Source organism: Hymenobacter aerophilus DSM 13606 (genome assembly GCF_000382225.1).
In the GTDB taxonomy this organism is placed as follows: domain Bacteria; phylum Bacteroidota; class Bacteroidia; order Cytophagales; family Hymenobacteraceae; genus Hymenobacter; species Hymenobacter aerophilus.
This window is the reverse complement of the sequence record NZ_KB907800.1, coordinates 1-226104: the sequence shown is the minus strand read 5'-3', so window position 1 is coordinate 226104 and position 226104 is coordinate 1. Positions and strand designations below refer to the sequence as shown.

The 226104-nt window shown below is 61.4% G+C and carries 215 protein-coding genes, 5 tRNA genes, 1 other RNA gene, 3 pseudogenes and 2 riboswitches (1 of these 226 only partly in view); of the genes and pseudogenes, 131 read left to right on the top strand and 93 right to left on the bottom strand.

What is annotated here, in order from left to right; translation table 11 throughout:
- Nucleotides 1-282, bottom strand: partial view of a DUF7948 domain-containing protein gene (locus H145_RS0101110; protein WP_157540928.1) — the start only. 3204 nt of this gene lie to the left of the window's left edge; the window shows 282 of its 3486 coding nt (coding positions 1-282); its start codon is at nt 280-282; its stop codon lies beyond the left edge, outside the window.
- Nucleotides 283-430: 148 nt separating this feature from the next.
- Between H145_RS0101110 and H145_RS0101105 the strand changes: the two genes are divergently transcribed.
- The 4 genes from H145_RS0101105 (at nt 431) to H145_RS22335 (ending at nt 6099) form a co-directional block, all read left to right on the top strand.
- A complete protein-coding gene (locus H145_RS0101105; protein ID WP_026351173.1) occupies nt 431-1564 on the top strand; it encodes an endonuclease/exonuclease/phosphatase family protein in 1134 nt (377 codons plus the stop codon).
- A 344-nt stretch (nt 1565-1908) separates the two neighbouring features.
- Nucleotides 1909-3414, top strand: a complete 1506-nt coding sequence (cysS, locus tag H145_RS0101100; protein WP_019946287.1) for a cysteine--tRNA ligase — start codon at nt 1909-1911, stop codon at nt 3412-3414.
- 142 nt (nt 3415-3556) lie between these two features.
- Nucleotides 3557-4567 (top strand): M28 family peptidase, encoded by a 1011-nt coding sequence (locus H145_RS0101095; RefSeq protein ID WP_019946286.1) that lies wholly within the window; start codon nt 3557-3559, stop codon nt 4565-4567.
- A gap of 245 nt (nt 4568-4812) precedes the next feature.
- The gene (locus H145_RS22335; RefSeq protein ID WP_019946285.1) at nt 4813-6099 is read left to right on the top strand and encodes a MutS-related protein; all 1287 of its coding nucleotides are present in this window, start codon (nt 4813-4815) and stop codon (nt 6097-6099) included.
- Nucleotides 6100-6126: 27 nt separating this feature from the next.
- On the opposite strand, the gene H145_RS0101085 is transcribed toward H145_RS22335, so the two are convergent.
- Nucleotides 6127-7038: a S66 peptidase family protein gene (locus tag H145_RS0101085; RefSeq protein ID WP_019946284.1), complete on the bottom strand. Its 912-nt coding sequence runs from the start codon at nt 7036-7038 to the stop codon at nt 6127-6129.
- 168 nt (nt 7039-7206) lie between these two features.
- On the opposite strand from H145_RS0101085, the gene H145_RS22330 reads away from it, so the two are divergent.
- On the top strand, nt 7207-8346 hold the full coding sequence (locus H145_RS22330; protein WP_083937629.1) for an alpha/beta hydrolase: 1140 nt from the start codon (nt 7207-7209) through the stop codon (nt 8344-8346).
- Nucleotides 8347-8685: 339 nt separating this feature from the next.
- Here H145_RS22330 and H145_RS0101075 read toward each other — a convergent pair whose 3' ends face one another.
- The 4 genes from H145_RS0101075 to H145_RS0101060 form a co-directional block, all read right to left on the bottom strand.
- Nucleotides 8686-9972 carry a homoserine dehydrogenase gene (locus H145_RS0101075; protein ID WP_019946282.1) on the bottom strand — a complete coding sequence of 429 codons (1287 nt, stop codon included), beginning with the start codon at nt 9970-9972 and terminating at the stop codon, nt 8686-8688.
- Complete coding sequence (gene metX / locus H145_RS0101070) at nt 9962-11062, bottom strand: homoserine O-acetyltransferase MetX (RefSeq protein WP_262489201.1); 1101 nt, start codon at nt 11060-11062, stop codon at nt 9962-9964. The genes H145_RS0101075 and metX overlap by 11 nt, the downstream gene beginning before the upstream one ends.
- 69 nt (nt 11063-11131) lie before the next feature.
- Nucleotides 11132-12508, bottom strand: coding sequence for an O-acetylhomoserine aminocarboxypropyltransferase/cysteine synthase family protein (locus H145_RS0101065; RefSeq protein ID WP_019946280.1), 1377 nt, complete (start codon nt 12506-12508; stop codon nt 11132-11134).
- 369 nt (nt 12509-12877) lie between these two features.
- Nucleotides 12878-13001: riboswitch (SAM riboswitch) on the bottom strand.
- 350 nt (nt 13002-13351) lie between these two features.
- Entirely contained in the window at nt 13352-13642 is a 291-nt protein-coding gene (locus tag H145_RS0101060; RefSeq protein WP_019946279.1) for a LysM peptidoglycan-binding domain-containing protein, read from the bottom strand.
- A 229-nt stretch (nt 13643-13871) separates the two neighbouring features.
- On the opposite strand from H145_RS0101060, the gene H145_RS0101055 reads away from it, so the two are divergent.
- Nucleotides 13872-14291 (top strand): lipocalin family protein, encoded by a 420-nt coding sequence (locus H145_RS0101055; RefSeq protein ID WP_019946278.1) that lies wholly within the window; start codon nt 13872-13874, stop codon nt 14289-14291.
- A gap of 113 nt (nt 14292-14404) precedes the next feature.
- Here H145_RS0101055 and H145_RS0101050 read toward each other — a convergent pair whose 3' ends face one another.
- Nucleotides 14405-15496, bottom strand: coding sequence for a lysylphosphatidylglycerol synthase transmembrane domain-containing protein (locus tag H145_RS0101050; protein ID WP_019946277.1), 1092 nt, complete (start codon nt 15494-15496; stop codon nt 14405-14407).
- 315 nt (nt 15497-15811) lie between these two features.
- Between H145_RS0101050 and dxs the strand changes: the two genes are divergently transcribed.
- Both dxs and H145_RS0101040 read left to right on the top strand, forming a co-directional pair.
- A complete protein-coding gene (gene dxs, locus H145_RS0101045) occupies nt 15812-17752 on the top strand; it encodes a 1-deoxy-D-xylulose-5-phosphate synthase (protein ID WP_019946276.1) in 1941 nt (646 codons plus the stop codon).
- Between the two features lie 196 nt (nt 17753-17948).
- Nucleotides 17949-18497, top strand: coding sequence for a YceI family protein (locus tag H145_RS0101040; protein ID WP_019946275.1), 549 nt, complete (start codon nt 17949-17951; stop codon nt 18495-18497).
- Nucleotides 18498-18535: 38 nt separating this feature from the next.
- On the opposite strand, the gene H145_RS19385 is transcribed toward H145_RS0101040, so the two are convergent.
- Nucleotides 18536-19555, bottom strand: coding sequence for an SRPBCC family protein (locus tag H145_RS19385; RefSeq protein ID WP_019946274.1), 1020 nt, complete (start codon nt 19553-19555; stop codon nt 18536-18538).
- A gap of 79 nt (nt 19556-19634) precedes the next feature.
- Between H145_RS19385 and H145_RS0101030 the strand changes: the two genes are divergently transcribed.
- The gene (locus tag H145_RS0101030) at nt 19635-20393 is read left to right on the top strand and encodes an alpha/beta fold hydrolase (RefSeq protein WP_019946273.1); all 759 of its coding nucleotides are present in this window, start codon (nt 19635-19637) and stop codon (nt 20391-20393) included.
- Between the two features lie 126 nt (nt 20394-20519).
- Here H145_RS0101030 and H145_RS0101025 read toward each other — a convergent pair whose 3' ends face one another.
- Nucleotides 20520-21653: an energy transducer TonB gene (locus H145_RS0101025; protein ID WP_019946272.1), complete on the bottom strand. Its 1134-nt coding sequence runs from the start codon at nt 21651-21653 to the stop codon at nt 20520-20522.
- Nucleotides 21654-21694: 41 nt separating this feature from the next.
- A complete protein-coding gene (locus H145_RS0101020) occupies nt 21695-22693 on the bottom strand; it encodes an aspartate-semialdehyde dehydrogenase (protein WP_019946271.1) in 999 nt (332 codons plus the stop codon).
- Between the two features lie 161 nt (nt 22694-22854).
- On the opposite strand from H145_RS0101020, the gene H145_RS19380 reads away from it, so the two are divergent.
- From H145_RS19380 to H145_RS0101005, 3 genes are all read left to right on the top strand, one after another.
- Nucleotides 22855-25467: a lamin tail domain-containing protein gene (locus H145_RS19380; protein WP_019946270.1), complete on the top strand. Its 2613-nt coding sequence runs from the start codon at nt 22855-22857 to the stop codon at nt 25465-25467.
- A 146-nt stretch (nt 25468-25613) separates the two neighbouring features.
- Nucleotides 25614-27101, top strand: a complete 1488-nt coding sequence (locus H145_RS0101010) for a DUF1800 domain-containing protein (protein ID WP_240471639.1) — start codon at nt 25614-25616, stop codon at nt 27099-27101.
- Between the two features lie 133 nt (nt 27102-27234).
- The gene (locus H145_RS0101005; protein ID WP_019946268.1) at nt 27235-28443 is read left to right on the top strand and encodes a DUF1501 domain-containing protein; all 1209 of its coding nucleotides are present in this window, start codon (nt 27235-27237) and stop codon (nt 28441-28443) included.
- A 23-nt stretch (nt 28444-28466) separates the two neighbouring features.
- Here the strand turns inward: H145_RS0101005 and H145_RS0101000 are convergent, their stop codons facing one another.
- From H145_RS0101000 to H145_RS0100980, 5 genes are all read right to left on the bottom strand, one after another.
- Nucleotides 28467-29183 carry a hypothetical protein gene (locus H145_RS0101000; RefSeq protein ID WP_019946267.1) on the bottom strand — a complete coding sequence of 239 codons (717 nt, stop codon included), beginning with the start codon at nt 29181-29183 and terminating at the stop codon, nt 28467-28469.
- 103 nt (nt 29184-29286) lie between these two features.
- Nucleotides 29287-30159, bottom strand: coding sequence for a transporter (locus H145_RS0100995; RefSeq protein WP_019946266.1), 873 nt, complete (start codon nt 30157-30159; stop codon nt 29287-29289).
- Nucleotides 30160-30231: 72 nt separating this feature from the next.
- Nucleotides 30232-31326 (bottom strand): hypothetical protein, encoded by a 1095-nt coding sequence (locus tag H145_RS0100990; RefSeq protein ID WP_157540925.1) that lies wholly within the window; start codon nt 31324-31326, stop codon nt 30232-30234.
- A gap of 69 nt (nt 31327-31395) precedes the next feature.
- Nucleotides 31396-31932, bottom strand: a complete 537-nt coding sequence (locus H145_RS0100985) for a GNAT family N-acetyltransferase (protein WP_019946264.1) — start codon at nt 31930-31932, stop codon at nt 31396-31398.
- 146 nt (nt 31933-32078) lie between these two features.
- Complete coding sequence (locus tag H145_RS0100980; protein ID WP_019946263.1) at nt 32079-32321, bottom strand: hypothetical protein; 243 nt, start codon at nt 32319-32321, stop codon at nt 32079-32081.
- Nucleotides 32322-32503: 182 nt separating this feature from the next.
- Here H145_RS0100980 and H145_RS0100975 point away from each other — a divergent pair.
- Nucleotides 32504-32576: transfer RNA gene (locus H145_RS0100975), tRNA-Gly, on the top strand.
- A gap of 81 nt (nt 32577-32657) precedes the next feature.
- On the opposite strand, the gene H145_RS0100970 is transcribed toward H145_RS0100975, so the two are convergent.
- Nucleotides 32658-33293, bottom strand: coding sequence for a CatA-like O-acetyltransferase (locus H145_RS0100970; RefSeq protein WP_019946262.1), 636 nt, complete (start codon nt 33291-33293; stop codon nt 32658-32660).
- A gap of 166 nt (nt 33294-33459) precedes the next feature.
- Here H145_RS0100970 and H145_RS0100965 point away from each other — a divergent pair, with 166 nt between their 5' ends.
- Nucleotides 33460-34167, top strand: coding sequence for an HAD family hydrolase (locus H145_RS0100965; protein ID WP_019946261.1), 708 nt, complete (start codon nt 33460-33462; stop codon nt 34165-34167).
- Nucleotide 34168: 1 nt separating this feature from the next.
- Here H145_RS0100965 and H145_RS0100960 read toward each other — a convergent pair whose 3' ends face one another.
- From H145_RS0100960 to H145_RS19375, 7 genes are all read right to left on the bottom strand, one after another.
- Nucleotides 34169-34660 (bottom strand): hypothetical protein, encoded by a 492-nt coding sequence (locus tag H145_RS0100960; RefSeq protein ID WP_019946260.1) that lies wholly within the window; start codon nt 34658-34660, stop codon nt 34169-34171.
- Nucleotides 34661-34781: 121 nt separating this feature from the next.
- A complete protein-coding gene (locus H145_RS0100955; protein ID WP_019946259.1) occupies nt 34782-35117 on the bottom strand; it encodes a DUF5615 family PIN-like protein in 336 nt (111 codons plus the stop codon).
- Nucleotides 35114-35341: a DUF433 domain-containing protein gene (locus tag H145_RS0100950; protein WP_019946258.1), complete on the bottom strand. Its 228-nt coding sequence runs from the start codon at nt 35339-35341 to the stop codon at nt 35114-35116. Before H145_RS0100950 ends, H145_RS0100955 begins: the two co-directional genes overlap by 4 nt.
- 15 nt (nt 35342-35356) lie before the next feature.
- Complete coding sequence (gene uvrB / locus H145_RS0100945; RefSeq protein WP_019946257.1) at nt 35357-37393, bottom strand: excinuclease ABC subunit UvrB; 2037 nt, start codon at nt 37391-37393, stop codon at nt 35357-35359.
- Between the two features lie 208 nt (nt 37394-37601).
- Complete coding sequence (locus H145_RS0100940; RefSeq protein ID WP_019946256.1) at nt 37602-37976, bottom strand: DUF6970 domain-containing protein; 375 nt, start codon at nt 37974-37976, stop codon at nt 37602-37604.
- A gap of 80 nt (nt 37977-38056) precedes the next feature.
- Nucleotides 38057-39628: a hypothetical protein gene (locus H145_RS0100935; protein ID WP_019946255.1), complete on the bottom strand. Its 1572-nt coding sequence runs from the start codon at nt 39626-39628 to the stop codon at nt 38057-38059.
- Nucleotides 39615-40298, bottom strand: coding sequence for an RNA polymerase sigma factor (locus H145_RS19375; protein ID WP_019946254.1), 684 nt, complete (start codon nt 40296-40298; stop codon nt 39615-39617). Before H145_RS19375 ends, H145_RS0100935 begins: the two co-directional genes overlap by 14 nt.
- 315 nt (nt 40299-40613) lie before the next feature.
- On the opposite strand from H145_RS19375, the gene wrbA reads away from it, so the two are divergent.
- Nucleotides 40614-41225 carry an NAD(P)H:quinone oxidoreductase gene (gene wrbA, locus H145_RS0100925; protein ID WP_019946253.1) on the top strand — a complete coding sequence of 204 codons (612 nt, stop codon included), beginning with the start codon at nt 40614-40616 and terminating at the stop codon, nt 41223-41225.
- A gap of 134 nt (nt 41226-41359) precedes the next feature.
- Here wrbA and H145_RS0100920 read toward each other — a convergent pair whose 3' ends face one another.
- Entirely contained in the window at nt 41360-42100 is a 741-nt protein-coding gene (locus H145_RS0100920; RefSeq protein ID WP_019946252.1) for a LytR/AlgR family response regulator transcription factor, read from the bottom strand.
- A gap of 177 nt (nt 42101-42277) precedes the next feature.
- Nucleotides 42278-43642 (bottom strand): sensor histidine kinase, encoded by a 1365-nt coding sequence (locus H145_RS22325; protein WP_019946251.1) that lies wholly within the window; start codon nt 43640-43642, stop codon nt 42278-42280.
- A gap of 253 nt (nt 43643-43895) precedes the next feature.
- Between H145_RS22325 and H145_RS0100910 the strand changes: the two genes are divergently transcribed.
- The 4 genes from H145_RS0100910 (at nt 43896) to H145_RS0100895 (ending at nt 49501) form a co-directional block, all read left to right on the top strand.
- The gene (locus H145_RS0100910) at nt 43896-44822 is read left to right on the top strand and encodes an ABC transporter ATP-binding protein (RefSeq protein ID WP_033425707.1); all 927 of its coding nucleotides are present in this window, start codon (nt 43896-43898) and stop codon (nt 44820-44822) included.
- An 88-nt stretch (nt 44823-44910) separates the two neighbouring features.
- The gene (locus H145_RS0100905) at nt 44911-45723 is read left to right on the top strand and encodes an ABC transporter permease (protein ID WP_019946249.1); all 813 of its coding nucleotides are present in this window, start codon (nt 44911-44913) and stop codon (nt 45721-45723) included.
- A gap of 92 nt (nt 45724-45815) precedes the next feature.
- On the top strand, nt 45816-48392 hold the full coding sequence (locus tag H145_RS0100900; RefSeq protein WP_019946248.1) for a TonB-dependent receptor domain-containing protein: 2577 nt from the start codon (nt 45816-45818) through the stop codon (nt 48390-48392).
- 146 nt (nt 48393-48538) lie between these two features.
- Entirely contained in the window at nt 48539-49501 is a 963-nt protein-coding gene (locus H145_RS0100895; protein WP_019946247.1) for a hypothetical protein, read from the top strand.
- A gap of 30 nt (nt 49502-49531) precedes the next feature.
- On the opposite strand, the gene H145_RS0100890 is transcribed toward H145_RS0100895, so the two are convergent.
- The 13 genes from H145_RS0100890 to H145_RS19350 all read right to left on the bottom strand — a co-directional run bounded on the left by H145_RS0100890 (nt 49532) and on the right by H145_RS19350 (nt 64234).
- Nucleotides 49532-50284, bottom strand: a complete 753-nt coding sequence (locus H145_RS0100890) for a LytR/AlgR family response regulator transcription factor (protein ID WP_019946246.1) — start codon at nt 50282-50284, stop codon at nt 49532-49534.
- 125 nt (nt 50285-50409) lie between these two features.
- Nucleotides 50410-51462: a sensor histidine kinase gene (locus H145_RS19365; RefSeq protein WP_240471640.1), complete on the bottom strand. Its 1053-nt coding sequence runs from the start codon at nt 51460-51462 to the stop codon at nt 50410-50412.
- 195 nt (nt 51463-51657) lie between these two features.
- Nucleotides 51658-52038, bottom strand: a complete 381-nt coding sequence (locus tag H145_RS0100880) for a hypothetical protein (RefSeq protein ID WP_157540922.1) — start codon at nt 52036-52038, stop codon at nt 51658-51660.
- Nucleotides 52039-52209: 171 nt separating this feature from the next.
- The gene (locus H145_RS0100875; protein ID WP_019946243.1) at nt 52210-52959 is read right to left on the bottom strand and encodes a shikimate dehydrogenase family protein; all 750 of its coding nucleotides are present in this window, start codon (nt 52957-52959) and stop codon (nt 52210-52212) included.
- A 104-nt stretch (nt 52960-53063) separates the two neighbouring features.
- Entirely contained in the window at nt 53064-53720 is a 657-nt protein-coding gene (locus H145_RS0100870) for a DedA family protein (RefSeq protein WP_019946242.1), read from the bottom strand.
- Between the two features lie 75 nt (nt 53721-53795).
- Nucleotides 53796-54467 (bottom strand): spermidine synthase, encoded by a 672-nt coding sequence (locus tag H145_RS19360; RefSeq protein ID WP_019946241.1) that lies wholly within the window; start codon nt 54465-54467, stop codon nt 53796-53798.
- Nucleotides 54468-54680: 213 nt separating this feature from the next.
- On the bottom strand, nt 54681-56018 hold the full coding sequence (locus tag H145_RS0100860; protein WP_019946240.1) for a PQQ-dependent sugar dehydrogenase: 1338 nt from the start codon (nt 56016-56018) through the stop codon (nt 54681-54683).
- Nucleotides 56019-56241: 223 nt separating this feature from the next.
- Nucleotides 56242-57075, bottom strand: a complete 834-nt coding sequence (locus H145_RS0100855; RefSeq protein WP_019946239.1) for a phosphosulfolactate synthase — start codon at nt 57073-57075, stop codon at nt 56242-56244.
- Between the two features lie 202 nt (nt 57076-57277).
- A complete protein-coding gene (locus tag H145_RS0100850) occupies nt 57278-58675 on the bottom strand; it encodes a tetratricopeptide repeat protein (protein ID WP_019946238.1) in 1398 nt (465 codons plus the stop codon).
- A gap of 318 nt (nt 58676-58993) precedes the next feature.
- Nucleotides 58994-59989, bottom strand: a complete 996-nt coding sequence (locus tag H145_RS0100845; protein WP_019946237.1) for an NAD-dependent epimerase/dehydratase family protein — start codon at nt 59987-59989, stop codon at nt 58994-58996.
- Between the two features lie 132 nt (nt 59990-60121).
- On the bottom strand, nt 60122-60883 hold the full coding sequence (locus H145_RS0100840; protein WP_019946236.1) for a tyrosine-protein phosphatase: 762 nt from the start codon (nt 60881-60883) through the stop codon (nt 60122-60124).
- A 14-nt stretch (nt 60884-60897) separates the two neighbouring features.
- Complete coding sequence (locus tag H145_RS19355) at nt 60898-63348, bottom strand: GumC family protein (RefSeq protein ID WP_019946235.1); 2451 nt, start codon at nt 63346-63348, stop codon at nt 60898-60900.
- 31 nt (nt 63349-63379) lie between these two features.
- Complete coding sequence (locus H145_RS19350; RefSeq protein WP_240471638.1) at nt 63380-64234, bottom strand: polysaccharide biosynthesis/export family protein; 855 nt, start codon at nt 64232-64234, stop codon at nt 63380-63382.
- 344 nt (nt 64235-64578) lie between these two features.
- Here H145_RS19350 and H145_RS0100825 point away from each other — a divergent pair, with 344 nt between their 5' ends.
- The 4 genes from H145_RS0100825 to hpf all read left to right on the top strand — a co-directional run bounded on the left by H145_RS0100825 (nt 64579) and on the right by hpf (nt 67451).
- On the top strand, nt 64579-65718 hold the full coding sequence (locus H145_RS0100825) for an acyl-CoA dehydrogenase (protein ID WP_019946233.1): 1140 nt from the start codon (nt 64579-64581) through the stop codon (nt 65716-65718).
- A 154-nt stretch (nt 65719-65872) separates the two neighbouring features.
- Nucleotides 65873-66073, top strand: coding sequence for a 30S ribosomal protein S21 (gene rpsU, locus H145_RS0100820; protein ID WP_019946232.1), 201 nt, complete (start codon nt 65873-65875; stop codon nt 66071-66073).
- A 157-nt stretch (nt 66074-66230) separates the two neighbouring features.
- On the top strand, nt 66231-67118 hold the full coding sequence (locus H145_RS0100815) for a tyrosine-type recombinase/integrase (protein WP_019946231.1): 888 nt from the start codon (nt 66231-66233) through the stop codon (nt 67116-67118).
- Between the two features lie 33 nt (nt 67119-67151).
- A complete protein-coding gene (hpf, locus tag H145_RS0100810; RefSeq protein ID WP_019946230.1) occupies nt 67152-67451 on the top strand; it encodes a ribosome hibernation-promoting factor, HPF/YfiA family in 300 nt (99 codons plus the stop codon).
- A gap of 275 nt (nt 67452-67726) precedes the next feature.
- Here the strand turns inward: hpf and metK are convergent, their stop codons facing one another.
- The gene (gene metK / locus H145_RS0100800) at nt 67727-68989 is read right to left on the bottom strand and encodes a methionine adenosyltransferase (protein WP_019946228.1); all 1263 of its coding nucleotides are present in this window, start codon (nt 68987-68989) and stop codon (nt 67727-67729) included.
- 207 nt (nt 68990-69196) lie between these two features.
- Between metK and H145_RS0100795 the strand changes: the two genes are divergently transcribed.
- Nucleotides 69197-70021 carry a phosphatase PAP2 family protein gene (locus H145_RS0100795; RefSeq protein ID WP_026351167.1) on the top strand — a complete coding sequence of 275 codons (825 nt, stop codon included), beginning with the start codon at nt 69197-69199 and terminating at the stop codon, nt 70019-70021.
- An 88-nt stretch (nt 70022-70109) separates the two neighbouring features.
- On the opposite strand, the gene H145_RS22320 is transcribed toward H145_RS0100795, so the two are convergent.
- The 6 genes from H145_RS22320 to H145_RS19340 form a co-directional block, all read right to left on the bottom strand.
- Nucleotides 70110-71033, bottom strand: coding sequence for a hypothetical protein (locus H145_RS22320; RefSeq protein ID WP_019946226.1), 924 nt, complete (start codon nt 71031-71033; stop codon nt 70110-70112).
- Between the two features lie 105 nt (nt 71034-71138).
- Complete coding sequence (locus H145_RS0100785) at nt 71139-72176, bottom strand: hypothetical protein (protein ID WP_019946225.1); 1038 nt, start codon at nt 72174-72176, stop codon at nt 71139-71141.
- A gap of 9 nt (nt 72177-72185) precedes the next feature.
- Nucleotides 72186-72389 carry a hypothetical protein gene (locus H145_RS0100780; RefSeq protein WP_019946224.1) on the bottom strand — a complete coding sequence of 68 codons (204 nt, stop codon included), beginning with the start codon at nt 72387-72389 and terminating at the stop codon, nt 72186-72188.
- A gap of 92 nt (nt 72390-72481) precedes the next feature.
- The gene (locus tag H145_RS0100775) at nt 72482-74944 is read right to left on the bottom strand and encodes a S9 family peptidase (protein WP_019946223.1); all 2463 of its coding nucleotides are present in this window, start codon (nt 74942-74944) and stop codon (nt 72482-72484) included.
- A 151-nt stretch (nt 74945-75095) separates the two neighbouring features.
- Complete coding sequence (locus H145_RS0100770; RefSeq protein WP_019946222.1) at nt 75096-75713, bottom strand: HD domain-containing protein; 618 nt, start codon at nt 75711-75713, stop codon at nt 75096-75098.
- Nucleotides 75714-76274: 561 nt separating this feature from the next.
- Nucleotides 76275-76709 carry a GNAT family N-acetyltransferase gene (locus tag H145_RS19340; RefSeq protein ID WP_019946220.1) on the bottom strand — a complete coding sequence of 145 codons (435 nt, stop codon included), beginning with the start codon at nt 76707-76709 and terminating at the stop codon, nt 76275-76277.
- Nucleotides 76710-76832: 123 nt separating this feature from the next.
- Here H145_RS19340 and H145_RS19335 point away from each other — a divergent pair, with 123 nt between their 5' ends.
- Entirely contained in the window at nt 76833-78221 is a 1389-nt protein-coding gene (locus H145_RS19335) for a PQQ-dependent sugar dehydrogenase (RefSeq protein WP_019946219.1), read from the top strand.
- Nucleotides 78222-78273: 52 nt separating this feature from the next.
- Here the strand turns inward: H145_RS19335 and H145_RS0100750 are convergent, their stop codons facing one another.
- The gene (locus H145_RS0100750; RefSeq protein ID WP_019946218.1) at nt 78274-79266 is read right to left on the bottom strand and encodes a cation diffusion facilitator family transporter; all 993 of its coding nucleotides are present in this window, start codon (nt 79264-79266) and stop codon (nt 78274-78276) included.
- A gap of 224 nt (nt 79267-79490) precedes the next feature.
- Here H145_RS0100750 and H145_RS0100745 point away from each other — a divergent pair, with 224 nt between their 5' ends.
- From H145_RS0100745 to H145_RS0100735, 4 genes are all read left to right on the top strand, one after another.
- Complete coding sequence (locus tag H145_RS0100745; RefSeq protein WP_019946217.1) at nt 79491-80864, top strand: Nramp family divalent metal transporter; 1374 nt, start codon at nt 79491-79493, stop codon at nt 80862-80864.
- A 179-nt stretch (nt 80865-81043) separates the two neighbouring features.
- Nucleotides 81044-81970: a TonB-dependent receptor gene (locus H145_RS24670; RefSeq protein WP_051102959.1), complete on the top strand. Its 927-nt coding sequence runs from the start codon at nt 81044-81046 to the stop codon at nt 81968-81970.
- Nucleotides 81958-83502, top strand: a complete 1545-nt coding sequence (locus tag H145_RS24665) for a TonB-dependent receptor domain-containing protein (RefSeq protein ID WP_051102958.1) — start codon at nt 81958-81960, stop codon at nt 83500-83502. The genes H145_RS24670 and H145_RS24665 overlap by 13 nt, the downstream gene beginning before the upstream one ends.
- Before the next feature lie 133 nt (nt 83503-83635).
- Complete coding sequence (locus tag H145_RS0100735; RefSeq protein WP_019946216.1) at nt 83636-83893, top strand: hypothetical protein; 258 nt, start codon at nt 83636-83638, stop codon at nt 83891-83893.
- An 84-nt stretch (nt 83894-83977) separates the two neighbouring features.
- On the opposite strand, the gene H145_RS0100730 is transcribed toward H145_RS0100735, so the two are convergent.
- The 5 genes from H145_RS0100730 to H145_RS0100710 form a co-directional block, all read right to left on the bottom strand.
- The gene (locus H145_RS0100730; protein ID WP_019946215.1) at nt 83978-84472 is read right to left on the bottom strand and encodes a DUF6252 family protein; all 495 of its coding nucleotides are present in this window, start codon (nt 84470-84472) and stop codon (nt 83978-83980) included.
- 131 nt (nt 84473-84603) lie between these two features.
- Nucleotides 84604-86925: a B12-binding domain-containing radical SAM protein gene (locus H145_RS0100725; RefSeq protein WP_019946214.1), complete on the bottom strand. Its 2322-nt coding sequence runs from the start codon at nt 86923-86925 to the stop codon at nt 84604-84606.
- A 75-nt stretch (nt 86926-87000) separates the two neighbouring features.
- Nucleotides 87001-88437, bottom strand: coding sequence for a hypothetical protein (locus H145_RS0100720; RefSeq protein ID WP_019946213.1), 1437 nt, complete (start codon nt 88435-88437; stop codon nt 87001-87003).
- A 203-nt stretch (nt 88438-88640) separates the two neighbouring features.
- Nucleotides 88641-89213: a helix-turn-helix domain-containing protein gene (locus tag H145_RS0100715; RefSeq protein ID WP_019946212.1), complete on the bottom strand. Its 573-nt coding sequence runs from the start codon at nt 89211-89213 to the stop codon at nt 88641-88643.
- The gene (locus H145_RS0100710; protein ID WP_019946211.1) at nt 89210-89563 is read right to left on the bottom strand and encodes a hypothetical protein; all 354 of its coding nucleotides are present in this window, start codon (nt 89561-89563) and stop codon (nt 89210-89212) included. Before H145_RS0100710 ends, H145_RS0100715 begins: the two co-directional genes overlap by 4 nt.
- A gap of 246 nt (nt 89564-89809) precedes the next feature.
- Between H145_RS0100710 and H145_RS0100705 the strand changes: the two genes are divergently transcribed.
- On the top strand, nt 89810-90073 hold the full coding sequence (locus H145_RS0100705) for a hypothetical protein (RefSeq protein ID WP_157540919.1): 264 nt from the start codon (nt 89810-89812) through the stop codon (nt 90071-90073).
- Nucleotides 90074-90226: 153 nt separating this feature from the next.
- Here H145_RS0100705 and H145_RS0100700 read toward each other — a convergent pair whose 3' ends face one another.
- Both H145_RS0100700 and H145_RS0100695 read right to left on the bottom strand, forming a co-directional pair.
- The gene (locus H145_RS0100700; RefSeq protein WP_019946209.1) at nt 90227-91312 is read right to left on the bottom strand and encodes a DUF5074 domain-containing protein; all 1086 of its coding nucleotides are present in this window, start codon (nt 91310-91312) and stop codon (nt 90227-90229) included.
- Between the two features lie 69 nt (nt 91313-91381).
- Nucleotides 91382-93355, bottom strand: coding sequence for a TonB-dependent receptor (locus H145_RS0100695; protein WP_019946208.1), 1974 nt, complete (start codon nt 93353-93355; stop codon nt 91382-91384).
- A gap of 153 nt (nt 93356-93508) precedes the next feature.
- Nucleotides 93509-93744, bottom strand: a riboswitch (cobalamin riboswitch).
- Between the two features lie 186 nt (nt 93745-93930).
- Here H145_RS0100695 and H145_RS0100690 point away from each other — a divergent pair.
- Entirely contained in the window at nt 93931-94509 is a 579-nt protein-coding gene (locus H145_RS0100690) for a DNA-3-methyladenine glycosylase (RefSeq protein WP_019946207.1), read from the top strand.
- A gap of 112 nt (nt 94510-94621) precedes the next feature.
- On the opposite strand, the gene H145_RS0100685 is transcribed toward H145_RS0100690, so the two are convergent.
- Nucleotides 94622-95830 carry a THUMP-like domain-containing protein gene (locus H145_RS0100685; protein WP_019946206.1) on the bottom strand — a complete coding sequence of 403 codons (1209 nt, stop codon included), beginning with the start codon at nt 95828-95830 and terminating at the stop codon, nt 94622-94624.
- Nucleotides 95831-95940: 110 nt separating this feature from the next.
- Entirely contained in the window at nt 95941-96555 is a 615-nt protein-coding gene (locus H145_RS0100680) for a hypothetical protein (RefSeq protein ID WP_019946205.1), read from the bottom strand.
- Between the two features lie 151 nt (nt 96556-96706).
- Here H145_RS0100680 and H145_RS22310 point away from each other — a divergent pair, with 151 nt between their 5' ends.
- Both H145_RS22310 and ahcY read left to right on the top strand, forming a co-directional pair.
- Nucleotides 96707-97450: a DUF4397 domain-containing protein gene (locus H145_RS22310; RefSeq protein WP_169513142.1), complete on the top strand. Its 744-nt coding sequence runs from the start codon at nt 96707-96709 to the stop codon at nt 97448-97450.
- Nucleotides 97451-97589: 139 nt separating this feature from the next.
- Nucleotides 97590-98912: an adenosylhomocysteinase gene (gene ahcY, locus H145_RS0100670; protein WP_019946203.1), complete on the top strand. Its 1323-nt coding sequence runs from the start codon at nt 97590-97592 to the stop codon at nt 98910-98912.
- 575 nt (nt 98913-99487) lie between these two features.
- On the opposite strand, the gene H145_RS0100665 is transcribed toward ahcY, so the two are convergent.
- From H145_RS0100665 to H145_RS0100655, 3 genes are all read right to left on the bottom strand, one after another.
- Nucleotides 99488-100495, bottom strand: a complete 1008-nt coding sequence (locus H145_RS0100665; RefSeq protein WP_019946202.1) for a hypothetical protein — start codon at nt 100493-100495, stop codon at nt 99488-99490.
- 455 nt (nt 100496-100950) lie between these two features.
- Nucleotides 100951-101829, bottom strand: coding sequence for an SDR family oxidoreductase (locus H145_RS0100660; RefSeq protein ID WP_019946201.1), 879 nt, complete (start codon nt 101827-101829; stop codon nt 100951-100953).
- 76 nt (nt 101830-101905) lie between these two features.
- Nucleotides 101906-102721 (bottom strand): T9SS type A sorting domain-containing protein, encoded by an 816-nt coding sequence (locus H145_RS0100655; RefSeq protein WP_019946200.1) that lies wholly within the window; start codon nt 102719-102721, stop codon nt 101906-101908.
- Nucleotides 102722-102820: 99 nt separating this feature from the next.
- Between H145_RS0100655 and H145_RS0100650 the strand changes: the two genes are divergently transcribed.
- The 7 genes from H145_RS0100650 (at nt 102821) to nadD (ending at nt 108399) form a co-directional block, all read left to right on the top strand.
- A complete protein-coding gene (locus H145_RS0100650; protein WP_019946199.1) occupies nt 102821-103600 on the top strand; it encodes a glycosyltransferase family 2 protein in 780 nt (259 codons plus the stop codon).
- Between the two features lie 74 nt (nt 103601-103674).
- The gene (locus tag H145_RS0100645) at nt 103675-104715 is read left to right on the top strand and encodes a glycosyltransferase family 9 protein (protein ID WP_019946198.1); all 1041 of its coding nucleotides are present in this window, start codon (nt 103675-103677) and stop codon (nt 104713-104715) included.
- Between the two features lie 135 nt (nt 104716-104850).
- Nucleotides 104851-106170 carry an O-antigen ligase family protein gene (locus H145_RS0100640; protein WP_083937624.1) on the top strand — a complete coding sequence of 440 codons (1320 nt, stop codon included), beginning with the start codon at nt 104851-104853 and terminating at the stop codon, nt 106168-106170.
- A gap of 57 nt (nt 106171-106227) precedes the next feature.
- Nucleotides 106228-106878 (top strand): sigma-70 family RNA polymerase sigma factor, encoded by a 651-nt coding sequence (locus H145_RS0100635; RefSeq protein ID WP_019946196.1) that lies wholly within the window; start codon nt 106228-106230, stop codon nt 106876-106878.
- A 37-nt stretch (nt 106879-106915) separates the two neighbouring features.
- A complete protein-coding gene (locus H145_RS0100630) occupies nt 106916-107206 on the top strand; it encodes a hypothetical protein (protein WP_019946195.1) in 291 nt (96 codons plus the stop codon).
- Between the two features lie 9 nt (nt 107207-107215).
- On the top strand, nt 107216-107800 hold the full coding sequence (gene gmk / locus H145_RS0100625) for a guanylate kinase (protein ID WP_019946194.1): 585 nt from the start codon (nt 107216-107218) through the stop codon (nt 107798-107800).
- Nucleotides 107797-108399, top strand: coding sequence for a nicotinate (nicotinamide) nucleotide adenylyltransferase (nadD, locus tag H145_RS0100620; RefSeq protein WP_019946193.1), 603 nt, complete (start codon nt 107797-107799; stop codon nt 108397-108399). The genes gmk and nadD overlap by 4 nt, the downstream gene beginning before the upstream one ends.
- 92 nt (nt 108400-108491) lie before the next feature.
- On the opposite strand, the gene frr is transcribed toward nadD, so the two are convergent.
- From frr to H145_RS0100605, 3 genes are read right to left on the bottom strand one after another with little or no spacing between them, the layout of a single operon-like run.
- Nucleotides 108492-109055 carry a ribosome recycling factor gene (frr, locus tag H145_RS0100615; protein ID WP_019946192.1) on the bottom strand — a complete coding sequence of 188 codons (564 nt, stop codon included), beginning with the start codon at nt 109053-109055 and terminating at the stop codon, nt 108492-108494.
- A 57-nt stretch (nt 109056-109112) separates the two neighbouring features.
- A complete protein-coding gene (pyrH, locus tag H145_RS0100610) occupies nt 109113-109892 on the bottom strand; it encodes a UMP kinase (RefSeq protein ID WP_019946191.1) in 780 nt (259 codons plus the stop codon).
- 47 nt (nt 109893-109939) lie between these two features.
- A complete protein-coding gene (locus H145_RS0100605) occupies nt 109940-110449 on the bottom strand; it encodes a biotin/lipoyl-containing protein (RefSeq protein ID WP_019946190.1) in 510 nt (169 codons plus the stop codon).
- Nucleotides 110450-110547: 98 nt separating this feature from the next.
- On the opposite strand from H145_RS0100605, the gene H145_RS0100600 reads away from it, so the two are divergent.
- From H145_RS0100600 to H145_RS0100350, 51 genes and pseudogenes are all read left to right on the top strand, one after another.
- Nucleotides 110548-113142, top strand: coding sequence for a M1 family metallopeptidase (locus H145_RS0100600; RefSeq protein WP_019946189.1), 2595 nt, complete (start codon nt 110548-110550; stop codon nt 113140-113142).
- A gap of 243 nt (nt 113143-113385) precedes the next feature.
- Nucleotides 113386-113465 (top strand) — tRNA-Tyr (locus H145_RS0100595).
- A gap of 96 nt (nt 113466-113561) precedes the next feature.
- Nucleotides 113562-113634 (top strand) — tRNA-Gly (locus H145_RS0100590).
- Nucleotides 113635-113743: 109 nt separating this feature from the next.
- Nucleotides 113744-113815, top strand: a tRNA-Thr gene (locus H145_RS0100585).
- A 174-nt stretch (nt 113816-113989) separates the two neighbouring features.
- A complete protein-coding gene (tuf, locus tag H145_RS0100580; RefSeq protein ID WP_019946188.1) occupies nt 113990-115177 on the top strand; it encodes an elongation factor Tu in 1188 nt (395 codons plus the stop codon).
- Nucleotides 115178-115306: 129 nt separating this feature from the next.
- Nucleotides 115307-115380: transfer RNA gene (locus H145_RS0100575), tRNA-Trp, on the top strand.
- 65 nt (nt 115381-115445) lie between these two features.
- Nucleotides 115446-115640, top strand: coding sequence for a preprotein translocase subunit SecE (gene secE / locus H145_RS0100570; RefSeq protein WP_019946187.1), 195 nt, complete (start codon nt 115446-115448; stop codon nt 115638-115640).
- A 20-nt stretch (nt 115641-115660) separates the two neighbouring features.
- Nucleotides 115661-116230, top strand: coding sequence for a transcription termination/antitermination protein NusG (gene nusG, locus H145_RS0100565; RefSeq protein ID WP_019946186.1), 570 nt, complete (start codon nt 115661-115663; stop codon nt 116228-116230).
- A gap of 230 nt (nt 116231-116460) precedes the next feature.
- Complete coding sequence (rplK, locus tag H145_RS0100560) at nt 116461-116904, top strand: 50S ribosomal protein L11 (RefSeq protein WP_019946185.1); 444 nt, start codon at nt 116461-116463, stop codon at nt 116902-116904.
- Between the two features lie 18 nt (nt 116905-116922).
- Nucleotides 116923-117618, top strand: coding sequence for a 50S ribosomal protein L1 (gene rplA, locus H145_RS0100555; RefSeq protein ID WP_019946184.1), 696 nt, complete (start codon nt 116923-116925; stop codon nt 117616-117618).
- A 19-nt stretch (nt 117619-117637) separates the two neighbouring features.
- Nucleotides 117638-118192 (top strand): 50S ribosomal protein L10, encoded by a 555-nt coding sequence (gene rplJ, locus H145_RS0100550; protein ID WP_019946183.1) that lies wholly within the window; start codon nt 117638-117640, stop codon nt 118190-118192.
- 65 nt (nt 118193-118257) lie between these two features.
- Nucleotides 118258-118635 (top strand): 50S ribosomal protein L7/L12, encoded by a 378-nt coding sequence (rplL, locus tag H145_RS0100545; RefSeq protein WP_019946182.1) that lies wholly within the window; start codon nt 118258-118260, stop codon nt 118633-118635.
- A 327-nt stretch (nt 118636-118962) separates the two neighbouring features.
- Nucleotides 118963-122829: a DNA-directed RNA polymerase subunit beta gene (rpoB, locus tag H145_RS0100540; protein ID WP_019946181.1), complete on the top strand. Its 3867-nt coding sequence runs from the start codon at nt 118963-118965 to the stop codon at nt 122827-122829.
- A gap of 326 nt (nt 122830-123155) precedes the next feature.
- Entirely contained in the window at nt 123156-127508 is a 4353-nt protein-coding gene (gene rpoC, locus H145_RS0100535) for a DNA-directed RNA polymerase subunit beta' (RefSeq protein WP_019946180.1), read from the top strand.
- Between the two features lie 450 nt (nt 127509-127958).
- Complete coding sequence (locus tag H145_RS0100530) at nt 127959-128306, top strand: DUF3467 domain-containing protein (RefSeq protein WP_019946179.1); 348 nt, start codon at nt 127959-127961, stop codon at nt 128304-128306.
- Between the two features lie 313 nt (nt 128307-128619).
- Nucleotides 128620-129042: a 30S ribosomal protein S12 gene (gene rpsL, locus H145_RS0100525; protein ID WP_019946178.1), complete on the top strand. Its 423-nt coding sequence runs from the start codon at nt 128620-128622 to the stop codon at nt 129040-129042.
- An 86-nt stretch (nt 129043-129128) separates the two neighbouring features.
- A complete protein-coding gene (rpsG, locus tag H145_RS0100520; RefSeq protein WP_019946177.1) occupies nt 129129-129596 on the top strand; it encodes a 30S ribosomal protein S7 in 468 nt (155 codons plus the stop codon).
- A 100-nt stretch (nt 129597-129696) separates the two neighbouring features.
- Nucleotides 129697-131841: an elongation factor G gene (gene fusA / locus H145_RS0100515; RefSeq protein WP_019946176.1), complete on the top strand. Its 2145-nt coding sequence runs from the start codon at nt 129697-129699 to the stop codon at nt 131839-131841.
- 20 nt (nt 131842-131861) lie between these two features.
- Nucleotides 131862-132167, top strand: a complete 306-nt coding sequence (gene rpsJ / locus H145_RS0100510) for a 30S ribosomal protein S10 (protein ID WP_019946175.1) — start codon at nt 131862-131864, stop codon at nt 132165-132167.
- A gap of 242 nt (nt 132168-132409) precedes the next feature.
- On the top strand, nt 132410-133030 hold the full coding sequence (rplC, locus tag H145_RS0100505) for a 50S ribosomal protein L3 (RefSeq protein WP_019946174.1): 621 nt from the start codon (nt 132410-132412) through the stop codon (nt 133028-133030).
- Nucleotides 133031-133039: 9 nt separating this feature from the next.
- Nucleotides 133040-133678: a 50S ribosomal protein L4 gene (rplD, locus tag H145_RS0100500; protein ID WP_019946173.1), complete on the top strand. Its 639-nt coding sequence runs from the start codon at nt 133040-133042 to the stop codon at nt 133676-133678.
- The gene (gene rplW, locus H145_RS0100495) at nt 133678-133965 is read left to right on the top strand and encodes a 50S ribosomal protein L23 (protein ID WP_019946172.1); all 288 of its coding nucleotides are present in this window, start codon (nt 133678-133680) and stop codon (nt 133963-133965) included. The genes rplD and rplW overlap by 1 nt, the downstream gene beginning before the upstream one ends.
- A gap of 37 nt (nt 133966-134002) precedes the next feature.
- Nucleotides 134003-134830, top strand: coding sequence for a 50S ribosomal protein L2 (gene rplB / locus H145_RS0100490; RefSeq protein WP_026351161.1), 828 nt, complete (start codon nt 134003-134005; stop codon nt 134828-134830).
- A 3-nt stretch (nt 134831-134833) separates the two neighbouring features.
- Nucleotides 134834-135112 carry a 30S ribosomal protein S19 gene (gene rpsS / locus H145_RS0100485; RefSeq protein ID WP_019946170.1) on the top strand — a complete coding sequence of 93 codons (279 nt, stop codon included), beginning with the start codon at nt 134834-134836 and terminating at the stop codon, nt 135110-135112.
- A 2-nt stretch (nt 135113-135114) separates the two neighbouring features.
- A pseudogene (gene rplV, locus H145_RS19320) lies at nt 135115-135450 on the top strand (50S ribosomal protein L22); the annotation flags it as partial.
- A gap of 152 nt (nt 135451-135602) precedes the next feature.
- Complete coding sequence (gene rpsC, locus H145_RS0100475; protein ID WP_019946168.1) at nt 135603-136445, top strand: 30S ribosomal protein S3; 843 nt, start codon at nt 135603-135605, stop codon at nt 136443-136445.
- Between the two features lie 39 nt (nt 136446-136484).
- Nucleotides 136485-136910, top strand: coding sequence for a 50S ribosomal protein L16 (gene rplP, locus H145_RS0100470; protein ID WP_019946167.1), 426 nt, complete (start codon nt 136485-136487; stop codon nt 136908-136910).
- A gap of 1 nt (nt 136911) precedes the next feature.
- Nucleotides 136912-137124 (top strand): 50S ribosomal protein L29, encoded by a 213-nt coding sequence (gene rpmC, locus H145_RS0100465; protein ID WP_019946166.1) that lies wholly within the window; start codon nt 136912-136914, stop codon nt 137122-137124.
- A gap of 2 nt (nt 137125-137126) precedes the next feature.
- Nucleotides 137127-137420, top strand: coding sequence for a 30S ribosomal protein S17 (gene rpsQ / locus H145_RS0100460; RefSeq protein WP_019946165.1), 294 nt, complete (start codon nt 137127-137129; stop codon nt 137418-137420).
- Between the two features lies 1 nt (nt 137421).
- A complete protein-coding gene (gene rplN, locus H145_RS0100455) occupies nt 137422-137790 on the top strand; it encodes a 50S ribosomal protein L14 (protein WP_019946164.1) in 369 nt (122 codons plus the stop codon).
- A 2-nt stretch (nt 137791-137792) separates the two neighbouring features.
- Nucleotides 137793-138038: pseudogene (gene rplX, locus H145_RS0100450) on the top strand (50S ribosomal protein L24); the annotation flags it as partial.
- A gap of 26 nt (nt 138039-138064) precedes the next feature.
- The gene (rplE, locus tag H145_RS0100445) at nt 138065-138625 is read left to right on the top strand and encodes a 50S ribosomal protein L5 (RefSeq protein WP_019946162.1); all 561 of its coding nucleotides are present in this window, start codon (nt 138065-138067) and stop codon (nt 138623-138625) included.
- The gene (rpsN, locus tag H145_RS0100440) at nt 138618-138887 is read left to right on the top strand and encodes a 30S ribosomal protein S14 (RefSeq protein ID WP_019946161.1); all 270 of its coding nucleotides are present in this window, start codon (nt 138618-138620) and stop codon (nt 138885-138887) included. The genes rplE and rpsN overlap by 8 nt, the downstream gene beginning before the upstream one ends.
- A 265-nt stretch (nt 138888-139152) precedes the next feature.
- Nucleotides 139153-139551 carry a 30S ribosomal protein S8 gene (gene rpsH / locus H145_RS0100435; protein WP_019946160.1) on the top strand — a complete coding sequence of 133 codons (399 nt, stop codon included), beginning with the start codon at nt 139153-139155 and terminating at the stop codon, nt 139549-139551.
- Nucleotides 139552-139571: 20 nt separating this feature from the next.
- Nucleotides 139572-140126, top strand: coding sequence for a 50S ribosomal protein L6 (gene rplF / locus H145_RS0100430; RefSeq protein WP_019946159.1), 555 nt, complete (start codon nt 139572-139574; stop codon nt 140124-140126).
- 9 nt (nt 140127-140135) lie between these two features.
- Nucleotides 140136-140486, top strand: coding sequence for a 50S ribosomal protein L18 (gene rplR / locus H145_RS0100425; protein WP_019946158.1), 351 nt, complete (start codon nt 140136-140138; stop codon nt 140484-140486).
- Nucleotides 140487-140495: 9 nt separating this feature from the next.
- Nucleotides 140496-141104 (top strand): 30S ribosomal protein S5, encoded by a 609-nt coding sequence (rpsE, locus tag H145_RS0100420; RefSeq protein ID WP_019946157.1) that lies wholly within the window; start codon nt 140496-140498, stop codon nt 141102-141104.
- A gap of 6 nt (nt 141105-141110) precedes the next feature.
- A complete protein-coding gene (gene rpmD / locus H145_RS0100415; protein WP_019946156.1) occupies nt 141111-141290 on the top strand; it encodes a 50S ribosomal protein L30 in 180 nt (59 codons plus the stop codon).
- Between the two features lie 13 nt (nt 141291-141303).
- Complete coding sequence (rplO, locus tag H145_RS0100410; RefSeq protein ID WP_019946155.1) at nt 141304-141747, top strand: 50S ribosomal protein L15; 444 nt, start codon at nt 141304-141306, stop codon at nt 141745-141747.
- A 15-nt stretch (nt 141748-141762) separates the two neighbouring features.
- A complete protein-coding gene (secY, locus tag H145_RS0100405) occupies nt 141763-143076 on the top strand; it encodes a preprotein translocase subunit SecY (protein ID WP_019946154.1) in 1314 nt (437 codons plus the stop codon).
- Between the two features lie 3 nt (nt 143077-143079).
- A complete protein-coding gene (gene map, locus H145_RS0100400; RefSeq protein WP_019946153.1) occupies nt 143080-143862 on the top strand; it encodes a type I methionyl aminopeptidase in 783 nt (260 codons plus the stop codon).
- A gap of 7 nt (nt 143863-143869) precedes the next feature.
- Nucleotides 143870-144088: a translation initiation factor IF-1 gene (gene infA / locus H145_RS0100395; protein WP_019946152.1), complete on the top strand. Its 219-nt coding sequence runs from the start codon at nt 143870-143872 to the stop codon at nt 144086-144088.
- Nucleotides 144089-144198: 110 nt separating this feature from the next.
- On the top strand, nt 144199-144315 hold the full coding sequence (gene rpmJ, locus H145_RS0100390; RefSeq protein ID WP_019946151.1) for a 50S ribosomal protein L36: 117 nt from the start codon (nt 144199-144201) through the stop codon (nt 144313-144315).
- A gap of 117 nt (nt 144316-144432) precedes the next feature.
- A complete protein-coding gene (gene rpsM, locus H145_RS0100385; protein WP_019946150.1) occupies nt 144433-144810 on the top strand; it encodes a 30S ribosomal protein S13 in 378 nt (125 codons plus the stop codon).
- 79 nt (nt 144811-144889) lie between these two features.
- Nucleotides 144890-145282 (top strand): 30S ribosomal protein S11, encoded by a 393-nt coding sequence (gene rpsK / locus H145_RS0100380; protein ID WP_019946149.1) that lies wholly within the window; start codon nt 144890-144892, stop codon nt 145280-145282.
- A gap of 59 nt (nt 145283-145341) precedes the next feature.
- Nucleotides 145342-145947, top strand: coding sequence for a 30S ribosomal protein S4 (rpsD, locus tag H145_RS0100375; RefSeq protein WP_026351159.1), 606 nt, complete (start codon nt 145342-145344; stop codon nt 145945-145947).
- 147 nt (nt 145948-146094) lie between these two features.
- On the top strand, nt 146095-147084 hold the full coding sequence (locus tag H145_RS0100370; RefSeq protein ID WP_026351158.1) for a DNA-directed RNA polymerase subunit alpha: 990 nt from the start codon (nt 146095-146097) through the stop codon (nt 147082-147084).
- Between the two features lie 210 nt (nt 147085-147294).
- Nucleotides 147295-147894 carry a 50S ribosomal protein L17 gene (gene rplQ / locus H145_RS0100365; RefSeq protein ID WP_019946146.1) on the top strand — a complete coding sequence of 200 codons (600 nt, stop codon included), beginning with the start codon at nt 147295-147297 and terminating at the stop codon, nt 147892-147894.
- 181 nt (nt 147895-148075) lie between these two features.
- Entirely contained in the window at nt 148076-149347 is a 1272-nt protein-coding gene (gene eno / locus H145_RS0100360) for a phosphopyruvate hydratase (protein ID WP_019946145.1), read from the top strand.
- A gap of 276 nt (nt 149348-149623) precedes the next feature.
- Nucleotides 149624-149938, top strand: coding sequence for an FtsB family cell division protein (locus H145_RS0100355; RefSeq protein WP_019946144.1), 315 nt, complete (start codon nt 149624-149626; stop codon nt 149936-149938).
- 11 nt (nt 149939-149949) lie between these two features.
- Nucleotides 149950-150381 (top strand): hypothetical protein, encoded by a 432-nt coding sequence (locus H145_RS0100350; RefSeq protein ID WP_157540913.1) that lies wholly within the window; start codon nt 149950-149952, stop codon nt 150379-150381.
- A gap of 21 nt (nt 150382-150402) precedes the next feature.
- Here the strand turns inward: H145_RS0100350 and H145_RS0100345 are convergent, their stop codons facing one another.
- Nucleotides 150403-151620, bottom strand: coding sequence for an anhydro-N-acetylmuramic acid kinase (locus H145_RS0100345; protein WP_019946142.1), 1218 nt, complete (start codon nt 151618-151620; stop codon nt 150403-150405).
- Between the two features lie 141 nt (nt 151621-151761).
- Nucleotides 151762-153624 carry a Fe-S protein assembly chaperone HscA gene (hscA, locus tag H145_RS0100340; protein WP_019946141.1) on the bottom strand — a complete coding sequence of 621 codons (1863 nt, stop codon included), beginning with the start codon at nt 153622-153624 and terminating at the stop codon, nt 151762-151764.
- A gap of 477 nt (nt 153625-154101) precedes the next feature.
- Here hscA and H145_RS0100335 point away from each other — a divergent pair, with 477 nt between their 5' ends.
- The 8 genes from H145_RS0100335 to H145_RS0100295 all read left to right on the top strand — a co-directional run bounded on the left by H145_RS0100335 (nt 154102) and on the right by H145_RS0100295 (nt 163704).
- Nucleotides 154102-156192, top strand: a complete 2091-nt coding sequence (locus H145_RS0100335) for a DUF4331 family protein (protein ID WP_019946140.1) — start codon at nt 154102-154104, stop codon at nt 156190-156192.
- A 201-nt stretch (nt 156193-156393) separates the two neighbouring features.
- Nucleotides 156394-157719 (top strand): tetratricopeptide repeat protein, encoded by a 1326-nt coding sequence (locus H145_RS19315; RefSeq protein WP_169513141.1) that lies wholly within the window; start codon nt 156394-156396, stop codon nt 157717-157719.
- 65 nt (nt 157720-157784) lie between these two features.
- Complete coding sequence (locus H145_RS0100325) at nt 157785-158450, top strand: HupE/UreJ family protein (RefSeq protein WP_071595099.1); 666 nt, start codon at nt 157785-157787, stop codon at nt 158448-158450.
- A gap of 157 nt (nt 158451-158607) precedes the next feature.
- Nucleotides 158608-158997, top strand: a complete 390-nt coding sequence (locus H145_RS0100320; protein ID WP_019946137.1) for a hypothetical protein — start codon at nt 158608-158610, stop codon at nt 158995-158997.
- A gap of 131 nt (nt 158998-159128) precedes the next feature.
- Nucleotides 159129-161417 (top strand): TonB-dependent receptor, encoded by a 2289-nt coding sequence (locus H145_RS0100315; protein ID WP_019946136.1) that lies wholly within the window; start codon nt 159129-159131, stop codon nt 161415-161417.
- Nucleotides 161418-161504: 87 nt separating this feature from the next.
- Nucleotides 161505-161714 (top strand): hypothetical protein, encoded by a 210-nt coding sequence (locus H145_RS0100310; RefSeq protein ID WP_019946135.1) that lies wholly within the window; start codon nt 161505-161507, stop codon nt 161712-161714.
- A 125-nt stretch (nt 161715-161839) separates the two neighbouring features.
- Nucleotides 161840-162694, top strand: coding sequence for a murein L,D-transpeptidase catalytic domain family protein (locus H145_RS19310; protein WP_083937622.1), 855 nt, complete (start codon nt 161840-161842; stop codon nt 162692-162694).
- Nucleotides 162695-162957: 263 nt separating this feature from the next.
- Nucleotides 162958-163704 (top strand): murein L,D-transpeptidase catalytic domain family protein, encoded by a 747-nt coding sequence (locus tag H145_RS0100295; RefSeq protein WP_169513140.1) that lies wholly within the window; start codon nt 162958-162960, stop codon nt 163702-163704.
- A gap of 94 nt (nt 163705-163798) precedes the next feature.
- Here the strand turns inward: H145_RS0100295 and H145_RS0100290 are convergent, their stop codons facing one another.
- Together H145_RS0100290 and H145_RS19305 are read right to left on the bottom strand one after the other, a co-directional pair.
- Complete coding sequence (locus tag H145_RS0100290) at nt 163799-164710, bottom strand: glycoside hydrolase family 16 protein (protein ID WP_019946132.1); 912 nt, start codon at nt 164708-164710, stop codon at nt 163799-163801.
- A gap of 32 nt (nt 164711-164742) precedes the next feature.
- A complete protein-coding gene (locus tag H145_RS19305) occupies nt 164743-165063 on the bottom strand; it encodes a DUF202 domain-containing protein (RefSeq protein WP_019946131.1) in 321 nt (106 codons plus the stop codon).
- Nucleotides 165064-165175: 112 nt separating this feature from the next.
- Here H145_RS19305 and H145_RS0100280 point away from each other — a divergent pair, with 112 nt between their 5' ends.
- Both H145_RS0100280 and H145_RS0100275 read left to right on the top strand, forming a co-directional pair.
- Nucleotides 165176-166222, top strand: a complete 1047-nt coding sequence (locus tag H145_RS0100280; RefSeq protein ID WP_019946130.1) for a mechanosensitive ion channel family protein — start codon at nt 165176-165178, stop codon at nt 166220-166222.
- 466 nt (nt 166223-166688) lie between these two features.
- The gene (locus tag H145_RS0100275) at nt 166689-167399 is read left to right on the top strand and encodes a hypothetical protein (protein ID WP_019946129.1); all 711 of its coding nucleotides are present in this window, start codon (nt 166689-166691) and stop codon (nt 167397-167399) included.
- A 95-nt stretch (nt 167400-167494) separates the two neighbouring features.
- Here the strand turns inward: H145_RS0100275 and H145_RS23120 are convergent, their stop codons facing one another.
- From H145_RS23120 to dnaX, 5 genes are all read right to left on the bottom strand, one after another.
- The gene (locus tag H145_RS23120) at nt 167495-168565 is read right to left on the bottom strand and encodes a DUF262 domain-containing protein (RefSeq protein WP_071595095.1); all 1071 of its coding nucleotides are present in this window, start codon (nt 168563-168565) and stop codon (nt 167495-167497) included.
- A gap of 1 nt (nt 168566) precedes the next feature.
- Nucleotides 168567-169298, bottom strand: coding sequence for an FRG domain-containing protein (locus tag H145_RS23115; protein ID WP_071595094.1), 732 nt, complete (start codon nt 169296-169298; stop codon nt 168567-168569).
- Between the two features lie 191 nt (nt 169299-169489).
- On the bottom strand, nt 169490-170752 hold the full coding sequence (gene icd / locus H145_RS0100270) for an NADP-dependent isocitrate dehydrogenase (RefSeq protein ID WP_019946128.1): 1263 nt from the start codon (nt 170750-170752) through the stop codon (nt 169490-169492).
- 195 nt (nt 170753-170947) lie between these two features.
- Nucleotides 170948-173923 carry a M16 family metallopeptidase gene (locus H145_RS0100265; protein ID WP_051102962.1) on the bottom strand — a complete coding sequence of 992 codons (2976 nt, stop codon included), beginning with the start codon at nt 173921-173923 and terminating at the stop codon, nt 170948-170950.
- A 321-nt stretch (nt 173924-174244) separates the two neighbouring features.
- Nucleotides 174245-176428 (bottom strand): DNA polymerase III subunit gamma/tau, encoded by a 2184-nt coding sequence (gene dnaX / locus H145_RS0100260; protein ID WP_019946126.1) that lies wholly within the window; start codon nt 176426-176428, stop codon nt 174245-174247.
- 209 nt (nt 176429-176637) lie between these two features.
- On the opposite strand from dnaX, the gene ssrA reads away from it, so the two are divergent.
- Nucleotides 176638-177009, top strand: a transfer-messenger RNA (tmRNA) gene (ssrA, locus tag H145_RS23110).
- 216 nt (nt 177010-177225) lie between these two features.
- On the top strand, nt 177226-177591 hold the full coding sequence (locus tag H145_RS0100255) for a hypothetical protein (RefSeq protein WP_019946125.1): 366 nt from the start codon (nt 177226-177228) through the stop codon (nt 177589-177591).
- A 91-nt stretch (nt 177592-177682) separates the two neighbouring features.
- Here H145_RS0100255 and H145_RS0100250 read toward each other — a convergent pair whose 3' ends face one another.
- From H145_RS0100250 to H145_RS0100230, 5 genes are all read right to left on the bottom strand, one after another.
- Entirely contained in the window at nt 177683-178033 is a 351-nt protein-coding gene (locus tag H145_RS0100250) for a hypothetical protein (RefSeq protein ID WP_019946124.1), read from the bottom strand.
- Between the two features lie 71 nt (nt 178034-178104).
- Complete coding sequence (gene uvsE / locus H145_RS19300; protein ID WP_033425706.1) at nt 178105-179022, bottom strand: UV DNA damage repair endonuclease UvsE; 918 nt, start codon at nt 179020-179022, stop codon at nt 178105-178107.
- Between the two features lie 161 nt (nt 179023-179183).
- The gene (locus H145_RS0100240) at nt 179184-179870 is read right to left on the bottom strand and encodes a carboxypeptidase-like regulatory domain-containing protein (RefSeq protein ID WP_083937620.1); all 687 of its coding nucleotides are present in this window, start codon (nt 179868-179870) and stop codon (nt 179184-179186) included.
- Nucleotides 179871-180057: 187 nt separating this feature from the next.
- Nucleotides 180058-180735 carry a hypothetical protein gene (locus tag H145_RS0100235; protein ID WP_019946121.1) on the bottom strand — a complete coding sequence of 226 codons (678 nt, stop codon included), beginning with the start codon at nt 180733-180735 and terminating at the stop codon, nt 180058-180060.
- 197 nt (nt 180736-180932) lie between these two features.
- The gene (locus tag H145_RS0100230; RefSeq protein ID WP_019946120.1) at nt 180933-182180 is read right to left on the bottom strand and encodes a metallophosphoesterase; all 1248 of its coding nucleotides are present in this window, start codon (nt 182178-182180) and stop codon (nt 180933-180935) included.
- Nucleotides 182181-182291: 111 nt separating this feature from the next.
- Here H145_RS0100230 and radC point away from each other — a divergent pair, with 111 nt between their 5' ends.
- From radC to rny, 6 genes are all read left to right on the top strand, one after another.
- A complete protein-coding gene (gene radC / locus H145_RS0100225) occupies nt 182292-183068 on the top strand; it encodes a RadC family protein (RefSeq protein ID WP_019946119.1) in 777 nt (258 codons plus the stop codon).
- Nucleotides 183069-183293: 225 nt separating this feature from the next.
- Nucleotides 183294-183908, top strand: a complete 615-nt coding sequence (locus H145_RS0100220) for a DUF1684 domain-containing protein (protein WP_019946118.1) — start codon at nt 183294-183296, stop codon at nt 183906-183908.
- Between the two features lie 236 nt (nt 183909-184144).
- Nucleotides 184145-186643: a phenylalanine--tRNA ligase subunit beta gene (pheT, locus tag H145_RS0100215; RefSeq protein ID WP_019946117.1), complete on the top strand. Its 2499-nt coding sequence runs from the start codon at nt 184145-184147 to the stop codon at nt 186641-186643.
- Between the two features lie 169 nt (nt 186644-186812).
- Nucleotides 186813-187112: a hypothetical protein gene (locus tag H145_RS0100210; RefSeq protein WP_026351153.1), complete on the top strand. Its 300-nt coding sequence runs from the start codon at nt 186813-186815 to the stop codon at nt 187110-187112.
- Nucleotides 187113-187167: 55 nt separating this feature from the next.
- On the top strand, nt 187168-187458 hold the full coding sequence (locus tag H145_RS0100205; RefSeq protein ID WP_019946115.1) for a cell division protein ZapA: 291 nt from the start codon (nt 187168-187170) through the stop codon (nt 187456-187458).
- A gap of 251 nt (nt 187459-187709) precedes the next feature.
- Nucleotides 187710-189407 carry a ribonuclease Y gene (gene rny / locus H145_RS0100200; RefSeq protein ID WP_019946114.1) on the top strand — a complete coding sequence of 566 codons (1698 nt, stop codon included), beginning with the start codon at nt 187710-187712 and terminating at the stop codon, nt 189405-189407.
- 74 nt (nt 189408-189481) lie between these two features.
- Here the strand turns inward: rny and H145_RS19295 are convergent, their stop codons facing one another.
- The 6 genes from H145_RS19295 to H145_RS0100170 form a co-directional block, all read right to left on the bottom strand.
- On the bottom strand, nt 189482-190177 hold the full coding sequence (locus H145_RS19295; RefSeq protein ID WP_019946113.1) for a hypothetical protein: 696 nt from the start codon (nt 190175-190177) through the stop codon (nt 189482-189484).
- A gap of 74 nt (nt 190178-190251) precedes the next feature.
- Nucleotides 190252-191067, bottom strand: a complete 816-nt coding sequence (locus tag H145_RS0100190) for a class I SAM-dependent methyltransferase (RefSeq protein WP_071595093.1) — start codon at nt 191065-191067, stop codon at nt 190252-190254.
- A complete protein-coding gene (locus tag H145_RS0100185; protein WP_019946111.1) occupies nt 191060-192220 on the bottom strand; it encodes an SRPBCC family protein in 1161 nt (386 codons plus the stop codon). The genes H145_RS0100190 and H145_RS0100185 overlap by 8 nt, the downstream gene beginning before the upstream one ends.
- A gap of 54 nt (nt 192221-192274) precedes the next feature.
- Nucleotides 192275-192793, bottom strand: coding sequence for a GbsR/MarR family transcriptional regulator (locus H145_RS0100180; protein WP_033425705.1), 519 nt, complete (start codon nt 192791-192793; stop codon nt 192275-192277).
- A 103-nt stretch (nt 192794-192896) separates the two neighbouring features.
- On the bottom strand, nt 192897-193802 hold the full coding sequence (locus H145_RS0100175) for a TIGR01777 family oxidoreductase (RefSeq protein ID WP_205619285.1): 906 nt from the start codon (nt 193800-193802) through the stop codon (nt 192897-192899).
- A 350-nt stretch (nt 193803-194152) separates the two neighbouring features.
- Nucleotides 194153-195559 (bottom strand): mercuric reductase, encoded by a 1407-nt coding sequence (locus H145_RS0100170; RefSeq protein WP_019946108.1) that lies wholly within the window; start codon nt 195557-195559, stop codon nt 194153-194155.
- A gap of 176 nt (nt 195560-195735) precedes the next feature.
- On the opposite strand from H145_RS0100170, the gene H145_RS0100165 reads away from it, so the two are divergent.
- Together H145_RS0100165 and H145_RS0100160 are read left to right on the top strand one after the other, a co-directional pair.
- The gene (locus H145_RS0100165) at nt 195736-196473 is read left to right on the top strand and encodes a hypothetical protein (RefSeq protein WP_019946107.1); all 738 of its coding nucleotides are present in this window, start codon (nt 195736-195738) and stop codon (nt 196471-196473) included.
- Nucleotides 196474-196496: 23 nt separating this feature from the next.
- The gene (locus tag H145_RS0100160) at nt 196497-197141 is read left to right on the top strand and encodes a hypothetical protein (protein ID WP_205619284.1); all 645 of its coding nucleotides are present in this window, start codon (nt 196497-196499) and stop codon (nt 197139-197141) included.
- A 56-nt stretch (nt 197142-197197) separates the two neighbouring features.
- Here H145_RS0100160 and sucD read toward each other — a convergent pair whose 3' ends face one another.
- Nucleotides 197198-198079, bottom strand: a complete 882-nt coding sequence (gene sucD, locus H145_RS0100155; protein WP_019946105.1) for a succinate--CoA ligase subunit alpha — start codon at nt 198077-198079, stop codon at nt 197198-197200.
- A 270-nt stretch (nt 198080-198349) separates the two neighbouring features.
- Between sucD and H145_RS19290 the strand changes: the two are divergent.
- Together H145_RS19290 and H145_RS0100145 are read left to right on the top strand one after the other, a co-directional pair.
- Nucleotides 198350-199324, top strand: a pseudogene (locus tag H145_RS19290) (PLP-dependent cysteine synthase family protein); the annotation flags it as partial.
- Between the two features lie 44 nt (nt 199325-199368).
- On the top strand, nt 199369-199770 hold the full coding sequence (locus H145_RS0100145; protein ID WP_019946103.1) for a response regulator: 402 nt from the start codon (nt 199369-199371) through the stop codon (nt 199768-199770).
- A 182-nt stretch (nt 199771-199952) separates the two neighbouring features.
- On the opposite strand, the gene ade is transcribed toward H145_RS0100145, so the two are convergent.
- A complete protein-coding gene (gene ade, locus H145_RS0100140; RefSeq protein WP_019946102.1) occupies nt 199953-201626 on the bottom strand; it encodes an adenine deaminase in 1674 nt (557 codons plus the stop codon).
- A gap of 93 nt (nt 201627-201719) precedes the next feature.
- On the opposite strand from ade, the gene H145_RS23855 reads away from it, so the two are divergent.
- The 6 genes from H145_RS23855 (at nt 201720) to H145_RS0100110 (ending at nt 205754) form a co-directional block, all read left to right on the top strand.
- Nucleotides 201720-201869, top strand: coding sequence for a hypothetical protein (locus H145_RS23855; protein ID WP_157540905.1), 150 nt, complete (start codon nt 201720-201722; stop codon nt 201867-201869).
- A gap of 64 nt (nt 201870-201933) precedes the next feature.
- Nucleotides 201934-202335, top strand: a complete 402-nt coding sequence (locus H145_RS0100130) for a hypothetical protein (RefSeq protein WP_205619283.1) — start codon at nt 201934-201936, stop codon at nt 202333-202335.
- Between the two features lie 47 nt (nt 202336-202382).
- Nucleotides 202383-203078 carry a (d)CMP kinase gene (cmk, locus tag H145_RS0100125; RefSeq protein WP_033425714.1) on the top strand — a complete coding sequence of 232 codons (696 nt, stop codon included), beginning with the start codon at nt 202383-202385 and terminating at the stop codon, nt 203076-203078.
- A 266-nt stretch (nt 203079-203344) separates the two neighbouring features.
- Nucleotides 203345-204226: a 4-hydroxy-3-methylbut-2-enyl diphosphate reductase gene (locus tag H145_RS0100120; protein ID WP_019946098.1), complete on the top strand. Its 882-nt coding sequence runs from the start codon at nt 203345-203347 to the stop codon at nt 204224-204226.
- A gap of 184 nt (nt 204227-204410) precedes the next feature.
- On the top strand, nt 204411-204965 hold the full coding sequence (locus tag H145_RS0100115) for a DUF502 domain-containing protein (protein ID WP_019946097.1): 555 nt from the start codon (nt 204411-204413) through the stop codon (nt 204963-204965).
- 501 nt (nt 204966-205466) lie between these two features.
- Entirely contained in the window at nt 205467-205754 is a 288-nt protein-coding gene (locus H145_RS0100110; protein ID WP_019946096.1) for a 2TM domain-containing protein, read from the top strand.
- An 85-nt stretch (nt 205755-205839) separates the two neighbouring features.
- On the opposite strand, the gene H145_RS23850 is transcribed toward H145_RS0100110, so the two are convergent.
- Nucleotides 205840-206043, bottom strand: coding sequence for a hypothetical protein (locus tag H145_RS23850; protein WP_157540902.1), 204 nt, complete (start codon nt 206041-206043; stop codon nt 205840-205842).
- Between the two features lie 273 nt (nt 206044-206316).
- Here H145_RS23850 and H145_RS0100105 point away from each other — a divergent pair, with 273 nt between their 5' ends.
- The 6 genes from H145_RS0100105 to H145_RS19280 all read left to right on the top strand — a co-directional run bounded on the left by H145_RS0100105 (nt 206317) and on the right by H145_RS19280 (nt 211778).
- Nucleotides 206317-207441: a PQQ-dependent sugar dehydrogenase gene (locus tag H145_RS0100105; protein WP_019946095.1), complete on the top strand. Its 1125-nt coding sequence runs from the start codon at nt 206317-206319 to the stop codon at nt 207439-207441.
- A 169-nt stretch (nt 207442-207610) separates the two neighbouring features.
- The gene (locus H145_RS0100100; protein WP_019946094.1) at nt 207611-208078 is read left to right on the top strand and encodes an ATP-dependent zinc protease family protein; all 468 of its coding nucleotides are present in this window, start codon (nt 207611-207613) and stop codon (nt 208076-208078) included.
- Nucleotides 208079-208299: 221 nt separating this feature from the next.
- Complete coding sequence (gene rimK, locus H145_RS0100095; RefSeq protein ID WP_019946093.1) at nt 208300-209205, top strand: 30S ribosomal protein S6--L-glutamate ligase; 906 nt, start codon at nt 208300-208302, stop codon at nt 209203-209205.
- Between the two features lie 160 nt (nt 209206-209365).
- Nucleotides 209366-210463, top strand: a complete 1098-nt coding sequence (locus tag H145_RS0100090) for a succinylglutamate desuccinylase/aspartoacylase family protein (RefSeq protein WP_019946092.1) — start codon at nt 209366-209368, stop codon at nt 210461-210463.
- A 203-nt stretch (nt 210464-210666) separates the two neighbouring features.
- Nucleotides 210667-211326: an OmpH family outer membrane protein gene (locus H145_RS19285; RefSeq protein WP_019946091.1), complete on the top strand. Its 660-nt coding sequence runs from the start codon at nt 210667-210669 to the stop codon at nt 211324-211326.
- A gap of 194 nt (nt 211327-211520) precedes the next feature.
- Nucleotides 211521-211778, top strand: coding sequence for a hypothetical protein (locus H145_RS19280; protein WP_019946090.1), 258 nt, complete (start codon nt 211521-211523; stop codon nt 211776-211778).
- 89 nt (nt 211779-211867) lie between these two features.
- On the opposite strand, the gene H145_RS0100075 is transcribed toward H145_RS19280, so the two are convergent.
- The 7 genes from H145_RS0100075 to H145_RS0100045 all read right to left on the bottom strand — a co-directional run bounded on the left by H145_RS0100075 (nt 211868) and on the right by H145_RS0100045 (nt 220386).
- Entirely contained in the window at nt 211868-212422 is a 555-nt protein-coding gene (locus H145_RS0100075) for a hypothetical protein (RefSeq protein ID WP_019946089.1), read from the bottom strand.
- 58 nt (nt 212423-212480) lie between these two features.
- Nucleotides 212481-213158 carry an NAD(P)H-binding protein gene (locus H145_RS0100070; RefSeq protein ID WP_019946088.1) on the bottom strand — a complete coding sequence of 226 codons (678 nt, stop codon included), beginning with the start codon at nt 213156-213158 and terminating at the stop codon, nt 212481-212483.
- Nucleotides 213159-213338: 180 nt separating this feature from the next.
- Nucleotides 213339-214169 (bottom strand): CvfB family protein, encoded by an 831-nt coding sequence (locus tag H145_RS0100065; protein ID WP_019946087.1) that lies wholly within the window; start codon nt 214167-214169, stop codon nt 213339-213341.
- A 503-nt stretch (nt 214170-214672) separates the two neighbouring features.
- Entirely contained in the window at nt 214673-215152 is a 480-nt protein-coding gene (locus H145_RS0100060; RefSeq protein ID WP_019946086.1) for a hypothetical protein, read from the bottom strand.
- 126 nt (nt 215153-215278) lie between these two features.
- Nucleotides 215279-216934, bottom strand: coding sequence for a T9SS type A sorting domain-containing protein (locus H145_RS0100055; RefSeq protein ID WP_157540899.1), 1656 nt, complete (start codon nt 216932-216934; stop codon nt 215279-215281).
- A gap of 296 nt (nt 216935-217230) precedes the next feature.
- A complete protein-coding gene (locus H145_RS0100050) occupies nt 217231-217986 on the bottom strand; it encodes a hypothetical protein (protein WP_157540895.1) in 756 nt (251 codons plus the stop codon).
- A gap of 483 nt (nt 217987-218469) precedes the next feature.
- Nucleotides 218470-220386, bottom strand: coding sequence for a BamA/TamA family outer membrane protein (locus H145_RS0100045; RefSeq protein WP_205619282.1), 1917 nt, complete (start codon nt 220384-220386; stop codon nt 218470-218472).
- A 208-nt stretch (nt 220387-220594) separates the two neighbouring features.
- On the opposite strand from H145_RS0100045, the gene H145_RS0100040 reads away from it, so the two are divergent.
- The 4 genes from H145_RS0100040 to rfbD all read left to right on the top strand — a co-directional run bounded on the left by H145_RS0100040 (nt 220595) and on the right by rfbD (nt 224242).
- Nucleotides 220595-221863, top strand: a complete 1269-nt coding sequence (locus tag H145_RS0100040; RefSeq protein WP_019946082.1) for a putative DNA modification/repair radical SAM protein — start codon at nt 220595-220597, stop codon at nt 221861-221863.
- Nucleotides 221864-221959: 96 nt separating this feature from the next.
- The gene (locus H145_RS23845) at nt 221960-222142 is read left to right on the top strand and encodes a hypothetical protein (RefSeq protein WP_157540892.1); all 183 of its coding nucleotides are present in this window, start codon (nt 221960-221962) and stop codon (nt 222140-222142) included.
- A 148-nt stretch (nt 222143-222290) separates the two neighbouring features.
- Nucleotides 222291-223238 carry a TIGR03915 family putative DNA repair protein gene (locus tag H145_RS19275; RefSeq protein ID WP_019946080.1) on the top strand — a complete coding sequence of 316 codons (948 nt, stop codon included), beginning with the start codon at nt 222291-222293 and terminating at the stop codon, nt 223236-223238.
- A 149-nt stretch (nt 223239-223387) separates the two neighbouring features.
- On the top strand, nt 223388-224242 hold the full coding sequence (gene rfbD, locus H145_RS0100025; protein WP_019946079.1) for a dTDP-4-dehydrorhamnose reductase: 855 nt from the start codon (nt 223388-223390) through the stop codon (nt 224240-224242).
- A gap of 193 nt (nt 224243-224435) precedes the next feature.
- Here rfbD and H145_RS23840 read toward each other — a convergent pair whose 3' ends face one another.
- Entirely contained in the window at nt 224436-224591 is a 156-nt protein-coding gene (locus H145_RS23840) for a hypothetical protein (RefSeq protein WP_019946078.1), read from the bottom strand.
- Here H145_RS23840 and H145_RS19270 point away from each other — a divergent pair.
- Nucleotides 224590-224910, top strand: a complete 321-nt coding sequence (locus H145_RS19270) for a hypothetical protein (protein ID WP_169513139.1) — start codon at nt 224590-224592, stop codon at nt 224908-224910. The two genes, H145_RS23840 and H145_RS19270, sit on opposite strands and share 2 nt — an antisense overlap.
- A gap of 20 nt (nt 224911-224930) precedes the next feature.
- Here H145_RS19270 and H145_RS0100010 read toward each other — a convergent pair whose 3' ends face one another.
- Nucleotides 224931-225617 (bottom strand): energy transducer TonB, encoded by a 687-nt coding sequence (locus H145_RS0100010; RefSeq protein WP_019946076.1) that lies wholly within the window; start codon nt 225615-225617, stop codon nt 224931-224933.
- Nucleotides 225618-225870: 253 nt separating this feature from the next.
- On the opposite strand from H145_RS0100010, the gene H145_RS0100005 reads away from it, so the two are divergent.
- The coding region (locus H145_RS0100005) for a helix-turn-helix domain-containing protein (protein WP_019946075.1) at nt 225871-226104 on the top strand (234 nt) is incomplete at its 3' end.

Below are 226104 nucleotides of genomic sequence, written 5' to 3'. Positions count from 1 at the left end.
CGGCCGCGGCTGGCCGTCGGTGCCAATCTCATTGGTGCCGTGGCGGTGGCTGAGCTGGTCCAGCGTGGCCGCGCTCAGCAGCGAGTAGGTAAAGCCGGTGGGCGTGAGGTAGAGCCGCCCGCCCGGCACCTCGGCTTGGTAGCGCACGACTTTGGGCCACTGGCCCTTGTTTTCCACAAATTCCAGCGTTTTTTCGGGTGCCGGCGAGGCGACGGAGCGGGGGGCAGCGGCCAGTTGTAGCGGCAGTAGCAAGCACAGCCAAAGCGGTAGTAGTCGACTCATATAAAGGAGGATAGAATGCCCGGGAAAGATACGAAACAGGCCGCGTAAGACCTGCACTTATTCGTATTTGGTGGCGCTGGCTAGGCGGGCCCGCACCGGAAGCGCTACCTTTACTCATCCGCTTCCGGTTGATAGAAAAGAGGAATCCGTGCGTCGTTCGTTTGCTTTCAAGTGCACTTTGCTGGTGATGGGGTGGGTGCTGGTGGGCATTGCCTGCGAGCAGATACCCGCTTACACCTTCTGGCCGGCCATTTTCGGGGCCCTTACGCTGCCGGTGGCCCTGGGCCTGAATTTGCTGGCGGCCGGCTACTGGCTGCTACGGCGCTGGCCGGTGGCCCTGTTGCCGCTGGCGCTGGCCGTGCTCACGTGGCCGCACTTCCAGCGCGGGCTGGCCCTGCACCCGCTGCGCCTGACCACGGCCGCCGAGCCCGCCACCGCCGGCCCGGTGGTGCAGGTGCTGTCGGCCAACGTGCGCATCTTCAACGTGTACCCGCAGCTTCGCAACAACGGCCTGCAATCATCCAAAGAAATGGTGCGCTGGCTGGCCGAAAGCAAGGCCGACGTGCTGTGCCTGCAGGAGTTCTACAACGAGCCGGCCGGCACCAAATCGGCCGACGGCACCGTGTTCCGGACGCTGGACAAAATCGGCCGGCAGGCGGGGCGCGAGTCGTTTCTGTCGAAAACGCTCACCAACAGCGCCGGGTCCGAGTTTGGTATGGCCATCTTCTCGCGCCACCCGATTGTGAACCGCGGCACCATTCAGTTCGGCAAGCTCACCCAAAACCACGGCATGTGGGTGGATCTGCGCCTGCCCAGCCAGGATACGATTCGGGTGTACAGCTTCCATCTGCAGAGCATGAGCATGGACGAGCGCGACATCGTGGACAGCTACTCCAGCAAATCGGGCCTGAAAAAGAAGGGCCTGGGGCTGCTACGGCGCTTCAAGCGCGGGGCCGTGCTGCGGCACGCGCAGATTGACACGCTCATCAACCGCTTCGCCAAGTGCCCGTACCCGATGCTGCTGTGCGCCGACCTCAACGACGTGCCCTACAGCTACAGCTACGACCAGCTGGCCGACCACTTCCAGAACGCCTGGACCAGCGTGGGCAACGGCGTGGGCAGCACCTACAACGGCCGCATCCCCTTCCTGCGCATCGACAACCAGTTTGCCGGCCCCCGCTGGCTGGTGCGCGACTTCTGGGTGAACTACGAAATCCCCTACTCCGACCACTTCCCCACCACGGCCACCTACCAGCTCAAACCGAAAACGGAGCCCCAGTAACTGCCGGCTGATAACGGTAGGCGGCGACGCGAGAATTTATTTCGCAGCGAACTGCTAGACCGCCTCGCGTTTTTATACTGACTTTACGTTCTTATAAACTGCTGATTGAACTTTATAGACTGGTCGGTTTGAGTTTTGTGCCGTTTGGTTGGGCTTTTAGACTTTATTGCACACAATTCGGGCCGGTTGGCGGTTGTTTTCCGTTCCCCGACACTCTGCGAAACTGCCGTTACTTTTGCACGGCATCCACTCATGCCCAGTCGCCGCTTTGTAGCAGGCAGAAGCATTTGTAAATCAAAACGAAAGCTAACAGCTAGCAGCTGAAAGCTAATAGCTCAATAAATATGCCTCAGCCCTTCTCGCTCTACAACACGCTCACCCGCCAGAAAGCCCCGTTTGCACCCCTGAACGCGCCTTTTGTAGGCGTATACCTGTGCGGCCCGACGGTGTACAGCGAGGCGCACGTTGGCAACGCCCGCGGCCCGGTGGTGTTCGATGTGCTCACGCGCTACCTGCGTTACCTGGAGTACAAGGTGCGCTACGTGCGCAACATCACCGACGTAGGCCACTTGGTAGATGATGCCGACGAGGGCGAGGACAAAATCGGCCGCATTGCCCGCGCCCGGCAGGTGGAGCCCATGGAAGTGGCCGAGGGCTACACCAACCTCTACCAGGACCACATGATGGCCCTGGGCTGCCTGCCGCCCGACATTACGCCCCGCGCCAGCGGCCACATCATCGAGCAAATCGAGATGACCGAGCAGATTATGGCCAACGGTTTCGCCTACGAATCCAATGGCTCGGTGTACTTCGATGTGCCGGCCTACAACGCTGCTGGCAAGGAATACGGCAAGCTTTCGAACCGGGTAGTGGAGGAGCTGCTGGCCGGCTCGCGCGACAACCTCACGGGCCAGGACGAGAAGCGCAGCCCGCTGGATTTCGCCCTCTGGAAGCGGGCCGATGAGCGCCACCTCATGCGCTGGCCCTCGCCCTGGGGCGAAGGGTTCCCCGGCTGGCACCTGGAATGCTCGGCCATGAGCCGCAAGTACCTCGGCGCCGAATTCGACATTCACGGCGGCGGCTTGGATTTGATGTTCCCGCACCACGAGTGCGAAATTGCCCAGAGCCAGGCCTGCGAGCATCCGACCAACGAGGCCCGGGTGTGGATGCACAACAACATGATTACCGTGAATGGCCAGAAGATGAGCAAGTCGGCGGGCAACTTCATCACTATCAGCCAGCTGTTCAGCGGTGAGAATGAGGTGCTGGCCCAGGCCTATTCGCCCATGACGGCCCGCTTCTTCCTGCTGCAAGCCCACTACCGCAGCCCCGTCGATATTACCGATGAGGGCCTGCAGGCCGCCGGCAAAGGTTACCGCAAGCTGATGAACGGCCTGCGCCTGCTCGATAAGCTGCAGCTGCCCGAGGGCCTCGAAGCTGCCGCCGACACCAGCGCCGCCGACGCCGAGCTGCGCAAGCTGGCCGCCGACTGCTTTGCCGGCCTCAACGACGACCTGAACACCGCCCGCACCATTGCCAGCCTGTTCAATTTGCTGCGTAAACTCAACGGCTACGCCGCCAAGCCCGATACCCTGGCCCAGGTGAGCCCCGCAGCCCTGAACGAGGCCACCGCCACCTACCGCACGCTGGTGCAGGACGTGCTGGGCCTGCGCGACGAGCCCCGCGCCAGCGCCGAAGACCTGCTGGGCCTCACGCTGCACTTCTACCAGGAAGCCAAAGCCGCCAAGGACTACGGCAAAGTCGACGAAATCCGGGCCGCGCTCAAGCAGCAGGGAATCGTGGTGAAAGACTCCAAAACCGGCGTCGACTGGGCGTATAGCGAGGAGTAGGGGCGGAGCTACAAGCTTTAAGCCGCAAGCTTCAAGCTACCTGGCGCAGGCAGGGGCCACGGCAGCAAAAGCGTGCGGCTTGAAGCTTGTAGCTTGCAGCTCATAAATCAGTGCCGAACATTTACCCGAAGCGCTCCGCTCCATGAAAAACCTGTTCCGATTTGCCCCGGCCGCGCTGGCAGGCCTGCTGCTGCTCACGGGCTGCCCCGGTAAAAATGACACCGCCGACACGTCGGCCGCCCAGGAAGCCGCGCTGCCCAAAACGCCCGCCTTCAACGCCGATTCGGCCTACGCCTACACCGCCCGCCAGGTGGCCTTCGGGCCCCGGGTGCCCAACACGGCGGCCCACGTAAAAACCGGCGACTGGATTATCGGGCAGTTTAAAAAGTACGGCCTGGCGGTGCAGGAGCAGCCCTTCGAGGCCAAGGCCTTTGATGGCAACATCCTCAAGTCGCGCAACATCATTGCCCGCTATAATCCCGCGGCCCCGCGCCGGGTGGCTGTATTTGCCCACTGGGACACCCGGCCCTTCGCCGACAAGGACACCGAGAACAAGAACGCCCCACTCGACGGCGCCTCCGACGGCGCCAGCGGCGTGGCCGTAGCTCTGGAGCTGGCGCGTGTGCTGGCCGCCCAACCCGACAGCCTGGCCCCCGGTGTGGGCGTCGACTTCATTCTGTTCGACTCGGAGGATTACGGCTACGACGGCATCACGCAGGCCGATAAAACCAACCTGCTCGGTAGCGAGGATAGCTGGTGCCTGGGCTCGCAATACTGGTCCAAAAACATGGTGCCGGCCAACTACAAGCCCAACTTCGGCATCCTGCTCGATATGGTGGGTGCCCAGGGCGCCAAGTTCAGCCGCGAAAATCTTTCGCGCGAAAAGGCCCCCGATGTAATTGAGAAAGTCTGGAATACGGCCTCCCAGCTGGGCTTTTCCGACTTTTTCATCTACGCCGACGCGCCGGGCATCGACGACGACCATGTGTACACCAACCGGGCCGGCATCCGCACCATCGACATCCTCGATTTTCTGCCCAGCGGCGAGTTCCGGCCCTACCACCATACCACCAAGGACAACATGAGCATCATCGACCGGCGCACGCTCAAGGCCGTGGGCCAGACGGTGCTGACGGTTATCTACGGCGAGTAGTTTTTGATCTGCTGGCTTCCGCTGGATAAGCAGGTCGAAGGCTCGAAGCAACTAAATCCGTAGTTTTTATACGCCAAGGAGCCCCGGCAACGCAAGCTGCCGGGGCTCCTTGCGTTACTGCTTTTCTCGCGTCTCAACATTGAGCGCCTAATTGAGGACGAAGACAAGCAAGCCTTGTCATACAAAGCCGCTACTCAAAACGAAAGCTGACCGCTACCAGCTAAAAGCTAACAGCTCAAACCCAAATGCTCCTCGTTGACGACCTGCGGCTCGATGCCGATATTCTGCCGCTGTTCAACTTCACCTACTGCCACGAAGCGGAAACGGCGGTGCGCCGGTTGCTGCGGGAGTTGCCGCCCAGCGCCGAGCTGGTGCTGGAGAAACAGGCCGTGTTTCGGGCGCTACTGGCGCAGTGGGACGTTATCGGCGAGTTCAGCTACTCGCGCATTCAGCTGGCCGAGGTGCAGCGGTTTCTGCACGAGGTAGTGAGCGGGCAGCTGGCGCTGGACACCAACCGGGTGCGGCTGGCGGCGCGGCTGCTGGTATCGGAAGAGACGCGCTACCGAACCCGCGCCCGCTACGTGCAGGCCATCAGTTTCTTGCAGCGGCTGGAGCAGCACTATTTCCGCCGCCTGGAGCCGGCCGGGCTGCCGCCTTTCCCCCGCGCTCGGCTCGCCACCATTACCCGGTTTCTGGAGCGTTTCAGCCTGAACTCGGCCGCTGAAGCCGTGGCCCAGGACCAGTTTTCGGCCGCTCGCATGGTGGGCTTTGCCCGGCAGCTGCACGCGGTGGATGAGCAGGAGCTGGCCGCGTTCTGGACCGCATTTTTCTGGTTGGAAGCCTGCTGGTCGGTTTCCAAGGGCTTGCGGGAGCAGGGCTTTGTGTTTCCCGAGTTCCAGCCGACGGGCCTGCACCTCACCGATTTCTACCACCCGCTGCTGGCGGCACCGGTGAAGAACTCGCTCGACCTCGACCCCGCCGACAACGTGCTGCTGCTGACGGGGCCGAATATGTCGGGCAAATCGACGCTGCTTAAGGCGCTGGGGCTGTGCGTGTATTTGGCCCACGCGGGCCTGGGCGTGCCGGCCGCCGCCGCCCGGCTGCCCTTCTACTCGTCCATCGTGGTGGCCATCAACCTGGCCGACAGCCTCAGCGGCGGCTACAGCCACTTTCTGGCCGAAATCCGCAACCTGAAATCCGTGCTGGAAGCCGCGCAGGGGCCGGGGCGTGTGTTTGCCGTATTCGACGAGCTGTTCCGGGGTACCAACGTGGACGATGCCCTCGACATCACCCGCGCCACCGTGGCCGGACTGGCGGCTTTCCCCGAGTCGTGCTTTCTGATTTCCACTCACCTGCTCCAACTCGAAAGCCAGCTGCCCGCCCAACCCGGCCGCCGTACCTTCTGCATAGCCTGCACTTTGCAAGACGGCCTACCCGTATTCTCCTACCGCCTGCAACCCGGCTGGTCGCAGCTGAAAATAGGCCGGATTCTGTTCGACAAGGAAGGCCTGCCGGGGCTGCTGAAAGGATAGGAACTGAAAAAGGCCTGTCATCCTTTTTCAGTTGTTGATTCCCACCAAACTCGCCCCGGCCTCGTTCACCGTCAGCCGCACCGGCTGGCCTGCTATTAACGCCAGATTGCGTGGCTCGTGGCCGACGGGAAAGCCATGCGCTACCGGGAAATCATACCTGGCGGCGTAGTGGTTGATGATTTCGTTGGACGTGCGGCCGAATGGGATGGTGTTATCCTGGGGGTTGGTGAAATGGCCCACCACCAGCCCGGCCAGCCTGGCCAGCTTGCCGGTACGGTCGAGGTGCACCAGCATGCGGTCGATGGCGTAAAGGTACTCATCAATATCTTCCAGAAACAGGATGCGGCCCTGCGTGGATATGTCGGAGGCCGTGCCGGTGAGGGTTTGCAGGATGCTCAAGTTGCCGCCTACCAGCTCGCCGGTAGTCGTGCCGAGCCGGTTGAGCGGATGCGCCGGCACCTGGTAGGCCAGCGTCTCGCCAACCAACGCCCGCCGCAAACTCTCCAATGATTCGGCCCCGCCTTCCTGATGGAACAGCAGCGGCATCACGCCATGAATGCTCTGGAAGCCGCGGGCCAGCAGGTGGCAGTTGAGCGTGGTGATGTCGGAGAAGCCGGCCACCCATTTGGGCGCTTGGGCAAACTGCGTGAAGTCGAGCCCGTCGATGATGCGGGTGGTGCCATAGCCGCCGCGGGCGCAGAAAACAGCCCGGATATTGGGGTCGTCAAGCTGCTGCTGGAGGTCCTGGCGCCGCACTTCATCAGCGCCGCCGAACTGGTGCTCCGTTACGTTGGTACTGGCACCCAGCCGCACGCGCAGGCCCCAGCTTTCGAGCGTGGCCACGGCCGCGGCCAGCTCGGCGTGCGAGGCCGCCCGGGCGGGGCAGACGATGGCCACCAGGTCGTGGGGGCGGAGCGGGGGCGGGGTGATGGTGGGCATGGGGGCAAAAGTAGCTGGTGAAAGAACGTCATTCAGAGCGGAGCGAAGAATCTCGCGTGCTGACGTTGGATTATTCGTTGCAACGTCAGCACGCGAGATTCTTCGCTCCGCTCTGAATGACGTTCTTTCACTAACAACCAAACTCCCTCCCTTCCACGTTACCCACCCGTGCGCTTACTTCTCCTGTTCTTCCTCTTGACTGGCCTGACGGCCCCAACCCTACACGCCCAGTCGACCCCGCCGGACACTACCAGGGGGCGCTACCACCGTCCGCTGTTTAGCCAGGTGAAGGTGCGGCGCAATGTGGAATTTGCCCGCGTAACCGGCCTGCTGGGCCAGACGCAGCCGCTCTACCTCGATTTCTACGAGCCCAGCGGCGACACCGTGCGCCGCCGGCCGCTGGTGCTGCTGGCCCATGAGGGCGCCTTCGTTACCGGCACCCGCGACGATGTGGTGATGACCGAGCTATGCACCCGCCTGGCCCGCCTCGGCTACACGGCCGCCAGCATCGATTACCGGCTGCTGTTCTTCCCGTTCGACAGCGTAGGCATCGGCCGGGCCGCCATCCGCGCCACCCAGGATATGCGGGCCGCCGTGCGCTTTTTCCGGCACGATGCCGCTACCGCCCGCAAGTTTAGGGTGGATGCGCGCTACATTTTTGTAGGCGGCTCCTCGGCCGGGGCCTTTATGGCGCTGCAAACCGCCTACCTCGACAAAGCCGCCGAAGTGCCCGCCTACCTGAATCTGGCGGCCCTTGGTGGCCTCGAAGGCAGCGGCGGCAACGCCGGTTACAGCAGCCGCCCGCGGGGCGTCATCAACCTGTGCGGCGCCCTGGCCCGGGCCGAGTGGCTGCAGGCCGGCGACGCGCCGCTGCTCAGCATACACGGCACCCGCGACGGGATTGTGCCCTACCAACGGGGCCTGATTGGTGGCCCACTGCCGGCCCAGGTAGTGGCGGGCAGCGCCGTGCTGCGCCGCCGCGCCCAGGCCGTGGGCGTGCCCAACGTGCTGCGCCCCCTGCGCGGCGCCGGCCACGTGCCGTACTCCTTCGAGCCCACGTACATTGATTCGGTTTACGTGCCCATGCGCGACTTTCTGCGCCCGCTGCTGGGAGCCGGTGCGCCCGGCCCGCTGCTCGCCGCCGCCCTCAATCCGCGCCGCACGGCCGTAGCCACGGCCGCGCTGCTGCCGCGCCGGGTACAACTTATGGCCGTAGCCCCGGCCGATTCGGTAGGGGCGGCCCCGCCGGAAAACCTGCCGCCGGTTGCCACTTCGACGGAAGAGGCGGCAGTCGATGCGCCGGAGTAGCTCGGCAAACCATCAGGCACCTTAGAAAAGGCAGTAGTAGCAGAATAGGGCGAGCCCCAGCGGGGCGGCATATCGGTAGAAGACCAATAGTCTGATACGTAAAAGCCCCAGCGGGGCGACACGACCAATTCAACGGTTAGTGTCGCCCCGCTGGGGCTTGGTTGCGTTCGGCTACGTTGCGGCTACCGATATGTCGCCCCTCCGGGGCTGAAAGGCAGAAATCGTTACCTTATTTGACGGCCAGCGGCATTGCCCTCTGAGGGGATGAATACCGAAACCCGCTACTTCATCTTTGCAGCATATTTTTCAGAAATGAAAAAATATGCTGCAAAACCCGGCCTACCAGCTGCGGCCGGCCGTTTCCAGCGCCGCTTCGGCCGCCTCAGTTGCTTCGGCCGCCTCGCCCACGGGCCGCAACTGGCCGGTGCGCACAATGAAGGCGCCGTGCTCACGCAGCAAGTCGCGGTGCGTTATCAGGTGGGCCAGGGCCACGTAGCCCACCACGTAGCCGTCCTCATCGGCTTCTTCTGACACCTCGCTGAAGTCGAGCAGGTCGATGAGGCGGGGCTCGTCGGTGCGCAGGTAGATTTCGATTTCCAGGTCGGTGGCGTGGGTGGGCGGGGCGGCGGTTTTGGCGTAGTGGTAGGCGAAGCCCTGGCGCAGTGCCGCCAGATCGGCCAGTACGGCCGAGCCGGTGGGGTGCCCGCCGGCCCCGCGGCCCCGCAGGAACTGCTCGCCCGCAAAATCGGCCTCCAACACCACGCCGTTGAATTCCTCATCCACCCCAAACAGCGGCGACTCGGGCCCTACCAGCTGCGGCGTCACCAGGGCCGTCACGCGGCCATCGAGCAGGCGCTGCAGGCCGGCTACTACCTTGATTTTCTCGCCCCGGCTGGCCGCAAAGGCAATATCGGTAGCCGAAATGCCCTCGATGCCCAGGTTCAGCACCTGCTCGGGCTCCAGAAACAAACCGTAAGCGTGGGCGGCCAGCAGCACGGCCTTGGAGCGCGGGTCGAAGGCGCCCATATCGAGGCTGGGGTCGGTTTCGGCGAAACCCAGCTGCTGAGCCCGGGCCAGGGCCGGGCCGTAGTCGGTGCCGCCTTCGCCCATGCGCGTGAGCACGTAGTTGGACGAGCCGTTGAGAATGCCCGTCAGCTGCCGTAGCGGCTCGGTGCCGAAGTAGGCATCAAGCGTGCGGATGACGGGGATGCTGCCGCACACGGCCGCCTCGTATAATAAGGTGCCGCCGTGGGCGCGCTGCAAATCCACCAGCTCGAGCAGGTGGCGGGCCAGCATGGCCTTGTTGGCCGTGACCACCCGGCGGCCCCGGCGCAGGGCGGCGACCACCAGCCGGAAGGCCGCGTCGGCATCGTCAATTACCTCCACCAGCACGTCGAGCGTGTTATCGTCGAGTAAAGCTTCGGCTTCAAACTCGAACTGCGCGGCCGGCAGCGGCCGGACCTTATCCGGGTTTTTTACCACGATGCGCGCCACCTCGAAGCTGCTGGCCGGGTGCTGCTGCAGAATATCGTAGAGGCCCTGGCCCACGCAGCCGAAGCCGATAAGGCCGATGCGCCAGGACTGGGCGGGGGCAGTAGGAGCGAGGAGTGCGGCGTTAATGGGCATAGGTCAGGGAGTGGAATCGTTCGAGAAAATGCGTGATTTGGGCGGTTTCCAGCAGGAAGCCGTCGTGGCCGTAGGCCGAGTCCATTTCGGCGTACATGGCCCCCGGAATGTGGCGGGCCAGCAGCTGCTGCTCGGCCACCGGAAACAGCCCGTCGGAGGTGATGCCGATAACCAGCGTGCGAGCCCGCACCCGGCGCAGGGCCGCCGCCACGCCGCCCCGGTTGCGGCCCACGTTATGGCTGTCCATGGTGCGCGTGAGGGCCACGTAGCTGTAGGCATCGAAGCGGGCCGCCAGCTTGTCGCCCTGGTAGCGCTGGTAGGCGGCGGCCCGAAAATCGGTAAGCAGCGCGTCGGTGGGCTCGGTTTGGGTGCGGCCGTAGGCCTGGTAGCTGCGGTAGCTGAGCAGCGCCATGGCCCGGGCCGCCCGCAGCCCGGCCGCGCCACCGGCCGGGGTGTTCAGTTGGTAGGTGGCATCGGCAAAAATGGCCAGCCGCTGGGCCTCGTTGAAGGCAATGCCCCAGGCCGAGTGCCGGGCGTTGGTAGCCAGCAGCACCAGGTTTTCGAACACCGCCGGCTGCTGCAGGGCCCACTCCAGCGCCTGCTGCCCCCCCAGCGAGCCACCGATGAGCGTATGCACCCGCGCCAGCCCCAACTCCTCACGCAACGCCTCGTGGGCCGCTACCAAATCGCGCACCGTCAGCAGCGGAAAGTCCTGGAAGGTGGCCCGGCCGGTTTCGGGGTCGGGGGTGAGCGGGCCGGTGCTACCGTAGCACGAACCCAGCACGTTGGCGCACACAATAAACCAGTCGGCCGGGTCGAAGTGGCAGCCGGGGCCCACCAAACCCGGCCACCAGTCGGCCGCGTCGGCGTTGGCCGTCAGGGCGTGGCACACCCACACCACGTTGTCGCGGGCGCCGTTCAGGTGCCCCCAGGTTTGGTAGGCGACGGTCGGGGGGGTTAGCTGGCCGCCGTTTTCGAGGGGCAGCGGGTGGGGGAGCTGGAATTGGTGCGTGGGCATTTGTTTGGGCTTTTGAGTTCTGGCGTTTACCCCACCCCCCGGCCCCCTCCCCTCCGGGAGAGGGGGTGCCAGACGCGAGTCTGTAGATTCGTTGAACGCACCCCCTCTCCCGGAGGGGAGGGGGCCGGGGGGGGGTGGCGGTTACACTACCAGCGGCTGCTCGTGTTCGGGCTGCGGTTCGGGCAGGGGCTCGTCCTGGATGTAGTCGGGCGTGGCGGCGCTTAGCACGGCGTCGAAGGCCTGCTGCAAATCGGCCCGGATGTCGTCGAAATGCTCGATGCCCAGCGACAGGCGCAGCAGCGTGGGCGTGACGCCGGCGGCCTGCTGGGCTTCGTCGGAAAGCTGCTGGTGGGTGGTGGCGGCGGGCTGGATGATGAGCGTTTTGGCGTCGCCCACGTTGGCCAGGTGGCTGATCAGCTTCAGGCTGTCGATGAATTGTGTGGCCGTGTGCTTGCTGCCCTTGAGGGCGAAGGTGAGCACGCCGCCGTAGCCGCGCCTGAGGTACTTGCGGGCCAGCTGGTGATAAGGGCTGGACGTCAGGCCGGGGTAGTTCACCGCCTCTACCTGGGGGTGCTGCTCCAGCCAGGTGGCGATGCGCAGCGCGTTTTCCACGGTACGCTCGACGCGCAAACTCAGCGTTTCGAGGCCCTGCAGCAGCAGAAACGAGTTGAACGGACTCTGCGACGGCCCGAAGTCGCGCAGGCCTTCCACCCGGGCCCGGATGATGAAGGCAATGTTGCCGAACGGCCCGTTTTTGCCAAACGTGTCGCTGAACACGAGGCCGTGGTAGCCCTCGGAGGGCTCGGAGAACTGCGGGAATTTGCCGTTGCCAAAGTCGTAGGTGCCGCCGTCCACAATCACGCCGCCCACGCTCGTGCCGTGCCCGCCAATCCACTTGGTAGCCGACTCGACCACGATATTGGCGCCGTGCTCCAGGGGCCGGAACAGGTAGCCGCCTGCCCCGAAGGTGTTGTCGACCACTAGGGGCAAATCGTGCTGGCGGGCAATGGCGGCAATGGCCTCAAAATCGGGGATGCTGAAGCTGGGGTTGCCGATGGTTTCGAGGTAAATGGCCTTGGTGCGCTCGTCAATCTGGGCTTCGAAGGCGGCGGGCTCATCTCCATTGGCAAAGCGCACCTCAATACCCAGGCGCTTGAACGCCACCTTAAACTGGTTGTAGGTGCCGCCGTAGAGGTGAGTCGAGCTCACGAAATTGTCGCCGGCCTGCAGTAGGTTGTTGAGGGCGATGAATTGCGCCGCCTGCCCCGACGACACCGCCAGCGCCGCCACGCCCCCTTCCAGCGCCGCCACGCGCTGCTCGAACACATCGGTCGTGGGGTTCATCAGGCGGGTGTAGATGTTGCCAAATTCGCGGAGGGCAAACAAGTTGGCGCCGTGCTCGGCGTTCTTGAACACGTAGCTCGTGGTCTGGTAGAGGGGCACGGCCCGCGAGCCGGTAACGGGGTCGGGCTGCTGGCCGGCGTGGATCTGCAGCGTTTCAAACTGGAAACTGGACATAGGTACTGGGTTTTTAGTGGTGGAATTTTCGTTTTCAGAAGGCCGGTTCTGGCGCACAAATCCGCAGAAAACAGCGGACGAAAGCCGCCGAACACGCGCGCCGAACCAGCGCCGGGGCAGACAGCAAAAGACAAGGGAAGGAGGAGAGGCCCCAGGGGCCGGGCGCCAGCTAGCGGGCTAGCAACAGCCGCAACAAGCGCCGCAACAGCCGCGCATTCGCATTCGGGCGGCTACGAAAGCAACGTTCGGCCGGGCAGCAATGGCCGGGGCCAAAACGCCGAAAGCCCACGGCCAGGCGGCGGGCCCGAAGGCAGCCGGAGCGGTGGGGGAAACAGGGGCGAAGACGCGGGAGTGACTCATGGGACTGGAAGGTTATAGTCCCCGCCGCCGTACTGGTCGTACTGGCTGGTCGGGCAGGCATTGGCACCTTTCGCGCGGTCGAAGGTTGCCAGTGGGTCAGGGAGCCTGTGCTCTCGCCACTTCTGTATAAATCCTATGAAAACTGGTCTGCCGCGAGCGGACCAGTACCGGGTTGGTGTTGCAAAGGTATAGCCTTAATTTTCTGTCATGCAAGCAAAAGACAAATTATTTTTTAGTTGCCATGCGATGAAATTTGTAATGCCTGTCTAATCGGTTAAATTTTGCTAATCAGATAGTTGGTGCATTTCTTTGGATGGCCGCGAATCAGTTTGATTCGGTTTGCAATGTTTTTCACGTAGCTGCAAAGTGGTGCTGCTCGGCAGAAATATCGCACTGGCTGACTCTGGTTTTGGCCTCTTCAAACACGAAAAAAGCCACTCCGGATAGAGTGGCTTTTTTGAATATTTCCCCGAAGCGGGTGGGCTACATTTTCGGCATTGTGAGTACCTGGCCTACCTCAATGTGGTCGGGGTTCGAGCCGATGGTGCTCTTGTTAGCTTCGTAAATCTGATGCCACTTGCTGGCGTCGCCGTAGTGGTTTTTGGCAATTTTGGAGAGCGAATCGCCGCTTACGACGGTATACGTGTCGCCGGCCGTGGTATCGGCAGCGTTGGTGTTGGTGCCGAAGAAGTCGGTGTTGCCGCCGGCGGGCGGAGTGGTGGGGGCAACTGGCTTGGTTTCGCCTTTATCAGACAGAAAATCGAAGAGTCCCATGGTGGTAGTACGTTAGGTGGAGGAGAGAGTAAGCCCGGGACCGCTACTGTGCGGCTTGGCTGTGGGCGTTTCTTACGCGGTGGCAGACAATAGGTTGTGCTGGTCAAAACAAGCCCGCAGGCGGGGCAATGGCCGAACATCTTGGGCAGCGCTACCGTAAGAGGCCCATTACCAGCGGCCGATAGCGGCCGTTTTTTGCCCCAACCCTTCACCTATTTCCTCTCTCCCCATGAAAGTTCTTACCTCCTCCGCCTCGCGCCTGCTCACCGGCCTGTTCATGTTTGTTCTGCTCTTCACGGCCGCCTGTGGCAGCAAGGAAGGTACCGTAGAAAGCGTAAACATGCTCTATGGCACCACCAGCAAAACCTGGAAAACCGATAAGGAAACCACCGCGGCCGGCGACAAAATCAAGCAGACCGACGCCATGGACGACCAGCGCGTGACCTTCTTCGCCAACGGACAGTACAACATGAGCTCGGGCGCCCAGACCATGAACGGCAAATACACCTTCGACCAGGGCGCCAAAACCATCACCATGATGCCCGACGGCGCCGGAACGTCGAACACCTTCACGGTAGTAACGCTCACCGACGACAAGCTGACACTGAAAGGCACCGACGGCACCGAGCTGCACCTGGAAGACGAGTAGTCGTTCTCCTCTGTACAAGCTAATAAGCAAAAGCCCCTTCTGTTTCGGTAGAAGGGGCTTTTTCATGCCCATATCTGCTGGAGCCTGGAGGCTAGGAGGGGCAAAGAACCACGTTACGCCTCCATTTCCTGACGTGCCACCTTTTTGCCGTAGATGCGGGCCACCCAGCGGGGCAGGAACACGGCCCCGAGCACCAGGTAGAGGTAGTAAGTGGTGATGCGGTAGAGCAGCACCATAAAGTTGGTCATGGTGGCCGTGCCGATGAACTTGCCGAAGAACGTGGGGAAGGCGCCCTCGGCAATGCCCGCGCCGCCGGGCGTAATGGCAATCAGCAGGATGACCTTGTAGGTGAGGTTGCGGCCGAAAATGAGCCAGAACTCGGTCCAGCCCACCTCGATAAAGGCCCCGATAAGGCAGCCGATAACCAGGTAGCGGGCCGTCCAGACGAAGAATGTGCTCAGGCCGGCCCGCAGCCAGTAGGCCCGGCCGTTGCCGCGCAGCTCGGCCGAGGCCTGCACCAAATCGTGGCCCAACTGGTAGGCGCGGCCCCGGAACCGGCGCAGCACCCGCGCCGAAAACAGGCGCACCAGCAGCCGCCGCACCGCCCGCGGGTTGATGAAAATGGCGTACACCATCAGCAGCGCGTAGGCCGTTACAAACACGTAGCTCAGGATAAAGCCGATGCGCAGCGTGGTAATCAGCCCGCCGTGCAGCGACTCGTGCGGGTACAGCGTTTCGCCCCCGATGAGCACCACGAGCGGCACCATCAGCACGTAGTACATATTGTCGAGCATGGCGGTGGCCATGATGTAGGCCACCGAGCGGCCCAGCGGGATGCCCTCCTTGTGCAGCAGCACCGGCGCCACGGCCGTGCCACCTACCGCCGAGGGCAGGATGCACGACGAGAATTCCCAGAGCATAATCACGTCGAGCGAAGCGCGCCAGCTGAGCACTTTCTGGGTGAGGTAGCGGATGCGGTACACGTAGCCGGCGTCGCGGGCCAGCAGCACCAGCACCATCACCAGCAGCCACAGCGGCTTGGCGTTGGCCAGCGGGGCCAGGTCGCCGGGCTGGTAGCTGCGCCAGAACATGAAGCCCACCACGCCCAGGCCAATGAGCACCGGCAGTACAATCCGCGAGGGGCGGAGCTTGTCGAGCAGTTGCTGGTCTTCGGAGGAAGTGGTGGCGTCGGTGAGCTGCGGCATATCCGGCAAAGGTAGGGAAGTGGGGGAGGAGGTGGTGATTTGGTGGTTTGGTGAACCGTTCTGTCATCCTGAGCACAGCGAAGGACCTATACAGAAGCTAACATCAACTAATACCTTCTGTACAGGTCCTTCGCTGCGCTCAGGATGACAGACGGATTTCACCCATTCACCACCTCTCCCATTCCCTTCATCCGCCAACCCGGAAAACGCGTAACTTTGCCTGCTTACCTTGGCCAGTGCCGTTCCGGAAGATAACTTTCGGGCGTAGCCGGCTGTTGCCTCGCTACTTATCCTTGTTTTCCTACCCCTGCGCGCATGCTAGTTGAACCCGGCCCCTTGTTGGCGGAAATTAATTCCCCCGACGACCTCAAAAAGCTCAGCCCCGACCAGCTGGTTCAGGTGAGCCAGGAGCTGCGCCAGTTCATCGTCGATTCGGTTTCGATTTACGGCGGCCACTTCGGCGCTTCGCTGGGCGTGGTGGAGCTGTCGGTGGCGCTACACTACGTCTTCAACACGCCCTACGACCAGCTGGTGTGGGATGTGGGCCACCAGGCCTACGGCCACAAAATCCTGACGGGCCGCCGCGAGCAGTTCCCGACCAACCGGCGCTACAAGGGTATGTCAGGCTTCCCCAAGCGTAGCGAAAGCCCCTACGACGCCTTCGGGGTGGGCCACAGCTCTACCAGCATCGGCGCGGCGCTGGGCATGGCCGTAGCTTCGGATTACAAGGGCGAGTTCGACCGCCAGCATATTGCCGTAATTGGCGACGGGGCCATGACGGCCGGTATGGCCTTTGAGGCCCTCAACCACGCCGGTGTCGAGAAGTCGAACCTGCTGGTTATTCTGAATGATAACTGCATGAGCATCGACCCCAACGTGGGCGCGCTCAAGGAATACCTCACCGACATCACCACCTCGCGCACCTACAACAAAGTGCGCGACGAACTGTGGAACGTGCTGGGCAAGCTCAGCAAGTTCGGCCCCAACCCCCAGCAGATTGCCCGCCGCGTCGAGCAGGCCATGAAGGCCACGCTGCTCAAGCAGGGCAACCTGTTCGAAGCCCTCAAGTTCCGCTATTTCGGCCCCGTCGATGGCCACGACGTGCAGCATCTGGCGGCTATTCTGGAAGACCTCAAGCACATTCCGGGCCCCAAGCTGCTGCACTGCGTGACGGTGAAGGGCAAGGGCTACGCGCTGGCCGAAAAGGACCAGACCCTCTGGCACGCGCCGGGTCTGTTCGACAAAATCACGGGCGAAATCTATAAGAAAGTCCCCGACAAACCCCAGCCGCCCAAGTACCAGGACGTATTTGGCCACACGTTGGTAGAGCTGGCCGAGGCCAACGACAAAATCATGGGCGTGACGCCGGCCATGCCTTCCGGTTCGTCGATGAACCTGATGATGGCCGCCATGCCCGACCGCGCTTTCGACGTGGGCATTGCCGAGCAGCACGCCGTAACGTTTTCGGCCGGTCTGGCCACCCAGGGGCTGGTGCCGTTCTGCAACATCTATTCCTCGTTTATGCAGCGCGCCTACGACCAGGTGTTGCACGACGTGGCGCTACAGAACCTGCACGTGGTTTTCTGCCTCGACCGCGCCGGTTTCGCCGGTGCCGACGGCCCCACCCACCACGGCAATTACGACCTGGCCTACATGCGCTGCGTGCCCAACATGGTGGTTTCGGCCCCGATGAACGAGGAGGAGTTGCGCAACCTGATGTACACCGCCCAGCTGCCCGAAAACGCCGGCCCGTTCAGCATCCGCTACCCGCGCGGCGAGGGCGTGATGCCCGAGTGGCGCACGCCGCTCAAGAAAATTGCCATCGGCACCGGCCGCGTGGTGCGCGAGGGCGAAGGCGTGGCGGTGCTCAGCATCGGCCACATCGGCAACTACGCCGCCCGCGCCACCGAGCAGCTCCGCGCCGAGGGTCTCAACCCCGGTCACTACGACATGCGCTTCTGCAAGCCGCTGGATGAGGAAATGCTCCACGACATAGCCCGCCGCTACCGCGCCCTGGTTACCGTCGAGGATGGCTGCCTGCCCGGCGGCTTCGGCTCGGCGGTGCTGGAGTTCATGGCCGACCACGGCTACGCGCTGCCCGTGCGCCGCCTCGGCATCCCCGACCGCGTGGTGGAGCACGGCTCCCAGGACGAGCTGTACAAGGAATGCGGCTTCGACGTGGCTGGTATTGCCACCGCCCTGCGCGAGCTAGGGGGCAAAGTAACGGTGCCGGTTGTAGAAAAGGTGCTGCTGTAAAGTAGTCAGCAGTGAGTAAAAGGGCCGGTACCGCTATGTGGTACCGGCCCTTTTGTTTGCTGAATAGGAAGCTGATACAGAAAATAAATACGTGTATGTACATTAATTAAAATAATGTACATACATTTGTTGCGTGCCGACCGGATATAGTGCCGGTCAGCATTCCGCATCAGTCTGAACCCTAACTACTACCAGCATGGCCACCACCAAATGGGCGCTTGACCCCACCCACTCCGAAGTGCAATTCAAAGTGAAGCACCTCGTTATTTCGACCGTAACCGGCTCGTTCAAGCAGTTCGAAGGCGAAGCCGAAACCGAAGGCGACTCGTTTGAGGGCGCCCAGGTGCGTTTCTCGGCCAAAATCGACAGCATCGACACCAACCAGGAGCAGCGCGACGAGCACCTGAAGAGCGCCGATTTCTTCGATGCCGCCACGTATCCTGAGCTGACCTTCGTTTCTACTTCCCTCACCAAAACCGGCGACGACGACTACACGCTTGTAGGCGACCTGACGCTGCACGGCGTAACCCAGTCGGTGACGCTGGACGTGGAGTACGGCGGCCAGGCCGGCGACTTCTACGGCAACCAGAAAGCTGGTTTCGACGTGACCGGCAAAATCAGCCGCAAGGATTTCGGTTTGGTTTGGAGCGGCATCACCGAGGCCGGCTCCATTGTGGTGGGCGATGAAGTGAAGCTGGTTGCCAGCCTGCAGTTCACCAAGCAGGCCGTGGCCGCCGCCGTATAGCGCCTGCATTCCGGAGAATTACGAAGGCCCGTCACTGCTTAGTGACGGGCCTTTTGATTAGCGGCCAGGGCAGCAGTGGCCCCGGCGGCGTCCGTTTCGCAACGGTGGCGGATGACTTCGAGGATGCGGCGCTGGATTTCGCTCATGATGTAGCCGGTCCAGAGGCCGGCGTAGGGGTTGATGCGGGTGCTCAGGCGCTGGCGGCTGTAGAGCACCAGACGGGTGCGGCCGGGGCCGGCGGGCTCCAGCTCGTAGGTGCCGCGCAGCACGTCGAAAAACCGGCCGCCCACCGTTACGTGCTCATCAAACGTGGTGGGCGGGATGGTGGCCGTGTTGGGCACGATGCTGAACGAGATGCGCCGCTGCGGCTCCCACACGTCGATGGTTTCCAGGAACTCCACGCCCCGTTCGAAGGTGGCCCGGCGCACCCCGCCCACGCCCTCGTGGCTCAGCGTGGCCTCCACCGGCCGCGGGAAACCCAGCCGGTCCACGAGGCTGGGGCCCAAATCCTGGGCCGTAATGGGTGGCACCCGCACAATGTGCTTCCACACCACCTCGGTCGGCGCTGCAATAACTATCGTGTTCTCGACCCGGCGATACTCGTCGGGTGTGGTAAGCTGACTTTCGAGTGGGGCCAGCAAGAAGGGCAACAGGGCGAATGCGGCCACCACGTAGGTTTTGGTCTGGTCGCTTTTGTCTTTGGTCAAGTCATAATAGAGGAGCGCCCCCAGGCCAGCCGTAATAATGAACAGCGGGAAAATCATCAGCACGCAGATCATGCCTTCCAGATGGAATAGAAGCGCCGTAACCAGAAACAGCAGCACCGTCAGGAACGGCCCGAATACCAGCCGCCACCATTTGGAAGCGGTAGGCGGCGTAAAATGGGCCGTAACGGCTCCCAGCGCCGCCGGAATCAGCAGCAGAAAGCAGAGCATCAGCAGGCCCCCGGCATCGTTGAAGTAATTGGTGGCGAAAACGAAGCGCCCCAGCAGGGCCACAAACAAACCCGCGCCGCTGCCAATCAGGTAATGGTAATACTGCCGCTTGATAAATGCCATGCTGGAAAGTGGTAACGGGAACGGATGCGGCAAATGTGCGTATTTGTCGGGATTCGCCTGTACTTCCTGCCCGCCGCTTATGTCTGCCACCCAACCCACCCTCGTCTTTCTGCACGGCTTCGCCGAAAGCCCCGAAATCTGGACCAGTTTCACCCGCGACTTTCCGGCCCGTTACCGGGTGCTCACGCCCGCGCTGCCCGGCCACGGCTCCAACCCGGGCCCGGTAATCGACTACTCGATGGAGGCACAGGCGCGGGCGGTGCTACAGCAACTGGATGCGGCCGGCGCCGAAAAGGTAGTGCTAGTCGGCCACAGCATGGGCGGCTACGTGGCCCTGGCGCTGGCCGAGGCGCACCCCGAACGGGTGGCGGGCCTCGTTATTTTCCACAGCACCGCCCTGCCCGATAATGAGGAGAAAAAAGCCGCCCGCGACGAAAGCGCCGGGTTCGTGCGCCGCCACGGGGTCGAAAAATACATGCGCTCCAGCATCCGGAATTTGCTGGCCCCCACTAACCGCAAGCGGCTGGCCGCCGAGCTGAAAGAGCTGGAGGACATAGCCGCCGCCACCCCCGAAACCACCGTTTTGGGCTGCCTCGAAGCCATGAAGCACCGCCCCGACCGCACTGCCGTGCTGCGCGGCGCCAAGTTCCCGGTACTCTTCATCGGCGGCCACGACGACCCGGCCGTACCCCTCGACACGCTGCTGCCCCAACTAGCGCTGTCCACCCAAAGCCACGCCCTGCTGCTGCACGGCGTGGGCCATTTGGGCTTTATCGAGGCACCGGAGTCAACACAGCGGGCAGTGCTGGATTTTGCGGCGGGGATAAAGCCCCTGTAGCCGCCGGGTACAACCAGGAACTGGTGCCGCTGCTGCTCTTTCCCGGAAGCAAAGTAGCCCAGGTGGCCTAGCATAAAGCAGAGGTATAAAAATTGCCCGCCTCTGCTTCACCCTATGCCACTTGGGCTACTTGATAGAAAACGTAAACGGCAGCAGGTAAAAGCTGCGCACCGGCTGACCATTTTCCAATGCCGGAAAGACGGGTGGTAACGAAGCAGCTACCCGCAATACCTCTGCGTCTAACTCCGGCGATACAGATTCAATAACCAAGGGCTGTTCAAGGCGTCCTTCCTCACTGACTTCCAGGAACAACACCACCTTGCCTTGTGTCTGGTTGCGCAGCGCTTGTGCCGGATAACGCATTTGTTGTGCCATCAGCTTGAGCAAGGCTTCCGGCCCGCCCAAAGGAGTCGGGGGGACTTCGGGAAACAGCCGGATGCCGGGTACTACTGATATAGTGCTACTGGCGGCATCAAACTGCAGCGGTATAATGCTGGTGGTAGACCTATCCTTGCCTTCCAACTGTCCGGGTACCCAGCCCGGGCCGTTGTTGAGCAAATTGAGGGCCGCTAAGCGCAAGGCTGGCATGATGCGGGTAGTATGGCCGTTTTGTACACCAATGCCAGCATCCGAGCTCACTTTTTCTACTTGCCCTTTAGCATCTATTGCAACCGTTACGAACACAATGCCGGAGGCCTGGGCCTGTCGGGATTCTTCGGGGTAGGGAGCTGCTTTCAGGTATTCGGCCAAGGCCTGCTGACCGCCCTGCATATATGGTGCCCGCCCAATATTAGTCGGGCGCGGACCAGTGAGCAAAGGCACCGCCGGAGCCGGCGCCACTGGTAGCCGAAACGTAATGGGTAGTGTAAAAGCGACGGCAACCGGCTGGCCGTTCTGTTTGCCCGCAATAAAAGCCGGTAACTCCTGCACAGCCCGCACGGCTTCAGCGTCGAGCAGTGGATGTATGCTCTTACTCACCTGTACATCCTGTACACTTCCCGAGGCCGCCACCACAAAACTAACAAATACACGGCCTTCGAGCTGCTGCTGCAGGGCTTCTGCCGGGTACACAATTGTCTTGCCAAGGGTTTGAAGCAGGACTGCCTGCCCACCCGGAAATTGAGGCATCTGTTCTACGTAAGTAAAAACTTCCCCTGCTGCCTGCCCGGCGCCGGTAGCAGGGGCAGAAGTAATTTGAGCCACTGCGGGGACAGTGGCGCTAAGCAACAGAAAAAGGAGGATACGAGTAGTACAAATCATACATTCGGATAGATTCAGGTGCAAGATATCTGATTGCTGTTTTACTTTTCAAGCAACCCCATTTTCACCATCACCTCGGCAATCTGCACGGCGTTGGTGGCGGCACCTTTGCGCAGGTTATCGGCCACTACCCACATATTGAGGGTGCGGGGCTGGGTTTCGTCGCGACGCAGGCGGCCTACCAGCACGGCATCCTTGCCTTGGGCGTCCCGGGGCATGGGGTAGGTGTTGTTCTGCACATCGTCGACCAGCTCCACGCCTTCGGTCTGGCGTAGCAGCTCGCGCACGTCGGCGAGGTCGAATTCCTGGGCAAACTCCACGTTCACGGCTTCCGAGTGGCCGCCCATTACGGGTACGCGCACGGTGGTGGCGGTGAGACGGATGGAGTCGTCGCCGAAGATTTTCTTCGTTTCCAGCACCATTTTCATCTCCTCCTTGGTGTAGCCGTTGTCCTGGAACACGTCGATGTGGGGCAGCACGTTCAGGTCGATGCGGTGGGGGTAGGCGGGGCTGCCGGGCGTCTGGCCGGCCCGCTCGGCCATCATCTGGTCGACGGCCTGCTTGCCGGTGCCGGTTACGCTCTGGTAGGTGCTCACCACGATGCGGGTGGCCTGGTAGCGCTTGTGCAGTTCGTTGAGGGCCACCACCAGCTGAATGGTGGAACAGTTGGGGTTGGCAATGATTTTATCGTCGGCCGTGAGCGTGTCGGCGTTGATTTCGGGCACCACCAGCTTCTTGGTCGGGTCCATGCGCCAGGCCGAGGAGTTGTCGATAACCACCGTGCCGACGGCCGCGAAACGCGGGGCTTCCTGCAGCGAAATGGCGCCGCCGGCCGAGAAGATGGCCACGGCCGGCCGGGCCGCAATGGCGTCGTCCATGCTCACCACCGTGTACTTCTGGCCCCGGAATTCGATTTCCTGTCCCACCGACCGGGCCGAGGCTACGGGCAGTAGCTCCGTGACCGGGAAGTGTCGCTCGGCCAGCACCTTGAGCATTTCGGTGCCCACCAGACCAGTGGCACCCACTACAGCTACTTTCATGTTTTTTCTGGTTGAAATGTTAAAGGTAAAGCCGCTATATTTCCCTGTGTTTTTATTCAACCTCTCGCGGCAGTTGGCGGAGGCGGCGCGGAGGCAGGGCGGAGTCGGGCCGCTGCTTTCGGCGCGCCCGGCAAACCTAAGCGGGAAATTTTTTACCCCGCATGAAGAAGTGGCTGCTCGTACTATTTCTGCTGGGCAATTTAGCGGCCCAGGCCCAACTAACCGATGACTTCGCCGACGGGGATTTCACCCAGAACCCCGCCTGGACCGGCGACGCCGCTTCTTTCCAGGTGAACGCGGCCCGTCAGCTGCAAAGCAACGGTCCGGCCGTTACGGGCACCGAGCTGCAGCTGGTTACGCCCTGCCAGGCCAGCACCGGCACCAGCTGGAGCTTCTGGGCCAACCTGAAACTGGCCACCAGCAGCGGCAACTACGCCGATGTGTGGCTGCTGGCCGACCGCGCCGACCTGAAAGCCAGCGGCACCCGCGGCTACTTCGTGCGCCTGGGCGGCACCCCCGATGAGGTGTCCCTGTTCCGCCAGGATGCCACCGGCAGCCCCGTTTACGTCGTCAATGGCCAGGATGCCACCCTCAGCTCCGGCACCAACAACCTCGTGCGGGTGCGCGTCACGCGCTCGGTCGAAAACGTCTGGACGCTGGAGCGCGACCTGACGGGCGGGCTCAACTTCACGAGCGAAGGTACGGCCACCGATGCCACGTACCAGCGCAGCGCCTTTTTCGGCGTGCTGCTCACGTACTCCTCGGCCAACAGCAAGGCGTTTTACTTCGATGATATTCAGGTTTCCGACAACACCCCGCCCGCGGCCGTGCAGGTGGTCGTGGCCGGCCCCCGGGCGCTGGATGCCACCTTCAACGAGGCCGTGGCCGCCGCCCAGAACCCGGCCAGCTACCAGCTGCCCGGCGGCCCGGCCGTAACCGCCGCCCTGCGCGACGACAGCAACCCCGCCCTGGTACACCTGACGCTGGCCGCCGACCTGCCGCCCGGCCCCGGCACGCTGGAGGCTCGTCAGGTGGCCGACCTCTACGGCAACGTGGCCTCCGGCCCGCTCACGGCCACTTACAGCTCGACGGGCGTGCTCGGGCTGCCGCAGTTCGGCCAGCTGCTCATCACCGAAATCATGGCCGACGAAACGCCGGTGGTGGGGCTGCCGGCTTCCGAGTACCTCGAAATCCATAACCCCTCGACCACCCGCGCGCTCGATCTGGCGGGCGTGCGCCTGAGCAAGGGCGGCAGCACGGCCAACCCCGCCGTGTTTCCGGCCGGCGCCACGCTGCTGCCGGGCGAGTACGCGGTGGTGTGCGGCAGCACCCGCGGGCCGCAGTTTGCGGCCTTCGGAAAGGTGTTTGCCCTGACCAACTTCCCCAGCCTGAGCAACGCCGGCGACCAGCTGCTGCTCACGGGCCGCGACGGCCGCACCGTGTTCGAAGTAACGTATTCGGACAGCTGGTACAAGGACAGCCGCAAGCAGGAGGGGGGCTGGAGCCTGGAAATGGTGGACGAAACCAACTTCTGCGGGGGCATGGAGAACTGGACGGCCAGCAACGACCCCAGCGGGGGCACGCCCGGCCGGGCCAACTCGGTGCGCATCGCCAACCCCGACCGCACTGCGCCGGCTTTGGTGCGGGCTGTGGCGCTGTCGCCCACGCTGGTACGGCTGTTTTTCAGTGAGAAGCTCGACAGCGCAGCCGCGGCCAACCCGGCGCTTTACACCTTTGCGCCGGCCGTGGGCGTGGCCCGGGTGCTGCCCGTCGGGCCCGATTTTCGGCTGGTTGATCTGCAGCTGAGTGCGCCGCTGCAGCCCGGCCAGCCCGTGGCGCTAACCGTGCAACAGGCCACCGACTGCGTGGGCAACGCCAGCGGGCCGGCCGCCGCCGTTACGCTGGCCCTGCCCGCCCCGGCCGCGCCTACCGATGTGGTTATCAACGAAATCCTGTTCAACCCGCGCACCGGCGGCGTCGATTTTGTGGAGCTGCTCAACCGCTCGGCCAAGTACCTCAACGTGCAGGGCTGGCAGCTGGGCGCCGAAAAACCCGACGGCGCCCTGGACCAGAAGCCCATCAGCGCCGGGCCCTACGTGCTGGCACCCGGCCAGTTGCTGGTGCTCACCACCGACCCGGCCAACATCCAGAGCCAGTACCCCAACAGCTCGGAGCCGGCTAATTTTCTGGCAATGCCCAGCCTGCCCTCGTACCCCGACGATGCGGGCGTCGTCGTGCTGACATCGGCCACCAATGAGCAACTGGACCGTTTTGCCTACAACAAGAGCATGCACCTGAAGCTGCTCGACGATCAGAACGGCGTGTCGCTGGAACGCATCCGGCCCGAGGGGCCGAGCACGGGCGAGAACTTCCACTCGGCGGCCAGCGCCGCGGGTTACGCCACGCCCGGCCGCCCCAACTCGCAGTACCAGCAGGACTCCGGCGGCGACCAGGCCTTCCGCATCGAACCCGAAGTTTTTACGCCCGACGAGGACGGCCAGCAGGACCTGACGACGCTCAATTACACCCTCGACCAGCCCGGTTACGCCGCCAGTATCACGATTTACGATGCCCAGGGCCGCCTGGCTCGTCGGCTGGTGCGCAACGAAACCCTGCCCACCAGCGGCTTTTTCCAGTGGGACGGCCTGACGGACCGCGGCCAGAAAGCGGCCGTGGGCTACTACGTGCTGCACATCGAGCTGCTGCGCCCCGGCAGCGGCGAAAAGCGCGAGTACCGCAAAACGGTAGTGGTGGGTGCCCGGATCACGGATTAGCACGGATTTAAACGGATTTCACGGATTTTGTAGCCAGCCCCGTTGAACAGTAATGCTTAGTACGTCAACAAAATCCGTGAAATCCGTTTAAATCCGTGCTAATCCGTGGTCTTTAAACCTGAGCGCCCGGCTTGCGTCCAAGGGCCATGATGACGACGACCAGCACCACTACGCAACGCCAACTCCAGCACCTGTACTGGCGGGCAGGTTTCGGCCCGACGCCGCAGCAGCTGGCGGCCGGCCTGAGTCCGCAACAGGCGTTGCGGCAGCTGCTGCGCGACTCCCAGAAATTCGAGCCGCTTGGTGGTCCGGCCATGCGCTACGCCGAGCCGCTGCCCACGCCTTCGGCCGAAATGATGGCGGCCGAAGGGCGGCCCCAGGCGGCGATGGTTACCACGCCCGACCAGACGGCCCGACCGGCTGCGGGCAAGGGCGCGGGCAAGCTGACGCCGGAGCAGCGCAAGCTGCGAAACCGGGACATCCGAAGCGCCTTTTACGCCATGAATACCGGCTGGCTGACGCGTATGGCAACTTCGGAGGCCCAGCTACGCGAGAAGCTCACGTTTTTCTGGCACGGCCATTTCGCCTGCCGGGTGCGCCGGCCCGATGCGGCGTTGCAGCTCAACAACACCATCCGGCGGCTGGCGCTGGGCAAATTCCCGGATTTGCTGCTGGCCGTGAGCCGCGAGCCGGCCATGCTGCAGTTTCTCAACAACCAGCAAAACCGCAAGCTCCACCCCAACGAAAACTTCGCCCGCGAGGTGATGGAATTGTTCACGCTGGGCCGCGGCCACTACTCGGAAACCGACGTGCAGGAGGCCGCCCGCGCCTTTACCGGCTGGGGCTACAACGGCCAGGGCCAGTTCGTGTTCCGCTCAACCCAGCACGACGATGGCCCGAAAACCTTCCTGGGCCGCAGCGGCAATCTGGGCGGCGAAGACGTGCTGCGCATCATCCTGGAGCAGCCGGCCTGCGCCGAGTTCATCACCACCAAGCTCTACCGCTTTTTGGTGAACGACGTACCGAATCCGGTGCACATCCGGCCGCTGGCCCAGGCATTTTTCAAAAGTGGCTACGATATTTCGGCGCTGCTGGAACAGCTGTTTGCGGCCGACTGGTTTTACGCCGCCGCCAACGTGGGCACTCGCATAAAGTCGCCGGTAGAGTTGCTGGCGGGTATAAAGCGCACGTTGGGGCTGACGCTGGCCAACGAGCGGCCACTCATCGTGTTTCAGAAGGCGCTGGGGCAGACGTTGTTTGAGCCGCCGAACGTGGCTGGCTGGCCCGGCGGCCGCGCTTGGATTGATTCGTCGTCGTTGCTTTACCGGCTGCAGCTGCCGGCCGTGCTGCTGCGCAACGCCACCTTCGACGTGCAGCTCAAGCAGGACGAAAACGACCTCGACCCCAATCTGCCCCGCACGGCCCGCACCTTCGACCAGGCCGTGAAAACCACTGTGCAGCTGGCCCCGCTGCAAAAGCTGCTGGCCGGTACGCCGGCGGCTCAGCAGCCCGCGCGGCTCAGCGAAATCCTGCTGCAAACCCCCATCCGCCCCGAAAACCTGGCCCTGGTGCGCGGCGAACTGCACGACATGACGACGGCCCTGCTCAGTCTGCCCGAATACCAGCTGATGTAACAAGCCTGTCATCCTGAGCGGAGCGAAGGACCTATATAGAAGCTAACCTCAAGTATTACTTTCTGTATAGGTCCTTCGCAAGCTCAGGATGACAGACGTTGTTAGTGTTCTTTTATCCCCAACATCCCCCGCTATGACTTCCCGCCGCGACTTTCTGAAGGCTTCCACGCTGGCCAGCACGCTGCTGTTCGTGCCCAGCTTTCTGCACCGCCTCGATGCCCACGCCCTGCCCAGCCTGCGCGATGCCGGGGGCCGCCGCCTAGTGGTGGTGCAGCTTAGCGGCGGCAATGATGGCCTGAACACGGTCATTCCGTTCGAAGACGACCTGTATTTCAAGGCCCGGCCCACGCTCGGCATCCGGCCCCAAAGCGGGATTCTGACCCTGGATAAGGGCCTCGGGTTCAACCCGGCCATGCGGCGCCTCAAGGGCCTCTACGACCAGGGCCACGTGGCCGTGCTCAACTCGGTGGGCTACCCCAACCCCGACCGCAGCCACTTCCGCTCGATGGATATCTGGCAGAGCGGTTCGGGCGCCGACCAGAACCTGACCACCGGCTGGCTCGGCCGCTACCTCGACTCGAACTGCGCCCCCTGCGCCCGGCCCTACAACGGCGTGGAAGTGGACGATACGCTCAGCCTGGCCATGAAAGGGCAGCAGCGCAAGGGGCTGGCGCTCAAAAGCCCCGAGAAATTTCATCAGCTGACCCAGGGCCGCCTGCTGGATAAAATCAGCCGCGAGCAGCCCGCCGGCAGCCTCTCGGAGGTCGATTATCTGTACAAGACGCTGGCCGAAACCGCGTCGTCGGCCGACTATCTGTATCAGAAAAGCAAGGTGTATACGTCGGGGGTGGCGTACCCGAACAGCGAGTTTGGCAAGCGCCTCAAAACCACCGCCGAGCTGATAAATTCGGGCGTCGAGTCGCGGGTATTCTACGTGTCGCTTAGCGGCTTCGATACCCACGTGCGCCAGCAGGAGCAGCAGGCCCGCCTGCTCGGCGACCTGTCGGAGGGCCTGGGTTCCTTCGCCGAGGACCTGCAGAAGGCCGGCAACTTCGACGATACGCTGGTGCTGGTGTTTTCGGAGTTCGGCCGCCGGGTGAGCCAGAACGCCAGCAACGGCACCGACCACGGCACGGCCAACAACGTGCTGCTACTCGGCGGCGGCCTGCGCCGCCAGGGCATCCTCAACAACGCCCCCGACCTGCAAAACCTCGACGCCGGCGACCTGAAGTATCAGCTCGACTTCCGCTCCGTGTACGCCACCCTCCTGCACGACTGGCTCCAGGCCGACGACCAGGCCATTCTGGGCAGCCGCTTCGAGCGGCTAAAAGGGCTGGTATGAGTTAGCGTTGGTTGTCTCCGCTTTTAAAGCAGCGGCTGCTTCGAGATGTATAAGGTGCCCTTCTGGCTGCCGCAGAACTTGAAGTCATCACCCATTCCGCACAACGGAGCAGAAGAAGCGATATACAACCGTGATTTGGCGTCGAAGTGAATGCTTTTCAACTGGTGCTGCTTGGGCAAAGTAATATGCTGACCAGTTGAGCTTTCGATGCCGATAGATTCGAGATAGTACGCGTTGGGGTTGGAAGCAACCGGGGTCCGCGAATATTCAATCCGGTATTCGGTACCCGAGGCAACAGTAAGACGATTGAGAGCCACCCGGAGCCTGGTGCTGTAGCTGCTTCTGTCCACATAATCACGCCAGGTCAGACCCTGATCAAGGCTAAAATGAGAAGCGTCCGTTGCGTAATTTACCCCTGATTGGTATCCCAGCAGTGAAGGCATGGCCAGTAAGGTGTCCTGCTTCTGGAACAGGCCCGCCAGAAAAGAGGGCCTATCGTAATTCCCAGTCAACCAGGTTTTGCCCCGATCCTTGGTGAGGTAGACTTTATTACGGAGGGTAATCGTCAGCGTCCCATCGATATCTCCCGTCACAGCTTCAATAGCGTAGTCTTCGGGGGCCCGCAGGATGTACCAGTCCTTGGTTTCGGAGGGCAGAAAGTCGGGCTGGGGGTCTTGTTGGTCTTTTTGGCAGGCTGCCAGGGATAAGCTCAGGAAGGTGGCGAATAGCAAACGTTTCATAGCGGGATAATTGAGAGGTAGGAAGGGGCTAAGTTAGGCGGAAGCGCCCGTAAGAAACAAGGCATTGATTCCTAAAATCCGGCGCCACTCTGCTTGTGCCCATTTACCGCCGCACCACGAAGCCCACGAAATACTCGCGGTCGGCTTGGCGGGAAAGGGCGAACTGGCGGCCGATGTCGAACTGGATGTTTTTGCCCACCGCGAAAGTGGGGCCTACGTTGATGGCCTGCTGCCAGCTGCGGGAGCGGAAATCGTGCTGGGCCACCAACTCCACAAAGCCCGTAAGCCAGGGCCGGAAGGCGTGGTCGAGGTTGATGGAGGGGGCCGTTTGCAGGTAGTGCTGGCTTTCGTCGCGGTCGAAGTTGAGGCGTAGGGGCAGCTGAGCGCTCAGGTTCCAGCGGTCGGTCAGCGCGTAGGTGGCGGGCAGCAGCAGGCCGTACTCGTAGCCGCCAGCGCCCTGCCGGCCGCCGGTGGGCAGACGTACAAACCCAATCAGGGCCACGGCCAGCGGACTTTCGGTGGAGTCGTTGCCGCGCAGGTTACGCTTGAGGCGCACGGTAATGTCGCCGAAGCCCTGGTTGCGGGTGCCCGGCTCGGCGGCGGTGGCAAAGGTTCGGTCCCATTCGTAGGCATCCAGAAACAGCTGCACATCGGTGCGGTTGTCGAGGCCCATTTTCAGCACGAAGGCGTTGGCCCGAAAGGTGTGCTGCTTGGGCTGGCGGCCGGGGTGGCTGCTGATGAGGTTGGCCAGCGCGGTTTCAAACTGGAAGTGCCCGGCATCGACGGTAAACGGACTTTCGGTAACGCCGGGCCGGTCGGGCGCCAGGTCGCGCAGCAGCTCCCGCGGCACCGGCCGGAATAGCGAGTACCGACTCTTAACGGCCGTCAGCGAATCGGTAGGGGCCTTCTGGGCGGCGGCCAGCAGCGGCAGCAGCAGGCTGGCCGCGAGTAGAGTAGGGGAGAGCAGGAAGCGCATGGGCAGCAGTACGGGGCGTGGGTAGTGACCTCCATACGGTACAAATGTTCTGGCAGCCAGCCGCGCAGGCCGTTACCTGCCTTTCAACCACTCCACCAGCCCGTTCCAGTACTCGGGCGCCGGCTGGGGCCACTGCCACTGCCCATCGGCGCCGGTACGGCCGGGGCGTCGGAAATCGGCCGTTAGGCCCGCTACTATCTGCACCTGCGTACCCCGGCGGTAGCCCAGGGCCGGGCGCAGCCGCTTGGCACTTGCCGCCGCCTGCACCGTGGTATCGAGCCCGGCGTAGTAGGCCAGCACCGGAATACGCTGCTGATTGAAGACCTGATATGCGGCCGCCTCGGCGCGGGTAGCGGCGGCCACGGCTTCCAGCACGGCAAAATTGGGCCGGGGCTGCTGCCCGGCAGCGGCGGCTACGCGCCGCGCCGTCGCGCCCCGGCCCCAGTAGCCTACCCGCCCCGAATCGACGGCTGCCTGCCGCCGCAGGGCGGCCAGCGCCGCTACCGGCAGCGTGGCAGCCGAGTCGGTGGCGGAAGCGGCCGGGAGCAGCAGGGCCACCACGCCGCGACGGGCCAGGTGCGTGGCCCGCCGGGCGGCCGCCGGCGCATCGGTGGCCGAGGCCAGCAGCACCAGGGCCGGGTGGTGGGGCAGCGTATCGTCGGGCAGCAGCAGGCGCAGGCGTTGGGTGGGTTGGCCGGATACGGTTACCGTCAGGGTGGTGTCGCGGAAGCCGGGAGCGGGCACTTCGCCGCGCCGCACCCACACAAAATCGGCCCGCACGCTGTCGCCCCAGCCCAGCACGCCGCGCAGAAAGTCGCCCTCGCGCACGGCCTGCACCACAATGCCGTCGGACTGGCCGGGGGCTTCTTCGAGCCGGAGCTGCGGCGCCTTGTAGCTGGCCGTAGCCGCCTCAAACTCCAGCCCCGGCACCTGCGGAAAGCTGAGCGTCGCCGTCAGCTGGCCGGGCCGAACCTCGCGCAGGTCGAGGGCCGTGCGCAGCTCGCTGCCCTGGTAGCTGATGGCGCCTTCGTAGTGGCCGGTGGGCGGGGCCGCGTTGGGCACCTCGCCCGCGCCCGAGTTGCCCGAGCAGGCGCTCAGCAACGGAGCCAGCAACGGAGCCAGCAGCGAAACCAGGCCGGTAAAGCGAAGAAAGGGAAGACGTTGCAACGGCACAGTGTGATGGGGCGGGCAAAGGTAGCGGACCGGCGCGTAACAGAACAACGTCACCCAAAGCTCCTACAAGCCCTTGCGCAGAATCAAATCGGTCTGCGCTTCGGTACCGAGTTGGAAAAGGTGCTGCCCGATAGGCCGGAAGCCAAACCGCTGGTAGAATTCGCGGGCGCGGGCGTTGTGCTCCCACACGCCCAGCACCACGGCCCGGCACTGCTGCTGGCGGGCCTCCTCGATGGCGCGGCGCATGAGGGCCGCGCCCAGGCCGGTGCCAATCCAGTCTTCGGCCACGTACAGCCGCTCGATTTCCAGCCGTTCTTCGGGCACCTTGTCGGCCGCCCGCCCGAGCCCGGAGTGCAGCCGCAACTTGGCGTAGCCCACCAGCTCCTGCTGCATGCGCGCCTCCAGAAACACCACGTCGGGGTCCTGCAATTCGGCCAGCTGCAGTTCGGGACCGAAGGTAGCCTCGGTGTAGGCCGCCAGGTTTTCGGGCGTGTTCTGGGCAGTGTAAGCTTCGTAGAACAGCCGCCGGCCCAGTTCGGCGAGCTGGGCCGCGGCGGCCGGCGTGCGTTTGGCAACAGAAATACGCAGGGGGTGACTCATGTTTTTAATAGGCTCTTAGCTGAGAGCTGTTCGCTTTCAGCCTCCGTTCAGTCGGTTATTATCTACGCTACTTTCGCCTGCTTTCCGTTCACTCAGCTAACAGCTAACAGCTAACAGCTAACAGCTAACAGCTAACAGCTCAAAACTTAATCTATCGTGTCGTTGCCGCGGGTTTCGCGCCAGCCGTAGCGCAGCATCATCACGGCGGCCACCAGCATCATCAGGCGCAGCACCAGAGCCGATGCCACGACGCCCCCACTGCCCAGGCGCTGGTACTCTTCGTACATAATCCAGAGCTGCATGCTCACGCCCAGCGTCAGCAGAATGCCGGCCGTCAGGAACAGCCAGGCAATCAGGCGGCGGGTAGCGGGGGTAGGAGGCCAGGCCATAGCGAGCGGGGTTGAGCGTAATGGGGTATCGGCCGGCCACTGGGCCACCCGACGGCCGCAACGGGCCGGCTACAAAAAGAAGCATTTTTTTGCGCCCGGGCAACGCCGCGTCGCACTTCGGGGCCGAAGCCAGTTGGATTTCGGTTTTCGCGGTGTATTTTTGCCCTTACCAAACTCCCTAAGCGAGAGTAGCTCAGTTGGTAGAGCATCAGCTTCCCAAGCTGAGGGTCGCGAGTTCGAACCTCGTTTCTCGCTCATTGTTAATCAGCCACTTAGCCGCAAGGTTAGGTGGCTGATTTGGTTTTGGGGCATACCGGAAGGTATACAATCTGCTCCTCACCCATCCAGCCGCCGCTGCAGTTCCGCCAGCAGCAGGCCCACGTGGTAGCCGTCGGCCAGGCCGTGGTGCACGTTGACGGACACGGGTAGCAGCTGCCGCGGCCCATCGGGGCGCAGGCGGCCGACCGATATTTTGGGGATGCTGTCGGCGGGGCGGGCGAAGCTACGCGCGTGGGTGAGGCCGGTGAACGAGAGCCAGGGCAGGGCCGAGAAGTGAATCACGTCGGGGCGGCCCGTTTCAGGGCCCAGGCGCAGGCCGGTGCTTTGGCGCACCGCCTCCGTTTCGGCGGCCAGGCCGCGGCCGAATTCGTGCAGATCGGGGCTGTAGGGGATGAAGCTGAAGGCGAAGGTATGGTCGGGGCGCGAGAGAATGGCCGACACGTTGATCTGGTCGTAGCAGTCCACCTCGTTGTGCTCGTTGATGCGGTAGCGCAGGTTTTCCACCGTTTGTACCGCCGCCAGCGTGGCGTGCAGGTACAGCTGGAAGAACGACACGCCCAGCTCGCGGGCCCGGGCATGGGCGCGGGTGGCGTCCACGTCGGCCACGAGGCCAAAAAACGGCTCGTCGAATTGCGAGAAAAAGGCAAAATGCTCCCGCCGGTTCCAACCAGCCTGCTCGATGCGGTGTTTCATGGAGTATTGAGTGGTTGGTATTGAGTAGTTAGATTCTGAAAAACGGGTTTCATAAGCTAATGAAAGGAGGACGCAAAGGTACCTTTGCGCCCCGCGTTGCTACCGGCCGGTACTTTCGTTGTTTTCAGTCTAATTGCTCAATACTAACTACTCAATACTCACCTCCATGCCCGCGCCCCGCCTTATTGCCTTCGACGCCGACGATACGCTCTGGCCCAACCAGCCCCACTTCGACGCGGCCGAGGCCCGCCTCTACGAGCTGCTGGGCCACTACGGCACCCCGCAGCAGTTCAGCGACCAGTTTTTTGCCGTGCAGCGCCAGAACCTGCCGCTGTTCGGCTACGGCGCCAAGCCCTTCATGCTCTCGATGATTGAAACTGTGCTCCAGCTCACCGACGGGCAGATTACGGGCCAGGAAATCCAGCACATCCTCGACCTGGGCAAGCGCCTGCTCGACTATCCCATCGAGTTGCTGCCCGATGTGGCCGACACGCTGGCCGCCGTGAAGGCCCAGGGCCCGCCGCTGATGCTGCTCACCAAGGGCGACCTATTCGACCAGGAAAGCAAGCTGGCCCGCTCCGGCCTCGGCGACCTGTTCGACCACGTAGAAATCGTGAGCGAGAAAAACGAAAGCAGCTACCAGCGCATCCTCCACCGCCACAACGTGCGCCCCGAGGAGTTCGTGATGGTGGGCAACTCGCTGAAGTCCGACGTGCTGCCAGTGGCCCGGCTGGGCGGCCACGCGGCCTACGTGCCCTACCACACCACCTGGATACTGGAACGCGTATCGGAAGCCGAGCAGGCCGGCGCGGCGTTCCGCCAGATGCAGTCGGTGGCCGAAGTGCCGGCCTGGCTGCGGGGGCTGGCGGGGTAGGCTAGCGTACCAGCGCCCGCCGCAGCAGGTAGCGCGTTTGCGAGTCCGAATTATAGGTGGTTTTGCCGTCGTACTGCGGCCGGTTGGGGTCGCTGAAAGTCAGCGAGGTTTCTACCTTCTGCGTGGTCCCTGTCAGCCGCTCGCTCGTGCGGATTTCCAGCAGCTCCCAACCCTCGGCCGACAGCGCGTTGAGTGCGTTGAGCAGCAGCACCTCCGCGGCTCCCGGGCGCATCTCCCTGGCTAGGCTCCGAAAATCGGGTTCCAGCACCGTGCGGCCCTCCCAAGCCGGTGCGAAAAATATCCGCGCATCGTTGTCGAGGCGCACCAGCTGGTACTCGTAGCGCACCCCGTTGGCCGGCGCGACGGTGGTAACGGTGGTTGTGGGCGGCGGGCTGGCGGCCGGCAGCTCGGCCAGCAGCGCGGGTTGGGCTTTTTGGGCCGAGGCGGCGCCGGAAGTCAGCAGGGTCAGCAGGAGCAGGGTAGATTTCAGCATAATTCGAAAAGGCTTCAAAACGCGGAATATGTCGCGTTTCGAAGCCTTTTCGAATTATGTGCCAGAAAGCAGTTATGCAGTCTCTGTTCCCTCCGGAGAGATATAGTAACCGGGGCAATTGTTAATACAATTCCAAAACCCCTATGTCATCTGAAGTCAGTAATGCGGTAATTTCTTCCAGATGCTTCGTCAATAGCTGCGCGATAAAGGAGGTTGCCTGATTGCCGGTCCGCAGCAACACTACTTTCGGCGGGTGGCCGTGCACGGCTGCCAATCGGTAGAAATCCTCATCATTGGTAACGATGAGCGCTGCATTTGCTCTCGTCCACGCCCAGATTTCTTCGTCGGATGCTGGTGCCGACAGGCCACAGCGGCTGACGTGTACGACCTCCGCCGGTACATCTGCCAACTGCCGGACCAGCCGATACGATAGGTTGGCATCAAGCAGCCACTTCATGCCGCCACCTGCCGGGTGCGCCGCTCGATATCAGCCGCGAAAGCCAGCGCCGCCCGGATATGCGCCTGGGTCAACTCCGGAAAGTCTTCCTCGATTTCCGCAAAGCTCATTCCGGAGGCCAGCCAGGATAAAATATCCTGCACGGCAATGCGGGTGCCTACGATGCACGGCTTGCCAAACCGGATGGCAGGATTGAATTGGACGAGCGGCTGCTTGGGTTCCATACCTGAAGATACGACTTAATCCCGCTTGGTTTTCAGCACCTGCTTGAGGGCGGCCAGCTCGTCGCGGAGCTTGGCGGCAGTGAGGAAGTCGAGGTCTTTGGCGGCCGCTTCCATCTGCTTTTCAGTTTGCTTGATGAGCTTTTCCAAGTCCACTTTGCTCATCGTCGATACCACTGGCTCGGCGGCAATGGCCAGCGTTACATCGGCATCGGCCCCCGAGTAGTCGGTGTTTTCCTGGATGCGGTAGTCCGAAAGGGAGGTCTGGCCCATGATGGCCTCGCGGCTCTTGCGCACCGTGCGGGGCGTGATGCCGTGCTCCTGGTTGTAGGCCAGCTGGGTGGCGCGGCGGCGGTTGGTTTCGTCGATGGCGCGCTGCATCGAGCCGGTCATACGGTCGGCGTACATAATTACCTTGCCCCGGTCGTTGCGGGCGGCCCGGCCCATGGTCTGGATCAGGCTGCGCTGGTCGCGCAGGAAACCTTCCTTGTCGGCGTCGAGGATGGCCACCAAACTTACTTCGGGCAAATCGAGGCCCTCGCGGAGCAGGTTGACGCCGATGAGCACGTCGATTTCGCCCAGCCGCAGCTGGCGCAGGATCTCCACCCGGTCGAGCGTTTTCACGTCGGAGTGCACGTACTGCGACTTGATGCCCAGGCGCTCCATGTACTTCTGCAGCTCCTCGGCCATGCGCTTGGTGAGCGTGGTCACCAGCACCCGGTCGCCCATCTTCACGCGGTTGTCCACTTCGTCGAGCAAATCGTCAATCTGGTTGGTGCTGGGGCGCAGGTCGATTTCGGGGTCGAGCAGGCCGGTGGGCCGGATAATCTGCTCCACGATGATGCCGTTGGCCTGGGTCAGCTCGTAGTCGGCGGGGGTGGCACTCACGAACACGGCCTGGCGGTACATGCTCTCGAACTCGTTGAACGTGAGCGGGCGGTTATCAAACGCCGAGGGCAGGCGGAAACCGTACTCTATAAGCGCCGTTTTGCGGCTCCGGTCGCCGCCCCACATGGCCCGGATTTGCGGCATCGTGGCGTGACTTTCGTCCACCACCAGCAGGTAGTCGTCGGGGAAGTAGTCGAGCAGGCAGAACGGGCGGGTGCCGGGCTTGCGGCCGTCGAAATAGCGCGAGTAGTTCTCAATGCCCGAGCAGTAGCCCAGCTCCCGAATCATCTCCAAATCGAACTCCGTGCGCTCCATAATGCGCTTGGCCTCCGAATCGCGGCCCTCCTTCTCGAAGTAGGCGTGCTGCTGCACCAAATCGTGCTGGATTTCGCTGATGGCCTGGTTGAGCGTGTCCTTGCCGGTTACAAACAGCTGGGCCGGGTACAGCGTCACCGATTTCTCGTCGGCCAGTTTCTTGCCGCTGGTCGGGTCGATGCGGTGGATGGCCTCGATTTCGTCGCCGAAGAAAAACAGCCGGTAAGCATAGTCAGCATAAGCCGGAAATACGTCCACCGTGTCGCCCTTCACCCGGAACGTGCCGCGGGTAAACTCCATTTCGGTGCGCGAATACAGAATCTGCACGAACTGGTAGAGCAGATTATTGCGCGAGTACCGCAGCCCGGGGGCCATGAAAATCACGTTTTTGCTGAACTCCTCGGGGTTGCCGATGCCGTAAATGCACGACACCGAGGCAATGACAATCACGTCGCGCCGGCCCGAGAGCAGCGTAGAAGTGGTGTGCAGCCGCAGCTTCTCAATTTCCTGGTTGATGGCCAGGTCTTTCTCGATAAACACGTCGGAGGAGGCGATGTAGGCCTCGGGCTGGTAGTAGTCGTAGTAGCTGATGTAGTACTCGACGGCGTTGTTGGGGAAAAACTGCTTGAACTCGCCGTAGAGCTGGGCGGCCAGGGTTTTGTTGTGGCAGAGCACCAGGGCCGGCTTGCCGGTTTCGGCAATCACGTTGGCCATCGTGAAGGTTTTGCCCGTGCCGGTGGCCCCGAGCAGCACCTGGGCCGGCTCGCCGTTGTTTACGCCCTCCACAAGCTGCTTGATGGCTTGGGGCTGGTCGCCGGTGGGCTGGAATTCCGAGGTAAGCTGGTAGTTCATACGGGCAAGTTAGGTAGCCTCTGATAACTGCAATTCGGGCCCGTTGGTTCGGGACGGTTCGGGCTTTGTGCTGGTAGCGTTTCCCGCAGAGGTGCGCAGAGGTTTACGCAGAGGGCGCAGAGCCGTTCAGAGAAACAGGAAGCCCGCTCTCCAGCCAAGGAAAGCGGGCTGCACGAATGGCAACTCACCATCTCGCTATTTCACCACCTCACCGTGGGTCGCGCCAGATGAGGATGGGGTTGGTGGCCGTAGTGCTGAAGTCGGTGCAGGCGCCGTCGCCCTTACCGGTCGGGCCGCCCGAGGCGGCACATACCACTTTGCCGCAGTTGTCGAACAGGTAGTTGTAGGCGTCGGGTGTTCCGCCGGTTACCAGGTACATTACCTGGCCTTTGTAAGTGTACTGGGTTACTTCGGCGGCGGGGGTTTGCTTGGGTTTTTTCTTGAGCTCTTCGATGAGCGAGAGCGAAAAATTGCCCCCGCAGCTGCCCGACGTCGGCAACACATCTTCGTCGGTAACCGAGCAGCCCGCGGTGCTCAGCGCCAGCCCGATTATTGTCAGCAGAAGGGTAAAACGGGTTTTCATTGTATTCATGGAGAGGTAGGAAAGGAGAAGCGAACCGGAAGAAGGCGAGTTGATTTCTCCGGCTTCACCTGCAATTTTCCCTATTGTACGGCCGGCATCACTTTGGTGCTGCCGAACTCGACGGTGGCTTCTACGCCCAGGCTGTAGGGGCGGGTTTGGCGGGCGGCGCGCTGGCTGGGGTTGGCGTTGAGCGGGGTGATGAACACCTCGGCGCTGGGTCCCACGGTCACGTTCCAGGTTGAAAGCACCGGCTGGTAGCGCACGCCGCCCCCCACGCGGCCCGAGGCAAACAGCGTGCGGTAGGGCGACTCGGACGAGCGGATGTCGTAGCTGCGGGTGGCATCGGGCGAGCCTTCCAGCTCCGAGCGGCTGTTAATCAGCAGGCTGACCACGGCGCCGGCCTTGGCGTAGAGCGACAGACCGGACTTGCCGGAGCCATAGGTGAGAGTTACGGGCACGGCCGCCGTGCGGTAGCGGTACGAGGTAGGCCGGGCCGGGGCCGCGCCGCTGGCGCTGCTGACGCCGAAGCTGACGTTGCTATTGCGCTGGGCGAAAAGGTCGGGGGCTTCGCTGCCCACTTGCTTGCCATCGAGGAAACCAAACGAGGTGGCCGAGGACGCCCGGCTTTCGGCCCATTCGGCGCCGGTAGTCAGCGTCCAGTGGGGGCTGAGCTGGTAAGCGGCCGTGAGGGCCACGCGCTGGCTGGGGCCCGAGCGCAGGTTGCGGCGGTACTCGCGCTCGGCGTCTTCCTGGTAGTAGCTGCGCAGCGCGTCGGTTACGGGGTCCGATTTGGTGCGGCCATCGGCCCGCGAGAAGTTGATGTTGGGGTTGAACACGCTCAGGGCGTAGCTGCCGCCCACGCGCAGGCGCTTCCAGAGCTTGCCGGGGGCTTTGTGTGTGGGCTCGGGCGTGAAGGCAGCCTTCAGGGCCGGGGCGGCCGCTGCCTCGGCGGGCAGCGCGAGCCGGCGCTGGCCGGGGCGGCCCAGGCCCAGCTCGTCGCGCAGGTTCAGGTCGTCAAACGAAACGGCCAGGTTACCCGGCTGGCTCCAGGTGGCCGCGTGGCGGTTGCCGCCCAACAGGGCCAGCGAGCCGGAACCGGAGTACGTACCCGCAAAATCTGCCGCCGAGGCTAGCCCGGTCGCCACGGGCTCGTAGCCAGCAGCCGACTGGCTGGCCCCGCGCGGCATCCGGCCCGAAGCGTAGCCCGACTCGTAAGCGCCTGCCGATTGCGCGGCGGCTTCGTTGGCGGCCAGCGTGGCAGCCAGTCCGGCGAGGTGGTCGTAGCGGTCAGCGCCGGCCTGGGGCAGCGCTAGGCCCAGCGACGAGGCCGCCGATTCGGCCGTGGCCGCCAGCTGAGGCGCACCCGGCCGGGCCGACTGCGCTAAGTAGGCCCAGCTGGCCGCGCCCAGCGCCAGCACCAGGCAGGCGGCGGCGGCCCAGCGATACATGGCCGCCCGCTGGCGGTATATGGCGTTCTGGCGCACCATATCGGTGTGCTGTTGCGCCACCAGCTCGTTGTCGAGCTGGTCCCAGAAGTTGGCCCGCGGGCGCACCTCGGCCTCGGCCAGCTTCTGCCGGAAAAGGTGCTCCAGGTCGCCGGTGGGGCGTGACGAGGGCTGGTGGTTGTCAGATGGAGGGTTAGCGGAAGCCATGGGGGCGTTGCGCGTCGAGGCGCTCTATTTTGTTTTTCAGAATGGCCCGGGCCCGCGAGTACTGCGACTTGCTGGTGCCCTCGGAAATACCCAGCAGCTCGCCGATTTCCTTGTGCCCGTAGCCTTCAATGGCGAACAGGTTGAACACCATCTGGTAGCGCGGGGCCAGCTCCTGCACCAAACCCAGCAGCTCTTCGAAGTTGTAGTTGGACAGCGTGAACTCCTCGCCGGCCAAATCCTGGGGGTAGTCGCCGCCGTCGCTCACGGCTATCAGCGGGGCGTTGCGGCGGTGCTGGCGCAGGGCGGCATTCACCATGATGCGGCGAATCCAGAACTCCAGCGGGCACTCGCGGCGGAAGCTGGCCAGGTTCTTAAACACCGTCAGAAAGCCTTCCTGCAGCACATCTTCGGCCTCGAAAGTGGTTTGGGCGTAGCGCAGGCACACGGCCATCATGCGGCTGGCAAACCGCTCGTACAGGTATTTCTGCATGAGCCGGCTACCGGCCAGGCAGCCGTCAAGCAGCTCCATGTCGGAAAGCTGCGCGGGGGGCGTGAGCGTGCGGCTGGCCGTGGAGGCCGACGAAGCGGCCGACTCGGTCGTGGCGTGGGCGCCGGGCAGCAGGCTCCGCAGGCCGCCCATCCCGCTCAGGGCGGCGGAAAGGGCGCTCATTAGGCGTTCCGGCCAAAGCGGAGGCCGGTACCGGGGTAAAAGGATGGCTGCATACGCTGTTAAATCGTCGGGGAGAAACAGGGTCCGGCTAAAGGCCGGCTAAGTGCTGACAAGAGGACGCGCGGGCCGCCGGAGGTTGCATGCGCCGCCAGGTTTTTCCGAACCTGCAAGATAAATCTTTCGTCTTCATGGCTTTCGGATGGCGGCGGGAAACTATAAACCTTCGCCGCTTTTCAATGTATATACATTGATTTGGCTGTCGGCTCACCGCGAGTCGCCCGCTTTTGCCCTCACCTCCTCAACCCCCAACTGCCCATGAAAACCCTGATTCTGTTCTACTCCACTTATGGCCACGTGTACAAGCTGGCCGAGGCCGTGGCCGAAGGCGCCCGCGAGGTGGAGGGCAACAAAGTGGTAATCAAGCGCGTGCCCGAAACCCTGTCGAAGGAAATTCTGGACAAAACCGGCGCCACCGAGGCCCAGAAGGCCTTCGAGCACATTCCGGTGGCCAAGCCCCAGGAGCTGGAGCAGTACGACGCCATCATCATCGGCACGCCCACGCGCTACGGCAACGTCTGCGGCCAGATTCAGGCCTTCCTCGACGGCACCGGCGCCCTGTGGGCCGCCAGCAAGCTGGTGGGCAAAGTGGGGGGCGCCTTCGTGAGCACCGCCACCCAGCACGGCGGCCAGGAAACCACGCTGCGGGCGCTGCACACCGAGCTGTTGCACCTGGGCATGGTGATTGTGGGCCTGCCCTACGCCTGGCAGGGCCAGATGGGTTTCCACGAAGTAACCGGCGGCACGCCCTACGGCGCCAGCACCGTAGCCGGCGGCCAGGGCGAGCGGCAGCCCAGCGCCAACGAGCTGGAAGGCGCCCGCTACCAGGGCCGCTTCGCCGCTGAAATAGCCAGCAAGCTGGCCTCGTAAAAAGCTACAAGCTACAAGCTACAAGCTACAAGCCACAAGCGGTAAGCTGATTGTCAGGATGAATGACGGTCAACTTGCAGCTTGTGGCTTGCAGCTTGTGGCTTGCAGCTTGTAGCTTGCGGCTTGCAGCTATATCACAGCTGATTATACGCCTTGATGAGGGCGTTGAACGACTCGCGGTAGGTGTCGCCGATGGGCAGCAGGCGGCCCGCTACCTGCACCTTGCCGCGCTCCACGTGCTCGATGCGGCTCAAGGCCACCAGAAACGACTTGTGGATGCGGGCGAATCGCTCGGGCGGCAGCACCTCCTCCAGCCGCCGAAACGACTGCAACGTGAGCACCTTGCCGGTGGTGGTGTAGAGCATCAGGTACTCCTTCATGCCTTCGATGTAGAGCAAATCATCAAAGGCCACGCGCTGCAGCCGGTGCTCGTTTTTCACGAACATGGCATCATCGGGGGTAGCGGCGGGCGCGGCTTCGGGGGCGGCGGGTGCGGGTGGGGCCGCCGGGGTGGGGGCGGCCGTCAGCTGCTGGCGCACCTTCTGGACGGCTTGCACGAACCGCTCGAAGGCAATGGGTTTGAGCAGATAGTCGGCCGCGCTGAGCTCGTAGCTGCGCACCGCGTACTGGTCGTAGGCGGTGGTGAAGACGATGCGCGGGCCGGGCTGGGGCAGCAGCTGGGCCAGCTGCACGCCCGTCAGGCGCGGCATATGGATGTCGAGAAACACCACGTCCACGGGGTTGTCCTGCAGAAACGCCAGGCCTGCCAGTGGGTCGTCGAACTGGCCCTTCAGTTCCAGGCCCGGCACCTGGGCGCAGTAATCGGCCAGCAAATCCAGCGCCAGCGGCTCGTCATCCAGAATTACGCAAGTCATAGGGGTGATTTGGTGGTTTGGTGATTTGGCGAATGGATGGGGTGGATAGGCGAATATACTGTCATCCTGAGCTTGCGAAGGACCTATACAGAAGCTGACATCAAACGTTAGCGTTCTGTACAGATCCTTCGCAAGCTCAGGGTGACAGGGCGGCAGCATTAAACCGCTAAATCACCGTTACGACAGCAGCACCAGGGTAACCCGGTGCTGCTCGGCGGTGGTTTGCACGTCGAGGGTATAGCGGTTGGGGTAGAGCAGTGCCAGACGGCGGCGCAGGTTGGCCAGGCCCACGCCACCGGGCTGCTTGGGCAGGGGCCGCTCGGCATCGGCGGGGGCTACGTGGTTGAGCACCGAGAAGCGCAACTGGCCGTCGGGGGCCAGGTGCAGGGCGATGTGCACCGACACCGGCCGGGCCGCGAGGTCGCCGTGCTTGAAGGCGTTTTCGACCAGCGGCAACAGCAGCAGCGGCGCAATCGGGTGGGCGCATTCAGTGTCGGAACCTTCCACTTCCAGCACAATGGCCTCCTGGGCCGAGGCGGGCAGGCGCAGGCGCTGCAAATCGAGGAAGCTGCGCAGATGGGCCAGCTCGCGGCTCAGCGGCACGGTGTCGGTGCTGCTTTCGTAGAGCAGGTAGCGCATGATTTCGGCCAGCCGCAGCACCGCCTCGGGCGCCTTGTCCGACTTGCGGCTCGTGAGCGAGTAGATGTTGTTGAGCGTGTTGAACAGGAAGTGCGGGTTGATCTGGGTTTTGAGCATGGCCAGCTCCGTAAGCAGCTGCTGGCGCTCCAGCTCGCGGCGGTTGCGCTGGCCCAGAATGTAGTCGTGGGTGATGCGCAGGCCCGAGGCGCCGGCAATGATGAAGCCGCTGATAATCCCGGTGGCCACCAGCTGCATGATGGCTTCGGGATACGCGCGCTTTTCCGGCTTGCCCGCTTTGATGGTGACGGTAGCGGGCTTCCTTCGTTGCTCTGCCTCTTTGTAACCATCGTACACACCCTCGCTGAAACCCTTTGCTGGCTCTGCTTTGCTGGTGTCGCTAGCGGGCTTGCCCGCGCCGGCGGAGCGGGGCGGCACCTTATGCACGACTACGTCGAAGTTTTTGGGGAGCAGTTGCGGCACCACCCAGCCCATCAGGCCAATATAGGGCAACGCCAGCAGGGCGGCCAGCGGCACGAACAGCACTACCCGGGCCCGGCCCAGCGTGGTAGGCACCAGCCAGCGCCAGGTCAGGTAAAATAGGGTGGCGGCGGCCAGGTCTTCAAGCAGCAGGCCCGCCAGCCGCGGTGCCAGCGGCTGCCACTCGGCCACCGTAAGCGGGAAGCGGGGCAGCTTGCCTAGCAGGTTGCTGATCTTCAAACCATCGAGCAGTAGCAGCCACAGCCACAGCACGATATGCACCCAGCGCGGCACCCGGGTTGTTTCGGCCTTGGCCGACCACTCGGTAGGCTGCAGCCAGCCGCGCAGCCGCGCCTGCCAGCTGCGCCAGAGTGGCGGCCGGCGCGAGACGGAGGCGGTAGAAACGGGGGGCGGCAGAACTTCCATCCCCGAAAATAGCGCAATAGCCGTTCGGCGGCAACGCATCTTCAATCAACCCCGCCAGCCGCGGCCCCAACGCCGCCGCCCGGCGCATCAACTGCGGGAAGTGGGGGTTAGTGGTAGTTTTTGGGGGTGAAGGAGGAAAAAAACGGGTTTCGGGGTCGAAAGTGCAGGTTGGTTGAATTCATCGGGAAAGATATAGGACTACGGCTAGGTTTGCCGCAGTTCTCTTCGCTTCGCCCCGCTCAGTCCCTGCACTATGTCTGCCTCTACCGCCCCGTTGCTCGAAACCCACGACCTGAACTTCGGCTTCGGCAAACGCCCCATTCTGCACACGCTGAACCTGCGGGTGGAGCCGGGCAGCATCTACGGGTTTCTGGGGCCGAACGGGGCCGGCAAAAGCACCACCATGCGGCTGCTGCTGGGGCTGCTGCGGCCCGCCAGCGGCACAGTGCAGCTGTTCGGGCACGACTTGGCCCGGCACCGGGTGGCGCTGCTGGGCCGGGTGGGCGCGCTCATCGAAAGCCCCTCGCTCTACGACCACCTCACGGGCCGCGAAAACGTGGAGGCCATCCGCCGATTGCGGGGTGTGCCGGCCCACCGCACGGCCGAAGTGCTGGCCCTGGTGGGCCTCACGGCCGACGCCCACCGGCCAGCCCGCGAGTACTCGCTGGGTATGCGCCAGCGTCTCGGCCTGGCCCTGGCTTTGCTGCCCGACCCCGACCTGCTGCTACTCGACGAGCCCACCAACGGCCTCGACCCCACGGGCATCATCGAGATGCGCGCCCTGCTGCGGCGCCTGGGCCACGAGCACGGCAAAACCATCGTCGTCAGCAGTCACCTCATCAGCGAAATCGAGAAAACGGTAACCCACGTGGGCGTGCTGCAGGCGGGCCGGCTGGTGTTCCAGGGCAGCCTGCCCGACTTGCAGCGCCTGCAAACCGGCCGCGCCCAGCTGGTGCTCGAAACCGAAAACGCCGCCGCCTGCCGCCTGCTGCTGCCTGAGCTGCTGGCCGGCGCCACGGTGGCTACGCCCGGCACGTTGCGCCTGCCCTGGCTGAGCCGCGCCCACGCCGCCGAGCTGGCCGCCGGGCTGGTAGCGGCCGGCCAGCCGCTGTACGAGCTGCGCCAGGAGCAGCCCAACCTCGAAGACACCTTCCTCCACCTCACTGAAGCGGTGGTTTAGTGATTTGACGGTTTGGTGATTTGACAAACAACATTCATCTCCACCAAACCACCTCACCAAATCACCAAACCACCTCACCAAACCACCCATGGAATACGCCCTGCCCGTTGCCCCCGGCCCGCTTACCCAGTTTGGCCGCGCTTTGGCCGCCGATACGCTGAAACTGCGCCGCACCGCCGCACTGTGGCTGGCGCTGGGCGGCGGGGCGCTGCCGGTGCTGCTGAACCTGCTCATTTTCTACTTCAAAGGGCAATTCATTGTGAAGGCCGGCGACAACCCGTGGCCGCAGTACATCGGCATGAGCTGGCAAACGGCCTCGGTGCTGCTGCTGCCCATGTTTCTGGTGCTGCTGAGCGGGCTGGTGGTGAACCTGGAGAACCGCGGCGGCTGGCGGCAGCTGCTGGCGCAGCCGTTAAGCCGGGGCTCCGTGTTCAGCAGCAAGCTGCTGCTGCTGCTGGGGTTGAACGCGGTGGCCCAGGTGATGTATGTGGGCCTGCTGCTGGCGGCTGGGGTGCTACTGGGTTGGCTGAAACCTGATTTGGGCTTTCAAAGCCACAGCATCAGCCTGCCGCCGGTGTTGCGGCTGCTGGGGCACACCTACGTGGCGACGCTCGGCGTTCTGGGGATTCAATACGCGCTGGCGCTGGCGTTCCGGGGCTTCGTGGGGCCGCTGGCGGTGGGCATAGCCGGCATTGTGTCGGCCCTGACGCTGCTGCGCTGGGAGCACATCGACCTGGTGCCCTACGCCGCCCCCACCCGCGTACTGGGCCTGCTGAAAGGCGACGCGCAGCTACACGTAGCCGCGGCGCTTTCGCCGGCCGAATGGTACTCGCTGGGCTGGTTTGCGCTGGCGGTGCTGGTGGGCTACGCGCTGCTGCTGCGCCGCCCGGTTACCGACTGACATTTATCCGTGGTAGCCCAACCGTTAAACATAAGTTCAGAAGCAACTTTGCATTCCTTTTTCCCTCTATTGGCGCCTAACCGCCTTATCTCATGAAATTCGCTACTCCGCTGACCCTGCTGACGGCCACGCTGCTAACTGCCCCGGCCCTGGCCCAAACCGGCCCGCCCGCCGGGCAGCGGCCCGCCGGTGCCCCGCCCGCCGCCGCGCCCACCCGGCCGGTACTGCCGGTACTGCCCGCCGCCAAAGGCACCGGCCGCCTCGAAGGCACCGTGCTCGATGCCACCACCAAAAAGCCCGTCGAGTTTGCCACCGTGGCCCTGCTGCCGCTGAGTGGCGCCACGCCGCTCGATGGCACCGTGTGCGACGAGAAGGGCCGGTTTGCGCTGAAAGGGCTGGCCGAGGGCCAGTTCCGGCTGCAAATCAGCTTTATCGGCTACGCGCCCCAGACGGTGACCGTAACGGTAAGCGGCGGCCTGACGACGGTGTCCACGGTGCGGCTCGAATCGACGGCCCAGAAGCTGGGCGAGGTGACCGTGACCGGCGAGCGGGACGTCATCGAAACCAAGCCCGACCGCATCGTGTACAACGCCGAGAAGGACATCACCAACAGCGGCGGCACGGCGGCCGACGTGCTGCGCAAGGTGCCACTGCTGAGCGTGGATCCCGACGGCGGCCTGCAGCTGCGCGGCTCCAGCAACATCCGGGTGCTCATCGACAACAAGCCCTCGTCCATCGTGGCCACCAGCGTGGCCGACGCGCTCAAGCAGATTCCGGCCGACCAGATTAAGAGCGTGGAGGTGATTACGACGCCTTCGGCCAAGTACGACGCCGAAGGCACGGGCGGTATCATCAACATCATCCTCAAGAAGAACAACCTGCAGGGCGCCAACGGCTCGGTGGGGTTGGCCGGCGGCAACCGCAGCTCCAACGCCAACGGCTCGCTCAACTACCGCAAGGGCAAAATCGGCATCAACAGCTCGCTGAGCGGCTTTATGTTCTACAGCCCCAACCGCAACGACCTGTCGCGCACCCTGAAGGACGGCAACGGCAACGAGCAGCTGGCTGTGCTTCAGCAGGGCGACGGCAACACGCTGGGCGGCGGTGGTTTCGGCCGGCTGGGGCTCGATTACGACCCCGCCCCGTTCCACAACCTGCTGCTGAACGTGCAGGGCAGCCTGTTCCGCAACAGCGGCAACTACGCGCAGTACAACAACGCGCTGCTGCCGGAGCCCAGCGAGTTCACCCGCGACACCGACCGCAAGTTCCGCACCCAGAGCTACGACATCAACGGCGGCTACACCCGCACGTTTGATGGGCAGAAGGGCCGCGAGTGGAGCGTGCTGGGCCAGCACACGCGCAACCGTAATGTGCAGGACTACAACCTCGACCAGTTTCGGGGCAATACTACGGCCAACGAGGCCAAGGACTACCGCGAGGCCAGCAACAACCTCTCGCGCAACCTCGAAACCACTCTGCAAACCGACTACGCCCAGCCGTTTTCGGCCACCAACTCGCTCGAAGCCGGCGCCAAAGCCATTCTTCGCCGCGTGAGCAGCGTCTACGACGTGGCCAACAGCCCTAGCCTAACGGTTATCGACCCGGTGTTCAACCCGGCCCGCTCCAATCAGTTTGATTACGACCAGGACGTGCTGGCTGGCTACGCGAGCTACGGCTTTGCAACCTCGAAAAAGCTGAGTTTCAAGCTGGGAGCCCGGGTGGAGAACACCCGCGTGAAGGGCCGCTTCGAGGAGCGCCAGGGAAGCGCGGGTGAATTAGAAGGGGTAAGCCAGAACTACACCGACGTGCTGCCCAACCTGAGCCTGAACTTCCAGCCCAAAAACGAGAAGAAACCCGGCGAATCGGTGCGGCTGGCCTACTCGCGCCGCATCCAGCGCCCCCAGATTTTCTACCTCAATCCCTTCCGCAACACCTCCGATACGCTCAACGTCAGCTTCGGCAACCCCGAGCTGCGGCCCGAACTCACCGACAGCTACGAGCTGAACTACACGACGTTCGTGAAGGGCTCGGTGCTGAATTTCAGCGCCTACGTGCGCCGCACCGGCAACGCCATCGAGAGCTACCGCTACGTGGATACGCTGGGCATCAACAACCAGACGTTCCGCAACATCGGCCGCAACGCCACCTACGGCGGCAGCGTGTTTGGCTCGGTGAAGCCGCTGAAAGACTGGAGCGTGAGCGGCAACGTGAACGTGTACTACGTCTCGCTCAAGAGCGCCGGCCTGGGCTTCAACAACAGCGGCGTGCAGTACAACCTGAACCTGAATTCGAGCTACAAATTCAACAAGGACCTGAGCCTGCAATTCTACGGCGGCCTCAACTCGCCGCGGGTGCAGCTGCAGGGCAAGCAGGCCGCCTGGACCTACTACTCGCTGGGCCTGCGCAAGAGCCTGCTCAAGGACAAAGCCGACCTGACGCTGAACGCCGACAACTTCTTCTCGTCTACCCGCAACCTGCGCAGCACCCTCGAAACCGACCAGTTCCGCCAGGAAAGCAACAACTACCTCTACCTGCGCGGCGTGCGCCTGGCGTTCAACTACCGCTTCGGCAAGGTCACGAACCAGCCCCCCAAGCGCCGCCGCGGCATCCAGAACGACGATACCAAGAGCGGTGGCGACGGCCAGCAAGGCGGCCAGCAGGGGAATTAGCCCTGAAGTCAAGACAGAAAGCTCCCCGTAGGAGCTTAACATCGTCGCCAGTTGATAAAAGCAGCCCGGGAATACTACTTCAGCGTGAAGCGAGGTGGAATTCCCGGGCTGCTTTTATCGTAAGTCAGAGTAGGTATATTTAGCACATGAAAGTATCTGTTCGGCTGCTGATTATCACTGTTGCCTTGTTAAGCGCCTGCGCGACGCCGCGTTCCTTGGCTCCACCAACTCCAGCTTATCCCTGGTTTTCGTTCGAGTGGCACATAGCCAAAATCAAAGGCAAGGAGTACAAGGCGGCCATTTTTATACCCGTTAAAATCCAGGCTTTGCAGGGTAATTTCATCGCGCAGTTCGATTTGGGTAGTGATGAAACCCTGCTATACGGCAACGCCCTGAAGAACTATTTTCCCACCCGCGCCCAGCTATACACTCATCTTGATACCACTCGCAGTGGGATGAGCGACTCGGGCATCCGTAACTATGGTACCGTTGGTTTACCCATAGCTTTTGGCCCCGCGCAGGTTGCCCGGCCGCTGTTTATGGAGGGCTATGGAGACGAAGTGCCGGTTGATTCGCTGCACACCAAGTCGCCGAAGTCCGTTGGCACTATTGGGGGCGATTTTGTAGCGGGCAAAGTGCTCGTCATCGACTACCCGCAGCAACGGATGTGCGTGCTCAATTCAGTGGATGCTTACTGGCAGGCGAAAACCACCTTTGTGACGAGTCGGGTTAGCAACAATCGTATGCACATCCCCCTGACCATCGGGCGGCAAACGCACTGGGTACTGTTTGATACGGGGTCTAGCTTATTCTCCTTTACGAGCGATGAGCAAACCTGGCGCGAACTAGCGCAACCGGGACCGCCAACCGACACGCTGACAGTAAACTCCTGGGGTAAGCAGGTATCGTTCTATGCCTCCCCTATGCAGTCGCAGGTGTACCTAGGCACACACCAGTTGCCACCAGCCAGAGCTTGGTTCACGCGCGACCAGCGCCAGTTAGCGTTTCTTAAAGCCGCAAAGGTGGAAGGTATTACTGGTAACGCCTTATTCCAAAACAACGTGGTGGTGCTTGATTTTAAAAACCACCGGTTCGGCGTAGTAAAGTAGCTGGCCGGTGCCCCAAGGTTCTCACCCACATCACCCGAACTTCCCGTGGTAGCGCAGCACTTCCAGCAGCCCTTCGCGGTAGGTTTCGCCAATGGGCAGCGGCGTGCCATGGACCTGCACGCGGTGGCGCTCCACGAATTCGAGGTGGCGCAGGTTGATAAGGTAGGACTTGTGGATGCGCACAAAGCGGCCGGCCGGCAGCTGCTCTTCGAGCTTGCGAAACGACTGCAGAATGAGCAGCTTGCCGGTGGCCGTGTAATACATCAGGTACTCCTTCTGGCCCTCCACGTAGTAAATATCATCCACCAGCACCCGGCGCAACCGGCTGTCGTGGCGCACAAACAGCGCCTCATCGGCAGCGGCCGAATCGGTGGGGGCTTCGGGTGGGGCGGTGCTCGTAGGGGCGGGCGGCAGCAGGGCGGCGCGGGCGCGATGGGCGGCCTGCACGAACCGCTCGAAGGAAATGGGCTTGAGCAGGTAATCCAGCGCCGGCAGCTCGTAGCTCTGCACGGCATAGTCGGGGTGGGCGGTGGTGAAGATGATGCGCGGGCCGCCCGCGGGTAGCAGCTGCGCCAGCTGCAGCCCCGTCAGGCGCGGCATCTGAATGTCGAGGAACACGACGTCCACCGGATTATCCTGCAGGAAGGCCGCCGCCGCCAGCGCGTCGCCAAACTGCCCCTGCAACGCCAGAAACGGCACCTGCCCGCAGAAATCGGCCAGTACCTTGCGCGCCAGCGGCTCGTCATCTACCACGATGCAGTTCAATGGGCGGCGGGTTTCCATGAGGTGAAATGGTGAGGTGGTGAGGTGGTGAGTTGACGTTTGGGTGACGCGAAAGGCGCAGACAGCGTGGGTGTTGTGCATAGTGTAGTGAGGACCGTTGAACGGCAACTCACCATTTCACCACCTCACCATTTCACCGCTACCGGTACCGTCAGGCGCACCGCGTACTCCTCCGCGTTGGCGGTAACTACCAGCGCGTGCCGGCCAGGGTAGAGCAGCTCCAGCCGGCGGCGCAGGTTGGCCAGCCCTACGCCGCCGGGCGGGGCTGCATCGGGCGAGATGCGGTTGCGCACTGTGAAGTGCAGCTGCCCGTCGGCGGGGGCCAGTTGCAGCACGAGGCGCACCACGTGGGGCCGGGCCGTGAGGTCGCCGTGCTTGAAGGCGTTTTCGACCAGCGGCAGCAGCAGCATGGGCGGCAGCAGCAGCTGGCCGGCATCGGGCGGCAGCAGCAGGCGGAAGTCGATGGCTTCGTCGGCCTCGTGGGCGCCGGCTTCTCCGCCCGCGGTGGGCAGGCGTAGCTGCTGGAGCGTGAGGAAACTCTGGAGGTGGCCGATTTCGCGGGCCAGCGGCACGAGGTCGTCGGCGCTGTCGTAGAGCTGGTAGCGCATCAGCTCGGCCAGACGCAGCACTGCTTCGGGGGCCTGGGGCGAGGCGTGCAGCGTGAGCGAGTAGATGTTGTTGAGCGTGTTGAACAGGAAGTGCGGGTGCAGCTGGTTTTTCAGCAGGGCCAGCTCGGTGCGCAGGTGCTGCTGCTCCAGGGCGCGGCGGTGGCGCAGCTCGCGCCAGTAGTCGCCAGCCAGCCGCACAAAGAAGCTCAGCAGCAGAATCAGCCCGCCCAGCAGCAGGTAGTAGGCCTGCAGCACCTGCACGTAGTAGCCCAGCGGCTGCGACTGGCCCTGCACCCGCACCTCATCGAACCCGTAACTGACGCCGATGCGCAGCCCGCAGAACGCCAGCAGCCCCAGCCCCAGCAGCCCCAGGTATGTGCCCAGCCGCCCACGCCGGAACAGCCGGGGCATCAGCAGCCAGTTGAAGTAGAACAGGGCCGAGTCGAGCAGGTCGGCCAGCAGGGCCAGGGGCCAGAAGTTGTCTTGCTGCTGCGGCACCAGCACGCCCTGGCGCAGCAGCCAGTTTTGCCAGTCGATGTAGAGCAGCAGGCCCGCCCAGCCCAGGTGCACCCAGGGCAACTGCCGCAGCCAAGCGGGTAGGCGCGGGCGCAGGGCGGCAGGGGCAAGGCGGGGCGGCGGCAGGGGGTGGGGGCTTGATGAGCCGGCAAAATAGCCAATGCCGGGCGCTTGGGCGTAACTTTTCAACCAGTACCCGCGCCCGCCTCAACCAACCCAGATTGAGCCGCTACCAGTTGCCGCCCGCAGCTAATTGTTGATGTACACCCGGATGAGCTTGGTCAGGATCAAATCCATCTTGCTCCCCAGCCCTTCCAGCTGGCTGCTCATGGCCTCAAAGCGGATTTCCAGCTCCTGCAGCTGCTGGGCCGGCTCGCCGGTGTACGCAGGCTGGCTGGCCGAGGTGGCCGGGGACTGCGACAGGGTTTCGCTGAGTTGGGTGAGTTGCTCCTGGCAACCGGCCTGCTGGTCGCGCAACTGCTGCAGCAGGTGGGTGTTGGTTTCGGTGGCCTGTACCAGTTGCCGGAGCAAAACGGCGTGCTGGCGCAGTTGGGCCGTATGACGGTCGAGAATAGAGGTGGTTTCCGAAAGCAAAGGCTCTAGCTGGTCTAGGCGTTCTTCAGGAGTCATAGGTGGGGCTATGGTAAAATTGCTAGGCAATCTACCACTATTCCCTTAGATTCTGCATATAATGGGGAAATTTCACTATATAATTGTACTAATACTTTGGTGCTTTACTACCGCTCTGCTTTGGTGCCGCCAAGCAAACAAACGTATGGCCTGGCGCCGGCTAAAGGCCTTTTAGCTCGCCGGATGCCAGATATTCCAGGCGGCTTCGGCCTGGCGGCAAAGCATGTCGAAACCGTTTTTTACCTGCGCGCCAGCCGCCAGCCCGCGGCGCATGAACTCGGTTTCGGCCGGATTATATACCAAGTCGTGCAAATAGTGTTGGGGCGTGAGGGCCTCGTAGGGCAGCGGCGGGCAGTCGGCTATGTTGGGGAAGGTACCCAGGGGCGTGGCGTTGATGAGCAGGCGGTGGTCGTTCAGCAGGCGCGGGCTCAGCTCGTCGTAGGTGAGGCCCGGCCCCAGCGGGTTGCGCGAAACCGTCCAGAAACCGATGCCCAGCTCGCGCAGGGCCACCTCTACGGCCTTGGCGGCCCCGCCGCTGCCCAGCACCAGCGCCCGCAGCCCGGCCGGTAGCGGCGCCGGCAGCCAGGCCCGCAGCGACTCGCGGAAACCTACGTAATCGGTGTTGTGGCCCACCAGCCGGCCATCGGCCCGGAACTCGACCACGTTCACGGCGCCCACCCGCGCGGCCGAGGGCGCCACCTCGTTCAGGAAGGGCCAGATTTGCTCCTTGTACGGAATCGTGACGTTGAGGCCGCGCAGCTGCGGGTGGGCCGCCAGCAGCGCCGGCAGCTCGCTGATGCTGGCCAGCTCGAACAGCTCGTAGCGGTGGTTGGTCAGGCCCAGATTGTGGAATTTCTGGCTGAAATAGGTTTGGGAGAACGAGTGCTTCAGGGAGCGGCCGAGCAATCCGAATTCGAGCATAACACGCGGGCAGTTTCAGGTGGTAAGCAACAAAAAAACCGCCGGCTTTCCTTGCGGGGCCGGCGGTTGTTGCCAGTTTGTTTTGGCCGGCTAAGCGCCGCCGACTAGGCCACGGGCTGCTTTTTGCTGAAGCGCGCCTTGCCGAACTCCCACACCACGGGCAGCACCGACAGCACAATGATGGCCAGCACGACCAACGAAAAGTTTTTCTGCACCACCGGAATCAACCCGAAGAAGTAGCCCGCCCCCGTGAGCGACACCACCCACAGCACCGCACCCACCAGGTTGTATGACAGAAACTTGCTGTAATGCATGGTGCCCACGCCGGCTACGAACGGCGCAAACGTGCGCACAATCGGGATAAACCGGGCCAGGATGATGGTTTTGGCCCCGTGCTTCTCGTAGAAAGCCTGCGTGCGCTCGAGGTGCGCCCGCTTCAGGAAGCGCGAGTTTTCGCGGAACACCCGCGGCCCCAGGTAGTCGCCGATGTGGTAGTTGAGCGCGTCGCCGAGCACGGCGGCCACAATCAGCAGGCCCATCAGCAGCCACACATTGAGCGGCGAGCCGGGCAAAGCGGCCGTGGCGCCCGCGGCAAACAGCAGCGAGTCGCCGGGCAGAAAGGGCAGCACCACTACGCCGGTTTCCACAAAAATTATCAGGAACAGGATGGCGTAGGTCCAGATGCCATAGTCCCTGACAATTTCACCCAGGTGCTTATCAAGGTGGAGAACAAAGTCGATGAGGTGCTGCAGGATTTCCATAAGAAGGGGTTGAACCTGCAAAGTAAGCGAGTTACGGCCAATCGGCCGCCGGCAAGGCAGCCAGCCGGGGCCGGCTCAGGCCGGGCGCTGCAGAACCAGCAGGCGGTTGAGCTGCTCCACCTCTATATCCTGCACCGCAAAGCCCAGCGCTTCCAGAAACTCGGGCAGCGGCTGGCCATCGGGCCACAGCTGGGCCGTAACCAGCAGGTTGCACAGCGCCCTGCCGCCGGGCCGCAGCACCCGGTGCAGCTGCTGCCAGAAAGCCGCCCCGCCCAGCTCGGCGGGCAGCGTCAGGTCCAGAAACAGGTCCACGACCACCACTTCGAAATAAGCGGCGGGGGCCGTTGGCAACCAGGCGAAGGCATCGGCGCACACCAGCGCCAGGTCCGGCGCGGGCTGCACGCCGAACTCGTCGGCGGCCACCCGAAGCACGGCCGGGTCGAGCTCGATGGCCGTGATGGGGCCAATGCGGCCCTGCTCGCGGCGCAACAGCGGCAGCACCGAGCCGCCGCCCAAACCCAGCACCAGCACCGGCGCCGTGGCATCGAGCACCGGCACAAACCGCAGCCCGTAGCGCAAAACCCGCTGCAGCGAGCCGTAGCTGTAATTGGCCGAGGCCGTGTTGAGCACCTTGTAGCCGCGCCAGGTAACCACTTCGAGCCAGCCGCTGTAGGCCGAGGGCACCCGCCGCCTGAGCGGCAGCAGGTAGCTCAGCAGGTGGCGGGCGGCAGTCAGCCAGTCGGGCATCGGTTGGGAAGTTGCGTGGTAATGAAGCGGAAGCCGGGTTACAGCAAGGCACCGGAGCCGGGCACGCTGGTGGCCTGCTGCAACCCGGAAAGTAAAACCTCCCGTCGTTTTTCCAAAACCTCCCGATGTCATGGGCAAAACATCGGGAGGTTTTGGAAAAACGACGGGAGGTTTCTGCCGGCCTACGGAGCCAGCGCGGCGGCTACTGCGCAGTTACTGCGCGGCGATGCGCCAGATTTTGCCGGCCGCGTCGTCGGCTACCAGCATGGCGCCGGTGGGCAGCACCGTTACGCCCACCGGGCGGCCGTACACCTCGTTCTTCTCGGCGTTGGCAATAAAGCCGGTCAGGAAATCTTCGGGCTGGCCGGCGGGCTTACCGTTGCGGAAGGGCACAAACACCACCTTGTAGCCCGAAAACTCGGAGCGGTTCCAGGAGCCATGCTGCCCGATGAAGGCGCCGTTGCGGTAGCGCTCCGGAAACTTGTCGGCGGTATAAAAAGCTAGGCCCAGCGAGGCCGTGTGGGCGCCCAGCGGCACGTCGGGCACGATGGCCGTTTTCACCAACTCGGGCTTCTCGCCCTTGCGGCGCGGGTCGACGTGCTGGCCGTAGTAGGAGTAGGGCCAGCCGTAGAAGCCGCCTTCTCGCACGCTGGTCAGATAGTCGGGCACCAGCTCATCGCCCAACTCGTCGCGCTCATTCACGGCCGTCCAGAGCACGTTGGTGCCGGGCGCCCAGTCCATACCCACGGGGTTGCGCAGGCCGCTGGCGTAAATCCGCTCGCCGGTGCCGTCGGGGTTTATTTCGATGATGTTGGCCCGGCGCACTTCCTCCTTCATGCCGTGTTCGCCCACGTTCGAGGCCGAACCCACCGACACGTAAATCTTGCGGCCGTCGGGGCTGGCCACCAGGTTGCGGGTCCAGTGGTTGTTGTAGCCGCCGGCGGGCAGGTCGAGAATCTTCTGGCCTTTGGCCGTAATCGAGGTCTGGCCGCCCACGTAGGGGTAGCGCCACACGCCGTCGGTGTTGGCTACGTAGAAGTAGCCGCCCAGCAGCAGCATGCCGAAAGGCTGGTTGAGGCTGTCGAGAAACACGGTGCGCGTATCGGGGCGGGCCACCTGCCGCTCATCGCGCAGCAGCGTAATACGGTTGGCGCTGGTGGGCCGCAGCGACTTCGACGGGTCGAGTTTGAGGGCGGCGGCCACTTCTTCCTTGGGGCCGGTGGGCACGGTGTTGGACTCGGCCACCAGCACGTCGCCGTTGGGCAGCACGTACATGTTGCGCGGGCTTTCGAGGTCGGCGGCGTACTGCGTTACCAGAAAACCGGCCGGCACGGTGGGCATCGTGGCCTGGGGCCACTCCACTATTTTGCTGCGCTTGGTTACCGATTTGGTGGCGTAGGGCTCGGGCAGCGCCAGCGAGTCAATGTCGGTGGCCACGGTGTCGGCGGGCGTAAGCACGGCCGCCTCGGTTTTTTCCTGTTTGGTCGGGCCACCGCAGGCCGCCGTCAGTAGCAGCGCGGCCGCCGCGAAAAGAGAAGAAATACGGGTCATATAGGGGTAAAATTGCTGAATAATCCGGGGCCAAACTACTATTCGGCCGGTCTATTCTACTTTAACTGATTTATGGCGGCCGGGGTTAGGGCCCCACGGGGGCTGTGCGCCGCAAGCTTCGGGCCAGCCCGTCCGGCCAGCCCCAATCAACCCAACGCAAAAGGCCGCGCAATACGTGCGCGGCCCTGAACGATAATAGCCCGTCGGCGACGGGGAGTGCCTGCTAGCCGCGCGGCATGGAGGTGCCGGGGCGGCCGGGGGCCTTGGGCTCGGGCCGGAACATCTCGTCAATCTGGCTCATATCGAGGAAGTCGGAGAACGTGTCGCCGCGCAAGCCCAGGCGGATGGTTTCGAGGCTGATGATTTCGTTGGGCGCGATGTTGCCCAGGTTCACATTGGCCCCCAGCAGCTTGATAAACCACACCTGCTGGGCTTTCTGGGGGGCTTCCCAGATGATTTTCTCGAACGGAATCTGGGTCAGGATTTCCTCTACCAGGCCCGAGCGCACCTCGCCGGTGCTACGGAACAAACCCACGTTGCCGGCCTCGCGGGCCTCGCCAATCACCTTCACGGCGCCGGCTTCCAGCTCCGTTTTCATCTGCGAAATCCACTTGTAGGGCGGAATGATTTTCTCGGCATCCTTCGAGCCCACCTCGCTCAAAACCTGTACCTGGCTTGAAAGCGTGCGGATAAACTCCAGCTTTTTGTCGTGGTTGAGGTCGAGCGAGCCGTCCGACACCTCGGCGTACTCCATGCCGAACGTGTCGAGCAGGCGCTGGTAGTCTTCGAACTGATTGCGGATGATAAAGGCCTCGAACAGCGTGCCGCCGAAGTACACCGGAATACCGGCTTCCTTGTACACGGCCAGCTTGCGCTTGAGGTTGGGGGCCACGTAGGAAGTCGCCCAGCCCAGCTTCACGATGTCGGTGTAGTCGGCGCCTACTTCCAGGAAATCCTCCACCTCGCGCACGCTCAGGCCCTTGTCCATCACCATCGTAAAACCTTGTTCGCGGGGTTTGGTCGTGCGCTCGGGCAGCTGGCTGAGGGAGTAATTCATCGGGTAGAGTCTGGGGGCTGAAAGGTTGGACGCTGGATGCCAGCGGGGCAAAAGTACGGCCGGATTGGGAATTGCGCGGCTAGGCTAAAACCATCTGTCATTCTGAGCGGAGCGAAGGACCCATACAGCAGCTATACCTAACTGGTTGGCTTCTGTATAGGTCCTTCGCTCCGCTCAGGATGACAGATAGGTTCTTAAAATACTACTTGCGGTACTGGTCAATCAGGCGGGCCAGGGCCTGCTGCGACTCCAGCTCGGGGAAGTAGTCGAACAGCAGCCGGTGCTTGGCGAAATCGAGGGTAAGCGCCTGCTCCAGCGTCTGGTAGGCCTCGCGGTAGCGGCCGGCGGCCAGCAGGTAGGCGCACAGCCGGTAGTGCAGCTCGGCCTCCACCGGGCTGATTTCGAGGGCCGTGCGCATCAGGTCGATGGCGCCATCGAAGTTGCCCTGCTCATAAAGCAGAATGCTCCAGTTCAGCCAGCCGTCCTTGTTGTCGGGGCCGGTTTCGGTGGCCTTCTCGTAGGCTTCAATGGCCGAGGCGAGGTTGCCAATCTGGTACTCGGCGGCGGCCAGCGCCAGCCAGTACTCCACGCTTTCTTCGTACAGGCTCACAGCCTTGCGGAAGAAGTGAATGGCTTCAAAATACTTCTCCTGGGCCTGCATGATGATGCCGATGCCAAACCAAGCCTCGTCCATAGTAGGGTCGAGGTCGATGGCCTTCTGGTAGAAGCGACGGGCCAAATCCCACTCGGCCAGCTTCTCGTGGCACTCGCCGATGTTGCACAGCGCCTCGGCCGTGGGCAGGCCCTCGGCGTAGCTCAACTCGAACTCGGTAATGGCCGCCCGGTAGCGCTCCAGCGTTACGTAACAGCTGGCCAGGTAGCCGTGGGCGTCGTAGTACTGCGCGTCAATCAGGATGGCGTACTCGAAGGCGCTGATGGCGTCATCGACCTTATCGGCCCGGAAATACGCCTGCCCCAGGTTGTACCAGGCCAGCGCCGAGTACGGATCGTCGTCGGTGAAGCGGCGGAAGAATTCGAGGTTGTTCTCCAGCCGCTCGCTCACCTCCAGGCAATACAGCAGCTCCTGCACGGCCACGTCGTTGTCGGGGTTGAGGCGCAGGCTCTGCTTGTAGTACTTGGCGGCGCTCTTGTATTTCTGCCAGCTCTGGTAGGCCAGCCCGAGGTTGAAAAAGATGTCGTCGCGGTCCTCGGTCGTCTCTACCGCTTGCAGAAAAAACGCCACGGCCTCGGCAAACTCACCTTTCTGGGTGGCGATGATGCCGCGCGTAACGGCCACATCGGGGTTGGTCGGGTCGAGGTGGGCCACGTCCTCAATCTGGGTGCTGGCGGCGGCGTACTCGCCCTTCATGGCCAGCACCTGCGAGCGGTCAATCAGCAGCTCGGTGCTGAACGGGTACTGGGTAATAGCGGCCTCGCAGGCCTGCAAAGCGCGGTCGTACTGGGTGTTGGAAGTGTAGTGGTCGATGATGTTCTCAAAATCGGCCAGGTCAAAAAATACGGGCTCGTTGCGGTCTACCATGTCCTCAAAGCGGCGCACGGTTGCCAGCACTTCGTCCCGGTCTTCAAAGTTCTCGTTCATTCTCATGCGTCAGCTAATATGAGGAGCTGTTAGCTAGAAGCCGTCAGCGGTTAGCTTTATTTACTACGTCAATTGTCAGGCTACGGCTACCGCTCTCATGGGGCAGAAGCGCCAAAAAGGCAGCCCCAGCACCAACGACAGTTGCTTGCGGGCGCCGTAGGCCCTGCATTCAATATACAACAACCGCACCCAAAGGTGAGTTGGTGAACTGGTGAAATGGTGAGTTGATGTGCTGGCTTCCTGCTGGCGCAAACGGCGTAACGGCGCCAGTAGTCCAGGTAGGACCCTATAACGTCAACTCACCATTTCACCAACTCACTATTTCACCAATTCCCGGCAGCACCAGCGGATAGTTTCCGGCAAAGGTCGGAACTGGCGGCCCAATTCGCGGCAGACTTTATCGGCCGGGTACTCGATGGGCCGGCGGCCGGCACGGGCCGTGTCGCGGGTGATGAGCGGGCGGGCGCCGGTCAGCAGGCTCCGAACATGCTCAAGGCGCCAGATAGTTTCGGCCGCCCAGCCCGGCACGGCCACCGTAGGCGGCTTTTTGCCGAAGCAGGCCGCCATCAAACCCAGCACCTCGGCCAGCGGCCAGCGGCCGGCATTCAGCACGTACCGCTCGCCGCTCTGGTCGGTGTCGAGGGTGAGCTGGGCCAGCATTTCGGCCACGTCGCGCACATCGACCAGGTTGAGGCTGGACGGCGTGTAGAAGCGGTGCTCGTTGTGGGCGTAGCGGAACAGGCGGGTGCTGCTCCGGTCCCAGTCGGCCGGCCCCAGCACCACCGAGGGGTTCACCACCACCGCCCGCAGGCCCTCCGATATGCCTCGCCACACTTCCAGCTCGGCCAGGTATTTGGACGTGGCGTAGGCGTTGTGCTCGGCCCCCAAATCCCACTGCGCCTGCTCATCGATGCGCAGCGGTACGCTCGTGGGCAGCTCGCGGGCCGCGGCCGCCGCACCGCCCCCCAGCGCCGCCACCGACGACACGTAGCCCAGCCGGATGCCGGGCCGCTCCAGGCAGGCGTCCACCACGTTGGCCGTGCCCTCCACATTCACCCGCAGCAACTCCTCCTCATCCTGCGGCGCATACGACACCAGCCCGGCGCAGTGGAAAACGTACGTTACGTCCTGTAGCGCCGCTCGCAACCCCAGCCCATCGCGCACATCGCCCGGCACCCATTCCACGGCTTCGGCCCCGGTTACCACAGGCGGCGCCTCGCCCCGGTAAATAGCGCGCACCGGCTGCCCGCGCCGCGCCAGCTCCGTCAGCAGAAAGCTGCCCACTAACCCCGTGCCGCCGGTTACCAGAATCATTTGTTTGGTGCTTAGAGCTTAGTTGATTGTGCTTAGTTATTGGAGTCTGGTTTTGATGAGGCAACGGTGTACTGCTTCGCAGCTGGTCGTAGAACGCCCTAAGCACTAAGCACAATCAACCAGGCACTATAATCATAACGTGTTGTTGAGCAGAGGCAGAGCCAGGGCTTTGGCCAGGTAGGGGGAAGTCAGCGTTTTGGTGCGCAGCGTGTCGAGGTGCTTGACGTGGTGAGTGTCGGAACCCAGCAAATCCACGAGGCCTCCGTCAATGAGCTTTTCGGCCACCCGCTTGGCGCCGCCCGAGTAGTAGCCGCTCAACGAGTTCAGGTTTACCTGTAGCAGCACGCCCTGCTCGCGCAGCCGCTCCAACTCCTCAAAGCGGCCGTAGAGGTAGGTGTAGCGCTCGGGGTGGGCCAGCACCGGCTGGTAGCCCGCCGCCTGCAGGTTAAACACCGTTTCGCTCAGGTTGAAAGGCTCGTTGATGTAGGACGTTTCGAACAGCACCAGCTGCCGCTCGCCGCCAAACGTCAGCAGTGGTTCCTGCTGCTCCAGGCGTCGGCCGAAGCTTTCGTCGAGGTAGTATTCCGCGGCGCAGTCCAGTTCCAGACCCGTAATACCAGCCGCCGCCGCGGCCGTTTTCAGGGCCGCCAACGCCCCCCTGATACCCTCGGGCGTATTGCGGTAGAAGTCGCCCATAATGTGGGGCGTCAAAATCAGCTTGCGGTAACCAAAAGCCTGCAGTTGCCGCAGCAGTTCCAACGAATGCTCCAACGTTTCGGCGCCATCATCGAGACCCGGCAGCAGGTGCGAGTGCATATCGGTTTCCAGTAAGGCCAGCGAGGCAGCCGGCAGGGCCGGCGCAGAAGAGCCGAACAGCTTACTGAAAATCGACATAGCGCTAGGTCAGGTTAAGAAACGCGCTGCCGAATCCGGCTCAGCAGACCGCCTTTCGGCGCGTCGCCCTCATCGTAGTAGCCCTGCCCGTAGCCGTAACCATACCCGTAGCCATACCCGTAGCCGCTGGTGGTCTGGGCATCGTTGAGGATGGTCGTCAGCTTGGTAAAGCCGTTGGTGCGCATGAGCTTATTGATGTTCTTGAGGAACGACTTCTTGGAGTAGTTCGCGCGTACAATGTAAATCGGAACATCGGCCTTGCGCATAATCAGGATACCATCGGTCACCAGCCCTACCGGTGGGGTATCGATAATAATGACATCGTAATGCTGGTGCAACTCGGCAATCAGCGGGTCGAAGGTGCCGCTCAGAATAAGCTCTGACGGGTTGGGTGGCGTCGGGCCGGCCGAAATAAAGTCGAGCGTTGGCAGACTAGTGTGCTGCACGCATTCCTGCCAGGTATGCTTTTCAATCAGAATAGTACTGATGCCCTTGGTATTCTCCGAGTCGAAAGCCAGATGCACTTTGGGCTTGCGCATGTCGAGGTCGAGAATAACTACGCGCTGGTCAGAAGCCGCAATAATACCGGCCAAGTTTACCGTCACAAAAGTTTTGCCCTCGCCACTAATAGTAGACGTGACCGAAATCAGCCGCTTCTTTCTAGAAGTAGCCATAAATTCGAGGTTGGTCCGAATTGAGCGGATGGATTCCGACAAGGCCGACTTGGGGTTGCGGTCGACTACCAGCTTCGAGACGGCCATTTTCTCTTTGTCGTAAGTCGGAATCACGCCCAGCACCGGCGCGTGGGTGTTGCGCTCCAGTTCCCGGATGTTGGTCACAGTATTGTGCAGCAGGTAACGCACGGCCACCAGCCCCAGCCCCAGCACGATGCCGGCCGCCAACCCGATGGCGTACACAATCAGCTTCACCGGTGAAATCGGCACGGCCGGAGAGGCGGGGGAGAGCACCTGAAAGTCAGCCGTGGCGCCGGCCATCGAAATACCAAACTCGATTCGCTTATCGAGCATCATCAAGTTGTACTTCTCGTACAGTTCCAGTGGCCGTTGGAGCCGGGCCTGCTCAGTGTACTTGTCCGGCAGGCCTCGCAGCTTGGACTCCAGCTCAGCCCGCTTACCCAGCAGCTTTGCCTCCTGCGCCCGAATCAGTTGCTGGTTTTTGCGCAGGAGCTGCCGTATTACCTTCTTGATATCAGTAATATATTGCTCTTTGGCCTGCATAGCCAACGTGGCGCCTGGCTGATACGAAAGCAGCGCCCGTTTCAGGTCGAGTTGGGCGTCGCTCAGTTCGGTGATGCGTTGTACGAGCTGGGCATCCTTCACTTCAGCCAGCGCCGGAATGCTTTGCATTACGTCGCCGTCGGCGCGGGTTGTGAGCTGTTCCCGGTCCAGCAACTGGCCCACATCGTTCATCATCTCGCTCTGTTGCTGCAGCTTGGCCCGCTCTTCCTCCAAGGTCTGAAGCAGGCCCGTCAGTTGGGATACTTCGCCCTTCACATCGTAGGAGCCGGTGCGTTTCACGAAGGCCTCCATGTTCTCTTCGGCCTGGCTGAGGCTTTGGTTGTTGGTGCCCAACTGATCGTTGATGTAGCGAAGCGCACTAGCAGCCTGCTCACGTTTGCGGGCCAGCTTTTCTTCTAAGTACACGGCATCCACCGCATCCACAATGTCGCGCGCCTTGGCCCGGTTGTGGTCAGTGAAAGATATACTGATGGTGTTAGCATCTAGGTTGACAATGTCAACCAGCAGGTTGGTGTTGAAGTAATTGCTGAGAGCCCCTGGACTATTAATAAGGAACGAATACTGCCCGTCGAGAGCCGCCGGGTTAAAATCCCGGGTTTGCCGTACTGTTAGCCGGAAGCCAGCCGCGGTAAAGGGCTGGCCGATTACCTGCTGCTGTTCAGTGCCCCCCAAGGCTTCGGGCAAAATCAGCTCAAAAGTGGTTGGCGAGAGAAAGCGTAAGCCAATCTTCTGGTCGAAGACGGCATCGGCCGTGGCTTCGTAGGTCACTTCGAAAGGCGAAGCCCCGTAGATTTCAGTTTCCAGTACCGTTCCCTGCACGTAATAATTTACGTCGAGGGCCAGCGAGTCATTGAGGCGGCTATAAATGATGTCGGACTTAATGAGCTCGACTTCGCCCGATAGCTTGGTAAGACTTTGTTTCTGCTCTACGGCGCCGCCCAAACCGCCCAGACCCAGTACGCCAGCCTCCGTTTTTTCGTCAATCTTAAGCGTAGAAGTGGACTTGTATAGTGGCGGCGTGTAGCGCATAAACAGCCACGAGGCCGTCAGGCCCAGCGCTATCAGCAGTAGCATCCAGGGCAGGCTGCGTCGGGCCACCGTCAGCAGCGTTGTCAGGTCCAACCCGCCGCCGTCATCTTCCTCCTCGGGTTCTCCACCGGCGTTGCGGATCAGTTCTTCCAGTTCCGCGTCTTCCTTAGCTGCCATTCACGTAGATAATCAATGAGAAAACGTTTGGCTAGTTGCTCTTACTGCCAAGCTGCGAAACGAAATAGATGGTGCTCACAACAGACGCAATGCTGCCAATCAGACCAAACAAGGGCAGGGCATCCTGTAGACCCTCGTAAAAAGGCCGTCGGATAGGCTCAACATATATAATATCGTTGGGTTCCACCTGCAGGTTGGCCCGGCGCATACCTTCAATAGTTGTCAGGTCGATGAGCTGCACCTGGGGGTTCTTCAGGCTGCCCCGAATCAGGCGAATGTTGTCGGCGCGGCCGGCACGGCCCGAGGCCGTAGTACCTGCAAAAGCCCCCTCAATGCCGCCAGCCGTGGCCAGCACTTCGAGCAGGTTCATGTTATCGTTGTACATCTGGATAACCTGGCCCGAACCACCGGAAGTGGCTCCGAGCACGATAATCCGGTTGTTGGCAACGCGGGTCGTGACGAATACGCCTTTGTAAAATTCGTTGTATTTGGTTTGCAATAGGCTATCGGCTTGCAATAGCGTCAGCCCTGTCAGCCGCTGGTACCCCACCATTGGCAGGCGCACAATACCATCATGCTGCACCAGAAACTGGGTGCCATTTTGGTTCTGCTGGTTTGACTGCTGCCCATTCTGCCGGCCACCAGACGAAGACTGCGGCCGGCTAACGCTCGTACTGCCGCCTCCGCCGCCTATAGCATTGCCGAATTGCAGCTCACCATTGGGGTCAAGGATACGCTCGCCTTCATTGGTGTACACGCGCACTTCGAGGTAGTCGTTGGGCTGGATGAGGTAGTTGCGCTCGGCCCGGTTCACGACGTCGCGTAGGCGAGCCGTGTCCATGCGGCCGGCGCCATCGGTGCGGAACAAAATATTTTGCTGATGCACGCGGGCAGCGGAGCAGGAGCCTAACCAGAGTGCGGCAGGGAGGCACAGCAACCAAAGCGTCAGGAGGCGGCGAAGCGGGGAGTAGGGCATGCAAACCGGCTCGAACCGGATTCAGTAGGAAAAAATGGCAGGCAAATACCGCGCCTGAGCTGGGCGGTATTTGCCTAAAAACCATCAAAGAAACCGAATAAACCGGGCCCGTCAAAATCGGAGGCCCCTGCGGCCGGAATCCTGTACTGGCAGGGGCGGCCGTAAAATCGTACTTTCGCGAACCCAAAGTTGGGCGTTGCTGGTTGTATGAGCCCCGTCCAACTTCTTTCACCCCACCCACCCAACCCTTACATATGGAACTGGTAGCTACCGAAAATCAAACCATGATTGCCCAGATGGTGCGCGACTTTGGCGCCCAGCACATCAAGCCCCGCATGATGGAGTGGGACGAGTCGCAGGAGTTTCCGAAGGAGGTGTTCCATAAGCTCGGCGAACTGGGCCTGATGGGCGTTTTGGTGCCCCAGGAGTATGGCGGGGCCGGTTTCGGTTACGTCGAGTACGTGACGGCCATTGCCGAGCTGTCCAAGATTGACGGCAGCATTGGCCTGAGTATGGCGGCCCACAACTCGCTGTGCACCGGCCACATTCTGCAGCACGCCTCCGAGGAGCAGAAGCACAAATACCTGCCCAAGCTGGCCTCCGGCGAGTGGATTGGTGCCTGGGGGCTGACCGAGCCCAACACCGGATCCGACGCCGGCAACATGCGCACGGTGGCCGTTGAGGATGGCGACTATTACGTACTTAACGGTGCCAAAAACTTTATTACCCACGGCAAATCGGGCAACGTGGCCGTGGTGATTGCCCGGACCGGCGAAGTAGGTGACTCGCGGGGCATGACCGCCTTTATTATTGAGCGCGGTACGCCCGGTTTCGAAGCCGGCCGCAAGGAAGACAAGCTCGGCATGCGGGCTTCGGAAACCACCGAGCTGATTTTCATCGACTGCCGCGTTCCCAAGGAAAACGTGATTGGCAAAATCGGCGACGGTTTCGTGCAGGCCCTGAAGGTGCTCGACGGCGGCCGCATCAGCATTGCGGCCCTGAGCCTGGGTATTGCCCAGGGCGCCTACGAGGCTGCCCTGCAGTACTCCAAGGAGCGCCACCAGTTCAACCAGCCCATCAGCAACTTCCAGGGCATCAGCTTCAAGCTGGCCGATATGGCGACCGAAATTGAGGCTGCCTCGCTGCTCACCTACCGCGCCGCCGACATGAAGGACCGCGGTCAGAACGTGAACCTGGAGTCGGCTATGGCCAAGCTGTACGCTTCCGAAGTAAGCGTGCGCGTGGCCAACGAGGGCGTGCAGATTTTCGGCGGCTACGGCTACACTAAGGACTACCCGGCCGAGAAGTACTACCGCGACGCCAAGCTTTGCACTATCGGCGAGGGTACTTCGGAAATTCAGAAGCTCGTTATTGCCCGCGCCATTCTGAAATAGGTAATGTTCGGGTAGCGTAATAGGAAGCTTGGCTTTGTTACGGGCATCCTGTCACGCTATAATTCGTATTCTACTGCGCCTGACTTGCAAAGAAGCGAAACGAATCCTTATCTTTGCGGCCCTTCATAGTTGATTTTCTAAGTTCACTGCTGATATGCTCATCGTCCAAATCAAAGAAAACGAGTCGGTTGACCGTGCGCTCAAGCGCTTCAAGAAGAAATTCGAGCGCACCGGCGTTCTGAAGGAGTTGCGTCGTCGCACCTTCTTCCAGAAGCCTTCCATCACCAACCGCAAGCAGAAGCAGAAGGCTATCTACAAGCTTTCTACTTACGGCCCCGACGCAGACCCGAAGTAAGCTCCTGCCAACGGCTTAGCCGTAATTCTGACGAAATTACCCGGTCGATTTGCTCTTACGAGCGAATCGACCGGGTTTTTCGCGTTTTAGCGGGCCGGTTTGTTTGCTGGGTTGAATTGCCTACATTGGCAGTCCGCCCTTTGGTTGCTGCCCGTTTATGGAGTTATTCTTCGATTATCTGCGCTTCGAGAAGCGCTACAGCCCGCACACGGTGGTTTCGTACCAGACCGATTTGCGGCAGTTCGGCGAGTTCCTGAAAGCCACCTACGAGCTCGACGACCCTACCCAGGCCGACCATACGCTGATCCGCTCCTGGGTGGTGGCGCTTATGCAGCAGCAGCGCGACCCGCGCACCGTGAACCGCAAAATTGCCTGCCTGCGCTCTTACTACAGTTACCTGCTGCGCACCGGGGCTATCCAGAAAAACCCGATGCTGCGCATCACCTCGCCCAAAACGGCCAAGAAGCTGCCCGACTTTGTGCCTGAGGAAAGCCTCAACCAGCTGCTCAACTCGTTTGAATTTCCCGACACCTTCGCCGGGGCCCGCGACCAGCTGATTCTGGAGCTGCTATATGGCACCGGCATGCGGCTGTCGGAGCTGATTGGCATCCGGCCCGCCGACCTGAGCCTGACGGGCGGCACGGTGCGGGTAACCGGCAAGGGCAACAAGCAGCGGGTGGTGCCGCTCAACCCCAGCTTGGTGCAGGTGCTGGAGCGGTATATAGCGCGGCAGCGGCACGAGTTCGGCAGTAGCGGCAACGCCACCGCGCCGCTTCTCGTTACAGACAAAGGCGAGCCGCTGTACGAAAAACTGGTTTACCGCACCGTGAAGCACTATCTGAGCCAGATAACCACGGCGTCGGGCCAGCAGCATCCGCACGTGCTCCGCCACTCCTTCGCCACGCATCTGCTGGGCAAAGGAGCTGATTTGAACGCCATTAAAGAACTGCTCGGACACGCCAATCTGGCCGCTACACAGGTATACACCCACCTGAGTATCGACCGGCTGAAGTCCGTTTTCGAGAAGGCCCACCCCAAGGCCTGATGGATTTATTGTTTACCCTTAACCCCCTAGTCGATGAAAGTACAGATCAACTCGGTGCATTTTGACGCCGGCCAGCCCTTGCTCGATTTCATTCAGCAACGCCTCAACAAGCTCGAAACCTTCTTCGACCGCATAACCGAGGGTGAAGTCATCCTCAAAGTGAACAACAAAGACGGCATTGCCAACAAAACCGTAGAATTCAAGCTGATGGTGCCCGGCAACACGCTGTTCTGCGAGGAAGACGCGCCTACTTTCGAAGCCGCTACCGATGCCTGCTACGAGGCCATGCGCCGCCAGTTGGTTAAGCACAAGGAAAAGCTGGTGAACTACTAGGCAGCAGCAAGCTGCCGGCCTCAACCTGCATTTCTTACTCATAGAAAAGCCCCGTCTGACTAATCAGACGGGGCTTTTTGGTTCGAGCTCGATTGGATAATCAGCGGCTGATATAATACGCAAACTCGCCTACTGCATGACCAGCTTTAAAGATGAAGAGGACTGATAGTGCCACCAGCCCAATCTGGACAAAAGGCTGGACAAAAGGGTTACGTGAGAGGCGCAGCAGCTGCCGGATGGTGGTGAAATTGCTCATCGCTGCAAAGTGTAAAAGGTTAGAGATGAAACAATGTACGAATCTGCTCTACATAGTCAAGCTTCTCCCAGGTGAAGGTTTCGACGGTTTTGGTGCTGCCGTCGGGCATTTCTACCTGCTTGGTGCCAGCGTCGCGGCCCATGTGACCATAGGCGGCCGACTCGCCAAAAATGGGGTTCTGCAGGCCCAGGCGCTGCACGATGGCGTAGGGGCGCAGGTCGAAGAGGTGCTGCACCTTCTGGGCAATCTGGCCGTCGGTGAGCTTTTCGCCGCTGCCGTTGGTGGCCTGGGTGGTGCCGTAGGTGGTTACGAACACGCCTACCGGCTCGGCCACGCCAATAGCGTAGGCCACCTGCACCAGCACCTGGTCGGCCACGCCGGCCGCCACCAGGTTTTTGGCGATGTGGCGGGCCGCGTAAGCTGCCGAGCGGTCGACCTTGCTTGAATCCTTGCCCGAGAAGGCGCCGCCGCCGTGGGCGCCCTTGCCGCCGTAGGTATCCACAATAATTTTGCGACCCGTCAGGCCCGAGTCGCCGTGGGGGCCGCCGATGACGAACTTGCCCGTGGGGTTGATGTGGTGGATGATGCTGTCGGTAAACAGCGCCTGGGTGGCCGGGTCGAGCTGGGCCTTTACGCGCGGGATGAGGATGGTTTTGATATCCTCCTCGATGCGGCGCAGCATGGTCACCTCATCGGGCCCGAAATCGTCGTGCTGGGTGCTTACCACGATGGTTTCGATGGCCTCGGGCGTGTTGTCGTCGGCGTAGCGAATGGTTACCTGGCTTTTGGCGTCGGGGCGCAGGTAGGTCATCTGCTGGCCTTCCTTGCGGATGGCCGACAGCTCGCGCAGCAAACGGTGCGAAAGGTCGAGGGCCAGGGGCATGTAGTTGGCCGTTTCGTTGGTCGCGTAGCCGAACATCATGCCCTGGTCGCCGGCGCCCTGCTCTTCGGCCGTGGCGCGCTCCACGCCCTGGTTGATGTCGGGCGACTGCTCGTGCAGGCGGTTCATCACCTCGCAGGTGTCGGCATTGAACAGGTATTCGGGCCGGTTGTAGCCGATGCGACGGATTACCTCGCGGATAATGGGCTCGGCATCTACGTGGGCCGTCGACTTGATTTCGCCGGCCACGAGGGCGAAATCGGTGGTTACCAGTGTTTCGCAGGCCACTTTGGCGGCGGGGTCCTGGCGCAGGTACTCGTCGAGGATAGCGTCGGAAATCTGGTCGGCTACTTTATCCGGGTGGCCTTCCGAAACGGATTCGGAAGTGAACAGGTAGGGCATCAGCTAAGAAAGGTAGAAGTACGCGAGAGGCCGGTAGCCCCTGCCCCGCGGCGGCCAATGGCCGGGCAGGGCCGCAAAGCTACAAGATTTCCGGCGGTTGGCTTGGGCTGCGACTCGCCCAGGCTGCCCGCCCGAACCCCGACCTCAACCGTCGGGCGAGGTTTACGTTTACCGCTCTACATCTCCCTTACCCTCACTTTTGTTTACATGAAAAAACGTTTTACTCCCCTTTTGCTGCTGCCGCTGCTGCCCCTGGCCGACGTGCAGGCCCAGCGTGCGCCCTCGCCCTACCGCACCCGCTTTGCCGTCGATGCGCCCATTACGGCGGGCCTGGGCGCGCTCAGCGGCGTGGGCCTGCTGCTGATTGCCAAAAAGGACGGCCTCAACCAAACGCAGCTGGCCGCGCTCAATAAGCAGGACGTGCCAAAGTTCGACCGGTTCTCGGCGGGCAACTACAGCACCGGCGCCCAAACCGCCAGCGACCTGATTGTGTACCCCTCGCTGCTGCTGGCGCCGGGCCTGCTCGCCCTCGACAGCGACGTGCGCGCCCGCTACGGGCAGGTGCTGGGTTTGTATCTGCAGACGATGGCCGCCTCTAATGCCGCCTTCACGCTCACGGCCGGCAACGTGTACCGCTACCGGCCCTTTCTGTACGGCTCCGAAGGCGGCAGCAAGCGCACCAGCCACATTTCCACCAACTCGTTTTTTGCCGGCCACACGGCCAATACGGCCGCGGCCACGTTCTTCGCGGCCAAAGTCTACCACGATTTCCACCCCGGCTCGGCTTCCCGCACCTTTGTGTGGGGCGCGGCGGCGCTGGTGCCGGCCGCCACGGGCTACTTCCGCCTCAAGGCCGGTAAGCACTTCCTCTCCGACAACATTTTGGGCTATACGGTGGGCGCGGCAGTGGGCATATTAGTGCCGCAGCTGCATAAAACCACCAGCCGCACCGGCCTCTCGGTGTTTCCGGTGCAGGGCCTGAACGTGAACGGCTACGCCTACTCGGGGCTGGGCTTCACGAAGCAGTTGTAGGCCGTATGATTAATTACGAACTAAAGCAGGCCGCCATGCTGAGCATGACGGCCTGCTTTAGTTCGTAATCAACTTCCGCTATCTAAGCTTAGGAGTGCTCCTGATTTAACGCCTCTACGGCGCTGAAACGGGCATGTAGCTCCTGGAAAGTCTGGGGTGGCACGCGCAGGTACTCCAGCACATCGGCCGTCTTCTCCGACGACTTCCCGTCCTTATCCAGCTCAAAGCTCACGTTCTCAAGCGACAGGTAGCAGCAATCGGGGTCGGCGGGGGCTCGGTAGACGTTGAGGCGGCCGTGCGAAGTCGTATCCGATAGTTGGGCGGGGCGAAGTTGCAGGTGGTTCCAGTCGGCGGCTTCGAGGGCGGCGATGGTGGCGGCCGGGTCGTCGAAGTGGGCGGCGGGGTGGGGGAGTACCGTTTTTTCGGCCCATTGTTCAGCCACCTCCGAGTAAGGCTCTTTGGCTTTGCTCATCGGCAAAATCCAGCTGAAAACCAGAATAAGCGCCAGTTCCGCCAGCCATACCAGGTACAGCAAAACACCGCTCACATTCATCTTGAAAAGGCTCCACGTGCCGTTCTCCGCCAACTCGGGCAGGATACTCAACGTTTCGCCGGGGCTGAGCAGAAATCCCAGGAAGAAGTTGAAGTCGAAAGAGGTATGCGCCACCGAAAAGCGGCTGCCGAACTGTTCAACTTCGCCGGCACCCGCCAACAGCGTGATGTACACGCACCATTGCACGTACCAGCCCCATAGGCCCACTACCACGCCCAGCAGTCCGGCCAGGGTGGGGTTACGCAGGTGACCCGACTTCACCAGCTTCTGCAGCACCCAGCCGATTGCCCAGCCGAAAATCAGGGTGAAAAAGAAGTTGAGGTAGATAAAAGGGATGTACCACACCGCGTAGGTATAGGCGAAAGCCAGCGGCACGGCGGCCACTAAGCCGCCCAGCAGCAGTAGTACAATGCCGCCTACACTAAAGCGGCCGGAGGGTTGGTAGTAAAGTGGGTTCATATAGTAGGAAAGGGTGAAAGGATGCTCAAACCTACTGGTTTACCCGGACTTGACCGACTCGGGCTCCGGCCCGTTCCCCTTTCACCCGCACTCACTATTACGCCATTAAGAGAAGGTACCATAACTGACTGCCTGCCAGATGTGCCAGCCCAGCGCCGCGGCCAGTACCAGCACTGTGCCGCGGCGCCGGGTTGCCCTCCTGACCAGCGCCAGGCCTACCACAAGCAACAGCAGCGGCACCAACGTAAACGTGAGGCGCTCTTGGTAGTAGCCCAGCGCCGCCAGAAAGCCCGTCAGCAGTGCGACTAATCCCAAAAGCTCAGCCAGGCCTGCGGGCCAAGCAGCGCCAGTTCTGCGAATCCACCAAGCTGCTGCCAGCGCGGCGGCCAGGAACGGTGCAATGGCCGGTAGCGTGGCTCCGAAACGGGTGAGGTTGGACCCGACGAACGCCAGAAAGCCGGGTAGCGGCTGCTGCCACAGGCCCCGCAGCCACACGAGCTGCTGGTAGGCTTCAGTTTCGTGGTTGTAGTAGGCTACGCCGTGCAGTTTCAGCAGCCCCATCCAAAGCAGCGTAGGCAGCGCAAAAAGGCCAATAAGCCAGAGTGCCCGGGCGGCCAGACCAGCAAAACCCTGCCCGCGGCGGGCCAACCAGAGGCCATAGAGCAGCACCGGCAGCATTAGCACGAAACTGCCATAGGCCAGGGCCAACAAACCGCCCAGCAGCGCCAGGCCCGGCAATAGTGCCCGCCAGCGCGGCTGTTCGCGCAGCTGCAACACCAGCCAGAGCAGCAGCAGCGGCACCAGCAGCGTGAGCATCTGTTGATGTACCGTCCAGAAAAAGGCTTTAGTTACTTGGTTCGACACCAGAAACACCAGCAGGGCCGCCAGCACCAGCGGCGGGCCCTGCCCGGCTGTGAGGCGGTAGTACAGGTGCCGAAATAACAGCAGCGCCCTCAACAGCAGCCCAAAATTCAGCAACACGTAACCGATGTAAAAGCCGAGCAGCGGCTGGTACTTGGCCGGTAGCTTGGCCACAACGGCCGCCGGCAGCACCCCGCCGGCCCGCAGGCCTTGCACCGCCCCGCTAATCGGGTAGCCCACCGCCGTGCCCAACAGCACGTACAGCGGCCGCGACTGGCGCACCGTCCGCGGCTACAGCAGCCGGGCCGGGTAGCGGGCGCTTTCCATGTACTCGAACCCGTCGCAGTTGGCCGTGAAGCCGGCGAAGGAAGTCAGGTGCAGGTAGGTGCCGCAGTACTCGTCGTCGGTGAGCGGGGCGGGCGAAAACCAGAACGAGGCCGTGGCCGCCAGTATCAGCAGGGTGTAACGAATGAGGCGGCTGAGGGTGGGCGGCATACTTGGGAAAACTAATTGGAGGCAAAAGATAAAAACGGCGGCAGGCTCAGCCTGTCGCCGTTTTTTATTCTGAATGTGCTGTAGGCCGGGCCTTACTGCCCGCCGGCTCCGCTACCGGCGGCCGGGGCAGGCTTCAGGTTGGCCTCGAACAGCTTGAGGATGCGGCGGTACTCGTCGGTCCACGACGAGGGCTCCACGAAGCCGTGGTTCTCGACCGGGTACACGGCCAGTTCCCAGTTCTCCTTTTTCAGCTCGATGAGCCGCTGGGTCAGGCGCACGATGTCCTGGAAATGCACATTGGTATCGACCATGCCGTGGCACATAAGCAGGTGGCCCTTGAGGCCGGCGGCGAAGTTGATGGGCGACGAACGGGCGTAGGCAATCGAGTCGTTGTAGGGCTCGTTGAGGATGTTATCGGTGTAGCCGTGGTTGTAGTGGGCCCAGTCGGTAACCGAGCGCAGGGCGGCCCCGGCCTTGAACACGTCGGGCTGGGTGAACATGGCCATCAGCGTAATAAAGCCGCCGTAGGAGCCGCCGTAGATGCCGATGCGCTGGGGGCTGACGCCGTATTTATCGGCCAGCAACTTGGCGCCGTCTACCTGGTCGGTGAGGTCTTTGCCGCCCATGTAGCGGTAGATGCCGGTGCGCACGTCGCGGCCGTAGCCGGCCGAGCCCCGGTAGTCGATGTCGAGTACCGTGTAGCCTTTATCCACCAGCAAATTGTGGAACATGTACTCGCGCGAGTAGCTGCTCCACCACTTGTGGGCGTTCTGGAGGTAGCCGGCGCCGTGCACGAAAATCACGGCCGGACCCTGGGCCTGGGGGCTGGCCGGGCGGTAGAGGCGGGCGTACACGCCGGCTCCGTCGCGGGCCTTGTACTCGATTACCTCGGGCTGGCGCCAGGCGTAGCTCTCGAACTCGGGCGTGGTGGAGTGGGTGAGGGCCCGCATGCTGGCGCCCGGCTTGTTGGGCATCACGTACAGCTCCCAGGGCGTGTTGCTGGTGCTATAGCGCAGGGCCCAGGTTTTCTCGTCGGGCGAAAGCGTGGCCTCATCGTAGCCGCCGGGGCGGGTGGTGAGCTGCACGAGCGGGCCGCCACTTACCGGCATGCGGTAGAGGTGCTGCTCGCCGGGATGGGTTTTGTTGGCCAGCAGGTACCACGTTTTGCCGTCGCGGCTCAGCTGGGTTTTCTGAATCTCAAAGTTGCCGCTGGTCAGCGCCTTTTTCTGGCCACTTACGATGTCGTAGGTGTAGAGGTGCGAGTAGCCGGTAGCCTCGCTCTGGAACCACAACTGGCGCGAATCAGGCAGCCAGCCCACGTTGCCCTCGCCGTAGCCGATGCCGGGGCCGTTGATCCAGGCGTCGTCGTGCTGGCGGTCGAGCAGCTTTATTTTCTGGGTCGAAGGGTCAAGACCGACAATCCAACGGTCCTTGTTGTCGGCGCTGCGGATGACGAGGAAGGCGTGGCGGCCGTCGTCGGACCAGAACGGACCGTAGGGCACCACCCGCCGCAGCTCGGTGGCCGGTTTGGTGGTTTTGGCCGCCTGAGTTTTATTAGCGGCCTTGGCCGAATCGGCGGGGGCGGGCGCCTGGGCCTTCAGCCGGTACTCCTTGCGGTAGGCCGGCTGCTCGTCGAGGCCCTGCAGCTCGGTGTAGCCCAGCACGAAGGTCGTGTCGCGGCCCACATCGTAGAGGCCTAGCTGGGCAGCCGTCTGGGCGGCGCCCACTTTGGTGCGGGTGTTGATGTCCTCGGTAAAGCCCGAAGCCGTCACGAAATCGGGCACCAGGGCCACTTTGGCGGCCGTCGGCTCCTGCACCAGCGTGTAGGTTACGTAGCGGCCATCGGGCGAGAGGCGCAGGTTGCGCACGGTTTGGGTGCCGAGCCAGATGGCCTTGGGCCGCAGCTTGGCCAGGGCCTTCTGCTGGCGCTGCCGGGCCTTGGCATCCTGGTCTTTCTCGCGCAGCACGTCGAACAGCGCCAGCTGCTGGGCCTTCAGGTACTTTTCGCTCTTATCAGTAGGGCTGCCGCTGGCCGGGCGGTTGCCCTTGCGGAAATCGGTGCGCTGCACGGTTTCGCCGGTGGCCGGGTCCCAGGTGAACAGGTTGCCGCCGCGGGCGTAGCTGATGGCCTGGTCCTGGAGGGCGAAGTGCGGGTCGGTTTCCTGCTCGGCCGTGTTGGTTACGCGCCGGATGCGCTGGGTTTTCAGGTCGAGCAGGTAGATGTCGCCGCCCTTCTCGTAGAGCTTGCGGGTAAACTTTCGGTCGTACTCGCCCTCGGTGGCCGGCAGGCCCACCTGCTCGCGCAGGCTCACCTTGCGGGCCGTGCCACCGCCGGGCGCAATGCGGTAGAGCGAGTCGCGCCGGGCCTTTTCGGGGTTCCAGCTGAAGTAGATGGCCTTGCCATCGTCGGCCCAGGAAATGTTGCTGGGCGAAGTACCCAGCCATTGCGCCTGGTCGCGCATAATTTTTTCGACGGTGAGCGGGGCCAGTTGCTGGGCCCGGGCCGAACCGGCCAGCAGCAGCGCCGCCAGCGGCAGCAGGTAACGGTGGGTCATAGGAGAGGAATTGCGTTTCGGAAGATAAGGGACGCGGCCCGGTTTGTGGCGTTGCGCCGCATCACGGCCGTAGTGCGAAGCTTCCGCTTCGCGTACCATTGCTGACTGCCCAACGTCGTCGTTCAACGACGCGCGAAGCGGAAGCTTCGCGCTACAACTCCGCCAGTTCCGCTCGCAAATTGCGCCGGGCCGCCGCCTCGAACCGTGCCTGAAAATCGGTAGTGCGGTACAGCGCCGGTGCGGCGAGCAGCTGTTCGAGCACCTTGCGGCGGCCCCGGCGGTAGAGCAGGGCGGGCACCAGCCGGTATTCCTGCCGGATCTGGCGGGCGTACTCCGCATAAATTTCCGGTTCGGCGCCCAGCACACGCAGGTCGGCGTCGAGGAAGAAATCGAGGTCGGAGGCCGGGGCGTGGGCCGCGGTGTGGCGGGCAGTGCACTCAATCAGGTAAGCCACCCGCGCCTGCCGCTCGGCGCTGAGCGTAGAGTGCGCCAGAAACTGCCGGGCCAGCGCGGCGCTTCGGGCCTCGTTTTCGGAGGACAGGTAGTCGTACACCGCATCGTGAAACCACACGGCCAGTTCCACTACTTCCCGGTCCTGTATCAAATCGGCGTACTCCTCCACAGTGCCAAGCAGCGCCTGGATGTGGTCCAGGTTGTGGTAATGGCGAGCCGGGCCGCTGTAAGCGTCCAAGAGCTGCCGGTGCGTGGCGTCGCGGATGTCGGCATCAGCTACGAGTGCGACTGTTAAGGTGTTCCAGCGGGTTTGCATGAGAAGAACAGATACCGGAAGAAAAGGCTATTTCGTAATCGTCTTGTCCGCTGTGCGGATATTACTTATCCGTTCACGATTATGGTTGGCAACAGAAATGAACAAAGTAATTGTTGTGACGGCATAAACAATGCTTAGAAAAATATCCCGGTTATTGACTTTGTATATAGAGAAATCATCGAAAGATTCATGCCTGATAAATACATAATAATTCACAATGGCTACAATGCTCAATATTACTACCACAATAGCCTTACTGTTTATAAAATCAGGGATGACGTTCAATTGCATCAGTATTCCATAAAGTGAATACAAGTTTGTGTATATCAATAAACTACTTATAGCGGTTACATGCGCATAAGGAATTCGATTGTGTTTCGATGTGAAATAGTGCAGGCGCTGTAGCACATGAAGATGTTTGGAGTAAAAATTCATAAGGTGTAGATTCATTTTGCAATTAATATATTGATTTTTACATTGAAGAAAAAAAATTGAATAAAACACATTGCCTATCCTAAAAAACAAAACAACGCCCATTGGCGGGCGCCGTTTAGGTAGCCACTAATTACCTGTGGGCACCCCGTACGGGTTCTGCTTCTTGATTTCCAGAAACCGCTCGGGATTCGGTAAATCCTGGAAGCCGAAGCGGCGGTAGAGGCTGTGGGCGTCGAGGGTGGCGAGCATGAAGCGGCGTACGCCCTGCAGTTCGGGTTCGGCCATCACAGCCTCCACAAGCTGCTTGCCCAGGCCCCGGCCCTGATACTCGGGCAGCACGAACACGTCGCAGATCCAGGCAAAGGTGGCCCGGTCGGTAACCACCCGCGCGAAGGCCGCCTGCCGGCCATCGGGCCCGTAGAGGCCGAAGCAGAGCGAGTTGGCCAGCGCCCGCTCCAGCGTTTCCAGCGGCATGCCCAAGCCCCAGTACGACTGCCGGCTGAGGTATTCGTGAATCAGGGCCACGTCGAGGCGGGCAGTGTCGGTGCTAACGGTGAACATGAGTAGTAGCAGTTTATGCGGGAGCAAGAACGGCAGACAGCGGCAAAAGTGAAAGCAGGAGGCTGTAAGTCGTTCATTTTCTTTATCTTTTGAACCTGCTCCTGCTCACTAAAAGCCCTGAACGTGAACCGCCTTTACAACTGCCTGTCCGCTCTGCTACTCGTTGCCACGCCCCTGGCTGCCCAAACGCCGCTGCCAGCGCTTACTACTTTCCCGGTGGGCGCCACCACCGTCACCGTGTCGGCCCTAACCACCGGCCTGACGGTACCCTGGGAGCTGGTGTGGGGCCCCGATAATTTTATCTGGATGACTGAGCGCGGCGGCCGTATCAGCCGGGTAAACCCCGCCACGGGCGCCGTTACGCCGCTTATTACCCTGGCCGATGTGGCTACTTCCTCCGAAGGCGGGCTGCTGGGCATGGCATTGCACCCCGACTTCGCCACTTCACCCTACGTGTACGTGGTGTACAACTACACCGAAAACGGCATCTACCTCGAAAAGCTGGTGCGCCTGACTTACGCCAACGGCACGCTTGGGGCCCCGCTGGTGCTGCTGGGCAACATTCCGGCCACCAGCACCCACAGCGGCTCGCGCCTGCTCATCCTGCCCGACCGTACGCTGCTCATGAGCACCGGCGACGCCCAGCAGCAGCCCCAGGCCCAGAACCCGGCCTCGCTCAACGGTAAAATCCTGCGCCTCAACCTCGATGGCAGCGTGCCGGCCAACAATCCCACCGCCGGCAGCCCGGTGTACACGCTGGGCCACCGCAACCCCCAGGGCCTCGTGCGCAGCCCCAGCGGCCGCCTCTATAGCTCGGAGCACGGCCCCAACAACGACGACGAACTGAACCTCATCGAGCCCGGCCGCAACTACGGCTGGCCCACTGTCGAAGGCTTCTGCAACCAGCCCGCCGAGCAGACCTTCTGTACCCAGAACAACGTGCGCGAGCCCCTCACCACCTGGACGCCCACGTTGGGCGTGGCAGGCCTCACCTACTACAACTCGCCCGCCATTCCGGGCTGGCAGAACCACCTGCTGCTGGCGTCGCTGAAAGGCAGCCGCCTCACCGACCTGGCCCTCAACGCCGCCGGCGACGCCATTCCCACCCGCACCGATTACCTCACGGGCTTCGGCCGGCTGCGGGCTATCTGCGTCTCGCCCCAGGGCCGGGTGTATGTGGGCACCAGCAACCGCGACGGCCGCAACAGCCCCGCCCCAACCGACGACCGGATTCTGGTGCTCGAAAACCGCGCCTACGTAGCCACGGCTACCACCGCTCCGGCCGCGGCCCGGCTCCGCCTCTGGCCCAACCCCGCCCGTCGCAATATCACGCTGGAACGGCCTGCTTTAGCAGATGACGTCATTATCATCAGCGACGCGTTGGGCCGCCAGATGCAGACCGCCCGCTTTCCGGCGGGGCAGAAGCAGGTGATAGTGTCGGTTGAGCATTTGAAGCCGGGAGTGTACCTGGTGCAAAATGGCAGCCGGAACCAGCGGTTGGTGATTTGGTGATTCGACGCACCACCTGCTTAGGATGACCAGACGGTTTCACCAAATCACCGCCTCATTCACTCACCTCCAGCCGGTGCCGTTCGTTCTTCGCCACGTTGGCCAGCGTCCAGGGGATTTCCTGGGTGAAGGGGTGTTGGCGCACGGGGCAGTCGGCTACGCGGCAGTGCCAGCAGGCGGCAAAGGTGCAGGGGTCGGCGTGCACGAACATTTCTACGGGCACCTCGAACTCCTGAGCCACCAGCGCCTCGATGCCGTGCACCTGCTCGTGGGTTTGCTCCAGGCTCAGGTAGTAGGGCATGGTCACGTGGCAGTCGATGTGCAGGCTGGCCCCGTAGCGCTGCACCCGCAGGTTGTGCACGTCAATCCAGGCGGGCTCGCGGTGCTCCTGCAGTTCGGCTACCACCTGCTGCACGGTGGCCACGTCGGCCTCATCCATCAGCCCCGACACCGAGCGGCGCACCATCCGAAAGCCATTGAGCACGATGAACGCCCCCAGCCCCAGGGCCGCCAGCGCGTCGTAGAGCACGTTATCGGTGAGCATGACCAGGCCCAGCGCGGCGCACGAGACGAAGGTGCTCACGGCGTCGAGGTAGAGGTGCTGGCCGTCGCCGACCAGGGCCGGCGAGTGGTGCTGGCGGCCGGCACGCACCAGCAGCCAGCCGGTGCCCAGGTTGGCCAGGGCCGTGGCGGCCAGCAGCCCAATGCCCCAGTCGGGCCGGGCCACGCTGTGGGGCTCCCAGAGCGCCAGCAGCGCCGCATAGAAAATGTAGCCGCCCGCCATCAGAATCAGCCCGCCCTCGAAGCCCACCGACAGATACTCGATTTTGCCGTGGCCGTAGGGGTGGTTTTCGTCCTTGGGCAGCCCGGCCAGGTAGATGCTGTAGAGCGCAAAAGCGCTGGCCACAATGTTGATGATGGACTCCAGCGCGTCGGTAAGCACCACCTGCGAATCGGTGAGGGCCCAGGCGTAGAACTTCACGCCCACCAGCACCACGCTCACCACGAGCGAAAGCAAAGCATAGCGGGTTTTCAGGGGCAGCGACATGGCAGAAGGCAAGGAAAGGAGCGCGGAAGGGGCAAAGCTAACCATCCGTCCGGCCTTACCCGACGCCAGCCGGCCCGCGAAAATTCCGCCGTTCCGGAAAGCGCACAACTTTTCTGCCCGGAATGAGTAAGATAGATGCTTTAAAATTTAATTTTAGGCGAATCTAAATTAGGCAGCCCTTCGTACCTTTGCTACGAACCGGGCCCGCTCACGCCCTGGCCTCTATGTCTGAACCCGTACCCGTTTCTGCTTCTTCGCCCACCGCGCCGCCGCCCGAGGCCGGCTGGCGCTACGCCCGGCGCTCCAACTCGCTGTCGGAAGTATACGCCTCCATTACGGTGCCGCCCGAGGGGGCTTCGTTCTGGCGCAAGCTCTGGGCCTTCACCGGGCCGGGCCTGATGGTGGCCGTGGGCTACATGGACCCCGGCAACTGGGCCACCGACATCGAGGGCGGCGCCCGCTACGGCTACATGCTGCTGTCGGTGATTCTGATTTCCAACTTCTTCGCCATGCTGCTCCAGCACCTGGCCGTGAAGCTGGGCATCGTGACGGGCCGCGACCTGGCCCAGGCCTGCCGCGACCATTACTCCAAGCCCGTCTCGTTCGTGCTTTGGGTGCTGTGCGAAATTGCCATTGCCGCCTGCGACCTGGCCGAAGTCATCGGCTCGGCCATTGCCATCAACCTGCTCTTCGGCATTCCGCTCACCTGGGGCGTGGTGCTCACCATTCTCGATGTGCTGGTGGTGCTCTACTTCCAGAGCAAGGGCTTCCGCATCATCGAAAGCATCGTGGCCGGCCTGATTTTCGTGATTTTCGGCTGCTTCCTTTATGAAATCGTGGCCTCCAACCCGGACTATTTCGCCCTGGCTGAAGGCCTGATTCCGAAGCCCGAAATTGTAACCGACCCGCACGCGCTATACCTGGCCATTGGTATTCTGGGCGCCACCGTAATGCCGCACAACCTGTACCTGCACTCCAGCATCGTGCAAACCCGCGCCATTGCGCCCACCGAGCCGGCCAAGCGCTCGGCCATCAAGTTTGCCACTATTGATAGCACGGTGGCCCTGTTTCTGGCCTTCTTCGTGAACGGGGCCATCCTGGTCGTGTCGGCCGCCACCTTCCACAGCAACAACCTGCGCGACGTGGCCGACATCTACGACGCCCACAAGCTACTTACGCCGGTGCTGGGCGCGGGCGCGGCCTCGGCCGTGTTTGCCATTGCCCTGCTGGCCTCGGGCCAGAACTCGACGCTCACCGGTACGCTGGCCGGGCAAATCGTGATGGAAGGCTTCCTCGATATCAAGCTCAAGCCCTGGGTGCGCCGGCTCATCACCCGCGCCATTGCCGTGGTGCCGGCCCTCATCGTTACCATTTTGTACGGCGAGAAGGGCACGAGCGAGCTGCTGGTGCTGAGCCAGGTGGTGCTGTCGTTGCAGCTGAGCTTTGCCGTAGTGCCGCTGGTGCTCTTCACGGGCAGCAAGCTCAAGATGGGCGTGTTCGTGAACAAGCCCTGGCTACAGGCCGTGTGCTGGACCGTATCGGCCATCATTCTGAGCCTGAACGGCTACCTGCTCTACCAATTCTTCACCGGCGCCTAGCACCTGGTTCCCAGGGCTGAAGCCCTGGGCTAGTCAGCGGTTCGGGTTTTCGGCTGGAACCGCTCTGTAGCCCAGGGCTTCAGCCCTGGGGCCACAGACGGAAGAGCCACATAGATAAGTGGCTTTTCTTTTTGGCTATGAATTTAGATAAATCTAAAAAATAAGTTAATACTCCTTAAATGAAACAATACCTTACGTTCTTTCTCCTGCTGCTGACGCTGCCGACCCTGGCCCAAACCAGCGCCTTGCGCGGCCGGGTGCTCGACCAGAAAGGCCAGCCCGTGCCGTTTGCCAACGTGGGCCTGCCCGCCCTGCAGCAGGGTGCGGCTGCCGACGAAAACGGCCGCTTCACTGTTGCCGACCTGCCGGCCGGCCCGCAACAGGTGCAGGTCAGCGCTGTGGGCTACACCACAGCTAACCAAACCGTTACGCTGCCACTGGCCCAGCCGCTCACGGTGCGGCTGCAATCCACCGAAAGCACGTTGGGCGAAGTGGTGGTGACCGGGGTGAGCCGGAGCACGGAAATCCGCCGCTCCCCGGTGCCCATCGCCGCCCTGACCGGCCGCGAAATCCGCCTCAACGCCAACGGCAACGCCATTGATGCGGCCGCGCGCGGAGTGCCGGGGCTGGCCGCCGTTACAACTGGTCCCAACATCAGCAAGCCCTTCATCCGGGGCCTGGGCTACAACCGGGTGCTGACGATGTTCAATGGCCTGCGCCAGGAAGGCCAGCAGTGGGGCGACGAGCACGGCATTGAGGTTGACGGCTACGGCCTCGACCGGGTGGAAGTGGTGAAGGGCCCATCCAGCCTGCTGTATGGCTCCGATGCCGTGGCCGGCGTGGTGAACCTGCTGCCGGCCCTGCCCACCGGCCCCAACGGCGAGCTGCACGGCGAAGCCCTGGCCGAATACCAGTCGGTGAACGGGCTGGTGGGCAACTCGCTGGCCTTCAACTACCAGAAAAACGGTTTCCAAACCAGCCTGCGCGGCAGCCACCGTCTCGCCCGCGACTACCGCAACGCGGTGGATGGCCTCGTGTACAACACCGGTTTCCGAGAGCTGAACCTGACGGGCATGGTGGGCGTGCGTAAGGAGTGGGGGCGGTAAACATCTGGCTGACAGCCTACAACAACCTCCAGGAAATTCCGGACGGCAGCCGCGACTCGCTGAGCCGCGCCTTCACCCGGCAGGTGTTCGACGGCGACCAGGACGACTTCAACAACCGGCCCGTAGTGAGCCAGCAGGAGCTGAAGAGCTACGCCATCAGCAACCTCTACCAGCACATCCAGCACTACCGGGCCTTTGCTACGAGCGAGCTGAAAGCCGGCCCCGGCGAGCTGCGCCTGCTGCTGGGCGTGCAGCAAAACCACCGCCAGGAGTTCAACCACCCCACCGACCCCAGGCAGCCCGGCCTCGACCTGCGCCTGACTACGCTTAACTACCAGGTCCGCTACCTGTTTCAGGATTTCAACGGCTACGAGCTGACGGTGGGCGTGAACGGCATGGGCCAGCACAACCAGCACCTGAACGCCACCGACTTCGCCATTCCGCCCTACCGGCTGTTCGATATCGGAGGCTTTGGGGTGGTGAAAAAGGCGTTTGGCGCGCTGGAACTGACCGGCGGCCTGCGCTACGACACCCGCGTGGTGGACTGGAACGACTTCTACACCGGCATCGACCCGGTTACCGGTTTCGGCACCAAAGCCGACGCCAACACGCCCGGCGCCGACCGGCAGTTCTCGGACTTCCATAAAGTGTACCCGGGCGTGTCGGCCAGCGTGGGCGGCTCGTACGCGGTGGGACCTAACCTAATTCTGCGGGCCAACGTGGCGCGGGGCTACCGGGCCCCCAACATCCCCGAAATCGGCTCCAACGGCCTCGACCCCGGTGCCCACATCATCTACCTGGGCAACCCCGATTTCCAGCCCGAATTCAACTGGCAGGAGGACGTGGGCGTGCTCTGGAAAACGCCGGGCTTCGAGGCCAGCGCCGAGGCGTTCTACAACCACGTCGAGAACTTCATCTATCAGGCCAAGCAGTTTGATGCCAACGGGCAGGCCCTGAGCGACCAGTTCGGCAACTCGACCTACAAGTTCGAGCAGGCAGCGGCCAACCTTTTCGGGGGCGAAGTGGCCTTCAATGTGCAGCCCCGGGCGCTGCCGTGGCTGAGCTGGCGCACCGGCGCGGCCCTCGTCATCGGCGTCAACGAGAATAAACCCCTGCGCGAACGGGCCGGCGACGATGGCCGCTACCTGACCCTGATTCCGGCGCCCACCGCCCAAACGGAACTGCGCTTCACGCTGCCCGACCAGTCCGGCCGCCTCCTCGCGAATAGCTACCTGCGCCTGTCGGTAACCGGCACCGCCCGCCAGAACCGCTTCTACGCCGTGGATGGGGCCGAAACTGCCACACCCGGCTACGTGCTCACGGGCCTGGGCGCCGGGACCACCCTGCGCACCGCCGCCGGCCGCGACGTGCTGCAACTGGTGTTGCAGGCTGACAATCTGTTCGATGTAGCGTACCAGGCCCACCTCAACCGCCTCAAATATTTCGAGTACTACCGCGCTTCGCCCACCGGCCGCCTGGGCATCTACAGTCCCGGCCGCAACCTGAGCGTGAAGGTGGTCGTGCCGTTTTAAGGGGGCGTCTAGCAAGGCTGTATGTTAGTTGCTACCTTTTGACTATGAACACTTTAATGTCTGTTCATAACCCAAAGTGAAGTTCTTCGTTTAGCTGAACAATATATTCCATCCACTTTAAACTCCTGTACTTATGGCTAATGCAAATGACCAGGCCGAAAAGCACGTCGGCGAAACCAAAGGACTTCCCAACCACACCCACGACCTGGTGCACGACCTGAACACGCGCCTAGACGCCCTGTGGCGCTACGACCAGTACATTGCCAACGCAGAAAAAGGCGGCTCCAAAGACGGCAAGCAGTTCTGGCAGGACATGAAAACCCAGGAAACTAAGAACATCGACCGCCTGAAAGACCTGATTCGTCAGTGCGTAAAGGACGGTAGCTTCTGATAGTTACTATAGCCCAACACAAAGCCCGCTGGCGACCTGCTAGCGGGCTTTGTGTTGGGCTATATCCGACGGCTGGTTGCCAGCTTAGTCCTGAATATTAATAGTGAATTCCCCATCCGTGACGCGCTTTGTTAACTGATTATTCCGGAGGCTTTTGCCGGTAAAAGCAAAGGTGCCAGAAACGGTTGAGGCTGTGAGCTTAGAAACAGTAACGTAGCCAGCGTCAGCCGAATAAGCGTCAATTCCAATGTAAGTATTGGGGTCGGCAAAGCGGGCATTTGCGATAGAGTTGGAGCCAATAGTATATGTCCCCACTTTCATAGGAACATGCAGCTCCAGGTTAAGTCCCACGCCTTTAGAATTGGCAATAGTAACTTCCTGGTAGATATAGATATCCAATCTATCAAAATTTATATCGCCATATCCTGTTGAGGAGGTCAGCTTCTGGCCCTCCAATATCCAACTGGCCACCCCCGGCTGAGTCGGGGCGGAACTGTCGTCATCCTTGGAGCAGGCGGTTAAAGCCAACAGCGATGCTGCGAAGGCTAAAGTGGCCAAACGATGGGAAAAGGTGGGCATAGCCAGAGGCATTAAAGAGTGGGAATTATCGTGTCGCTTCTCCGACAATATTCGTTCCAGATGCCCTATAAATAGCAATATATCAGCCCATGAGCTGCTGAGGTGTCGTGCCAGTTGTGCATCCGCCGCCGCTACAGCACCAGCAGCCCCTTCTCGCGCAACGTCAGCCACGCCGCCGACGTCAGGAATTGCTCGAAGGAATGGCCGGCCGGGAAGTCGCGGGCAGCGTCTTTGAGCAGGATTTTCGTGTCGTAATCGGTGCTTAGGCAGGTGAGCAGCTCGTGCAGCCAGGGGCCGAGGGCGGCGGGCAGCTTTAGCTCGAAGTCTTCGGCCTGCTCGTAGAAGGTATGCACGGCCCGGCCGCCTTTTTTGCCGGGTTCCAAGCGCAACTCGGGCGCGTTGCCGAGCCAGAACAGACGCTGGTTCTGCTTGGCAAAATCGGGCTTGACGGGCTCCTGCAGGGCCTGCGCTACTACGTGGCGGGGAACGGTGGTTTTGGGTACCCGGAAATCAAACCAGAAGCCCAGCGGTTCGTGCAGGGCCACGCCGTGCAGGTAATTGTAGAGCGCCTTGGCCAGGCCGGCGCCGAACTGCTCGTGGTCGGTGCCGGTGGGGTCGTCGTGCCACAAGTCGTTCCAGGCGAAGGGGCCGGGCTCGGGGCCCACGGCCGCCACCTGGTATTTGGCCGGGTTGCGGCCCACCGGCGAGTGGGCCGTCATTGAAAAACGGTGCCAGTAGCCGCTCTGCACGATGCCCGCCTGGAAAAGTTGCCGCACGATTTCCAGGCTGTCCACGGTTTCCTGGGTGGTTTGGGTGGGGAAGCCATACATCAGGTAGGCGTGCACCATGATGCCGGCTTGGGTGAAGCCGTCCGTCACGCGGGCTACCTGGGCAATGGTGACGCCCTTTTCCATGAGGGCCAGCAGCCTATCGGAAGCCACTTCCAGCCCCCCGCTCACGGCAATGCAGCCGCTGGCGGCCAGCAGCCGGCACAAATCGGGCGAGAAGGTTTTTTCGAAGCGGATGTTGCCCCACCACGTAATGCCGGTGCGGCGCTTGAGTAGCTCGATGGCCAAATCGCGCAACGCCAGCGGCGGGGCAGCCTCATCCACGAAGTGAAAGCCGGTCTGGCCGGTCTGAGCCACAATCTGCTCGATACGGTCAGCCAGCAGCGCCGAGGGGGCAGTTTCGTAGCGGCCGATGTAGTCGAGCGTGACGTCGCAGAACGAGCAGCGCTTCCAGTAGCAGCCGTGGGCCACCGTGAGCTTGTTCCAGCGCCCGTCGCTCCAGAGCCGGTGCATCGGGTTCAGCACTTCAATCACCGACAAATACTCGCTCAGCGGCAAGTCCGAATAGTCCGGCGTGCCCACCTCGGGGTGCGGAATATCGGGCTGCGGGTGGTTGACGTACTCCACCTGCCCGGCAGCGTTGCGCAGGAAGGTCCGCTGCAAGGGGGCTACAAGCTGCAAGCTCCAAGCTCCAAGCTGACGTCTTTCTGGCTCACTGACCAGCGCTTGGGAGCTTGGAGCTTGCAGCTTGTGGCTCGCGGCTTCCAAAAGCCTTAGCCACGGGCCTTCGCCGTCGTCGAGGGTCAGAAAGTCGATATAGTCGAAGAAGCGGGGCTCTTGGATGGTGCGCAGCTCGGTGTTGGGGTAGCCGCCGCCCATGAGCGTGTAGGTGGCGGGGCGCAGCTCTTTCACGCGGCCGGCCAGCCGCAGGGCCCCATAGAGGTTGCCCGGAAACGGGACCGTGAAGCCCACGATGTCGGGCTGCGTGCGGGCCAGCAGGTCGTCGAGCAGCTCCAGCAGCATCCGGTCGAGCAGGTTAGGCGGGGCTTGCAGGGCTTCGTGCAGGCCGTCGAAGGTGGTGGCCGACATGGCCAGCTTTTCGGCGTAGCGCGAAAAGCCGAACTGCGGGCCCACGGTTTCCTTGAGCAGGTCGCCCAGGTCTTCGAGGTAGAGCGTGGCCAGGTGGCGGGCCTGGTCGGAGAGGCCCATCGTGCCGAAGGCCGTTTCCAGGTCGGCCACGTTGTCGAAGCGGCTGGCCTCGGGCAGGTAGCGCGAATGGCAGATGCGGGGCGCCAGGGTGGAGTCCTTGTTTTGCAGGAAGCGCACGACGGGCTCCACGGTGCTCAGGTAGCTGCTTTTGAGCCGTAGCATCCGGCGCGCGTTGTCGCTTAGCACAAAGTCGCCGGCCTCAATCTCGGCGAAAACCCGCGTCAGGCCCGCCCGCGAAAATAGCTTCAGCACCAGCTCCAAACCCAAATCGGCCTGCGCCACGGCGTAGCCCCGCCCCCCCAGAAACCCTTTGATGTAGGCCGTGGCCGGGTAGGGCGTGTTGAGCTGCGTGAGCGGCGGCGTGATGAGCAGGACTTTGGGCGGGCGGGAAGTCAATTTGAAGTCAACGAGAAAAAGTCGGAAGGAAAAGCCAGCCAAGCCCAACAGGCCGGCCATGCGGAAAGCAACCACCGGCCGGCCCGAAAGGTGCCCGCAAAGGTACGGCCCCGCCCGCCGCCTTGGGCGGTTGGGCTACATCTTCATCTTGCCCATCTTCATCAGCGAGGGGTTCAGCCGCAGATATACCTGCCCCGACACCGGCGTACTGCCGTAAAAAGGGCGGATAGCCTCCTCGGGGCGGTACACGGTGGCCTGGGCGCCCAGCGTGAAGTCGATGTTGGCCACTTGCGCCACCCGGTAGTTGGCGCCCACCGTGAGCGAGTGCACATTGAAAGTAGGGTGCGAGGCGGTTGGATACTCAGGCGTTGGTAGCTGCAGCTCCTCGTCGGATTTCTGCACAAACTCGTAGCGCCCATACACGGCCGGCTTGCCCAGCTGCACGTTGGTTTCGGCCAGCACCGAGTGCGAAGCCTTGTCGGTGTGGCCGTCCTCTACGTGCTGGTTCATGCCCCAGACCAGCGCCGAGGTGATGTAACGGTAGTCGCCCCAAGTGTTGCTCTGGATGATGGAGGCCGTGGTGCGCTTCACGTCCTCCTGGGGCGCCAGCGTTTCGGGGCTCTTAATGAAGGCCCGGCTCACCTGCAAAGCCAGCGCGGGGGTGGGGTTCCAGTTCAGGCGGCCGGCCCACGAGTCGGCGCGGGGCTTGTCGAAGCCGAAGCGGTGCTCGTCGGGCTCGCGGCCCGTGAAGTTGGAGCCTTCCAGCTTGAACTGCTTGTAGCGCAGCCCCAGCGTGGCCACTCCGAACGTGATGTGGGTGGCGTCCTGCCAGTGGTGGCCCAGGGCGGCATCGGGGTTGGGCATGGCCGAAATCCGGTGCATGAAGGCCACGGGACCAATGGCCGGCTCGCCGGGGTAGCCCACGTACAGGCTCAGGTCCACATCTTTAGTAAAAGCGTGGGTGTAGCCGATGCTCAGCGACGAGAACAAGTCGTGCGGGTGCTGGCGGTCGACCAGCGGCTTGCCATCGAGGGCCTCGCCGCTCTGGAACAGCAGCGGGTAGCCGTTGTTGCCGTCGGTGATAACGTCGAGCGAGAGCATGGCCGTGAGGTTGAGCAGGCCCTTCTGGCCAATGTTGCGCTGGGCCATGGTCATAAACCAGTTGGGCGCATCGAAGGTGCTGCCGCCGCGCTGCCCGTTTTTGCGGCCGATGTTCTGGCTGGTAAAGCGCGGGCTGATGGCGCCGTGGTTCATAATCATCCAGGCTCCCTTGTGGTGCATCCACATGTACATGGGGGTGTTGTCGGGGTTCCAGGCGGTGCCCGAGCCGTTGCGGTTCATGGGCAGGTTGCGCGAGTAGGCGTGGCTCATGTTTTCCATGCCGCCGTGGTCCATACCCTCGTGGTTCATTCCCTCGTGGTTCATGCCCGGCATGGCGTGGCCGGCGTGGTTCATGCCCGGCATGGCGTGGCGGGCCGTGTCGGCCGGCATGGGCGGGGTGGTTTGCTGGGCCAGGGCCGGCGTGGCCAGCAGCATGCCGGCCAGCAGCACCGAAGAAGCGGATAAGCGCATAGTCAGAAAGTCAGTTGAATCGATACGCTAAAGACCCGCAGACCGGCCCCGGGGTTACATACAAATCGGGCGCAGTTGGTGCGGAATTAGGAAGCAACCCAGCGGTAAGTCGAGGATAGAAAGTAAAAAGTGAAAGCCGTTGAACGTCAGCACCAGGCTCGTTCAACGGCTTTCACTTTTCAGCTTCTGCGCTCAGCTTACCGCTATGCCAGCTGGTCGAGCGAAAGGCGGCGCGGCATCAGGTCGCGGCGGAACTCACTGACTGAACGGCCGGTAACCTGGCGGAACTGGTTGCTCAGGTGCTGGCCCGAACTATAGCGCATCTTCTCGGCTATTTCGCTCAGCGTCATTTCGTTGTAGCTCAGCATCTCCTTCACCCGCTCAATCTTCATCCGAATCAGGTATTTCTCGATGGTGAGGTTGGCGGTGCGCGAGAACACCTTGCTCAGGTGCGAGTAGGTGGCCGCAAACCGGTCGGTGAGGAAGGCCGACGTGGTGAGGGGCATGCGGGCGGTGCGCAGGTGCTCCAGGTACTCCACCAGGGCCGTTTTTATTTGCTCGGTCAGCTGGTCGGCCCGGCCCATTACTACATCGAAGCCGGCCTCGCGTAGCAGCGGGGCTACAGCAGTAGGGTCGGCGGGGGTGGTTTCGGCCAGCTGCACCTGCCCGAGCGTGACGTCGGTGGGGGTGTAGCCGGCTTGTTCGAACAGGTTGCGGACCGCCTCGATGCAGCGGGGGCAGACCATATTTTTGATGTGGAGCAGATGCGTTTTCACGAGTGGTTGTGGTTGGAAGGTTTCGGCCGCGCAACAGCGCGCGCGGCAGGACGGGAAACGGCGGCAGCTGGCTTTTTACGCCCCTTGGGGCTGGCCGGAGTTTCGGCCCAGTTGGGGCCAAACCAGTTGGCTGCCGCCCAACTAACAAACGGTACTGCTGCCAAAAAGGTAATGGCCAGCAGCCAGAAAAATACGAAAAAAGCCCCGAACAGTCGGCCAATGAACCCCGCCTGCATTCCGTAGAGGTAGAGCGTAAGCGCCAGCGCCAGCACAAGGCTGATTCCGGCCAGCAGGGCCGCCTGCCGGAGCAGCGGCCGCAGCACTGAAAAACGGCTGACGGGTTGGGGCATAGCGGGTCGGGTAAAGCGCAAATATACGCTTCGGCCTTATTGGGGCGCTACGAGCTTAGGGAGGGGCAGGGTTGAAAGCAGGGCATAAAGGCAGAAATTAGGTAGATAAAAACGAAAAAGCAGCGCGGGCAGTAAGCCGGCCGGCGCCGGAAAAAGGTATACGCAAAAACCAGTCGGGCGGTCAGCCGTACAGGCAGGTAACCCATTTGCTTCGGTTTTCTCGTCCTATTTGCTTCACTCATGAAAATGACTCTCCTCCGCCCCCTGGCAGCCGTGCTGCTGCTCACCGGTTCGCTCACCGCCTGCAACACCGGCAACGAAGACGGCGCCACCAACGTCGAGCGCGGCAGCAACAAAGAGCTTGACCCCATGGCCCGCCGCCCCGATAACATGGGCGACGACTCGGCCGCTGCCGGCCTGAAGCCCGATACAAGCCGCGTTACGCTGGAACAGCAGTACAAGAACGCCGCCGATAAGCCCGACCGCAACCGCGACGGACTGGCCGACTAAGCTAGCTGACTGATACTAAGAGTTGTAAGTCAGCCTTTTGTTCAGCATGCCAGATGCCAGACCGCAAAAGCAAGGCCCCGCACTCACCAGAGCGCGGGGCCTTGCTTTTGCTCAGCAGTTGCCGGCGTTGGAGTCGGCAGCTACGCGGCAGGCTTAATAAAACACGAAGCCGTTGGGGCCGGCCAGTACCGTGAACGAGTCGATGGCCGCACCGGTGTTTTTGAATCGGATGACCTTGTCGGATGACGAAAACGAGGCCAGACCACCGTAAATGGTGCCATCCTGCGGGTCGACGCCCAGGCCGTAGAAACTGCCGCGCTTGATGAGCGGCGTAGTGGGCAGGGTGGCATCGTTGATGCCGAGCGTGTACACACCGCCCAGGTAGGTGTAGTACAGCTGGTCGAGGCCGCCGTTGATGGTCAGGTTGCCGGGGGAGCTCTTATCCGAAGGCATCTCGCGGGTGGTGGCCGTCAGCTGGCCGGGTACAATCTGCGAAAGGCTGCCTTTGCTCAGCCGGGTAGGATTGGGGTTGTACACTATCTTACCGCTGTTCAGCACCCACACCCGGCCGCTGCGGTCGGCTACCACGCTGTTCGGGCCGTCGCCTACCGTAATGGTGCCTTCCACGGCATCGGTGGTCGTGTTGATGACCGTCACAGTATTACCGCCGTTGTTGGTTACGTACAGGCGCGAGCCCACCACGGCCAACTGCTCGGGCTGGCTGCCCACCGCAATGCTTTTGGTTACTTTATTGGTTTTCAGGTCAACAACCGACACCTGCCCATTAGGCACGGTGTAGGATATGGTTTCAGTCACGTAGCCCTTACCCGATGAGGTAGTTGCGAAGTAGCGCGGTAGCTTAAGGCCACGAATGGTATCCTTTGCAACAAACGTTTTCAGCGAGACCACCATTACTCTGTTGCTGTTGTTGGCTACGATGTAGCCCAGGCTGTCGCGCACGACCATGCTTTGCGCAATGTCGCCAAGATTCTTGCCTTTGTTAGCCGAAGCAAACAGCGACTTGTTGGTAACCGACTTACTAGCCTTATCGAACAAGCTGATTTCGGCATTGGAGCGCCCAAAATTGCCCTCGTTTATTACAAACACGGAATTTGTAACTATCGGCGGCGGGCCGGGGGTGGGGTCTTTGTCGGGGTCGCAGGCCAGCAGGGTGAGGGCGGCGGCGCTACCCAGCAGCAGCCGGCCCGGCAGGCTGGCAAAAGCGGTAAATGGCTTCATTGGGAAAGAAATTGGGAAAAGAAAGAGTGAAAAAGATGGAATAAACAGGGGTTTATCAAGCCACCAGCCTCAGCGCCACAGCAGGCGCAGGCTGAGGCTGGCGTTGCGGCCGGGCAGGGCGCGGTTTTCGTAGTTCTGGTAGTTGTTATTGGTCAGGTTGAAGCCCTGGGCCAGCACCAGCAGCTGCCAGGCCGGGGCCAGCGCCAGCGTGCGGCCCACCGAAGCGTTCAGCAGCAGGTAGCCCGGCAGAAAATCGGTGGCCGAGGCGTCGGTGTAGCGGTAGCCGGTATAAGTGAGCGTGGTGCCCAACTGCCATTTCTGCCAGCTGTGGTCGGTACTGAAGGCGGCCGTGTGCCGCGGCACGAAGGGCAGCTGCCGGCCCGCCGGGTCGGTGTCGGCGGCCGTGCCCTTGGTTTTCTCGGTGCTCGTGAAAGCGTAGGAAACCCGGGCCGTGAGGCGGTAGGCGCCGCCCGGCTGCCAGCCCAGCGCACTGCTGGCTTCCAGGCCCTGCGCCCGCACCTGCCGCAAATTGCGCGGCGACCAGTACGAGGCGCCCGGCGTCCACTGCACCCAGTTGTCTACCAGCTGCCGGTAGCCGGTCAGCTCGGTTTGCAGCGTCAGGTGCTCAGTTTTGAAGGTGTGCGCCAGCCCGCCCTCGTAGCCCAGGCTTTCCTCGGGCAGCAGCTCGGGGTTGCCGCCGGGCCGCCAGTACCGCTCATTCAGGGTGGGGGCGCGGTAGCTGCGCGAGGCGTTGGCTTTCAGGCTGAGCGCGTGCCGGCCGGCGGCCACGGCCTGCCACTCGGCCCCGGCGGTAGGGGTGAGGGGCGGCTGCCGGCCGGGCAGCAGGGCCTGCCGCAGGTTGAGCGAGAGTTGCAGCCGGGGCCGCGGGTCGTAGCGCAGTAGCAGGAAGCCCGAGTAACGGTTCTCGGTGCGCGGGGCCGCGCCGTAGCCATCTACCTGGGCCGCGAAGTGCTGGGCCTCGACCCCCAGCCGCACCGAGGCGTTGGGCGCCAGCCGCCACGTGTGCTCGGCCTGCGCCTGGCTGGTGCGCACCCGCGATTCGCTCAGCCCGCTCACCTCGTCGCGGTAGTTGATAACGTCCTCGAACCAGGCGGCCCGCACGGCCCACTCGCGGCGGGAACTCACGTGGCGGTAGCCGGCCGTGAGGCGGCGGCTCTGGTCGCGCTCCTGGGCGCGGGTGTTGTTGGTGCCGATGCCGGGCTGAATCTGGCGGTCGGCGTCGGTGAGCCACACGGCGGCGCTCAGCTCGCCGCGCTGACCCAGTCGCAATGTGGCGTCCTGCGTGAAGCTGGTCTGCCGGAAGGCCGCGTTTTCCTGGCGCTGGCGCACCTGGTCGCGGCCTTCGCCTACGTAGTACGGAAAGTCGTTGTCGGCGCGGCGGTAGCTGAAACTGGTGCGCAGCGCTACCTTCTGGTTGCTGAAACCGGCCGTGGCCAGCCCCGCGCCTAGCCCGAAGCTGCCGTAGTCGCCCTGCACCGTGCCGTGCCAGCCCCGGCCCCAGTCGGCCGGGCCGCGGGCGGCGGCGCTAAGCTGCACCGTGCCGCCCACCGCGCCGTTGCCGTAAGTAGCGCCCGCCGGCCCCGGCTGCACTTCCACCTGCGTGCTGCCATTGATGGGCAGCAGCGCAAAATCGGCCTCGCCCAACGAAGGCAGGTTGATGTTGAAGCCGTTCCAGAGCACGGCCGTGTGCCGCGCCGAGGTGCCGCGCAGCGTGATGGATGACAGTTGCCCCGGCCCGTAATTCTTGATGTAAATGGCCGTGCGCGCCCCCAGCGCGTCGGCCAGCGTGCCGGTGCGGTAGTTGTTCAGCGCCACCGAGTCGAGCACCAGCTGGCGGCTGCCCACGGCGAAGCGCGTGGCCCGCAGCCCCGCCACGCGCACGGCCGGCAGCTGGGGGCTGCGCAGCGTATCGGTGGGGGCTTGGGCCGCGGCGGGCAGGGCCGCGCCGGCCAGCAGGCTCAGGCTGGCGAGGGAAGTGAGTCGGGCGGCGAACCACCAGGGAAAATGCGTCTGGAGAACCAAAATTTTCGTGACCGAAAAATTCAGTTCAAAACTTCGTCAGGTTGGCGCCGGGGCGCCCACCGGCCAAAGCCGAGTCCGAAAACAGAAGGGTATTCTGCAGCCCCAACGGGCCGCTACTGCATTCGTTCTCCGCCCTTCCTCCGCAGGCGCTGAACATAGGAAAACGCAAAGGCAGGTCTCCTGGCTTGCTCCGGGCGCGTCGCCTTCCCATTTCCGCCGCCTTCTTTCTCACTCAGAAGAAAAGAAAACAGCCGTCGAAACAGTGGCCGGTGATGACGCGCCGACTCCTGAAGCGTACAGTTGCGGGGACAGCTCCGGCTTCAAACCGGATTCCCTTTTCAGCCTCGCTCCCCAATCGGAGTCCGGCCACCTTTACGGCCGCAAAGATACGCGGGGATTTGAGAAGTGAGAAGTGAGCGAACCCGTTTGTCATTCTGAGCGAAGCGAAGAATCTCGCGTGCCACAGTAATTCCTGACGACAGGGTTACCATTGCACGCGAGATTCTTCGCGCTGCTCAGAATGACAGGCGGGTTGGGCTCGTTGCCCGTATTACCTTACTAACTATCTCTCCCAAATGAAGCTACCGCCCGAGTTCTACCGCCGCCCCGACCCAGTGCAGATTGCCCGCGACTTGCTGGGCAAGCACGTTTTCTCGCGGGTGGAGGGCCAGCTTACCGGCGGCCGCATCATCGAAACCGAAGCCTACTCGCACCACGGCGACAACTCGCTGGCCATGCACCTCAAACGGTTTAGCGCGGCCAGCCGGGCCCTGCAGGAGCCCGGCGGCCGGGCCTACTTATATAAGGTGTACCAGCGCCACACGCTGTTTAACATTTGCACCAACGAGGCCGGCAAAACCGATACCGTGCTCATCCGCGCCATCGAGCCACTGGTGGGCCTAGAGGTGATGCAGGCGCGGCGAGGTGCCTCCATCAAACCCAACCGGCTCACGGCGGGTCCCGGCATGCTCACGCAGGCGCTGGCCCTCACGCCCGCCCTCACCGGTACCGACCTGCAAGGCGACCTGCTCTGGATTGAAGACCAGGGCGAAACCATTCCCGAAAGTCAAATCGTAACCGGCCCCCGCATCGGCCTGGAGTACGCCGGCCCCGAGGCGGCCAGCCTGCCCTGGAATCACAGATGTTGCAGATGACTGGATGACGCAGATTCGTTCTGGCTGACAGTGCGACTATGCAACGACAGCCAGAACAAATCCAGCCAGCAGAACGAATCTGTGGCATCCAGTCATCTGCAACATCTGTGATTTAGCCCTGCACCGGCGCCATCAGCGACTCGCAGACCAGCACCATGAGCTTGCCTTCGTGGCTGGTGGTGGCGAACAGGTACAGGTCGCCGCCCTCGCGGATGCCGGTGCGGTGGCGGAACTCGGCCACCGAGTCGGGGAAGTTGCGGGTGGTGACGTGGGCGCGCACGGCCGGGCCGAGGTGGGCGCGCAAAGCCTGGGCGTCGTACTTCTCAACGGCCAGAATGCGGAAGCTGCGGCCGGGAAACTCGGGGTGAAACGTGTCGGAGGTGTAGAGGTGGCTGTGCTGGTGCAGCTTCAGCAGCTCGAAGGCCGTACCGACGCTCTTGAATGCTCCGGCCTTGAGCACGGCCACGTTGGGTTCGTACAAATACTGCCGGGGCTCGGCGTAACGCGGGATGGCGCGGGCCTCGCGGGCCCGGTTTAAGCGGAACTCCTGCCGGCTGCCGTCGCGGCGCAGGTTCAGGGCATAGCGCTCGGGGTCGACGGCCGGTTCCTCGCCCAGCTCATACAGCACCTCTTTACACTCGTTGTCCACCGCTACCACCCACAGCCGCCGCACGTGGCGCAGCTCTTTCAGGGCCTGCTCGATATCGAGCATGGGCGAGGTTTTGAGCAGGATGCGCGGGCTTTTGCGCAGCAGCAGCGGCAGCAGGCGCAGCACGTCGGGCTCGCAGTCCTGGAGGCGGAAAATCTTCTTGGCGGCCGTGTCGCGGCGGGCCGGGTCGAGGTAAATCCAGTCGTAGGTGTCGTCCGATTCGCGCAGGAAATGGGTGGCGTCGGTGGCGTGGCAGTGCACGTTGCTGATGTCCAGCTGGGCCAGATTGTAGCGCACGACTTCGGCCAGCGCGGCGTGGCGCTCCACGTAATGCACCTCGCCCACGGTAGCCGCAAAGTGGGCCGAATCGACGCCGAAGCCGCCGGTCAGGTCGGCCAGGCGGTCGGCCCCGCGCACCAGCTCGGCCTTGAAAGCGGCGGTGCGGTCGGAGGAAGCCTGCTCGACAGAGAGGGCGGGCGGGAAAACCAGGTCGGTGTTGGCGGCCCAGGTCGGGAGCTTGCCCTTGGCCTTCTGGCGGGCCTGAATCTGGCGGACTAATTCGGGAACGGGGAGGTGGGGATGGCGGCGGGCCTGCAGGGCCAGTTGGGCGGGGTCGTCGTGCAGGTGCTCGGCCACGTATTGGCGAGCCGCCGCGGGCAGCGGGTATTCCATGATGCGAAACTATTGTTTTATAGCTACAAGCCGCAAGCTGCAAGCCACAAGCTGATGTTTGAACGTCAGCTTGTGGCTTGCAGCTTGCGGCTTGTAGCTACCTATAAAGTCTATAACTGCCAGCGCAGGGCCAGCAGGGGGCGGCCGGTGGCGCTGGCGCCCAGGCCTACGCCGCTGGGCTGCAGCTGCCGCAGCAGGCCGGAGGCGCCGGCCGTGCGGCCGGCGTTGTGGGCCTCGACGGCGCGCTGGAAATGCGTGTTGGTGTTGCGCGAAATGAAAATGTTGCTCAGCAAGCTAACCGCCGCCACCCCGATAGCCACCTTTTGGGTGCTGTTGAAGTACTGCTGCCGGTCGGGGGCCGAGAGCACCTGCTGCCCGTAGAGGCCCACGGCGCCCACAAACACCACCCGCTCGGTCAGGAACAGCAACTTCTGGCGCCGGTAGCGGTTGAGGGCCGCCAGCGCTTCGGGCTCGCCGGCCAGGTAGGAGCGCAGGCGCTGGCCAAAGAAGCCGGCGCTCTGGTAATCGGCCTCGGTGGGGTTCTGGCTCAGGCTGAAGTAGAAGTTCTTCTGCACGCCATTCAGCCCCCGCTTTTGGTCTTCGAGGGACAAACTGATGCGGCCCGCCTGCTGGGCCTGTGCGGTGCCGGCCCAGCTCAGCAGGCAGATGAAGAGGGCAGCAAAGCGACGGAGCCAGCGGAAAGCGACGGGGGAAAATAGCAACATAAAGTCAAAAGTAGTGCACAGGAAGCCAAACCGCTAAGGCCGTCCGCCGGAAAATAGTGCAATTCGCAGGGATATTTTTTCCGGCCCCGACTCAACAAAAGGCCATGCGGCTTCGTTGTGCAGGCCAACACCTTTCCAACCTTGTATGAAAATGACTTCCTTTTTCCGCCCTGCCGCCCTGCTGGCTACCCTGCCCGCCATGCTGGCCTTCTCGGCCTGCAACAACGACGACGACAACCCCGCTCCCCAGCAGGGCCGGGTGATGATTACCCACGTGGCCGCCGCCGTGTCGGGCCAGGTGACGGCTTTTGTCAACGATAAGCAGGTAGGCCAGCTCAACTACGGCCAGAACAGCTCGTACCTCGGCGTGGATGCCGGCAGCCCGGTTTTCCGCATCAACAGCGGCACCCAGGAAGTCACCAAAAAGAACCTGGATATAGCGGTCAACCAGAACTATTCGGTTTTCGCTTACTCGCCTGCTTCCGCCATTGGCAGCGCCGAACTTATCAGCTTCTCCGATGATCTGACGGCGCCGGCAGCCGGGCAGGCCAAAATCCGCCTCATTCACCTGGGCACCGGGGTAAATTCGCCGGTGCGACTGAGCGTTCCGGCCCTTACTGCCGGCGCGGCGCCAACCGACCTGACCACCGACGTAGCCTTTGGGAAAGCGTCGGAGTTTATATCGGTCAATGCCGGCTCGTCTCCCGACCTTCGGATAACCACGACGGATGCCCAGCGCACGTCCATCCTGACGGTAGGCGATGGCTCCGGTTCGGGCTCGGGCAGCAAAAAGATTGAAGCCGGCAAAATTTACACGGTGCTGGTACGCGGCATTGCCACGCCCGGCGCCCCAACCGCGCAGAAGCCCCAGGCCGTTATCATCGCCAACAACTAAGCAGCCCCCGCGGCTTCTTGCTAAACATCAGCGCCTGCTTCCTGCAAAAAGGGGGCAGGCGCTGCTGCGTAAGGAGTAGATAGAAGCCGCCTTAACTTTTTCGTATTTTTGTGGTTGACTTCTCAAACCCCTTTTTATCATGGTAGAGACCAAGACGACGACGGCCTACGTGCCTTATAAAGTGAAAGACCTGAGCCTCGCCGAGTGGGGCCGCAAGGAAATCCGGTTGGCCGAGGCCGAAATGCCCGGCCTGATGGCCCTGCGCGAGGAGTTCGGCACCAGCCAGCCCCTGAAAGGCGCCCGCATTGCCGGCTGCCTGCACATGACCATCCAGACCGCCGTACTCATCGAGACGCTCATCGCCCTGGGCGCTGAGGTTACGTGGTCGTCGTGCAACATCTTCTCGACCCAGGACCACGCCGCCGCGGCCATTGCCGCCGCCGGCATTCCGGTGTACGCCTGGAAGGGCATGAGCGAGGAAGAATTCAACTGGTGCATCGAGCAGACGCTGTTTTTCGGCGAGAAGCGCGAGCCGCTGAACATGATTCTCGACGACGGCGGCGACCTGACCAATATGGTGCTCAACCAGTTCCCCGAGCTGGCCGCCGGCATCAAAGGGCTGTCGGAAGAAACCACGACCGGCGTACTGCGCTTGCTCGACCGCGTAAAGGCCGGTACGCTGCCCATGCCCGCCTTCAACATCAACGACTCGGTTACCAAGTCTAAGTTCGATAACAAGTACGGCTGCAAAGAGTCGGCCGTAGACGCCATCCGCCGGGCTACCGACGTGATGATGGCCGGCAAAATTGCCGTGGTGGCTGGCTACGGCGACGTGGGGAAAGGTACCGCCGCCTCGCTGCGCGGCGCCGGCGCCCGGGTTATCGTCACGGAAATCGACCCCATCTGCGCCCTGCAGGCCGCCATGGACGGCTACGCGGTGAAGAAGATGGAGAATGCCATCAAGGAAGCCGACATCGTGGTAACGGCCACCGGCAACTGCGACATCATCACCGAAAAGTCGTTCCGCGCCCTCAAGGACAAAGCCATCGTCTGCAACATCGGCCACTTCGATGATGAGATTGATATGGCCTGGCTGAACAAGAACTACGGCAACACCAAGGACACCATCAAGCCCCAGGTCGACCTGTACACCATCGACGGCAAGGAAATCATCGTGCTGGCTGAAGGCCGCCTCGTGAACCTGGGCTGCGCCACCGGCCACCCCTCGTTCGTGATGTCGAACTCGTTCACCAACCAGGTACTGGCCCAGCTGGAGCTGTGGCAGCACGCCGACCAGTACGAAAACCAGGTGTACACCCTGCCCAAGCACCTCGACGAGAAAGTAGCCCGCCTGCACCTCGCCAAAATCGGCGTCGAGCTGGAGGAGCTGAACCCCCACCAGGCCAAGTACATCGGCGTGGACGTGGAAGGCCCCTTCAAGTCGGACCTGTACCGCTACTAGACCACGGATTAGCGCGGATTTTAGCGGATTTCACGGATTTTGTGAATAGCCGCTACTCCGAGTCAGCTGTACCCATCAGCTGTAACCAGAAAACCCCGCCCGGCACGCTGCCGGGCGGGGTTTTCTGCGATTGAGCCCGGCCCCTGACCGTCCGCCGCTCCATGCGGCGGCTCCCCAGCCGCTGCCCGTATCATCCAAACCTCATCTGCCCCGCCCCAACAACCTCCCGCCCCACCCGAAGCCCCGCAGTTAGCTTGAGAAACCTCTTCGGTTGCTTGAGAATCCTCTTCGGTTGCCTGAGAATCCTCTTCGGTTGCCTGAGAATGCTCTTCGGTTGCTTGCGGAGAGCCTTCGGTTGCCTGAGAATGCTCTTCGGTTGCTTGCGGAGAGCCTTCGGTTGCTTATGGAATAGCTTTAGTTGCTCTTGAAAGACCTTTAGGTGCTCTTAATGTAGCTTCGATTGCTCTCAAAAGACCTTCAGGTACTCCAGCATCCTCTTCGGTCATTTTGGAAAGAGCTTCAGCTATTCGGGGAGGGTCTTTGGGAGCCGGAGGAACAGGCTGCGGAGCGGGAGGCTACTCGCCGGTGGTGAACCAAGGCGCCCCCAGATGGCCGGGCCGCTGGTACACGTGTACGGTGTCGGCGGCGGCAGTGCGTTCGTACAGGCTTTTGGTAACCTCCACGTCGTCGGGTTGCCGGCGAGAACCCCAGGGGCCTACATGGAGGTAATAGGAATCCGTTTTGCCAGCGGTGTAGTGCTTGCCCAGCACCGGCACGGCGTACACTTGCGGGCTATGCGTGTCGAAAGTACAGTTCACGATGGTGGCGGCGGCGGCTCCGTACAGCAGGCCCAGCAAGGTGCCCACCAACACCACCCGCCGGCTGTTGGTAGCCAGCAGCTGCGGGCTGCCCAGCACCAGGGCCGTGGCCAGCAGCAGGCCGGTGCCCGCCGCGTACGGAGCCAGTGGTGCATAGGCCAGCAGCTCAAAATCCAGCATTGCCCGCAGCAGCAGGCCCAGCGTCGGAAACAGCAGCGCGGCGGTTATCGTCGGCCGGGCGCTGTTGTCGCTGTCGTCGAAGCAAAGCCGACCGCGGTGCCAGAACAGGGCCGCGGCGGCCAGGGGCGGTACTGCCAGCCCCGCCAGCACGGCCCAGTCGTAGGGCTGGGGCCAGAACAGCAGCCAGCCAATGGTCAGGTAGCCGGCTACGCTTAGCACCCGGCCCACCTGCCGGGCGCTGGTCAGGGCAGCCTCCCGCTCGGCCGGGTTGCGGCCGAAATCTTCTTCCAGCAGCAATTTTTCGGCGTCCTGCTCCTGTTGCTGCACATCGAGGTCGGGAAACCGGGAGGCCAGCCACTGCTGGATTTCGGCGTAGCCCGCGCTGGTGTAGCCGATGCGGATACCGCGGTGCTGCTTGCTACTAGGGACGATGTAGGTGTAGTTCTGGTCGGTGCGGTAGCCTTTGATGGCGGCCATTGGCAGGTCTTTGCTGCGGAAGGCCCCCCGGTAGCTGACGCCCTGCTCCGAAAACGTGTGGCGCCCTTTGTATACATCGTAAAGGAGGAAGCTAAAAAGGCCGGCCATACTCCACATAACGGCTCCTATCGGTCCATACACTAGAAAGCCCTGGTTGCTGTCAAACAGAAAAGGACAAATCAGGAACACCACAATCATGAGTGGTACTAGCGCGTACAGAAAAATCCGCCAGCCGCGGGCAGTGCCGTAGCTGCGGGAAGGGGTAGGAGCGAGGGACACGAATGCAGGTTCGGAGTGAGGTAACGGAGTAGCCCGCCAAAGCTACGCGCCGGAAACAAGTGCGCCAACTCCGGGAGGGAGCTGGCGCAGATTGGTTGCGGAGCGCAGTAAGTCTGAAATCAGTTCCGGATTGCTGAACCAGTTGTAGAGACGCGACCCTTCGCGCCCTGGCGTTGCTGACGTTGAACGAACTACCTGCCGAGGTCCGCCCAAAGTCAGCAACGAGGAGACGCGATGGGTCGAGTCTCTACAAGCGGCACATGAACCGAGGATTGTTCCGCCAGCTAAGCCCCGAAAAACTCCTGGCCCACCAGCCGCTCGGTTTCCTGCCAGAGCTGCCGGGTTTTGGCGGGGTCGGTGAAGGCGTGCTTCACGGGCTGGGCCTGCTCCTTGGCAAAGTAGCCGCCACTCACCTGCCCGCCAATGGGGTCGGTGGCCAGGAAAATGCTGGTGCGGGCGCCTTCGTCGGGTGTGAGCAGTAGCGGCGCGGCCAGCCCGGTAAGCCAGCTCGTCAGGCCGCCCGAGGCCGAGCCGAAGCCGCTGGCCACCACGCCGGGGTGCAGGCTGTTGGTGACGACGTGGCTGATGCCGCGCGCCCGTAGCTGCCGGGCCAGCTCCTGGGTGAAGAGGATGTTGTAGAGCTTGGTGTTGCCGTACTGCCGCCACGCGCTGTAGTTTTCCTCTTGGTTGAGGTCGTGCAGTTTGGGTTTGGCCAGGCGGTAGCCGTCGGAGGCCACGTTCACGATGCGGGCTGCCTCGCTCCGTTCCAGGGCCGGCAGCAGCAGGCTGGTGAGCAGGAAGGGGCCGAGGTAGTTGGTGGCCAAGGTCATTTCGTACCCGTCGGCCGAGGTTTCACGCTGCTTGCCGAAGATGAGGCCGGCGTTGTTCACCAGCACGTCGAGGCGGTGGTAGCGCTGGATGAACTCCTCGGCCGCCCGCCGCACCTGGCTCAAATCCGAGAGGTCGCACAACAGCACATCCACCCGCTGCCCGGAGGCGGCCAGCTGCTGGAATTCCTGGCGCACCCGGGCGGCCTTGGCCGCGTCGCGGGCCAGCAGGATAATGTGGTAGCCGCGGCGCACCAGCTCGCGGGCCGTTACCTTGCCAATGCCCGAAGTGGCGCCCGTCACGAGGGCAATCTGTTCAGAAGCGAGAGTATTCATAGGATAAGCAAGTGGTTGGCTGGCTATACGCGGGGCCGACTCACTTGGGTACTGGGCCCACTTGCTTTTGGGCGTTCTACTGCTCCACTAATAACCGAAGCGCCAAGGGCGCCGCGCCGCCATTGCCTTCCCTTATGCGAACTATATAATTGCCCGTCGGCAGGTCGGCCACCGAAAAAGTAAGCCGCCGACCCACAGCCGAAAAGGTGCGCAGCAGGCGTCCGTGTTCGTCACACAGCGTTACGAGGCGGTCGGCAGCAATTGCAAAGTCCAGCGAGGCTTGTTGCCGGGCCGGGTTGGGGTAGGGACCGACTACGGGCGCCACCGAGGGAGCTAATGCTTCAGCCGGGATGCTCCGGGATTCTCGGGTTTGCAGCCGGTACACCGGTAGGCTATCAAGCTGAGCCGCGTAGAAGTTGCGCAGTTGCCGCCTGTCGAACCGGAGCCGCAAACTGTCGTTGCTGGCGTTCCGAAAGCGAACCAGTTCGGAGAAATTTCCCTGTTGAACCTGCCCGCTCAGGGCTATCATCTGCCGGTAGCCAGTATTCAGGCCCTGCACCTGCCCGCGGCCAATGCGCGCCGCATGTACCCAATTGGCCCCATCGGAACCAGTCTCGACAAAGTAGTAAAGGCCCCGAAACCGGAAAACGCGGGCCGTTAGCACCGTGTCGGCCGTTGAAGTGATGAACGTGTTGCGGCCGGTTGCGGCGTCAAAAGCCAGCCGGAGTTCCAGTGTGTCGTCGGGGCTGACCAACGTGAATTCATCGCTTAGCTTGCGCGTCATATTCAGAGGCCTCTTAACCGCAATAGGGTCGAACTGCGCCTTCGGGTTGGATTGGCCATCACAGCCCGCCAGTAGAATGACCAGGCCTAAAAAGCATAGTGTCCGCATAGGTTGGAAGGTTTGATAGTGAGTAGGTTAATGCCCCGCCAGCCCTGCAGGTAACCCGCCGGACAATCGGCCACCCAAATCATCCGATATTTGCCGCCTATGCCCGCTGCCGTTCCGCTGTCCGTCGTCATCATCACTTTCAACGAAGAAGCCAACATTGCCCGCTGCCTCGAAGCCGCCCGCCCGGTGGCCGACGAGCTGCTGGTGGTGGATAGTTTTTCGACGGACCGCACGGTAGAAATCTGCCGGGAGCTGGGGGCGCGGGTGGTGCAGCACGCCTTTGCCGGCTACGTCGAGCAGAAAAACTACGCCACCGCCCAGGCCCGCCACGAGCACGTACTGCAGCTCGATGCCGACGAAGTGCTGACGCCGGAGCTGCAAACCAGCATCCGGGCGGCGCTGGCCAACTGGCAGGGCGGCGGCTACACGCTGGCTCGCCTCACCAGCTACGTCGGCCACTGGGTGCGCCACGGCGGCTGGTACCCCGACCGCAAACTACGCCTCTACGACCGGCGCCTGGGCCGCTGGCAGGGCCTGCTGCTACACGAGCACTACGAGCTGGCGCCCGGCCAACCCGCGCCGCAACCTCTGGCTGGCGATGCGCTGCACTACTCTTATACTTCCGTCGAACAGCACGTGCAGCAGCTCAACCGCTTCACCAGCATTGCCGCCGAGGAGCTGTGGCTGAAAAACCGGCGGCAGGTAACGGTTTTTCATCTGGTACTGAAACCCATCTGGAAGTTCGTGCACGGCTACGTGGTGCGGGGCGGCTTTCTGGATGGATTCGCGGGCCTCAGCATTGCTGCCATTTCGGCCTGGGGCGTGTTTCTGAAGTTCGCCAAGCTCAAGTATCTAGGCGAAATGAAAGAAGTTGAGTAGGTGATAAGCGACGCCAAATTTAAAAACAGAAGCAGCGCTGATAGCTATCAGCTAAAAGCTAACAGCCCAAAACCATGAGCCGTACTTTCCTCATCAGCCGCACCGATGCCATCGGCGACGTAGTGCTGACGCTGCCGGTAGCCGGCCGGCTGAAGCAGCTGTTTCCGGGCTGCCGGGTGCTGCTGCTGGGCCGCAACTACACCCGCGCCGTGGCGGAGGCTTGCCCCTGGCTGGATGGCTTCGTGAGCCTTGATGAGCTGCAGCAGCTGCCGCCCAACCAGCAGGTAGCCGCCCTGCGCGCTATTGGGGCCGATACCATGCTGCACGTCTTTCCAAATAAAGATCTGGCCCGGCTGGCGCTGCTGGCCGGCATCAAGGTGCGCATCGGCACCCGCAACCGCTGGTTTCACTGGCTTACCTGCAACCGCCTCGTAAAGCTCAGCCGCCGCCACTCGCCCCTGCACGAAAGCCAGCTCAACCTGGCCCTGCTGGCTCCGCTGGGCGAAAACGCCGCTCTACCGCTACCCGAAGTGGCTGCGCTGGTGAAGCTGACGCCCGCTGTGCCGCTGCGGCCCGCGCTGCAACAGTTGCTGGCGGCCCGCACCCCTGGCCAGCTCAATGTGGTGCTGCACCCGCGCAGCCGCGGCAGCGCCCGCGAGTGGGGCCTGCCACACTTCGGCCAGCTGGCCCGGGTGCTTCACCAGGCCGGCCACCGCGTATTCGTTTCGGGCACGGCTGCCGAGGGGGAGGAGTTGCGCGACTGGCTGACCGAGCACCAGCCCTACCTGGCGGCCGACCTCACCGGCCAGCTGGACCTGCCCGAATTCCTGGCCTTTCTGGCTGCTGCCGATGGGCTGGTGGCCGGCAGCACCGGTCCGCTGCACCTGGCCGCTGCGCTGGGCCGGCACGCGCTGGGCCTCTATCCGCCCATCCGGCCCATGCACCCCGGCCGATGGGCCCCGCTGGGCCCCCACGCCGAATACCTGGTTTTCGACCGGCCCGACTGCCAGGACTGCCGCGCGCAGCCGGCCGCCTGCACCTGCATCAAGGCCCTGGAGCCAGCGCTGGTACTGGCGCGGGTGCAGCAGTGGCAGCCGTTGCCGCCGTTTTCGTAGGCAGTGCCCGTAGGTTTGTTTGCCCGGCTGGGGTAGCGGCGCAATACCCTGCCGCTCGTTGGCGCCGTTGTTGCCGGTGTTAGTCGGGCTGCAATCAAGTGCCGAACTTTACGTCTTTCTGCTCAACCAGCTTCAATGCCCGCTTCCTCACGTCTTTCCGCTGCTCCCACTTCACTGGCCGTTTGGCAGGAGTGGTGGCGTTCCGGCCGGTTGTCGCAGCACTTGCTGCTGCTGGCCTGCGTGGCGGGTGTAGTGGGGTTGCTGGCGTCGCGGGCTTTGGTGGCGCTGGCACCGGTAACGGGCGTGGTGGCGGCGCTGGCCAACCCCGGGCTGCGTCGGCAGCTGCCCCGGTGGCTGCGGCTGCGCACGGTGTGGGCCCCGGCCGGCCTCTACGCGCTGCTGCTGCTCAGCGGCCTCTACACCCACGAGTGGCCTGTGTGGCGGCACGAGCTGTTTCGGCAGCTGCCCTGGCTGGGGGTGCCGCTGCTATTCGGGCTGGCCGTGCCGCTAACTGAGCGGCAGCGGTTCGGGGTAGGCAGCCTGTTTGTAGTGGGCCTGGCGCTTATCGGGGCGGCTACGCTGGGCCAGTATCTGCGCGACCCGGCCGCCGCCAACGAGGCCATCCGGCTGGGCCATAACCTGCCTTCAGTTACGCGCATCTTCCACATTCATTTTGGGCTGATGCTGGCGCTGGCGGCTTTTTTCGGCTTTCGGATGGTGCGGCAGCCCCTGGCGCCCCGCTGGCTGCGGGTGGCGCTGGGCCTGAGTGTAGTGGTATGCGTGGCCGTGCTGCACATTCTGGCTTACCGCACTGGTTTGATAGCGGCGTACGTAGTCTTGTCGGTGGAGGCGCTGCTGGCGCTGCTGGTGCGGCGGCGGTACTGGCTCGGGGCCGCGCTGCTGCTGGGCCTGGCGCTGGGGCCCTGGGTGGCATACCGCACGCTGGGCTCGGTGTACGAGCGGGTGCACGCCACATTCTACGATCTGGAGCAGTTCGAGCTGGGGCACGACATCAACGACTTCTCGCTTTCGCGGCGGCTGGCGGCCTGGCAGACAGCCAGCGTAATAGCCCGGCGGCACCCCGTGCTGGGCGTGGGTCCGGCCGATGCCTACGCCGCCATGATGCACCAGTACGACTGGCGCGACTACGGCCTGCGGCCCGAAAACCGCGTCATGATTCACAACCAGTACCTGCACCAGTTGGTGAGTGGCGGCGCAGTAGGGTTGGCGCTGTGGCTGCTGGTGCTGTTCGGGCCGCTGGTGCAACCCGCCCTACGCCGAAATCCGTACGTGTACCGGTTCCTGCTGCTGCAGGCCGTCGCCATGCTGGCCGATTCGCTGCTTCAACTGCAAATCAGCTTCAACCTGTTTGTTTTTCTCTACGGCTTTTTGATTGTGGCTGCTGAGCGCCGGGCTAAGCAGAGTCCCAAACCTTCCCCGGCGCAAATGGTATAAACAGTATATTTGTCTGACCGCGGTTTTCAGCCCCGAAAACCGCACTTTTTAGCGTCCATGAGCGATTCTCCCGAGCGGGTTCCCAAGCTGAGCAAAGAGGAAAAAGACCGGCGTTTCCAGGCCGAGCTGATGCCCGTGCTCGACCCGTTATACAATTTTGCCTTCCGCCTCACCCTCGACGAGGACGATGCAAATGACCTGGTACAGGAAACTTATCTGAAAGCATATCGCTTCTTTGAGTACTTTGAACCGGGGACCAACGCCAAAGCGTGGCTGTTTCGCATCCTCAAAAACTCGTTCATCAACGATTTTCGCAAGAAAAGTAAGCAGCCTGCCAAGGTTGACTACAGCGAAATCGAAGGCTACTACAACTCCGAAGAAGTGGAGGCCGACTCCGATGCCGGCACCACCTCCTCGGACATGCGGCAGCAGGCCGTGCGCGACCTTATCGGTGATGAGGTGGCCCGCGCGCTGAACTCGCTGCCCGTGGATTTCCGCACGGTCATCATCCTCTGCGACCTCGAAGGGTTCACGTACGAGGAGATGGCCAAAGTGCTCGACATCCCTATCGGTACGGTGCGTTCGCGCCTGCACCGGGCCCGCAACTTCCTCAAAGAAAAACTCGACAAATACGCCCGCTCGATGGGCTACGGCTCAAACGGAGCCGCAGCCGACGACGAGGATGAGGACGAATCCTCGACTGATTAACCACTTCATTCATTTCTTTCAAAGCCAGGCACTCGCTATGGAAACTACGTCTACTTCATCAACCAACTCGGCAGCCGCCGCCCAAACCGACGGCCCCGACTGTGAGCGCGTGAACACGATTCTCGACCAAATCATTGTGGGCCACGAGCCCTCGGCGGAGGATGAAGAGTACTTCATCAGCCACGCCGAAGATTGTTCGCCGTGCTTCGACAGCCTGGAGAAGCAGCAGATTTTCATCGACTTCCTGGCCCAGCATGTAGGCCGCAAAGGGGCCCCGGCCACACTTTCTCAGCGCATTCTTGCTAAAGTTCAGGCAGAAATGGCCTAATTTTACCCGATGCAGGGTAAAATCATTGCTTTCTCCGCGCCCTCCGGGGCCGGCAAAACCACCATCGTTCATCGGCTGCTGGCCCGAATGCCGGAGCTGAGCTTCTCCATTTCGGCCTGTACGCGCGACCGGCGCGGCCGCACCGAAACCAACGGCAAGGATTACTACTTCATCTCCGTGCAGGAGTTTCAGGAGAAAATCCGCCGCGACCAGTTTGTGGAGTGGGAAGAAGTGTACGAAGGTGCTTTCTACGGCACGCTGAAGGAGGAAGTAGAGCGCATCTGGGAAAACGGCCAGCACTCGGTGCTCGACGTGGACGTGAAAGGCGGCCTCAGCATCAAGGAGTTTTACCAGGACCGCGCTTTGGCGGTATTCGTGAAACCACCCTCGCTGGAAATCCTGGAGCAGCGCCTGCGCCACCGCGCCACCGACTCGGAAGCCAGCATATCGGCCCGGCTCTACAAGGCCAATTTCGAGCTCACGTTTGAGGACCGCTTCGATGTGGTTATCACCAACGACGACCTTGAGAAGGCAGTAGACGAAGCCGAACGACTGGTACGCGCCTTTATTACCGCCGAACCCGCCATTCTGTGAGCAGCCCCACCTCCGATGCCCCCGCGGGCCGGAAAGTGGGGCTGCTTTTTGGTTCGTTCAACCCCATCCATACCGGCCACCTGATTCTGGCCAACTTCCTGGCCACGCACACCGACCTGGCCGAAGTCTGGCTTATCATCTCGCCTCAGAGCCCCTTCAAAGCCGAAGCCGACTTGCTCGACGAGCAGGCGCGGCTGGCGCTGGTTACCCGCGCTATTGCCGGCAATGCGCGGCTGCGGGTGCTCGACCTGGAGTTCCAGATGCCCAAGCCCAGCTACACCATCGACACGCTCGATGAGCTGCGGCAGCGGCATCCGGAGCAGGAATTCGTGCTGCTCATGGGCGGCGACAACCTGCCCGGCCTGCCGCGCTGGAAAGCCGCCGACCGCCTGCTGGCCGAATACCAAATCTACGTGTACCCGCGCCCCGGCTACGACCTCCCCGCGCCGCTGCCACCCAAAGTGCACGTGGTAGAGGCGCCGCTGCTCGATATATCGGCCACCTTCATCCGCCGCTGCCTGCGCGAGGGCCTGTCGGTTCGCTACCTGCTGCCCGAAGTGGTGGAGCAGCAGATTCGGGCGGAGGGGTATTACTCTTGAGAAGACAGGAGACAGGAGCTGGAAGCTCCAAGCTGACGTTCAACATCAGCTTGGAGCTTGCGGCTTATAGCTTGTAGCTTATTATGAAGAAATCAGATCGTCATGATCTCCGATTCCTTCTTGCCCAGCACCTCATCTACTTTGCTGATGTAGGCGTCGGTGAACTTCTGGACTTTGGCTTCGGCATCCTTGATCGAGTCTTCCGAAGCGCCGTCCTTCTGGAGCTTGCGCAGCGAGTCGTTCGTGTCTTTGCGGATGCCGCGGATGCGGACTTTGCCGTTCTCCGACTCGGCCTTGGCCTGCTTTACCAGCTCGCGGCGGCGCTCCTCGGTCATGGCCGGAATGTTGAGGCGCACACCTTCGGCGTCCGTCTGCGGGTTGAGGCCCAGGTCGCTGTTCTTGATAGCCTTCACGATTTCGCCCACCATGTTTTTCTCCCAGGGCTTGATGTAAAGCGTGCGGGCGTCGGGCGTCGATACGTTGGCCACGTTGGCCAGCGGCGTGGGCGTGCCGTAGTAATCGACCCGCAGCGAGTCGAGCATAGCGGGCGAGGCCTTGCCGGCCCGGATGCGCGCAAATTCTACGGTCGTATGCTCCAAGGCCTTGCCCATGGATTCTTCGGCCTCATCGAGATAAAACTTAATTTCTTCGTCCACTTCGGAAAAGTTAAGCGTTGAAAATGTAGGGTTGAAAAACGGATTTGCGCGGGCTGCCTAACAGGCGTCGGCCGACTCATCGACGGCAGGTTGCAGGCCCGTGGTATCGGCGGCCGAGGCATTCGCGCCATTCATACTCACCAACGTGCCCACGCTGTCGCCACGCAACAGGCGCTGCAGGTTGCCTTCCTTGTTCATATCGAAAACGATGATGGGCAGGTTGTTTTCCTTGCAGAGCGTGAAGGCCGTCATGTCCATCACGTTGAGCTTCTGGTCCATCACCTCATCGAAGCTGATATCGGCAAAGCGCTTGGCAGTGGGGTCCTTTTCGGGGTCGGCGGTGTAAATACCATCCACGCGCGTACCCTTCAGCACCACATCCGCCTCAATTTCGATGGCCCGCAGCGAGGCGGCCGAGTCGGTGGTGAAGTAGGGCGAGCCGATACCGGCGCCGAAGATGACCACGCGACCTTTTTCGAGGTGGCGCATGGCCCGGCGGCGGATGTAGGGCTCGCACACCTGCTGAATATGCAGGCCCGAGAGCAGGCGCGTATTGACGTCCAGCTTTTCGAGGGCGCTTTGCAGGGCCATCGAGTTGATGACGGTGGCCAGCATGCCCATGTAATCGCCCTGCACCCGGTCGAGGCCAAAGGCTTCGGCCTGCACGCCGCGGTAGATGTTGCCGCCCCCGATAACGACGGCTACCTGCGTGCCCGTAGCGGCGGCAATTTTGATTTCTTCGGCGTACTGCATGAGCCGGTTGGCGTCGATGCCGTACTGCTGCTGGCCCATCAGGGCCTCGCCACTCAGTTTCAGCAGAATTCGGTTGTACTTCAAGGCCTATGGAGATGGTGGAGTAAGAAGAAAAAGCGGCCGGCAGAAAGTTACGCGAACTGGATCAGCACCTGGCCCTTGGTTACGTTGTCGCGCAGGCTCACTTTGATAGCCGCCACGATGCCCTCGCCGGGGGCTTTGAGGATGTTTTCCATTTTCATGGCTTCCAGCACCAGCAGCGCGTCGCCTTTCTGCACGGTCTGGCCGGGCTCCACGCGCACGTCCACAATCAGGCCGGGCATGGGCGCTTTCAGCTCGTTTACCTTGGTGCTGACGGCTGCGCTCAGGCCCATTTTGTCGAGCAGCAAATCGAGGCGGTCTTTGGCCTGGAACTCCAGCCGCTGGTCGTTGATCTTCAGGGCCACGGTTTTGGCGGCGTAATCGATTTCCAGCAGCTCGGCGTTGTAGGAGCGGTTTTGGTAAAGGATGCTGTAGCGGCCGTTGCCGAGCGCCGTCAGGTCCCAGGCGAACGGCTGGCCGCCTACGGTAACTGCCCCGTTGGGCTGGTAGTCGACTTCCAGCGGCGACTGGGCCGCGGCGGCCAATTGGATTTGGAGCATACGAGTAGGGCGGGAGTGGGGCAGAAAAGGCCTTAAAGATAGGTCAAATCTGAAATAAATTCGGAACTTCACCATCTAATACCCTAGTGCCTTCCTGCATGAAATACCTCGTTCTCGGTATTCTTTTCCTGTGGCTGCCAGCCCAGCTACCGGCTGCTGCTCAGGCCGGTAAGGCGGGCCGCGTCGGGGCTGCCAGCCCGCATTCGCCCGCCCGAAAAGCGCCCGATACTACGCCATACCTGGCGCCCGCCACGGCGCCCGTACCCAACTGGCTGCCCGATCAGGCGCGGCCCCGGCAGCCCTCGGCCACCATCCTCCACGACCTGGTAGATACCAAGCTCGACCTGCGCCCCGACTGGGCCCGGCAATGGCTGCCGGGTACGGCTACGCTCACGCTCCGCCCGCATTTCTACCCCCAAAACCAGCTCGTGCTCGATGCCAAAGGCTTCGACATTAAAGCCGTGGAGCTGCTGAACGCGGGCCGCAAGGGCCGCGACCTGAAGTACACCTACGACAAAAAGAAGCTCACTATTGCCCTCGACCGCACCTACCAGCGCACCGAGCAGTACCAGGTGCGCATTCAGTACGTGGCCAAGCCCAACGAGCTGCCCAAGGGTGGGAGCGAGGCCATTGTGGATGATAAGGGTCTGTACTTTATCAACCCACTCGGCACCGAGAAGGGCAAGCCCCGCCAGCTCTGGACCCAGGGCGAGACGGAGGGTAGCTCATGCTGGTTTCCGACCATCGACCGGCCCAACCAGCGCATGACCCAGGAAATCAGCCTGACGGTGGAAGCCGACCAAAAAACGCTGTCCAATGGGCTGCTCGTGTCGTCGCGGCGCAATACCGATGGCACCCGTACCGATACCTGGAAGCTCAGCCAGCCCCACGCGCCCTATTTGGCCATGCTGGCAGTGGGCAACTTTGCCGTCGTGTCGGACACCTGGCGCGGCAAGCCGGTGGACTATTACGTGGACCCCGCTTTTCAGAATACGGCCAAGCGCGTGTTCGGTAACACGCCCGAAATGCTGGAATTCTTCTCCAAAAAGCTGGGCGTTGATTACCCCTGGGACAAGTACTCGCAGGTAGCGGTGCACGATTTCGTAACGGGCGCCATGGAAAACACGACGGCCTCCACGTTCGGGCAGCAGATAGTGCAGTTTACGCCCCGCGAGCTGGCCGACGTACCCTACGACGGCTCCGAGTCGGTTATTGCCCACGAGCTGTTTCACCAGTGGTTCGGCGACTACGTAACCAACGAGTCGTGGGGCAACCTGCCGCTCAACGAGGCCTTTGCCGACTACTCGGAGCTGCTCTGGGCCGAGCACAAGTACGGCGCCGATGCGGCCGCGCTGGTGCAGCGCAACAAGCTGCGCTCCTACCTCGAAGAGGCGCAGATGAAGCGCGAGCCGCTTATCCGCACCAGCTACAACAGCCACGAAGACCTGTTCGACCGCCACTCCTACGACAAGGGCGGCCGGGTGCTGCACATGCTGCGCAACCTCGTCGGCGACGAGGCCTTCTTCGCCTCGCTCACCCGCTACCTCAACCATAACAAGCTGTCGGCCGTTGAGCTGGCCAAGCTGCGCATTGCGTTCGAGGAAACAACCGGCGAGGATTTGACGTGGTTTTTCGACCAGTGGTTTCTGCAACGCGGCCACCCCGAGCTGCGCGTTACGCACAGCTTCGAGAGCAACGCCGTAGTGCTGCGCGTGCGCCAGGTGCAGGATACGCTCTACCAGCCCGTGTACCGCCTGCCGGTATCGGTGGCCATCTGGAACGGTAATCAGTCGGCCGAGCATCGCATCGTTATCACCAAAGCCGACCAGACGTTTCGGCTGCCCATGGCCCAGCGGCCTTCTCTCGTGAAGTTCGATAATGATGGCATCCTGCTGGCTGATATTGACCAGCAGCAAAGCCAGGAGGAACTGCAATTCCAGCTCAGCCACGCCCGTGGCTACCTGCAACGGGTGCAGGCCATCGAGGGGCTGAAACCCAAATCAGGCGACTTGCTGGTGAGCTCGGCCTTCCGCACGGCCCTCAACGACTCGTTCTGGGCTACCCGCGTGGCGGCGCTGGAGGGCCTGCGCCGCTACCGGGGCGCCGAGGGTAGCATGGTGCGCAAAGACTTACAGCGGGTAGCCCTCAACGAAAAGCACGGCGCCGTGCGGGCCACGGCCATCAGCGTGCTGTCGTCGTTTCCCAATGAAGATTTCGCCCAGGTCTACGAAGCGGCCCTCGCCGACAGCTCCTATCTGGTAAGCGCCGCCGCCGTCGATGCGCTGGCAAAGGCGCCGGCGCCCACCACCCGGGCTCAGGTGGCCAAGCTCCAGAAAACCCGCAACCCGGCCCTGCTCACGTCGCTGTCGAACTACTACGGCCTCAACGGCACGCTCGACGACTACGACTGGTTTCTGCAGCGCAGCCAGGATGCCCAGCCCGAAGTGTTGTATGTGCTGCTCGAAAACTTCGGCAAGCTGATGAACCGCATTCCGCCCGTGGAGCGCGAGAAAGGCGTACAACTGCTCGAAAACCTGGCGCGCAGCCATCCGCAACTGTATGTGCGCCTTGGCGCCTACAAGGGCCTGAACGAGCTGACCGGGAGCATGCCCAACCTCAAAAATACCCTGCAGGACATCCGAAATAAGGAGAAAGACAACAACCTAAAGGCCATGTACAGCCTGGTGCAGTAATTTTTTTTTGTCGGGACAGTTAATTTTCAAGGCAGGCTTTAGCTTAGAAAGTCAGCCGCTTAGCGCGGCGCTCGGGCCGCGGGAGGCACAAAAAACCAGCCGGCTCCAAACCTTTTTTCGCGCAGGGCTTGACTTACGTCAGAAAGCCACTAATTTTGCAACTCCAATTCGAGAAAACGCGGCTCCGGCCCGCGAATTGGAATGGGCCGGTTTCGCGCAGACGGCGTTGAAACCACACTAATCGGGGGTGTCGCATAGTGGCAATTGCGGCTGACTGTAACTCAGCTCCTTCGGGTTCAGAGGTTCGAGTCCTCTCTCCCCCACATTACCGGTTTGAAAGTCTGGAAGCCAGAAGGTGATTAAAAAGCCTGCGCTTACAATCATCTTCTGGCTTCTGCACTTTTAGCCTCTTTTCCCCCGCGGGAGTAGCTCAGTTGGTAGAGCGGCAGCCTTCCAAGCTGCAGGTCGCGAGTTCGAACCTCGTCTCCCGCTCGTAGCAACAGTGTAGCTCAGGTAACAGTTTAGGCCGGCTCCGGTTGGCAATTGTTGTTCTCCTGTCGTACCTTTGCCCCGGCTACGCGCCAGCGGGCTAAAAATACCAGCCGTTTTAGCTCAGTGGTAGAGCACTTCCTTGGTAAGGAAGAGGTCATGGGTTCAAATCCCATAAATGGCTCAGAATTACGAGTACCAACGGGGCAGCGCGACTGCACCGTTTTGGAACTGTCAGCCAAGCAAAGCGACGTGCAGTCCCTGGTCAAGCAGAGCTGTGTTTCGCTTTCTTCTGTATAGTTAGGTTTTAGTCGCGTTTTCCCCTTCTCACCTCAAAATTCCTCTTAATCTCTTTACAATGGCTAAAGAAAATTTTGACCGGTCCAAGCCGCACGTAAACATCGGCACGATTGGTCACGTTGACCACGGCAAAACCACCCTCACCGCCGCCATTACCCAGGTACTGGCCAACAAGGGTCTGGCTGCCAAGCGCGACTTCTCTTCGATCGACAATGCTCCCGAAGAAAAAGAGCGTGGCATTACCATCAACACCTCGCACGTAGAGTACGCCACCGAGAACCGTCACTATGCTCACGTTGACTGCCCCGGTCACGCTGACTACGTGAAGAACATGGTTACCGGTGCTGCCCAGATGGACGGCGCTATCCTCGTGGTAGCTGCTACCGACGGCCCAATGCCCCAGACCCGTGAGCACATCCTGCTCGCCCGTCAGGTTGGTGTTCCCCAGCTGGTGGTGTTCATGAACAAAGTTGACATGGTGGACGACCCCGAGCTCCTCGAGCTGGTGGAGATGGAAATCCGTGAGCTGCTTTCGTTCTACGACTTCGACGGCGACAACATCCCCGTAATTCAGGGCTCGGCTCTGGGTGGCCTGAATGGCGATGCCAACTGGGTTCCCAAGATCGAGGAGCTGATGGACGCGGTTGACTCGTTCATTCCGATTCCTGCTCGTCTGACCGACCTGCCCTTCCTGATGCCTGTTGAGGACGTGTTCTCGATTACGGGTCGTGGAACGGTTGCTACCGGCCGTATCGAGCGTGGCATCATCAACTCGGGTGAGCAGGTTGATATTCTCGGCATGGGTGCTGAGAACCTGAAGTCGACCGTTACCGGTGTAGAGATGTTCCGCAAGATCCTCGACCGTGGCGAAGCCGGCGACAACGTTGGTCTGCTGCTCCGCGGTATTGAGAAGGAAGCCATCCGTCGGGGCATGGTAATCTGCAAGCCAGGTTCCGTGAAGCCGCACACCAAGTTCAAGGCTGAGGTGTACGTACTCTCGAAAGAGGAAGGTGGCCGTCACACGCCGTTCTTCAACAACTACCGTCCTCAGTTCTATTTCCGCACCACCGACGTAACCGGCATCATCACGCTGGCCGAGGGTGTAGAAATGGTAATGCCCGGCGACAACGTAACTATCTCGGTTGAGCTGATCAACTCGGTAGCTATGGAGAAAGGCCTCCGCTTCGCTATCCGTGAGGGTGGCCGGACGGTAGGTGCCGGTCAGGTAACCGAAATCACCGAGTAGTTTTCCACCGGAAATCTGCTGAAATAAAACGATCCGCCCCCGAAAATTTCGGGGGCGGATTTGTTTTGTCTGAAGAGTTACCTACATTTGCAGTCCCAATCCGATTTTATAGCCGGGCGGGACGCATCCACGGGCGTAGTTCAAGGGTAGAATAGAGGTCTCCAAAACCTTTGATGGGAGTTCGAATCTCTCCGCCCGTGCCACCAGATTGTACGGCTGCTTCGGCAGCCGTTCTTTTACTCACTCTCACCAGCCGGGCCTTTCGCACATGAGCAAGCTGACCAACTACTTCCGGGAAACTGCCGAGGAGATGCGCTACAAGGTAACGTGGCCCTCGATGGAAGAACTGCAGAAAAGCGCCGGCCTCGTACTGCTCGGCTCGCTGATTTTTGCCGTGGTGGTGGGCGTGATGGATGTAATTTTCAAGGAGGGCCTGGAGGCCTTCTATAACTCGTTCCTTTAATCGGCACTGACGCGACTAAAATGGGCGAATTGAAATGGTACGTGGTACGCTCGGTGAGCGGCCAGGAAAAGAAAGCCAAGACTTACCTCGAAACGGAAATCGGCCGCCACGGCCTCTCGGACCTGGTACCCCAGGTACTGATTCCGGTAGAGAAGGTGTTCGAGATGCGCAACGGCAAGAAGCGCGTGCGCGAGCGGAACCTGTATCCCGGCTACATCATCATCCACGCCGACCTGACCCACGGCGAGGTCGACCACATCATCACCAGCACCCCGGGCATCATCGGCTTCCTCTCCGACAAGGAGGGCAAGGCGGCCAACCAGAATACGGTACCCGTGCCGCTGCACATTTCGGAAGTGAACCGCATCCTCGGCATCGTCGATGAGTCGGAGGAGCAGACCGAAACGCTAGAAACGCCATACGTGGTGGGCGAGCTGGTGAAAATCGTGGATGGTGGCTTTGCCGGCATGTCGGGCAACGTGGCCGAGGTGTACGAGGACCGTAAGCGCCTCAACGTCATCGTAAAAATCTTCGGCCGTAGCCAGCCCATGGAGTTGAGCTACACCCAGGTCGAGAAGGAAATAGAGTAATTGTTAGAAGTGAGATTTGAGAGGTGAGAAGCTGTTCTGGTTTCTTCTTCACAAAAGAGGAATCGAGACTATATAGAACAAAGTCTCACCTCTCACTTCTGATATCTCACTTCTCAAAGAAAAACGTCATCGGTTATCCGCTCCGGACCGGTGGTGCTTCCACTTCGGAGCAATTAGAAAACTGAGGATACTGCGAGTTACGTCGCGGCATCCGAAGCCTTACAAACCAAATGGCCAAGGAAATTAGAGGTTATCTGAAGCTTCAGATAAAGGGAGGCGCCGCGAACCCCGCACCGCCGGTTGGACCTGCACTTGGTAGCAAAGGCCTTAACATCATGGAGTTCTGCAAGCAGTTCAATGCGCGCACCCAAGATAAGGCCGGCCAAGTTTGTCCTGTTCTCATCACCATGTACACCGACAAGTCGTTCGACTTCGTGGTGAAGACCCCCCCGGTGCCCGTTCTGCTAAAGGACGCCGCCAAGCTCCAGAGCGGTTCGAAAGAGCCTAACCGGAACAAGGTAGGGTCGATTACGTGGGACCAGGTGCGCACTATTGCCGAAACCAAAATGCCCGACCTGAACGCCTTTGAGGTGGAGTCGGCCATGAAGCAGGTTGCCGGTACGGCGCGTAGCATGGGTATCACCGTGTCGGGTGCTTCTCCTTTCGCAGCTTAATTAAACGACGGAGAAGACATGGCAAAAATCAGCAAGAAGCGCCAGGAAGCCCTGGCCAAGCACGACCTGACCGAAATCCGGACGCTGGTAGAAGCAGCGAAGGTTGTGAAGGACATCACCTACACGAAATTCGATGCCTCCGTGGATATCGACGTTCGGTTGGGTGTTGACCCCCGCAAAGCCGACCAGATGGTACGTGGCGTTGCTACGCTGCCCCACGGCACGGGCAAAACCGTTCGTGTGCTGGCCCTCGTTACGCCCGACAAAGAAGCCGAAGCTACTGCAGCTGGTGCCGACTACGTGGGTCTTGACGACTACATCTCGAAAATCGAGAAAGGCTGGACTGACATCGACGTTATCATCACCATGCCGGCCGTAATGGCCAAAGTGGGCCGTCTGGGCCGCGTATTGGGCCCCCGTGGCCTGATGCCGAACCCCAAGTCGGGCACGGTAACGACCGATGTAGCCAAGGCAGTGCAGGAGGTGAAGGCTGGTAAAATCGACTTCAAAGTTGATAAAACCGGTATCATCCACTGCTCGGTAGGCAAGGTGTCGTTTGATGACCAGAAGCTGGCTGAAAACGCCATCGAGGTTATCCAGACCCTCCAGCGCCTGAAGCCTTCGTCGGCCAAAGGCACTTACATCAAGAGCATTACGCTCTCGAGCACGATGTCGCCCGGCGTACCAGTCGACACGTCGGTAACTTCCGCTTAATCTTTAATCAACACGCGATATGATCCGGGAAGATAAACAAGCCCTCGTCGACGAGTTGAGCGAGAAGTTCCAATCGCACAACGCGTTCTACATTGCCGATGCGTCGGGAATGTCGGTGGCGAAAATCAACGAATTCCGTCGGCTCTGCTTCAACCGCGGCCTGGAGTTCAAGGTGTACAAGAACACGTTCATCCGCAAGGCCCTCGATACCCTCGATGTGGATACTTCGGAGATGGACGCAGCGCTGGTAGGCCAGTCGGGCATCCTGTTCTCGAAAGAGAGCGGCAATGCTCCCGCCAAGCTGATGCAGGACTTCCACAAGGCCCAGAACTACAGCAAAACTGCCGTTGTTCGCCCCGCCCTGAAGGGTGCCTACGTGGACGCCAGCATCTACCTCGGCCACGAGCAGCTCGGCACGCTGGCTACGCTGAAAGGCAAGACGGAACTCATCGGTGAAATCATCGGTCTGCTCCAGTCGCCCGCCAAAAATGTTATCTCTGCTCTGTCGAGCGGCGGCAGCAAGCTGGCTGGCATCCTCAAAACGCTTTCCGAAAAAGAAGAGGTTGCAGGCTAACCACTGCTCGTCTTTTTCAAACATAAATTTTCTTCAACAACCCCCCTTTTTAACAATCTACAGAAATGGCAGATTTGAAAGCATTCGCCGAGCAGCTCGTTAGCCTGACGGTAAAAGAAGTAAACGAACTGGCTGGCATCCTGAAGGACGAGTACGGCATTGAGCCCGCTGCTGCTGCTCCGATGATGATGGCTGGCGGCGGTGGCGCTGCTGCTGACGCTCCTGAGGAGAAGACCTCGTTCGACGTAATCCTGAAAGCTGCCGGTGGCCAGAAGCTGGCTGTTGTGAAGCTGGTGAAGGACCTGACCGGCCTCGGCCTGAAGGAAGCCAAAGAACTCGTTGACGGTGCTCCAAAGGCCGTTAAGGAAGGTGTTGCCAAAGACGAGGCTGAAGGCCTGAAGAAGCAACTGGAAGAGGCTGGCGCTGAAGTAGAGATTAAGTAATCTCTGCTGCCTGCTCTAACACCCAACAAATTAGGAGAGGCCTGGCAACTAAGCCAGGTCTTTTCCTGTTTGTAGGCAACAAAGTAGTCGGAAGTTCGTTTACGCGCCGCTTTGCGGCTTTTCGCGGCTACGGACGGTCCAGCGCAAACTGCTACTAGTAGTGCTTTGCGCTTCGGCGTGTCCGCTGATTACCCCATTATTTCGCCAAGCGGCCAACCTTGTTCTCCGCCTGGCTTGGATTCTCCCAGTCTCCATTTCCTAACCCCACATACATTGGCTACATCGAAAGAACCGAAAGCGCCCCAAGCGCCGACAGGGCTGCAAAAATTGCAGGCCGCTGACGAGCGGATCAACTTCGCCAAGATTAAAAAGGTTATTGAGTACCCGGATTTCCTCGACGTGCAGGTGCGCTCGTTCATGGATTTCTTCCAGTTGGAAACGGCTGCTGAGAACCGGACCGATGAAGGCCTTTTCAAAGTATTCGCCGAGAACTTCCCGATTTCGGACTCGCGCGAAAACTTCGTGCTGACCTTCCTCGATTACCACGTCGACCCGCCCAAGTACTCGGTGGACGAGTGCATCGACCGGGGCCTGACGTATTCCGTACCGCTGAAGGCCAAGCTCCGGCTGGTGTGCAACGATTCGGACAACGAGGATTTCGAGACGATTGAGCAGGAAGTGTTCCTGGGCAACATCCCGTACATGACCGAAAAGGGCTCGTTCGTTATTAACGGCGCCGAGCGCGTTATCGTGTCGCAGCTGCATCGCTCGCCGGGCGTGTTCTTTGCCCAGAGCAAGCACACCAACGGCACCAAGCTGTATTCGGCCCGTATCATCCCGTTCAAGGGCTCGTGGATTGAGTTTGCCACGGACGTGAACAACGTGATGTACGCCTACATCGACCGGAAGAAGAAATTCCCGGTTACCACGCTGCTGCGCGCCATCGGCTACGGCACCGACAAAGACATTCTCGACCTGTTCGGGTTGTCGGAAGAGGTGAAGGCCGACAAGAAGAACCTCAAGAAAGCTGTCGGCCGCAAGCTGGCGGCCCGGGTGCTGCGCACCTGGACCGAGGACTTCGTGGACGAGGACACCGGCGAAGTAGTTTCCATCGACCGCAACGAGGTGCTGATGGAGCGCGATTCCGAAATCTCGGAGGAGGACATCGACATCATCCTGAATGCGGGTGCCAAGTCGGTGATTCTGCACCGCGAGAACGTGAACATTGCGGACTACGCCATCATCTACAACACGCTTCAGAAGGACAACTCTAACTCGGAGAAGGAAGCCGTGGAGCAGATTTACCGTCAGTTGCGGAACACCGAAGCACCCGACGAGGAAACTGCCCGCGACATCATCCAGAAGTTGTTCTTCTCGGACAAGCGCTACGACCTCGGCGACGTAGGCCGCTACCGCATCAACAAGAAGCTGGGCATTGAGACCAACTGGGACGCCCGCGTGCTGACCAACGAGGACATCGTGCTCATCGTGAAGTACCTGATCGGTCTGATCAACTCGAAGGCCATTGTCGATGACATTGACCACTTGAGCAACCGCCGCGTGCGCACGGTGGGCGAGCAGCTCTACGCCCAGTTCGGCGTGGGTCTGGCCCGCATGGCCCGCACCATCAAGGAGCGCATGAACGTGCGCGACAACGAGGACTTCAAGCCTGTCGACCTGATCAACGCCCGCACTTTGTCGAGCGTTATCAACTCGTTCTTCGGCACCAACCAGCTTTCCCAGTTCATGGACCAGACCAACCCGCTGGCCGAGGTGACGCACAAGCGTCGCGTATCGGCACTCGGGCCCGGAGGTCTGAGCCGCGAGCGGGCCGGTTTCGAAGTACGCGACGTGCACTACACGCACTACGGCCGTCTCTGCACCATCGAAACGCCGGAAGGACCCAATATTGGTCTGATTTCGTCGCTGTGCGTGCACGCCCGCGTGAACTCGATGGGCTTCATCGAAACGCCATACCGCACGGCCATCAACGGCCAGGTGGACATGACGGAGAACGTGAAGTACCTGACCGCGGAGGAAGAAGACACCCACCACATCGCCCAGGCCAACGCCCCGATTGATGATGAAGGCAACTTCCTGAACGACCTCGTAAAAGGCCGTTTCGAGGGTGACTTCCCCGTGGTAGGCCCCGACGAGTACAGCTACATGGACGTAGCCCCGAACCAGATTGTGTCGGTGGCTGCTTCGCTGATTCCGTTCCTGGAGCACGACGACGCCAACCGCGCCCTGATGGGCTCGAACATGCAGCGCCAGGCCGTGCCGCTCTTGAAAGCCGAAGCCCCCATCGTAGGCACCGGCCTCGAAGGCCGCGTGGCCACCGACTCGCGCACCCTGGTGGTAGCCGAGGGCGACGGCGTGATTGACTACGTGGATGCAAACCGCATCGTGGTGAAGTACGACCTGAGCGAGGACGAAATCCTGGTAAGCTTCGACGCCGAGAAGATTTCCTACGACCTCATCAAGTTCCGCCGCACCAACCAGGACACCTGCATCAACCTGACGCCCCTCGTGAAGAAGGGCGAGCGGGTAACGCGCGGCCAGGTGCTGTGCGAAGGCTACGGCACCAACAAGGGCGAGCTGGCCCTGGGCCGCAACATGCAGGTAGCGTTCATGCCGTGGCAGGGCTACAACTTCGAGGACGCCATCGTCATCTCGGAGAAAGTAGTGCGCGACGACATCTTCACCTCGATTCACATTGAGGAGTTCGAGCTGGAAGTGCGCGAAACCAAGCGCGGCGAAGAGGAGCTGACCTCGGAGATTCCGAACGTGAGCGAAGAAGCCGTACGCAACCTCGACGACAACGGCGTAATCCGCCTGGGCGCCGAGGTGAAGGAAGGCGACATCCTCATCGGTAAGATTACGCCCAAGGGCGAAACCGACCCGACCCCGGAGGAGAAGCTGCTCCGCGCCATTTTCGGCGACAAGGCCGGCGACGTGAAGGATGCTTCCTTGAAAGCGCCACCGTCGCTGAACGGCGTCGTTATCGGCACCAAGCTCTTCTCGCGTCCTAAGAAAGACAAAAACCTGCGGGCCAAGTCGAAAAAGGAAGTGGAGGAGCTGAAGGAAGCGTATTCGCGCGACCTGCGGGGCATCCGCGCCATCATGATTGAGAAGATGACCGCGCTGCTCGAAGGCAAGACGTCGCAAGGCATCAAGCACAAGTTCGGCGAGGAAATCATGTCGAAGGGCGTGAAGTTCGGCAAGAAGAACGTGGCCGAAAACCTGTTCCCCGACAAGAACCCCTACCGCGACGAGAGCAACTACGCCGTGCCCGAAGAGGCTAACCTGTTCAAGGACCTGGTGCTCGACGGCTGGACAGCTGATGCCCGCGTAAATGCCATGGTGGGCGAGCTGGTGAAGAACTACGCCAAGCGCCGCAACGTGGTAACGGCCCGCTTCAAGCGCGAGCGGTTCACGCTGGAAGTTGGCGACGAGTTGCCCGCCGGCATCGTGCAGCTGGCTAAAGTGTACATCGCCAAGAAGCGCAAGCTGAAGGTGGGTGACAAGATGGCCGGCCGCCACGGTAACAAAGGTGTCGTAGCCCGCATCGTGCGCGACGAGGACATGCCCTTCCTGCCCGACGGCACCCCCATGGACATCGTGCTCAACCCGCTCGGCGTACCAAGCCGGATGAACATCGGTCAGATTTACGAAACCGTACTCGGCTGGGCCGGCCTCAAGCTGGGCCGCACCTACGCCACCCCGATTTTCGACGGCGCTACCGAAGCCGAAGTATCAGCAGAGCTGACGGAAGCCGGTCTGCCGACCTTCGGCCGCGCGTATCTGCACGACGGCCTCACCGGCCAGCGTTTCGACCAGCCGGTAACGGTGGGTGTTATCTACATGCTGAAGCTGGGTCACCTGGTGGATGACAAGATGCACGCCCGTTCCATCGGCCCGTACTCGCTCATTACCCAGCAGCCGCTGGGTGGTAAGGCCCAGTTCGGTGGTCAGCGCTTCGGTGAGATGGAAGTGTGGGCCCTGGAGGCCTTCGGCGCGTCCAACGTGCTCCAGGAAATCCTGACGGTGAAGTCGGACGACGTGGTGGGCCGGGCCAAGGCGTACGAAGCCATTGTAAAAGGCGACGTGCTGCCCAAGCCCAACATCCCCGAGTCGTTCAACGTGCTCATCCACGAGCTGCGTGGTCTGGCATTGGAGATTACGCTTGACTAAGTATTCGAAAAAGGGAGCTACGGCCGGTTCGCCGGTGGTAGCTCCCGCTTCGGTTCTATAAGCAGTGGCCCAACCCCGCCACCGGCGTCGTACCGAGATATGGTCAGTACGACACTTGAAGCCCGGCGGGACGGGCCGCATTGAGCTTCGGTTTGCCAAAGCCGGAGTGGTTACCCATCAGACCTGCCGAAACCTACTGCCCGGCGTACCTATCCGACCGGCAGAGCACTTTTAGCAGAGTCGAGCTGTTATGGTATTTCCGCCTCGCTTAAGCGGCGCGGATTTTCCCTGACAGATAAACAGCCAACAGCTAACAGCTTCCCTACATGGCGTTTGCAAAAAACAAGAAACTGGTGCAGGACTTCTCGAAAGTCACCATCTCGCTGGCCTCGCCCGAATCCATTCTGGAGCGGTCGAACGGTGAGGTGATTAAGCCCGAAACCATCAACTACCGGACGTACAAGCCCGAGATGGGCGGCTTGTTCTGCGAGCGGATTTTCGGTCCCGTAAAGGACTGGGAGTGCCACTGCGGTAAATACAAGCGCATCCGTTACAAGGGCATCATCTGCGACCGTTGCGGCGTGGAGGTGACTGAGAAGAAAGTTCGCCGGGAGCGAATGGGCCACATCGAACTGGTGGTGCCCGTTGCGCACATCTGGTACTTCAAGTCGCTGCCCAATAAAATCGGCTACCTGCTGGGCCTGCCCACCAAGAAGCTCGACCAGATTATCTACTACGAGCGCTACGCCGTGGTGCAGCCGGGTACGCTGGCTGAGGAAGGCGTGCAGCAGCTCGACTTCCTGACCGAAGACGAATACCTCGACATCATCGACAAGCTCCCCCGCGAGAACCAGATGCTGCCGAACGATGACCCCAATAAGTTCATCGCCCGCATGGGGGCTGAGGCGCTGCAAATGCTGCTCGAGCGCATCAACCTCGATGAGCTGAGCTACTCGCTGCGCGACTCTGCGGCTACCGAAACTTCGCAGCAGCGTAAAGCCGAGGCCCTCAAGCGTCTGCGCGTGGTGGAAGCCTTCCGTGATGCCGCTACCCGCGTGGAGAACAAGCCCGAGTGGATGGTTATCCGCATGGTGCCCGTAATTCCGCCGGAGCTGCGCCCGCTCGTTCCGCTTGATGGTGGCCGTTTCGCCACTTCCGACCTGAACGACCTGTACCGTCGCGTTATCATCCGCAACAACCGCCTCAAGCGCCTGATTGAAATCAAGGCCCCGGAGGTGATTCTGCGGAACGAGAAGCGCATGCTGCAGGAAGCCGTAGATTCGCTCTTCGACAACTCGCGCAAGGTAAATGCCGTGCGCGCCGAAGGCAACCGCGCCCTGAAGTCGCTGTCCGATATGCTGAAAGGCAAGCAGGGCCGCTTCCGTCAGAACCTGCTCGGTAAGCGTGTCGACTACTCCGGCCGTTCGGTTATCGTGGTTGGTCCCGAGCTGAAGCTGCACGAGTGCGGCCTGCCCAAGAATATGGCGGCTGAGCTATTCAAGCCGTTCATTATCCGCAAGCTCATCGAGCGCGGCATTGTGAAAACGGTGAAGTCGGCCAAGAAAATTGTGGACCGCAAGGACGCCGTTGTCTGGGATATCCTGGAGAACGTGCTGAAAGGCCATCCCGTGCTGCTCAACCGGGCTCCAACGCTTCACCGTCTGGGTATCCAGGCATTCCAGCCGCGCCTCATCGAGGGCAAGGCTATCCAGCTGCACCCGCTCGTTTGTACGGCCTTCAACGCTGACTTTGACGGTGACCAGATGGCGGTACATGTGCCCCTGGGCCCGGCCGCTATTCTAGAAGCCTCCATGCTCATGCTGGCCTCGCACAACATCCTGAACCCCGCCAACGGCGCGCCCATCGCGGTACCGTCGCAGGACATGGTTCTGGGTTTGTACTACGTAACCAAAGGCAAGCGCAGCACCGACGACGAAAGCATCCAAGGCGAAGGCCGCGTGTTCTACTCGGACGAAGAGGTGGTGATTGCCATCAACGAAGGCCAGCTCTCGAAGCACGCCTACATCAAGGTGCGCACCGAGATTCGCGACGAGGACGATAACCTCGTGACGAAAATCATCGAAACCGTAGCCGGCCGCGTGCTCTTCAACCAGCTCGTGCCCCGCGAAGTAGGTTTCGTGGACGAGCTGCTGACCAAGAAGAAGCTCCAGCAGATTATCTCGCTGGTGTTCAAGCGCACGGGCATGGCCCGCACCGCGCAATTCCTCGACGACATCAAGACGCTGGGCTTCCAGTCGGCGTACAAAGGCGGTCTGTCGATGGGCCTCGGTGATATCCAGATTCCGAAGGAGAAGGATGAGCTGGTGAAGCAGGCCCAGGCCGACGTAGCCGCGGTAACCCAGAACTACCAGATGGGTCTGATTACCGACAACGAGCGTTACAACCAGGTTATTGACATCTGGACGCGCATCAACAACCAAATCACTGAAACCCTCATGGGTCGCCTCGAAAAGGAGAACCAGGGCTTCAACTCGATTTACATGATGATGCACTCCGGTGCCCGGGGCTCGCGCGAGCAGATTCGTCAGCTCGGTGGTATGCGGGGTCTGATGGCGAAGCCGCAGAAGTCGCTCCAAGGCTCGGTAGGCGAGATTATTGAGAACCCGATTCTGTCCAACTTCAAAGAAGGCCTGGACGTAATTGAGTACTTCATCTCGACCCACGGCGCCCGGAAAGGCCTCGCCGACACGGCCCTGAAAACGGCCGACGCCGGCTACCTGACCCGTCGTCTGGTAGACGTTTCACAGGACGTTATCGTGAACGAGCCCGATTGCGGCACGCTGCGCGGTATCGAAACCTTCGCGCTGAAGGATAACGAGGACATCGTGGAGCCGCTGGCCGAGCGCATCCTGGGCCGCGTGGCGGTGCACGACATCGTGGACCCGCTCACCGACGAAGTTATCCTGACGGCCGGCGACGAAATCACCGAGGAAATCACCCGCCGCATCGATGCCACGAGCATCGAGTCGGTGGAAATCCGTTCGGTACTGACCTGCGAGAGCAAGCGCGGTATCTGCGCCAAGTGCTACGGCCGCAACCTGTCGTCGGGCCGCATGGTCCAGCGCGGTGAGGCGGTTGGTGTAATTGCCGCTCAGTCGATTGGCGAGCCCGGCACTCAGCTCACGCTGCGTACCTTCCACGTAGGTGGTACGGCTTCCAACATTGCGGTGGAAGCCAGCATCCGCGCCAAATTTGCGGGCGTGATTGAGTTCGAGGATATCCGGACCGTGGAAACGGCCAGCGCCGATGGCGAGGCCGTGAACGTGGTAATGGGTCGCTCGGGCGAAATCCGCATCGTGGAGAAAGGCACCGGCAAAGTGTTCATCTCGAACCACGTGCCTTACGGCTCGTTCCTGCTCGTGAAAGAGGGCCAGGAGGTCGAGAAGGGCCAGGAACTCAACAACTGGGACCCCTACAACGCCGTTATTCTGGCCGAGTTCGACGGTACCATTGTTTACGACGCCATCACGGAAGGCATCACCTACCGCGAGGAGTCGGATGAGCAGACGGGCCACCGCGAGAAGGTGATTATCGAGTCGAAGTCGGCCAAGGACCAGAACCCCGCCATCATCGTGCGCCCCGGCAAAAAGGGCGACGAGGAGGGGCAGAAGGGCTACAGCATCCCGGTGGGCTCGCACCTGAACGTGGAGAACGGCCAGAAAATCAAGGCCGGTCAGATTCTGGCGAAGATTCCGCGCGCCGTGGGCAAAACCCGCGACATTACGGGTGGTCTGCCCCGCGTAACCGAGCTGTTCGAGGCCCGCAACCCGTCGAACCCGGCCGTAGTGGCCGAAATCGACGGCGTGGTAACCTACGGTACGGTGAAGCGTGGTAACCGCGAAATCTTCGTCGAGTCGAAAGACGGGGTGAAGAAGAAGTACATGGTGCCGCTGTCCAAGCACATTCTGGTGCAGGACAACGACTTCATCCGGGCCGGTGCGCCGCTCTCCGATGGCGCCATTACGCCGTCCGACATTCTGAGCATTCAGGGTCCGGGCGCGGTGCAGGAGTACCTCGTGAACGAGATTCAGGAAGTGTACCGCTTGCAGGGTGTGAAAATCAACGATAAGCACATCGAGGTGGTCGTCCGCCAGATGATGCAGAAAGTTGTGATTCTCGACGCCGGCGACACATCGTTCCTCGAACATCAGGTAATCGACAAGATTATCTTCATGGAGGAGAACGACACCATCATCGACATGAAGGTGGTGACCAACGCCGGCGACTCGACCAACCTCAAGCCCGGTCAGATTGTGACGGCTCGCCGCCTGCGCGACGAGAACAGCAGCCTGCGCCGCCGCGACCTGCAGCTGGTGGAAGTGCGCGACGCTCAGCCATCCGTTTCCCGTCCGACGCTCCAGGGTATCACCCAGGCCTCGTTGGGCACCCAGTCGTTCATCTCGGCCGCTTCCTTCCAGGAGACGACCAAGGTGCTCTCGGAAGCCGCCATCCGTGGCAAGGCCGACGAGCTGCTGGGCCTCAAAGAGAACGTGATTGTGGGCCACCTCATCCCGGCCGGTACCGGTCTGCGCGAGTACACCCGCCAGATTGTGGGCTCGAAGGAAGAGATGGAAGCCGCTCAGGCCGCCAAAGCTGAAGAGGCTGCTGCGCCTGCCAAGCGTCCCTCGCGCGCCAAGCGCGAAGTTTCGGCAGAGTAATTTGCGGAAGTGAGTAAATGAGAAACCCCAGCCGGAGCGATTCGGCTGGGGTTTTCTTTGTTAGCTTTGGCTACATGACGCGAATGAATCATTACTAACGCCTTGTTCCTATTTGATGCGGCTAGCTTCAGCTTTATAGAGTCAGTATTGACTTTTGTGTTCTTTGCTGCATGTGCCTTCGCCCTATTTCTGGCATTAAGAAAAAACTTGTTTTCCCGGACTGTCGGGCTAATACTTACTTGGATTTTGGCTGTCGTTTCTATGCCATTTTGGGGTGGAAATGACAACCTATCATTCTTTGTCTTCATCTCACCACTGCTGATGGGGTTAATATTTGTACTGTACAGAGTGTTCTCGTGGCTTCGCAATTAGAGAATGTGAGAACGAAGTGCCTTGTTACTGTTATCTGTAAAAGAAGAGTTTCTAACATTTCTGAGCCAATTCACACCAATGAACCAACCTACCGAACCCCAGAACCCCGACGCGGCCCAGCCGCAGGACCCGAACGCCATCAACATTGAGTTATCGGAGGAGATGGCCGAGGGCGAGTACGCCAACCTAGCCATGATTGCACATAGCAGCAGCGAATTTGTGATTGACTTTATTCGGCTGATGCCAGGGGTGCCCAAGGCCAAAGTGAAGTCGCGCATCATCCTCACGCCCGAGCACGCCAAGCGGTTGCAGGCGGCGCTGGCGGAGAACATCGAGCGGTTCGAGCAGGCCAACGGCTCCATCAAGGCCCAGCAGGAAACGCCGGCGTACCCAATGGGCTTTGGCGGTACGATGGGGGAGGCGTAGGCCTCGGATTGAACCGAAAGCAAAAACAGCAGCTTCTACTGTAGCGGTAGAAGCTGCTGTTGTGTTTGGTGGCGGGCAGTAATAGAACGTCATGCAGAGCGGAGCGAAGCATCTCGCGTGCTGATGTTGCCGGACTCACTACAACGTCAGGACGCGAGATGCTTCGCTCCGCTCTGCATGACGTTCGGGTAGCACTCATCCTGGCTTCCTAAAACAAACTATCTCAACTCGTTTGCTATTGCCGCGCAACCTTTCTACCTTTGCAAGCCTAATTTTTGGGAGAGAACCCTCCCTGGACAAACCATTTCCGTAAATGCCTACTATCAACCAGTTAGTACGAAAAGGCCGCGAGAAACTGACGACTAAGTCGAAGTCGCCGGCCCTCGATTCGTGCCCGCAGCGCCGTGGCGTCTGCACCCGGGTGTACACCACCACGCCTAAGAAGCCGAACTCGGCGATGCGTAAGGTTGCCCGCGTGCGCCTCACCAACGGCAAAGAAGTAAACGCCTACATCCCTGGCGAAGGCCACAACCTGCAGGAGCACAGCATCGTGCTGATTCGCGGTGGTCGGGTGAAAGACCTGCCCGGCGTGCGTTACCACATCATTCGCGGTGCCCTCGATACGGCCGGCGTTAACGGCCGGACCCAGCGCCGCTCGAAGTACGGTGCCAAGCGCCCCAAGCCCGGTCAGGCAGCCGCGGCCGGTAAAGGTGCTCCCGCCAAGAAGAAAAAGTAATTGAAGCCGGGTGAGGTAGTGCGAAGTGCTGGATAGCACATGGTTCTTATCCCACTTTCCCGCTACAGCAACCCATTTCTACTCTCATGAGAAAGTCAAAACCAAAGAAGCGCATCCTCCTGCCCGACCCCAAGTACAAGGAGACGCTGGTAACCCGGTTCGTCAACTACATGATGTATGACGGCAAGAAAAACCTGGCCTACACCATTTTCTACGATGCCTGCGAGCTGGTAGAAGCCCGCACCAAGGAAAGCGGCGTGGAGATGTGGCGCAAAGCCCTCAACAACGTGATGCCAACCGTAGAAGTGAAGAGCCGCCGCGTAGGTGGTGCTACCTTCCAGGTTCCCATCGAAGTTCGCCCCGACCGCCGCATTGCCGTCGGTTCGAAGTGGCTGATTCAGTACGCCCGTCGTCGTGGTGAGAAAACCATGAAGGACAAGCTGGCCGGCGAAATCATTGCCGCCGCGAAGGGTGAAGGTGCCGCCGTCAAGAAGAAGGACGACACCCACCGGATGGCCGAAGCCAACAAGGCTTTCTCGCACTTCCGTTTCTAAGCCGACGAATGAGCGAATGTGGGCTGGCGCGCCGGTTCAGGAACTGAACTATTCACGCCCCGCGCACATTCACTGATTCACTCATTCACTTATCGACCCAATGGCTGTAAATAAAGAGCTGCAATACCTCCGGAATATCGGGATTATGGCGCACATCGATGCTGGTAAAACCACCACGTCGGAGCGTATTCTCTACTATACCGGCAAGACCCACAAACTCGGGGAGGTTCACGAAGGTGGCGCCACGATGGACTGGATGGAGCAGGAGCAGGAGCGGGGTATCACCATTACCTCGGCTGCTACTACTACGTTCTGGAATTACCCTACCGACGCCAACGGCGACCCGGTAGACGATACCAAGCAGTACAAAATCAACCTGATTGACACCCCCGGCCACGTGGACTTCACGGTGGAGGTGGAGCGCTCCTTGCGCGTGCTCGACGGCGCCGTGGCGCTGTTCTGCGCCGTATCGGGTGTAGAGCCCCAGTCGGAAACCGTATGGCGTCAGGCTGACAAGTACAAGGTGCCCCGCATCTGCTTCGTCAACAAGATGGACCGCGCCGGTGCCGACTTCTTCAAGGCCGTAAACGAAATCAAGGAGAAGCTGGGGGCTAACCCCGTGCCGCTCCAGATTCCGATTGGTGCCGAAGAAACCTTCAAAGGAGTAGTTGACCTGCTCACGGGCAAAGCCATTGTGTGGGACGATTCGACCCAAGGCAAATCGTACAGCGAAATCCCCGTTCCTGAGGACCTCGTTGACACGGTAGCTGAGTGGCGCCAGAAGCTCGTGGAGAGCGTAGCCGAATACGACGACGCCCTGCTCGAGAAGTTCTTCGACGACCCGGACTCCATCACCCGCGAGGAAATGATGGTCGTTATCCGCCAGGCTGTTATCGACATGAAGTTCTCGCCCGTAATGTGCGGCTCGGCCTTCAAAAACAAGGGTGTACAGACGATGTTGGACGGCGTAATGGCCTACCTGCCGTCGCCCCTCGACATGCCTGCTATCATCGGTACCAACCCTGATACCGGCGAGGAAATCGAGCGTCACCCCGACAACTCGGAGCCTTTCACGGCCCTGGCCTTCAAAATTGCTACCGACCCCTTCGTGGGCCGCTTGTGCTTCTTCCGCTGCTACAGCGGCGTGCTCGATGCCGGTTCGTACGTGCACAACAACCGCACGAACAAGAAGGAGCGTATCTCGCGCCTCATGCAGATGCACTCCAACAAGCAGAACCCTATCGACAAGATTCAGGCCGGCGACATTGCGGCCGGCGTGGGTTTCAAGGACATCAAAACCGGTGACACGCTGACCGACGAGAAGTCGCGCATCGTGCTCGAGTCGATGTCGTTCCCTGAGCCGGTTATTGGTTACGCTATCGAGCCCAAGACGCAAGCCGACGTGGACAAGATGGGCATGGCCATTGCCAAGCTTGTGGAAGAAGACCCCACCCTGGTGGTACAGACCGACCCCGAGACGGGCCAGACCGTACTTAAGGGCATGGGCGAATTGCACCTCGAAATCATCATCGACCGTCTGCGTCGGGAGTTCAAGGTAGAAATCAACCAGGGTGCTCCTCAGGTGGCCTACAAAGAGGTACTCACCAAAACCGTTGAGCACCGCGAGACCTACAAGAAGCAGACCGGTGGCCGCGGTAAGTTCGGCGACATCGTGTTTGAGCTGGGTCCGAAAGAAACCGATCCGGAGAAACCCGGTCTGGAGTTCGTGAACGATATCACGGGTGGCGTAATCCCCCGCGAATTCATCGCGCCAATCCAGAAAGGCTTCGAAGAGGCGATGAAGAACGGCCCGCTGGCCGGCTTCCCCATCGAGGGCATGAAAGTGCGTCTGTTCTTCGGTTCCTTCCACGACGTTGACTCGGACGCCCTGTCGTTCGAACTCGCCGCCCGTGGTGGTTTCCGCGAAGCCGGCCGCCAGGCTGGTCCGAAGCTGCTCGAGCCAATTATGGCTGTAGAAGTAGCTTCGCCCGACGAGTACACCGGCTCAGTAACCGGCGACCTCAACCGTCGTCGTGGTATCATGAAGGGCATGGACACGAAGGCTGGTGCGAACATCATCAAGGCCGACGTTCCGCTGTCAGAGCTGTTTGGTTACGTAACGTCGCTGCGGACGATTACGTCGGGTCGGGCTTCGGCTTCGCTCACGTTCTCGCACTACGACCAGGTGCCGAACAACCTCGCCGAAGGTATCATCGCCAAGCAGAAGGGCAACGCTATCCGCTAACCCGCTTTTCACTAATCGACATGAATCAGAAAATTCGCATCAAGCTCAAATCCTACGACCACAACTTGGTGGACAAATCGTCGGAGAAGATTGTGACGGCGGTGAAGGCTACGGGCGCTATCGTAAGCGGTCCGATTCCCCTGCCCACGAAAAAGGAAAAATTCACCGTGCTCCGTTCGCCCCACGTGAACAAGAAGAGCCGGGAGCAATTCCAGCTCTGCACCTACAAGCGCCTCGTCGACATCTACTCGACTTCGTCGAAGACTGTAGATGCCCTGATGAAGCTGGAGCTGCCCAGCGGTGTTGACGTTGAAATCAAAGTCTGAGGACCGGATTTCCGTTAGCTAGCTAACCCAAACGCCCCACTGGTTCTTCGGAGCCGGTGGGGCGTTTTTGCGTTGAGCGGGGTAGGGGATGACAGGCGGCTTTCAGAGCCCTAACTATCTAACTCTGAAAATATTTCGGGGCCACCTTAGATATTCCGGCTACAAATCCCTAGCTTTGCACTCCATTTGCGAAAATGCCACGCGGGCGTTTTCGAGTGTGTCTTTTTTAAAACCCCAATTGAATGCCTGGCATCATCGGTAAAAAAATCGGTATGACAAGCCTCTTCACTCCGGACGGGAAGAACATTCCCTGCACGCTCATCGAAGCGGGTCCGTGCGTAGTGACGCAGGTTAAGACCATCGAAACGGACGGCTATTTGGCCATCCAACTCGGTTACGGCGAGAAGAAAGCGAAGAACACGACCAAGCCACTGGCCGGTCATTTCGCTAAAGCCGGAACCACTCCCAAGAAAAAACTCGTTGAGTTCCGCACCGACGACGCCGCCAACTTTGCCGCTGGCAGCGAAATCAACACCTCGTTGTTCGAGGAGGGCGAATTCGTTGACGTAGTAGGTACGTCGAAGGGTAAGGGTTTCCAGGGCGTTGTAAAGCGCTACAACTTCGCCGGTGTGGGCGGCCAGACGCACGGCCAGCACAACCGGGCGCGTCACCCCGGCTCCATCGGTGCCTGCTCGTGGCCTTCGCGCGTATTCAAAGGAATGCGCATGGGTGGTCGCATGGGCAATGACCGGGTGAAAGTGCAGAACCTGAAGGTTATGCGCATTGTAGCCGACAAAAACCTCATCGTGGTGAGCGGCTCGATTCCCGGTGCCAAGAACTCTTTCGTGGTCCTGGAAAAATAACCTAGTAAGATGGAACTGTCAGTAATCAATAGCAAAGGCGAAGACACCGGCCGTAAGGTTACGCTGTCCGACGCCATCTTCGGCCTCGAGCCGAACGAGCACGTGATGTACCTCGACGTGAAGCAGTACTTGGCCAACCAGCGCCAGGGCACGCACAAGTCGAAGCAGCGCAACGAAGTGCACGGCACTACCAAGAAGCTGAAGAAGCAGAAAGGCACCGGCGGTGCCCGCGCCGGCTCCATGAAGTCGGGCGTATTCGTAGGCGGTGGCCGCATGTTCGGCCCGCAGCCCCGCGACTACGGCTTCAAGCTCAACAAGAAAACCAAGCGTCTGGCCCGCCTGTCGGCCCTCTCGTCGCTGGCTCAGGACGGCAAGGTATCGGTAGTGGAAAACATTACCATGTCGGCCGTGAAGACCAAGGACTTCGCCGCCATCTTGGCCGGCCTGAAGCTGAACAACGGCAAAAAGACCCTGCTCGTAACGGGCGCGGTTGAAAAGAACGTGGTCCTGTCGGCCCGCAATATTCAGCGCGTGAGCGTGGCCACTCCGGTAGCCCTCAACACCCACGACCTGCTGAACACCGATACGCTGCTGCTGTCGGAGGATGGTCTGACGGCCTTGGAACAACTCTATACCAGCGCTGAGTAATGAGCATTCTGAAAAAACCCATCGTAACGGAGAAGGCGACCAGCCTCAACGACAAAGGCCAGTATTCCTTTGACGTAGCCATCGACGCCAACAAGGTGCAGATCAAAAAGGAGATTGAGCAGCTCTACGGAGTGACCATCACCAGCATCAGCACCATGCGCACGATTGGCAAGGTGAAGTCTAAGTTCACCAAAGGCGGCTCCATCTCGGGCCGTCGCCCCCACGGCAAAAAGGCCGTGGTTACCGTGAAAGAAGGCGACATCATCGACTTCTACAGCGGCCTGTAAGCCAGTATATCTCCCGCCAAAAGTTTAAGCAAGAGTAATGGCACTCAAAAAACTAAGACCAACATCACCGGGTCAGCGCTTCCGCATCGCCCCGGCCTTCGACGAGCTTACTGCGTCGACGCCGGAGAAGTCGCTGTTGGCACCAATTAAAAACTCCGGTGGCCGTAACAACTCGGGCAAAATGTCGAACCGCTACATGGGCGGCGGACACAAAGCCCGTTACCGTATCATCGACTTCAAGCGTGACAAGGCTTCGGTGCCCGCCACGGTGAAGACGATTGAGTACGACCCCAACCGCACCGCCCGTATTGCCCTGCTGCACTACGCCGACGGTGAGAAGCGCTACATCATTGCTCCGGCCGGTTTGGCCGTCGACAGTGTAATCGTTTCGGGTTCGGGTGTGGCCCCCGAGGTAGGTAATGCCCTGCCCCTGCGCGAAATTCCGTTGGGTACGATTGTACACAACATCGAGCTGCAGCCGGGCGCCGGCGCTGCCATGGCCCGTTCGGCCGGCACCTACGCCCAGCTCGTCGCCCGCGAAGACCGCTACGCCACCCTGAAACTGCCTTCCGGCGAAATGCGGATGGTCCTCGTTACCTGCATGGCCACGGTCGGCACGGTATCCAACGGCGACCACATGAGCGTTCGTCTGGGCAAAGCCGGCCGTAACCGCTGGATGGGCCGTCGCCCACGCGTTCGTGGTGTTGCCATGAACCCCGTCGATCACCCAATGGGTGGTGGCGAAGGCAAGTCGTCGGGTGGTCACCCACGCAGCCGTAACGGTATCTTCTCGAAAGGCCAGAAGACCCGTAACAAGAACAAGTATTCCGAGCAGCTCATCGTCAACCGTAAAGGCAAGAAATAAGCAATGGCACGTTCACTGAAAAAAGGGCCGTACATTGACTTCCGGCTCGAGAAGAAAGTAACGGCAATGGAAGAATCCGGCAAAAAGTCGGTGGTGAAGACCTGGTCGCGCCGCTCGATGATTTCGCCTGACTTCGTAGGCCACACGTTCGCCGTGCACAACGGCAATAAGTTCATCCCGGTGTATGTCACGGAGAACATGGTAGGGCACAAGCTCGGTGAGTTTGCCCCGACCCGTAACTTCCGCGGCCACGTCGCCAAGAAAGATAAAGGCAAGCGCTAATTATGGAAGCAGTAGCTAAACTCCGGAACGTGCCCACCTCGCCGCGCAAGATGCGCCTGGTGGCCAACCTGGTCCGCGGTCAGAAAGTGACCCGGGCCCTCGGCCTGCTGAAATTTGAGGCCAACTCGGGTGCTCCTAAAATCGAGAAACTGCTCCTGTCGGCCCTGGCCAACTGGCAGCAGAAGAACGAGGACGAGCGCATCGAGGATGCTAATCTCTACATCAAGGAGATTTTCGTGGATGAAGGCCGCATGCTGAAGCGTCTGCGCCCCGCCCCCCAGGGCCGTGGCCACCGCATCCGTAAGCGGAGCAACCATGTAACGCTCATCATCGACACGAAAGTGGAGCCGCTCGGCAGCAAAGCCGCCGCTAAGCAGGCCGCCGAAACGATGAGCCCCGAGGCTTCGGCCGATGCTGCCCCTAAGAAGGCTGCTCGTCGTGGCACCAAGAAATCAACTGAAACCAAGGCAGAAGCCACCGCATAAGCACTATGGGACAGAAAGTAAATCCGGTTGGCTTCCGTCTGGGCGTCATTAAAGGATGGGACTCGAACTGGTACGGCGGCAAGGACTTTGCCGACAAGCTGGTTGAAGACGAGAAAATCCGCAAATATATCAACGCTCGTATCCCGAAGGGTGGCATCAGCCGCATCGTGATTGAGCGCACGCTGAAGCGCGTGACCATTACCATCAACACGGCCCGTCCGGGCGTGGTGATTGGTAAAGGCGGTGCCGAGGTGGACAAGATCAAGGACGAGCTGAAGCAGATTACCGGCAAAGACGTTCAGATCAACATTTTCGAGATTAAGCGCCCCGAGCTGGACGCCAAGCTGGTTGGCGAGAGCATCGCCCAGCAGCTGGCTGCCCGGATCTCGTTCCGTCGCGCCATGAAGATGTCGATCCAGGCCGCTATGCGTGTTGGTGCCGAAGGCATCAAGATCCAGTGCGGTGGCCGTTTGGGTGGGGCTGAAATCGCCCGCTCCGAGCAGTACAAGGAGGGCCGGACGCCGCTGCACACGCTGCGCGCCGACATCGACTACGCCCTGTCGGAAGCTCAGACGGTATATGGCAAGATCGGCATCAAGGTGTGGATCATGCGCGGTGAGGTGTTCGGCAAGCCCGACCTCTCGCCCAACCAGCAGCCCGCGGGTGGTCAGGGTGGCGACAGCCGCAACGACCGTGGCCCCCGTGGCGAGCGTGGCCCGCGCCGCGACCGGAATGACCGGGGTGGTGACAGCCGTGGTGGCGACAGCCGTGGCGGTCAGCGTCGGGGGCCGGGTGGCCCAGGCGGTGCCGGCGGTGCCAACCGGGGCGGTGGCGCACCGCGTCGCTAGTCCTCTCCCTTTCTCTCGAATTTTAAGACAGTATAACTCATGTTACAACCGAAAAGGACCAAGTATCGCAAGATGCAAAAGGGTCGCATACATGGCTTAGCCCATCGCGGCAGCTCCATCGACTTCGGTTCGTTCGCTATCAAGTCGCTGGAACAAGCGTGGATTACGGCTCGCCAGATTGAGGCTGCCCGTATCGCCATGACCCGCGCCATGAAGCGCGAAGGTCAGGTATGGATTCGCATTTTCCCCGACAAGCCCATTACCAAGAAGCCCGCTGAAGTGCGGATGGGTAAGGGTAAAGGTTCGCCCGAGTATTGGGTGGCCTGCGTGAAGCCCGGCACCATCATGTTCGAATCGGACGGGGTGTCGCTGGAAGTAGCCCAGGAGTCGCTGCGCCTCGCGGCCCAGAAGCTGCCGGTGCGGACGTCGTTTGTTGTTCGTCGTGACTACGTAGAAAACAAGTAAGATGAAAAACGCCGATATCCGCAACCTCTCGCTGGAGGACCTCAAAAATCAATTGAAGACCGAGCAGACCTCGGGCCAGACCATGCGCTTCGCGCACGCCATCTCGCCGCTGGAAAACCCGCTCCGTCTGAAGCAAGCCCGCAAAAACGTCGCCCGTCTGCTGACCGAGTTGAAGCGTCGCGAGAACGAGCAGGCTACAAACACTGCTAACTAACGATGGCAAACAACGAAGAACAGCAGGGCACTGCCGCTACCACTGAGCGGAACCTGCGCAAAGAAATCATCGGCCGTGTTACCTCCTCCAAGATGGACAAGTCCATCACGGTGATGGTAGAGAGCAAGATGAAGCACCCCATCTACGGCAAGTTCGTTACCAAGTCGACCAAGTTCATGGCCCACGACGAGAACAACGAATGCGGCGAAGGTGATACGGTACGCATTATGGGTACTCGTCCGCTTAGCAAAAAGAAGCGGTGGAGACTGGTTGAAATTCTAGAACGCGCCAAGTAAGATGATACAGCAAGAATCCCGTCTGACCGTCGCTGATAACAGCGGCGCCAAAGAAGTTCTCTGCATTCGTGTCCTCGGTGGCACGGGCAAGAAATACGCCAGCGTGGGCGACAAGATTGTCGTGTCCATCAAGTCGGCCATCGGCTCCGGCAACGCTAAAAAAGGCACGGTTTCCAAGGCCGTTGTGGTTCGCACGAAGAAAGAGGTACGCCGCAAGGATGGCTCTTACATTCGTTTCGACGACAACGCCGCCGTGTTGCTCAACAACAACGACGAGCCGCGTGGTACGCGCATCTTCGGCCCCGTAGCCCGCGAGCTGCGTGAGCGCCAGTTCATGAAGATTGTTTCGCTGGCTCCTGAAGTTCTCTAATCATGGCAACTAAAAAAGCAGCGCCCGCGAAACTGCACGTGAAAACCGGTGACACCGTACTGGTGATTGCCGGCGACGAGAAAGGCAAAACCGGCACCATCAAGTCGGTTAACCGTTCGACCCAGCGTGTGATCGTGGAAGGCCTGAACCTGGCAACCAAGCACAACAAACCTAGTGCGAAGAACCCCCAGGGCGGCATCACCAAGATCGAGGCCCCGATTCACGTGAGCAACGTGAAGCGTGTGGACTCGGCTAACGCCTAACCGCTCCCGACATGGCTCGTTTCAAAGAAAAATACAACAAAGAGGTAGTACCCGCGCTCCAGGAGAAATTCCAGTTCAAGAGCATTATGCAGGTACCGCGCATCACCAAAATCTGCATCAACCGCGGCATTGGCGCGGCAGTTGCCGACAAGAAGCTGGTGGATAACGGCGTGGATGAGCTGACCATCATCACCGGCCAGAAAGCTGTTCCGACCATCGCCAAGCGTTCGGTTTCGAACTTCAAGCTGCGCGAGGGTATGCCGATTGGCGCCCGCGTAACGCTGCGCGGTGAGCAGATGTACGAATTCCTCGACCGTCTGCTGACCGTGGCCCTGCCCCGGGTACGCGACTTCAAAGGCATCAACGACAAGGGCTTCGACGGCCGGGGTAACTACACCCTGGGCGTGAAAGAGCAGATCATCTTCCCGGAGATTTCGATTGACAAGATCAAGTCGATTGCCGGTATGGATATCACCTTCGTTACGACGGCCGAAAACGACGAGCAGAGCTACGAACTGCTTAAGGCCTTCGGAATGCCATTCGCCAACGCTAAGAAAGAAAACAATGGCTAAGGAAAGCATGAAAGCACGGGAACGGAAGCGCGTCGCTACCGTAGCCCGTTACGCCGAGAAGCGCAAGGCCCTGAAAGCGGCCGGCGACTACGAAGGCCTGGACAAACTGCCGCGCAATGCGTCGCCCGTGCGCCTGCACAACCGCGACAAAATCGACGGCCGTCCCCGCGGTTACATGCGTAAGTTCGGCATCAGCCGCGTACGCTTCCGCGAAATGGCTCTCGCCGGCAAAATTCCCGGCGTAACCAAGTCGAGCTGGTAAGTTAGTGTTGAATAGTTGGTAGTGAGTAGTGAGATGATGTTCGGTTGTCCGACAAGGATTTGTTGAACATCATCTCACCACTCACTGCCAACTACTCGATACTGAATTAAAATTTGGCAGGTTGCCGAAAGAAACCATTGGCCGAGCCGTCAGAAGCCGAGCCGAGTAGTCTTAACCGAAAATTTCGCTGGCTCCTTTCGGGGGCCGGTGAAATTTTCCTATCTTTGCGGCTCCCTAAAAAAGGGCGCTTCATTTTTACAATCGAATGAACACAGATCCAATTGCCGACTACCTGACCCGGGTACGCAATGCCATCAAGGCAAATCACCGGGTGGTGGAGATTCCGGCCAGCAACATCAAGAAGGAGATTACGAAAGTGCTCTACAAGAAGGGCTACATTCAGAGCTACCGCTTCGATGACGCCGCCGTGCAGGGTACGATTAAAATCGCCCTCAAGTACAACCCCACCACGAAGGTGCCGGCTATTACGAAACTGCAGCGCGTGAGCACGCCCGGTCTGCGCCAGTACGCGCACATCGGCAACATGCCCCGTGTGCTCAACGGCCTCGGTATCGCCATTCTCTCCACGTCGAAGGGCGTGATGACGGAGAAAGAGGCGAAGAACGAGAACGTGGGCGGCGAAGTGCTGTGCTACGTTTACTAATCTGAAAGGAAACAGAAACTATGTCACGCATTGGTAAACTGCCCATCAGCCTGCCCGACAACGTGCAGATTGAAGTGAGCAACGACAACAACGTAACCGTGAAGGGCCCCAAGGGCACTTTGGTGGTTCCCGTAGACCGCGACATCAACGTGGCTACTGAGGACGGCCAGTTGGTGGTAACCCGCCCCACGGAGCAGAAGCGCCACAAGGCCATGCACGGCCTGTACCGCTCGCTGCTAAGCAACGCCGTGGACGGCGTGAGCAACGGCCTCGAGAAGAAGCTGGAACTGGTAGGCGTAGGCTACAAGGCCGCCGTATCGGGCACCACGCTGGAGCTTTCGCTCGGCTACTCGCACAACATTTTCCTGGCGATGCCCGCTGAGGTAACGGCTACGGCCCTCACCGAAAAAGGTAAAAACCCCATCGTTACCCTCACCAGCATCGACAAGCAGTTGCTGGGCCAGGTAGCCGCAAAGATTCGCTCGTTGCGCAAAGTTGAGCCCTACAAAGGCAAAGGCGTGCGTTTCGTGGGTGAGCAGATTCGTCGTAAGGCTGGTAAAACGGCTTCGAAATAATAACGCACCATGGCTTTCGATAAAGCAACTAGAAGAAAACGGATCCAGCGCATCATCCGCACTAAGGTGGCTGGCACGTCCGAGCGTCCGCGTTTGTCGGTGTTCCGCAGCAATACGGGCATTTATGCTCAGATTATTGACGACACCACCGGCCACACGCTGGCGTCTGCTTCCTCGAAGCACGTTTTGGTGGAAGGGGGCAACGGAGTCGCCCTCGCCGCCGCAGTCGGCAAAGAGCTTGCCGCCCGTGCTACTGGAAAAGGAATTTCGAAAGTGGTATTTGACCGTTCCGGTTACCTCTACCACGGCCGCGTAAAATCATTGGCAGAAGGAGCCCGCGAAGGCGGCCTCAATTTCTAATCTATCATCATGGCAGAATTCAACAACGGCCCTCGTGGTGGCGGTAACGACCGCGGCGGCAACGACCGTCGTGGTGGTGGCAATGACCGTCGCGGCGGCAACGACCGCAACAAAGACAACGATTCGCGCACCGGCGACTCCGACCTGAAAGAGAAAGTAGTAGCTATCAACCGCGTTGCCAAAGTGGTAAAGGGTGGTCGTCGCTTCAGCTTCTCGGCCATCGTGGTAGTAGGTGACGGCAAAGGCACCGTAGGCTACGGCCTCGGCAAAGCCAACGAAGTAACTGACGCCATTGCCAAAGGCATTGACGACGCGAAGAAGAACCTGGTGAAGGTACCGATGTACAAGCACACGGTTCCGCACAAGATGGAAGGCAAGTACTCGGGTGGTTTCGTGCTGGTTCAGCCGGCCGCCGAAGGTACGGGTGTAATTGCGGGCGGTGCTATGCGTGCCGTGTTCGAAAGCGCCGGTATCAAAGACGTACTGGCTAAGTCGAAAGGCTCGTCGAACCCCCACAACGTGGTAAAGGCTACCTTCGATGCCCTGCTGAAAATGCGCGACCCGATGCAGATTGCGCAGGCTCGTGGCATCACCCTCGCCCAAGTTTTTAACGGATAAGAAACGATGGCGCAGATCCAAATCAAACTCGTAAGAAGCGTTATCGACCGCCCCGAGCGGCAGAAGCGCACCGTGCAGGCCCTGGGCCTCGGCAAAATGAACAGCACCCGCACCGTGGAAAACACGCCTGAGGTGGCTGGCATGATTAAAGCCGTTCAGCACCTGTTGGAAGTAACCGAACTCTAGGAATCTCCCGAATATGAATCTCAGCAATCTTCAGCCCGCCATTGGCTCCACTCGCAATGTAAAGCGCGTGGGCCGTGGTACGGGTTCCGGCCGCGGCGGCACATCGACGCGCGGTCACAAAGGTGCCAAGTCCCGCTCGGGTTACTCCAAGAAGTCGGGTTTCGAAGGCGGCCAGATGCCCCTGCAGCGTCGGGTGCCTAAGTTTGGCTTCAAGAACATCAACCGCATCGAGTACAAAGCCGTCAACCTCGACGTGCTGGCAGCTCTGGCGGAAGGTGGCGCTACTACCTTCGACGCGGCCTACTTCGTAAATGCCGGTCTGGCTTCGAAGAGCGCCAAAATCAAGGTTCTGGGTCGCGGTGAAATCACCACGGCACTGGAAGTACACGCCCACGCATTCTCGAAGTCGGCTGTTGAAGCCATCGAGAAGGCTGGCGGTAAGGCCGTGACGCTTTAAGCACTGAAAGCAGCAATGAAAAAACTTATCGAGTCGATAAAGAATGTATTTGCGATTGAGGATCTGCGTACGCGGATTCTCAATACGCTTTTTTTCATTGCCATCTACCGGCTGGGCTCTTTTGTAGTGTTGCCGGGTGTCGATCCTACCCGGCTGAAAGCCGGTGCCTCCGGCGTACTCGGTATTCTCGACACGCTGCTGGGTGGTGCATTCAGCCACGCCTCTATTTTCGCGCTGGGCATCATGCCCTATATCTCGGCCTCTATTGTACTGCAGCTGCTCACTATTGCAGTGCCGTACTTCCAGAAGCTGCAGAAGGAAGGCGAGTCGGGCCGCAACAAGATCAACCAGTACACCCGCATCCTCACGATTCCAATTGTGGCGGCGCAGTCGGTGGGCTTTATTGCCACCATCAACGCCGAAGCCATCATGAATCCCGGCGTGTTCTTTACCGTTTCGACGGCGCTCATTGTTACGGCCGGAACCCTGTTCTGTATGTGGCTGGGTGAGAAGATTACCGACAAGGGGATTGGCAACGGTATTTCGATGCTGATTATGATCGGTATTGTATCCCGACTGCCTGGTGCCCTGATCGGTGAGGCTACGGCCCGCTCGATGCGCGGTTCGCTGGTGTTTCTGATTGAAATGGCCGTCCTGTTCATCGTAGTTATGGCCGTTATCATCCTCACGCAGGCCGTGCGGCAGATTCCGGTGCAATACGCCAAGCAGGTGGGCGGCGCGGCGTCGCTCAGCTCGCAGCGTCAGTACATCCCGATGAAAGTGAATGCGGCCGGCGTCATGCCGATCATTTTCGCTCAGTCGCTGATGTTCGTGCCGGCCATTGCGGCTTCGGCCTGGAACAAGGACAGCGAAGCCGCTACCATGATTGGTACCTGGTTCCAGCCCAACCACGTGGTGTACAACGTCGTGTTCGGTCTGTTGATTGTGGTTTTCACCTACTTCTACACGGCCATCAGCGTCAACCCCAACCAGATTGCGGACGACCTGAAGCGGAGCGGCGGATTCATTCCCGGCGTGAAGCCTGGTCGGGATACGTCGGAGTTCATCGATGAGGTGCTGACCCGCATTACCCTACCCGGCGCCGTGGCGTTGGCAATCATTGCCATTCTGCCTGCTATTGCTACCGTGGCTGGCGTTACCGGGCCTTTCGCCCAGTTCTATGGCGGCACGTCGCTCATCATTATGGTGGGCGTGGTACTCGATACCATGAACCAAGTGAAAAGCTACCTGCTCATGCGTCAGTACGACAGCATGATGAAGACCGGCAAAACCCGGGGCCGTTCGCAGAACATCGCTCTGGCTTCGTAAGCAATGATATTTTACAAAACCGAGGAGGAAATCGACCTGATGAAAGCCAGCGCGAAAGTGCTGGCGCAGGCGCACGGCGAAGTGGCCAAGCTTATCGGCGAAGGCGTAACTACCCGGGCACTGGATCAGCGGGCCGAGGAGTTTATCCGCGACAATGGGGGTTCGCCCTCGTTCAAGGGATACAACGGCTTCGAGTACAGCCTGTGCATCTCGCCTAATTCGGTGGTGGTGCATGGCTTCCCGGGCGATTACGTGCTGAAAAGCGGCGACATCGTCTCGATTGACTGCGGTGTTCAGCTCAACGGTTACCACTCTGATAGTGCTTACACTTACCCGGTAGGGGAGGTGGCCCCGGAAGTGCTGACGTTGCTGGACGAAACCAAGAAGTCGCTTTACCTCGGCATCGAGCAAGCCGTAGTGGGCAACCGCCTCGGCGACGTGAGCTACGCCATCCAGAACTACGTGGAGAAGCGCGGCTACGGCGTGGTGCGGGAGTTGGTCGGCCACGGCATCGGCCAGAAGCTGCACGAGCGACCTGATATGCCGAACTACGGGAAGCGTGGTTCGGGTATCAAACTGCAAAGTGGGCTTACCCTAGCCATCGAGCCGATGGTAAATTTGGGAACAAAGAACGTCGTGTTCGAAAAGGATGGCTGGACTATCCGCACCAAGGATAATAAACCCTCGGCGCACTTTGAGCACACAATTGTTGTTCGCAAAGACAAGGCAGAAATTCTGACCTCCTTCGATTACATAGAACAAGCCTTACAGGCCAAAACCTTATAGTAGCCATATGGCCAAACAAACTTCCATTGAGCAGGACGGTACCATCCTGGAAGCCCTATCCAACGCCATGTTCCGCGTGGAGCTGGAAAACGGACACCAGCTGATTGCCCACATTTCGGGCAAGATGCGGATGCACTACATCAAAATCCTGCCGGGAGATAAGGTGAAACTCGAAATGTCGCCCTACGATTTGTCGAAGGGCCGTATCGTGTACCGCTACAAGTAAGGGTCGGGGGGACTTGGGGTCCGGGAAACTGGGTTGAGCTTCAACCACGTTGTTCGGCTTCCAGTACAAACTCAGACCCGCTGAACCGCAGACCCTAACCACTCACTACCATGAAAGTAAAAACGTCCATCAAGAAGCGTAGCGCTGATTGCAAGCTTATCCGCCGCAAGGGCAAGCTCTACATCATCAACAAAAAGAACCCCCGCTATAAGCAGCGTCAGGGGTAATTATTGGAAATTGGGGTCTTGGTCGGAAGAGCACGGCAGCTTGCTGGGTGCTTCGACCGGCGCCATCAGCCGCTAAACCCCCAGGACCCTAATCCGCCAACAACCCAAACTCATCACATGGCTCGTATTGCAGGGGTAGACATCCCAGACAACAAGCGCGGCGAAATCTCGCTGACCTACATTTTCGGCATCGGCAAGGCGTCGGCTCAGCAAATTCTCTCGAAGGCAGGTGTTGACCTGAACAAGAAAGTGAAGGACTGGACCGAAGAGGAAGCCGGCGAAATCCGGAGCATCATCGCCAGTACGTACAAGACGGAAGGTGTTCTGCGTTCGGAAGTGCAGCTCAACATCAAGCGGCTCATGGACATCGGTTGCTACCGCGGTCTGCGTCACCGTAAGGGTCTGCCCGTTCGCGGTCAGCGCACCAAAAACAACTCGCGTACCCGCAAGGGCAAGCGCAAGACGGTTGCTGGTAAGAAAAAAGCCACTAAATAATCTGTAGCGGGAATCAGGCTGATGGGTTGCGAATAGCTTTCAGCCTAACACCTTCCGCAGTAATTTTTGCGATAACCAAATGGCACAGAAAAGAAAAGACAAAGCCAAGAAGCGCGTTGTCGTTGTTGAGCCCGTAGGGCAGGTCCACATCAAGGCCTCGTTCAACAACATCATCATCTCCATCACCAACAACAATGGCCAGGTAATTTCTTGGGCTTCGGCTGGTAAGATGGGATTCCGGGGTTCGAAGAAGAACACCCCCTACGCCGCCCAAATGGCGATGTCGGATGCCGGCAAAGTAGCCCACGACCTGGGTATGCGCAAGGCAGAGGTGTTCGTGAAGGGTCCGGGTGCGGGCCGCGAGTCGGCTATCCGGACGCTGGGTAACGTGGGCATCGAGGTAACGACCATCAAGGACGTAACGCCGCTGCCCCACAACGGCTGCCGCCCTCCTAAGCGTCGTCGCGTTTAGTTTAGCCCACCGCGCCGGCCGGCTAGGCCGCGCCCCCATCAACCCCCAACAACTCCGAAATGGCACGTTATACTGGTCCTAAAACCAAGATTGCCCGTCGCTTCAATGAGCCGATTTTCGGCCCCAGCAAGGCACTCACCAAAAAAGCATACCCTCCCGGCCAGCATGGCCGTGGTCGTCGTAAGAAGCAGAGCGAGTACGCCCTCCAGCTGATGGAGAAGCAGAAAGTGAAGTACATGTACGGCATGCTCGAAAAGCAGTTCGAGAACCTGTTCCACAAAGCCGCTGCTGCTCCCGGTATTACCGGCGACAACCTGCTGGCTGCCCTGGAATCGCGCCTCGACAACACGGTGTACCGTTTGGGCATTGCCCCTACGCGTCGCGCCGCCCGTCAGCTGGTGTTGCACAAGCACATCACCGTAAACGGCGAGATTGTGAACATCGCTTCGTACAAGCTCCGCGCCGGCGACATCGTGGCCGTTCGCGAGAAGTCGAAGTCGCTGGAAGCCATCACCACGAGCCTGAGCGCCCGCAATGCCCGCGCTTTCGCGTGGCTGGAGTGGGACGGCAAGGACATGGTGGGCAAGTTCCTCAATGCGCCTTCGCGCGAGCTGATTCCGGAGACCATCACCGAGCAGCTCATCGTCGAACTGTACTCGAAGTAATCAACGAAGCGGTCCGGACGCCCGGACCGCTCGTTGGCTTCGCCGCTTTTTTATTGATTTCAGGTATTGGGTATTGGGTATCAGGCCGCTGCAAACGCATCCTTTTACCTGATACCTTTTACTCAATACTAACCAACCGCCCCACTTATGTCAATCTTAGCTTTTCAAATGCCGGAGAAAGTGGTGATGGAGAAATCCGACGACTTCTACGGCACGTTTGAATTCAAACCGCTGGAGAAAGGCTACGGCGTCACGATCGGCAACGCACTGCGCCGCATCCTGCTGTCGTCGCTGGAGGGCTACGCCATCACCTCGGTGCGCACCAACAGCGTGCTGCACGAGTTCATGACCATCGAAGGCGTGCTGGAAGATATGTCCGAAATCATCCTCAACCTGAAGCAGATTCGCTTCAAGAAGGTGAGCGATGCCATCGAAGACAAAATCACCGTCCGCATCAAAGGCCAGGAGTCGTTCAAGGCCGGCGACATCAACAACTTCACCAACGGTTTCGAAGTGCTTAACACCGACATGGTGATTTGCCACGTGGATCCCGGAACGGAACTGGAGTTCGAGTTCACCATCCAGAAGGGCCGTGGTTACGTGCCCGCGGAGGAGAACAAGCCGCTCGACCAGGTATTCGGCCAGATTGCCATTGATGCCATCTTCACGCCCATCAAGAACGTGAAGTACAGCGTGGAGAACACCCGCGTAGAGCAGAAGACCGACTACGAGAAGCTCGTTATCGAGATTCACACCGACGGTTCGATTCATCCGGAGGAGGCCCTGAAAGGTGCCGCCAACATCCTGATTCAGCACTTCATGCTGTTCTCCGACAGCACCATGACCTTCGAGACAGTGAAAGCCGAGGAGGAGGAAATCGTGGACGAGGAGACGCTGCACATGCGCAAGGTGCTGAAGACGCCGCTGGCCGACATGGACCTGAGCGTGCGGGCCTACAACTGCCTCAAGGCCGCCGACATCAAGAGCCTCGGCGATTTGGTGCAGCTGGATATGGCCGACATGATGAAGTTCCGCAACTTCGGTAAGAAGTCGCTCACGGAGCTGGAAAATCTCGTGGAGGAGAAGGGCCTTACCTTCGGCATGGACCTGGGCAAGTACAAGCTCGACGAAGAATAGTCGCCCAACGAAAAAATGTGCTGACTGTGGATGGATGCCTCGCGCATAATTCACGGCAGCACATTTTTCGTGGCTGACTATTGCGTACATTTGCAGACTTTTTCACTTTTCTCATAGTGCGCCCCCGGGGCAACGGTTCTAATGAGAAGGCCACCGTAAGGTGCTTTCCGCCGTGGTCGTTGTCCGCAAGCGCACATTTTTTTCTTTTATATGCGTCACGGTAAATCTTTCAACCATCTCGGCCGCACCACCTCGCACCGCCACGCGATGCTGGCTAACATGGCCAACTCGCTCATTCTGCACAAGCGCATCACCACCACGGTAGCCAAGGCCAAGGCCCTGCGCCAGTACGTGGAGCCCCTGCTGACCAAAGCCAAGAACGACACGACGCACTCGCGCCGCCTCGTTTTCTCGACCCTGGGCCAGAAAGAGGTGCTGAAAGAGCTGTTTGATAACGTAGCAGCCAAGATTGCCGGTCGTCCCGGTGGCTACACCCGCATCATCAAGCTCAGCCAGAACCGCCTCGGTGACAACGCCGAGATGTGCATCATCGAGCTGGTTGACTTCAACGACACCATGCTGGAAGCCAAGAACGCCGGCGAAGCCAAAGCTACGACCCGTCGTTCACGTCGCGGCGGCAAGAAGGCCGATGCTACCACTACCGAAGGCGATTCGTCGGCTGAAGTAGTAGCTGAAGCTAAGCCTGCCAAGACGGCCAAAGCTGCCACCACGGAGGTTTCGGCCCCCGAGGACACCGACACGGAGACGCTGCACAACGGCGAGACCCGCGAGGAGAAGGCCGCTGAGTAGTTAGCTCTGCTTGCCAGAATTGAAGAAGGCCCGCCATTCGGCGGGCCTTTTTTTGTGAAGTAGGTGAGTGGGTTGCATCGTAACATCGAGGTGAAACGTCGGGGATACTATTTACCTTGCGGGACGATGGCCGTAAAGCCGTTTTCTAATCTGTAATTCCTTTCATCAACCCCTTTCGCTCATGAGCATTATCACCGAAATCCACGCGCGCCAGATATTTGATTCGCGCGGCAACCCGACCGTGGAAGTGGATGTAACCACCGACAGCGGCACTGTGGGCCGCGCCGCCGTACCCAGCGGCGCCAGCACCGGCAAGCACGAGGCCGTGGAGTTGCGCGACAACGATAAGGACCGCTACATGGGCAAAGGTGTGCTGCAGGCGGTGGAAAACGTGAACACAACGATTGCCGAGGAACTGGTGGGCTTTTCGGTGTTCGAGCAGGGCCTGCTCGACAAGATTATGTGCGAGCTCGATGGTACGCCCAACAAGGCCAACCTGGGGGCCAACGCCATTCTGGGCGTGTCGCTGGCTGCGGCCCGCGCCGCGGCAGCCGAAGCGGGTATGCCGCTGTATCGCTACGTAGGCGGCGTAAATGCCACCACGCTGCCCGTGCCGATGATGAACATCCTCAACGGCGGCTCACACGCCGACAACAGCATCGACTTCCAGGAGTTCATGATTATGCCGGTGGGCGCCAGCAGCTTCTCGGAAGCGCTACGCTGGGGCACCGAAATCTTCCATCACCTGAAGGAAGTGCTCAAGAAGCAGGGTTTCAGCACCAACGTAGGCGACGAAGGCGGCTTTGCTCCCAACATCAAGAGCAACGAAGACGCCATCAAGATCGTGCTCCAGGCTATCGAGAAGGCCGGCTACAAGCCCGGCGACGACGTGATGATTGCCATGGATGCCGCGGCTTCGGAGTTCTATTCCGATGGCCACTACCACTTCAAGAAGAGCACCGGCGACAAGCTGACCTCATCGGAAATGGTGAGCTACTGGACCGACTGGACCAAAAAGTACCCCATTATCAGCATCGAGGATGGCATGGACGAGGACGACTGGAGCGGCTGGAAGGACCTCACTAACAGCATCGGCAAAACCACCCAGCTCGTGGGCGACGACCTGTTCGTAACCAATGTCGACCGCCTGCAGCGCGGCATCGACGAGCAGATTGCCAACGCCATCCTCATCAAGGTAAACCAGATTGGCACGCTCTCCGAAACCATCGACGCCATCAACCTGGGCCGCCGCAATGGCTACAAGAGCATTATGAGCCACCGTTCGGGCGAAACCGAGGACAACACGATTGCCGACCTGGCCGTGGCCCTCAACACCGGCCAGATCAAGACCGGCTCGGCCTCGCGCTCCGACCGGATGTCGAAGTACAACCAGCTGCTGCGCATTGAGGAAGAGCTAGGCGAAGTGGCTTACTTCCCCGGCCGCCTCATGTAAATCACTGATTAACGCTGATTTTTTCGCTGATTACGCTGATTTTTATGTTCAGCGTGCCAAACGGTACCGTTCCCTGAGGGCGGTACCGTTTTGGGTTTCAGGAGTTGGGGTAGGACGGAATTAGTGGGAGAAGAAGCGCGGCGAACTAGGCAGATACCGGGCAGATACTGGGCAGATACTGGGCAGATACCGGCAATTGCCCGGAATGCCGCATCTTTGTTGTGCTGACGCCGGCATCTGCGTAATCAGCGAAAAATCAGCGGAAATCTGTGATTTATGAGGATTGGCGAACTGTTTGAGCGGGTGCCGCGGTGGCTGCGGAGCTTCTATTTCCTGACCGGACTAGCGTTTCTGGTCTGGATGTTCCTGTTTGATGCCAACGACCTGGTGCGACAGTACGACATGTACGCCAAGCTGCAGGAGCTGCAGGGCGACCGGGAGTACTACCTGCGCGAAATCGAGAAGGTGAAGAAAGACCGCGCCGAACTGCTGAGCAGCCCCGAACTGCTGGAGAAGTTCGCCCGCGAGAAGTACATCATGAAGCGGCCGGGCGAAGACGTATTCGTGCTCGTGCCTCAGGATAGGGACTAGCGAAGGGGCCGATGCGAATCCAAACTGGTGCAGGGAAAGTGGCCCTGCTGGCTGCTTGCCTGCTGCTGGCCGTGCCGGGGCTGGCCCAGCAGCGCGTAAATTCGCAGGTGCAGGTGGCGCGGCAGTTCTGGCTGGCCGCCGTGGGGCAGGACTGGCGACAGGCTTATACCAAGCTGAGCCCCGCCGCTCAGGCCCAGCTCAACGAGAAGCAGTTCCGGCAATCCTTACAGCCCCTGCGCGGGTTGGTGCGCCAGTTCGGCCCTGTCCTCGACCTTTACAAGCTGGGTTTCCGGCTGCGCGACACGGCCGCACCCGAAACTTTCGTGGCCTACAGCTTCCGCGCCGATACGCTGGCTGCCCGCCCGCACTTCCAGCTCGACGTCAGCTTCCAGGATTCTACCGCCCGGTTGGTGCAGAGCTACCGGCTAGTGAAAGTGCAATAAGTAAGGAAACGTGCGCCGTACTTAATCTGGCAGCGAGATTTTGCCCATCCGGATAGCCGGCACGCGCTGGCGGCCGGCCCCGATGCTAATGGGCTGTCCGGCCACAGCTTCGTTGGCCAGCAGTGCGAACAGAATGGCCTCCTTGGCATCGGGCGGCACGCCCAACTCGGCGGTGCTGGCAAACCGGCAGGCGGGCAAATGGCGCTGCAGCGCAGCCATCAGTACGGGATTATGCGCGCCGCCGCCACTGGCATACACGGCCACGGCCGGCTGCTCGCCCAGGGCCAGCCGTACCGCTTGCGCCACGCCCGTTGCGCTCAACTCCACCAGCGTCGCCAGCAGGTCTTCAACTGGCAAGTCGAACGTTGCGGTGCGGGTCTGGGCAGCGTGGAGGTAGGCCAGACTGAACAGTTCGGGGCCGGTGGTTTTGGGTAGCGAGGCGGCGAAGAACGGTTGGGCCAGCAGTTCGGCCAGCAACCCAGCGTGCACAGTCCCAGCGGCGGCCAACCTGCCGCCCTCGTCAAATGCCAGTTGTGGGAAGTGCGCCCGCACTACAGCATCGAGCAGGGTGTTGCCGGGGCCGGTGTCGGTGCTGAAAGCGGCGCTGGCAGTCTTGGTTTGGGCGCTGGCGGCGTCGGTGCGGGGTAGATAGGTGAAGTTGGCAATACCACCCAGGTTGAGCAGCAGGCGCTCTTCGTTTGGGCTGCTGAGTAGTAGGAAGTCGCCGTAGGTGGCCAGCGGTGCGCCTTCGCCGCCAGCGGCCACGTGCTTCTGCCGGAAGTCGCCGACGGTGATGATGCCGGTACCTACGGCCAGGTGGTCGGCGTCGCCGAGCTGCAGGGTGGCGTTGAGACCGGGGAAATCGGGGTGCTGGTGCTGATGGGCGGGGGCGTGGTACACCGTCTGGCCGTGGCTGGCCAGCAGGTCGACTTCGGCCGGGGCCACCTGCCACGCGCGCAGGCAATCCAGCACCATGCGGGCGTGCTCGCGGCCCAGCCAGGCGTGCAGCAGCGTCAGGTACTCCAGGCTCACCTGCTCGCGGGCAAATACCTGCCGCACCCGCCGCCGGAATTCCTCATCGTAAGGCACCGTGGCAAAATGCTCCAGCTCCAGCCGCGTGTCCGGGCCGTGGCCGTGCAGGCGGCACAGCGCCACATCGAGCCCATCGAGCGAGGTACCCGACATCAGGCCGATAATCCGGCGGCTGGGCTGCTGGGCAAGTTGGGCGAGGCGATGCATGGCGTTAGGTCTAAGTAGAGGGAGCAAAAACGTCATTCAGAGCGAAGCGAAGAATCTCGCGTGCCAAAGTAACCCAACGTCGGGATTGCTTTGGCACGCGAGATTCTTCACTTCGCTCTGAATGACGTTTTCGTTCACGCACTACTCAATCTTCTTCCCGCTCATGGCCTCGCTGATGCTGATATTCATCACGCGCTCGGCGAAGGGGCGGGTGAGTTCTTCCAGCTCGTCTACAGCTTTCAGCATCGTGTCTTTTTCCTGGGTCAGCAAAGACTGTTTCAGCTTCTCGACGCCGGCCTGGGTTTGGGTGAGCTCGTTGGCGGTGAGGTGCTGGCCGTTCTTCGTCACGAAGCGCTCCACCTGGTAGAGCATCTGCTCGGCTACGGTGCGGGCCTCAATCACCATGCGGGCCGCTACGTCTTCGCGGGCGTGAGTGAGCGAGTCCATCAGCATCTGCTCCACCTGCTCGTCGGTGAGGCCGTACTGGGGCTTGATTTCGACCTCCTGGCGGGTGCCGGAGCGCAATTCCAGGGCCTCTACTTTCAGAATGCCGTCGGCGTTCAGAATGAAGTTGACATCAACCTTGGGCAGGCCGGCGGGCATGGCCGGGATGCCGCGCAAATCGAACTCGGCCAGCTTGCGGTTTTCCTTCACCACGTCCCGCTCGCCCTGGTACACCGAAATCTTCAGGTTCACCTGCCCGTCCACACTGGTGGTGTACTGGCGGCCGGCCTTGGTCGGAATTTTGGAGTTGCGCGGGATAATCGGGTCCATCAAGCCGCCTAGGGTTTCGATGCCCAGCGTGAGCGGCGTTACGTCGAGCAGCAGCACGTCGCGGCGGTTGCCGGCCAGAATATCGGCCTGAATGGCCGCGCCCAGCGCCACCACTTCGTCGGGGTTGAGGGAGCTATTGGCCGGCTGCCCGAAAAACTTCGATACCGACTCGTGCACCAGCGGCACTCGCGTCGAGCCACCCACCAGCAGCACGGCGTCGAGTTGCTCCGCTTTCAGACCGGCATCGGCCAGGGCGCGGCGGCACGAGGCTATGGTGCGCTCCACCAGCGGGCGGGCCAACTCGTCGAACTCGGCGCGGCTGAGGCGCACTACCACGTCGTCGCCGAGGTTGCCGGCGAAGTCGTCGTGCTGACTCAGGTAGCGCTTGGCCGATTCGGCCAGCAGCCGCAGCTCCTGCTGCAGCGAGTCGTTGGCGGCCACTTGGACCGTCAGGTTGTGTTGCGCGGTCCAGTGCTCGGCTACGGCGCGGTCGAGGTCGTCGCCGCCCAGGTAGGTGTCGCCGTTGGTGCTGAGCACCTCAAAAATGCCCTGGTGCAGCTTCAGAATGCTCACGTCGAAGGTGCCGCCGCCCAAATCGTACACGGCCACGGTCTTTTCTTCGTCGGGGTTCAGGCCGATACCGTAGGCCAGCGCCGCCGCCGTGGGCTCGTTCACGATGCGCAGCACCTCCAGGCCCGCCAGCCGGCCGGCGTCGCGGGTGGCCTGGCGTTGCGAGTCGTTGAAGTAGGCTGGCACCGTGATAACGGCCTTGTTGACGGGCGTTTTGAGCGAGTGCTCGGCCCGCTCGCGCAGCTCTTTCAAAATTTCGGCCGACAGCTCAATGGGCGAGTAGAACCGGTCGCCGACCCGGATTTTCACTAGGCCCTCTGAGTTGTCGTCAATCACCTTATAGCCCAGCGCGTCGGCGTGCTGGGTCAGATCGTGGTAGCTCTTGCCCAGCAGCCGCTTCACCGAGTAAATCGTGTTCTGCGGGTCAGTCAGCAGGTATTCCTTGGCCTCGGTGCCCACCAGCGGGTCCTGGCCTCCGCCGGGGAAGTGCACCACGGAGGGCACGATGGCGCCGCGGCCCTGGTCGTTGATGGCCAGCGGCTGGCGGTTTTCGGGGTGGATGTAGGCCACCAGCGAGTTGGTGGTGCCCAGATCAATACCCACAATGATTTCTTCCTGCTGAATACTGCCGGTAGAAAGGTTGATTGCAACTTTAGCCATAGAAGAAGGCGCGGCGGGGCCACGCGGAGAGCAGAGACGGAGAAGGACCAGCACTTACAACAGCGGCCGGCCGGAAAGAGCCAAAATTACGCAACAAAAGTCCGGCACGGTCAGCTCCCGGCCCGGTTGGTCTGAAGCCCGACACTACTCGCTTGTTTGCCAGATTCATAAGAAAAAGCCCCTACGGTTGCCTGTAAATCAGACCATAGCGTTTAGGTTGCGTTTTTGTGTGAAATAAGTGTGCATAATTATGATTATTTAAATCCACGGCTGAATTCGGCCGCGTAAGCTTTCTGCGGGCCTTACTGCCGCGCTTATTCAAAAGCCACACGCGGCCGCCCGGCCACGCCTGGAACTCTTTATATCGGGCCTTTCTGGGGCCCTGTTGCGCTTGTCTTGCAGACCTCTTTTGCGAGGTCCTATCCGCTGTGCCGGCCGTGGTGGCCGGTTCTTTTTCCATCCTTTACCCTTTTTATCATGCCCAAATTTCTTACCCGCCCCATTCTGCCCATCGCGCTGGCGGCCACTACCGTGGCCGGGCTGCTGGCCTGGAGCGCCCAGCACACGCCGCTCGAAGCATCGAGCCACCGCGAGGCGCCACTAATTGCCGACGACCCGTTGGCCGACAACACCGACGTGTATGCCTTCCGCGACCCCAACGACGGGGAAATGGTCAACATCATCGCCAACTATATTCCGCTGGAGCTGCCCCAGGGCGGCCCCAACTACAACACGTTCGGCGAGAACGTGCGCTACGAAATCCACATCAAAAACGACGGCAGCAAACCTAACGCCGACGACATCACCTACCGCTTCACCTTCAAGCGGGAAAATGAAGACCCGACCACGTTCTTCAACATCCGGCTGGGCAAGCAGAACCTGAAGGCCACCTACACCATGGAGCGCAGCGTGAACGGCGGGGCCTTCACGACGCTGAAAAGCAACGGGGTAGTGCCGCCCAACAACATCGGCCCGCGCTCCATTACCGGGGCGGCCGGCCTGAAGGCCCCGAGCTACGAGAGCCTGTTTACCGGCGCCATTCAGACGGTGGATGGCGACATCAAGGTGTTCTGCGGACCCGTCGACGACCCGTTTTTCGCTGATCTGGGCGGTATTTTCGACCTGGGCGGTATCCGCACGGCGGCGGCCCGCGACGGCCTGGCTCGTAAAAACACGCATACCATTGCGTTGCAGATTCCGGTTGCCAAGCTGCAGAAGGAAGGCAAGAAAGCCGCCGCTGCCGCCAACATCCTCGACCCCAACTACATCATCGGCGTGTGGGCCTCGGCCAGCCGCCAGTCCATCCGCACCATCAGCACCACCGATGGCACGCAGGAGCACAGTGGCACCTGGGTGCAGGTGTCGCGCCTGGGCATGCCGCTGCTCAACGAGGTAATCCAGCCCATCGGCTCGAAGGACCGTTGGAACTACGGCACCCCCTACACCGAGCAGACCAGCACCGAAGACTACCTCTCGAACCCCGAGCTGGGCCTGTACATGGCCGAGGGCGACGGCTACTACGGTACGTCGGTACCCGGTTTTGCCCAGCTGCGCATTCAGCGCAACTCGTTGGGTATGTTCGATTTTGCCAACGGCAAAAATGGTGTGTCGGCCCTGCTGAACGCCCCGGCCGCCGATGTGGCCGGTACAGCATTCGCCAAAGTAGCCGACGGCGGCTACGCCGAATACCTGCTGCGCCCCGGCAAGCCCCGCTCGGTAGACATTCTGCCCATCTTCCATACCGGCGTGCCCAACGTGGCGCCCTATCAGCTGGCTACGGGCAAGCCCACCGGCAAGCCGCTGGCGCCGGGTAAGCCGTTCGTCAACAACTTCCTGCCTTTAATTGACAACGTGGGTGCCCCGGCTGGCGTGGGCGGCGACATGCTGCGCCTGAACATGGCCGTGCCGACGACGCCGCGCAACTCGGCCGACTTCAGCTCGGAAGGCCTGCTGGCCGCCGCCGTGCTGGGCCTGAACGACGCGCGCTACAACACCAGCACCAAGCTGGAGTTCATCCCGAACATGGACGGCTTCCCCAACGGCCGCCGCCTCGAAGACGACGTGACCCGCATCGAGCTACAGGCCGTGGGTGGTATCGTGCTGGCGGCCATTGGCCTGCCCTACGAGGCCGGCTCGCCGGGCCTGACCGGCGCCGTGACGTTCCGCACCGGCATCGAAAGCAACGACACTACCTTCCGGGCCGGCTTCCCCTACATGCAGCTGCCCTGGGCCGGCACCAAGGCCCAGACCACGATTACCGCGCAACGTGGCGCCGTTGGCTTCAGCCTGAAGCCCGAGATTGTAGCCGCCGCCCAGAACTACCCGAATCCGTTCAACGCGAGCACCAAGGTAACCTACGAAGTGGCCACCAAAACGCCGCTCACCATGTTTGTGAGCGACCTGACGGGCCGCCGCGTGGCAACGCTGATGGAGGGCAAAACGCACAAAGTAGGCAAGTACAGCCTCGACTGGAAGCCCGGCGCCGAAGTGGCGGCCGGCACCTACGTGCTGACCATTGCCACGGGAAAAACCGTGCTGCAATCCATGAAACTGGTTCACAACCAGTAACCGCCCGTCGGCGGCCGGAGCGGCTCTAGCGGCCGATGCCGGCCGCCGACCGGCGTACGGATGGCCGGGCCCTGGGTGAGTCCGGCTATCCTGTTGTCCGTGGAGAAGGGAACCGGCTTTGCGGTCGGTTCCCTTGCTTGCGCCCGCCCAACTGGCGCCCGCCCGATTCCGAGTATCTTCCGCCTGCTTAAGCTGTCCGCTGTGAGAAAATACCTTTACCCCTTGCTGCTGGTGCTGTTTGTGGCCGCCGCGGCTGCCATCTTCCTGACCCAAAAGCCCGAGCCCGTGCCGCAACTGCGCGAGCGTCGTGGCGATTTGGCGGCCGGAGGCGAGTGGCTGAACACCAAGGCCGCCATTGAGGGCCTGCTGGCCAGGCTGCGCGCCAAGCCCGACGACACCAAATCCAAAGTGCTGCTGGCCCAGGCCTACATGCAGGAAGCCCGCGTAACCGGCGACCACCCGTACTACGACACGGCCGCCATGCAGCTGCTGAATGAAGTGCTGCAAGCTGAGCCCGAGAACTTCGAGGCCCTGTGCTGCAAGGCCTCGCTGAGCCTGACCCAGCACCACTTTTCGGAGGGGCTGGCCGTGGCGGAGAAAGCCGTGGCCATCAACCCCAACAACGCTTTCGTGTACGGGTTGCTCTGCGACGCCAACGTGGAGCTGGGCCGTTACGCCGAGGCCATCAAAATGGCCGACAAGATGAACGCCGTGCGCCCCGATTTGCGCTCCTACTCGCGCGTATCGTACCTGCGCGAAATCCACGGCGACCTGCCCGGCGCCATCGAGGCCATGCAAATGGCCGTGCAGGCCGGCTACGTAGGCCTGGAGCAAACCGAGTGGGCCCGCGTGACGCTGGGCCACCTCTACGAAACCACCGGCGACCTGCCCAACGCCGAGCGGGCCTACCGCACGGCCCTGGCAGCCCGGCCGTACTACGCCTACGCACTGGCCGGACTCGGCCGCGTCGAGCAGGCCCGCCAGAACTATCCGGCGGCCATCAAGTACCTGGAGCAGGCCCGCAACACGGTAAAGGATTACGCCTTTGCCGACGAGCTGGCCGACCTCTACCGTCTCAACCAGCAACCCGCCGAAGCCAAAAAAATGGAAGCGGAAGCTATTGACATGCTTGCCTCGGCCGCCAACGAGGCCGACGAGAACGAGGACCTGGGCCACTACGCCGACCGTGAGCTGGCCTATGCCTACCTCAAAACCGGGGAGCTGGACAAAGCCCTGGCCCACGCCAAAATTGAATATGACCGCCGTCCGGACAACATCGACGTGAACGAAACCCTGGCCTGGGTGGCGTACAAGCGCGGCGACTATCCGGCCGCCGCTACCTATATGAAAGCGGCCCGCCGCACCAACTCCCAAAGCCCGGTGCTGCTGTGCCGCGCCGGCCTGATTGCCTCCAAAAACGGCCAGTCCGCCGAAGGGCAGGCCCTCATCAGGCAGGCCCTGGCCATCAACCCTTATCTACGAATCGACCTTGCCGAGGAAGGCCGCCAGCTGCTGGCCGTGCGGTAGGGGCGGGGCTTGCTGAAAAAATGAACGGTATCAGGCCGCTCCTGAAATTTAACCTCAAACCACGCATGCGCGCTGCCCGCTTCGTTTGCTATGTGCCATTGATTGCCGTGCTGCTGCTGGTGCCAGCAACGGCCGGCGCGCACGTGCTCGATGTGGATTTAAGCAAACTCTCGCGCACCGATATTTTCCTCACCTACCTGCAGCTCGGCTACACCCACATTCTGCCGCTGGGCCTCGACCACGTGCTGTTCGTGCTGAGCTTATACCTGCTGGAGCCGCGCCTCAAGCCGGTGCTCTGGCAGGCTACGGCCTTCACGGTGGCGCACTCCATCACGCTGGGAATGGCCATTTACGGGGTCGTATCGCCGCCGGCCAGCCTGATTGAGCCGTTGATTGCGCTGTCGATTCTGTTCGTGGCCATCGAAAACATCGTGGTCGAGCGCCTGAATCCGTGGCGCATTGTGGTGGTGTTCGGGTTCGGGCTGCTGCACGGGCTGGGCTTTGCCGGTGCCCTCACGGGCCTGGGGCTGCCGCCGAATATGTTTGCCGAGTCGTTGGTAGCTTTTAATATTGGGGTAGAAATGGGGCAGGTTTCGGTAATACTGCTGGCCTGGCTGCTGATTGGCCGCTGGGCCGCCGGCAAGCCCTGGTACAAGCGCCGGGTACTCGTGCCCGCCTCGGTAGTTATTGCCCTCATGGCCGCCTACTGGACTTTTGAACGACTGAGTTGAATCAAATCGAACAGAAAGGAAATGAAAAAGAACGGTCATGCTGAGCGCAGCCGAAGCATCTCTACCGCTTCGTTGCAGTCGATAAGGTTACCATTGCGGTAGAGATGCTTCGACTGCGCTCAGCATGACGTTCCTTTTCTAAATCACCAAATCACCAATGCTCCGCCACCTGCTCCTGCTGCTGCTTTTGCTACCCTACCTGGGAGGCATCGGTGCGGGTCTGGTGGGGCGGCCCGAGGCGCCGGGCCCTACGGCTGCGAACCCCTACGTGCACAGCGCCGCCTGCCAGCACGAAAACTACCTGCGCCTCGACTGCTTCGATACCTGCAACGGCGACCAGTTGGCGGTGCAGGCCCAGCCCCGGACCCACACCACGGCCCAGCTGCTGGCATCGGCCAAAAGCATCGACCTGCATTGCCTGTCCGAAGTGCCGCTCCGTCTGCCAACGGCGCGCTTCCGGCAGTTTGTGCTGTACCACCCGGCCACCGAGCCGGCCGTAGCAGCCGGCATCCGGCTGATTCCGGAGCAGCCGCCCCGTTGGGGATAAGCTGAGCCGCCGCCCGCATAGGGCGGCGCAGGCCGCGCCGTATGCGGGGCCGGTATCAACTTATTTTCTGACTTAGACGCGTTGCCAGTGGGCCAAAAGCCCGGCGCGGCGCGTTGCCATACGGCTGCACTATGCGCCTTTTTTATTGGATAACCGCAACCGGCACGGTGCTGGCGGCGCTGGCGTGCGGGCCCGAAGCCCACGCTCAAAGCAACGCCGTGCTACGCGGCACCGTGGCCGATTCGGCTTCCGGCCGGCCCCTGAGCGGGGTAAACGTGCGGGTACTCGACCGGGTGGGCGCTGCCACCGTGGCCGACGAACTGGGCCGGTTCCGGCTTACGGGCCTGCCGGCCGGCACCTACGTGGTGCAGGCGGCGGGCCTGGGCTACGGCGCCCGCCAGCAAACCGTAACCGTTGCCGCCGGCCAGACTGCCGCGGTGGCGCTGCGCCTGCCCACCACCTCGCTGGCTTTGTCAGAAGTGACAGTGTCGCAGCCCCGCGACCCCAACCAGTCGCTGGCCGTTATTTCAAATATCGACAAGCTGCTGCGGCCCGTTAATTCGGCGCAGGACCTGCTGCCGCTGGTGCCGGGCCTGGTGATTGCCCAGCACGCGGGCGGCGGCAAGGCCGAGCAGATTTTCGTGCGCGGCTTCGACGCCGACCACGGCACCGACTTCAACGTGAGCATTGATGGCTTGCCGGTGAACATGGTCAGCCACGCCCACGGGCAGGGCTACGCCGATTTCCACTTCGTGATACCGGAGACGGTCGACCAGCTGCGGGTGTATAAGGGCCCCTACACGGCGCGGTTCGGCGACTTTGCCACCGCCGGCGCGGGCGAGTTCACCACCAAAACCCGCCTCGACCGCAGCCAGGTAAAGTTCGAAGTGGGCCAGTTTGATACCTACCGGGCAGTGGCCCTGGTGAACCTGCTGCCGGTGCGGGCCGCGGGCCAGCGGCCGGCCGCCGCCTACGTGGCCGGCGAGTACTACTTCACCAACTCGTACTTCGACGCCAAGCAGGATTTCAGGCGCTTCAACGGCCTGGCCAAGTACACCGGCCAGCTCTCCGACCGCACCTCGCTGATGGTGCTCGGCTCGCAGTTCGGCTCGGAGTGGGACGCCTCGGGCCAGATTCCGGAGCGCGGGGTGGAAAACGGCACGATTTCGCGCTTCGGCAGCATCGACCCCAGCGAGGGCGGCTCCACCAGCCGCACCAACGCCACGGCCGTGCTCACCACCGACCTGCCCCACAACGCCGTGTTGCGCCAGCAGGTGTACTACACGCGCTACGATTTCAACCTGTACTCCAACTTCACGTTCTTCCTGAACAACCCGTTATCTGGCGACGAAATCCGGCAGACCGACGCGCGCAACCTCTACGGCTACACCGGCACCTACAGCCGCGACTTCCAGCTGGGTAGCCGCACGCTGCGCACCGTGGCCGGCCTGGGCACCCGCCTCGACGACACGCACATTGCCCTGCGCAACGCGGTGCGTCGCACGGTAATCGATACCATTCGCTCGGGCCGGGTGTACGAGCAGAACGTCAACGGCTACCTCGAAGGCACGCTGGGCCTCACCGACCGGCTTACGCTCAACGCCGCCCTGCGGGCCGATTACTTCCGCTTTGCTTTCCACGAAGACCGGGCGGCCGCCGATTCGGCCTCGGGCAAGGCCGGCAAGGGCCGCATCAGCCCCAAGCTGAACCTGTACTACGATGTAAATCCGGCCGTGCAGCTGTTTGTGCGCTCGGGCCTGGGCTTCCACTCCAACGATGCCCGGGCTGTAGTCACCAACGCCACGGCCAACGTGCTGCCCCGCGCCATTGGCTACGAGGTGGGCGGCACCTTCAAGCCGGTGCCCGCGCTGGTGGTGAATGCCGCGCTGTGGGCCCTGCATTTGCAGGACGAGCTGGTGTATGTGGGCGACGAGGGCGTAGTGGAAAGCGCCGGCCGCACCCGCCGCCTGGGCCTCGACCTCTCGGCCCGCTACCAGCTCACGCGCCTGCTCTTCGCCGACGTGGACCTGAACCTGAGCCGCGGCCGATTGGTAGACGAGCCCGACGGGGCCAACCGGATTCCGTTGGCCCCCAGCCTCACCAGCATCGGTGGCCTCACCCTGCGGGCCCCCGGCGGCCTCGGCGCCAGCCTGCGCTACCGCCACATCGACTCGCGGGCGGCCAACGAGGACAACTCGGTGCGGGCCCGGGGCTACTTTCTGCTCGATGCCATCGTGAGTTACACGAAAAGCCGTTTCCAGGTGGGTGCCACCGTCGAAAACCTGCTGAATGTGGAGTGGAATCAGGCCCAATTTGATACGACCACCCGCTTGCGCAACGAGGCGGCTCCCGTGTCGGAGCTGCACTTCACACCCGGCACGCCCTTCTACGCCAAGCTCAACGCCAGCCTGTTTTTCTAGGCTGGCCGCTTGAGGGCGGGCTTTGTAGCCCGCCGCACCTGGCAGGTGCCCGTTCCGGGCCATTTTTCATCCTTATTTTTCTGTACCATGTCTTTCTCCGTTTTTCAGAACTCCGCCGATACCCAGGCTATCATCCGCCAGGCCCTGACCAGCCCGGCTGTTACGCCCTCGCCCGCTGTTGGCGCCCCACCGCCACTGCCGCCGGGCACCCGGCAGCGGCAGCAGGAGGTAAAAGCCCAGGCCCGCTGCCGCACCCACGCCCGCTCGGCGCCGCACAGCTCGGCTAAGCGCTGGTAGCTACAAAGGCCGCTTTCCATATCGGGAAGCGGCCTTTTTTGTGAATGTTGATAAGGCTTCGCGGTAATCTTTATTTGCATCCGGCGACGGAAATGCGGATTTTGGGCCCGAACCACCCGCTACGCATGAAACATTCCGCCTCCCTTTTCCGCCTCCCCGTTCTGCTACTGAGTCTGCTGGGGCTGGCCGGGGTAGGGGCCGGCTGCCAGTCGGCGGGCGGCGAGGTAGCGGCCGCCCGAGTACCACTGGTGGCTCCGGCAGCGGTGCCAACTCCGGCGGCGCTGCCGGCAGAGACTGATTCACTGGCCCCCACGCCACTGGCACCATTGCCCGATTTGTCGCCCGAGCTGCGCGCGGCCGTGGCCGGGCTGCACGCCAGTTTAGGCCCACAGGCAGCCGCGCTGCGGCCCGAAGTGCTGGAGCGGGCCTGCGTGGGCTACCTCAACCTGCGGCAGGCCGGCCGCATCAGCCGCCCCGGCGTGCTGGCCGTGGTCGATATGGATTTGCCTTCCTCAGAGCCGCGGCTGTGGGTGCTCGATTTGCGGGCCGGCCAGGTGCTGCACCGCAGTCCTGTGGCCCACGGCCGCGGCTCGGGCGAGGGCCTGCGCGCCCGGCGCTTCTCCAACACCATCAAATCGGCCTGCACGGCGCTGGGTTTCTACCGCACCCAGGACACCTACCGGGGCAAGCACGGCCTGTCGCGCCGCCTGCGGGGCCTTGATGCGGGCCAGAACGACAATGCCCTGCGCCGCTACGTGGTGCTGCACAGCGCCGATTACGTGAGCCCGGCCTATCTGCAGCGCCACGGCCAGGCCGGCAACAGCCGCGGCTGCCCCGCCCTGCCGCCCGACCAGTACCGGGCCATCATCGGGGCCGTGGGCGAAGGCGGCTGCCTCTACCTCAGCGGCCCCGGCGCCGAGTCGAAGTGGCTCGATGCTTCCGGCGCGGCGCGGCGGCTGGCGATGCAGGGCTGGCAATAGGCCGGGCGGAATCAATTCGGCAAACGCTATGTTATAACACCAGCACCCCAAATTTGCGACGCCGTGCGTCCGGGTTTTAGGCGGTTGCGTATAAACTGATAACCAGGCCTGCCGTGCGCGGTGGGGCCTGTTTCGCAACCGAATTTCTGCAACTGAAACGACCTGTGAAGATGGAAAATACAAGTGTGGTTCGCCGTCAGCGGCTCAAGTTGAAGTCGCGCCGTCTGGCTCGGCGGGTGTTGCCGTTCGTGGCGGCGCTGTTTATGGCTACGCCCATGGCGGCCCCGGTTACGCGCTCCAAGGCCGCGGCGGCCGGCTCCAAACTGCATCTGCCGGCCCCGGCGCCGGTGGTCGTTTCCAAAGCCCAGCTCTTCGACCAGAAAGTGCGCGACCTGTACCGCGACCTGCAGGTGGAGCAGCAGGGCCTGACCTTCGAAGTGTTCGAGAAGGCCATGACCGGCTACCTCAACCTGGAAGAAACCGATAAGCTCAGCGACAAAAAGCTGCTCACCGTCGTCGATTTCAGTTTGCCTTCCACCGAAAAGCGCCTGTGGGTGCTTGATCTGGAAGCCAAGCAGGTGAAGTTCCACACGCTGGTGGCGCACGGCCGCAACTCGGGCGAAAACGTGGCCACCACCTTCTCCAACGAAAACGAGTCGAACAAAAGCAGCCTGGGCTTCTACGTAACCGAAGGTGAATATGTGGGCAAGCATGGCCGCTCGCTGAAGCTGGCCGGCCTCGATGAGGGCTACAATACCAACGCCCTGATGCGCTCCGTGGTCATGCATGGCGCCGATTACGTGAGCGAGGAGTTTATCCGGCAGAATGGCCGCCTGGGCCGCAGCCTCGGCTGCCCGGCCCTGCCCATGGACCAGAAGGACGCCATCATCGAAGCCATCGGCGGCCAGACGGCTATGTTCATCAACGGCCCCGACAGCCGCTACTCTTCCAAATACCTCAACCAGGATGTGGCCGTGAACACGCTGCTGGGCGGCAACCAGCTCATTTAGCTTCAACTTCCTGGCTAATCCGACAATGCCCCGGTTTCTGCGTAAGTAGCAGAAGCCGGGGCATTGTTGGGCTGAGGGCGTGGCCGAAACCGGCTCAAGGCTTCGACCGGGCTGGGGCAGGCAGCGTCGCCCGTAGCTTGTACACTTTAATGTAATCCACGACCAGGCTGCTGTAGGGTCCGGTGGGGCCGACGGGCCAGGTGCTTACATCGGCATACGACACCACAGCCTGGTTGACGATGATGGTGGCGGGGAAGGCCCGGGTGGGCACCTGGCTGGCCGGCACCGTGCGCAATTTGCGCCGGTCGAGGTAGAAAGTCACTTCGGTGGGCGTCCAGACGGCGGAAAACACGTGGAAATCGGTGCTCAGGTTTTTGTGCGGGGGCACGCGGTACTGGGCTTGGTCGTAGCGGCCGGGGCCCTCCGAGGGGTTGTAGTGCACGTTGTTGGAATACTCGTGGCCGGCGCCGGCCTCGAATATGTCGATTTCGGTGGGGCCGTTGTATAGCCAGAAGGCCGGCCAGTTGCCCTCGCCGCCCCCAAGCCGGCAGCGAATCTCAAACAGACCCGACTGAAACCCGCGGCTGCCTTCCCAGCGGGCCGTGTCGCCCAGGGCCGGGTTGGCCCCGAATTCGGGCTTGAGGCTTAGCCGGCCCGACTCAAAATGCAGCTGTTTAACCGTGTCGCGGCCTTCCAGTTGGTAAGCGAAGGTGCGCGGCTGGGGCAGGAGCCGGGCCGTGAGGTAGGCGTAACCGTCGCGTAGCGAGACGGCGGCCTGGTCGTAGAATTGGGCCTCGCCGGGGTTGCCTATAAAGGTGGGGGCGCCGTCGGGCCTGAACTGCCAGGGCGAGCGGGCGGCCATGTCGGCCACGTCGCGGTAGGTGTCGAAATCCTCCAGAAACACCAGCTGCCAGTCGGTGTAGCGCAGGCGGCGCTGGGCCTCGGCGGCCGGGCCCGAAAGTAGCAGGAACAGAAGTAGCGGCAGCGCAAGCAGAAAGCGGAACATCAGCGGGGAGGAAAGCGAAAGGAAGCCGGGCGCTAAGGGGTGGCAGAACGGCGGCGGATGGCCAGGTCTACGTGTTGCTCGATGTGGCGCGAGCGGCGCTGGCAGCGGCGCCAGCCCAGCACGATGGCCAGCAGGCCCGTGGGCACCAGCAGGATGCCCGCCCCGATGTAAATGCCTTCGCGGAAGAAGTTGATGAGCGAGAAGCCGGCCACCACCAGGGCAATGCCGGTGCGCAGGTAGGCCAGCAGGGTGCGCTCGTTGGCCAGGTGGGTGCGGTCGATGGCCAGCTGGTCGCTCAGGGGCAGGCGGTAGTCGCCGGGGCTCGTGATGGGGGAGAGGGGCAGGTCGGACATAAGGAACCTTACGGGCGAAAGGGATATTTGGGCCGGCCAACAACCATTTCCGGCCCGATTACGTGTTTTAGCTCAGCTGCTACTCAGCAGCTTCGCCTCTCTTATTCGGTTTATGGATTTTTCGGTTACCTGGCAGAAGCTCAACGCAATGGGCACCACTTTTATGGCCATGCTGCCCAACCTGCTGATCGGGCTGGTGGTGCTGGCCATTTTTACGTTTATTGCCCGGGGCGTGCGCTCGGGCGTCGAGCGCCTCACCACCGCCCGCCACCAGAGCCAGAGCCTGGCGCTGCTGCTCAGCCGGCTGGCCTACGTGTTTGTGCTGCTGCTGGGCATTCTGGTGATGTTCACCATCATGATTCCCAGCTTCACGCCGGCCAGCCTCATCAGCGCGCTGGGTATCGGGGGCGTGGCCATCGGTTTTGCCTTCAAGGACATCTTTCAGAACTTTCTGGCCGGTATGCTGCTGCTGCTCACCGAGCCGTTCCGCATCAACGACCAGATCAAGTACAAGGACTTCGAGGGCACCGTGGAAACCATCCAGACCCGCGCCACCACCATCAAAACCTACGACGGCCGCCGCGTCGTCATCCCCAACGCCGAGCTGTTCATCAACGCCGTAACGGTGAACACGGCCTATGACAAGCGCCGGCTGGAGTACGATTTCGGCATTGGCTACGGCGACAACATTGCCCAGGCCCGGCAGGTGATGCTGGCCGCGGCCCTGTCGGTGGAGGGCGTGCTCTCCGACCCGGCGCCCGAGGCGCTGGTGGTGGAAATCGGGGAGAGCACCATCGATATCCGGCTGCGCTGGTGGATAAATCCGCCCCGCCGCGCCGCCTACATGCAGTCGAAAGACCAGGTGCTCGAAGCCGTGAAGAACAGCCTCACCAAGGCCGGCATCGACCAGCCGTTCCCCACCCAGGTTATCCTGCTGCACGACCAGACCGAAGAAACCGACGGCAACCGCAAAACCCAGCGCGAAGGCTGGCCCGCCGGCCCCGGCGAAGTGCCCCGCTCGATGATAGAAGTGCGCGCCGAGCGCCGCGAGCAGGAGCAGAAGCGCCTGGCCGAGCAGCAGGCCGCCGCCCCAACCGCCGCCCCCATTGCCGGGCCGCACCCCCAGCCCCGGCCGCCGCAGACCGATACGGCCGGCTAAGCCCCCGCCTCCTGCCAGCAACCCCGACAACCGGGCTTTCGCATCTGCGGAAGCCCGGTTTCAGTTTGGGCAGCACCCGAAGGCGAGGCCACGCGCCCGGTAAGCAAACCCCGAGTAACATAGCCCATCCGAGGGATATGGAAACGCATTCGAGGAGTATCGGAACGCATCCGAGGGACGTGGAAACGTATTCGAGGGACGTCGGAAGGCGTTCGAGGGATGTCAGAACGCATTCGAGGGGTGTGGAAACGCATTCGAAGGATGCGGAAACGCATTCGAGGGATGCGGAAACGTATTCGAAGGATGTGGAAAGGCATTCGAAGGGTGTCGGAACGCATTCGAGGGGTGTGGAAATGCGTTCGAGGGGTGTCGGAAGGCGTTCGGAGAGATAAGGAAGCGTATAGTTGAGCTAGTGCGGAATATTTTTATCTTTCGCTATCCTTTAACCCTCTCTTTCTCTGCTAGTATGGACGCTGAAAAACCCGATTTCGCTTGCCGGATTGACGAACTGGTGCCCCTGGCCCGCCTGTTGCGCGCGAGCTACGTGCGCGACCAGGCCGACTTCCAGGCCCTGCTGCCCGACGACTACACCGCCGCCTTCCTCACCGACTACGACCAGCGCCTGGCCGCCGCCGATGCCCTGGAGGCCACTTCGGTGCAGATTGCCCGGCGCATGGTGTTCACCGACCGCATCCATCAGGTGTACCAGCAGCTGCCCCAGACGCTCGACTACCTGGCCGCCCGCGTGCGCCGCGCCACCCCGCTTACGGTACCCGCCGACCGCTTTGGCATCGAGCAGGCCCGCCGCGCCCGCAACCACGACGACCATCCGGGCCTGGAAGCGGCCCTCAAAACCCTGCTCCAGAACATCGATGCCAACAGCGCCGCCCTCGCCCAAAAAGGCCAGCAGCCCACCGACACCCAGCAGCTGCGCGACCTCTACGATTCGCTGGTGCAGGAAACCACGGCCCAGGGCAGCCAGATGAGCCAGCAGAAGGCCCACACCGCCGACAATATGACGGTGCTCAACGCCCTCTACGCCCCCATGACCCACCTGTTTCAGGACGGCAAGGCCCTCTACTCTCGCACCGACAAGCCCAAGTACCAGGACTACACCTTCGCCCAACTCCTCAAGCGCGTCCGCCGCGAACGAAGCGAGCAGCAGCCGGCTGGGTAGCTGGCGGGCTTCGTTTGGAATAGAACAGGGCACCCGGTGGGTGCCCTGTTCTACTTTCTGAAAGTACGAATAGGATTGTATCTTATGATTTAAAATCAACTTAAGCCTATAAAATCAGCCATAATGCGGGCTCTCTCTCTAATTGAGGAAGCGTCGTTAGTTCCTTGTTGAGACATACGGTCAAATTCAAGATACTCATAGTTAGCCGTTGTTATATCAATTTCGGCTCTCCTTCTATTGCTTTCTAATTCGTCGTAAAAGCGCTTTATTGCATCTCTGGTTACAATATGTAGTTCGTCATTGATGGCAGCCTTTCTAAACAACAGATAGTATATAGTAATAGGTGACTGGGTTCTAAGTAACGAATCATAGTCTTGAAAACAATTGTTCATATTATCTATAGTAGATTCACAATTGGAAAAAGTTAAATCAGGGTTATGATCATTATTATCACGGTAGTCTAGTACCATTCTATCGAGATATGGTTTCTTGGTGTCAATTATTTTTTGACTTAATAACAAACTATTTTCAATGAAAAGAAGCTTAGCTGCAACTTCATAATGTTGTAATCTATTATTTTTAAATCTAACCTTCTGAGTGAAGAAAATATTTTTAGATAAATCCCTTATCAACTTGGCCATAATTCCTCCTAATGCATTTCTCTTTTCAGAGGCATTAAGAGGAACAGCTTCATTTAGCCTAGAAAACATGTCTTCAATTAAATCAATATCTTCTGTCTCAACTGATATTATTGGTAAAGTGAATGAATCGAATCTAATTTTTAATTTAGGATAAGACATAGCTAAATCAATGTAACTCATATTTCCTGCACGGACTAGTTCATCAGCTAAATATTCAAAATCGTTAGCAAGAGTAAACTTGCCATCTATAAATTCATAAATTGCTTGCAGTCTTTGCCTTCCATCAATGATTGCATATTCAAAGGGGTTGTTAGTGGCTTCGCGTTGACTTTTGTTTAAATAATGAAAATATAATTTTGGTATATCATATTCATTTAGTATTGAATCTATTAATAATTGTTTTTTTTCTAACGTCCACACATCACCCTTTCTTTGATATTCAGGATCTTCTTTGATTATGTCTTTGTCTGAGTATATTCTCAAAACGGAACTATTGGGTAGCTGGTATGTTTTTATTGTTGCCATGTTATGAGAATATTTCGGAGAGACTATCCAGTTCGGGGAATAATTGAAACTTATTTGTGCCTAGCAGCTTAAGCTCTTTGATTAATTCGGACTTGCACGAATTGGGTATGATGTACTTCCATATATGGTCAATAGTATCTCCCGAATTTTCAATTATTATATTTTCTCTATGAGAGATAGTGAATACACCTTGCTGTGCTTGCATTCTCGGGCTGTTCCTAGGTGCAATGGCAGCAATAGGTAGAAGGCTAGACTTGCTTTCCCTCGCTATCGTAGAGGGTAGATAATTTATCAATATTTCATCTTCAAATGACGGTATCTCAAACTCAAACTCAGGCTTATATCTACTTTTTTGATTTAATACAGTAGGCTGCAAAACCCACAAAGCCCCATCCTCTTCAGGTTCTTTGCTTATCGCGAAATAAAGTGCGACTAATGCACTCTCTGACCAGTCTAGAAGGCGAGTAGGTACACCGTAGTGTTGCATAAGAAACAACCATTCAAATTCATTATTAGGTCTGCTTTGAAGAATAAGTGAAGCATCCTGTTTGAATCTATTGAAATAATGTGTTTCTGGAGGCTTATCTTCTAAGCGCATTAAGCGAGGTTGCAATGACCACTCTGATCTAGATTGACCACGAAACCAAATTGGGCCTTTGAAATCACATATATGATTCTTTAGTTGAGTTATTAGGTCACTTACTGATGATATTTCTACGTCAGAGTATTTCATTCGCTAAAAGCTTTGGTCTTTAACGTCAAAGATGGGGTCTACTGCTATTATCATTTGAATATATAATGAAATTTACATGATTTCTTTGGTTAGATTAAAACCTAATATGTTTTGCTATCATAAAAACCCCCGCGCCAGCCATATAGCCAACGCGGGGGTTCGGGTTGAGGTAGTTGGCTTATGCCAAGCTACTACATATCCTTGATAATTTCGTCGCCGAACTCGCTGCATTTGAGCAGGGTGGCGCCGTCCATCTGGCGCTCGAAGTCGTAGGTGACGCGCTTGCTATCGATGGCGGCTTCGAGGCCCTTGTAGATGAGGTCGGCGGCTTCCTGCCAGCCCAGGTGCTCCAGCATCAGGGCGCCGCTCAGAATCACCGAGCCGGGGTTCACCTTGTCGAGGCCGGCGTACTTGGGGGCCGTGCCGTGGGTGGCTTCGAAGATGGCGTGGCCGGTTTCGTAGTTGATGTTGGCACCCGGCGCGATGCCGATACCGCCCACAATGGCGGCCAGCGCGTCGGAGATGTAGTCGCCGTTCAGGTTGAGCGTGGCCACCACCGAGTAGTCGGCGGGGCGGAGCAGGATTTGCTGCAGGAAGGCGTCGGCGATGCTGTCCTTGATGAGGATCTTGCCGCTGTCGAGGGCCAGCTTCTGCTGGGCGTCGGCCATTTCCTGGCCCTGCTTGGCCAGCACCTTGTCGTACTGGGCCCAGGTGTACACCTTGTCGCCAAACTCCTTCTCGGCCAGCTCGTAGCCCCAGGTCTTGAACGCGCCTTCGGTGAACTTCATGATGTTGCCCTTGTGCACGATGGTCACCGAAGGCTTTTTGTGCTTGATGGCGTACTCGATGGCCGCGCGCACGAGGCGCTCGGTGCCTTCCTTGCTCACGGGCTTGATGCCGAACGACGACGTTTCGGGGAAGCGGATTTTCTTCACGCCCATCTCGTCCTGCAGGAATTCGAGCATCTTCTGGGCCTGGGGCGTGCCGTTCATGTACTCGATGCCGGCGTAGATGTCCTCGGTGTTCTCACGGAAGATGACCATGTCGGTCAGTTCGGGCTGCTTTACGGGCGAGGGTACGCCCTCGAACCAGCGCACGGGCCGCACGCAGGCATACAGGTCGAGCTCCTGGCGCAGGGCCACGTTCAGGCTCCGGATGCCGCCGCCCACGGGCGTCGTCAGGGGGCCTTTGATGCCTACCAGGTAGTCGCGGAAAGCGTCGAGGGTTTCGTTGGGCAGCCAGTTGTTTACCTGCTTGAAGGCCTTCTCGCCGGCCAGCACTTCCTTCCACTCCAGCTTGCGCTTGCCGTTGTAGGCCTTCTCTACCGCCGCATCAAACACGCGCACGGCCGCAGCCCAAATATCCGGCCCCGTGCCGTCGCCCTCAATAAATGGAATAATGGGCTGATCCGGCACGTTGAGCTTGCCGTTCTTGATGGTTATTTTCTCTGCCATTGTTAAAAAGAAGTGTCAGGTGTTACGTGACAGGTATTTTGAGGTGAGTGCTTGGTTGGTAGGGGAGGGAGGACGTAGCGCTTTACTTCTGTCATCCTGAGCAGAGCGAAGGACCTATACAGAAGGTATTAGATGATGTTAGCTTCTGTATAGGTCCTTCGCTCTGCTCAGGATGACAAGTAGTTACCCATAGTTCTAGTACCCGAAAATCTCCTTTAGCGTCAGCTGCTCGACTTTGCCGTACTTGGCCAGGGCCTTAAAGTTGAGGCGGTCTTTGGAGCCGATGACGAGGATGGTCTGGGGCTGGCCTTTGATGCGGGCCTGCTGAAACTTGAGCAGGTCGGCGAAGCTCATCTTGCCGGTTTGCTCGTACACGTCGCGGCGCAGGTCGTAGTCGAGGCCCAGGCGCTTGGCGCGCTCGTAGCTGAAGAGGATGTCGGACTTGGTGATGCGGTCGGTGGCGATGCTGTTGCGGATGGCATCTTTGGCAATCTGCAGATTGGCTTCGGCGGTAGGCATGTCATTGAGCAGGAGCTCCATGCCGGCCATGGCCTCGGGCAGCTTGTCGGCCTGGGCCCCGATGTAGCTCATGTTGTAGGAGCTGCGGCCCAGCTTGTCGGCATTGGCGAAGCGCGAGGACGCCGAGTAGGCCAGGGCCTGGCTTTCGCGCAGCTCCTGGAACACGATGCTGCCCATGCCGCCCCCGAAGTAGGTGTTGTAGAGGCTGGTGGTGGGCACGAGCGTCTTATCGAACACGGGGCCCTTGCTCAGGAACAGGATTTCGGCCTGCACCATGTTGTAATCCACCCAGTACACTTTGGGCGTAGTCAGGGGCTGCTCGGCGAAGTCCTTGTTGGCGGGCACGGCGGCCAGCGTGGCGGGCGTTTTGTGCAGTTGGTTGAGCGTGGCCGTCAGGCCGCTTTCGGCCTTGGGGCCGTAGTAGAGCACCCGGTGCTGGTAGGTGGGCAGCTTCTGGATGAGGCTGGTGAGCTGCTCGGGCTTGAGGGCCTTGAGCTCCTTTTCGCTGAGTTGGGTGGTGAAGGGGTTCTGGGGGCCGTACTTGGCGTAGTTCACCATGGCCTGCTGCAGAATCACGCCCTTATTGAGCTTGGCATCGGCACGGGCCTTGAGCACGCCGGCCACCATGTTCTTGAGGGCGGCGGCATCGGGCTTGGGGGCGGCCAGCAGGCTCTCGAACAGCTGGAGCGCGGGCTCCATGTTGCTGTCGAGGCCGCTAAGGCTGATGGTAGTGCGGTCCTGGTCGCTCTGGACGCCGAACGAGCAGCCCAGCTTGTAGAACTCCTGCTGCAGCTCGGCGGCCGAGTATTTGCCGGTGCCGAGGTACTGCAAATAGTCGGTAGCCAAACCGAGGCGTTGGTTAGCGTTGGTGCCCATATCGAGCACGTAGAACAGGTTGAACAGGTTGTTCTCGGTGTTGCGGGTGTAGTACACCGGAATGCCCGAGGCCAGCTTGGTTTCCTTGATGTCCTGCTTGTAATCAACGAACACCGGCTGCAAATCCGGCGACGACATGCCCATCACCTGCTTGTAGAAGTCGGAGGCCGCCTCGCGGTTGACGGGCACGGGCGTAATGGCGGGCTTCACCACCTTCACCACGTTGGGGTCCTGGCCGGTGCGCTTGTACACCAGGGCGTAACCGGGGCCGTAGTACTGCCGGGCCACGCGCATCACGTCGTCGCGGGTAATCTTGCCGAAGTCGTCGAACTGCTGCAGGTAGTCCTTCCAGTCCTCGCGGGCCAGGAAGGCCTCAATCATGGCATCGGCGCGGGCCGCGTTGCTTTCGTAGCTCTTGGTGCGCTGCAGCTGCTCGTTGTTGACGATGGCCGGAATCAGCCACTCCGGGAAGTCGCCCTTTTTCACCTGCTCCAGCTGGGCCAGCAGCAGGTCGCGCACTTCCTCCAGCTTCTGGCCCTGGCGGGGCGTGGCATAGAGGATGTGTGAGGAGTAGTCGTTGAACAGGTTGGTGAACGAGGCCGCCTGCAACACTTTCTGCTGCTGGTTGAGGTTGAGGTCAATCAGGCCGGCCTGGCCGTTGCTCAGAATCTTGTCAATCATGCGCAGCACCAGGGCATCCTTGGTGTTGCTGCCGGGGAAGCGGAAGCCCAGCATCACGTTCTCGGCGGCCGGCCCCACAATTTTCGTGATAACCGGAGCCGTCAACGGCTCTTCCTTGGCCACCTCGAAGGTGGGCACCGGCTTGCGCTTGAGCTGGCCGAAGTACTTGTCAATCGTGCGGATGGTCTGGTCGTAGTCCAGGTCGCCGCTCAGGGCCAGGGCCACATTGTTGGGCACGTAGTAGGTATCGTAGTAGGCCTTGATTTCCGTGATGGACGGATTCTGCAGGTGCTCGATGGTGCCGATGGTGGTTTGCGTGCCGTACTGGTGCTTTTTGTACAGCGTGCGGTTGATGGCCTCAAACTCCTTGTTGAAGTCGTTGTCGAGGCCGCGGTTCTTCTCCTCGTACACGGCCTCCAGCTCGGTATGGAACAGGCGCGGCACCAGCTCGCCCATGCGCTCGGCCTGAATGGCGGCCCACTTCTCCAGCTGGTTGCTCGGAATGTCCTCCTGGTACACCGTCTGCTCGACCGAGGTGTAGGCGTTGGAGCCCTGCGAGCCGATGGCGCCCATCACCTTGTCGTACTCGTTGGCCACGGCGTACTTAGCCGCCACGCCCGAAATGGAGTCAATCTGGTGGTAGGTTTTCTGGCGGGCGGCGGGGTCGTTGCGCTGGGCGCGGTACTGCTCGTAAAGGGCCTCAATCTTATCCAGCTCGGGCTTTTCCTGGGCCCAATTCTGGGTGCCCAGCTGCGAGGTGCCCTTGAACACCATGTGCTCCAGGTAGTGGGCCAGGCCGGTCGCGGTGGCCGGGTCGTTCTTCGAGCCGGCGCGCACGGCCAGGTAGGTCTGGATGCGCGGGGCGTCCTTGTAGTCGGAGAGGTAAACCGTCAGGCCGTTGTCGAGGGTATAGATGCGGGCCTTGAGCGGGTCGCCGGGAACGGTCTGGTACGTATATTCCTTTTGCCGGGCCGGCGCGCTAGCCTCGGTGGCCGGGGTAGCCGCGCTGGCCGAAGTGGTGGGCTTACTGGTTTGGCACTGGGTCAGACCCAGGGCAGCCAGGGCCGGAACGAAAAGCAAAAGGGGTTTTCTCACGAGCAAAAGGGGGAAGGAAGAGCGGAAGGCAGTGCAGGGGCGGAAAAGCCACAACACCATAAGAAACCCAAAGATAGGCGTCCCCCCCGGGAATAAAAAGCCCCTCTGTACCCCGTGCGCCTTTCAAGTGCGAAAAATTGCTTATAGGATCACGGATTAGCGCGGATTTCAGCGGATTTCACGGATTTTGTAGCTGGCCCTGCTGAGCATTAGTTCAAACCTGCACAACTGCAAAACCGAAAGGCTGCCTCGCCAGAGGCAGCCCTTCCCAATCGACTACAAAATCCGTGAAATCCGCTGAAATCCTCGCTAATCCGTGAGCTAGTCGGCGTCCAGCCCCAGGCGCTGCTTCATCTCGGCCAGCATGGGGTACTTTTCGGTGAGGTACTCCAGCTTGTCGGTGGCAGTGTAGAGCTTGCGGCCGGTTTCCTGGCGCTCCACCACGCTCACCTGCACCGTGAGGCGCGGGTAGCCGGTGCGGCGGCGCAACTCCCCGATAAAATCGGCCCGGAAATCGTTGAACTGGTCTTCCTGCACAGGATTGTCCACGGTCAGTAGGATAACGTGCTGCTCGTTGGCCTGCACCGGGCGGTTGAGGATGCTGTAGTGCATCATGCTGCCCGCTTTGCGCCCCTCGGTCAGCTCCTGCCACACGCGCTGGAGCACCGCGTCGTCGATGGCGGGCAGGCCGGTTACGGGGCCGCTGGGCTCGGTTTCGACCAGGGCCTGCCCGGCGGCGGCCTGCTGGGCCAGCTGGGCTTTCATGGCGCTCAAGCTGCCAAGGCCGGGTAGCTTGGTGCCCAGCCCCAGTGGTTTGCCGGTGGGCGGACCGCCCGGCTTGGGCATGGGCGGAGGCAGCGGGGCGGCCGTTACGGGCGTCTGGCCCGGCTCGTGGCCGGCAATGCTGGGTCGCCCGATTTCCACGTGCGGCACGGTGTCGCGCAGCTGATGGGTGATGGGCACGCTGGTGGCGGCCTCGATGCTGGGCGTGTCGTGCAGCTCCTCCACGCCGCTTTCCACCGGCACAATGGGCTGGGGGTCGGCGGGGGCGTGGGCTAGATTTTTAGCGCCTGGTGCTTCGTGGTTGGTGCTTAGGCTGGGCGGAGCAGCGGCGGGCGTGGCGTAAGTGGCGGGCGTTTCGGCAGTGCCGTCGGCCACCAGCTGGCCGGTAGGAGCGGAGGACGAGTTGTTTGGAGCCGAAACCGCGCTGTTGGAAGTAGCTGGCGGGCTTACGCTACTTTTTTTTTTCGCCTCGCCGTTCTGGGGCGAGGCGGCGGGGCCGGCGCTCAGGTCGCGGGCAAACTGCACGGCGCCGTTGAGGTAGGCCAGCTTCATGAGCATCAGCTCGACGTGCAGGCGCTGGTTTTTGGCCTGCTTGAACTCCCGGTCGCAGAGGCTGACTAAGTTCAGGCCGGACAGTAAAAAGGCCAGCGGCGCGGCCTGGGCCTGCTGCACGTAGCGCGCCCGAATGTTGTCGGACACTTCCAGCAGCTGCACCGTCACGGCATCCTTGCACACGAGCAGGCCGCGCAGGTGCTCGGCGGCGCCCACCACGAAATTGTGCAAATCGAAGCCATTCTGCATCACCTCCTCCAGCAGCAGCAGCGTGGCGCTCAGGTTTTCGGTCAGCAGCGCGTCGGTCAGCCGGAAATAGTACTCGTAGTCCAGAATGTGCAGGTTCTGCACCACGTCCTGGTAGCGCAGGTTCTGGCCCGAAAACGTCACCATCTGGTCGAACATGCTCAGCGCGTCGCGCAGGCCGCCGTCGGCCTTCTGGGCCAGCAGGTGCAGGGCGTCATCCTCGGCCGCAATCTGCTCCTGGGTGGCCACGTGGCGCAGGTGGCCCCGGATGTCATCCACCTTAATCCGGTTGAAATCGAATACCTGGCAGCGCGAGAGAATGGTGGGGATGATCTTGTGGCGCTCGGTGGTGGCCAGAATGAAGATGGCATAACCCGGCGGCTCTTCCAGCGTCTTGAGAAAGGCGTTGAAGGCCGCGTTCGAGAGCATGTGCACCTCGTCGATGATATAGACCTTGTAGCGGCCCTGCTGAGGCGCGTATCGCACCTGCTCCACGAGGCTCCGGATGTCCTCAACCGAGTTGTTGGAGGCCGCGTCGAGCTCGTGCACGTTGAACGAGGCACTTTCCTGGAAGGCCCGGCACGAGCCGCACTTGCCGCAGGCTTCCAGTTCGAAGGGCGTGTTGTCGGGGTCGGCGGCGCTCAGCAGGGCCTCGGGTACGATGTCGGGCTGCTGGGCAATCAGCTCCGATACCGGCCGGCCGCGGCGCACGTGCTCCTCCACGAACTCGCAGTTGATGGTTTTGGCCAGAATGCGGGCGCAGGTGGTTTTGCCCACGCCCCGGGGGCCGCAGAACAGGAAGGCCTGGGCCAGGTGCTGGGAGGCAATGGCGTTTTGCAGCGTGGTAGTCACGTGCTGCTGCCCCACCACGCTTCGGAACGTGGCCGGGCGGTACTTGCGGGCCGAAACAACGAAATTCTCCATAGGTCTTCCCACAAAGTTACCCCGAAAAGCCCGGCTTTGGAAGCCGCAATAGCAACTTGCCGACGGTTCCGGCCGGGGTAAGCGGCGCGGGGGCAAAGCGGCAAATTGTGGCCGGTTTCGGAACATTTCCGGGGTCGCGCAACGTTTATCGGGCAGTGTGCGTACATTCGCACCCCGCTACTTGTGGCGGGTATCGTTCTTTTACAACTGGGGCTGACCGGAATTGACAGCTTGTGCACTGCGCGAGTAAGCGTGTCGGGAGTTGGATGAATCTCCCGTAAAAAAAGTTGTCCAAACAATAACTGGCGAGTATAGCTACGCCATGGCTGCTTAGTCTAGGTACTAAGTAATGCCATCGTCCCGCATCCGTCTTCCTGCTCACGGGTGAGTTCGGGGCGTCGAAAGCAGTTAGGATAGTTCGTGGGGCGCTGCGACCCACGGGCGAAACCAAAGCAGATAAGGGGAAATCAAAGGCCTGATGTGCGCCTGGTTTCCTTCGACAATCCAAGCATAGATACACACGTAGAAAGCTCGACGTCTTCCTTGTCTGGACCAGAGTTCGAATCTCTGCAGCTCCACTTTTGAACGATACGGAAAACCCCGCTGGCCCTGGCCGGCGGGGTTTTTTTGTTTGCCTGGAAAAGGCTCGCCAAGCTCGTCTAATAGTCTGCTATATAGAGGTTTATATAGATTAAAAATTCGGGCTTTTTTGTCCGACCGCTAGTGCCGGCCGTATATAAACCCTGAAAGCCAGCCCTGCCAGGGCCGGCATCAATTCACCCTAAAACGACTTTCCAATGAAACTGAATTTCCTGCTGGCCGCCGCCCTGTGTGTGGGCACTGCCACGGCCGCCTCGGCCCAGACTACGCCCACCGGCACGCCCCGTAGCGGCACTATGAACCAGACTACACCGATGACGCCGAATCCGGCCAGCCCCACCACCAATCCCGGCACCATCGACCAGCGCACCCCCACCATGAGCAACCCCACCAACGTGGGCACCATGGACCGCACGCCCGCCGTGGAAAGCCGCACGACCATGGAGGCTGAACGCCGCACCTCGACCATGACGACCACCGAGCCGCGTCGCACCCGCACGACCACCACCAAACGCTCGACCCGCAAGGCCAATATGCCTCGCAGCACCAGCCCGATTAAGTAGTAACTTATTGCTTTGTAGTACATAAAAGAGCCGGCCCGCATAATGCGGGCCGGCTCTTTTATGCGCTACCGGCAGAGGGCTGGTTAAGGCGTTAGGCCTTCTGCTCCAGTTCGCCGCCGGCCCGCAGCAGCGTGTCGGAGAGGCTAGTGAGGTTGCTGCGGATTTCGGCGGGCGCTTTGGCAACTACCTCGGCCGTCTGGGCCCCAAGCATGCTCAGCGAGCGGCCGATGGCGGCGGCGTTCAGCCCCAGGTCGCCCTCGCTGAGCAGGGATTGCAGGTTGCCGATTTCGCGGCCGATATCCTGGAGGCGGGGCTCGCCGCTTTGCAGTAGGTGCTGCTGCCAGGTTTCGGTGTTGTCCTGGGCGGCGCTGAGCGGAATGCCGGTGAGGCCGTTGCTGAGGGCGTGGTTGGTGGCGTTGAGCAGGTCGGTGAAAATCATCATAGGAAGTGAAAACAGGAGAGATGGAATGGCCCGATGGGCAGACAGGCTTACGTAATAAGCGGCCCGAAGGGTCAGGTAGTGGCCTTGGCCAGCAGCGCCGGCAATAGCCCGGCCCCGCGCAGGGCGGCGCAGGCGCGGTGGGCGCTGGCTTCCTTGTCCTTGATTTCGAGCATAATATCCACGTCGAGGTTGCCCAAATCGTGCAGGAAACCGGCAAACAGGTCGTCTTCGAGCGTGGGCGTGTGCTTGCCTTTGCGCTCACCGGGGGCCTGCGAGCTGTAGTCCATCAGCATCACGCCGTCGCGCTGGGGGTGCCAGGTGGCGGCGGCCAGGCGCAGGGCCTCGGCCATAGGCTCGCCGTGGTTGAGGCACTCGTGGTGGAAGTTGTCGAAGAGCACCGGAATGCCCACCGCCGCGTGCACGCGCAGGCAATCCTGCAGGCTGAACAGTCGGTCGTCGTTTTCGATAACCAGGCGGGCGCGCACGGCCTCGGGCAGGCGCTGGTAGGTGGTAATGAAGCGGCTGATGGCCAGCTCCCGGTCGTTGTAAAGGCCGCCCACATGAATCTGGAGCTTGTGGGTGGAGTCGAGGCCCATCAGGTCCAGCATCGAGCCCTGGTACACCAGCTCCTGAATGCTGCGCTCCACAATGCCGGCATCGGGCGAGTTGAGCACCACAAACTGGTCGGGATGAAACGACACCCGCATATCGTTGGCCTTGATATAGTCGCCAATCTCCCGGAATTCGGCGGCGAAGCGCGTCTGCCACGGAAAGGTGTTGACGGGGTGGGAGCCAAACGGCACCACGCCCGAGCCGATGCGGAAAAACAGCAGGTGGTGGGCCACGTTCCACTCCAGAATCCGGCGCAGGCAGGCTAGGTTGTTGGCCACCGTCAGCTCCAGGCGCTCATCGGAGTAAGAGGCCAGCCGGAACGTGCTGGTGGAGGTGCAGTCGAGCGTTTCATTCACGCAGGGATATCCGATTCGCATAGTAGAAGCTGGATGGCTAAGCGGCCAGCCGACCCGGAAGGAAGCTCTTCCAGTCAGCCTAAACGCGCTCAGCGGTTCTCAAACCACTACGCAAAGCGTATCCGCACTGTTCGGAAGAAGCCGGCACAACAGCCGCCGCCGCCCGTCAACGAGCCCGATACCTACTCGTAGCCGCGGTTGTCCTTGAAGTTGCGGTTGTAGCGGCGACGCTCCTGGGCCGCCTGCTTGGCCGCCTGTTTAGCGGCTTCCTCGGCCTCAATCTCGCGCATCTTTTCCCGCTCCCTGCCGGCCCGCGAAAACTTCTCGTAAATCAGGCTCACAGGACTGGCCAAGGTAGGAGTGGGGGCCTTGGGCGCGGCCGAATCGACGGGGAACAGGGGTTTGGGGGCGGGCGGGCGCTTCACGGCGCTGGTGGGCGCGGTGCTGGGCCGCTTGATGTTGCGCAGGGCCCGGTCGATGAGCTCCTGGTCGGGCCGGCCTTCGGTTACGCGCACTTCGCCCAGCTGAATGGTATCGGGCCGCAGCTTTATCTGCACTACGAGCTGCGAGAGGCCGGTGCCACCCAGCGGCAGCAGCCGCGGCTTGAAGCCCACAGCCCGGAAAATCAGCGTGTCGGTGCGCTGGGCCGAAATGCCGAAGTCGCCGCCGCCATCGGCCACCACGGCCAGCTGCGTGCGCCGAATAGTGATGGACGCCCCCGGAATGGGTCGGCGCGACCCTTCCTCCGAAATACGCCCCGTGACGCGCACCTGCCCCACGGCCCGACCGGCTAACAGTAGCAGCAGTAGCGGCGCCAGCAACGGCAGCAAACGAACCAGGCGCAGGGAGGGCAGAACAGACAACGGCATCAAAGGGGCAAGCTACGGCAGCGCGGCGGGTAAATCGTCAATCAGAAGCCAGCCAGCGGCCAGCCTCATAAACCCGCATAACGCCGGAAGGAGACAAAAGAAGCCCGCACCGTTGCAGGTGCGGGCTTCAGGAAGCTAACAAATCGTTGGCCGAAAATGCGTTGGCCACCGAAAAAGTTGGGTCAGGCTACTTGATAACGGTTTTATCGCCGTCTTCGGGCTTCATCTTAACCGTACCGTCGTCGGCATCCATCTTGGCCTTGTTGCCTTCCGAATCCTTCATTTTCAAGTCGCCGTCGGATTTCACCTTCAGCTTGCCGCCGTCTTCGCCTTTGATTTTCATCTTGTCGACATCGGCCGTGTTCATGCTGCTACCCGACGACATATTGTCCGACGAGTTCATGCTGCCCGACGACGAACTCATGCCCGAGTTGTCCATGTAACGGTCGTCGTAGTAGTTGGCGCGGTTGCTTTCGTAGGCCGTGTACTGCTTGGGGTCGGTAAACACGGTTTTCATTTCCGTGTCGGTGTTGTTGTACACGTCGCGGCGGGCGGCGGCCATGCCCATCGTGTCGGTCATGTACTTCTGGTTGAGCTCGGCCATACGCTGGCCACGGGTCACATACACGTCACGTACTTTCATGCGGGTCGGCTCGTCGAGCTGCATGCTGCTGGCCATGTCGCTGGCCATGCGGTCGGCGCGGCTATTTACGGCCTCGGGCGAGTAATCCATGGTGCCACTCGTGGTGGTCGTGGTCATGGTGGTATCGGTGGTGGCGGTAGTGGTTTCGGCAGGCTGGTTTTCCGAGCACGAGCCGAGCGTGAAAGCCGCGGCGGCCGAAAGCAGGAGCAGGGTCTTTTTCATGATGGAAGCTTGAAAGTCAGTGGAAAAAAGGAGGGAGAGAAATGGGAATGGCGGCTATACGGTGCGCGGCGAACAGAGGTTGGGCTGCCGCGGGCCGGCGGGTAGGCCAAGGGGCCGCAAACCGGAAAGTGCGCGCCCGGCCAGGGCCGAAACCCCGCCGAACGCGCACTTTTTAAACCAATTGTTTATGCCCCGCCCTAGCCGCGGCGCAGCTCAAATACCGTGATTTCGGGCAGGAAACCCACCCGCCCGGGGTAGCCGATAAAGCCCAGCCCGGTGTTCACGTACAGGTGCTGGCGGCCGCGCTGGTAGAGGCCGGCCCACTGCTTGTAGGCGTACTGCACGGGGCTCCACTTCAGAAACGAGAGGTTGAGGCCGAACTGCATGCCGTGGGTGTGGCCGGCCAGCATCAGGTCGATGTCGGGGTAGTCGTGCACCTGCGCATCCCAGTGCGAGGGGTCGTGGGAGAGCAGGATTTTGAACGGCGCCGAGGGGTCGGCGGCGGCGTGGGCCTTGGCCAGGTTGCCGTACTGGGCAAAGCCGCGGGCGCCCCAGTTCTGCACCCCGATAATGCTGATTTTCTCGCCGTTGCGCTCCACCGTGCGGGCCTCATCGAGCAGCAGGTTCCAGCCCATGCGGGCGTGGCTTTCCTTGAGGCGGGCCAGGTTGGCCTGCTTGGCCGGCAGGCCGCCTTCCTGGGTCCAGTCCACGTAGTCGGAGTAGTCGTGGTTGCCCAGCACCGAGTAAATCGGCAGCTTCGAGCGGATGCCGGCCAGCGTGTCGATGTGCTCTTCCACCTCGAAGGCGTAGTTGTTCACCAGGTCGCCGGTCATGAACACCATATCGGCGGCCTGCTCATTAATCATCGCCACGGCCCGGCGCAACGGCTCCTTGGTCTGGAACGAGCCGGTGTGCAGGTCTGAAATCTGCAGCATCTTAAACCCATCAAACGAGGCCGGCAGGTTGGGAAAGCGCAGCGTCACGCGCTTCACGGTGTAGTCGGTGCGGCCCTTGAACATGCCCCACAGCAGGGCCACGAAGGGCACGGCCCCGGCCACCAGGGCGGCTTTGCTCAAAAATTCGCTCCGCGGAATAGCCGGCCCCGTGCCCGCCCCAGCGGGCCGGCTTACCAGCTGCGCCGCCCAGCGGCCCAGGCGGACCACATCTTCGAGCAGCAGCGGGATGATGACTACCATTTTGGCCGCAATAACGGCCAGCAGCAATCCGCCCAGAAAAACCTTGGGCGAGGCGTGGGCGCGGCGGTTGCTCACGGCCCAGATGCCCAGGCCCCAAACCAGCGCGGTAAGCAGCCAGTACAGCACCGTGGTGGTGCGGCGCACGCCGGGCGAGGCCGACTGAACGAGCGTGCGAACGGCCTGGAAAGCGTACCACTCGGCAGCAACAACCAGGGCCAAAAAGAAAGGCAGAAACAGTTTGCGTGACATAAAAAAGCGGGGTCCCGGTAAGTGGGACTACAAAGTAAGGCAGTGGGGCGGCGGCAAGCTGGCCGGCCCCGGTTTTTAAGTTAAATTCCGGGCCTACAACAACGGTGCCCCATGCAAGAGTTTGACAAGCTGGCGGAAAACCCGGCGCAACCCGTTCCCGCCAACCCAACGGCCGCGCCCGCCCCGGCCACGCCTTACGCCCCGATCGTCAGCGGCATCAAGAGTTGGGCCGAGGAAGACCGGCCCCGCGAAAAGCTGCTGCAAAAGGGCCGCGCCGTACTGTCGGATGCCGAGCTGCTGGCCATTCTGCTGGGCTCGGGCACCGCCAAGCTGTCGGCCGTGGATGTGGCCAAGCTGGTGCTGAAGGGCGCCCAGAACGATTTGAACGCGCTGGCCCGCTTCTCGGTGAAGGAGCTGATGAAGCAGAAGGGCATCGGTGAGGCGCGCGCCATTACCATTGTGGCGGCGCTGGAGCTGGGCCGCCGCCGCAAAGACGCCGATGCCCCCGCCCGCACCACCATCACCTGCTCGCGCGACATCTACCACGCCATGCAGCCCCACCTGCAGGATTTGCCCCACGAGGAGTTCTGGGTGATTCTGCTGAACCGGGCCAACGTGGTCATGCGCACCGTCAGCATCAGCCGGGGCGGGGTGGCCGGCACCGTGGCCGACCCCAAGCTCATCTTCAAGGAGGCGCTGGAGCAGCTGGCCAGCAGCATCGTGCTGGTGCACAACCATCCCAGCGGCAACCGCAACCCCTCGGCCGCCGACATTGCCCTCACCCGCAAGCTCAAGGAAGCCGGCCAGCTCCTCGACCTGCCCATCCTCGACCACCTCATCTTCACCGACCAGGGCTACCACAGCTTCGCCGACGAAGGCATGCTTTGAGGGGAATTATGAATTCTGGATTATGAACTTTTGAATTGAGGCGGACAGAATTTGAATTATGGGCCAGCGCTTAAATCAGTTCAAATGCCTGAGAAGGGCACTTGCCGCAATTCCCGTCAAGAGGAATTGTTGGGCAGAGTCCATCTTTGTTGCAGAATTTTGAACAAGTCGTGGCCCAATTCAAAATTCACAGTTCATAATTCACAGTTCATAATTCCCTTCGTCTTGCGTTTCAACCCGAAAGTTCTCATTGGCCTGGGCCTGTTGCTCGTCTTCGGCTACTTCATCTACGACCTTGTGCTGGCGCAGGACCAGTACATCATCCGGATGCGACAGCAGCGCGAAGCCAAGAACAATTCCTTCCGTCGGGCCGGCTCGTCGCCGCTCAGCGACGAATTGCGCCAAAGCTTCGACAGCCTCAAGTTCTACCCGCCCAACCGCGACTACCGCCTCGAAGCCCAGCTGGAGCAGTTTCCGCAGCGCGACACCGTGGAAATGCCGCTTACCGACGGCCAGGCCGACAAGTACCTGCGCTGGGGCCGGGCCAAGTTCATCTTCGACAAGCAGGAATACCAGCTCACGCTTTTCCTGAAGGCTGATGGCAAGGATACCACCCTGTTTGTGCCCTTCACCGACCGCACCAACGGCTTCGGCTCCTACGGCGGCGGCCGCTACCTCGACGCCCCCCTGCCCGCCGCCTCCGACACGGAAGTGCTGCTCGACTTCAATCAGGCCTACAACCCCTTCTGCGCCTACTCTGACGCCTACGCCTGCCCCGTGCCGCCCCCCGATAACCGCCTGAAGCTGCAGATTGAGGCTGGCGAAATGGCGTATAAATAAATTGGGTGCACGCAGTAACGGCTGTCAGATAAATCATCGGTTTTAAGCCGTGACTTCCGAAAATTGTCAGGTTAGTGTCCGGTTAAATTGAATTTTAGCCCCCAGCCGAATCTGTACCTTTGCCAAAACTCAGATGCCAATGTCCGGCAGCTGGTTTATTCTTGAATCAACCAAAATACAGCATGCCGAATGTTGGCGCCTGACAACTGACAGCCGCCCATTGGCCGCTTACCCCCATGAAGATATCTTACGACTGGCTCCGCACGCTTATTCCCACTGATAAACCTGCTACCGAAATCGGGGCGCTGCTTACGGGCTCGGGCCTGGAGGTGGAGGGCATCGAGGAGCTGGAAAGCGTACCCGGCGGCCTGCGCGGCCTCGTGTTGGGCACGGTGCTCACCCGCGAAAAGCACCCCGACGCCGACAAGCTCAGCCTGACGACCGTGGATGTGGGCGACGCCACGCCGCGCCAGATTGTGTGCGGCGCCCCCAACGTGGCCGCCGGCCAGCGCGTGGTGGTGGCCCTCGAAGGCGCGGTGCTGCACCCGACCGGCGGCGAGCCGTTCAAAATCAAGAAATCGAAAATCCGGGGCGCGGCCTCCGAGGGCATGATCTGCGCCGAGGATGAAATCGGGCTGGGACAGTCGCACGCCGGCATTATGGTGCTCGATACCGACCTGCCCAACGGTACGCCTGCCGCCGACTACTTCGGTCTGGGCTCCGATTCGGTATTTGAAATTGGCCTGACACCGAACCGGGCCGACGCGGCCTCGCACTACGGCGTGGCCCGCGAGCTGCGCGCCCTGCTGCGCCAGCCCTGCCAACTGCCCGACGTGAGCGGCTTCCAGACCCCTGCTGAGGCAGCAGCTAACGTAAAAGTTACGCTGGAAGACCCGGCTGCCGCCCCACGCTACGCCGGCCTGCTGCTGGAAAATGTGCGGGTGGCGCCCTCGCCCGAGTGGCTGCAAAAGCGCCTGCGGAGCATCGGCCTCGCGCCCATCAACAACGTGGTCGACGTAACCAACTTCGTGCTACACGAGCTGGGCCAACCCCTGCACGCCTTCGATGCCGACCAGATTGCGGGCAACCACATCCGTGTGAAGCGGGCCGAAGCGGGCGAGAAGTTCACGACCCTCGACGGCGTGGAACGCACGTTGCGGGCCGAGGATCTGGTTATTGCCGATGCCAACGGCCAGCCGCTGGCCTTGGCCGGCGTGTTCGGTGGCCAGACTTCGGGCGTGAGTGAAACCACGACTCGGGTGTTCCTGGAAAGCGCCTACTTCGCGCCGGCCGTAGTGCGCAAAACGTCCCAGACGCACCAACTCAAAACCGACGCCTCCTTCCGCTTCGAGCGTGGCACCGACCCCAACATGGTGCCGCTGGCCCTCAAACGCGCCGCCCTGCTGCTCCAGGAAGTGGCCGGTGCCACCGTGGCCGCGCCCGTGGTGGACGAGTACCCCACGCCAATCGAGCCGACGCTGGTACGCCTGCGCCTGCCGCGGGTCGAAAAGCTCGTGGGCCAGTACATTGAACCCGCCCGCATCCGCCAGATTCTTGCCGACCTCGATATCCTTATTGTAGAAGTGAGAAGTGAGAAGTTAGAAGTGAGAGGGGAGAATGCAGAAGTCAGTAGTGAGTCTCACCTCTCACCGCTAACTTCTAAGCTCTCCGAGGAGTGGGTGCTGGCCGTGCCGCCGCATAAGGTGGACGTGACCCGCGAAGCCGACGTGATTGAGGAGATTCTGCGCATCTATGGCTACAACAACGTGGCGCTGCGGCCCCACAACTCGGCTTCGTTCCTGGCCAAGTTCCCGAGCCCCGACCCCGAAATCATCCGCCAGAATGTGGCCCGGCTGCTTAGTGGGCAGGGCTTTTCGGAAATCATCACCAACTCCATCACCAACTCGCGCTACTTCGAAACCGACGACGCACCTAGCGCCGAGCTGGTGCACCTACTCAACTTCAACAGCGCCGAGCTGAACGTGTTGCGGCCCAGCCTGCTGCCCAGCGGCCTGGAGGTGGTGCGCCACAACGTGAACCGCCGCCAGCGCGACCTGAAGCTTTACGAGTTCGGCAAAACCTACCGCCAGCTGCCCGACGGCAGCCACCAGGAGCAAAACCAGCTCGTTATCTACCTTACCGGCAACTCGGCCGCCGAAACCTGGCAGCAGAAATCGGCCAAAAGCTCGTTCCACCAGCTGGCCGGGGCCGTGCAGCAGGTGCTGGCCGCGCTGGGCTTCGCTGAGCCCGCCTCGCGACCCGTCGAGCACCCGTATCTGGCGGGCGGCCTCACGTTGCTGGCCCAGAATCAGCCGGTGGCCCAGCTCGGGGCCGTATCGGCGGCCGTGCTCAAGCGCCTTGATGTGAGCCAGCCGGTGTGGTTTGCCGAGCTGGACTGGGACGGCCTGATGCGCAAGTACAAGAGCCGCCTCGTGGCCCAGGAGCTGCCCAAGTTCCCGGAAGTGCGCCGCGACCTGAGCCTCGTCGTCGACCGGGCCGTGAGCTTCGACCAGCTGCGCCAGATTGCCCGCCGCGCCGAAAAGAAGCTGCTGCGCCAGGTAAACGTGTTCGACGTGTACGAGGGCGACAACCTGGGCGCGGGCAAGAAGTCGTACTCGGTCAGCTTCCTGCTCCAGGATGCCACCCAGACGCTTACCGACCAGGCCATCGACCAGGTGATGAACCGCCTCATTCAGCAGTTCGAGCAGCAGGCCGACGCCGTTATCCGGCGGTAACCAGCACGTCATTCTGAGCGAAGCGAAGAATCTCGCGTGCTGATGTTGCAGGGCTAACCTGCCATTTGGATTACTTTGGCACGCGAGATTCTTCGCTTCGCTCAGAATGACGTTCTTGCCAAATCACGTTCTTTACGAAAAACCAAAACCGCCCACCAAAAACCAAAAAATGGCATCCACCCAGCAACTGGCCCAACTCGACCGCCTGGAGCGGCAGGTAACCACTTTAGTGGCTGCCTATCAGCAGTTGCGCGAGGAGCTGGCCGATGCCCAGACTACGGTTCAGCAGTTGCAGGCCGACGTGCGCGACCGGGAGCGGGTCATCAAGGATTTCCAGAATCAGGAGAATATCACTAAACTTGTCAATACCATAGCGACCGGGGAACCGGCCAATGTCAACGAGCTGAAACTTCGCCTGAACGAATACATCCGCGAAATAGATAAGTGCCTTGCCTATTTGAGGGAGTAAACCATACCGAACCAATCACCGCCACCCTAACCCCACCACTGCCAGCAGCCTGCTGATGTCCGACCTTTCCATCAAAATCCGAATTGCTGACCGGGATTACCCCATGAAGGTAAGCCCCCAGGATGAGGAGCGCCTGCGCCTTGCGGGCCGGCTGCTAAGCGAGCGGCTGAAGGAATTCCGGGACAAATACGGCATTCAGGACAAACAGGACCTGCTGGCCATGATTGCCTTATCGACCATGGCTGACCGCTTGAAGGTGAGCACAGAAAAGGATGGGACCGACGCGGCCCTGACCGAGCGCCTGGCGCGCTTGGACGAGCTGCTGTCGGGGACGGTGTTGGTCTGACCCGGTTGCCCCAGGTGGGCAGCGGGCCGATTCGGCGCGAAGCAACAGCCCGGTGCGGGGCAGGGCAAACGACCCGGCCACTGCGCGGGCCTTTGGCGTTTCCAGCGGGAGCTGTGGCGTAATGATTTTTGGTTGGCAATTGTTGGTTCAGGATGGGTTGACGTCAGCGTTTGGCTGGCAGCCCGCCCAAAAACCAGTAATCAACCGCCGGAAGTCAGCTTTTACCTTCCCATCTCATCCCCCTAAAAATCATGTCTGTAACACTTTATATCGTTCTGGCAGCCGTGCTGGCCCTCGTGGTTGGCGTGGTGCTGGGACGCCTGCTGGCCGGCAAGGCCCGGCAGGACCACGAGGGTGACGCCCGCGCCAAAAGCCAGCAGCTGCTGGCCGATGCCGAAGCCGAGGCCACCCGCATCCGCGACGAGCGGATTCAGCAGTCGAAGGATAAATTCCGCAACCTCAAGCAGGAATTTGAGCAGGAAAGCCGCCGCCAGAAGCAGAGCCTGGAGCAGGAGCTGACCGAGCGCCGCGCCAGCGTGGTGGAGCAGGAGCAGAGCATTAAGCAACTCGCCCAAACCACCCAGAAGCAGCTCGACCAGGTGCAGCGCAAGGAAAAGGAGCTCGACACGACCAAGGAGCGCCTCGAAACCCAGGCCCAGCAGCAACGCGAAAAGCTCGAACAGCAGGACGAAAAGCGCAAAGCCATCCTCGACGCCCAACTGGCCAAGCTCGAAGCCCGCGAGCAGGAAGTGGAAACCGAGCTGCGCGACATCCGCCAGCAGCTCACCGAGAAAATCAGCGCCATCACCACCCAGCTCGAAGCCATTTCGGGCCTTACGGCCGCCGAGGCCCGCGAGCAGCTGGTCGAAAGCCTGCGCAACGAAGCCCAGATTCAGGCCAGCTCCTATATCAAGGACGTGGTGGCTCAAAGCAAGCTCACGGCCACCAAAGACGCCAAGAAAATCGTGCTCGAAACCATTCAGCGTACCGCCGCCGAGCACGCCATCGAGAACTGCGTCAGCATTTTCAACATTGAAAGTGATGATGTGAAGGGCAAGATTATCGGCCGCGAGGGCCGCAATATCCGGGCCCTGGAAGCCGCCACGGGCGTCGAAATTATTGTGGATGATACGCCCGAAGCCATTATTATTTCGGGCTTCGACCCGGTGCGCCGCGAGGTAGCCCGGCTGAGTTTGCACCTGCTGGTAAAGGACGGCCGCATTCACCCGGCCCGCATCGAGGAAATTGTGGCCAAAACCCGCAAGAACATCGACGAGGAAATCATCGAAATCGGCGAAAAAACCATCATCGACCTCGGCATCCACGGTCTGCATCCCGAGCTGATTAAGATGGTGGGCCGCATGCGCTTCCGCTCCAGCTACGGCCAGAACCTGCTCCAGCACTCGCGCGAAGTAGCCAACCTTTGCGCCACCATGGCCGCCGAAATGGGCCTCAACGTGAAGCATGCCAAGCGCGCCGGCCTGCTCCACGACATCGGCAAGGTGAGCACCGAGGAGCCCGAGCTGCCCCACGCCATTCTGGGCATGGAGATGGCCAAGAAGTACAAGGAGCACCCCGATGTGGTAAACGCCATCGGTGCCCACCACGACGAAATTGAGATGACGGCCATGATTTCGCCGCTCGTGCAGGCCTGCGACGCCATTTCGGGCTCGCGCCCCGGTGCCCGCCGCGAGATGATGGAGAGCTACATCAAGCGCCTCAAGCAGCTCGAAGAAACCGCCAACGGCTTCAAGGGCGTCAACCAGTGCTTCGCCATTCAGGCCGGCCGCGAGCTGCGCGTGATGGTGGACGCCGAGAATGTAACCGACGAGCGCGCCGGCGAGCTGAGCTACGAAATCTCCCAGAAAATCGAGAAGGAGATGCAGTACCCCGGCCAGATTAAAATCACGGTTATCCGCGAAATGCGCGCCGTGGCCTACGCTAAATAGGATTGTTTAGTAAGAAAAAAGGCCCGCCGGAAGCACTTCCGGCGGGCCTTTTTTTGTGGGTTTACGGTACGGGTTTAGTCTTGCTCCAACTCCGGCAGCACAATTTCCCCCTCGAACTCGCCCGAATCGGCCAGATCGTGCAGCCAGTACTCCGAGGAAATCAGGCGTACGGCGAAGGTGCCGGGGGCGGCCGCGTCGGGCGTTACGGTCAGTTCCCAGAGGATATCATCGGCGGCATCAAAGGGCGTGGCGGCTTCCAGCTCGGCGGCGTATAGGCGTTTGATGAGCGAACGGTCGGAGAGGGCCGGGGCCAGGGCCCACAGTACGAGGCCGGCCGTGAGTTGGGTAGGCGCCTCGGGGCAAGTGAGCTGCACGGTGGCCTGCACCAGCACGGCTGCACCGTTGGGGAACGTGCCGTTGTAGGCCAGGCGCAGCAGTTGGTTGACGTCGAACAGTTGGCGGTGCAGGCCGATTTCCGGGTACTCCTCGAAAATCTTGTCGTTCTGCATGTCGTGGGCAATCTGGTCAATCTGGCCGTCGCTCAAATCGTCGCCCAGGCGGTAGCTGAGCAGCACCGTGGCGGCCTCGGCGGGTTCGAGGTCGGCCAGCGCCATAAGCGTCATCTCGCGCACTTCGGCGGCCGAAAGCGTGTCGCCGTCGGTGAAATCGGCCGCGCTCATAATGGAGCGGTAGTCGGTGAGCTGCCAGGTGTCGGGAATTTCGGTCAGCGTTTCCTTCGACTGAATGGTGGTTTTGCAGGTAACGGTCATGGGTAGGGGGTGGGGCGAAAGGAGCAGACCGCCTGGATAGCGGACGGCTGCTATATCCTGTACGTACCCGCGCTTTAAAGAGCGGGATAGTCAGCTTTCCGGGCTGACTCCGGCTTCTTGCGCGCCGATACCAGCACCGCGCAGCCGGGCCACAGCCGCCGCTGCCGCACCCGCTCGAAGCCCGCGGTTTGTAGCGCCGCAGTCAGGGCCGGTAAATTGGGCCCCGAGCGGGCGTAGCGCAGTAGAGCGATGTGAGCGGCGGCGGCCGGCCACAACCGGCCCAGCAGCGGCAGGATAACTGCCAGGTAGCGCAACAGGAAACTGCGTTGCCAGCCATCTGCCGGCAGCACTAGTTCGGTAAGAGCCAACTCGCCGCCCGGCCGCAGAAGCCGGGCGGCCTCCGTTAGCAGGGCTGGGTAAGCGGCCACGGGCAAGGTTTTCAGGCCGAAAGCGCAGGTAACGGCCGTGGCGCAGGCGGTAGGCAGCGGCGTAGCCAGTGCGTCGGCGCGATGCAGTGTGAGGGCCGGGCCGCCGGCATGACGGGCGGCGCGAACCAGCATTGCGCCCGAAAAATCGACGGCTGCTACCCGCAACTCCGGGCCAAACCGCCGGCGCAATGCCGGCCACAGGTTGGCCCCACCGGCCATCAGGTCTACTACCACGGCGGGGCCCTGAGCCGGGTGGGGTAAAGCGGCGGCTAACTGCCGGCGCCACCAGCCCAGCAACCCGCCCGATAACCAGGCCGCACAGTTGTAGGTACTAGCCAATTCATCAAACAGCTCCCGAATGCGGGCAGGCTGGTAGGGCCCGGCCAGAAAAGACGGTCGGGCCCTACCAGCCTGGTCCGGAGCCGTGACGGTCGCAACAGTTACCAGGGCAGTGCTACTCACGGAAAGTCGGGGCTAAATAAACGGCGGCGGAAGGTTCAGCCGGTTCTAAATCTGCCCCGGCCAGAATGCGTGGGGCGGGCGCCGAACCATTGTGGGCGGTGGCGGCCACGAGGGCTTCGGCTCGGTCGCGTAGCGTAAGCAGCACCTGCTCGTGCATGGCATCGAGCAAGTAGTTGCTCCACAAGTGCCAGTAAAACTGCGGGCCAATGGAGTGCCGGTAGGTGGTACGGCCTTCGAGCTGGGTCCGTCCGCCCGGCAGCGGCCGCAGCCGGAACGTGCCGCTATCCACCTGGAAGTAACCGTGCAAATGCGGGGCATGGATATCGGGGTAGGGGCTGAGTTCGCGCATAGGCGCGGGCATGTCCGGCGGGGGCACGGCAAACGTGAGGCGGCGTTCGGGCTCCCAGCCGACAATGGGTAGCCGCGCCAAGCCCTGCGAGTAGTGGCAGACCAGGGTGCGTTGGCCGGTGGCGCTGTCGAGGGCGAAGGCCGTGCGCGTGGGGTATACCACGCCGGCCCGAAACCAGCCCGAGGCTGCCGGGTAGCTGGTGGGCTGCATCAGGGCCCGCCATACCACGGCGGGCGGCGCATTCACGGTTATTGAGGTAGTTACCTGCTGCGCCACTGCCGGGGCCGGGTTGGCCGCCTCGTAATGCTGAATGGCGGGGTAAAGCAGCACCACCACCGAGAGCAGCGGCGCCGGGCGGCGGCCGCCACCCAAATCAATAACTACACTTCCCAACAGCACCCCGAACAGCGCCATTACCAATGCGAAGGGCAGCGCCATAACTACGCATATCAGCCCCTCGCCGCGCGACAGAATAAGCGCCCCCATGGAAGCAAGCACGGCCAGCACCCCTACCACCGCGCGGGTCACGGGCCAGATGTCGCGGGCCGCAGCGGGGTTGCGCCACTGGTTGATGATGACAGCTACGAAGCTGCAAATGAAGGGCGACAAGCAAAACAGGCTGATGCCGTACGACTCGTAGCGGCCCACCGACACCCACATCAGGCCCGTGCCAACCAAGCCCGCGACCATCGCCGTGCCCACTACCGAGGTCCAGGCGCTGCCCCAGACACTCGTGCGCCACGTGGGAATTAGCCGGCGGCTTGGCTGCTGCTCAGCAGCGGGTTCATTTTCAGGATTTTCCATCGTGCATCTGGGTTAGAGAGTAAAGGAAAACGTAGTGCGGGCCAGGTCAGACCACTACAGGAAAAGGCGCATGAACTTGTCCCAGAACCAGCTGCGTTCGGCTTGCATCAGCCGGTTGAGCATTTTATCCGACACGGTGGCTAGCTGCTGAATGTCGGTTAGCACCGAATGGAAAGCCCGGTAGTCGGCCTGCTCCGGGTCGCCGGGCAGGGCCGCCAGCTGATCGATGCTGTACTTCATCTGATCCAGCTCGCGCCGCTTGCGGGCCCGGATGATGCAGCGCGTAACCTGCAGCATATCCTTCTCGGCCACGAAAAACTCGCGTCGCTCTCCGGCCCGCAACTCCTTGTAAATTAGCCCCCAGTCGAGCAGCTCGCGCACCGTCTGGCTGGCGTTGCCGCGCGAGATGGTGAGTTGCTCCATAATATCTTCGGTACTCAGGGCCTCGGCGCTTACCAGCAACAAGGCGTGTACCTGGGCCAGCGTTTTGCTCACGCCCCAACTCGATCCTGATACGCCCCAGGTATGAATGAATTGCGCTTTGGCCTCGGCTAAGCTGTTATTTGGTTCCATGATTGGTTTTGTTTGGAGGGCTGCCTGGTAAATATTGCGTTGATCCGCATGACTGCCGCCTGTGCTGGCCAGCACTACCGGCCGTTACGAGTCCGCGCCGCGCCTACTTTGCTGCCAGCAAGTCGTCTAGCGCATCGGCACAGTGCGCGTAGCGGAATTCAAAGCCCAAATCAAGCAGGCGTTGGGGATATACTTTGCGGCTTTTCAGAATAAGCTCTGTTTCCGTGCGCAGCACGAAGGCCCCGATTTCCAGCAGCCACCGGGGCTGCGGTAGCACCAGCCAGGGCCGCAGCCGCTCGCGCAACTGCTGGTTAAACTCGCGGTTGGGGAGCGGATTAGGAGCGCACACATTGAAAGCGCCGCTGGCCGTTGAGGTGTTGATAAGAAACTCGACAGCCCGGCAAAAATCGGTGATGTGCAGCCAGCTAATCCACTGCCGGCCGTTGCCCTGCGGCGAGCATAGCCCTAGCCTGGCCAGCCGTGCCATTACCGGAAACGCCCCGCCATCAGTGCCCAGCACAATGGAGGTGCGAAGCGCTACTTGGCGCGTAGCCGGCCGCTGCGCCTCGGTAAAAGCAGCCTCCCAGGCCCGCGCGGCTTCCACCGAGAACCCCTCCCCGATAACTCCGTTGGCTTCGGTATTGGCCGGTTGCGTGCCTGGCGTATCGGCGTATATGGTGGCAGTGGAAGAATTAAGCCACACCTTGGGCGGCTGCTGGCAAGCGGCCACAGCCCGGCCCAGCAGCCGCGTGCTATCAAGGCGGCTAACCATAATCTGGTGGTGGTTGGCAGCCGTATAGCGGCAGTCTACGGTGCGGCCGGCCATATTCACCAGCACGTCGGCACCCTCCAACTCGGCCGTCCAGGAACCCAGGGTCTGAGCGTCCCAGTGCACGTGGCCCGGCCGGGGCTTGGTCGAGCGGCTCAGAATAACAACTTCGTAGCCCAAGCCGCGGAAATGCTGCTGCAAGTGCTGGCCCAGAAAGCCGTTGCCTCCGGCAATAATCATTTTGGCCTGCTGCATCCGGATCGGTGGGGAATTCAGAAACCAGGGAGTTCCGGCAACTGACAATCCAGCCAAGATCAAATGTATCACAAGTTTCAGTAATTATTGAAACTTGTGATACATTTATTTTCGTCAGCGAAGACTTGGAGCAGTGTAGTCCGGTATATCCGGCGGCAACCTCATCCAATGCCGGATACAAAACGGTTTGATCAAAGCCAAAAAATAGCCTTAAGCCATTTACTTCGCGTCAAACAGCTGTTCCCGCATGGAAGGTATGTGGTGGCTGGCAGCTCAGGCACGTCTCTAGCTGCTGAGTTGATGGCGGAAATAAACTGAACTCTTGATTACGTGCGCTACTGCCCCCGCCCCAGCTTCTGGAAGGCGTTGTTGAGCACTTCGGCCCAGGTGGGGTGGGCAACAACGAGGTTTTCGAGCTGCTGATAGCGCAACCCGCCCGTCATGGCCAGCTGAAACATGGTCATGATTTCGCCGCCCTGCTCGCACAATACGGCCGCGCCCAGCAGCCGGTCGTCGTCGCCTACCAGCACCTCCACGAAACCTTCGGTGCGGCCCGTTTCCACGGCCCGCCCGATGGTGCTGGCTGGCAGCCGGCTCACCCGGAAAGGCACGCCTTTTTCGCGGGCCTGGTCTTTGGAAAGCCCGATGCGGCCCAGCTGCGGTTCGGTGAACACTACATACGGCACGGGCCGCTCGTGGTAGTTGCGCGGGCGGCCGTGCAGCAGCTGGTCGCGCACGATGCGGTAATCGTCGTAGCTGATGTGGGTGAACTGGGGGCCGCCCTTCACGTCGCCGAGGGCGTACACGCCTTTAGCGGGCGTGCGCAAATCGTCGTCTACCTGAACGTAGCCGTCTTCATCGGTCGGAATGCCCGCTAACTGCAGGTCCAGCGCATCGGTGTTGGGCACGCGGCCGGTGGCCACCAGCAGGTGCGTGCCGCGCAGGCGCCGCTCGCCGCCGGGCGTGTCGACCGTGAGCGTGAGCACGTCCGCCTCGTTGCGCGAAACGTGCCGGGCTTCGGCTTCGAGCACCAGCTCTACGCCTTCGGCCTGCAACAATTCCTGCAGCGGCCGGCTCACGTCGGTGTCTTCGCGGTCCATGAGGGTGGCCGAGGTTTCGATGATGGTCACGCGCGAACCCAGGCGGCGAAACATCTGCCCGAACTCGACGCCGATGTAGCTGCCGCCCAGAATGAGCAGGTGTTCGGGTAGCTCCGTCAGGCCCAGTAGCAGCGTGTCGTTGGTGAGGTAGCCGCTGGCTTCGAGGCCCGCAATGAGGGGCACCGCCGCCCGCGTGCCGGTGTTGATGAAGATAAGCGGAGCCGTCAGTTGTTCGTGGCCGGCTTTCTTGTCGTGCAAATCAACATGCAGCGTATTGGGAGCCGTGAAGCGGGCGCGGCCGCGCACCAGCCGGATGTTGGGGTGCTCGGTGGTCAGGCTCTGCTCGATTCCGTTGCGCGAGTCCTGGGTCAGCCGGTCTTTGCGGGCTACTATGGCGGCAAAATCCACCACGGGCTCGGGCGCGCGGATGCCCAGCTCGCCGGCCGTGCGCACCAAATGAGCCCGCTGAGCCGAAGCCAGCAGCATTTTGGTAGGCGCGCAGCCGTAGTTGACGCACGAGCCGCCCAGGTGGGCACTTTCGATAAGGGCCACGCGCCGGCCGGCTTCGGCCAGCGCATAAGCCAGCGGGTTGCCGGCCTGGCCGGAGCCGATAATCAGGGCGTCGTAAGGAGTTGCGGGCATACAAACAGGTTTGGCGGGAGCAGGTCCCGCCCTCTGTACGCAACTGCCGCGCTTGCGGCTACGCAACGAAGCCCGGCCGGGTGCGTTAGGTCGGCAGCCGGGGCCCGGGCGGTGGCATTGCCGTCAACTCTGGCGCCGCTTTTCTATCTTCCCGCATCGGCTTCATTTCCCGGTTCATGCTTTTTCGACTCCGCGCGCTTTTCGGCCTGCTCCTTCCGCTCCTGCTGCTCACGGGCTGCGCGTCGCTCTACTTTCCGCCCCCGCCCCAGGTGCCGCTGCTTACCCAGAAGGGCGAGTGGAGCGCCGGCGTGCACACCAACCTCAGCCAGAACACGGCCCTGCAGGGCGCCTACGCCCTCTCCGACCACATCGGCGTGATGGGCTCGGCCTCGTTTCTGCACACCAATATAAAGAAGGAAGCCGTCGACCAAGACTTTGCCGAGCTGGGCCTGGGCTACTTCACCCGCCTGCCCGACAAGCGGGTGCTGGAAATTTACGGCGGCTACGGCGGCGGCCGCACCAAGCGCGTGGAGCGCAACCCCACCGAGGGCATCACGCGCACCCTGGAGGCGGGCCTGAACAAGTATTTCGTGCAGGTGAACTACACGAGCAAGGAGAAGAAAAGCTACTACCTGCTCGGCCGCGACTGGCCCCTGACCTACGGCACGGCCCTGCGCGCCAGCTACGTCACGCTCACCGATTTTCGCCTCAATGGCCAGCCCGCTTTCAACGAAGACAACATCCTGTTCGAGCCCATCACCTACGCCCGCGTCAAGCTCATCGGCCCGCTCGATGGCCAGTTCATCAGCGGCTACAACTTCGGCCTCAAGCACCGTAAATACCTGAAAGCCGCCAACTCGGTCTTCCAGCTAGGTATCGTGGTGAACCTGGGCGGGCAGACGGGGGGGAAGTAAAAAAATAGCTGATGAGTATAGCTGTGTTGCCCGTTTTTGAGTTGCCAGCATCTATCATTCATTGGGACCAGATTGGAGCCAGACCATCAGGCGCCTTCTGGCAGAACCCGTCGGACTGGGAGGAATTTGAGGCAAAAATTCTTCGGCTGAGCGGCTTTACCCAGCACCTCCCGGCAGTTAAGAGTAGTAGGTATCTTCGGGCGGACAGTTTGGCAGTGGATGATTTGCGCCGACTTATAGATGCGCATCTGGAAGTGACGGAAAATAAGCGTGTTCCGGTAGTAGAATCGTGTGCCCTGTTTGGTGGCGCAATTCTGATTATAGACGATCTGCCTGTGCTTTTTCCGCAGTGTTGTAGTACAATTTCCACTGTATATGACTGGAAGGTACTATTGGCGCCGCAGTTTCAGGAGGGATACTTCTGCCTTGAAGGCCATCCTGCTCCTAAAGCCATCCGGGAGCAGGATTACCTCAACATCATTTGTGAAGATGAAGGGGAGGAATTCTACCCGCCTACGACGCCAATCATCCGGGTTGAAGTAGCCGATTTGGCAATGGCTGTTGAGCAAGCCGAATTGCAAATGCAGAGGCTGTGCGAGCGAGTAGATTCGCTATCTGCCGAATATGGTGCCAAAAGTATCTCTCGTTATCTGATCCAGGGGCAATAAAACAGAAAGGCCTCAGCAGAAGCTGAGGCCTTTTCAGTGTATGTTGATAGCGCAGCTTACTTGCCGCCCAGCACTTTCAGCATCGTCTCACCGATTTCGGCGGGCGAATCCACTACGTGGATGCCGCACTCGCGCATGATGGCCATTTTGGCGGCGGCCGTGTCGTCGGCGCCGCCTACGATGGCGCCGGCGTGGCCCATGCGGCGGCCGGCGGGGGCGGTCTGACCGGCAATGAAACCTACCACGGGCTTCTTGTTACCGGTTTCCTTGATCCAGCGGGCGGCTTCGGCTTCCATGCCGCCACCGATTTCGCCAATCATCACGATGCCCTCGGTTTCGGGGTCGTTCATGAGCATTTCTACGGCCTCCTTGGTGGTAGTACCGATAATCGGGTCGCCGCCGATGCCGATGGCCGTGGTCTGGCCCAGGCCGGCTTTGGTGAGCTGGTCAACGGCTTCGTAGGTCAGGGTACCCGACTTGGAAACAATACCGATTTTGCCTTTCTGGAAGATGAAGCCGGGCATGATGCCCACTTTGCACTCGCCGGCCGTCATGACGCCGGGGCAGTTGGGCCCGATCATGCGCAGGCCCTCGCGGCCCTTCAGGTACTCCTTCACCGCAATCATGTCCTTGGTCGGGATGCCCTCGGTGATGGTGACGATAACTTTGATGCCGGCGTCGGCGGCCTCCATAATGGCGTCGGCGGCGAAAGCGGGGGGCACGAAAATGATGCTGGTGTCGGCGCCGGTTTCGGCAACGGCCTCGGCCATGGTGTTGAACACGGGGCGCTCCAGGTGCTGGGTGCCGCCTTTGCCGGGCGTTACGCCGCCCACTACCTGGGTGCCGTACTCAATCATCTGCTGGGCGTGGAACGAGCCTTCGGAGCCCGTGAAACCCTGCACCAACACTTTAGAATCCTTGTTTACCAGAACACTCATAAAAGGGGGATTAGCGGAAATTGCTTCGTGGAAGTGGGAACAGCGGCCGCCGCGCGGGCGGCAGCGCAAAAGTAGGGTTTTCTAGTTTAGCCGTTTGGCCTTATTGCAAAGAACGTCATTCAGAGCGGAGCGAAGCATCGCGCGTGCTGATGTTAAGCTTGAACAGCAACGTCAGCACGCGCGATTTTTCGCTCCGCTCTGAATGACGTACAGTTGTCCGCTAACAGCTCAAGAAAAGTTACCTTTGCGGACGCAAACCACCCCTGACATATGTATTTCAATAATATCGTTGAAACCATCGGCAACACGCCGCTGGTGAAGCTCAATAAAGTAACGGACGGCATCAAAGGCACCGTGCTGGCTAAAGTGGAGTACTTCAATCCCGGCAACTCGGTGAAGGACCGGATGGCCGTGAAAATGATTGACGACGCCGAAAAAGCGGGTCTGCTGAAGCCCGGCGGCACCATCATCGAGGGCACCAGCGGCAACACCGGCATGGGCCTGGCCCTCACGGCCATTGCCCGCGGCTACAAGTGCATCTTCACAATGAGCGACAAGCAGAGCAAGGAAAAGCAGGACATTCTGAAAGCCGTGGGCGCCGAGGTAATCGTGTGCCCCACCAACGTGCCGGCCGACGACCCGCGCAGCTACTACTCCATTGCCCGCAAGCTGAACGCCGAAATTCCGAACTCGTTCTACCCCAACCAGTACGATAACCCCTCCAACGCCGAGGCCCACTACGAAACCACGGGCCCCGAAATTTGGGCGCAGACTGAGGGCAACATCACGCACTTCGCGGCCGGCGTAGGCACGGGCGGCACCATCTGCGGCACCGGCAAGTTCCTAAAGGAGCAGAACCCGGCCATTGTCTCCATCGGCCTCGACACCTACGGCTCGGTGTTCAAGAAGTACAAGGAGACGGGCATCTTCGATGAGAACGAGATTTACTCGTACAAAACCGAAGGCATCGGCGAAGATATTCTGCCCAAAAACGTCGATTTCGACCTGATTGACCTCTTCATTAAGGTAACCGACAAGGATGCGGCCCTGATGACGCGCCGGCTGGCCAAGGAAGAAGGCCTGTTTGTGGGCTGGTCGTGCGGTTCGGCCGTGTTCGGGGCCCTCGAATACGCCCGCGAGCACCTGCAGGAAGACGACACGATGGTCATCGTTCTGCCCGACCACGGCACGCGCTACCTCGGCAAAATCTACAACGACGAGTGGATGCGCGAACAAGGCTGGCTGTAGCCGGTTACGCTTTTCCTCCCGCTTTTTACTCCGCTTCCGGTATGGCATCCAGGCTCCGCAGCATCGTTTTAGTCGACGATAACGAAACCACCAGCTTCCTCAACAACCGCCTGCTCAGCCGCCTCGAAGTGGCCGAACAGGTGTACACTTACCACAAAGCCGAGCAGGCGTACCAGCAAATTTGGGGCAGTGAGAAGGAGGAAGCCCGCGCCCCCGACCTGGTGTTTGTGGACCTGAAAATGCCCGGCATGGACGGCTTCGAATTCCTGAAGCTCTTCAGCGCCCTGCCCCCGGAAGTGCGCGAGAAAACCGTGATGGCCGTGCTCACCACCTCCATGCACGCCGCCGACACTGCCCGCGTGGCCCAGTACCCCAACGTGGAGTACCTGGCCAAGCCCCTGACGGAGGAAAAGCTGAGCAAGCTGCTGGAAAAGCGGTTTTAGGTTTGAGGAGCTGTAAGCTACAAGCGGCAAGCTGACGGCCTGTCATCCTGGGTAAAGCGAAGGACCTCATTGCGTAAAGACGAGTCGTTATTACGGTCGTTCAAGCGTAGTGAGGTCCTTCGCTTTACTCAGGATGACAGGCCGTCAGCTTGCCGCTTGTAGCTTACAGCTTGGAGCTATTTTTACGCCACTACGTTCTCCACGAACCGGAAGGCCTCGCCATCAAACAGGCCTTTGTCGCTGAGCTTGAGGCTGGGGATGACGAGCAGGGCCATAAACGAAAGCGTCATGAACGGGGCCTGGAGCGGAGAGCCCAGGGCCTTGGCCGCCGCATCGACGGCCGAGTAGGTGGCCGCCACGTCCGGGCCGGGCTGGTCCGACATGAGGCCGGCCACGGGCAGCGGCAGCACCAGTTCGGTGCCATCGGGCGACACGACGGCCAGGCCGCCGCGGGCGTCCATTACCAGCTGCACGGCGCGAGCCAGGCTGGCGTCGTCGGCGCCCACGGCCGTGATGTTGTGCGAATCGTGGCCGACGCTGCTGGCCAGGGCGCCGCCGTTCAGGCCGAAGCCTTGGATGAAGGCCACCGCCGGTGGGGCCGCGTGGTAGCGGTTGACCACCGTCAGCTTGAGCATGTCGCGGCTCAGGTCGGGCACTACCAGGCCGTTTTCTACCAGCGCCGGCTCGTCGTGCCGGGCCGTAATCAGCTGCCCATCGAAGCACTCAATAAGGCGGACGGTTGCCTCGGTGCCCGGCTGGCCGTCCGGAGCGATGCGCACCTCGAAATTCTGGGCCTGCACCTCGTGAGGCGTGAAGTTGTTGACGACTTCCACCGGCGCGGCCGGAATCAGCGTTTCGCCGTTTTCAGCCACCAGCACGCCGTCGAGGTAGGTCTGGCGGACGCGGAAATCCGTCAGGTCATCTACCACAATAAAGTCGGCCGGGTCGCCCTCGCGGAGCAGGCCCACGGGCAGCCGGTAGTGCTCGACGGGGTTGCGGCAGGCCACGCGTAGCACCTTCAACACATCCTGGCCACGGGCCACGGCGCGTTGCACGAGCTGGTTGATGTGGCCCAGCAGCAGCGTGTCGGGGTGCTTGTCGTCGGAGCAGAACATCAGGTGCTCGTAGTGCTCGGGCAGCAGATCGATGAGGGCTTCGAAGTTGCGGGCCGCCGAGCCTTCGCGAATCAGGATTTTCATACCCGCCGCCAGCTTGTCCACGGCCTCGCCGGCCATAAAGCACTCGTGGTCGGTGCTGATACCGGCCCCGGCGTAGCGGCGCGCATCGTCGCCGAGCAGGCCGGGAGCGTGGCCATCCACGGGCCGGTTGTAGCGCCGGGCCAGGGCAATTTTCTCCATCACCACTTCGTCGCGGTTCAGTACGCCGGGCCAGTTCATCATCTCGGCCAGGTAGCCGATTTCGGGATGGTCGCGAAACAGGGCCTCGATGTCGGCGGCGGTTATTTCGGCGCCGGCCGTTTCGAAGGGCGTGGCCGGCACGCAGGAGGGGGCCCCGAAGCAGAACTTGAACGGTACCTGGGCGGCGTTGGCGAGCATGTACTTCACGCCGGCCACGCCCAGCACGTTGCCGATTTCGTGCGGGTCGGAGACGGTGGCGACGGTGCCGTGCGTAACGGCCAGGCGGGCAAACTCGGAGGGCACCAGCAGCGAGCTTTCCACGTGCACGTGGGCATCCACGAAACCGGGCAGCGCGTAGGGCAGGGCGGGGTCGGGCGTGGTGGGGCCCAGCGGCGCTATTTGCCGGATGCGGCCCCCGGCCACGTGCACTGTGGCGGGGATTATGGTGTTGGCAAACAGGTCGATAACATTGGCCTGGAGCGAGAAATCAAGCGGCATAAGCAGGGGAGAAGGCACGAAGGAAAACCGGGCCGCGGGGCGGCGGGCGGGTAAAGAACCGTATATTTGCCCAAAATCTGCGCCGTGAGAAAGATGATGACTTTGCTGCTGGCCGCCTGCATCGGCGGCTCGGGCCTGCTGACCGCGGGCTGCGCCGCCCGCTCGCCGCTCCAGAAAAAAACGGCCAGCTTCAAGCGCAAAGCCAAGTCCGGCAAGATTCCCTGTCCCTGCGAAAGCCACTAAAAGACCATCAGCCGGCGGCCACCCCGTCGGCTCGTTGCTGTTACTGCCCTTCACTTACCTGCCCATGCCCGCCGACGAATCGCCCTTAGCCGCCCTGCAAAGCGCTGCCGAAGCCGTGCGCCACCAGCTGCGCCTCAACGCCTACGACGAAGCCGCCGTGCAGCGGCTGGCCGAGTTTATTGAAGTGCAGCGCCCCATCATCAAAGACGAGGAGCGCGAAGGCGTTATCAAGACGCTGGGCTGCTTTCTGGGCCAGTGCCTGGTGCAGACTTACGGCGGCACCTGGGCCCAGAACCCCCAGGGCGTAACGGGCGTGGGCCTGCACGACGTGCATTTTTTCAACCCCTTCTACCGCGTGGGCGAGCAGCTGGCCAAGGGTTCCGAGCACTCGGTAGCAACCTTTTTTGCCAGCATCTCCGAGCGTCTGGCCGCCGGGCAGCCGGCCCGCAAAAACTGGATTCAGTGAAACCCCTTCCGTTTGAAGCCGACCCCGGCCAGCGCCCCGACTCCGCCATGCAGAAAATCGTGATTGCCATCGACGGCTACTCTTCGTGCGGCAAAAGCACCACGGCCAAAGCCGTGGCCGCCGAGCTTGGCTACGCCTACATCGATACCGGCGCCATGTACCGGGGCGTAACGCTGTATCTGCTCGAAAACAGCATTGCCTTCGACGACTTGCCAAGCATCGAGCAGGCCCTGCACGACATGCAGATCAGCTTCAAGCGCAACCGCCAGACGGGCCGCAACGAGCTGTGCCTCGACGGCAAGATCCGGGAGGACGAAATCCGGCAGATGCGCATTTCCAACTCGGTGAGCGAGGTGTCGGGGCTGCCGGTGGTGCGCCACGCCATGGTGCGCCAGCAGCAGCAGATGGGCCGCCGGCGCGGCGTGGTGATGGACGGGCGTGACATCGGCACCACCGTTTTCCCCGACGCCGAGGTGAAGGTGTTTATGACGGCCGAGGTGCTCACCCGCGCCCTGCGCCGGCAGGAAGAGCTGGCCATCAAGAACGAGCACGTGCCGGTGGAGGACATCGTGGAGAACCTGCAGAAGCGCGACTACCTCGATTCGACCCGCACTGAAAGCCCCCTGCGCCGCGCCGCCGATGCCGTGCTGCTCGACACCACCCACATGATGATTGACGAGCAGGTGGATTTCGTGCTGGAGCGCGTATCGGCCGCCCTGTTTTCCCGGGCCGTCAGGGGCTGATTAAAGGAACGTCATTCAGAGCATGTGGCGCATCAAGCCAGGGACGAAGAATCTCGCGTGCTGACGATGACCTTACTCGTTAACAGTGCCTTAGCGAGATTCTTCGTCCCTGGCTTGATGCGCCACATGCTCTGAATGACGCCCTTTTAGAACATGGCACGACCTAAACCACTGCCGCGCCTGTTATAGCAGCAGAACTTGGCCCGTAATTCGCGGGTCCGGCCGGGGCCGCCCGTTTCCGACCCCCGTTTCATCATCCCAAGCGCATGAACGTCCTTATTGACAAGAATTCCGGTTACTGCTTCGGCGTTGAATTCGCTATCCAGATGGCCGAAGACGAGCTGGCCCACGAGCATAGCCTGTACTGTCTGGGCGACATCGTGCACAACCGCATGGAAGTGGAGCGCCTGCACGCGCTGGGCCTGCGCATCATCGACCGCGAGCAGCTGGAGGAAATCCACGATGCCAAGGTGCTCATCCGGGCCCACGGCGAGCCGCCGGCCACCTACGAGCTGGCCCTGCGCAACAACCTGGAGCTGATTGACGCCTCGTGCCCGGTGGTGCTCAAGCTGCAGAACCGCGTCAAGCACGCCTTCGACGCGGCCAACCGCCAGCAGGGCCAGATTGTGCTATACGGCCAGCCCGGCCACGCCGAAGTGGCCGGCCTCGCGGGCCAGACGCGCAACCAGGCCATCATCGTGATGAACGAGGCCGACCTCGACCAGGTGGATTTCTCGCGGCCCGTCACGCTCTTCAGCCAGACCACCAAAAGCACGGCCGGCTTCTACCACATGAAGGCCGTCATCGAGGAGCGCATTCAGGCGGCCGGCGGCTCGCTCGACTCGTTCGACGCCAACGACAGCATCTGCCGGCAGGTGAGCAACCGCGAGCCGGCCCTGCGCCTTTTTGCCCAGCAGCACGACGTAATTGTGTTCGTGAGCGGGCGCAAAAGCTCCAACGGCAAGGCCCTGTTCTCGGTGGTCAACCAAACCAACCCGCGCAGCTACTTCGTGGAAAACGAGCAGGAGCTGGACGAAGCCTGGTTCCACGGAGCCGACTCGGTGGGCATCTGCGGGGCCACCAGCACCCCCATGTGGCTGATGGAGCGCTTGAAGGGCCGCATTGAGGAAGTAGGCGTTGGGGTTTAGGTCTTAGGGACTTAGGTTTTAGGGCTTAGAAACCACCTGTCATCCTGAGCGCAGCGAAGGACCTATATAGAAGGTAATGTCTTTTGATGTTAGCTTCTGTATAGGTCCTTCGCTGCGCTCAGGATGACAGTATCTTTGCCGTTCGCCTAAGCCCTAAGCCCTAAGTTCCTAAACCCTAAAACCCATGCGCCAGTACCTCAACTACTTTCTGAGCGGCTTTCTGATTGTGGCCCCCATCGGGCTCACGGCCTACATTCTGTTCGCGGTGCTGCGCTGGCTCGACGACCTGTTTGCGGGCCTGAGCTTCGATGTGCCGGGGCTGGGGCTGCTGGTGGCCGTGCTGCTGATTACGGCCGTGGGCTTCGTGGCCAAGTCGTTTCTGGTGCGGCCCTTCCTCATTATCACCGAGCGGGTGCTGCACCGCACGCCCCTGGTCAGCATCATCTATTCGAGCCTCAAAGACCTGTTCGACGCCTTTGTGGGCGACAACCAGAAGTTCAACCGTCCGGTGCTGGTGCGCCTCAACGCGGCCGATGACGTATTCAAAATGGGCTTCGTAACCCAGCCCAGCATGAGCGCCATCACCCGCGACGACCTGCTGGCCGTGTACTTCCCGCACTCCTACAACTTCTCGGGCGAGCTGGTGCTGGTACCCATCGAAAACGTGACGTACCTGGAGCTGCCCAGCAGCGAGGTGATGAAGTTTATCGTGTCGGGCGGCGTTTCGCGGCTGGGGTAGGGGTGAAGACGCGACTTGGTGAACAAAATGGACAGCCCCAGCGGGGCGGCATATCGGTAGCAGGAGAACGAAATACATTAAACGGGAAGCCCCAGCGGGGCGGCACCAATCGTTCAACGAAGGTGTCGCCCCGCTGGGGCTTTCGTTTCGCATGCATCTGCTTTAACTACCGATATGCCGCCCCGCTGGGGCTATCCACCTCGTTCACCCGTGAATGTTCTTATAGGACTTACGCAAAAGGGGGCCGTAGGCTTGTAGCGCGAAGCTTCCGCTTCGCGCACCGTTGAACATAACCACCTAACAATGAGCAACGATACGCGAAGCAGAAGCTTCGCGCTACAGTCGTTCTGCGTAAGCCCTATCTTATTAACGCATCACCCGCTTCAACCGCTGCTTTCAACGCTTCGGAAACGGCTGGCAACGGTTGGGCAACTGCGGGTTGGGGCGGGCCGAAGGAACCGCTAGGTTTGAAGCAGTCAACCCCTTAAACCCCGCCCGCTCATGGAAACGCCCGACCGCAACCCCCAGCTCTGGCGCCTGGCCCGGCAGCGTGCCCGGTTCCAGTCCAGCCTGCTCACCTTCCTGTTCGTCAATGCCATCCTGTGGGCCGTATGGGCCTTTACGGGCCGCGATTCTTACCCGATTCCGTGGCCGCTGTGGGTGACGTTTTTCTGGGGCCTCGGCCTGCTTATCCGCGGGCTGAAAGCCTACGGCGGCCTGGGCTGGGCCGACCTGTCGGAGCGCGAATACGAAAAGCTGGTGCGCCGGCAGCGCGACGAGCTGCGCTAACCGCGCCGGCCGGTAAGCGTCCGGTACTGCTTCCGGAAGAGAAACACCTGCCCAAAGCGGTGCCCACCCGGCCCCCGGCCCCGGCTCAGGCGACTGAAGCGGCAGAAATAGCTTGAGAATCTTCTTCGGTTGCCTGAGAATCTTCTTCGGGAGCTTGAGAATCTTCTTCAGTAGCTTGAGAATCCTCTTCGGTTACCTGCGGCGCCTCTTCGGTTACCTGCGCGGGAGCTTTGGTTGCTTGCGGGCAATCTTCGGTTGCTTGAGGAAGTGCTTCGGGAGCTTGCGGCATCTCTTTGGTTGCCTGCGCGGGGGCTTCGGTTGCTTAAGCAGGGGCTGGCAGGCTGTAGAGACGCGACCCATCGCGTCTCGGCGTTGAACGGCAACGCCTGATGGGCACCGCCTGATGGGCACCGCTTGAACGGCAACGCCTGATGGGCAACGTCAGCAACGCCGAGACGCGATGGGTCGCGTCTCTACGCCGTGCCAGTCGGCAGCCCGGGAAAAGCAGCTGGGAGGTGGGGCGGGAGGCAACCTTCCCGGCGGCGGGCGGGTTAGGAGAGGTATGAAAACCCGCCATTTCCTGCCCCTGCTGCTGGCTCCGCTGGCCCTGAGTTCCGCCACCGCGCCCGGCCCCGCGCCGGCCGCCGATGCCAACCTGAGCAAAATCAAGCTGCCGCCCGGCTTCACCATCAGCTACTTCGCCCAGAATGTGAAGAGCGCCCGCGAGCTGGCTCTGGGCCCCGACGGCACGGTGTACGTGGGCACCAAAAACGACAAGGTGTACGCGCTGCCCGACCGCAACAAGGACGGCCGCGCCGACGAGGTCATCACGCTGGCCTCGGGCCTGAACTCGCCCAACGGCGTGGCCGTGCGCAACGGCAGCCTCTACGTGGCCGAAATCAACCGCATCCTGCGCTATGATAACGTGGGCGCCAAACTCAGGCAGCCGCCCAAGCCCGTGGTGGTCAGCACTGCGCTGCCCGATAAGGAGTGGCACGGCTACCGCTACATTGCCTTCGGGCCCGATGGCAAGCTGTACGTGCCGGTGGGCGCGCCCTGCAACAGCTGCCTGCCCGAGAAGCCCATCTTCGCCACCATCAACCGCATGAACCCCGACGGCTCGGGCCTCGAAACCTTCGCCTACGGCGTGCGCAACACCGTCGGCTTCGACTGGAGCCCCAAGGACAAGGCGCTCTGGTTTACCGACAACGGCCGCGACCAGCTCGGCGACAACACCCCGGCCGACGAGCTGAACCGCGCCGCCAAGCCCGGCCAGCACTTCGGCTTTCCGTATTTCTTCGCCGGCGACGTGCCCGACCCCGAGTTCGGCAAAGGCAAATCGATGGCCACCTACGTGAAGCCGGCCCAGAAGCTGGGGCCGCACGTGGCGGCGCTGGGCATGAAGTTCTACACCGGCAAGCAGTTTCCGGGCAAGTACCAGAACCAGATTCTGATTCCCGAGCACGGCTCCTGGAACCGCAGCAGCAAAATCGGCTACCGCATCACGCTCGTCACGCTCGACGCCACCGGCCAGCAGGCCACCGGCTACCAGACCTTCGCCGAAGGCTGGCTGCAGGGCCAGAAGCCCTGGGGCCGCCCCGTCGCCCTGCTGGTAATGCCCGACGGCTCGCTCCTGGTGTCCGACGACCAGAACGACGCCGTGTACCGGATTAGCTATAAGGGGTAAGGTGAGATGGTGGTTTGGGGAGGAAAGAAACTGTCATCCTGAGCGGAGCGAAGGACCTGGTGAGAAGGTATCTTCTTAGGATATTAGCTTCTGTATAGGTCCTTCGCTGCGCTCAGGATGACAGTACCACCAAATCACCACCTCACCATTTCACCTTACCTTGCCGCTTATGAAAAAGCAACGTGAACCCAAGCGCACCGTGGGGCGGCGGGAACTGGTTGATTTCCCGGAGCTGCAGCTCTGGGGCGTGGAGGCCAAGGTGGATACCGGCGCTTTCACCGGGGCCCTGCACTGCTCCAACATCCACGAAGAAACCGACCGGCACGGCGTCACGCGCCTACATGTGCAGCTGCTCGACCCCTCGCACCCCGATTTCGACGGCTCGCCCATGACCTTCGATGCGTTCGGCCTGCGCGACATTCGCAGCTCCAACGGCGAGGTGCAGCAGCGCTACGTGATTGAGGCCGTTATCCGGCTGTTCGGGCAGGATTACCGCACCGAATTCTCGCTCTCCGACCGTTCGGACATGAAATATCCCGTTCTTGTGGGCCGGGTGCTGCTGCGCCAGGCCCGGTTGGTCGTTGATGTGGCCCGGCGCAACGTATCGTATAAAAAACAACGCACCCTCGACAGCTAGCTGTTAGTTGCTGGAAGAACGTGTCATTCTGAGCGCAGCCGGAGGCGAAGTCGAAGAATCTCGCGTGCCACAGTAATTTCTGACGACAGGGTTACCATTGCACGCGAGATTCTTCGCTCTGCTCAGAATGACACGTTCTTTCTAAGCCCTAAGCCCTAAGCCCTAATCACCAGGCTCAAAGCTCTAAAATACCCCTTTCCGCCTCTACAGTCCGCAACCAAATGAAAGTAGCGATTCTATCGCGTGAGCCGAAGCTCTATTCGACCCGCCGACTGGTGGAAGCCGCCGAGCAACGCGGCCACGAAGCCGTGGTGATTGACCATCTGCACTGCAACCTGGTGCTGGAAAAAGGCCAGCCCGGCATTATTTATCAGGGGAAAAAGCTGGAAGGATTCGACGCCATTATTCCCCGGATTGGCGCTTCCGTGACGTTTTACGGCTGCGCCGTGGTGCGCCAGTTCGAGATGATGAAGGTGCGCACGGCCATCGACAGCCAGTCGATTGTGCGCAGCCGCGACAAGCTGCGCTCGATGCAGATCCTGAGCCGCGCCGGCGTGGGCATGCCCAAAACCGCCTTCACCAACTACTCCGACGACGTGCCGGCCATGATTGAGCAGGTGGGCGGGGCGCCCGTCATCATCAAGCTGCTCGAAGGCACGCAAGGGCTGGGCGTGGTGCTGGCCGAGTCGGCCAAGGCCGCGCAGTCGGTGATTGAGGCCTTCCACAACCTGAAGGCCCGCATTATTGTGCAGGAGTTCATTGCCGAGAGCAAGGGCGCCGATTTGCGGGCTTTCGTGGTGAACGGCGAGGTGGTGGGCGCCATGAAGCGGCAGGGCAAGGAGGGCGAGTTCCGCTCGAACCTGCACCGCGGCGGCTCGGGCAAGCTCGTGAAGCTGAGCCGGGCCGAAAAGGCCGCCGCCCTGCTGGCCGCCAAATCCCTGGGCCTGGGCATTGCGGGCGTGGATATGCTGCAAAGCACCCGCGGCCCGCTGGTGCTGGAGGTGAACTCCTCGCCGGGCCTCGAAGGCATTGAGCGCGCCACCGGCCTCGATATTGCCGGCAAAGTCATCGAGTACACCGAGCAGCTGACCCAGAAAAAGAAGTCGACCGACGCGAAGAAGGCGTAGGTTGAAGAAAGGACCCGCCTGTCATCCTGAGCTTGCGAAGGACCTATACAGAAGCTATTGTTTGACGTTAGCTTCTGTATAGGTCCTTCGCTGCGCTCAGGATGACAGACGGGTTTCCGGTTCCATCACCTTCTCACTTTTCACCTCATCACCCCGAAAAATGCCCCAATCAACCCCCGACGCGCTTTGCCTCAACGGCCTCACCATCGGGCCCGGCGAGCGGGTGCTCACGCGGCTCGTGATTTCGCGGCTGCCTTCGGGAACGGTGATTGACATTCCGGTGCACGTGTTCCGGGCCGTGGAACCGGGGCCGACGGTGCTGCTGATGGCCGGCATGCACGGCGACGAGGTGAACGGCATCGAAACCATCCGCCGCCTGATTCGGCGCGACCTGCTGCAGCCGTTGCGGGGCACCATCATCGCCATTCCCATCCTCAACATCTACGGCTTCCTCAACTTCTCGCGCGAGGTGCCCGACGGCAAGGACGTGAACCGCAGCTTCCCCGGCAACCCCCGCGGCTCATTGGCCAGCCGCGTGGCCCACCGCTTCATGCGCGAAATCATGCCCCTGATAGACTACGGCATCGATTTCCACACGGGCGGGGCTACGCGGGCCAACATTCCGCAAATCCGCTGCCTGCTGCACGAAGACGCCGAAACCGACGCGCTGGCGGCCGCTTTTGCCGCGCCGTTCACGCTGCACGCCGGTCTGCGGCCCGGCTCGCTGCGCGAAACCGCTATGCAGCAGGACCGCCGCATTATCGTGTACGAAACCGGCGAGTCGATGCGGCTGGATGAGCCGGGCATCGACCTGGGTATTGCCGGCACGCTGCGGGTGCTGCATTACCTGGGCATGGCCGCCGAGGCGCCGGCCCCCGCGCACCCCACGGTGGTGTGCCTGCGCTCAACCTGGCTGCGGGCGCGCTACGCGGGCATTTTTCGCAGCCTTGTGCAGCTGGGCCAGCACGTGGAGGAGGGCCAGGCCTACGGCGCGGTGGCCGACCCTTACGGCGAGCGGTCGGTGCGGCTGGAGTCGCCGGTAACGGGCTACATCATCGGCCTCAACCACATGCCAGTGGTAAACCAGGGCGATGCGCTGGTGCACGTGGCCCGCCTCGACGCCGCCCCCAGCCGCGCCGACTTGGTGGTGCCGTTCGAGGAAAAGCCCCTCAAGCGCACCGAGGAAGACGTGAACGAGGAAGACCGCGCCGAAGACAACGACCCCCACAACGACGGCCTGGGCGACGAGGTGTGGTAGCGGTGATTTGGCGAATGAGTGAATAGGTGAATGCGTGCAGCAGTAGCGCGAACTACTGCAGTTCGCGACCCCGCGCCGGTAGAGCCGCCCAAACGGCGCGGGGTCGCGAACTACAAAGTTCGCGCTACTGCACTCATTCACCTATTCCCTGTACTTTTGCCCGGCTGCTTTTGGGCGGCATCTGGCTTCTTCTGATTTACTGAATGAAAAATTCAACCCAACTGATTGTAAACGCGCTGCTGGTGGTAGCCGTGGCCGTACTGTTCTACCTGCACTTTGCCGGCGGCAAGCCCGCCAAACCGGCCACTGCCCCCGCAACCGTAGCCACCACCGCCCCCGCCGATACGGCCGCCGCCGAGCCTGAGGAGCCCGAAGTACCGCTCACCCCGGCCGTGCTGGCCGATACCAACAAAGTGGCCTACGTGGAAACCAACCGGCTGCTGAAGGAATACCAGGGCATGAAAGACGCCGAAAAGCGCCTCGAAGCCAAGGCCCGCGGCTGGGAAGCGCAGAACAAAAAGCTCGTCACCAGCTTCCAGACGGCCGTGCAGCAGTACCAGCAGAAGGCCGAGGGCATGACCAACGAGCAGCGCGCCGCCGCCGAGCAGCAGCTACAGGCTCAGCAGATGAAAGTAGGGCAGGAGCAGGAGAAACTTCAGAACCAGGCCCAGGAGGAGCAGGCCAAGCTGAACGAGCAGGTGATGGGCCGCGTGAACAAGCAGATTGAGCAGTACGGCAAAGCCAACGGCTACCGCCTGATTCTGGCCACCGGCGCCGGCAACATCGCCTACGGCCGCAAAGACCTCGACATCACCACGCCGGTGCTCAAGTACCTCAACCGCGAGTACGCCGGCAAAAAGTAGTCCCGCCGTATCAACTACAGCTGTTAAGCGGCCTGCCTCTCCTGTGAGGTGGGCCGTTTTGCGTTCTGGGCCGGCCGGGGTTCGGACTGGTGGCGGTGGTGGCGCGCCGGCCGGTTAAACCCGGGGGACGCAACGGCCTCTAAACGGGTAGCCGCGCCGCTTAGGCGAGGCATTTTATCTCTTTTCAGAACTCGATGAAAAAGCTGCTGTCTTTTCCCGTTTTGTTGGCCGTGCTGGCCATTGTTTCGTCCGGACTGCTGAGCGGCTGCGTGGCCTCGGCCCCGGCGGCCGCCGTGGTGGTGCGCCCGCGGCCATATTACCGCCCGGCGCCGGTGGTGGTGGTGCCGCCGCGGCCGGTGGTAGTGGTACCGCGCCGGGCGGTAATTGTAAAGCCTGCGCCGAGGCCCTACTACCCATACCGCCCGCACCGCTTTTCCGGCCGGCTGCGGTAGGCCGCCGGGGCCCTGAAACTGCCACTGCCGAACTCCGGCCGCACAGCGCGGCCGGAGTTCGGCAGTGAGATTAGAAAGCCGGGTTGAGGCTAGAAGGCGAAGCGCAGGCTGACGGCCGCGTCGTTGTAGAAACCGGTGTAGCCGCGGAATACTTCAAAAAATGGTTTGTAGTCCAGCGCTACCACGAAGGGCAGGTCGGGCAGCTTGTACTCGACTCCCAGGATGAGGTCGGCGCCGGCTACCAGGTGGGTTTCGTCGTCGTAGTAGTAGCGGTAGTAGTACTTGTTCCTTTTGCGGCCGAACCGGTCGTCGTCGAAGTAGTAGCGGCCCTGGTAGGCGCCTACGTGGGCGCCGGCGCCGTAGTAAAACTGCAGGCCCCGGAAGTCGGAAACGGGCAGGTGCTTTTCCAGCAGCAGCGTCAGGCGGCCGCCGCGGGCCGCGTATTCGCGCGTGAGCAGGCCCTCCACGGCCACGCCGTTCTTGCCGCTCAAAAAGTGCTTCACGGTGAGGCCCGACGACCAGCCGCCGCCCCGCAGGCCAATGCCGGTGGCGTAGCCGCTGCCACCGCTCTTTTTTTGTGCCAGCGCCGGTGTGCCCGCCGCCAGTACGCCCAGCGCCAAAGCGCCGGTCAGCCAGAATTTCATACCTAAAAAGTGAAGTGAGGAAAGCGTGATTCCCCGCAAAAGTACCACAAGCCTTCCACTATCCGGCCAAAGCGCCCGCCCGGCCTTCGCGCGCAATGGCATCGGAGCGGTGGATGCGGATGCCGCCGCCGTCGTCTTCAGCGGCGCGCAGCATGGCCCGGGCTACCGTGTCGGCCCCGATGGCGCGGTAGGGGCGCAGGGGCCCCAGCAGCAGGGGGCGCGCCAGCTTCAGGAGCAGCGTGGCCAGCCGCTCGTTGGGGTGGGGCACGGCGCGGTGGCCCAGCAGCAGCGAGGGCCGAAAAATGTGCACGGCGTGAAACGAGGTCTGGCGCACGGTCGCTTCCATCTCGCCCTTCACTCGCAGGTAGTAGGCCCCGGCCTGCGCATCGGCCCCCAACGACGACACTACCAGCAGCTGCCCGCCGAAGTTGGCAGCGGCCTGCCGGGCCAGCTCCGTTACGTAAGTGAAATCGACCTGATAAAACGCTGCCCGCGAGCCCGCCTGCGCCATCGTGGTGCCCAGGCAGCAGAATACGTCGTCGGCCACGAGCTGCGGCCCGTAGTCGGCGAGGCGCTCAAAGTCTACTACCAGCTGCTCCAGCTTGTCGTGGACCAGCGGCAGGGGCTTGCGCACCAGGGCAATCACGCGGCCGTAGCGGGCCGAGGCCAGCAGTAGCGGCAGCAGCTGTTGGCCAATCAGGCCGCTGGCACCGGCCAGCAGGGCAGTTTTGGGCATGGCGGGGAGGGTGGTTTAGGTTGAAAGAACTGTCATTCTGAGCGGAGCGAAGAATCTCGCGTGCCAAAGTAATTCCTTGTAGCGAGGTTGGCGTTGCCCGCAGGATTCTTCGCGCTACTCAGCACGACAGGATTAGCATTGCCCGCGAGATTCTTCGTACTGCTCAGAATGACAATTCCTTTATCCCCGCAACTGCGTGTGCTCGGGGGCCAGCTCAACCAGACCCTGCTTGTAGAGGGCGCCGAGGGCCTTTTTGAAGATTTTCTTGCTCATGCCCAGGCGGCGGTACACGTCGTCGGCCAGGCTTTTGTCGCCGAGGGGCAGGCGGCCTTCGGGGGCGGCGCGCAGGGCTTCGAGCAGCGTGTCGGCCTGGGCGCGGGCCTCGTCGTAGCCGAGCTGCTGCAGGCTCAGGTCCAGCTTGCCATCGGGGCGGATGGCGCGGATGTAGCCGGTGTGCACGTCGCCGAGGCGCAGGGGCTTGAACACCTCGTTGTGGAAAATGAGGCCCTGGTGGGTGCCATCAACCAGCATTTTGTAGCCCAGGTCGGTTTCTTCGGCCACGAACAGCTCGGCCGCGTCGCCTACTTTGCCCGGAAACGGGTCGGGGCTCAGAAACCACTCCCACTTGGCCGAGGCCACGATGCGGTCCGACGTATCATCGAGGTACACGAATACGGTGGCCCGCTCGCCGGGGCGCAGGTTGCGGCGCTGGTTGCGGTAGGGCAGCAGCAGGTCTTTTTCCAGGCCCCAGTCGAGGAAGGCACCGGTGGGGGTAACGTCGCGCACGGTGAGGGCCGCAAACTGGCCCACGCGGGCGAAAGGCTCCAGGTTGGTAGCAATCAGGCGGTCTTCCGAGTCGCGGTACACGAACACGCGCACCACGTCGCCGATTTGGGTGCCGGGCTCCACGTACTTGCGCGGCAGCAGCAAGTCGCCGTCGTCGGAAGTCAGGTAGAGGCCGAAATCCACCTCCCGCACCACTTCCAGGTCGTTGAAATCACCGAGAACCATTGGGTAATTATGAATTATGAATTTTGGATTATGAATTGGAGCGGCCGCGGGGGCACGGGGCACGAAGGTACGCAAAGGGCGGGGGGAGCCTGGCGGCGGCCCCGGAAGAATGCCAGGCAGCGGCGGCGGCGGCGGGTGAATTTCATCTGCCGGGCTATGAATTTCACGCGTCGTCCTATAAAATTCATCCGAGAGCCTATGAAATTCATGCGTCGTCCCGTGAAATTCATCCGTCGTCCCGTGAAATTCATCCGTCGTCCCGTGAAATTCATGCGTCGTCCTGTGAAATTCATCCGTCGTCCTGTGAAATTCATCCGTCGTCCTATGAAATTCATCCGTCGTCCTATGAAATTCATCCGACTGGCTGTGAATTCTACCCGACAGGCTGTGAATTTCATCCGGCGCCGGGCGAAAAACGAGGGGACGGGGCTACACGCCAAACGGGGCCGGATGACGCGCATCCGGCCCCGTGGGGTGAAGGGTGGGGGCCTGGCGGGCCCTTCCTATTTGAGCCGGTCGGCTTTGCGGGCCGTGCTTTGCTCGAAGCGGGTTTTGAGCACGGCGCGGGCATCTTCGGCCCCTGATATGCCCTGGCGGGCGGCCTGCTGCACCGAGTTGTAGAAGGCCAGCGCCGTGACGTAGGCCTCGCTGCTTAGCTTGATGCTGGTGCTGCTTAGGTTGGAGGCCAGCGGCTGCAGGCGCCGCCCGATGCGCTGCAGTTGCTCCCAGGCCACCAAATCCTGGCGCAGGCCGGCAATATCCACGTAGCCGGGGGCGAGGCTGGGCTGCTGCTCGGCCAAATCGAGGGCCTGCTGCATAAAGGGCAGCGAGGCGTCGCCGGCTTTGGGCAGGCGCTGCACCTCCTTGCCGGTGAGCGTAACCAAAACCGGGGCCAGGGCAGCCTCCAGCGCGTCGAGGGCCTCGTTGATTTTCTTCAGGTCGGCCGCGGCCAGGTTGATTTGCAGGTTGTCGGGGGCAGGCATACGCAACGGGGGGTAGGGGAGAAAAAAGAAAAAACAGCGCGGCCCGCCAAGGCCGGCGCAAGGGCGGAAAGCCGTGTCAAGATAACGGGTTTTAGGCCCGCAGCCAACACCCTAGCGGCGTATGGGCTAGTGCTTTATCTGGAGCTGCCGGCGCTCGGTTTGCTGGCCCTGCCGGCTGTGCAGAAAGTAGAGTCCGGCGGGCCAGGCGCGGGTGTCGAGGCGGGTGGGCTGCTGCCCGGCGCGGCCCTGGTACACGGCCTTGCCCTGGCTGTTGCGGATGGTCAGCTCGGTGCCGGCGGGCTGCTCCAGCGTCAGGGTGCCATCGGCCGGGTTGGGATAGGCATTGAATGAGGCGGCAGCCGGCTGGGTAGGGGCTACGATTGACTGGGGCGAGCAGACGGGGCGGCCGTTTACATACCGCTGGCCGATGTTGACGTACCAGGAGGCCATTTTCAACCCGTCGCAGCTGTTGAGAAACTGTAGCTGCACGTACACACTACCGCTTTCCGGCATACCTAGCTCCAGCACCGAAGATGTGGCGCCCGATGCTATCTGCGCGCCGCCACTCACACTCCACTGGAAGTTGGTGTTTTGACCGCGGGCAGCCTGGGTGATGGCACGTAGCATAAGGGAAGTGTAGGGGCAAACCGTGCCCCCGGAAGGGGTGTAATCAGAAGAGCTGATGCCGCCCTCGCCCGAGCCGGTGAGCAGGCGCACGTACAGCGGATTAGACGGCTGACAGCTGGCATTGATGGCGCGCACCTGCACAATGCCCTCGGTAGCGGCAAACGTGGCCGGGGCCTGCAACTGCAGCTCGGGGGCGGAGGTTACGTAAGGGCTGGTAGCGGCAGGGTTGCCCATGACCGTGAAGCCGGCCGGGAACTCCCATGCGTAGCCCGTGGCCCCCGCCACGGCCGCGAAGCGAAACAGCGGCTGCTCGCTGGCGCAGACCCCGAAGGTATTGCTGCTACCAATGACCGGGGCCGTGAAAGCCGTGGGCGTAGCCACCTGCGGATTCACCTGTACCGTGATGGGTGGTGCGGCAACCGTAGTGCTGGCTCCGTTGCGCGAGTACGTGGCCTGCAGGCTGATGGTGCCCGTGCCAGTGCCCGTCAGCGCAAACACCGGGGCGGCCGTGTTCAGGCCGCTGGAGCCGCTAACGATGCCGGAGGAGGAAAAACGGTAGTTGCCAAACGCGCCGCCCGTGGGCAACGCATTGAAGCCAGGTCGCACGTTCTGCAGGTTTTGGCCACAGAACAGGTTGATGTTGCCACCCTGGGGCGTTTGGTCGCTGATGATGCGTAGCGGGGGTACCGGGCGGGTAACCGGCTGCGCGAAGGGCTGGGTGCGGCTTACATTCTGCCCGGCCAGCAGATACGAGTTGCAGAATGTGTCGAGGGCGCGCACACTGATGGAGCCCGCGCCGGCGGGCGAGGGAATAACGCGCACGGAGTTGGTATTGGTGCGGGCCGTGGTACCGGGGAAGTTCTCAAACTGCCAGCCGGCCGGGATGGTCCATTCGTAGCTGCCCGCGAAATCTACCTGAGTAGTGGTCGTGGGATAAGGCAGGCGCACTTGCGGCACAGAGAGCGTAACGACCGTGTTGTCGCCGAAGGGAATCTCGCCGTTGAACACCGCCCCGTTGAGGCTGATGGGACCAACGGCAGTGGTAGCCAGCGAACGGGTGACGATGGGTAAAGGGAAAGTAGAATTAGCTGTCGGGTTGCTGCAATTGGTGGTCTGAACCGTCAGGCTGGTCGGGTTGTCGGCGGAAGTACGCACGTCGTCCCATACAACTTGAATAACAAGGGGGCCGTTAACAATAGTTTTTAAGCCAGTCTGATATTGGTGGCCCCCCACGATGGTCCAATTGGCCAAGCAGCCGTTGGTGCCTACGTTCTGGTTCTGTGGCTGGACGCTGTAAAGGATGGGTACGCCTGTACAAGCTGGTAGGCCATTGAAAGGGTCTGTTATCTTAATAGGTACTTGCTGTCCTTTAATAACGGCAGCAAACACAAACACGCGAGCAGAAAAGAGAAAAGTGTTTTCATGAGGGAGAAGGAAGAAAGAGTGAATGATTATTTCAAGTCGATGACCACGCCGATAAGCTGAATAGGACGCCAGTTCAGGTAAGCACCTTTATTGTGATAGTAACTGCCACCAATCCCAAACGGTCCTGGCGGTAGAGTACCTCCGTCTGGTCCGTAATAGCTAATCTCAACAGTGTACTTCGTATCGTTCTTGTATGTCCGATAACCAGTCTCAACTGCTGTTTCCGCGAACACCAGTATCCTGCCCAGCCGATATGACAAGCCCACAAACGGGCGAAGCAATAGGTTGCGAGCGGCGTATGTTTGCCGAAGTCGGACCTGCTCAAAGCCTAGGTTAGTGAATTCATCGCGCACGAGTTTGCCTACGCGTTGGCTGGTGGCGGCTCCCAACTCGCCGCCATAGCTCAATTGCACCCGCTGGCCCAGCGCCTTCTGCCACTCGTAACCCACGTAGGCCTCGGCCCGCCAGAAGTAGTTGGTCGAGCCCTTGTCGAAGGTGGCGTAATCGGTGGTATCGCGGCGGCTGTACTGGCCCACCACGCGCACGCGCAATGCCTGGTTGGGCTTGGTCTGCCGCTTATACAGCAGGCCCACGGGCAGGGAGCGGTTATTCTTGAAGAAGCCGTCGAGCACGGGGCTGGCCGTCAGGCCCAACTGGTGCTTGTAGCGGGCCGCCGAGTCGGGCGGGGCGGGGGTTTGGGCCGTGGCGGCCAGGGGCAGGGCAGCGGCCAGCAGCAGCAAGGGCCAGCGCCGGGAGGTGGAGAGGGAAGGGGGAGCTTTCATAGGGGAAAGGGAAATGGTGGGAAAGGAAACCGGGCCACCGACAGGGCGGCGCGGGCAAAGAGCAAGCAGCAACGACCCAGCCGAGGCGGCGGAGCGGTAAAGAGGCAGTGCGGGCTTGGTTGGCAGCGTCGCCCGGCGCGGTGAAGGATAGGGTGCGGGCGGCGGTAGGTAGCGCGGCAGCGGGGCCCGATAATCAGGCTGACGCTATATTACAACAGTTCCTCGGAAAAGACAACAGCATATCCCCCCCCCTCTTACTGTATAGTAGGTGTGCGGCTGCCATGTACTTATAGCGGTTTTCAGGTTGCTATACCGGGTGTAGAGACGCGACCCATCGCGTCTTGGCGTTGCTGAGGTTGCTGTTCTGGCGGGTTGCTCAACGATGAGACGCGATGGGTCGCGTCTCTACACCCTGTGCATTGACTCGAAAATTGCTCTATTGGGGCTCAGGCTTTACCCCGCCCTTACCTCACCATCTCCCCGCTACTGAAACCGCGTGACGCCGGGCTGGCCGAAGCTGAAGTCGGAGAAGCCGTAGTAGGAGCGCGAGTTTTCGAAGATGCGGATGCCGTTGGGCGAGTTGAGGCCGCGCGGATAGAAGCCCAGCGTGAGCTGAATGGTGCGGATGGCGGTGTACTCGTTGCGGAAGCGCAGGCCCAGGCCGATGCCGGTGTAGGGCTTCTCGAAGAAGGGCAGCACCCGGCTGGGGTTGGAGGCATTCAGCCAGGCCACATCGGCAAAACCCACCACGGCCATCCGGAAGCCCACAAACGAGAGGGGCGTGTACATGGTGGCCTCGTAGTTGAGCGTGACGCGGCTGGTACCCGTGAGCGGGCCGGAGGGCCGAAAGCCGCGCAGGCCCCGCTCGCCATCAATGGTGAGGTACTCGTTGGCGAAGCGGTGCAGGCCCAGCACCGAGCGCTGCCACAGAAAATGCCGCCACTGGAAGTTGCCGGTGTGGTAGAGCCGCGTGAAATACAGGATTTCGCCGCTCAACAGGCCCTGCTGCCAGTCGTTGCCGCGGCCCCGCACGAAGCCGCCAAACTCGCCGCTCAAATACAAATAGCCCCGCTGCGGCCGGTAGGTGGCCGACGACAGCCGCACGCCATAGTAGTTGCGGTTGCCGGCCGGGTTGAACTCGTAGCCGGCCGTGAAGCTCACCAGCGAGCCGGTCGGAATGTCCTCGGTGCGGCCGAAGCCGAACAGGTACTTGTCCTTGTAGTAGCGCCGCACACTGTAGCCCACCGTGCCCAGCAGCAGGTTGGCGCTCTGTAGAAAATCGTAGGGCTTGGCGTGGTAGGAAGTGCGCACCACGCGGGCCGCGGCAATAATGCGGCCGGGGCTCTCGTAGCCCAAATCGTAGGAGCGGGGCTGGAAAGCGCGGCCCACCCAGGCATCCTGAGTGTTGTAGCGCAGGGGCTCGTACTGGTAGGGCTTCTCGGCCGAGCCGTCGCCCGAAATAGGGTAGAGCCAATCGAAGTTGCTGTAGCTGACGGCCCCGGCCCAGCGGGTGTTGATGGAGTAGAAGTCGCGCGAAACGCCCACGCTGTACTCGCGGCGGCGGGTTTCGTTGCGGTAAGTGGCTCCGGCGTACACGAACTTGCGGAACGGCACCCGGTAGCTGCCCTGGTAGGCCCAGGTTTGGGCGTCGGGGCCGTCGTCGGAGCGGCCGTACTGGTAGCGGTTCTTGAACTGGTGGCCCAGGCCCAGGAAGTTCACGTCGCGCGCGCCCACCACGCCCGCGCCCACGTCGCGCAGCTGAAACGAGCCGCTGAGGCTGAACAGGTCCTTGGTGATAACCAGCACATCCACGCTGTCGGCGGTGGCCGTGCGCTCGTCCACGAACACGCGGGCGTCCAGCAGCTCGTCGGTCTGGCGCAGCAGGCGTTCCGATTCGGCCAGGGCCTGGGGCTCCAGCTCGCGGCCTTCGCGCAGCAGCAGCACCTGCCGCACCCGCGAGGGCCGGGTTTTCAGGTGGAACACGTTGCCGGTTTTCTCCAGAATGTTGCGCGGCGTGCGCAACGAATCGGTGATACTGAAGCCGAACGCATCGAGCGAGGTAATGCGGATGCGGCGCACGATTTTGTAGTTGTGCTGCTCAAACTGCCGGTCGAGCAAGGCCGCATCGAGGCCGGCCTGGTCTTCGCGCCGTTCCCGAAACGAAAACAGCGCCGCCGCCGCCCGCCCCAGAATGGTTTTGCGCTTGGTGTAGGCTTTGAGCCCGTTGAGCACCCGTTCCTGGTCGAAGCGGCGGCGCAGCGAGTCGGCCCGGCCCGCCACGGCAGCCGGCCGGGCGGCCGAATCGGGAGGCAACGCCGGCGCCGTCGTCTGGGCGGTGGCCGGCCCGAGGGCGGCGCTCAGCCAGAACACTAAAAACCCCAGCCGCAACAGGCACTTCATCATCCGGGCACACCAAAGGAGCAAGGTACAACGCCGCCGTATTTATGGCGGCCGGCGTTGGGCCCGCAACGACAAGTCGCGCACTTTCATTCCCCGAAAAAGTGGGACGCTAATCATTGGAATTGGGGAGCAATTCCAATGAAATTAGCCTTGTAGAACTTGCGCGGATGCGCGGGAAGAACTATTTTTAAGCCAGAAAATAAGCCCGATGAACGAAGAGCGCATTCAGGAGAAGCTAAGCATATTGGCAGACGCGGCCAAGTACGACGTGTCGTGCAGCAGCAGCGGGGGCAAGCGCAAAAACGTCGACAAAGGCCTGGGCAACGCCGAGGGCATGGGCATCTGCCACAGCTGCACCGAAGACGGCCGTTGCGTGAGTCTGCTCAAGATTCTGCTCACCAACCACTGCATCTTCGACTGCGCCTACTGCGTGTCGCGCAAGAGCAACAACGTGAAGCGCGCCGCCTTTACGGTGGACGAGGTGGTGGATTTGACGATGAACTTCTACCGCCGCAATTACATCGAGGGCCTGTTTCTGAGCAGCGGCATCTTCTCCTCGCCCGATTACACGATGGAGCGGCTGGTACGCATCATCAAGAAACTGCGCACCGAGCACCGCTTCAACGGCTACATTCACGTGAAGGCCATTCCGGGCGCCTCCGAAGAGCTGATTCAGGAGGCCGGCCTGTACGCCGACCGGCTAAGTGTGAACATCGAGTTGCCCTCGGAAATGGCCCTGCAGAACCTGGCGCCCGAGAAAAACTACGAGGAAATCCTCACCCCGATGGCCCAGATTCGGGACGGCATCACGCGGACCAAGGAAGAAAAAGCGCTGTTCAAGAAGGTGCCCCAGTTTGCCACCGCCGGCCAGAGCACCCAGCTGATTGTGGGCGCCTCGCAGGAAAACGACCTGCAAATCATCAACCTCAGCGACTCGCTCTACAAGGGTTACGGCCTCAAGCGCGTGTACTACTCGGGCTACATCCCCATCACCGACGACGCCCGCCTGCCCCAGGTCACGCAGCCGCCGCTCATCCGCGAGCACCGCCTGTACCAGTCCGACTGGCTCATGCGCTTCTACGGCTTCCAGGCCGATGAAATCCTCGACCCCGCCCACCCCTTCCTCGACCTCGAAGTCGACCCCAAACTGGCCTGGGCCCTGCGCAACCGCCACGTGTTCCCGGTCGATGTCAACTCGGCCGACTACGAGATGATTCTGCGGATTCCGGGCGTGGGGGCCCGCTCGGCCAAGCGCATTGTGGCCGCCCGCCGTTTCACGCCCCTGGGCCTCGACCACCTGCACAAGTTCGGCGTGGTGCTCAAGCGGGCCAAGTTCTTCCTCACCTGCCGCGGCCAGGCCCTCGAAAAGCGCGACTACGATGAGCAGACCATCCGCCGCCAAATCCTGTTCGGCGCCGGCTCCGTCCGCTCCGCCCTCGTCACCCAGCAGCTCGATTTATTTGCCCAAGCTTCCTGATGTTGGTTTTTGGTGGGTGGTTTTTGGTTTTTGGCCTCGTTCTCAAAGATCATAATCCACCAAAAACCAAAAACCACCCACCAAAAACCACCCGTCATGACTGTTGCTCATCGCGCTGCCGACGCGCCGGCCGCTCCCGCATCTTCCTCTAAACCGCTGAAAGTGGCCCGGGTGGCCTGCTGCTGTAAGCTATCCGACCTGCTGCCGGTGGTGCTGCGTATGCACCAGGAGGCGGCCCGTAACAACGGCAAGTTCCGGCAGCCGCGGCGGGCGGCGTAGCGGCTGCCGGAATCCAGCGCCCCAAGGCTGAAGCCCTGGGCTACGCAGCGAAACCAGCGTTGCGGGTTTCGCCATTTTCCACTTCCCCGCTGACTAGCCCAGGGCTTTAGCCCTGGAAACCTGGGACGCGTGGCCGCCCGTTCTGCTTATGTCCCGTTCCCTGACCCCGCGCCGCTCGACTACCGAAGCCCTGGCCGCGGCCGCTACCCGCCGCCAGGCCGCGCCCGAGCTGCGCAATCCGCCCCTCGACTACGCCTACGACGGCTCGTTTGAGGGGCTGCTGTCGGTGCTTTTTCAGGTGTACGACCGCAAGTCAGCGCCCAACAGCATCCAGCCGCTGGGGGCGGTGCAGGGTGGCCTGTTTGCCCAGCCGGTGGAAGTGGCCACCGACGAGGCCGCCGCCGCCCGCGTCTGGGACGGACTGCTGCGCTACATGGACAAAGAGGCCCGTACGCGGCTGTTTCACGTGTTTTTGAGCGAGGACGCGAACCGGGAGCTGCTGGTGTTCCGCTACGCCGATACGGCCATGCGCGCCGGCCGCGACATTGCCGAGAACTACGCCGACGACAACGTGCGCCGCGTGCAACGGCTGGCCCAGCAGATGTACCGCGAAAAGCACCGTATGGAAGCCTTTGTGCGCTTCGAGAAGACGAGCGACGGCCTGTTCCACGCCACCATTGAGCCCGATTTCGACGTGCTGCCGCTCATCGCGCCCCACTTTACCAAGCGCTACGCCGACCAGCGCTGGCTGATTTTCGACCGCAGTCGCTCCTACGGCCTCTACTACGACCTGCAGCGCACCGATATCGTGCAGTTCGACGCCGACACCGCCCCCCAGCGCCGCGCCGCCGTATCGGCCACCGTGCTCGACGAGCGGGAGCCGCTGTTTCAGGTGCTCTGGCAGGCCTATTTCGACCACGTGAACATCCCGGAGCGCAAAAACCTGAAGCTGCACCGCCGCCACATGCCGTTGCGCTACTGGAAGTATCTGAGCGAAAAACAGCCGCGCCAGCAACCATTTCGACCCATTCAGAACAAGCGGCCCGTGCAGCCCGGCGGCCCGGCGCTGGGCACGGGTGGCGAGGCGCAAGGGTAGGAGGGAAAAGTGGAAAGCCGTAATTTGCGGCTACCTGTCATCCTGAGCTTGCGAAGGACCTATACAGAAGGTATTATTCAATGTTACCTTCTGTATAGGTCCTTCGCTCCGCTCAGGATGACAGGAGTTTTCCCAATTCCTCCCTCCGCATGAACAAAACCCTCGTTTTCGGCGGCTCCGGCCAGCTGGGCCAGTGCCTGCAACGTGTTGCTGAGCAGCGCAGCTTTACCAACATCGTATTTCTGGCCGAGCAGCAGGCGAATATCCTGGACCAGGAAACGCTCCGGGCCACCTTCGAGCAGCACCGCCCGGCCTACATCATCAACTGCGCCGCCTACACGGCCGTCGATAAGGCCGAAGATGAGACAGACCTGGCCCGCCAGGTGAACCGTGACGGGGCTGAAAACCTGGCCCGCCTCTGCGCCGAGTTCAACGCCACGCTGCTGCACCTGTCCACCGATTTCGTGTTTGCCGGTACCGGCAACGAGCCGCTCACCGAAACCGACGAAACCGCGCCCATCAGTGTGTATGGCCTCACCAAGCTCGAAGGCGAGCAGGTAATTGCCCAACACGCCGAGCGGTATTTCATCCTGCGCACCAGCTGGCTGTACTCCGAATACGCGGGCAACTTTGTGAAAACCATGCTGCGCCTGGGGCAGGAGCGGGCCGAAATGCGCGTCATCTGGGACCAGCTGGGCACGCCCACCTACGCCATCGATTTGGCCGGCGCGCTGCTGCACATCATCGAGTCAGGCAGCACTGCCTATGGCCTCTATCACTACAGCAATGAGGGCGTCACGTCGTGGTATGACTTTGCCACGGCCATTTTCGAGCTGGGCGGCCTGCCCACCCGCGCCGTGCCCATCCGCACCGCCGAGTACCCCACCAAAGCCACCCGCCCCACTTACTCGGTGATGGATAAAACCAAAATCAAAACCACGCTGGGCCTGGCCATTCCGCACTGGCGGGCCAGTTTGGTGGAGTGCATGGGGCGGTTGAAGTAATATTCACCGACTTTACGTGCTAGCCCCAGCGGGGCGGCATATGGGTAGCCACCGGCGACAATACAATTTTAAAGCCCCAGCGGGGCGACACCGACCGTTAAACGATAGGTGCCGCCCCGCTGGGGCTTTGGCACGTCATCCCGGCTAGCACTACCGATATGTCGCCCCGCTGGGGCGCAACAGCAAATAATCACTAATCACCCGCTGCCCGCCCGTAAAACCGGCTCACCAGATACGCCAGCGCCACCAGGCCCAGGCCCACGGCGCACACGCCGGGCCACTGGTAGTGGGTCCAGGCGAGGCCGCCGAGCAGTGAGCCGGCCGAGGCGCCGATGAAGCAGGCCGTCATGTACACGGTGCTCAGGCGGCTGCGGGCTTCGGGGCGGAGGCTGAAAATGCGGGTCTGGTTGGCATGTGCTGCCCGCGACATCGAAGCCAACATCACCCGCAACCGCCGCGCCACCGATTGGCAAGCGGCTGACTACACGTTCTTTGACCCCGAACTCTACCGGCGGCGCGCCGTGGTCGAATACGCCAACGCTTGGCTCGACAGTTTCAAAACCTTGCACGTGTGCTATGAAATCAGTATCGGCAACTGGCTGGCGTGGCATTGGTTGGCGTTCGTCGTCCTGCTGTTGCGAGAAATCAGCCCTAAATCGACTTTCTAAACAGCTTCAACGCTAATGGGCTAAAACCGCGCAGTAACCACTACTCCTTGGATAAAATGTTGACCAACATAACTTTTTGTTATCTCAGTTATTCGTTTGTCCTCCCAACTGCTTATCGGACCTGTACCTGTTCCCACCTGGAAGCGTACGAGCAAGAAAAACCGGGTGGCAGTCAGTTGGCCCTGATAGATAGCGGGTATCCAGTTATCTGGCAGATCTTTTACTGCGCGCCACACTTCTTGGTCGCATTCGGGACTTATGCTGTTTTCAAATGTGTAATCCTTGGTATGGCCATCCGTATCAACCGTAAAAGAAAGAATTACGGTGCCTTGCCGCTGCTCCTGAATAGCCGTCGGAGGGTAACGCAGCTTAGAGCCTATATCGAGATACCGCTGCATGTTGCTGCCCAATAGCCGAGGAGCACGGGTCATATGTTTCAGCTCCCATTGGTCGCCCACGCGCACTAAGTAGCGAGAAGTATCGGGGAGCGTAAAGTTGATGCGGCTGGAATCGTAATCAAACGTCAGTTCCAGTTCATTATCAATATTGTAGAAGTTCCATTTGCCTGTCCTGCGGCCATCAGCCGCTGTGACTCCCTGCTCAATTTGACCTTTCTTGAATTTTACTCGCTTTGTAGAATTCTTCTGCGCCTGAGTAGGCAGGGAGAACAGCAGCACCGCTAGCAAGGCGATATAAAATGATTTCATAAAACGAATACTGGAGTATAATTAGCCGGTATAAAATGGCCGTTAAAGATACAGAAGCTGTCTGAAACGCTGCCGGAACGATGTAAAAACCTCTATTTGCCTCTTAGCATTGGACGAAAACCGCTGTTATCACCCACCGACAAGACGCGAACAGGTGTATATACATCGGCGCACTGACTTTCTAAATGAATTTAGTATATAGCGGATTCGTGAACGGTTAGGCCTTTCTGGGTATCTAGCCGTATGCCCTATTATGCAACCTTACTCGCTTGATTTACGCACCCGGGTGGCCGCCGCCTGCCGCGAACCGAAAGCTCGCCAGACGCAGGTCGCCCAACGCTTCGGCGTGAGCCGCTCGTTCGTGCGCGACCTGTTACGACGTGAGCGGGAAACCGGCTCGCTGGCTCCTAAACCCGCTAGCGGGGGGCCTGCGCGCCTACTCTCGGCCGACGACCAGGCCTGGCTCGTGGCCTACGTGGGCCAGCAC

What these genes read in the sequence shown, in the direction of transcription:
- cysS (WP_019946287.1), top strand. Translation starts at nt 1,909, where the DNA reads ATGCCTCAGCCCTTCTCGCTCTACAACACGCTCACCCGCCAGAAAGCC.
- H145_RS0101095 (WP_019946286.1), top strand. Translation starts at nt 3,557, where the DNA reads ATGAAAAACCTGTTCCGATTTGCCCCGGCCGCGCTGGCAGGCCTGCTG.
- H145_RS22335 (WP_019946285.1), top strand. Translation starts at nt 4,813, where the DNA reads ATGCTCCTCGTTGACGACCTGCGGCTCGATGCCGATATTCTGCCGCTG.
- H145_RS0101085 (WP_019946284.1), bottom strand. Translation starts at nt 7,038, where the DNA reads ATGCCCACCATCACCCCGCCCCCGCTCCGCCCCCACGACCTGGTGGCC.
- H145_RS0101075 (WP_019946282.1), bottom strand. Translation starts at nt 9,972, where the DNA reads ATGCCCATTAACGCCGCACTCCTCGCTCCTACTGCCCCCGCCCAGTCC.
- H145_RS0101065 (WP_019946280.1), bottom strand. Translation starts at nt 12,508, where the DNA reads ATGTCCAGTTTCCAGTTTGAAACGCTGCAGATCCACGCCGGCCAGCAG.
- H145_RS0101060 (WP_019946279.1), bottom strand. Translation starts at nt 13,642, where the DNA reads ATGGGACTCTTCGATTTTCTGTCTGATAAAGGCGAAACCAAGCCAGTT.
- H145_RS0101055 (WP_019946278.1), top strand. Translation starts at nt 13,872, where the DNA reads ATGAAAGTTCTTACCTCCTCCGCCTCGCGCCTGCTCACCGGCCTGTTC.
- H145_RS0101050 (WP_019946277.1), bottom strand. Translation starts at nt 15,496, where the DNA reads ATGCCGCAGCTCACCGACGCCACCACTTCCTCCGAAGACCAGCAACTG.
- dxs (WP_019946276.1), top strand. Translation starts at nt 15,812, where the DNA reads ATGCTAGTTGAACCCGGCCCCTTGTTGGCGGAAATTAATTCCCCCGAC.
- H145_RS0101040 (WP_019946275.1), top strand. Translation starts at nt 17,949, where the DNA reads ATGGCCACCACCAAATGGGCGCTTGACCCCACCCACTCCGAAGTGCAA.
- H145_RS19385 (WP_019946274.1), bottom strand. Translation starts at nt 19,555, where the DNA reads ATGGCATTTATCAAGCGGCAGTATTACCATTACCTGATTGGCAGCGGC.
- H145_RS0101030 (WP_019946273.1), top strand. Translation starts at nt 19,635, where the DNA reads ATGTCTGCCACCCAACCCACCCTCGTCTTTCTGCACGGCTTCGCCGAA.
- H145_RS0101025 (WP_019946272.1), bottom strand. Translation starts at nt 21,653, where the DNA reads ATGATTTGTACTACTCGTATCCTCCTTTTTCTGTTGCTTAGCGCCACT.
- H145_RS0101020 (WP_019946271.1), bottom strand. Translation starts at nt 22,693, where the DNA reads ATGAAAGTAGCTGTAGTGGGTGCCACTGGTCTGGTGGGCACCGAAATG.
- H145_RS19380 (WP_019946270.1), top strand. Translation starts at nt 22,855, where the DNA reads ATGAAGAAGTGGCTGCTCGTACTATTTCTGCTGGGCAATTTAGCGGCC.
- H145_RS0101010 (WP_240471639.1), top strand. Translation starts at nt 25,614, where the DNA reads ATGATGACGACGACCAGCACCACTACGCAACGCCAACTCCAGCACCTG.
- H145_RS0101005 (WP_019946268.1), top strand. Translation starts at nt 27,235, where the DNA reads ATGACTTCCCGCCGCGACTTTCTGAAGGCTTCCACGCTGGCCAGCACG.
- H145_RS0101000 (WP_019946267.1), bottom strand. Translation starts at nt 29,183, where the DNA reads ATGAAACGTTTGCTATTCGCCACCTTCCTGAGCTTATCCCTGGCAGCC.
- H145_RS0100995 (WP_019946266.1), bottom strand. Translation starts at nt 30,159, where the DNA reads ATGCGCTTCCTGCTCTCCCCTACTCTACTCGCGGCCAGCCTGCTGCTG.
- H145_RS0100985 (WP_019946264.1), bottom strand. Translation starts at nt 31,932, where the DNA reads ATGAGTCACCCCCTGCGTATTTCTGTTGCCAAACGCACGCCGGCCGCC.
- H145_RS0100980 (WP_019946263.1), bottom strand. Translation starts at nt 32,321, where the DNA reads ATGGCCTGGCCTCCTACCCCCGCTACCCGCCGCCTGATTGCCTGGCTG.
- H145_RS0100970 (WP_019946262.1), bottom strand. Translation starts at nt 33,293, where the DNA reads ATGAAACACCGCATCGAGCAGGCTGGTTGGAACCGGCGGGAGCATTTT.
- H145_RS0100965 (WP_019946261.1), top strand. Translation starts at nt 33,460, where the DNA reads ATGCCCGCGCCCCGCCTTATTGCCTTCGACGCCGACGATACGCTCTGG.
- H145_RS0100960 (WP_019946260.1), bottom strand. Translation starts at nt 34,660, where the DNA reads ATGCTGAAATCTACCCTGCTCCTGCTGACCCTGCTGACTTCCGGCGCC.
- H145_RS0100955 (WP_019946259.1), bottom strand. Translation starts at nt 35,117, where the DNA reads ATGAAGTGGCTGCTTGATGCCAACCTATCGTATCGGCTGGTCCGGCAG.
- H145_RS0100950 (WP_019946258.1), bottom strand. Translation starts at nt 35,341, where the DNA reads ATGGAACCCAAGCAGCCGCTCGTCCAATTCAATCCTGCCATCCGGTTT.
- uvrB (WP_019946257.1), bottom strand. Translation starts at nt 37,393, where the DNA reads ATGAACTACCAGCTTACCTCGGAATTCCAGCCCACCGGCGACCAGCCC.
- H145_RS0100940 (WP_019946256.1), bottom strand. Translation starts at nt 37,976, where the DNA reads ATGAAAACCCGTTTTACCCTTCTGCTGACAATAATCGGGCTGGCGCTG.
- H145_RS0100935 (WP_019946255.1), bottom strand. Translation starts at nt 39,628, where the DNA reads ATGGCTTCCGCTAACCCTCCATCTGACAACCACCAGCCCTCGTCACGC.
- H145_RS19375 (WP_019946254.1), bottom strand. Translation starts at nt 40,298, where the DNA reads ATGAGCGCCCTTTCCGCCGCCCTGAGCGGGATGGGCGGCCTGCGGAGC.
- wrbA (WP_019946253.1), top strand. Translation starts at nt 40,614, where the DNA reads ATGAAAACCCTGATTCTGTTCTACTCCACTTATGGCCACGTGTACAAG.
- H145_RS0100920 (WP_019946252.1), bottom strand. Translation starts at nt 42,100, where the DNA reads ATGACTTGCGTAATTCTGGATGACGAGCCGCTGGCGCTGGATTTGCTG.
- H145_RS22325 (WP_019946251.1), bottom strand. Translation starts at nt 43,642, where the DNA reads ATGGAAGTTCTGCCGCCCCCCGTTTCTACCGCCTCCGTCTCGCGCCGG.
- H145_RS0100910 (WP_033425707.1), top strand. Translation starts at nt 43,896, where the DNA reads ATGTCTGCCTCTACCGCCCCGTTGCTCGAAACCCACGACCTGAACTTC.
- H145_RS0100905 (WP_019946249.1), top strand. Translation starts at nt 44,911, where the DNA reads ATGGAATACGCCCTGCCCGTTGCCCCCGGCCCGCTTACCCAGTTTGGC.
- H145_RS0100900 (WP_019946248.1), top strand. Translation starts at nt 45,816, where the DNA reads ATGAAATTCGCTACTCCGCTGACCCTGCTGACGGCCACGCTGCTAACT.
- H145_RS0100895 (WP_019946247.1), top strand. Translation starts at nt 48,539, where the DNA reads ATGAAAGTATCTGTTCGGCTGCTGATTATCACTGTTGCCTTGTTAAGC.
- H145_RS0100890 (WP_019946246.1), bottom strand. Translation starts at nt 50,284, where the DNA reads ATGGAAACCCGCCGCCCATTGAACTGCATCGTGGTAGATGACGAGCCG.
- H145_RS0100880 (WP_157540922.1), bottom strand. Translation starts at nt 52,038, where the DNA reads ATGACTCCTGAAGAACGCCTAGACCAGCTAGAGCCTTTGCTTTCGGAA.
- H145_RS0100875 (WP_019946243.1), bottom strand. Translation starts at nt 52,959, where the DNA reads ATGCTCGAATTCGGATTGCTCGGCCGCTCCCTGAAGCACTCGTTCTCC.
- H145_RS0100870 (WP_019946242.1), bottom strand. Translation starts at nt 53,720, where the DNA reads ATGGAAATCCTGCAGCACCTCATCGACTTTGTTCTCCACCTTGATAAG.
- H145_RS19360 (WP_019946241.1), bottom strand. Translation starts at nt 54,467, where the DNA reads ATGCCCGACTGGCTGACTGCCGCCCGCCACCTGCTGAGCTACCTGCTG.
- H145_RS0100860 (WP_019946240.1), bottom strand. Translation starts at nt 56,018, where the DNA reads ATGACCCGTATTTCTTCTCTTTTCGCGGCGGCCGCGCTGCTACTGACG.
- H145_RS0100855 (WP_019946239.1), bottom strand. Translation starts at nt 57,075, where the DNA reads ATGAATTACTCCCTCAGCCAGCTGCCCGAGCGCACGACCAAACCCCGC.
- H145_RS0100850 (WP_019946238.1), bottom strand. Translation starts at nt 58,675, where the DNA reads ATGAACGAGAACTTTGAAGACCGGGACGAAGTGCTGGCAACCGTGCGC.
- H145_RS0100845 (WP_019946237.1), bottom strand. Translation starts at nt 59,989, where the DNA reads ATGATTCTGGTAACCGGCGGCACGGGGTTAGTGGGCAGCTTTCTGCTG.
- H145_RS0100840 (WP_019946236.1), bottom strand. Translation starts at nt 60,883, where the DNA reads ATGTCGATTTTCAGTAAGCTGTTCGGCTCTTCTGCGCCGGCCCTGCCG.
- H145_RS19355 (WP_019946235.1), bottom strand. Translation starts at nt 63,348, where the DNA reads ATGGCAGCTAAGGAAGACGCGGAACTGGAAGAACTGATCCGCAACGCC.
- H145_RS0100825 (WP_019946233.1), top strand. Translation starts at nt 64,579, where the DNA reads ATGGAACTGGTAGCTACCGAAAATCAAACCATGATTGCCCAGATGGTG.
- rpsU (WP_019946232.1), top strand. Translation starts at nt 65,873, where the DNA reads ATGCTCATCGTCCAAATCAAAGAAAACGAGTCGGTTGACCGTGCGCTC.
- H145_RS0100815 (WP_019946231.1), top strand. Translation starts at nt 66,231, where the DNA reads ATGGAGTTATTCTTCGATTATCTGCGCTTCGAGAAGCGCTACAGCCCG.
- hpf (WP_019946230.1), top strand. Translation starts at nt 67,152, where the DNA reads ATGAAAGTACAGATCAACTCGGTGCATTTTGACGCCGGCCAGCCCTTG.
- metK (WP_019946228.1), bottom strand. Translation starts at nt 68,989, where the DNA reads ATGCCCTACCTGTTCACTTCCGAATCCGTTTCGGAAGGCCACCCGGAT.
- H145_RS0100795 (WP_026351167.1), top strand. Translation starts at nt 69,197, where the DNA reads ATGAAAAAACGTTTTACTCCCCTTTTGCTGCTGCCGCTGCTGCCCCTG.
- H145_RS22320 (WP_019946226.1), bottom strand. Translation starts at nt 71,033, where the DNA reads ATGAACCCACTTTACTACCAACCCTCCGGCCGCTTTAGTGTAGGCGGC.
- H145_RS0100780 (WP_019946224.1), bottom strand. Translation starts at nt 72,389, where the DNA reads ATGCCGCCCACCCTCAGCCGCCTCATTCGTTACACCCTGCTGATACTG.
- H145_RS0100775 (WP_019946223.1), bottom strand. Translation starts at nt 74,944, where the DNA reads ATGACCCACCGTTACCTGCTGCCGCTGGCGGCGCTGCTGCTGGCCGGT.
- H145_RS0100770 (WP_019946222.1), bottom strand. Translation starts at nt 75,713, where the DNA reads ATGCAAACCCGCTGGAACACCTTAACAGTCGCACTCGTAGCTGATGCC.
- H145_RS19340 (WP_019946220.1), bottom strand. Translation starts at nt 76,709, where the DNA reads ATGTTCACCGTTAGCACCGACACTGCCCGCCTCGACGTGGCCCTGATT.
- H145_RS0100750 (WP_019946218.1), bottom strand. Translation starts at nt 79,266, where the DNA reads ATGTCGCTGCCCCTGAAAACCCGCTATGCTTTGCTTTCGCTCGTGGTG.
- H145_RS0100745 (WP_019946217.1), top strand. Translation starts at nt 79,491, where the DNA reads ATGTCTGAACCCGTACCCGTTTCTGCTTCTTCGCCCACCGCGCCGCCG.
- H145_RS24670 (WP_051102959.1), top strand. Translation starts at nt 81,044, where the DNA reads ATGAAACAATACCTTACGTTCTTTCTCCTGCTGCTGACGCTGCCGACC.
- H145_RS0100735 (WP_019946216.1), top strand. Translation starts at nt 83,636, where the DNA reads ATGGCTAATGCAAATGACCAGGCCGAAAAGCACGTCGGCGAAACCAAA.
- H145_RS0100730 (WP_019946215.1), bottom strand. Translation starts at nt 84,472, where the DNA reads ATGCCCACCTTTTCCCATCGTTTGGCCACTTTAGCCTTCGCAGCATCG.
- H145_RS0100725 (WP_019946214.1), bottom strand. Translation starts at nt 86,925, where the DNA reads ATGGCCGGCCTGTTGGGCTTGGCTGGCTTTTCCTTCCGACTTTTTCTC.
- H145_RS0100720 (WP_019946213.1), bottom strand. Translation starts at nt 88,437, where the DNA reads ATGCGCTTATCCGCTTCTTCGGTGCTGCTGGCCGGCATGCTGCTGGCC.
- H145_RS0100710 (WP_019946211.1), bottom strand. Translation starts at nt 89,563, where the DNA reads ATGCCCCAACCCGTCAGCCGTTTTTCAGTGCTGCGGCCGCTGCTCCGG.
- H145_RS0100705 (WP_157540919.1), top strand. Translation starts at nt 89,810, where the DNA reads ATGACTCTCCTCCGCCCCCTGGCAGCCGTGCTGCTGCTCACCGGTTCG.
- H145_RS0100700 (WP_019946209.1), bottom strand. Translation starts at nt 91,312, where the DNA reads ATGAAGCCATTTACCGCTTTTGCCAGCCTGCCGGGCCGGCTGCTGCTG.
- H145_RS0100690 (WP_019946207.1), top strand. Translation starts at nt 93,931, where the DNA reads ATGAAGCTACCGCCCGAGTTCTACCGCCGCCCCGACCCAGTGCAGATT.
- H145_RS0100685 (WP_019946206.1), bottom strand. Translation starts at nt 95,830, where the DNA reads ATGGAATACCCGCTGCCCGCGGCGGCTCGCCAATACGTGGCCGAGCAC.
- H145_RS0100680 (WP_019946205.1), bottom strand. Translation starts at nt 96,555, where the DNA reads ATGTTGCTATTTTCCCCCGTCGCTTTCCGCTGGCTCCGTCGCTTTGCT.
- H145_RS22310 (WP_169513142.1), top strand. Translation starts at nt 96,707, where the DNA reads ATGACTTCCTTTTTCCGCCCTGCCGCCCTGCTGGCTACCCTGCCCGCC.
- ahcY (WP_019946203.1), top strand. Translation starts at nt 97,590, where the DNA reads ATGGTAGAGACCAAGACGACGACGGCCTACGTGCCTTATAAAGTGAAA.
- H145_RS0100665 (WP_019946202.1), bottom strand. Translation starts at nt 100,495, where the DNA reads ATGGCCGGCCTTTTTAGCTTCCTCCTTTACGATGTATACAAAGGGCGC.
- H145_RS0100660 (WP_019946201.1), bottom strand. Translation starts at nt 101,829, where the DNA reads ATGAATACTCTCGCTTCTGAACAGATTGCCCTCGTGACGGGCGCCACT.
- H145_RS0100655 (WP_019946200.1), bottom strand. Translation starts at nt 102,721, where the DNA reads ATGCGGACACTATGCTTTTTAGGCCTGGTCATTCTACTGGCGGGCTGT.
- H145_RS0100650 (WP_019946199.1), top strand. Translation starts at nt 102,821, where the DNA reads ATGCCCGCTGCCGTTCCGCTGTCCGTCGTCATCATCACTTTCAACGAA.
- H145_RS0100645 (WP_019946198.1), top strand. Translation starts at nt 103,675, where the DNA reads ATGAGCCGTACTTTCCTCATCAGCCGCACCGATGCCATCGGCGACGTA.
- H145_RS0100640 (WP_083937624.1), top strand. Translation starts at nt 104,851, where the DNA reads ATGCCCGCTTCCTCACGTCTTTCCGCTGCTCCCACTTCACTGGCCGTT.
- H145_RS0100635 (WP_019946196.1), top strand. Translation starts at nt 106,228, where the DNA reads ATGAGCGATTCTCCCGAGCGGGTTCCCAAGCTGAGCAAAGAGGAAAAA.
- H145_RS0100630 (WP_019946195.1), top strand. Translation starts at nt 106,916, where the DNA reads ATGGAAACTACGTCTACTTCATCAACCAACTCGGCAGCCGCCGCCCAA.
- gmk (WP_019946194.1), top strand. Translation starts at nt 107,216, where the DNA reads ATGCAGGGTAAAATCATTGCTTTCTCCGCGCCCTCCGGGGCCGGCAAA.
- H145_RS0100605 (WP_019946190.1), bottom strand. Translation starts at nt 110,449, where the DNA reads ATGCTCCAAATCCAATTGGCCGCCGCGGCCCAGTCGCCGCTGGAAGTC.
- H145_RS0100600 (WP_019946189.1), top strand. Translation starts at nt 110,548, where the DNA reads ATGAAATACCTCGTTCTCGGTATTCTTTTCCTGTGGCTGCCAGCCCAG.
- tuf (WP_019946188.1), top strand. Translation starts at nt 113,990, where the DNA reads ATGGCTAAAGAAAATTTTGACCGGTCCAAGCCGCACGTAAACATCGGC.
- secE (WP_019946187.1), top strand. Translation starts at nt 115,446, where the DNA reads ATGAGCAAGCTGACCAACTACTTCCGGGAAACTGCCGAGGAGATGCGC.
- nusG (WP_019946186.1), top strand. Translation starts at nt 115,661, where the DNA reads ATGGGCGAATTGAAATGGTACGTGGTACGCTCGGTGAGCGGCCAGGAA.
- rplK (WP_019946185.1), top strand. Translation starts at nt 116,461, where the DNA reads ATGGCCAAGGAAATTAGAGGTTATCTGAAGCTTCAGATAAAGGGAGGC.
- rplA (WP_019946184.1), top strand. Translation starts at nt 116,923, where the DNA reads ATGGCAAAAATCAGCAAGAAGCGCCAGGAAGCCCTGGCCAAGCACGAC.
- rplJ (WP_019946183.1), top strand. Translation starts at nt 117,638, where the DNA reads ATGATCCGGGAAGATAAACAAGCCCTCGTCGACGAGTTGAGCGAGAAG.
- rplL (WP_019946182.1), top strand. Translation starts at nt 118,258, where the DNA reads ATGGCAGATTTGAAAGCATTCGCCGAGCAGCTCGTTAGCCTGACGGTA.
- rpoC (WP_019946180.1), top strand. Translation starts at nt 123,156, where the DNA reads ATGGCGTTTGCAAAAAACAAGAAACTGGTGCAGGACTTCTCGAAAGTC.
- H145_RS0100530 (WP_019946179.1), top strand. Translation starts at nt 127,959, where the DNA reads ATGAACCAACCTACCGAACCCCAGAACCCCGACGCGGCCCAGCCGCAG.
- rpsL (WP_019946178.1), top strand. Translation starts at nt 128,620, where the DNA reads ATGCCTACTATCAACCAGTTAGTACGAAAAGGCCGCGAGAAACTGACG.
- rpsG (WP_019946177.1), top strand. Translation starts at nt 129,129, where the DNA reads ATGAGAAAGTCAAAACCAAAGAAGCGCATCCTCCTGCCCGACCCCAAG.
- fusA (WP_019946176.1), top strand. Translation starts at nt 129,697, where the DNA reads ATGGCTGTAAATAAAGAGCTGCAATACCTCCGGAATATCGGGATTATG.
- rpsJ (WP_019946175.1), top strand. Translation starts at nt 131,862, where the DNA reads ATGAATCAGAAAATTCGCATCAAGCTCAAATCCTACGACCACAACTTG.
- rplC (WP_019946174.1), top strand. Translation starts at nt 132,410, where the DNA reads ATGCCTGGCATCATCGGTAAAAAAATCGGTATGACAAGCCTCTTCACT.
- rplD (WP_019946173.1), top strand. Translation starts at nt 133,040, where the DNA reads ATGGAACTGTCAGTAATCAATAGCAAAGGCGAAGACACCGGCCGTAAG.
- rplW (WP_019946172.1), top strand. Translation starts at nt 133,678, where the DNA reads ATGAGCATTCTGAAAAAACCCATCGTAACGGAGAAGGCGACCAGCCTC.
- rplB (WP_026351161.1), top strand. Translation starts at nt 134,003, where the DNA reads ATGGCACTCAAAAAACTAAGACCAACATCACCGGGTCAGCGCTTCCGC.
- rpsS (WP_019946170.1), top strand. Translation starts at nt 134,834, where the DNA reads ATGGCACGTTCACTGAAAAAAGGGCCGTACATTGACTTCCGGCTCGAG.
- rpsC (WP_019946168.1), top strand. Translation starts at nt 135,603, where the DNA reads ATGGGACAGAAAGTAAATCCGGTTGGCTTCCGTCTGGGCGTCATTAAA.
- rplP (WP_019946167.1), top strand. Translation starts at nt 136,485, where the DNA reads ATGTTACAACCGAAAAGGACCAAGTATCGCAAGATGCAAAAGGGTCGC.
- rpmC (WP_019946166.1), top strand. Translation starts at nt 136,912, where the DNA reads ATGAAAAACGCCGATATCCGCAACCTCTCGCTGGAGGACCTCAAAAAT.
- rpsQ (WP_019946165.1), top strand. Translation starts at nt 137,127, where the DNA reads ATGGCAAACAACGAAGAACAGCAGGGCACTGCCGCTACCACTGAGCGG.
- rplN (WP_019946164.1), top strand. Translation starts at nt 137,422, where the DNA reads ATGATACAGCAAGAATCCCGTCTGACCGTCGCTGATAACAGCGGCGCC.
- rplE (WP_019946162.1), top strand. Translation starts at nt 138,065, where the DNA reads ATGGCTCGTTTCAAAGAAAAATACAACAAAGAGGTAGTACCCGCGCTC.
- rpsN (WP_019946161.1), top strand. Translation starts at nt 138,618, where the DNA reads ATGGCTAAGGAAAGCATGAAAGCACGGGAACGGAAGCGCGTCGCTACC.
- rpsH (WP_019946160.1), top strand. Translation starts at nt 139,153, where the DNA reads ATGAACACAGATCCAATTGCCGACTACCTGACCCGGGTACGCAATGCC.
- rplF (WP_019946159.1), top strand. Translation starts at nt 139,572, where the DNA reads ATGTCACGCATTGGTAAACTGCCCATCAGCCTGCCCGACAACGTGCAG.
- rplR (WP_019946158.1), top strand. Translation starts at nt 140,136, where the DNA reads ATGGCTTTCGATAAAGCAACTAGAAGAAAACGGATCCAGCGCATCATC.
- rpsE (WP_019946157.1), top strand. Translation starts at nt 140,496, where the DNA reads ATGGCAGAATTCAACAACGGCCCTCGTGGTGGCGGTAACGACCGCGGC.
- rpmD (WP_019946156.1), top strand. Translation starts at nt 141,111, where the DNA reads ATGGCGCAGATCCAAATCAAACTCGTAAGAAGCGTTATCGACCGCCCC.
- rplO (WP_019946155.1), top strand. Translation starts at nt 141,304, where the DNA reads ATGAATCTCAGCAATCTTCAGCCCGCCATTGGCTCCACTCGCAATGTA.
- secY (WP_019946154.1), top strand. Translation starts at nt 141,763, where the DNA reads ATGAAAAAACTTATCGAGTCGATAAAGAATGTATTTGCGATTGAGGAT.
- map (WP_019946153.1), top strand. Translation starts at nt 143,080, where the DNA reads ATGATATTTTACAAAACCGAGGAGGAAATCGACCTGATGAAAGCCAGC.
- infA (WP_019946152.1), top strand. Translation starts at nt 143,870, where the DNA reads ATGGCCAAACAAACTTCCATTGAGCAGGACGGTACCATCCTGGAAGCC.
- rpmJ (WP_019946151.1), top strand. Translation starts at nt 144,199, where the DNA reads ATGAAAGTAAAAACGTCCATCAAGAAGCGTAGCGCTGATTGCAAGCTT.
- rpsM (WP_019946150.1), top strand. Translation starts at nt 144,433, where the DNA reads ATGGCTCGTATTGCAGGGGTAGACATCCCAGACAACAAGCGCGGCGAA.
- rpsK (WP_019946149.1), top strand. Translation starts at nt 144,890, where the DNA reads ATGGCACAGAAAAGAAAAGACAAAGCCAAGAAGCGCGTTGTCGTTGTT.
- rpsD (WP_026351159.1), top strand. Translation starts at nt 145,342, where the DNA reads ATGGCACGTTATACTGGTCCTAAAACCAAGATTGCCCGTCGCTTCAAT.
- H145_RS0100370 (WP_026351158.1), top strand. Translation starts at nt 146,095, where the DNA reads ATGTCAATCTTAGCTTTTCAAATGCCGGAGAAAGTGGTGATGGAGAAA.
- rplQ (WP_019946146.1), top strand. Translation starts at nt 147,295, where the DNA reads ATGCGTCACGGTAAATCTTTCAACCATCTCGGCCGCACCACCTCGCAC.
- eno (WP_019946145.1), top strand. Translation starts at nt 148,076, where the DNA reads ATGAGCATTATCACCGAAATCCACGCGCGCCAGATATTTGATTCGCGC.
- H145_RS0100355 (WP_019946144.1), top strand. Translation starts at nt 149,624, where the DNA reads ATGAGGATTGGCGAACTGTTTGAGCGGGTGCCGCGGTGGCTGCGGAGC.
- H145_RS0100350 (WP_157540913.1), top strand. Translation starts at nt 149,950, where the DNA reads ATGCGAATCCAAACTGGTGCAGGGAAAGTGGCCCTGCTGGCTGCTTGC.
- H145_RS0100345 (WP_019946142.1), bottom strand. Translation starts at nt 151,620, where the DNA reads ATGCATCGCCTCGCCCAACTTGCCCAGCAGCCCAGCCGCCGGATTATC.
- hscA (WP_019946141.1), bottom strand. Translation starts at nt 153,624, where the DNA reads ATGGCTAAAGTTGCAATCAACCTTTCTACCGGCAGTATTCAGCAGGAA.
- H145_RS0100335 (WP_019946140.1), top strand. Translation starts at nt 154,102, where the DNA reads ATGCCCAAATTTCTTACCCGCCCCATTCTGCCCATCGCGCTGGCGGCC.
- H145_RS0100325 (WP_071595099.1), top strand. Translation starts at nt 157,785, where the DNA reads ATGCGCGCTGCCCGCTTCGTTTGCTATGTGCCATTGATTGCCGTGCTG.
- H145_RS0100320 (WP_019946137.1), top strand. Translation starts at nt 158,608, where the DNA reads ATGCTCCGCCACCTGCTCCTGCTGCTGCTTTTGCTACCCTACCTGGGA.
- H145_RS0100315 (WP_019946136.1), top strand. Translation starts at nt 159,129, where the DNA reads ATGCGCCTTTTTTATTGGATAACCGCAACCGGCACGGTGCTGGCGGCG.
- H145_RS0100310 (WP_019946135.1), top strand. Translation starts at nt 161,505, where the DNA reads ATGTCTTTCTCCGTTTTTCAGAACTCCGCCGATACCCAGGCTATCATC.
- H145_RS19310 (WP_083937622.1), top strand. Translation starts at nt 161,840, where the DNA reads ATGAAACATTCCGCCTCCCTTTTCCGCCTCCCCGTTCTGCTACTGAGT.
- H145_RS0100295 (WP_169513140.1), top strand. Translation starts at nt 162,958, where the DNA reads ATGGCTACGCCCATGGCGGCCCCGGTTACGCGCTCCAAGGCCGCGGCG.
- H145_RS0100290 (WP_019946132.1), bottom strand. Translation starts at nt 164,710, where the DNA reads ATGTTCCGCTTTCTGCTTGCGCTGCCGCTACTTCTGTTCCTGCTACTT.
- H145_RS19305 (WP_019946131.1), bottom strand. Translation starts at nt 165,063, where the DNA reads ATGTCCGACCTGCCCCTCTCCCCCATCACGAGCCCCGGCGACTACCGC.
- H145_RS0100280 (WP_019946130.1), top strand. Translation starts at nt 165,176, where the DNA reads ATGGATTTTTCGGTTACCTGGCAGAAGCTCAACGCAATGGGCACCACT.
- H145_RS0100275 (WP_019946129.1), top strand. Translation starts at nt 166,689, where the DNA reads ATGGACGCTGAAAAACCCGATTTCGCTTGCCGGATTGACGAACTGGTG.
- H145_RS23120 (WP_071595095.1), bottom strand. Translation starts at nt 168,565, where the DNA reads ATGGCAACAATAAAAACATACCAGCTACCCAATAGTTCCGTTTTGAGA.
- H145_RS23115 (WP_071595094.1), bottom strand. Translation starts at nt 169,298, where the DNA reads ATGAAATACTCTGACGTAGAAATATCATCAGTAAGTGACCTAATAACT.
- icd (WP_019946128.1), bottom strand. Translation starts at nt 170,752, where the DNA reads ATGGCAGAGAAAATAACCATCAAGAACGGCAAGCTCAACGTGCCGGAT.
- dnaX (WP_019946126.1), bottom strand. Translation starts at nt 176,428, where the DNA reads ATGGAGAATTTCGTTGTTTCGGCCCGCAAGTACCGCCCGGCCACGTTC.
- H145_RS0100255 (WP_019946125.1), top strand. Translation starts at nt 177,226, where the DNA reads ATGAAACTGAATTTCCTGCTGGCCGCCGCCCTGTGTGTGGGCACTGCC.
- H145_RS0100250 (WP_019946124.1), bottom strand. Translation starts at nt 178,033, where the DNA reads ATGATGATTTTCACCGACCTGCTCAACGCCACCAACCACGCCCTCAGC.
- uvsE (WP_033425706.1), bottom strand. Translation starts at nt 179,022, where the DNA reads ATGCGAATCGGATATCCCTGCGTGAATGAAACGCTCGACTGCACCTCC.
- H145_RS0100240 (WP_083937620.1), bottom strand. Translation starts at nt 179,870, where the DNA reads ATGCCGTTGTCTGTTCTGCCCTCCCTGCGCCTGGTTCGTTTGCTGCCG.
- H145_RS0100235 (WP_019946121.1), bottom strand. Translation starts at nt 180,735, where the DNA reads ATGAAAAAGACCCTGCTCCTGCTTTCGGCCGCCGCGGCTTTCACGCTC.
- H145_RS0100230 (WP_019946120.1), bottom strand. Translation starts at nt 182,180, where the DNA reads ATGTCACGCAAACTGTTTCTGCCTTTCTTTTTGGCCCTGGTTGTTGCT.
- radC (WP_019946119.1), top strand. Translation starts at nt 182,292, where the DNA reads ATGCAAGAGTTTGACAAGCTGGCGGAAAACCCGGCGCAACCCGTTCCC.
- pheT (WP_019946117.1), top strand. Translation starts at nt 184,145, where the DNA reads ATGAAGATATCTTACGACTGGCTCCGCACGCTTATTCCCACTGATAAA.
- H145_RS0100210 (WP_026351153.1), top strand. Translation starts at nt 186,813, where the DNA reads ATGGCATCCACCCAGCAACTGGCCCAACTCGACCGCCTGGAGCGGCAG.
- H145_RS0100205 (WP_019946115.1), top strand. Translation starts at nt 187,168, where the DNA reads ATGTCCGACCTTTCCATCAAAATCCGAATTGCTGACCGGGATTACCCC.
- rny (WP_019946114.1), top strand. Translation starts at nt 187,710, where the DNA reads ATGTCTGTAACACTTTATATCGTTCTGGCAGCCGTGCTGGCCCTCGTG.
- H145_RS19295 (WP_019946113.1), bottom strand. Translation starts at nt 190,177, where the DNA reads ATGACCGTTACCTGCAAAACCACCATTCAGTCGAAGGAAACGCTGACC.
- H145_RS0100185 (WP_019946111.1), bottom strand. Translation starts at nt 192,220, where the DNA reads ATGGAAAATCCTGAAAATGAACCCGCTGCTGAGCAGCAGCCAAGCCGC.
- H145_RS0100180 (WP_033425705.1), bottom strand. Translation starts at nt 192,793, where the DNA reads ATGGAACCAAATAACAGCTTAGCCGAGGCCAAAGCGCAATTCATTCAT.
- H145_RS0100175 (WP_205619285.1), bottom strand. Translation starts at nt 193,802, where the DNA reads ATGATTATTGCCGGAGGCAACGGCTTTCTGGGCCAGCACTTGCAGCAG.
- H145_RS0100170 (WP_019946108.1), bottom strand. Translation starts at nt 195,559, where the DNA reads ATGCCCGCAACTCCTTACGACGCCCTGATTATCGGCTCCGGCCAGGCC.
- H145_RS0100165 (WP_019946107.1), top strand. Translation starts at nt 195,736, where the DNA reads ATGCTTTTTCGACTCCGCGCGCTTTTCGGCCTGCTCCTTCCGCTCCTG.
- sucD (WP_019946105.1), bottom strand. Translation starts at nt 198,079, where the DNA reads ATGAGTGTTCTGGTAAACAAGGATTCTAAAGTGTTGGTGCAGGGTTTC.
- H145_RS0100145 (WP_019946103.1), top strand. Translation starts at nt 199,369, where the DNA reads ATGGCATCCAGGCTCCGCAGCATCGTTTTAGTCGACGATAACGAAACC.
- ade (WP_019946102.1), bottom strand. Translation starts at nt 201,626, where the DNA reads ATGCCGCTTGATTTCTCGCTCCAGGCCAATGTTATCGACCTGTTTGCC.
- H145_RS23855 (WP_157540905.1), top strand. Translation starts at nt 201,720, where the DNA reads ATGATGACTTTGCTGCTGGCCGCCTGCATCGGCGGCTCGGGCCTGCTG.
- H145_RS0100130 (WP_205619283.1), top strand. Translation starts at nt 201,934, where the DNA reads ATGCCCGCCGACGAATCGCCCTTAGCCGCCCTGCAAAGCGCTGCCGAA.
- cmk (WP_033425714.1), top strand. Translation starts at nt 202,383, where the DNA reads ATGCAGAAAATCGTGATTGCCATCGACGGCTACTCTTCGTGCGGCAAA.
- H145_RS0100120 (WP_019946098.1), top strand. Translation starts at nt 203,345, where the DNA reads ATGAACGTCCTTATTGACAAGAATTCCGGTTACTGCTTCGGCGTTGAA.
- H145_RS0100115 (WP_019946097.1), top strand. Translation starts at nt 204,411, where the DNA reads ATGCGCCAGTACCTCAACTACTTTCTGAGCGGCTTTCTGATTGTGGCC.
- H145_RS0100110 (WP_019946096.1), top strand. Translation starts at nt 205,467, where the DNA reads ATGGAAACGCCCGACCGCAACCCCCAGCTCTGGCGCCTGGCCCGGCAG.
- H145_RS23850 (WP_157540902.1), bottom strand. Translation starts at nt 206,043, where the DNA reads ATGCCGCAAGCTCCCGAAGCACTTCCTCAAGCAACCGAAGATTGCCCG.
- H145_RS0100105 (WP_019946095.1), top strand. Translation starts at nt 206,317, where the DNA reads ATGAAAACCCGCCATTTCCTGCCCCTGCTGCTGGCTCCGCTGGCCCTG.
- H145_RS0100100 (WP_019946094.1), top strand. Translation starts at nt 207,611, where the DNA reads ATGAAAAAGCAACGTGAACCCAAGCGCACCGTGGGGCGGCGGGAACTG.
- rimK (WP_019946093.1), top strand. Translation starts at nt 208,300, where the DNA reads ATGAAAGTAGCGATTCTATCGCGTGAGCCGAAGCTCTATTCGACCCGC.
- H145_RS0100090 (WP_019946092.1), top strand. Translation starts at nt 209,366, where the DNA reads ATGCCCCAATCAACCCCCGACGCGCTTTGCCTCAACGGCCTCACCATC.
- H145_RS19285 (WP_019946091.1), top strand. Translation starts at nt 210,667, where the DNA reads ATGAAAAATTCAACCCAACTGATTGTAAACGCGCTGCTGGTGGTAGCC.
- H145_RS19280 (WP_019946090.1), top strand. Translation starts at nt 211,521, where the DNA reads ATGAAAAAGCTGCTGTCTTTTCCCGTTTTGTTGGCCGTGCTGGCCATT.
- H145_RS0100075 (WP_019946089.1), bottom strand. Translation starts at nt 212,422, where the DNA reads ATGAAATTCTGGCTGACCGGCGCTTTGGCGCTGGGCGTACTGGCGGCG.
- H145_RS0100070 (WP_019946088.1), bottom strand. Translation starts at nt 213,158, where the DNA reads ATGCCCAAAACTGCCCTGCTGGCCGGTGCCAGCGGCCTGATTGGCCAA.
- H145_RS0100065 (WP_019946087.1), bottom strand. Translation starts at nt 214,169, where the DNA reads ATGGTTCTCGGTGATTTCAACGACCTGGAAGTGGTGCGGGAGGTGGAT.
- H145_RS0100060 (WP_019946086.1), bottom strand. Translation starts at nt 215,152, where the DNA reads ATGCCTGCCCCCGACAACCTGCAAATCAACCTGGCCGCGGCCGACCTG.
- H145_RS0100050 (WP_157540895.1), bottom strand. Translation starts at nt 217,986, where the DNA reads ATGAAAGCTCCCCCTTCCCTCTCCACCTCCCGGCGCTGGCCCTTGCTG.
- H145_RS0100045 (WP_205619282.1), bottom strand. Translation starts at nt 220,386, where the DNA reads ATGAAGTGCCTGTTGCGGCTGGGGTTTTTAGTGTTCTGGCTGAGCGCC.
- H145_RS0100040 (WP_019946082.1), top strand. Translation starts at nt 220,595, where the DNA reads ATGAACGAAGAGCGCATTCAGGAGAAGCTAAGCATATTGGCAGACGCG.
- H145_RS23845 (WP_157540892.1), top strand. Translation starts at nt 221,960, where the DNA reads ATGACTGTTGCTCATCGCGCTGCCGACGCGCCGGCCGCTCCCGCATCT.
- H145_RS19275 (WP_019946080.1), top strand. Translation starts at nt 222,291, where the DNA reads ATGTCCCGTTCCCTGACCCCGCGCCGCTCGACTACCGAAGCCCTGGCC.
- rfbD (WP_019946079.1), top strand. Translation starts at nt 223,388, where the DNA reads ATGAACAAAACCCTCGTTTTCGGCGGCTCCGGCCAGCTGGGCCAGTGC.
- H145_RS19270 (WP_169513139.1), top strand. Translation starts at nt 224,590, where the DNA reads ATGTACACGGTGCTCAGGCGGCTGCGGGCTTCGGGGCGGAGGCTGAAA.
- H145_RS23840 (WP_019946078.1), bottom strand. Translation starts at nt 224,591, where the DNA reads ATGACGGCCTGCTTCATCGGCGCCTCGGCCGGCTCACTGCTCGGCGGC.
- H145_RS0100010 (WP_019946076.1), bottom strand. Translation starts at nt 225,617, where the DNA reads ATGAAATCATTTTATATCGCCTTGCTAGCGGTGCTGCTGTTCTCCCTG.